The organism is Amycolatopsis sp. PS_44_ISF1 (assembly GCF_032335455.1).
Classification (GTDB): domain Bacteria; phylum Actinomycetota; class Actinomycetes; order Mycobacteriales; family Pseudonocardiaceae; genus Amycolatopsis.
Map to the genome: position 1 here is coordinate 2,738,990 of NZ_JANUXO010000001.1, position 230,686 is coordinate 2,969,675.

Below are 230,686 nucleotides of genomic sequence, written 5' to 3' on the forward strand. Positions count from 1 at the left end.
GGACGGGTTCGCTACGGCGACCGTTTTCGTGCTCGGCCCGCGCGTGCGCTCGGCCGGACCAGGCGGAAGCACACCGGGCAGTCCCGGGTGCGGTCCCGGTCGTCGCCCAGTTCTTCGGACAGTTCGCCGCGCCATGCCCAGCGGGCGGGGATGGCGTACTTGTAGCGGCTGCACTCGGGGCTGTACGGCCGGTCCGACACGGCCAGGTGCTCACGGTCGTATCGGTGGTTACGGGTGTCCTTCGCGTTGAAGTGCACGGCGTACCGCAGGCGATCGACCTCGCTGGCCGGCAGTTCGCCCATGATTCGCTCTCCACACCATCCCCGTGTCATGAGGACGACACTAAGAGTGACCGAATAGTAGAGGGGTACCTTTCGTACCCTCACCCGGTCGGCCTCAAGCGATCACGAGACCCACTCTCCGAGTGAGGTCGCGCACCGCTTCGCGTTCTCCGGCCGGGGGCTGCTTGGCCAAGTCGATCAGCATGTCTCGGGCAAATCCGTTGAAGCTGATGGTCTCGCTGGCGACGCGTTGGGCACGGTCGAGCAGGGTCAGCACGGCGAGGTCGTCACCCTGTTGGGCGTGTACGCGCGCCACCTCGATGAGATGCCGACCGCGACGAGCCAGGGATGGGATCGCGTCCGGATCGAGCGCGCCAGCGGCGCGGCGTGCTTCGCCAGCGCGGCGTAGCTCGACGCCGAGGGTCACGGCGTGGGCACCCATGACGCTCTGCGAGAAGCTGGTTTGGGTGTGGCGGTAGCCGGCACCGAGGCGTCGGGCGACGGCTTCCGCGGCCTCCCAATGAGCCCACGCCTCGCCGTGTCGTCCACGTCTGGCGTACACGTAGGCGATCTCGGCTTCCAGGGCTCCGACCATGCCGCGCCAATCGAGCGGTGCGTTCTCAAGGTAGGGGAGCAGCTGGTCGCGCGCGTCGGTTGCCAGCGTGATGGCTTCGGCCCACCGGCCAGCGTCGCGCAACGCTTGCACCATTGCCCAGGCGCCACCGGCCATGGAGTAGGGGTCGTCCGCCTCCTGTGCTTCGGTCATGGCGCGGTCGGCCACCATCCACACCAGCTCGGGCGACGGCTGGTACGCCACGTAGAAATCGCTCAGCTGGTAGACCCCGGACAGCACCTTCCGAGCGGCGCGGCGCTCTTCGCCGCGCAGGGCGCGGGCAGTGGTCTGCGCGTCACGGATCAGTCCGGGCAGCAGGCTGCCGAGCTGGGTGCGATGGTCGGAGGACGAATGCCGCACCAGCCACGCCATGCGCAACCGCTCGGCGAGGTGCGGAACGGATGCCAGCGAGCCGGTGGTGCTGACTCGGTACTCGGTCAGCGCGGCCTGTACCTCGGACAACGCCGCGTGTTGAGCCCCGGCGTACACGGTGACAGGGACTGCATGGCTGTTGCCGGTCAGGTCGGCGAGATCGTCGAGTTCGAGCTGCTGGGCGATGCGAAGCAGCATGCTCAGCCGGGGCGTTTGGATCCGGCCCTTCTCGACGGCCTTCAGCCACTCCGCGGACCTGCCTAGCAAGCCCGCAAGAACCGGCCGGGACATTCCGGCCCGCTCGCGGTAGAACTGGATCTTCCTGCCCACGGACAGGCCGTCGGTGTTGGTCACAATGACCACCCTTGTTCGCGGTGAGACCTCTTCGCGTGGCCCCGGGAGCCACCCGGGGCCACGCGAAGAGGTACGAGACCACTGTACTGCGAACCTTCTGCGGTAATTCTGCGGTAAACGAGTCGATCCGAGTAGAAGCTCGGTTGCTGCTTCGCTGGTCAGGGCCGGGGAGTGGGGCCGGAGAGACTCGAACTCTCACTGGCACGGACCTAAACCGTGTGCCTCTGCCAATTGGGCTACGGCCCCCGGGGACCTCCGCGAATCGTAGCGTGCGCCACGTTCGGGTCGGCTCGGCGTGGCCAGTGGCCGCCGGGGGTGGGGAGTCCTCTACCGTGGGCTCCTACAGTCCGATGCGGCGAGGAGGGCACGTGGCTCGCGACCCCGAGACCATCGAGCGTGAGATCGAGCAGGCCAGGACCAACCTGGTGACGACGCTCGACCAGCTCGGCACCAAGGCCAATCCGCAGCGGCTGGCGAACGCGGCCAAGGACGGCGCCCGCGCCAAGCTGGACGACCCCAAGGTCAAGTACCCGCTGATCGGCGTCGGTGCGCTGATCGCGGTGCTGCTGCTGCGCAAGCTGTTCCGCTGAGCCGGCCCCGATGAGCCGGCACTGACCGGCTGACGGCCCGATCGACCGGTGACGGTCGGTCGGGCCGCTCCGTCCGGTGCGCGCGAGGGCCCTGCGGGCGGACGAGCCGCGGGAAGTCCCGGCGGCGCGGGCTGCCGAGAGCCAGGCGTGACGGTCAGGTCAGGCGCGAGTGGCTGGCGGCTGGGCCGAGGCGACCGCGGGCACGGCGGGGTGACTGGGCTCCTCGGGCCGGCGGTCCTCGACCTCCTTCGGGAGCTGTTTGCTCGCCGGAAGCTGTGGCTTGGCCGGCTTCCCGGAAGCCTGGTCGGGCACGGACACCTCGGACGAGGCGGGCTCCGGGGCCGCGTCGGAAGCCGTCCCCGAGCCGGTGGGAGCAGGACCGGCGGCCGGATCGGCGTCCGCACGAGCACCCCCACTGCCCGGTCCGGACCTCCCGCCGGACGGCGGCACCCGCAGCGGTTCGATCTCCGGCAGGGTCAGCCGGGCGGTCATGTAGGTGCTGGTGAACTCCAGCGCGCTCCCGTTGAGCAGGTGCACGACCGTGGGTCGCCCGTCCGGGGCGACCTGGTCGACCAACTGGTCCGCGCGGTCACGGGCAGCGATGATCCCCGGCGCCTTCGCCGACAGCTCCCGGCCCAGGCCGGAGACGGTGATCGTCCAGTCTTCGTCGTCGTGCCGGTACGTCGCTGTGATCGTCTCCACCACTGTCCACCCCTCTCGTCATCAGCATGCGTCACTGGCCGGGACTCGGCCACCGCGCGCTCATGACGCGATTTTCAGCTCCCCGCGACTCTCCATCAGTCTTTCTACAGTGTCATCGATACCGTAGGAAAACTCTGTGTCACAAGTAACGAGACGGAAAACGCGCTGAGTGACGACCGAATGGCCTAATGCACGCGCATCTTCACGGGCATCTCAGTGCGTGGTCCGGGACAGCCCGGACCACAGCAGGTCCATGGCGTATCCGGTCGCTGCCTGGGGGGTGACGGCGGGGAAGCGCTCGCACCAGATCGCCAGCCGTTCGCAGGCCCCGACGACCAGTTCGGCCGAAGCCTCGGCCCGCTGGGTGTCCTCGAGGTCGAAGTAGCCACTGACCAGCGTGGCGATCAGGCCGGTCTGCTGACGGCGGGTCTGCTCGATCTCCTCGGCCGCCGGGGTGCCGATCAGCGCCATCTCCTGGCGCAGCAGCGACCAGGCCGGGCGGTGCTCGCCGATGAACACGAAGAACGCCAGCAGCCCGCGGCGCAGGGCCTCCTCCGCGGTTTCGGCGCCGGCCGTCGCCTGCTCGGTGACCTCGCGCAACGCCGCCCGGGCCTGGCCGATGCAGGCCAGCAGCAGTCCTTCCTTCGAGCGGAAGTACTCGTACAGCATCGGCTTCGAGACGCCCACCAGTTCGGCGATTTCGTCCATCGAAGCCGCCGCGTACCCGCGTTCGCCGAACACCCGCTCCGCGACTTCGATCATCTGCCGTTCGCGTTCGGCCCGGGGCATGCGCTTGCGCTTGGCGGTGGTCACCCCGGGCACTCTACCGGCGGTAAATTACTCAAAGTAATGTCGCCGGACCCGGCGCGTGGCCGTCAGCCGGGACCGAGCCCGCGCAGGTGCGTGATCAGGTCGGCCGAGGGCAGGGCGCAGAGTTCCGCCATGCGTTCCAGGGCCGCCAGATCGAGCGAGACCTCGGCCGAACTCGAGTCCGGCCCCGGGTCGGCGGCCTGGCGCAGGCGGTCCTCGGCCCAGCGGCGCAGCGGCAGCAGCTCCGGGGCCGCCTCCGCGATCACCCGCTGCAGGTCGACCCGGACCCGGCCGGGTTCCTCGACGAACACCCGCCGGTGCACCTTGGCCAGCAGGTCCTGCGGCAGCTCGTCCATGGCGACGCACAGCTCCACCAGGCGCACCACGGAACACTGCCGGGTACCCAGCTCGTAGGTCGCCAGCGTCTGCAGCGAGATCTCGCTCTGCAGATGCCGGTTCAGCTCCTTGCGCGTCCAGCCGCGCCCGCGCCTGAGCTTGCGGAGCTCGTCTCCGAGTATCCGCTGGTAGTGCTCGACGTCGATCACCACTCCTCGTCCCCTGCCCTGATCCACGATCCCTCCGCGCCTCGTCCGCTGTCGTGGCTGCGAACGCGTGCGCTTCTCACGTGTATGAAAGTGGGCAGCGCGCTTTTCCTTACGCGGTTTGGCCGAAGAGTTTGGTGACAATTTCACCAGCTACCCCGAACGGGGTAACGCGGTGACCCGTACAGCTCAGTTGACGCAGGGCACGCCGTCGGCCGTGATCGGGTTGCCGGCCGAGCCGTCGTCGGGCGCGGCGTTCGACGACGGCGGGGCGGTGGCACCGGAAGAGGCACCGGAAGCGGCCGGGTTCGAGCTGCTGGAGGCCGAGTCGGACGGGCTGTAGTCGGTGCCGAGGAAGATCATCACGTGCCCGGCGGCGACGCTCTTGTCCTCCTGGACCGTGGCCTTCGTGCCCAGCGCGTCGGCGACCGCCTGCCCGGCGTCCTTCCGGCCCTTCGGCACCCAGATCACCGTGGTCTTGCGCGAGGTCCCGTTCGCCGTCTCACCGGCGGTGAAGCCCTTGGCGGTCAGCTGCTGGGCGACGCTCGCGGCCAGCCCGGTGCGGCCGGAGGAGTTGCGCACGTCGACCGTGGTCGCCTTGTTCGCGCTGTCGTCGGCCGGCGGCGGCGTCTGGCCCTGGCTCTGCTGCGGGGCCACACCCTGCACGAACGCCCGGACCGCGGCCGGGTCCACCTTGATCGCGGAGCCGTCGCCCGGCGTCTGGTAGTCGACGTTCTCCACCGGGATGGTGCGGAACTCGAGCTGGCCGCCGGTCAGGCCCTTCATCTGCTCGGCGAAGCCGAAGATGTCCCAGTTCTGGTTCAGCACCACGGACTTCTTGATCGCCTCGATCAGCGCGTTGAGCTTGGTCGGGTCGGCCAGCGTGCCGGCCGAGAGCACCTTGCGCGCCATCCCGGCCATGAACACCTGCTGGCGGACCACCCGGTCGAGGTCGCCGCGGGGCAGGCCGTGGCGCTGCCGCACGAACTCCAGCGCCTGGATCCCGGAGATCGTGTGCTGGCCCTTGGTGAACTTCGCGCCGGAGTACTTGTCGTCCACGTTGTCGGACAGGCAGACGTCGACGCCGCCGATGGCCGTGGTGATGTCGCTGAAGCCGAGCAGGTTGATCGCCGCGTAGTTGTCGATCGTCGACCCGGTGAGCTCCTGTACGGTGGCGATCAGCTCCTTCGCGCCGGCCTGGTTGGCCTGGACGTCGAGCTGCTTCGGGTCGGTCACGCCCTGCTTCTGCAGCTCCTTGCGGGCCTGGAGCATCGCGCGGGCGTACGCGGAGTTGATCTTGTGCTTGCCGTAGCCGCCCGGGATGTCCACGTAGGAGTCGCGCGGCAGCGAGATGGCCACGGCCTTGCTGCCGTCGTTCGGGATGTGCACGAAGATCAGCGTGTCGGTGTTGAGCTCCCCGTCCGACTCGCCCGCGCTCATCTGGTCGAGCAGTTCCTGGGGGAGCGGGTTGCCCTGCGGGTCGGTCCGGCTGTCGAGGCCGACCAGGAGGATGTCGCGGGCGCCGTCGGCGGGCTGGTCGCCGCCGGACTTCGGGTCGATCACGTCGGCGTAGTTCAGGCCGTTGACCAGGCCCTGCAGCGAGGCCCACGCGTACCCGGTGAGCCCCATGACCAGCAGCGAGACCACGGCGAGGGAGACCTTGGCGCCGCGGAAGGAGTTGCGGCGGGCCCGCTGCGCCGGACGGCGGCCGGGCGGAGGACCCGGGCGGCGGGGCGGGACCGGGTGCGGTTCGCGGGAGGATCCGTACGCGGCGCTTTCACGGGAGGAGCGACCGGACGGCGGGACGCGCCGGGCCGGGCTGCGCTCGGGCGTGCCCGACCGGGGGCGGGCCGGGCGGCGGTCGCCGGGCCCGTTCCGAGGCGGGTTGTCCACGCGTCGGCTCCTTCTCGTCGGTGCTGTCCTCTGGGGTGCCACGGGCCCCCGGTGGTGAAGACGCATGGTGCCGGGACGTGGTTGCCGTAGGTTTACACATCCCCTTCTTCGTGTGGCGCGCACCACCCATGTTCCGGCATCCGCACCCGATTCGCCCGACCGGCGGTACCCCGCACGGGCGGACGGCTCCCGCTCAACCCGGCGACACCCCGGCCGCCCGCCGGGCCGGGACCAGGCACGACGCGGCGGCGACCAGGGCGAACAGCGCGGTCGCGGCGTGCAGGACCACCGTCGCGGCGCCCGAGGGCTCACCGTCGGAGGCGGCCACCAGCGCCGGGATGCAGCCGAGCGCACAGGCCAGCCAGGTGCCGGCCGTGGCCGTGGCACCGGTCCGCACCGTGTGCAGCAGCAGCACGCCGAGCAGGAGGTGGACCAGGCTCTGCACCGGGTCGAAGCGGAGGCCGAGCAGGTCGGCGTCCGCGGCGACGTCGCCGAAGCGGGCCAGCGCCAGGCCGAACACGCCGGCCGTCGCGTACCCGATGCCGAGCACGGCGGCGGCCCGGGCCAGCAGCACCGGGTGCCACCCGGGCCCGGTGCGGACGCGGGCCGGCGGCTCGAACTCGAAGGCACCGGGGCGGGGGCGGCGTTCGAACCACCAGAACACCACGAGCGCGGGCACCGCCAGCAGCGCGACGGCCATCGCGGTCCGCGGCCGGGCCAGCCAGCGGAGGTCTTCGGCGACCGGGCCCGGCAGGTACACCACGGACACGAGCAGCAGCATCGCCGCGAGGAAGGCCAGGTACAGGCTCATCGGGGCGTGCAGCACCGGTCCCACCACCCGCCGGACCACCGGCCGTGCCGCCCAGCGCCGCAACGGAGCCGCGAACAGCCCGGCCAGGCCCGCCTGCGCGACCCCCAGCAGCAGCACCTCCCACGGCGGAGCGGACAGGGCCGCGGGCGCGCCGGGGCTGCCCAGCAACGTCGGCGAAGCACCCAGCGCGAAGCTCGCCACCGCGAGCCCGCCGGCCCCGGCCACCGCGGCCCCGGCCAGCACCCGGCGGGACGGCCGGACACCGTCCGCGTGCGCGAAAGCCAACTGCTGGGCCAGCAACGCCAGCGCGAGCGTCGCGCCGTAATGCGGAAGCTGCGAGCCCGACCGGACCGCGGTCAGCTCGCCCGCCACGACCAGGGCCGCCAGCGTGAAGACGGTGGCCCGGCGGGACCGGCGGTGCAGCGCCAGCAGGGCCGGCGCGCCGACGATCATCAGCAGGTACACGCCCAGCAGCCACAGCGGGTGCAGCGCGATCCGCATCACCGTGGCGCTGGTGCCGGCCGGGATGCCGAGCAGTTCGAGGGCCAGCGGCACCAGCAGCGCCACCACCGCGAAGATGAGCGCGGGTCGCAGCAGGGGGCTCGCGCGCTCGGCCAGGTAGTGCCGGTAGCCGCGGTCGTGTTCGGCCGCCCAGCCCGCCGCGTTCGCGTGACCGCCGGCGAAGAACAGCAGCGGGGTGAGCTGCGCGAGCCAGGTCAACGGCCACAGCGCCGACTCCGGCGCGCCCGCCCAGTCGGCGAGCGCGGTCACCGACTCACCGAGCATCAGCAGCACCGCGCCCCCCGCCCCGAGCAGGGCCCAGCGGCTCGGCGGCCCGGTCCGGACCGGCCCGGACCGCCGCCGGGCCGCGGGCCAGCTCCGCAGCCGCAGCACCAGCAGGGCGCCGATGACCAGCACCCCCGCCACCATCGCGTCGATCGGGTCGCCCACCGGCGGGCCCCAGCGCTGGTGCCAGGAGTTGATCACCAGACCGGCCGAGTACAGCGTCGCGACGAGCCGGCAGGTGCGCGGCGAGTCCATCGGGTTCAGGTCGCAGGTGTGGTGCATGTCCTTCGACAGCTGGGCGTCGAGCGAGGCCCGCGCCGCCTGGTCCAGCGGGTGACCCTTCTTGTCGGCGTACCGCAGCAGGTCGTAGCCGAGGTCGTGCGCCTTGCACGGCACGGAGTAGTCCCACTTCGTGTTGTCGTCACCCCACGGGGCGGAGCAGCCGCCGTCGACGTGCACGGCCCGCACCGTCCCGTCCCGCGCGGTCAGCACGCCCGGCCGCACACCCGTCTCGGCGGTGAAATCCTTCGGCAGCCGGGCCAGCGCGCTCGGCCACGGTCCCGGGTGGACGAGCGCGTCGATGGCGTTCTGCGCCGCCAGCACGTCACCGGTGGGTGGCCCCTGGTCCGGCGGCGAAGCCGGGCGCGAAGCGATCAGCCCGAAGCCGAACACGATGAAGAGCACGAGCAGCAGCCACCCCGACGTCGACCACCGGCGTCGGGGACGGGCGGCGGCCGGAGCGCGGTCGTCGGTGTCGGGCATGCCCCCAGGGTGCCAGCCCGGCCGCGGACCCGGCAGAGGGACAGCCCCGCGCGCGGCGGGGGAGAACCGCCGAGGCCGACAGCGCGGGTCATACCGCCTGATTCCGGACGGTGCCGCCGCGCGTTCAGCCCGCTTCGGCGAACCGCACCTGGTTGCGCCCGCCCTCCTTGGCCGCGTAGACGGCGGCGTCCGCGGCGTGCAGCAACTGCTCCACGGTGGACCCGTCCGGTCCGAGCAGGGCCACCCCGATCGAGGCGGTGCGGTCGCTGATCCGGGCCTGCCCGCCGCGTTTGTCGGTGCTCACGGTCTGCTGCTCGGCGAGGGCGACGCGGATGCGCTCGGCCGTCACCTTGGCCGCCGTCTGGTCGACGTCCGGCAGCAGGATCAGGAACTCCTCGCCGCCGAACCGGCCGATGATGTCCTTGGGCCGGGTGATCTCGTCGAGCGTCTGGGCCACGGTGCGCAGCACGTCGTCGCCGGCCGGGTGGCCGAACGTGTCGTTGATCCACTTGAAGTGGTCGAGGTCGATCATCAGCAGCGCCAGGGTTTCGCCGCCGCGCGCGGAGCGGGCCAGCGCGCGCTCGGCCGATTCGGACCAGCCGCGCACGTTGAAGATCCCGGTCTTCGGGTCCGTGCGCGCCTCCGACTGCAACTGGTTGATCTCGGCCAGCCGGTTGCCGAGCACGGTGATCAGCACCAGGATCACGATCGCCGGCGGGATCTCCACCAGCAGGATGGTGGCGATCGTGCCGAGCCCGATGGTCGAGAGCTCCAGCAGGTTGTCGTCCTTGGTGCCCAGCACGTTGCTCAGCGTCGGCGCCGAGGTGCCGCCGAGCGCCAGCAGGCTGCCGATCACGATCGCCTGCAGCGCGGCGTAGCAGAAGCCGACGAGCATCAGGATGCCGAAGACCGGCAGTGAGTTGGCCGGGCCGAGCCGGGCCACCTCCGCCGAGGCGAACGCCTGGTAGAGCTGGTGGGCCAGCAGCGCCGAAACGGCGTGGGTCAGCGAAGTGAAGAGGAACTTGTGCGGCGGCCTCCGCGAGTTGAACCAGCGCTGGGTCCGCACGATCGCGATCAGCAGCAGGGTCAGGTGGATCGGCAGCAGCAGCGCGCCCGGGAAGATCCAGATGCCGGACAGGTCGATGTGCACGGCCGTGACCCGGTTGCGCCGCCGCTCCTCCTGGCGGCGGGTGAGCTGGATGTGCACGGTGGCGCAGGCGGCGAGGATGCCGAACCGGGCCCAGTCGACGAGTGCCGTCTCGCCGGTGGTGACGATCGCGAACGTCAGCAGCGCGACCGAGACCGCTTCCCAGGAAAGCAGGAAAACGATCATCGGGCGCGGCTTCGTCCACAGATCCCACGAGGACACCGGATTCGCGGAAATCAGCTCGCGCAGCCGGCCGCCGACTCCGTGCGACCGTGCGGTCGCCGTTTGTGCGGAAACCGGGGAATCCGGGTTCCGGGTGGGGTGATCTTGACCCGTTTCGGGTATCCCGGTATCGGAGTCCGCAGGTTCACCGCGCGCGTGTCCGTTCTCGGGCATCGGGCTCGGCCTCCTCCGGTCTCTCGGATGGTCGGAGTGTGACGGTTCCCGCTGTGATGGCGTTACCGTTTACCGCTATCATCGCACTCACTGACTTCCCGGCAGTGACTCCTCCCCTTCCCCCGACGACTGGTGAAACCCGAATGCGCATTACCGCACCGGTCCCTTCCGCCTCCTCGTGGTCTTCGGCAGGAGGTGTTTTCCCGATGTCGGACCGTGAAGCCTGAATCGTTACCGCCTTTTCCGAAGCCGGATAACCGTCACGAGGAGGTGCCAGACGATGTCGGACCGTGAAGCCTGAGCCGGAAGTGGTCGTGGCGGTTCCGTGACCCGGCGACCGGAGGTGGATTTCGCGCGCGAAGCGTGAAAGCACGGTGGATCAGAGCCCGGTGCCGCTGGTGGCTGTGCGCCGGACCCGGGTCCAGGCGAGCGCGGTGGGGATCGCCAGCACGACGCCGGCCAGCCCGGCCAGTGCGATGGCCGTGACCGCGGAGCCGGTCGCCTGCGCCACCACGCCGCCGAGCGCGACGCCGACACCCTGGGCGACGCGCAGCCCCGTGCGGTACAGCCCGCCGGCGCCGCCGCGCCGGTCGTTCGGCACCCAGGTGGAGAAGGTGGCGGTGACCGTGATGATGTACGCGCCCGTGGCCCCCGCCAGCGCCAGCAGGACCAGCGCGACCGGCAGGTTCGGCCGCAGCAGGAAGAGCGTGAGCAGGGCCGGGGAAAGGGTCGCCAGCACCCCGAGCAGCCGCTGCCGCGCCGGTGCCGTGGCGAACTTGGACAGCAGGTAGGCCCCGGCCACGAAGCCCAGCGGGTCGGCGGCCAGCAGCCAGCCGACCGCCGCGGACGGCGCGCCCAGCTGGTGGGCGAGCGGCGCGGCCAGCCCCTCCGGCACCACCGCGAGCCCGACCAGCCAGGACAGCGCGATCAGCGGCCGCAGCCGCCGCTGCCCGAACACCCACCGCGTCGCCCCGAACCAGGTCGTCCGCTCCCCGCCCGCCGCGGGCCGGTCGAGCACCCAGACCCGGACGATCACCGCGGCCACGGCGAAGCTCACCGCGTCCAGCGCCAGCGCCCACGAGGACCCGACCGCGGTCACCAGCACCCCGCCGCCGGCCAGCCCGAGCAGCTGCACCGTGTTGGTGGTGATCCCGCGCAGGTCCTGGCTGCGCAGGTACAGCTCGTCGTCCTCGAACACCTCGCGGGTGATCGCGTTCTGCGCCGCGTTGGCCGGGGAGGCGGCCAGCTGGACCACGACCAGCAGCCCGCACAGCACGGCCAGCGGCATCCCCGGGATGCTCATCAGCCCCACCAGCACCGCCTGCGCCGCCGCGCTCGCGGCCAGCACCACGCGGCGCGGGTAGCGGTCGGCCAGGAAGGACAGTCCGAGCCCGCCCGCCAGCGCGGGCAGGAAGGTCAGCGCGTAGACCACCGCGGCCCAGAGCGCCGAGCCGGTGCGGTGGTAGACGAGGATGGACAGCGCCACCTTCGCCAGCTGGTCACCGGCGCTGGAAATGGCTTCCGCCGCCCACAGGACGCGGTACTCGACGTTGCGCAGGGGCGCGGTCAGCGGCGGACTGGCGTGGGTCGTCACGGGGTGACCATTTCCCCCTCCCCGGTCGGGCGAACAGTGGCGTGCCCGCATTCTGCCTGCGGCCGTGACAGCGCCGGTCAGCGCGTCACAGGTGCGGTCCCCGCCGACCACGGCCAGTATGCCGCCGATCACGCGGAGGCCCGGCCGCGAACGCGCTTCCCGGCGGCGGTTGAGCCGATCGGGCTACCCCGGCCCCGCGCCCCGCTGACCCGTCGGGAGGTACCGGCGGGCCGATCGATGCTCACTCGTTCGGCGCAGCCCCGGCACCGTTCGCCGCCGTCGCCACCGCCACCGGAGCCGACGGGCCGAACACTGGAGGGGAGCCCGGCGGTGCGGCCCCTCGCCCGCCGGCGCAGGCAGCGGGGAGAGGCTGGAGTGGCTATGGACGGGCTGATGCAGGACAAGGCCGTGGTCGTGACCGGAGCCGGCCGGGGGCTCGGCGAGGCGTTCGCCCGGCACGTGGCCCGCGCCGGCGGCGCAGTGGTGGTCAACGACGTCGAGCCGGCGCTGGCCGAGCGGACGGCGGCGGATATCCGCGCGCGCGGCGGCCGGGCGGTGGCCAGCGGGCACAGCGTGGCCGATCCGGCCCAGGCCCAGGCCATCGTGGACGACTGCGTGCGCGAGTTCGGCCGGATCGACGGGCTGGTCAACAACGCCGGGCTGAACTACGAAGCCCTGCCCTGGGAGGACGACGCCGAGCGGGCCAGGGAGCTGGTCGAGGTCAACGTCCTCGGGGTGGTGTACACCGGGCTGGCCGCGGTCAAGGCCATGGTCGCGGCCGGCACCGGCGGTTCGATCGTGAACATCTCCTCCGGCGCCTCGCTCGGCCAGCGCCAGCTCGGCGTGTACGCGGCGAGCAAGGGCGCGGTCGCGTCCCTCACCTATTCCTGGGCGCTCGACCTGGAGGACGCGGGCATCCGGGTCAACGCCGTGTGCCCGGTGGCGCACACGCGGATGGTGTGGAAGTCCGAACGCGCGCTGCGGGCCTGCCCGCCGGACCGGACGCCGTCGAAGATCGCGCCGGTGGTGCTGTTCCTGCTGGGCGAGGGGGCGCACGGGATCACCGGCCAGCTGATCCGGTGCAACGGTCCGCACCTGCACGTGATGGGCCAGCCGTACCTGAAGCAGCCGATCCTGGAACGCCCGGTGTGGGACACCGAGTCGGTGCAGAAGGCGTTCGACGAGGTGCTCGGCGCGCACCTGGAGAACTACGGGCTGGAGAAGCGGGTGCCACCGCGTCTGCGCGAGTGGACGGATACCCCCAGCCGGATCGCCTGACGGCGGGGGCTCGCTCCGGTGGCCGGCTCAAGCCCCCGCGGCCGGTTCGCGGGAACCGGTGTACAGCCCGGCGATGGCTTCGCGGTACCGGTCGTTGATCACGCGCCGCTTGAGTTTCAGGGTCGGGGTCAGCTCTCCGGATTCGGGCGTCCAGCCGCGGGTGATCACGTGGTAGCGCTTGATCTGCTCGACGCGGGCCAGGCGGTGGTTGGCCGAGGCCACCGCCCGCTCGATCTCCGCGCGCACCTTTTCGTCGGCGGCCAGCGCTTCCAGTGATCCGGCGGCCTCGACGCCGTTCGCCGCGGCCCAGCCGGGGGCGATCTCGTCGTCGAGCACGATCAGGGCGGTGACGTACGGTCTGGCGTCGCCGATCGCGACGGCCTGGCCGATCAGGGGGTGCTCCTTCAGCAGGCCCTCGATGTGCGTCGGCGCGATGTTCTTGCCGCTCGAGGTGATGATCAGTTCCTTCTTGCGGTCGGTGATCCGCACGTAGCCGTCCTCGTCGACGGTGCCGATGTCACCGGTGGCGAACCAGCCGTCGGAGTCGGTCGCGTCCGCGATCGAGCCGTCCGCCTGCAGGTAGCCGAGGAACACGATGGGACCGCGCACGAGCAGCTCGCCGTCCTCGGCCGGCTTCACCTCCATGTCGGCCAGCGGCCTCCCGACGGTGCCCGCGCGGAACGCCCTCGCGCCGTTCGCGGTGACCGCGCCGGTGGTCTCGGACAGGCCCCAGACCTCCAGGATCTCGACCCCGAGCCCGGCGATGAAGTACAGCACCTCCAGCGGCAGCGCGGCCGCGCCACTGCTCTGGACCAGGAGCCGGTCGAGGCCGAGCATGGCGCGGATGGGGGCCAGCACGGTCTCGTCGGTCTTCGCGATGCGCTCGGCCAGCTCGGCCGGGACCTCCTGGCCGTCGCTGCGGAGCTTGTACCCCTCCTGCAGCAGCGCGTTGGCCGCGAGCAGGGCCTCGCGCCGCTCCTCGGGGAGGCCGCCCAGCATGGTCTTCAGCCCGGCCGCCATCTTTTCCCAGACGCGCGGCACCCCGAAGAAGTTCTGCGGGTGCACCTGGCCGAGCGCGGTGACGACGGCCGAGGGGTCGGCGAGGGTGTACACGTGACCCGCCCACAGGATCGGCAGGTACACCGAGATCTCGCGTTCGGCGATGTGCGCGAGCGGCAGGTACGCGATGTTGGTCAGGTGCATCGGTGCTTCGTGCAGTTCCTTCAGGGCGTAACCCTGGTGGATGGCGTTGCGGTGCGAGAGCACCACGCCCTTCGGGTCGCCGGTGGTGCCGGAGGTGTAGATCATCGACAGCGGGTCGTCCGGCCGGATCGAGGACCACGAGTTCTCGAACCCGTCCGGGTCGGCGGTGATCGCGGCGCGGCCTCCTTCGCGGACGTCCGCGAAGGAGGTGAACCGCGGGTCGCCGGCCGGGATCGCTTCGGCGTCCAGCACCACGATGCGGCGCAGCGCGGGCAGGTCGTCGAGCACCGGGAGCCAGCGCGACAGCTCGTCCGGGCCCGCGAGCACGACCACCGGGGCGGCGCTGTGCCTTGCCACGTAACGGATCTGCTCCGAGCTCAGCGTCGCGTACGCGGTGCACGGGATGGCGGCCAAGTGCACCGCGGCGAGGTCGGCGACGAGGTGGTCCGGGCTGCCGGGCGCCATGATCAGCATCCGGTCGCGCGCCCCGAGCCCGAGCGCGGCCAGCCCGCGGGAGACCTCGGCGACCGCGGTGCGGTACTCGCCCCAGGTCAGCGTCGGGTGGCCGTCGAGGTCGAGCGAGGTGACCGCCGGGTGCTCGCCGTACTCGGCGGCGTTGCGCGCGAGCAGGCTGGGGATGGTCAGACCCTCGGTCTGCTCGGCGACGGACTTGAGCGTGGTCAACGCTGACCCCTCCTCCACTGGCGGCCTGGTGACGCCACTGTAGGGGCTCTCCGCCGGTGTGGATAGACAATCGCGGCCAGCTTGGATCTTGCTTCGAAACGGCCGTAACGGTCATTCACCCACCAGCCGGGACCGGCCCGGCCTGGTTCGACGGCGGGGTCGTCTGGGAAGCGCGGGAGCGTCCGCGGGTGGTGCCGACGGTGGCCGCGGGCCGGGCGGCGCACTCGTGGCGGCCGTGGGACCGAGCTGCCGCGAGCGGACCGACAGGCGTACCCGGCCTGCTTCGGGTGGCTGGGAGCCGATGTTCCGGCAACACCCCGGCCGACGAGCTCACGGTGCGAAGCAGATCCGAATCGCCTTCACGACAAGGGCTTCGGCTCGTCGCTGAATTGATTCACGCCTCGCCCCTCCGGGTGATCGGTGGACCCGGACCCGCGGTTTCGCCGCTATGATTTCCCCTTGCTTCCCGCAGGTCGGGAGCCTGCCCGGCCCGTGCGGCCGCCGGACTCGCGGTGCGGGGGAACCGGCTGGGAAGGGGACGGGAATGGGCGGGAAGCGCGGGCGCGAGGTGCCGGTCTCCTATCTCGTCACGCTGCTGGCCGGCGTGCTGCTCGGATTCCTGGTCGCCGAATTCGGCGGGGTCCTCACCCACCACCCGGTCGAGGCGGTGCTGGTCTTCGTGCTGACCTGCTCGATCGCGGTGCTCGCCTGGGCCTGCCGGGAGCTCCTGCACGACCTCTTCCACCGCGGGGACCGGCCACGGCCGAACGGCGTTCGGCACTGAAAAGGACCGATCCGGTCACCGTAAGTGCGATTTCGCCGCGGGCGTCGGCAATTCCACCCCCTTTTCCGTGACGGATCTCACCGAATCCTTTTCCGGTCCGCCCCCACCGGGCCGGCGCCGGTGACGCGACGCGGGCCGTGATCGATTTCCCAAGCCCCGCACCAGATTGTGAGTCGTTGCACCAGGCCGGGCCTGGGCTTGACGTGCTCCCCGGCGCCTCATAACGTCGTCGCGGGCGATGCCGAGCGCGGTGGGGTGACCCGAACAGCAGATACCGCCGGAAGGAATGCGGGCCACGGTGAAACAGAATTCCGTTCTACGTGACCGTGGGCCGTCGATTCGCTCCCGCGTGCTCGCGATCGCCCTGATTCCGAGCGTGGTCCTGGTGCTCGTCGGCGTCGCGCTGGCGGGCTACCTGATCACCGACGCGGTGAAGGCGCGCGACTACGCGAACAAGATCCGCAGCTCCGAAGGACCGGGTATCCCGTTCATCCTCGCCGCCGAGCAGGAGCGCCGGCTGACGATGAGCGTCATCGCCGGACAGGGCGCGGTGCGGGCGACGCTGCTCGCCGCGCGTCCGAAGACCGACGAGGCGGCCGACCGGATCAGCGCGGTGCTGCAAGGCAATTTCGCCGATGACAGCACGGTGCCCGCGAGCGTGAAGCAGAACATCTCGACGTTCGCCGCGCTGTACGCGAAGATCCACGAGCTCCGCCGGCAAGTCGACGCCGGTCAGGTCCCGCTGCTGCAGGCGTTCGACTTCTACAACCGGATCATCGACCAGTTCACCCAGGGCGTGGCCGGGCTGGCTCAGGCCGCCCGCGGCGCGGAGAACGCGTTCGCGCGGTTGTCCGCCATTCCGATCTTCAACGCGGCCGAGCAGATGCAGCGCAGCGACGCCCTGTCCACGGCCGGGCTCGCGGCCGGCGGGCTGGCCGGCGACCAGCTGCGCGCGTACCTCGGCGAGGTCGGCGCGTACCACGCGGAGCTCGAACAGTCCGTGCCGCAGCTGATCCCCCCGGTGCGCGCGAGCTACGACAAGCTCGTCGCGAGCCCGGAGTGGAAGACGGTCAACCAGGTCGAGGCGGCCTTCCTGACCGGCGGCGCGAACCCGCGGCTGCCGGTCTCGCCGGAGCAGTGGCGCACCGCCGCCCACCAGGTGGCGGCCACGATGATGACGCTGTTCACGACCCAGAGCGCGAACGCCACCGACGCGGCGATCGACGACGCGGACCGCACGCTGGCCGACTCGATCATCGCGGGGGTCGTGGCCATCCTCGTGGCGATCGCGGTGGTGCTGGTCGCACTGCGCCTGTCGCGGCGGTTCATCTCCCGGCTCGCGCGGCTGCGCGAGGACACCTTGGACGCGGCCGAGGTGCGGTTGCCCGAACTGATGGAGCGCGTGCGCGCCGGGCAGCCGGTGGACCTCGAGGCCGGCGGCCACCTGCTCGACCACGGCGCCGACGAGATCGGCCAGGTCGCCGACGCCTTCAACACGGCGCAGTCGGCCGCCATCGCCGCGGCCGTGGAAGAGGCGCGGACCCGGGAGGGCACCAAGGCGGTGTTCCTGAACATCGCGCACCGCAGCCAGGTCATCGTGCACCGGCAGCTGAAGGTGCTCGACCAGGCCGAGCGCAAGCAGGAGGACCCGGACCAGCTGGACACGCTGTTCCAGCTCGACCACCTCTCCACCCGCGCCCGCCGCAACGCCGAGAACCTGATCATCCTGGGCGGCGGCCAGCCGGGGCGGCGGTGGCGGCAGCCGGGCGGACTGGCCGAGCGGGTCCGCGGGGCCGCGGCCGAGACCGAGGACTTCGCCCGGGTGAAGACCACCGCGCTGCCGCCGGTCGCCGTGCGCGGTCCGGTCGTCGGCGACCTCGTGCACCTGCTCGCGGAGCTGATCGACAACGCCACCTCGTTCTCCCCGCCCACCGCCCGGGTGGAGCTGCGCGGCAACGTGGTCGGCCGGGGCGTGGTCATCGAGGTCGAGGACCAGGGCCTCGGGCTGGAGGACGAGCAGGCCGGGGAGCTGAACCGGATGCTCGCCGACCCGCCGGACTTCAGCGTCATGGCGTTGTCCGACGAACCCCGGCTCGGCCTGTTCGTGGTCGCGCGGCTGGCTTCGCGCCACGGGATTTCGGTGCACCTGCGCGAATCCGCGTACGGCGGCACGCGGGCGATCGTCCTGGTCCGAAGCGCGCTGCTGGCCCCGGCCGGCGAGGTGACGCCGGACGAGGCTCCGGCCGCGGACTCAGCTGCCGGGCCGTCCGTGGACGCGGTTCCCGTGGCCGCGGGACCGGTTGTGGATCAGCGGGGGCCCGTCGCGGACTTCACGCGGGTCGGGCGTCGCTCGCGTCACCGCGCCGCCCCGGTGGACCCGGCCGTGGCCGAGCCGTCGCCGGAGCCGTCACCCGTCCGTCCGCCGCGACCGCCGCAGCCCGCGTGGCCGGCGCAGGAACCGCGAACGGCGCCGGAGAACGGCCGGCCGCAGCAGCCGCGCCGGCCCGAGGCACCCGGGCGTCCGCCGTTGCCGCAGCGGCGCCGGCAGCAGAACCTCGTTCCGCAGCTGCGGGCGGACCGGGCCGAACCGGAGCGGGAAGCCGTCCGCGAGGACTCCGCGGACGCCGCCCGCGACCGGCTGGCGGCGTTCCAGCGGGGCACCCGGCAGGCCCGGGTGGCGGACGCCGGTTCCTTCGACACCACCTACGGAGATCAAGGGCGATGACCGACAACGGGGCCAGCGAGTTCGACTGGCTGCTCGACGACCTGGTCAAGCGGGTGGCCGGCGCCGACCGCGCGGTGGTGCTGTCCTCGGACGGCCTGCTGATCGGCCGGTCCGCCGCACTGTCCGAAGAGGACGCTGAGCACCTTTCCGCGATGGCCTCGGCGTTCCAGAGCCTGGCCCGCGGCGCCGGGCGGCACTTCGGCGGCGGAGACGTCCGCCAGACCGTGGTCGAGATGGACCACGCCTTCCTCTTCGTCACCGCCGCCGGCCGCGGCGCCGGCCTGGCCCTGCTGGCCGGTGCGGACGCCGACCTGGGCCTGGTCGCGTACGAGATGAACCTGATGGTCAAGCGGGTGGGGGCGGTGCTGACCGCGGCGCCGAGGGCCGGGGCGCTCCCGCGGACCTCCCCGTGAGCGTCCCGCGTGAAACCTGGTTCGACGAGGAGGCCGGCCCCCTGGTCCGGTCCTACGCGGTGACCGGCGGGCGCACCCGCTCCGGCCGCTTCGCCCTGGACCTGATCACCCTGGTCGTCGCGCTGCACCCGGTGCCGGAGTCGGGCGTCGGCGAGCCGGAGCACGCCCGGATCCTCGGCCTCTGCCAGCAACCGGCCTCGGTCGCGGAGGTGGCCGCCCGGGTCGATCTGCCGCTGCCCGTGGTCAAGGTGCTGCTGAGCGACCTGATCGAGCGGAACCTGGTGCTGTTCCGCACCGCGGCACCGGCGAGCGAAGCCCCCAGCCAGCACGTACTCCAGGCGGTTCTCGATGGCATCCGGAAACTCTGAGCGCCTGACCGCGACGGCGGTGAAGGTCCTCGTCGCCGGCGGATTCGGGGTCGGCAAGACCACGATGGTCGGTTCGGTGAGCGAGGTTCCGCCGCTGCGCACCGAAGAGGTGATCACCTCGGCCTCGGAAGGCATCGACGACCTCGCGGGCGTCGAGCGGAAGACGACCACCACCGTCGCGCTCGACTTCGGCCGCATCACGATCAACCCCGAGCTGATCCTGTACCTGTTCGGCACCCCGGGCCAGGACCGGTTCTGGTTCATGTGGGACGAGCTGGCCGAGGGCGCGCTCGGCGCGGTCGTGCTCGCCGACACCAGGCGCCTCGAGTCGTGCTTCCCGGCGGTGGATTTCTTCGAACGCCGCGGTCTGCCGTTCGTCGTCGGCGTCAACTGCTTCGACGGCGCGTACCGCTACGGCACCGAAGAAGTGCGCGCGGCCCTCGATCTGAGCCAGGACGTCCCGCTCCTGCTGTGCGACGCGCGGGAGCGGGACTCGACCAAGCAGGTGCTGACGATCCTGATGGAGCACGTCCTGGACCGCAACGACCTGGCCGCGGCCGGTCACCGAGCCGCGGGCGCCCGCCGGAACGAGCCCGGCCCGGCCACGGCGATCAGCAGGAAGATCCAGGAGTAGAGGGCCGCGGGCTCACCCAGGTTGTGCACCGGGAGCAGCCCCATCGGTACGTGCACGGTGAAGTAGGCGTACGCCATGGTCCCGGACAGCACCACCGCCGCGGACCGGGCCCGGAACCCGGCCAGCACGAACAACGCCCCCACCACCTCGATCACCCCGGCCCACCACCCGGGCCACTGCCCGAACGGCGTCGCCGCCCCGGCCCCGTCGATCCCGCCGAGCAGCCCGAAGCCCTGGAGACCGTGGCCGAGGAAGAGGAACGAGACCATCACCCGGAACAGCGCCAGCACCCGGGGCCGGGCCCGGTCACGGAGTTCGGCGACTCGCTCGCGGACTGAGCTGATCATCGGGCCGGCGGCGGCTTGCGCGGTGGTGGACCGGGTTTCGGCGGTCCAGTCCGGGCGGGTCCCCTCGGCGGTGCTCGGCTCGGTGATCCGGACGGTCTGGTCGGCGGTGGTGCTCATGACGGGGTTCCTTCCGCTGGGGCGTTCTCGGTGCTTCCACTGGGACGTCGAACGGCCCGGGCGCCGATCGACACCCGTCCGGAAGGTTTTTCCGACCGGCTTCGGCCGCGGCCGGGACGGGGCGGCAGACTGGGCCGATGGTTGCCAAACACAGCGCCGGGCTGTTGCTGTTCCGCCGTCCGGGCGACGAGGTCCAGGTGCTGCTCGGGCACATGGGCGGCCCGTTCTGGGCGAAGAAGGACGCGGCCGCGTGGACGTTGCCGAAGGGTGAGCTGGAGCCGGACGAGGAACCGGAGGCCGCCGCGCGGCGCGAGTTCACCGAGGAGCTGGGGCTGCCGGCGCCGGAGGGGGAGTACCGGTCGCTCGGGGAGGTCAAGCAGTCGGGCGGGAAGGTGGTCACCGCCTGGGCCGTCGAGGGTGAACTGGACCCGGCGGCGGTGGTGCCCGGCACGTTCGAGCTGGAGTGGCCGCCGCGGTCCGGGCGTCGCCAGGAGTTCCCCGAGCTGGACCGGGTCGAGTGGTTCGGGCTGGCCGCGGCGCGGGAAAAGCTCCTGAAGGGGCAGTTGCCGTTGCTGGACCGGCTCGTCGAGCTGCTTTAGGTGGTACTTCGGCGTAGCAGCGCGAGCAGATCGTCCAGCGACCGGTCGGTGAACGAAGGCAGGACCAGGTCGGCGTGGCCGAAGTCGAGGCCCGCGGTGATCGGGTTCGGCACCGCGACCGTGGTGATCCCGGCGGCCTTCGCGGCGCTGACCCCGTGCGGTGAGTCCTCGAACGCGACGGCTTCGCCGGCCTGGACGCCGAGCGTCGCCAGCGCGGCGAGGTAGGTGTCCGGGAGGGGTTTCGCCGCATGCCGGTCGCCGGTCTCCACGGCCGTGAAGCGAGCGGCGAGACCCAGGCGGTCGAGCTGGCCGTTCACCCAGGTGCCGGACGAGCTGGACGCCACGCCGAGCCGCAACCCGCGCGCGTCCGCCGCGTCGAGGTAGCCGACCACGCCTTCGCGCGGACCACCGGATTCCAGCAGCTCCAGCACCCGGTTTCGCATCCCGGGGCGCAGGGTTTCCGGGTCCGGCACGTGTTCGCCCAGCAGCGCCAGCATGGTCGACGCCGTGTCCTGCGTGCCGATGACGGTGTGCCAGACCTCCAGCGGCAGCTCGACGCCCTGGCTCCGGAACGTCTCCTGCCACGACTGCAGCACCGCGGCTTCGGTGTCGGCCAGCGTGCCGTCGAAGTCGAAGATCAAAGCTCGCGTGACCACCCCGGCAGCCTGCCTCACGCCGTCCCGCGGCGGCAAGGGACAGTGGCGGGCGGCTCAGTGCGGATTCAGGCGGGCTTCTCGGTGCGGCGCAGGGTGAGCAGCGTGATCTCGTTCGGCGCGAACACGCGGAACGGCGGGCCCCAGAAGCCGGAGCCGCGGCTGTTGTACAGCTGGGTGCGTTCGCCGTGGCGGGTGAGGCCGGAGAGGGTGGGCTGGTCGAGGCGGACCAGGAGGTGGAACGGCCAGATCTGGCCGCCGTGGGTGTGCCCCGAGATCTGCAGGTCGACGCCGGCCTCGCTGGCCCCGGTCACCTGCTTCGGCTGGTGGGCCAGCAGCACGACCGGCATTCCCGGGTCCGCGCCGGACAGCGCGGCGGGCAGGTCGGGGCCATGGCCGGGGAGCCCGGAAGCCGCGCCGGTCGGGTCGTCGATGCCCGCGAACAGCACCCCGTCGCCGCCGCGCTCCACGACGGTGCTGCGGTTGTGCAGCGCGTCCCAGCCGAGGGAGGTCATGTGGTCGAGCCAGCCCTGGGCCTCGCCGAAGTACTCGTGGTTGCCGGTGATGTAGAACCGGCCCATCCCGGCCTGGACGCCGCCGAGCGGGTCGACCTGCTTGCGGCGCCGGGCCACCGATCCGTCCGCGAGGTCACCGGCGTGGCAGACGACGTCGGCCTGCAGCCGGTTCAGCTCGGCCACCAGCCGCTCGGACCACCTCGTGCGGTCGATCGGCCCGTAGTGCGTGTCGGTGATCACCGCGACGCGCAGCCCGTCGACCCCGGCGCCCAGCCGCGGGATGACCACGTCGACCTCCCGGACCGGCGGCACGCGCATCGCGATCCGGTGGCCCGTCACGAGCAGGACCGCCGAAACGACGAGCACCGCCCCCGCGACGATCCGCGGCCGCGCCGGATCGTCCACACCGGACAGAGCCAGCGCCAGCCGCAGCACGTGACCGAGCACGCTCCAGGTGAACAGCACCCAGATCGAACCGAGCAGCACATCGCCGGCGCGGGCGGCCGCGTCGCTCTGCGCCGGCCCGTGGCCGCGGAACATCAGGAGCGGCAAGCCGGCCATCGCCGCCGCGAACAGCACGGTGCCGACGACGGTGCCCGCGACCGGCCAGCCCGGCAGCAGCACGAGCACCGACCACGGCTCGCCGAACAACAGGAGCAGGGCGGCCACCAGCGCGGCGGCCCGGCGAACTCGACGCATCACAGTGGTCATCCCTCGTCGATCGGACCTGGACCACCCAGCGTAGCCGGATTCGCCGACTGACGACCCGATGGGCGGTTGGTCCTCGAGCGCAGGTGATCACGGTCGCGCACGGGTTGCGCCGGTTTCGGAGTCCGCGCTGGGCTTGGGCGATTTGGGCACGGGCGTTGAGACGGAGGGCTGCGCAAGGTCTCCGCCCGCTTCGCCGGGGTTGACGGCGCGCCGATCGGCACGGCGGACGGCCATGAGTTCGGCAAGCCGGAGAAGCTGCCCGGCGAATCCTTGAGCGCGGAGCGGGAGAATATTGCCGTCGCGGCCAAGGACCGCTGTGGCGCCTCGCCCATCCGCAGCTCGGTGACCGCGAGCGGTCCCGACCGCCGGACTCCGGTCCGTTCCTTGACCGGACCGTCCGTTGGCGGATGCGCTTCCCGGACGACGTCACGCCGGTGGAGGAGATCTTGCGCGGGCTGGGATCTGTTGTCGGTCACCAAGATCCTGCTCATTGGCCCGTCGAATTCCTCCGGCCTGCGACCACGTCGGCCCCAGCTCGGTCGGCCCCGGTTCGTTCGGCCACTGTGGAATCCGGCCTTCAGCGAACCCGGCTCTCGGCGCCACTTGATCTCCGGCGCTCGCTACACCCCGTCCGCCATCCGGTCGACCAAGCCAGTCTGGGCCCTGTCTGGTCCTTGACCTGCCTTCGCCCACTCATTTCGAACCGACTCCAGGCGTCGGGGTTGTGGCGAGTCGGTGGGGCGGCTGGCGTATCGCGGGTGCAGCGCCTGGCGTGCTTGCGGGTGGGGTGGTTAGGGGGTATGCCGGGTTTCAAGGTGATGAGGAGGTGCGCGTGAGTGTGAGGTGATCAAGGGGTGTGCTGGGCTGTGAGGTGGCCAGGGGCGTCCTTGGGTCCGAGAGGGTCAGGGGTGAGGTGGTCGGGGTCGTCTTTGCGGCCGGGTTCGTTGGGGGCTGTGAGGTGGCTGGCGTCGTCCCTCGGGTCCGGGGTGGTCGGGGTGTTAGGTGGCCTGGGGCGTCCTTGGGTCCGTGAGGGGCAGGGGTGAGGTGGTCGAGGTGTCTTGAGGGCGGGGTTGGTCGGGGGGTGAGGTTGCTGGGGTTGATCTCGAGTTTGGGGTTGGTCGGGGGGTATGGGGTGGCTGGTGTCGTCCTTGGGTCTGGATCGGTCGGGGGTGTCAGGTGGCCGGGGTGTCCTTGGGCCGAGTTGGTCAGAGGTGCGAGGTGGTCGAGGGGCTTCTTGGCGCGCGGAAGGGGCAGGGGGTGGGGCGGGGAGATGAGCGGGTCAGGGGGCGGCGGCCGGAGTTGCGGCGGTGGTGGGGGTGGTTCGCGGGTTGCCGGAGGTGGGGGTGAGCCAGCGCCACTCGGGAGAGCCGGGCTTCATCACGTCGGCGGCCAGGTGGGCCTGGTGCGGAGTCAGGTAGCCGCCGAGTGCGGCCATTTCCGCGGCCGTGCCGAGGTCGATTTCGCCGCTCTGCAGGGCTTTGGCGGTCTCCGGCAGGTCTTCGGCCAGGGTGGTGGCGAGGGCGGTCATGGCGGCGATCTCGGTGGTGGACAGGGCGAGGCGGCGGGTGACTTCGGTGGTCTGGCGGGGTGGTTTCATGGTTGCTATGATATCGAACAGGTGAGCGAATGTGCAGTCGCTTGATGGGGTGAACGGTCGACGGTGTCCATTGTGGATCGACGGGCGGCGTGGGGAGAACCAGGGCGCGGAGTCAGCGAGCCGTGGCGGGAAGCTGGTGGGGTGCCCGGATGAGAGCCGTCCCAGTCGGAAGAGACTGGGTGGTCACTCGCGGCCGGTGCGCCACTGCTCGACCGTCTCTTCGACGTCCAGGGGTACGACGGTCAGCGGTGGTCCGACCTGGGGGCGGCGGTGGGCGTCCCGGATGCGGTCGTTCAGGTCTTCGAGGATTTCGCGGACGCGGCGTTCCGTGCGCGCCCTGGCCAGCTTCGCCGGTAGGTCCTGGACTTCCCGGGGCAAGGCGAGGGAAGGCGGCAGCAGGTCGATCGCGGGCAGGTCGTCCTCGGCCAACCGGCGCACGACCCAGTCGGTGGCGCTGTCCCGGCCGGTGGGCTTCGGCAGGGGCTTTCCGGCGCCGGGCAGGTTTTCGAATTCGCCGCGTTGCTCCGCGGCCGCGATCTGCCGGTCCACCCAGGACCCGAAGGACGCGCCGATCGGTTTGCGCTCGGTCACCGCAACCACCTCCACCTCGGAATTCACGATAACCGGGTGTGGTCCGCGGCGGATGGGTCCAAGGTCCCGGATCGGCCGTGCCCGGCCGGAGCCGGTGTGGGATCTCGAACGCCTCGGCCTGCTCGCGCCCAGACAGTCGAGCCGGGCCAGCCGGTTCCCCCGCGGTCGCGCTTGCTCACACGGTGAATTCGACGCCGGTCAGCCGCTCGGAGAGCTGCCACAGCCGGGCGGCCTTCTCGGGGTCGCGGTCGGCGGCGACGGCTCGCTGCCGCACCGGGCGGCCCACGCCGGCGAACCTCGGGCCGTAGTACTCGCCGCCCCGGGCCGACGGGTCGGTGGCCGCGCGCACGGCGGGCCAAGCGCCGTGGTGCTCGCCCTGCGTGATCGGTGAGAAGCGCGCCGGTGACGGCTCGCTGATGCCTTCGCGCCGCGGGCTCGCGCCGTCGAGGCACAGCCCGGGATGGGCGAGGACACAGTGGACGTCCACATCGGACGCGCGTAGCCGCCGGTCCAGTTCGAAGCCGAAAGAGGCCACGGCGTGCTTGGAAAGTCCGTACGCCCGGAACTGCGAGTACCCGCGCTCGCTCGACAAGTCGTCGAGGTCGAACTTCACCAGCAGTGAGATGAGGCTGCCGATCGGGACCACCCGGCTACCGGGCGTCGCCTTCAGCACCGGCATGGCCAGCGCGGTCAGCGCGAAGTGACCCAGGTGGTTCGTGCCCAGGGCCAGTTCGAAGCCCTGCTCGGTGGTCTGCCGGGTGCGGCCGGGAGAGGTCGTGCCCGCGTTTTCGATCAGCGCGTCGAGCCGCCCCAGCCCGGCGAGGGCCTCGGCCGCCGACGCCACCGAATCGAGGTCGGCCAGGTCCAGCGGGAGGGTGCTCAGCCGCGCCGCGGCGCCGGACTGACCGCGGATGGAATCCACGGCGGTGCGCAGGCGCCCGGGGTCGCGGCCGAGGATGACCACGTGCGCGCCGGCCGCGGCGAGCTGCTCGGAGATGAAGTAGCCGATGCCGGAGTTGCCCCCGGTCACCGCGTAGGTCCGGCCGGACAGGTCGGGCGGCGACCCGGGGTTCCAGGACACGATCCCTCCGGTGCTTCGAGGTTTCGGACCGTCCGAACTATAGGGAGGTTCGCACCGGGGCGCGCGGCTCAGCCGGCCAGCGCCGCCGCGATCGAGTCGGCGATCGGCGTGGTCGGGCGTCCGATCAGGCGGGACAGCTCGCCCGGGGTGCCGGCGAGGCGGCCCCGGCTGATGGCGGCGTCCACGTCCACGAGCACGGCGGCGAAAGCGGGCGGCAGTCCGGCCGCGGTGACCAGGATCTTCTCGTTCTCTTCCGGGCTCACCGAGTGGTGCGCGACCGGCTGCCCGCTCTGGCGGGTGAGCTCGGCGGCGAACTCCGGGAACGTCCACGCCGTGTCGCCGCTCAGCTCGTACGCGACGTTCAAGTGCCCTTCGGTGCGCAGCACGACCGACGCCGCGGCGGCGTAGTCCGCACGCGAAGCGCTGGCGATACGGGCCTCCGGTGAGACGCCGTTGGTGACAGCGCCCTGCGCGATCCGGTCGGCGAGGCCGGCGGTGTAGTTCTCGTGGTACCAGTTGTTGCGCAGGAAGGTGTGCGGCAGACCGGAAGCGAGCACCAGGTCCTCGGTGACGCGGTGCTCGTCGGCGAGGGTGAAGTCCGCCTTCGGGCCGCCGAAGATGCCGGTGTACGCGAGGTGCGCGACGCCCGCGGCCTTCGCGGCGTCGATCACGGCCGTGTGCTGCGGGACGCGCTTGCCGATCTCCGAACCGGAGATCAGCAGCACGCGGTCGCCCGGGGCGAACGCGCCCTCGAGCGTTTCCGGCCGGTCGTAGTCGGCGACGTGCACGTGGACGCCCAGCCCGGCGGCCTTCTCCTCGTCGCGCACCACAGCGGTGATGTCGTCCGGCGCGACGCCCGCCGCCAGCAGGTCCGCAACGACGAGCCGGCCGAGCCGGCCGGTGGCCCCGGTGATGACGATGCTCATGAGTGCTCCTCGGGATGAGTGAACGGTCTTCGCTCACCCTAAGAGAGCCACTCTCCGGAAGAAAGCAGGCACTTCGAGGTAAGTAACCGCCTGAGCGGTAGAAGGAGTGCTCAGCCGGCCGGTGTCGTGGTGGTCGCCGGGGCGGAGCCACCCGAGTCCGCCGGGGCGCCCGAAGAGGTCGTGGCCGGGCTGCTCGGCGTGGTCGGGGTGGTCGAGCTGGTCGGGGTGGTGGAACTGGACGGGCTGGACGGCTTCGTGCTGCCGCTGGTGGGCGTGGTCGGGGTGGTGGAGCCGCTCGGGCTGGTCGAGGGGGAGGTCGGGGCGCCGCTGGTCGGCGTCGTGCTGGTCGTCGGCGACGAAGACGGCGGCGTGACCGACGGCGGCGCCGGCTGCGTGACCGGGGGCGCCGGGTCCCCGCCCGGGCTGCCCGCGGCGGCGTCGACCGCGCCCGGCCCCGGCGGTGCGCCGATCGGGACCTGGCTGTCCGGCAGGGTCGAGACCCCGCCGCGGTACGCCGCGGCGTAGGCCATCACGGTGTCTACATAGGACTGGGAATTGTTGTACCGGCGCACGGCCAGCCGCTGCATCTGGTCGCTGGACAGGTCCAGCCCGCCGGAGCAGAGGTACCGCGCGGTGGCCAGCGACTCGTCGTAGATGTTGTTCGGGTCGGCGACGCCGTCTCCGTTGCCGTCGGAGGCGTAGCCGCTCCAGGTCGACGGGATGAACTGCATCGGGCCGACGGCGCGGTCCCACGCGCGGTCACCGTCGTAACGACCGCCGTCGGTGTCGCGGATCGCGGCGAACGCGCCGGCGCCGTTGAGCACCGGGCCCAGGATCGGCTCCAGGGTGTTGCCGCGGCTGTCCACGTAGCCGCCGCGCGCGTGGTTCGACTCGATGCGGCCGATGGCGGCGATCAGCGCCCAGTCGAGGTGGCAGCCGGGCTGCTCCTCGGCCATGATGGCGGCCGCGTTCTGGTAGGCCTTGAGCACGCTGCCGGGGATGCCGAGCGGCCCGGACAGGGCCGAGGACCCGCTGCCGGCCCGGGCGCCGGGCACCACCAGCGGCTGGGGGACCGGCGGCTGCGGCAGGCTCCCGTCCACGGCCAGCGGCGGGAGCGGGAGGTCCGGCGGGAACAGCGGGGCGGCCAGCGCCGGCCGGCCGGCACCCAGCGGGTGCTGCACGGCGAGGGGGATCGGCAGGCCGGACGCGGTGATCGTCGGCAGCACGATCAGTGCGCCACCCGCGAGGGCGGCGGCCGTCCGGTGCCGGACCGAGAACCCGCGCTCCGGGCGTGGCCGGTATTTCGGCATGTGGTCACTCCCCGTCTGTTGGACCTGCACCGCCCGCCAAGCTAGCCGATACCGACGGGATTGGGTGAGGGACCGGGCGGAATTTGTCCGGGACGGTCAAGTTTCGTCCATCTGGCATAAATCCATCGTCGGTCGACTGTCGTTTTCGCTGGATTTTTCACGAAGGTTTCACGGGGAACTTGGTGCTGGTCGCCGCCCCGCACCGGGCCCGGCCGGGCTGGGGATCAGAGGGTGGGCCCGAAGCGTCGCCGGTACTCCGAAGGGCTCAGCCCGGTGTGCCGTCGCAACTGGGCGCGGAGGTTGGCGGCCGTGCCGAAGCCGCTGGCCGACGCGATGTGGTCGAGGCGCGGCTCGCCGCGTTCGATCAGCAGGCACGCGAGCGTGACGCGCTCGGTGGTCAGCCAGGACAACGGGGTCGTGCCGAGTTCCGCGCGGAAGCGCCGGTGCAGAGTGGCCGCGCTCGTCGCGGCGCGGTCGGCCAGCTCGGCGACCGTCAGGGCGCGGTCCAGGTTCGCCCGGGCCCACTCCAGCACCGGCGCGAGCGAGGTGTCGGGCACCGCGGGCACCGGCCGGGCCACGAACTGGCGCTGGCCGCCGTCCCGTTGCCCGGCGAAGACCAGCCGGCGGCTGACGGCGTTCGCGACCTCCGCGCCGTGGTCGCGCTGGATCAGGTGCAGGCCCAGATCGAGGGCGGCGGCGCTGCCGGCGGCGGTGAGCACGACGGTGCCCGCCGTGACGTCCTCCACGAACAGGATGTCCGGTTCCAGCCGCACCTCGGGGTACCGGGCCGTGAACTCCGCCGCCCAGCGCCAGTGCGTGGTCGCCCGGCGTCCGTCCAGGACACCCGCCTCGGCGAGGGTGAACGCGCCGGTGCAGAAGCTCATCAGCCGCGCGCCCCGCTGCGCCGCCCGCCGGATCGACGCCACCACCTCGGGGTGCGCGGGCACCTGCGGGTCCGGGCGGTTCGGCACGATCACCGTGTCCGCCGCGTCGACCGCGTCCAGGCCCGCGACGCCGGACAGGGTGAACATCCCCAGGTGCATGGTCACTTCCGGGCTCGGGGCGGCGAGGGTGAACTCGTACCACGGCCGGTCGAGCTCCGGCCGGCGCAGCCCGAACAGCTCGGTGGCCACGCCCATTTCGAACGGGTTCGAGCCGTGGTCCACCACCATCGCCACCCGGTGCGAGGATTGTTGCGGCATCTGCGATTCCTAGCACTCCCGGAGCGGGATGACCAGGCGCGAAGATCGAGTGCATGAGCGAAAACCCCCTCAGCCTGCAGTCCGTCCTCGACGGTTTCGACGCCGTGTGGAGCCCTCGCATCGTCGCCGCCGTGAACGACTACGACGTCCGCCTGGCCCGCTTCGCCGGTGAGCACGTGTGGCACGTCCACCAGGACACCGACGAGTTCTTCCTGGTCCTCGACGGTGAGATCGAGATCGGCCTGCGGGAGCCCGCGGGCGAGCGCGTGGTCACCATCGCGCGCGGCTCGGTCTTCGTGGTCCCGCGCGGCACCTTCCACAAGCCGTCTTCGAAGGCGGGCGCGGTGGTGCTGCTGGTGGAGCCGACCGGCACGCTCTCGGTGGGCGACGAGCACGACGAGGTGCCCGGACACGTGGACGTGACCGTCGGACATCGGCTCTGATCAGCCCGTTCATCTGCTGGGTTTCACCGTGAGACGGCGTACCCTCGGCGCCATGAAACGGACTTCCTTCGCGCAGTGGCCGTGCTCCATCGCGAGGACCATGGACCTGCTCGGGGACTGGTGGACGCCGTTGGTGCTGCGCGACGCGTTCTACGGCGTCACGCGCTTCGACGAGTTCCAGCAGGCGCTCGGCATCGCCCGCAACACGCTGGCCGACCGCCTCCGCCGGCTGGTCGACGAGGGGCTCATGGAGAAGCGTCCGTACCAGACCGAACCGGTGCGGCACGACTACGTGCTGACCGAGAAGGGCGCGGACTTCTGGAGCGTGCTCGCGGCGATGACCGCGTGGGGCGACCGCTGGCTCGCCACCGAGGCCGGTCCGCCGATCACCATGCAGCACAAGGCTTGCGGGCACGAGACGCACGCCGAAGTGGTGTGCGCGGAATGCGGGCAGCGGCTCACCGCGCAGGAGACGCGGATGCATCGCGGCCCCGGCTTCCCGGAGCGGATCGCGCACCGTCCGGACGTCGAGGAGCGGTTCGCCCGGCAGGAAGCCTAGGAAGGGCGCAGCCGGACCGGGGCGCGCGGCGTTGACAAGGTGAGTCTTATCAAGCAACTATCGTGATCGGCGGTACTTCGACCCCCGGAGGAGGCGGATCACGATGGAGTGGACCGGCGCGCGGTACGCGGATCAGCCCACGGTCGAGGCCACGATCTGGATCAGCGGCGGGCCCGAGCGCGTGTGGCCGCTCGTGTCCGACATCCGGCTGATGCCGTCGATGAGCCAGGAGTTGCAGTCCGCCGAGTGGTGCGACGGCGCTTCCGGTCCGGGGCTGGGCCACGCGTTCCTCGGCCGCAGCAAGCACGACGCGCTCGGCGAGTGGCAGACCAAGTCGTACGTCGTCGAGTACGAGCAGCCCCGGGTGTTCGCCTGGGCCGTGGGGGACCGGGACAACCCGGCGTCGACCTGGCGCTTCACGCTGGAGCCGGAGCGCGGGGGCACCCGGCTCGTCCAGTGGGCCCGGCTCGGCCCGGCGCGCTCCGGCCTGTCCTACGCGATCGACCGCAGGCCGGACCAGGAGCAGAAGATCGTCTTCGTCCGCCTGCGCGAGTGGGAAAAGGCCATGACCGCGACCGTCGCCGCCGTCAAGGACCGGGTCGAGGCCGGTCGCTGATGCGGACGGCGACGACCGTCGAAGCGTCCGCGGGCTGGGCGGACACGCTGGATTTCGTGGTGGAAGCGGAAAAGCTCGGCCTGGACGGGTGCTGGGTCGCCGAGGCCTGGGGCGCCGACGCGCCGTCCGTGCTCGGTTACCTCGCCGGGCGCACGCGACGGCTCCGGCTCGGCTCCGGGATCATCCAGCTCGGCACCCGCACGCCCGTCGCCATCGCGCAGACCGCGCTGACCCTGGCCGACCTGTCCGGCGGCCGGTTCTCGCTCGGCCTCGGACCCTCGGGCCCGCAGGTGATCGAGGGACTGCACGGCGTGCCGTTCGCGAAACCGCTCACGCGGATGCGCGAGACGGTCGAGATCATCCGCCGGGCCTTCGCCGGGGAGAAGATCTCCTTCTCCGGCAAGGCTTTCGAGATCCCGTGGCCGGGAGAGGCGCGGCCGATGCGGCTGTCGACGAAGCCGAACGAGGACATCCCGATCTACCTGGCCTCGCTCTCGCCGAGGCTGCTGGAGCTGACCGGCGAGATCGCCGACGGCTGGCTGGGCACCAGCTTCGTGCCCGAGGGCGCGAGCGCCTACTTCGGACCCATCGACGCCGGGCTCGCGAAGTCCGGCCGGACGCGCGCGGATCTGGACGTCTGCCAGGGTGCCGAAGTCGCGTTCGCCGCCGACGAGGGTGAGCTGCGCACGATGGTGGGCGGCCGCAGGAAAGAGCTGGCCTTCTCACTCGGCGGCATGGGCTCGGCCGGCACCAACTTCTACAACGACGCGTACAGCCGCCAGGGCTGGGCCGAGGTCGCGGCCGAGGTCCGTGAGCGCTGGCTGGCCGGCGACCGGGCCGGCGCGACCGCGCTCGTCACCGACGAGATGGTGCTGGGCACGACGTTGATCGGCACCGAGGCCATGGTCCGCGAGCGGCTGCGCATTTGGCGTGACGCCGGTGTCGACACCGTCCGCCTGTACCCCTCGGGCGACACGCTCGACGCGAAGCTCACCACTCTGGGCCGGGCGCTGGACCTCGTGCGGCAGGTCGGCTGAACGCCGGTGCGCTCAGTTGACCTGCCGCTCCTGGTGCTCCCAGAACGGCCGGCGCAGCTTGAACTTCTGGATCTTGCCGGTCGCGGTGCGGGGCAGCTCGTCGAGGAATTCCACCCGTTTCGGGCACTTGTACCCGGCCAGGTGACCGCGGCAGTGGGTGATCAGGTCCTCGGCCGTGACCGGGGAACCGTCGGTGACCACGAGGGCGGTGACCAGCTCGCCCCACTTCTCGTCCGGGATGCCGATCACCGCGACCTCGCGGACGGCCGGGTGCGAGGAGAGCGCGTCCTCCACCTCGATGGACGAGACGTTCTCGCCGCCGGTGATGATCACGTCCTTCTTGCGGTCGGCGATGGTGAGGTAGCCGTCGGTGTAGGAGCCGCCGTCGCCGGTGTGGAACCAGCCGCCCTCCTGCACGCGGGCGGTCTCCTCCGGGTTCTCCCAGTAGCCGTCGAGGTTGGTGTTGGACTGGACCAGCACCTCGCCGTCGGTGTCGATCGACACCCGCGTGCCCAGCGCGGGCGCGCCGGCCCGGCCGAGCCGCTTGGCCTGCTCGTGCGGGTCGAGGTCCGCCCATTCGCTGCGGAACCGGTTGACCGTGAGCAGCGGCGAGGTCTCGGTCAGGCCGTAGATCTGGATGAACTCCCAGCCCAGCTCGGCCCGCACCCGTTCGATGGTGCGGGTCGGCGGCGGCGCTCCGGCCACCACGATCCGCACGCGGTCGCGGCCGGGCACCTCGCCCTCCCACTTCGCCGCGCCGTCGAGCGCGGCCGTGACGACCGCGGGCGCGGCGCACAGGATCGTGACGCCGTGGTCCTCGATGCGCCGGAGGATTTCGGTGCCGTCCACCTTGCGCAGCACGATGTGCCGTCCGCCGAGGCCGGTGACGGCGTAGGGCATGCCCCAGCCGTTGGCGTGGAACATCGGCAGGGTGTGCAGCAGCACGTCGTTGTCGTTCAGCGTGGTGTGCAGGCCGAACACGGCGGCGTTCAGCCACAGGTTGCGGTGCGTGAGCTGGACGCCCTTGGGCCGCGCGGTGGTGCCGGAGGTGTAGTTCAGGGTGGCGGTGGCGGACTCGTCGCCCGCCCACGGCCGGGGCTCGCCCTCGCCGCCGAAGATCGGCTCGTCGTGCTCGCCCAGCACGTACCGGTGTTTCGCGGTGACGCCGTCGAGCAGCGGTTCGAGCTCCGGGTCGATCATGACCACCTCGGCCCCGGAGTGCTCGACGATGTAGCGCACCTCCGCGGCGGCGAGCCGGAAGTTCACCGGCACCAGCACCCGTCCCCAGCCGGAGACCCCGAAGAACGACGTCAGCAGCCGCGCGGAGTTGTGCGAAACGATCGCGACGCGCCCGCCCACCGGCACGCCGAGCGCGTCGAGGTTGGCGGCCTGCGCCTTCGCGCGGCGAGCCAGCTCGCGGTAGGTGAGCCGGCCCCACGACGCGGCGGGCTGGACGGGTTCGTCCACCACCGCGATCCGGTCCGGGTAGACCGACTCCGCGCGGTCGAGGAAGTCGCGGACGCCGAGGTCGTAGAACACGTGCCGGTCCCTTCACTACGGGTGGGCAGCACCGCCCACGGGGGGGATGATGACCGGTCGCCGGTCGGGCCGGCCACCCCACAAAGGGGGTGGCCGGTCAGTCCAGCAGGCCCGCCGCGCGGGCCCGGTTCACCGCTTGGATCCGGTTCGAGGCGTCGAGCTTGCGCATCGCGTGCTTGAGGTAGGACTTCACCGTGCCGGGCTGCAGGCCGAGGCTGGTGGAGATCTCGTCGTTGGTGCGGCCGGCGCTCACCAGGCGCAGGACGTCGAGTTCGCGCGGGGAAATCCGGAAGCTGCTGTCGCCGTTGCCGTCTTCGCCGGCTTCGTGGGCCAGGCGCCGGCACAGGCCGAGCAGCCGGTCGCGGGCTTCTAGGTCGCGCACCGAGCCGGCGATGGAGAGCAGTTCGGCCAGCAGCTCCCGCTGTTCGCCGGATCGCCGCCGGCCGTGTTCGCCCGGGGGCCCGCCGGCCTCGGCCGCGATGCGGCGGCGGACCTCCTCCTCCACCTCGATGTCGCGTTCCAGCCGCGCGGCCACCGCGCTCGCCGCGTGCAGCACCCGATCGCCGAACGTGATCGAATCCCGTGTCGCGGCGTACAGCACCGCGCGCGTCGACGCACCGACGCGAACCGGCAGCGCGAGCACGGCCCGAAGCTGCTCGGGCGCCACGGCCCGGTCGTACTTGTGCGTGATGCCCTGCGCGCTGAGGTAGTCGACCACCGTGGACGGCCGCCGCAGCGCCACGGCCTTCCCCCCGAGCCCGGCGCCGGTGTCGACGCGCAGGTGCTGGAGCGAGCGCGTCGCCGTGCCGCGCAACTGGTCGATCACCAGGGCCCGCGAACCGGCCGACACGGGGCCGCCCATCGCGACGGGCAGCCCGGTCGCGCGCTGGAGCGCCAGCAGCGCGCCGGCGACCAGGGGGCTGGCCGCCAGCGTGATCCGGCCCGATGACGTCATGGGCACCGTCCTCGCCTCGCTCGACCTGCGGTGGGGATGCACGCTACGCCGTCCGTCGCAATCGGACCACGGGTGTGGTTCGGTGACGGGGTGGACGCTCCGGACTTCGACTCCGTCGCCGAGTCCCTCTACGCGGGGGAGCCCGGCGAGTTCGTCGCGGCCCGCACCGAGGCCGCCCGGGCCGCCACGACCGCCGGCGACCGCGAGCTGGCGGCCCGCATCCGCGCCCTGCGCAAGCCGACCCGCGCGGCCTTCTTCGTGAACCGCCTGGCCGGTGCGGCTTCGCTGAGCGAGCTGGCCGCCTTGGGCACCCGCCTGCGGGAGGCCCACACCAACCTCGCGGGCGCCGAACTGCGCGAGCTGGCCCACCGCCGCCACGAGCTGGTCCGCCGGATCATGACCCAGGCTGCGGGCCTCAGCGAGCCCGTCGCCCGCGAAGTGGAGGAGACCCTGGAGGCGGTGGTCGCGGACCCGTCGGTGGCCGAGCTGGCCCTGGCCGGTCGTCTGACGTCGATGGTGCAGCCGGACACGGACCAGTGGCTGTCCCTGCCGGTCTCGGCGCCGAAGCCGAAGACGTCCAAGCCCGACCGGCCGTCACCGGCGAAGCACGCTTCCCGCTCCACGGAACGGAAAAAGGCGGAAAAGGACCGCGAGGCCCTAGCCCGCCGCGAGGAACGACGCCGCGAAGCCGCAACCACCCAGCGCGAACGCGCCGACGCCGAACGCGCCCTGACCCGCGCGGAACGCGCAGCCGAGCAGTCCGACGCCCGCGTAGCCGACCTCCGCACCCGCCTCGCCGAGGCGGAAACCCGCGCCACCCAGGCCGCCGCCGACCTCGAAGCCGCCCGCACCGCTTTCACGGCAGCGGACCAAGCAGCGAAAAAGGCCGCTGCCGCTCTCGAGTAGCGGCGGAGCTGGTGACGGTCGTCAACCTCGTTGATCACCGAGGCGTCGCGGACTCAACCCAAGCTCCCCGCCGACGTCGGCCCGCGCTCGCGACGAGGGCACCGTCGGCCACCGCGGGTTCGCCGGGCCGGAGTCACGGGCGTTTCGAAACGGCGTCGGTCAGGTCACGGGGACCAGGCCGGATCACAGCGAGCGCACCACCTTCGCCGGGGCGCGCGTGCCCGCGATGCTGGCCACCATCTCGACCACCTGCCGCGTCTCGCGCACCTGGTGCGCGCGGAACATCGCGGCCCCGTGCAGCGCGGCCACCGCCGTCGCCGCGAGGGTCCCGGTCACGCGCTCGCCGACCGGCACGTCCAGGGTCTCGCCGATCACGTCCTTGTTCGACAGCGCCATCAGCACCGGCCAGCCGGTCGCGGTCAGTGCCTCGACGTTGCGCAGCAGCTCCAGCGACTGGTAGGAGTTCTTCCCGAAGTCGATGCAGGGGTCGATCATGATGCCCGCGCGCGGCACCCCCCGCTCCAGCGCCCGCTCGGCCAGCGCGGTGGTGCCCTCGACCACGGCCGCGACCACGTCTTCGTACTCGGGCCGGACGGCTTCCGTGCGCGGGCGCAAACCGTTGGTGTGCGCGCAGATGTAGCCGGCGCCGTGCTGGGCGGCGACGTCCAGGATCTCCGGCTCGACGGCGGCCCAGTTGTCGTTGACCAGGTCCGCCCCGGCGCGGCAGACCGCGTCCGCCACCTCGGCGCGGTAGGTGTCGACGCTGATCACCAGTTCGGGGAAGGTCTCGCGGGCCCAGGCCACGGCCGGCACGACGCGGCTGATCTCCTCCGCCACGGTGACCTCGGGACCCTTGCCGGCGGGCACCCCGCCGATGTCGACGAGGTCCGCTCCCTCGGCGCGCGCCCGGCGGATGGCCTCCTGCGCGCGCTGCTCGTCGAAGGTGGCGCCGTTGTCGTAGAACGAATCGGGCGTGCGGTTGACGATGGCCATCACCAGCGCGCGATCGCTGGTGAGGCGTCGGCCTCGGAAGACGAGGTCGGGCGTCTTCAATGTGCTCTCCCGTGCCGGTGCGTCGGTCCCCGCGATCATAGGCGGGGGCACGACGTCGTCGTGGCCGGCAGGTGGCGGGCGGCGGGGCCGGAGGCCACCTGCGTGCGGGCCTTCGACCGGCTCAGGAGGCGAGGGCCTCGTTGACGGCGTGGAATTCGTGGGACGTGCGGGTGGCGGAGAACTCGATCACGGTGTAGCGCGCGAGGCGCTGGAGGACGAACGGATCGGTGGCGAGCACGGCGTCCAGCTTGCCGCGTAGGCACGGCCGGGTGAGGATGACCTGGTCGGTCTCCCCGTTCCCGTTTCAGGAAACCAGGAACAAGCCGTGCGAAAAGTGGCTCCGCATCCATTCGGCGTGTTCCGGAAGCGCGTAGTCGACTTCGTTTCGAGGGGCTGTGTAGTTCAGCAGGGCTATGTACATGACTTCAGCGTAGAACTCCGGCGCCCACCTGGCATCCTCCTCCCGAGTGTCGCCGCGCACCCGCAAAGTCAGCATTCGGTCAATGGCTCCGGAATTCCTTTACCCGAGCTTTTTGATCCCCTTTCGACCGGGCCGGCGTACGTCGATCTGCGTACACCGGTGTCGACCCCGGCACGACGACGAAACGTGGCCGGGTCGCCAGACTCGGCGGCATGACTCCGATCGAGACGGCCGTGGGCCGGATCTGGCGCGACGGCCGGCCGGTCGAGCGCGCCGCGTACGTGGTGGGCGCCGTGCTCTTCGCCGGCGGACTGGTGAACGCCGTGGTGCTGCTGGTTTCCGGTGGCACCTGGCTCGGGCCGGTCTCGTTGCGCAAAGCGGTCACCTTCGGGTTGTCGTTCGGCCTCACTCTGGCGACGGTCGCGTGGGCGACTTCGTACCTGACGGTTCGCGGCCGGACCGCGCTGCTCGGCTCGTTCCTCTTCGCCTGCGTGGCCGAAGTCGCGCTGGTGACCGTGCAGGCGTGGCGCGGCGTTCCGTCCCATTTCAATTTCGAGACCGGCGTCGACACGGCCGTTTCCCTGACCCTCGCCGCCGGCGGCGGGGTGATCGTGCTGGCCGGGCTGGGCTTCACCGTCGCCGCTTTCCGGTCCCCGGGGGCGATGCCGCCGAGCCGGCGGGTGGCCGTGCGCTTCGGCCTGCTGGTGCTGGTGCTCGCGCTGGCGACCGGCGCGGTGATGATCGCGCGTGGCGTCGGCGAGGCCCGCGGCGGTGACCCGCAGTCGGCGTACACCACGGCGGGCGCGCTGAAGCCGCTGCACGCCGTGGCCATGCACGCGATCCTGGTGCTGCCCGGGCTCGCTTGGCTGCTGGGGTTCACCGGCTGGTCCGAACGCCGGCGGCTCCGGCTGGTGTGGCTCGCCGTTCTCGCGGACACCGTGCTGACGGTGGTCATCGGAATCGAGGCCTTTGCCGGAATTCCGCCTTTCGCGGCGCCGCTCGTGTGCACCGGGTTGTCGGCCGCCGCCTTCGTCGTTCTCGCCGGCACCGGCGTTCTGGCGTTGTTTTCCGCACTTCGCGGAAAAGAACCCGGCTATTTCCGGTCCAGCAATGCCTGAACGGCTTCGACGAGGGTGCGCCGCCGGGCGGACCGGGCCTCGGGCAGCCTCGGGCCGAGTTCCGGGTTCGTGGTGTGCCAGGCCGCGGACAGGGCCTGGACCAGGACGAGCCACTGCACCGGCGAGTGCTGCCCCGGCACCTCGCCCGACCGCTGGGCGCGGCCGATCTCGCCCAGCCGGACGTCGTTCGCCTCGGCGACGGCGCGCAGGTGCTGGTCGGCGGGCCGTTCGAGCCGGTACCAGGTGGACAGTCGCAGCGTTTCGGGATGGTCCTCGTAGTAGTCGAACGCGCGCCCGGTGTAACCGGCGAGGTCGGCGGCATCGAACGGCACGGCGGTGAAGAACGCCGTCGTCGCGTCGGCGAAGACGACGTCGAAAAGCTGCTCCTTGCTGCCGAAGTAGGAGTAGATCATCGCCTTGTTGCACTCCGCGGCGGCAGCGATCCGGTCGACGCGCGCGCCCGCGATGCCGTGTGCGGAGAATTCGCCGGTGGCGGCCTCGAGGAGTCGTCGTTTCGTCTGTTCCGCGTCACGGGCCATGTCGGCCAGGCTAGCGACCAACCGGTCAGTGGGTTGGTTGGCCGGGCCGGTCGATCGGGGTGGTGGACCGCGTCACGACCAGCCCCAGCCCTGCGTGAAGCAGCCCGCCAGGTAGAGGTCGACGCGGTCGGCGAACCGGCCCAGGTCCCGGCCGGTCAGGTCCGAAATCCGGCTCACGCGGTAGCGCAGGGTGTTCACGTGCAGGTGCAGCGCCGCGGAGGTCTGCGTCCAGGAGCCCGAGTGCTCCAGGAAGGCCTTGAGCGTGCGCAGCAGCTCGGAGCCGTGCGCGGTGTCGTAGGCCAGGAGCGGGCCGAGGACCTTGTCGCCGAACGAGCGGCGCAGGTCCTCCGGGACGGCGGCGAGCAGCAGCAGGTGGGACGCGACCTCGTCGCCGGCCAGCACGTTCGCGCGGCCCGGGGAAAGCGCCGCGAGCGTCCGCGCGTGCCGGGCTTCCTGGATGCCCGCGCCCAGGCCGGCCGCGTCCGGCGCGCGGCTCAGCCCGATGGACAGGCGAGCCGAGCCCAGGGCCGGCTCGACGGCGCGGACGGCCTCGCGCAGGTGCGCGGCCACGCGGTCGAGCCGCAGGAAAGCGGGGAACAGGCCGAAAGTCTCGCCGTCCACGGTGCCGACCAGGGTCGGCCCGGTCACGGCGGCCAGCAGCTCCTGCACCAGCGCCGGGGTCAGGCCGGGGCCGCCGCCCGCGACCTCGGCGGACAGCGCCACCAGCTGGACCTGTGCGGGGAACTCCGCCGCCGCGAGCCGGGACGCGAGCTCGGCCGTCGGCGAGCCGGACAGGGCCAGCCGCAGCACGGGCTCGGCCGCGCGGTTCTCGATGCGCTTGGTCTCGTCGACGCGCGCCCGCTCCAGCCCGATCAGCGGCGCCAGCTCCGAGGCCAGCTCGCGCCGCCACGACGGCCACGCCGAGCAGTCCCCGTCGACCACCAGGAACCAGCTCGCCACCCGGTGCCCGGACCGGCTCGCCGCGGCCACCAGGGTGAGGGGACCGGCCGGGCCGCGGGTGCCCGGCGGGGTGTGCTCGCGGACCGGGGCGCCGGCCGGGTCCGGGCCGGGGGTGTGGTCGCCGGTGGATGGGGCGGCGGGGTGCCGGCCGGGTGGGTGGTCGGCGGTGGATGGGGCGGCGGGGTGCCGGCCGGGTGGGTGGTCGGCGGTGGATGGGGCGGCGGGGTGCCGGCCGGGTGCTCGGTCGGTAGCGGGTGGGGCGGCCGGTTTCGGACCGGCCGCGCGCCCATCGGTGTTCGCGGTGTTCGAGGGCCTAGGGGGCGGCTCGCCGGGGTCGAGTTCGCCCGGGCGGGTCCCCTCCACCGTCAACGGCAGCCGTTCCGCCCGCAGGAAGCGCCGGGCCAGCAGCGCGCGCCGCGGCGCCGGCAAGGTGTCCGGTCCGGCGATCAGCCGGCCCGTCGCGCTCAGGACCCAGCAGTCCGCCGCCAGTTCCGCCGCGCCCGCGGCGACCAGGGCCGGCAGCCCCCGGCCTTCCGTCACGGCCGCGATCAGCCGGCGGTGCGAGTCCTGGGCCGGGGCGTCGCGCTCGGCGGCCAGGCCGAGGATCACGCGTTCGGTCACCGTCGCGAAGGACACCGAGAGTGGGACTTCGAACAGGGGCAGCCCGACCCGGCGGCACGAGTTCACCAGGTACTCCGGCACCGGGCCGCTGACCTCGGCCGTGCCCGCGCCCAGCGCGACCACGCCCGCGGCGGCGAGGGTGCCGACGAACTGGTCCGCGTCCGCGGGGTCGGGCAGCCAGCGCAGTCCGCACAGGACGATCTCACCGCCGTCCAGGTAGCGGGTCGGGTCCTGCAGGGTCGCCTGGAACACGCGGTCGAACTCGCGGTCCAGCGAGTCGGCCCCGGCCAGCAGGGTCAGCCCGAGCCCCGGGGTGTCCAGCAACGCACCGAGCCGCACCCGCGCACCCCCTTCCGGACTCCGTCCCCCCAGTACCGCACACCCAGTACCGCACACCCGGTGCGGTGCGTCGTTTGGAGGAACCTACGAAAAAGGTACGCGCGGACCCCGCGGCTTTCAGCGGATCTGCCGTGGCCCGCGCCACGTCGCGGCGTGTGTACTCCGGAGACGCAGAGGACAGGCCAAGACACCGAAGGCACAGCGCGGAAGGGAAGACCATGGCGATCGTTCTGGGTGACAACCGCTACGGGAAGGCGGAGAACCGGCTCGTGCGCGTCGACCGCGACGGCGACGAGCACCGGATCACCGACCTCAACGTGAGCGTGTCGCTCTCCGGCGACATGAGCGACACCCACCTGACCGGGGCCAACGACAAGGTGCTGGCCACCGACACGCAGAAGAACACCGTGCACGCGTTCGCCCGGGACGGGATCGGGGAGATCGAGGACTACGCGTTGCGCCTGGCCCGTCACTTCGTGACGTCGCAGGAGAGCATCCACCGCGCGCGCGTCGAGGTCGAGTCCTACCCGTGGCAGCGGCTCCAGGTGGGCGGGCGGCCCGCGCACCACTCGTTCGCCCGTTCCGGCGGCGGCACCCGCACCACCACCGTGACCTTCGACGGCGAGCGCGCCTGGGTGCTCGGCGGGGTGCGCGACCTGACCGTGCTGAACTCCACCGGCTCCGAGTTCTGGGGCTTCCCGCGTGAGGAGTACACCACGCTGGCCGAGACCAAGGACCGGATCCTGGCCACGGCCGTGTCCGCCACCTGGCGCTTCACCGTCGACGAGGCCGACTGGACCCGCGCGTACGACACGGCGCTGGCTTCGCTGCTCGACGCGTTCGGAGGAACGTACAGCCTGTCGTTGCAGCAGACGCTGTACGCGATGGGCTCGCGTGTGCTGGAGACGGTGCCGGAGATCGCCGAGGTCCGGCTTTCGCTGCCGAACAAGCACCACTTCCTGACCGACCTCTCCCCGTTCGGCCTCGACAACCCCGGCGAGGTGTTCCACGCCGCCGACCGGCCCTACGGCCTGATCGAGGGCACCGTGCGGCGCGACGACGCGCCGCCGGCCGGCCCGGCCTGGAGCTGAGGCCGGAATGGACTTCCTGCGCCCCGCCTCGCTGGCCGAGGCCCTGGCGGCCAAGGCGGCGCACCCGGCCGCGGTGCCCGTCGCCGGTGGCACGGACGTGCTGGTGGAGATCAACTTCGACCACCGCCGCCCGGCCGCGCTGCTGGACCTGGGCCGCGTCGGCGAACTGCACGGGCACGACACCGTGGACGGCCGGATCCGGATCGCCGCGGCCACGCCCTACACCCGGATCATCGCCGAGCTGGGCGAGCGCCTGCCCGGGCTCGCCATGGCCGCCCGGACGGTGGGCTCGCCGCAGATCCGCAACCGCGGCAGCGTCGGGGGCAACCTCGGCGCGGCCTCGCCCGCCGGTGACTCGCACCCGGCCCTGCTCGCGACCGGCGCCGAGGTCGAGATCGCCTCCGTGCGCGGCACCCGCCGCGTCGAAGCGAAGGACTTCTACGTGGGCGTGAAGCGCAACGTCCTGGAACCGGACGAGCTGATCACCGCCGTCCACCTCGCCCCGGCCGCCGGGCCGCAGCAGTTCAGCAAGGTCGGCACCCGCAACGCGATGGTCATCGCCGTCTGCGCCTTCGGCCTGGCGCTGCACCCGGAGCGAGGCCGGGTCGGGACCGGGGTCGGCTCGGCCGCCCCGACCCCGCGCCGGGCCGTGGACGCCGAAGAGTTCATCGCCGGTGAGCTGGCGGCCGAGAACCAGTGGGAGCGGCCCCGGGCGCTGGCCGATTCGGTGAAGCGCCGGTTCGGCGAGCTGATCGCGCAGGCCGCGGCCCCGATCGACGACGTCCGCGGCAGCGCGGACTACCGCAGGCACGCGTTGTCCGTCCTCGCCCGGCGGACGCTGACCTGGGCCTGGACCGACTACTGCGACGGGAGGCGAGCCGAATGCGCGTGAACGTGGTGGTGAACGGCGAGCAGCGTCAGGCGGACAACGTCTGGGAAGGCGAGAGCCTGCTGTACGTGCTGCGCGAGCGGCTCGGCCTCGCCGGTTCGAAGAACGCGTGCGAACAGGGCGAATGCGGTTCCTGCACGGTGTACCTCGACGGGGTCCCGGTGTGCTCCTGCCTGGTCGCGGCCGGGCAGGCCGAGGGGCGCGAGGTCGCTACGGTGGAGGGGCTGGCCGACGGCGACCGGCTGGACCCGATCCAGGAGTCCTTCGTAGAGTGCGGAGCGGTCCAATGTGGCTTCTGCACCCCCGGTCTGCTGGTCACCGCGCACGACCTGGTCGCGCGCACCACCGACCCGAGCGACGCCGAGATCCGCGAGGCCCTCGCGGGTAACCTGTGCCGCTGCACCGGTTACGAGAAGATCCTCGACGCGGTGAGGCTCGCGGCGGCGCGGAAGGAAAACGCATGAGGACGGCTTACCGGTCCGAATCATCAGCACCAGGCCTGGCCACCGTGGCAGCACAGTCGCGGCTCGCCGCCTCCGTTGAGGTGGCCGCATGACGGCGGCAAAGGCACCGGCCCGGTCCCCTCAGGAGCTGGCCGGCACGGTCAGCGGCGGCATCGGCGCGAGCCCGCTGCGTCCGGACGGCACGCTCAAGGTGCGCGGCGAGTTCGCCTACTCCTCGGACCTGTGGCACGAGGACATGCTGTGGGGCGCGACGCTGCGCAGCCCGCACCCGCACGCCCGGATCGTGCGCCTCGACGTCTCCCGCGCCCTGGCCCAGCCCGGGGTGCACGCGGTGCTCACGCACGAGGACGTGCCCGGCGAGAACGTCTACGGCCTCAAGTACCAGGACACCCCCGCCCTGGCCGAGGACCTCGTGCGGTTCCAGGGCGAGCCGGTGGCGATCCTCGCGGCCGACCACCCGGAGATCGCCCGGCAGGCGCTCAAGCAGATCGAGGTGGAGTACGAGGTCCTGGAGCCGATCACCGACCCCGAGCGGGCCGCGCACGACACCAGCCTGCCGAAGCTGCACCCGGGCGGCAACCTGGTGCGCTACCAGCGGATCCTCAAGGGCGATCCGGACGCGGCGGCCGAGGTGGTGGTCTCCGGCGTCTACGAGATCGGCATGCAGGACCAGGCGTTCCTCGGCCCGGAGTCCGGGCTGGCCGTGCCCGACGAGGACGGCGGGGTCGACCTCTACCTCGCCACCCAGTGGCTGCACGTCGACCAGCGGCAGACGGCCAAGGCGCTCGGCCTGCCGCCGGAGAAGGTGCGGCTGACGCTGTCCGGCGTGGGTGGTGCGTTCGGCGGGCGGGAGGACCTGTCCATGCAGATCCACTCGTGCCTGCTGGCGCTTCGCACCGGGCGTCCGGTGAAGATGGTCTACAACCGTGAAGAGTCCTTCTTCGGCCACGTGCACCGTCACCCGGCGAAGATGTACTACGAGCACGGCGCGACGAAGGACGGTGACCTCGTGTACGTCCGTGCGCGCCTGTACTTCGACGGAGGCGCGTACGCGTCCAAGACCCCGGTAGTGGTCGGCAACGGCACGACGCTCAGCGTCGGCCCGTACAACGTGCCGAACGCGAAGATCGAAGGCTGGGGCGTGTACAGCAACAACCCGACGTGCGGCGCTATGCGCGGCCTGGGTGCGGTGCAGCCGACGTACGCGTACGAGTCGCAAATGGACAAGCTCGCCGCCGCGCTCGGGATGGACCCCGCGGACCTGCGGATCCGCAACGCCATGAGCGAGGGCTCCACCAACGTCACCGGGCAGCTCGTCGACTTCCCGGCGCCGGTGGGCGAGCTGGTCCAGCGGCTCAAGGACCTGCCGCTGCCACCCGAGCGCATCGGCGAAGCCGACATCCGCGACCTGCCCGGCGGGGCGTCCAACGTGACGCACGGCGAGGGCGTGGTCCGTGGCGTCGGCTACGGCGTGACCATCAAGAACATCTCCTACGCCGAGGGTCTCGACGACTATTCGACGGCCCGCGTGCGGCTGCAGGTCATCGGCGGCGAACCGGTCGCGATGGTGCACACCGCCGCGGCCGAGGTGGGCCAGGGCCTGGTCACCCTCCAGCAGCAGATCGCGCGCACGGAGCTGGGCGTGCCGCGGGTGACCGTGCTCCCGGCCGACACCAGCATCGGTGACGCGGGTTCCAGCTCGGCCTCGCGCCAGACGTACGTCACCGGTGGCGCGGTGCGCAACGCCTGCCGCGCGGTGGCCGAAGCCGTGTACGCGCTGGCCGAACGCCGGCTCGCCCGCCCGGCCTCCGGGATGTCCCTGGCCGGAGGCAAGATCGTCGCCGGCGACGGCGAGGTGCTCGCCGGGCTGGCCGAACTGCTGGGCGAGGAGGTCATCGAGCAGACCCGCGAGTACCACCACCGCCCGACCTTCCCGCTCGACCCGGAAACCGGCCAGGGCGACGCCCACGTGCAGTACGGCTTCTCGGCCCATCGTGCGGTGGTGGACGTGGATGTGGAGCTGGGTCTGGTGAAGGTGGTCGCGCTGGACTGCGCGCAGGACGTGGGCAAGGCGCTGAACCCCGATGCCGTGCTGGGCCAGATCCAGGGTGGTTCGGCGCAGGGGCTCGGGCTGGCGGTGATGGAGGAGATCCAGGTCGTCGACGGCCAGGTGCGCAATCCTTCGTTCACCGACTACCTGATCCCGACCGTGCTCGACATGCCGCCGATGCGGATCGACGTGCTGGAGCGCCCGGACCCGCATTCCCCGTACGGCGTGCGCGGGGTCGGGGAGCCGCCCACCATCTCCGCCACCCCGGCCATCGCCAACGCCATCCGCGCGGCCACCGGGCTCGAGCTGCCCCGCGTGCCGATCCGCCCCGAGCACATCACCGGTACCTGAAACCCTCCTGGGAGCTGAACGAAATGACCGTCACCACCGTGGCCGAGCTGGAACACGCCTGGCTGGCCGAGAGCGTCCGCATCGCCACCCGCAACGTCGCCGACGGCGGCGGGCCGTTCGGGGCGCTCATCGCCCAGGACGGCGAGATCATCGCCACCGGGGTCAACCAGGTCACGTCCGCTCTGGACCCGACCGCGCACGCCGAGGTCATCGCGATCCGCGCGGCCTGCCAGGCGCTGGGCCGGTTCAAGCTGACCGGCTGCGTGCTGGTCTCTTCGTGCGAGCCGTGCCCGATGTGCCTGGCCTCCGCGCTGTGGGCCCGGGTGGACCGCGTGGTCTACGCGGCCGACCGCCACGACGCGGCCAAGGCCGGGTTCGACGACCGCGCGTTCTACGAACTGTTCGAAAACGCCCGCGCGGAATGGGAAGTACCCGTCTCCCGGCTGTCCATGAAGAACGGCTTCGCCCCCTTCGACGCCTGGCTCGACCGGTCGGACCGGATCGACTACTGAGCTCGGTGCTGACCGGAGCACCACGAAAAACCGAAACGTCCCGCTCGCCCCCGCCCCGCGCCTGACCGGGGCGCGGGGGCGAGCACGCCCACCGGCAAGGGGAGGACGCATGACCCAGGTCCGCACCGAAGACGCTGTGAGCCCGGAGCAAGACCCGATCCGCAAGTCCGTCGCGGACCGGTTGTTCGACCTGACCGAACGGCGCACGAGCGTCGGCCGGGAGGTGCGCGGCGGGGTGACCACGTTCGTCGCCATGGCCTACATCGTGCTGCTCAACCCGCTCATCCTCGGCGCCTCCGCCGACATCACCGGCGCCAAGCTCAGCGCCGCCCAGGTCACCACCGCCACCGCGCTGGCCGCCGCGGTGATGACCGTCCTCATGGGACTGGTCGGCAACGCGCCGCTCGCGCTCGCCGCCGGGCTCGGCATCAACGGCATCGTGGCGTTCCAGATGGCGCCGTCGATGACCTGGGCCCAGGCCTTCGGGCTGGTGGTGCTGGAGGGCGTCTGCATCGTGGCGATGGCGGTCAGCGGGATCCGGGAACGCATCATGAACGCGATCCCGGCGCCGCTGAAGATGGCCATCACGGTCGGCATCGGGCTCTACATCGCCCTGGTCGGCCTGGTCAGCGCGGGCTTCGTGACCCGGGTCCCGGACGCGGCCGGCACCACCGTGCCGGTCCGGCTCGGCCTCGACGGGCACCTCGACGGCTGGCCGATCGCGGTGTTCTGCTTCGGCCTGCTGCTGATGACCGTGCTGACCTCGCGCAAGGTGCCCGGTGCGGTGCTGATCAGCATCGCGGTGTCCACCGTGGCCGCCGTGGTGCTGCACGACGGCTTCGGCGTCGGCAACTGGGGACTGACCACCCCGACCCTGCCCAGCCACGTGGTGGCGGCCCCGGACTTCGGGCTGCTCGGGCACGTGGACCTGTTCGGCGGCTTCGCCTCGGCGGGCGCGCTGACCGCGACGATCTTCCTGTTCACCCTGGTGCTCTCGGGCTTCTTCGACGCGATGGGCACGATCACCAGCGTCTCGGCCGAGGCCGGGCTGTCGAAGGACGGCCGGGTGCCGAAGATGGGCCGCATCCTGCTGGTCGACGGCGCGGGCGCGATCGCGGGCGGGCTGTCCGGCGCCTCGCCGAACACCGTGTTCCTGGAATCCGCGGCCGGCGTCGGGGAGGGCGCGCGGACCGGGCTGGCCAGCGTGGTCACCGGCCTGCTGTTCGCCGCGACGCTGCTGTTCACCCCGATCGCGGGCATCGTGCCGGCGCAGGCGGCCGCGCCCGCGCTGGTGGTGATCGGCGGGATGATGGTGGCCCAGTGCCGCTCCATCCCCTGGCAGGACCCGGACTACACGATCCCGGTCTTCCTCACCGCGGCGCTGATCCCCTTCACCTACTCGATCACCAACGGCGTCGGCGCGGGCCTGATCGCGTACGTGCTGATCAAGACCAGCAAGGGCAAGTGGCGCGAGGCGGGCTGGATCCTCACCGTGCTGGCGCTGGTGTTCACCGTCTACTTCGGAATCGACGTCGTCAAGGCGATCCTCTAGGAAGGACCTCCCGTGGCCCTGATCTTCCTCAACGGCGGCGCCATGCGCGGTGAGCCGCTGCACCACCTGCTCGACGGCGCGCCGCTGGTCACCGCGACGACCACGGCGCCCAAGTACCGCTTCTACTCCGTCGGCGGACAGTGCCCGGCGCTGGTCCCGGTGGCCCACGGCGGCGCGCCGGTGAGCGGCGAGGTCTACGACGTGCCACTGGACGCGCTGCGCGACCGGGTGCTGCCGGCGGAGCCGCCGGAGCTGGAGCTGGGGGTGATCGAGCTGGCGGACGGCAGTTCGGCGTTCGCGATGCTGCTGCGCCGGCCCCAGACCTCGCACGTGCAGTTGCGGGACATCACGGAGATCGGCGACTGGCGGGCCTACCGGGCCGGAGCCGAGGCGGCGTGACGGTGCTGGTGGCCCCGGACAAGTTCAAGGGCTCGCTGACCGCGGCCGAGGTCGCGGCGGTGGTGGCCGAGGGCTTCGCGGCGGTCTCGCCGGAACCGGTTCGGCAGTTGCCGGTGGCCGACGGCGGCGACGGGACGGTCGAAGCCGCCGTCGCCGCCGGTTTCCGCCGGGTCCCGGCGCGGGTGCACGGCCCGACCGGGCGCCGGACCACGGCGTACTTCGCACTGCGGGGCGAAGTCGCCGTGGTGGAACTGGCGGAGGCGTCCGGCCTGCACCGGCTGCCCGGCGGCGTGCGGCAACCCCTGACGGCGTCCAGCACCGGCACCGGTGAGCTGATCGCCGCGGCGGTGGCGGCGGGCGCTTCGGAGGTGGTGCTCGGGGTCGGGGGCAGTGCCTGCACGGACGGCGGCGCCGGAATGCTGACGGCGCTGGGGGCCCGTCTGCTGGACGCTTCCGGCTCCCCGCTCCCGCCCGGCGGCGCCGCGCTGGCCTCGCTGTCCACGGTGGACTTCTCCGGGATGGTTCCGGTCACGATCTCCTTGGCCTCCGATGTGGACAACCCGCTGCTGGGCCCGACCGGCGCAGCGGCGGTGTACGGACCGCAGAAGGGCGCGTCGCCGCAGGACGTGGTGACGCTGGAACGCGGTTTGCGCCGGCTGGCCGAGGTGGTCGGCCCGGAGCTCGCCGAGTCGCCCGGAGCGGGCGCGGCCGGGGGCGTGGGCTTCGCGGCCCTGGCCGTGCTGGGCGCGCGGATGAGCCCGGGCAGCCGCCTGGTCCTGGAGCTGCTGGGGTTCGCCGACGCCGTCCGGGACGCCCGGCTGGTGGTCACGGGTGAGGGGTCACTGGACGAGCAGTCGTTGCGGGGCAAGGCCCCGGTGGGTGTCCTGCGCGCCGCCACCGCGTCCGGCGTCCCGGTGGTCGCGGTCGTGGGCCGGTGCCTGCTCCCACCCGAGCGGTGGCGGGCGGCGGGGTTCACGGCCGTCTACGCGCTGACCGAGGTGGAACCGGACGCGGATCGGTGCGTGGCTCAGGCCCGGTCCCTGCTGCGGCGACGGGCCGAGCAGTTGGCGCGGGAGCACCGGTCACACCCGTAGGAAAGCCGTCATACCGAGCGAATCGGACCCGATCGGCGGGGCGGCTTTGTTCGCTATATCCGATTTCGTGAGCCGCCGGCTGAAGTCCTGGTGAATTCCCGGTAGGTGGGTGGCTGCACCCCTCATTTGTTCACTTTCCGCACGCATAATTCGGATCCGGTAGTCCGAACGAGTGGCAGGAGTGTTCACGTGCCGGGGTCTGTGCGTGCCCGCTGGGTGGTGGCGGCCGTGGGGGTGGTGCTGGTCGCGGGGATCGTCGTCGCGGTCTGGCCGCAGCGGGCTCCGGCGCGGGACCCGGAGATCGCCATTTCCCGCTCCGCCTGCGGCCAGGGCTGGACCGACCCCCGGCCGGGGGCGCAGACCTTCACCCTCCGCAACACCGGTTCGGTGACCTCCGAGGTCGACCTGATCGACCCGGGCACCGGCGTGGTCTACGGCGAGGTGGAAGGGCTCGGGGCCGGGACCACCCGGCCCCTGCCGGTGACCCTGGGTAACGGACAGTACGCCTTTCGCTGCCTGCCGGATGACGCCCCGGCCATCATCGGCCCGGCGAGCACGGTCAGGGGCGGCGCCGAGCGCGGTCCCGGTGTCGCGGCGGTGACCACCGGCGACCTGCTCCAGCCGCTCAAGGCGTACCAGGCGCACGTGTCGCACGGGCTGGACCAGCTCGTCGCGGACCTCGCCCCGGTCGAGGACGCCGTGCACCGCGGCGACCGAGACGGCGCCGAAGCCGCCTGGCTCACCGCGCACCTGACCTACGAACGCCTCGGCGCCGCCTACGACGCGTTCGGCGATTCGGACGGCGCGCTCAACGGCACCACCGACGGCCTGCCCGGCGGCGTCACCGACCCGGGCTTCACCGGCTTCCACCGGCTCGAACACGGGCTCTGGCACGGTGAGGACCTCGGTGCCCTCGGCGCGGTCGCGGACCAGCTCGACCGCGACGCGCACACGCTGCGGGAGTCGTTCGCCCAGAGCCAGGTGGACCCCAACGACCTCGGCCTGCGCGCCCACGAGATCGTCGAGAACGCGTTGCAGTTCGAACTCACCGGCCGCACCGACTACGGCAGCGGCACGAACCTCGCCACCGCGCGCGCCAACCTCGACGGCGTCCAGGCCGTGCTCGACGTGCTGCGCCCGGTGCTCGCCCCGCGCTTCCCGCAGCTGCCCACCGTGGACCGCTGGATGAAGCGCACCGAGGCCGCCCTCGACGGCGCCCGCGGCGGGGACGGCCGCTGGACACCGGTCGGGCAGCTGAGCCCCCCGCAGCGCCGGAAGGTCAACGGTGAGGTCGCCGAGCTGACCGAGCAGCTCGCGCCGATCGCGGCCATCGCCGAACCGAGGAGAACTTCTTGAGCACCCAGTCCTCGCGCCGCAACTTCCTGCGCCGCACCGTCGTCGGGGCCGGGCTGACCGCCGTGGCCGGCGTCGGCGTGGGCGCTTCGGCGGCGGCCGGCCAGCGCGGCGAGAACGCCCAGGACGCCGACGCCGTCCCGTTCCACGGCCCGCACCAGTCCGCGATCCTGCGGCCGACGCCGGCGCAGAGCGTGGTCGCGTCGTTCGACGTGATCGCCGGGAACCGCGCGGAGCTGACCGAGCTGTTCCGGGAGATCACCGACCGCGCGCGGTTCCTGACCACGGGCGGGGCGCCGGCCGCGCTCGGCATCACCGCGCCGCCGGCCGACTCCGGGGTGCTCGGTCCCGTGGTGCCGCCGGGCCGCCTCGGCGTGGTGCTCGGCGCGGGCGCCTCACTGTTCGACGAGCGGTACGGGCTGGCCGCGCGGAAGCCGTCGAAGCTCAAGCCCATGACCATGTTCCCGAACGACGCGCTCGACGCGGCGCAGTGCCACGGCGACCTGTCGCTCACCCTCTCGGCCGAGTCCACCGACACCGTGCTGCACGCGTTGCGCGACATCACCCGCGCCACCCGCGGCGGCATGCAGCTTCGCTGGAAGATCAACGGGTTCAGCTCGCAGCCGCGCCCGTCCGGCACCCCGCGCAACCTGATGGGGTTCAAGGACGGCACCGCCAACCCGGCCGAGTCCGAAATGGACCGCCTGGTCTGGGTGTCCGGCGGCGGCGAGCCGGCGTGGACCGCCGGCGGCAGCTACCAGGTGGTGCGGCTGATCCGGATGCTGGTGGAGTTCTGGGACCGCGTCTCGCTGACCGAGCAGGAGAACATGTTCGGCCGCCGTCGCGACACCGGCGCCCCGCTCGACGGCGCGGACGAGCAGGACGTGCCGCGCTACGCCGAGGACCCCGTGGGCACCGTGATCCCGCTGACCAGCCACATCCGCAAGGCCAACCCGCGCACCCCGGAGACCGACGACAGCCGGATCCTGCGCCGCGCGGTGAACTACGACCGCGGCGTGGACTCCAACGGCAACCTGGACATGGGCCTGGTCTTCCTGTGCTACCAGCAGGACCTGGAGCGGCAGTTCGAGGCGGTCCAGCACCGGCTGGCGGACGAGCCGCTGGTCGACTACATCTCCCCGTTCGGCGGCGGCTACTTCTTCGCGCTGCCCGGCGTTACCGGTCCGGGCGACCACTTCGGCCGGGCGTTGCTCGCCTGAGCCGGACCCCAGTTCCCACCACGAGGTCACCGAAACCAGGAGGATTCCCCAGTGGACACAGGAATCGGCCGGCGTCGCCGCCGGTCGCGGCGGCTGCTCGGCGCCGGAGCGCTCGCTTCGGCGGCCGTGCTGGCGATCGTCACCGGCTCCGCGGCGACGACGGCGGAAGCGCAGCCGCTGCACCCGCGGCCCGCGTCGTGGCTGCCGACGCTCACCCCGATCAAGCACGTCGTGGTCATCTTCGGCGAGAACATCTCGTTCGACCACTACTTCGGCACCTACCCGAACGCGGCCGGCACCGACGGCACCCCGTTCCAGGCCGCCCGGCGCACCCCGCCGGTCAACGGCCTCGACCACCGGCTGCTGACCGACAACCCCAACGCCTACAACCCGCACCGCCTCGGCCCGGACCAGGCGCTGACCTGCGACCAGAACCACAACTACGGCGCCGAGCAGGCCGCGTTCAACGGCGGCCGGATGGACAAGTTCGTCGAGAAGACCGAGACGGACAAGTGCACCGGCCAGCCCGTGCTGTTCGGCGAGCCGGGCCTGGTGATGGACTACTACGACGGCAACACCGTCACCGGCATGTGGAACTACGCGCAGAACTACGCGCTCAGCGACAACTCGTTCAACACCGTGTTCGGCCCGTCCACCCCGGGCGCGATCAACCTGATCTCGGGCCAGACCCACGGGATGCAGGCGGTCGGCCCGGTCACCCACGAGCCGGTCACCGACTCCTACGTCACCCAGTCACCGGACGCCGACGGCGTCGGCACGGTGATCAACGACCCGGACCCGGCGTGGGACGACTGCTCCGACAAGAACCACACCGCCACCGACAACCTCGGGAAGATGCGGGGCCGCAACGTCGGTGACCTGCTCAACTCGCGGCACGTCACCTGGGGCTGGTTCCAGGGCGGCTTCAAGCCGACCGGTACCGCGAACGGCTACGCCCAGTGCGGCGCGAAGCACGCGAACGTGGGCGCGCAGTCCTCCGTGGACTACAGCCCGCACCACGAGCCGTTCCAGTACTACGCGTCCACGGCGAACCCGCACCACCTGCCGCCGTCCTCGGTGCAGGCGATCGGCCAGACCGACCGCGCGAACCACCAGTACGACGTCAGCGACTTCAACGACTCGCTCAAGGCCGGCTCGATGCCCGCGGTGAGCTTCCTCAAGGCGCCCGAGTACCAGGACGGCCACGCGGGCTACTCCGACCCGCTGGACGAGCAGCAGTTCGTGGTCGGCGAGATCAACCGGATCCAGCAGTCGCCGGACTGGCGCTCCACCGCCGTCGTGCTGGCCTACGACGACTCGGACGGCTGGTACGACCACGTCGGCGCGACGGTGGTGAACGGTTCCAAGGACGCTTCGCAGGACTCCTCGGTGTGCACCGGCAAGCCGACCACGCAGGGCGCGTACGCGGACCGCTGCGGTTACGGCCCGCGCCTGCCGCTGCTGGTCATCTCGCCCTACAGCAAGGTGAACTTCGTCGACCACACCCGCACCGACCAGACCTCGGTGCTGGGCTTCATCGAGGACAACTGGTTCACCGGCCGGGTGGGGGACTCCTCGTTCGACAGCCGGTCCGCCGGGCTGTGGAACATGTTCGACTTCTGGTGGCCGCGGGCGGGCAAGCTCCCGCTCGACCCGAAGACGGGTGCGCTCACCCACCGCTGAGGGGGCTGACCGAGCCGGCCGGAGGCCACCGGGCGATCCTGCCCGGTGGCCTCCGGTCCTTCCGGGAATCCGGTTGCGGACCGCCGCCGGGGCTGGTGTCATCCGCGCGTGACGACCTGGACCGAAACGCCACGGCTGCGGCTGCGCCCCTTCACCACCGCCGACACCGCCGATCTGGCCGCGCTGCACGGCGATCCGGAAGTGATGCGGTTCATCGACGACGGGCGCCCGGTGCCGCGGGCCGTGGTCGAGGGCTCGATCCTCCCGGGGTTCCTGGCCGAATACGAGGAACTGCCCGCGGCGCACGGTTGTTTCGCCGCGGAGGAGACCGCCACCGGCCGGTTCGCCGGCTGGTTCTCCGCCCGCCCCGCCGTCAGCGCCGGGTTGAGCGAGGGCACCGAAGTGGGCTACCGGCTCCGGCCGGCGGTGTGGGGACGGGGTTTCGCGACCGAGGGGCTGCGCGCGGTGGTCGAGCGCGTGTTCACCGGCGACGCGGGAGTGGAACGGCTCGTCGCCACCACGATGACCGTCAACCGGCGTTCGCGGCGGGTGCTGGAGAAGGCCGGGCTGCGGCACGTGCGCACGTTCTGGCTCGAATGGCCGGAATACCTCGAAGGCGCGGAACACGGGGATGTCGAGTACGCCCTGTCCCGGGAGGAATGGGCGTGTGACACAGCGCAACATTAGTCGACAGGATAGGGTTCGGCCAGGCACATCCTGTAGAAGGTGAAGGAACGACGAACCATGGCGCAGAAGGTTCACGTCGAGATGGTCGACGACATCGACGGCAGCATCGCCGAGCAGACCGTCCCGTTCAGTCTCGACGGCGTTAGTTACGAGATCGACCTGTCGGAGGACAACGCGGCCGCTCTTCGTGACGAGCTGGCCCGGTACGTGGCCGCCTCCCGCCGGATCGGCGGCCGCAAGGTCCGCCTGGCCGCGGGTCAGGCCCCGCGCCCGTCGTCGTCCTCGGCCGACCGCGAGCGCAACCGCCTGATGCGCGAGTGGGCCGAGGCCCACGGCTTCACGGTCTCCGACCGGGGCCGGCTGCCGGCCGAGATCGTCAAGGCCTACGAGGAGCGCGAGGACACCGCGGCGGTCGAAGACACCGCGGCGGTCGAGGAGGCCCCCGCCAAGCCCGCCCGCAAGCGAGCGCCGCGGAAGAAGGCGAACGCCTGAACCGTGGGGGAAAGGGGCCCGTCGCCAGCCGGTGACGAGCCCCTTTTCCGTTCCCGGACCCGGGCCGGGTCAGTTCTGGGCCGCCGGTGCCGGCCGGGGCGGGCGCAGTTCGTAGACGTCGCCGAGGCCGCCGCACCGCCCGCAGGCCTTCCGGTCCCGGTCGAGTCCCGACCCGTGGCACTCCGGGCAGGTTTTCGGCATGCTGACCCACTTTCGGTTCGTGGTCGCTGACCGCTGGAAGTGTTGCCGCCGGCGCTCGCCGACGGCAACGGCCCCGGCGGATTCGGGCAGCGGGACCGCCCGGCTGTCCCCCGGCTCCGGATCGCGGGGTTGCGGGTCTCGGGGTTACGGTTCGCGGGGTTGCGGATCGAGCCGGGCGTCGAGGTCGATCTTACCGCCCGCGGCGTCCAGGATGGCGCTGATCGCCTTGTCCTCCTGCAGGTGGCCGCCGTGCTGGTCGGCGTGGGCACGCATGAGGTTGCCGACGTGGCGCTCCGGGTTGGTCCAGTGCGGCCAGCGGCGGCGGGCGATGGTGGCGAGCCCGGCGAAGTCGGGGGTGCCCTCGGCCGCGGTGGCGTCGAGCAGCCAGTGCAGGTAGGTGCGCAGCACGGCGATCGGGAAGCTGCCCGGGTGGCTGAGCCCGCCGTGGCCGGGCACGAACGTGCGCACTCCGGGGAACATCTTGTCCATCCACTCCAGCGCGTCGAGCCAGCCCGGCACCGAGCCGTGCACCGCCATCGGCGTCGCGCCGACCGACAGCAGGTCGCCGGTGAAGAGGGTGCCGGTGCGGGGCTCGAACAACACCAGGTCACCGTCGGTGTGCGCGACGCCGGGGAAGGGCACGATCTCGACGACGACCCCGCCGAGGTTGATCTCCGCGGGCGCGGTGACCGCGTACACCGCCTCGGGGTCCGGCGCCTCGAGCGTGCCCCAGTCGCCGAAGTCGAACAAGTCCTCGTTCCGCTGCGCCCCGCCCCGCACGATCGGCACCGCGGCCGGCGCGGCCAGGATCCGCCCGCCGTTGCGCAGCGCGACGCCCGCGCCGTTGTGGTGCGTGCCGTGCCCGTGGGTGATCACCAGGGTGAGCGGCATCTCGACGGTGGAGTACTTGCGCACGTCCTTGACCAGGTCCAACGTGTCGCGCTCGGTCCCGCAGGTGTCGACCAGCAGGACCCCGTCACGGCCGCGGATCCACCCGCAGTTGGACACCAGCCAGTCGCTCGGACTGCGGACGTAGGCGACCACGCTCGGGTCGGAGTACCTGAGCGGGACGATGTTGCGCCTGATGGCGGGCATGGAATCCCCCTCGTGGGCCGTGCCGCCGTGATACCGGACCACCGCATGGTAGTGGATCACTGACCTTCGAATGGTATAGACCAAGTGGACCAATGTCGGCAGGTCGCGGGGTTGCCCTTCCGGTTGTCATCAGACCCGCCTGGCCTCCTCCCCACGTCACCGGTTCGGGAGGAGATTACCTCCGCAACGGCCTCGCTGCCCGGCCTCTCGGCTCGGGGATCCCCCGGCCTGGCCGGGGTCCTGGAGCTGGGCCGGCTCGTCGGCATATCAGTAATCGTACGATTACTGTAAGAAGTCGTTCAGGCGGCCGGCCTGATCAAGGGTTGTGGACGATGAGGGGCACCCTGATGTCCTCCGGTCCAAGGCACCGGAGCCGTCGAGCCGCTCGTGCGCGGTCTGGATCGGCCTGACCGCTCAGGTCTCGCCCAGCAGCAGTGCGCGAGTCCGGCCGAGGACGGCCCGATCGGCGAACGTGGCTCGCCAGGGCCGGGACAGGCGGTCGTTCTCGTAGCGGGGCACTACGTGCAGGTGGAGGTGGAAGACGTCCTGCCAGCCCAGCGCGCGGTTGGCCTGGAACAGAGTGAGCCCGGGCGGGTCCAGCCGCCGCCGCAGCAGGGCCGCGATGTGGTGGGCCGTGGTCATCACCGCGGCGGCCTCCACCGGCCCGATCTCCCAGATGTCCTCGGCGTGCCGTCGGGGAATCACCAGGGTGTGCCCCACCGTCACCGCCGTGTTGTCGAGGAACGCCACAGTTTCACGGTCTTCGTAGAGAATCTCGGCGTGGGCGGTCCCCCGGATGATCCGGCAGAACACACAGGGCCGCGAGGACGCGGGCGTGAGCGGCGCGGTCATCGGTTGTTCAGCAGGTCGGCGGTCAAAGCGGAGAGCGCGTGACTCGCACGGCTCACGCGGTAGCGCATCGCGTTCGCCCGGCCGGTGGTGCTCAGCCGGGACAGCAGCGAGCTGTCCTCGCGGAGTTCGCCGAGCAGGCGGCGGAGCCACTGCGGATCGCGGATGAAGTCGAGGGGTAGCGCCGTGTCTCCGAGCACTTCGCGGAGACCCGGTACCGGCTGGTAGGCCACGGGGAGACCGGCGGCCTGCGCTTCGACCGCGACGAGACCGAAGGCCTCGATGTCGGTGGACGGGACGACGAGGAGATCGTGGTTCCCGAACTCGGCCTGCAACTCGTGGCGGCTGAGCCAGCCCAGGTACCGCAGGCCGGGCTCCGCCCCCAGACGGTCGAATTCGTGCCGCGGCGCAGCGACGCTCAGCACGGTTCCGGGTGTTTCCGCGGCGGCCCCTCGCACGTGCGCGAAGCCTTTTTCCGCGGAGAGCCGCCCCGCGTAGAGGACTCGAAGAATACCGTCCGGGCGGAAGCCGGTCCGTGGCGAACCCGTGTCCACCAAACGGTCGGGAATGCCCCACGGAATGTGCTCGATGCGGTGTCGCCGGCCGCCCGCGAGGTCCCGCAGCCGGTCGGCCATGGCCATCGTGGGTACGACGACCGCGCCGACGGTCGCGAGAGCCTGCTGCAAGACCGCCCGCTGGGCTGGGACCCGGGTGGCGAAGATCAGGTCGGTGCCGTGCACGAGCGCCAGGGACGGGCGGTCGCCCCACTCGGTCAGCAGCGCCGGAGTGGCCCCGAACGCCAGATGCTGGAGGTGGAGCACATCGAAGTCGGCGACGGTGAACATCGAGGACAGCTGGGCCCGGAGACTGGCCACATATCGGGGAAACCGCAGGCCGGAAAGACATTTTCCCCGGCCGTCGAGCAGGTGCAGCCGGGCCTGGCCGGTGCTGGGGGCCGGCTGCCCGTCCGGCTTCAGCATGAAGACCTTGGTCTCGAACGGTCCTCCGTCACCCAGGTAGAGGTCGTGGACGAGTTCGACGCTGCCGCCGGCGCTGCCCCACGGCAGATCGAGCCCGGTGAGGACTCGAAGGGGCGTGGTTCCCTCCGCCACGGCTCAGCCCGCCGAGGCCGGAAGGGCGGCGTCGACCCAGGAGCGGGACTTCTGCGGCCCCCGGGAGGCCTGGTACTTCCCGCAGTAGAGGTCGACTCGGCCGAGGGAAACGAAGAACATGATCTGCCCGATCTTCATGCCCCGGTACACGCGCAACGGCCGGACCGGTGAGAGCATGAGCGTCCACTGGCCGTGGAAGCCGATGTCCCCGATCGGCGCGGTGATCTCGACGAACAGCCCGAGCCGGCCGACCGACGACCGTCCGAACAACAGCGGCACGTAGAGGTCGGAGCCGACCTCTTCGTGGGTGTGGCCCAGGTAGAGCTGGCCCGGACGGAGAACGTACCCGTCCGGTCCGATGCCGATCGCCCGGGTGGGATTGTCGGCGCGGGCGTCGATGACCCCGTCTTCGTAGACGGCGAGCTCCTCACCCAGGCAGATGTTGTAGCTGTTCGGGTTGACCTGATCGAGCTGGAACGGCGAGATGCGGATCCGCCCGTCGCCGACCGCGGCCGTGATCTCCGGACCGGTGAGAATCATGGGTGCCCCTCCTGCGAAACGGCGCCGAAGTCGACCCGGTCCTCGAACCCGAGTTCGCGCACGAGCCGTCGCATCCCGCCGAAGTCCCGCACCAGCAGGCTGGCTCCCGGCTCCCGCAGGGTGTCCTGGATGATCTCTCGGTGGGCAGCGACGCCGCACCTCCGCAGGATCTGCTCCCACCACAAGAGGTCTTCGGCACAGAATGCGGTCAACGCGACCGGGATCCGGGCCGCGAAGAAGTCTCGTTGTCGACGGTCCAGTCGCGAGTGGACGTCCTTCGCCAGCTCGGTCAGCGCCGCCCCGTGCGCCGATTCGTCACGGGCGTGCAGACGTGCCACCAGGGCGTGCTGCGGCTGGATGGTGCGGTCGTGCGCGAGGAGCCCGAGCAGCGCGTTGACGGTCACCTCACCGACGGTGGTCCACAGCAGGAACAGCAAGTCCCGCTGCCAGCGTTCCGGCGCCGCGGCCGCCTGCACTTCCAGCGAACGCAGGAACAATGCCTTCGGGTAGTCCGGTTCGACGGTGACGCCACGGACCAAGCGGGTGCGCCGTGCGGCGATCATGTGCAGGTAGGTGTGCCAGGTTTCGTCGATGTAGCACTGCCGCGCCAGCTCGGCCAGATCCGGCCCGAGCGGCCCCGGGTACACCCGGCGGCCGAGACGTTCCAGCGTCGGGTTGACGACGTCTTCCTCGGCCCGGATCACCCGCTCGTTGTAGGCGAGCCAGCCCAGCGTGGTGATCCTCTGGCGGCGCTCGTCATCAAGAGTCCGGTACGAAGGGTGTCCGGCGAAAGGGATCAGGCTGACCGGGTAGTCCGGGATCGCGAGGTCGTAGTCTTCGGAGGTCGGCCGGTAGCCGTCGCGCACCGTCGCGCGTCCGTGCCAGGAATCGACGAGCTTCCTGACTGTGTCCGCGTTGATCGCCGTGCCGCTCACAACGCCTCCCGATGATCCACGGTGCGGATCGACCGGACGAGCAGGAGGCTGAGCATGAGTGCTCCCGCGGTGAGCTGCCCCCAGGCGATGATCGTGCCCGCCGGTGCCAGCGGGGCCAGCAGTCCGGCCAGCACGAACCCGACGGGCAGCATGCCCGAAGCGCCGAACGAGTCCAGGCTGAACACCCGGGCGAGCTTGTCCTTCGGGACCAGGCTCATCAACAGGGTTTCCCAGAGCACTGACGCGTACCCGGCGGCGAACCCCCGGGCGACCGACAAGCTCAGTGCCGCGATCGTGTCCGACTGGAGGGCGAGCACCGCGCACAGGACGTGACCGGCCGCCCAACCGGCGAAGACGACGACGGCTCTCCGACGGGCCACTGCTTTGCGGGCGCACAGCAGGGCACCCAGCGCATAGCCGATCCCGAGCGTTGTCTCGAACGCGCCCAGGGTCAGCGCACCGCCGGGAAAACGCTCGGAGACGAGCCGGGGAAGCAGTGTCTGGGTCGGCGCGTCCGAGAGCATCATCGCCAGCGCGGCGATCGGGATCGACCACATCAGGAGCGGGGTGGTCCGTACGTACCGCGCCCCCTCCACGGCGTCTTGGAGCGGGCTGGTGCCGGGCCGGGACGGCCGCGCGCCCGCGGTTCGGGCCAGCGAGATGAGGGCAGCAGCCCAGAAGAAGGTGCCTGCGTCGAGGGCGAAGACGATGCCGGGGCCGAGCGCGGCATACAGTGCGCCCCCGATGACCGGCCCGGCCACCACGCCGGCCGAACGGATGAAGCCGACGAGCCCGTTGGCCGAGGCCAGTTCTCCCGGAGGCACGAGCGAGGGCACGAGCCCGGAGAAACAGGGACCGAACAGCGAATCCAGGAGTCCGACGACGGCGGCGAACAGCACCAGGACGGTCAGGGTGATCTGATGCGTGAGCGTCATCGCCGCGACGGCCCCCATCACCAGCCCGCGCGCACCGTCGATGCCCAGCATCAGCCGTCGTTTGTTCCCCCGGTCGGCGATCACACCGCCGAACAGCAGGGAGGCCAGCTTGGCCGCGGTCACCACGCCCAGCACCAGGGCCACACTGCCCGCGGACCTGGTCAGGTCGTAGGTGAACCAGCTCAGGGTGATCGTGTAGGCGCCATCGCCGACGATCGACAGCGACTGGCCGGCGAAGAGCAGCCGGAAGTCCCTCCGCCGCAAGGCCGCGAACATTCCGGGCGGTGTGCCCGGAAGGCCGGCCGCCGGCCGGCTCGCCACTGGTTCGGTCATGCCTGCGGGCCGCCGTGCTGGGCCGCGATCCGAGGGCCGGCGAGCACCTCCGCCAGCGCCGAAGGCTGGTCGACGTGGACGGAATGGCCTGCCCCGGTGACGACCCGCTCGACGGCGCGCGGCACGGAGCCCAGGATCGCACCGGCTCCCGCAGCGGTCAGGAACGCCGACCACGCGCCCCGCACCAGCAGAAGGTCGACCGGCAGCGTGTGCAGAGCCTTCCGGATCGCGGCCTGCCGGTCGCCGTCTTCGGTGGATCGGGGCGGTGCCGCCCCGGGCGGAGGGCCTGGCGTCGCGGCGGTGATGGTGGAAAGGGTGTTCTCGCTGGCGAACGGATAGTGCTCGCGCAGGTGTGGTCCTGTGGTGCGGGGGCGTACCCGGGGCGTGGACGGGGGAAGGGACATCGAGACTCCCATCTGGTGCGGAAGCGGTTCGAGGAGCACGAGTTCCCGGACCGCTCCCAGTTCGTGAGCGAGCAACGTCGCCGGCGGGGCTCCGGAAGAGTGCCCGAGCACCACGGACACCCGCGCCCGCGCGGCGAGTTCGGCGAGCAGCCCGATCAGCCCGGCCATCCGGGCGTGAGAGCCCGCCGGTGCCGCGCTGGACCGGGCCAATGCCGCCAGGTCCGGGCAGAGGAGAGCGATGCCCGCTGCGGCCAGCCGCCTCGCCACGGGTGTCCAGTACGAGGCGTCCTGGCCCCAGCCGTGCAGCACCAGCCACCGTTCCCGGCACGGACCGGCGTAACCGGGCAGCACGGCGGCGAGCCGCCCGTGGCGGGACTGCGCACTCATCCCGGAGCGGTCCCGTCCAGCGTCACCGCGTTCTTGCGGCACTCTCGTGCCTCGACCCGCGAGACCCAGGCACGTCCGCCGGTGGTGCGGCGGACGATCTCCGAGGCGACGTCGTAGACCCAGGCCGCTGCCCCCTCCATGCCGGGACTCGGCATCACCCGAAGATCGAGCAGGCCCTTGGCGGCGAGTTCACGGAAGAGCGGAAGCTCGGGATCGGCCTCGGCGATGACAGTGGTGTGGTCGAACTGATCGCGCAACGCGGCCCGGACCTCCTTGAGCCCGCCGAAATCGACGACGAAACCGGTGTCCGGCTCCAGCTCGGAACAGGAGAATTCGAGCTCGAAGACGCGCTCGTATCCGTGCAGGAAAGCGCATTTGCCCTCGTGCGCCCACGAACGGTGGCAGCACGGCAGATCGTCGAAGAGCTTCCGGACCCGGAACGCGGTGGACCGGCCGGAAATGATCCCGGCTGGTGCCGGGTGGGTGGCAGTCATCGAAGCGAGCCTTCCTCCCGGAGTGCGGGCGACGCGATGCGGATTTCCGAAGACATCGCCTGCACCGTCGGATTGTCGAACATGGTGATCACCGAGAGCACGGTCCCGAAGGCCTGGCCGAGCCGGTAAGCGAGGGTCACGCCGAGCAAGGAGTCTCCTCCCAGTGCGAAGAAATTGCTGTCCGGAGCCACTTCGGTGACACCGAGGACTTCCTGCCACAGCGAAACCACGGTTTCTTCGACGTCGTCGAGCGAGGCAGGCTTGCCGGCGCCTTTCGAAGGCCTCGGTCCCAGTGGCCGACGCACCCACTGCTCGTACCGGGCTTCGAAATCCGCGGTGGAGACCAGGACCTGCTCCGGCTGGGCGAGGTTCATCATGCGCGAGTAGATTTCCGCGCCCTCGCTGGGCCTGATAGCGATCTCGGCGACGACACCGAAGTCGGGGGAGGCGAACGAAGGTGACACCACCGACTGCCCACCGGCGTCGTCCGTGCGCTCGCGGAAGATCCAGCCGTCCCAGTTCACACTCATCCACGGGACGTCGGCCGACCGGTTGCGCTCGGCGAACGCGTCCATGTACGCGTTTCCGGCGGTGTAGGCGTAGAAACCGAGCCCACCCAGCTGCGCCGAAAGGGAGGACTGCATGAGGACGAAGTCGAGTTCACGTCCGCGAAGGTGCTCCGCGAGCACGATGGTCCCATCGACCTTCGGCAGCAACCGGCGCTCGCAGTCTTCGGCGGTGGTCTCTTCGAGTCCGCGGAACGCCCGCTGGGTTTCGAAGACCCCGGCCGCGTGCACGACTCCGTCCAGCCGGCCGAAACGCTCGTCTATCCGCCGGAACAGTTCGGTGGTTTGCCCGGCTGAGGCCGCATCGCACCGGGCAGCCAGGATCTCACCGCCCAGTTCGATCAATTTTCGCAGTCGGATCACCCGTTCGGCCAGGAGCGGGTCCTGCGGAAGGGGCCCGTCGCCCAGCCAGGACTCTTCGTCCGGCACCGCCTCCAGGGCCGTGAGCACCAGCCGCGCCCGGCAGGTCCGCACAAGGTACTCAGCGAGAGTCATACCGATGCCGCCGAGGCCGCCCGTGATGAGGTAGACGCCGCGCTCCCGCAGACGCAGCGGCATCTTCTCCTCGTCCACGGGCGCGAGCGAACAGGGTTCGAAGCACCGCGCCCAGCGTTGGCCCGGGGTCAACGCGACGTTACGATCGGTGGAGAGGCAGGTCAGCTCGGCCAGCACCTCCGGAACCAGCTGCCCCGCGGTCAGCCCCGTGGTGTCGATGGTGCGCGCGGAGACGAAGGGCAGATCCTGCGGCATCACCAGTGCGGGTCCGAGCAGCAGCGCTCGTTCGGGAATCACTCCCTCCCCGTCGGCCCCGGCCGGATGGATCCCGGTGGCCACGATGTCGAGTTCCAGTGGACCAGCACCCTGCCTCGCCGCGAGCTCCTGCACCGCGTAGAGCAGGGTGTAAAAGCCCAGTCGGAGCTCGTTTTCCTTGGACTCCAGCCGTGCTTCGAGGGTGCCGCCATCAGCGAGCGACGTCAGACACCACAGATGGACGATCCTGGTGATCGGCTGGTCTTCGACCTCGAGGTCGGCGATCAGCCGACGAATGGCCTCCTCGTCGCCGGCGATGACACCGTCACCCTCACCGCCCGGCGCGATGACCGTGCACGGCGTTCCGGTCCTGGCCAGCCCCAGCGCGATCTCCTGCTGCTCAGGGCTTTCACCGGCGAAGACGAGCCAGCGCTCTTCCCCCGCTGGACGCGGACGAGGCTTCGGCCGACGTCGGAGGCGCCAGCTCGGGTGGTAGATCCAGTCGTCGAGGGAATCCTCGCGCTGGATGGTCCGCCGAGTGGTGCCGCTGCCCGCTGCGGCCGCGGTTGCCCTGGGCTGAGCCAGGTGCCGTTGCCGGTCGAAGCTCCGAGACGGCAACGAGACGAGGCCGCCGTCTTCGTGTCCCGGAGCCAGCGTTTCCACTTCGAACCCGCGGATCCACAGTCTGGCCAGACCCAGCAGATAGTTTTCGCGAAGCTTTTCTCCCGTCGCGAAAAGCTTTACCGCGTCTGAAGTGTCCGCGCCGGACTCGCCGAGCACGCGGGCCAGATGACCGTCTCCGCTCAGGTCGAGGATGGTGCACGGAGTCGTCTGCTGGAGCTCGGCCACCGTGGTCCCCACACGGGAGAAGTCCACCGGGCCACTGAGGTGGGTGCCCCAGTAGTCGTTTCCCGTTGCGGGATCGCCCTCCGCGGTCGGTATGAAGGCGTCGTTCGGCTGCGCAGCGTGGCCGACCGTGAGGGACACGAGCTTTTCCGCGAGCCCGCTCAGCACCGGAGAATGATAGGGCACGCCGAGCCGCAGCACTTTCGCCCCGATGGCCTCGGCCGCCAGCGTCGTGGTGAATTCGGCCAGATCCTCCTCCAGCACCGCGTAGACGTGGCGACGCGGGGACATCGTGATCGCGGGGATCCGGTCGGGGAAGAGGGCCGAGACGGTCTCCTGGCCGGCGTTGACGACCACCATGTCACCGGGCGGCGCGCCCTTCAGCAGGCGCGCGCGGACCAGGACGAGGTCGATGGCGGCTTCCCGCCCGATCAGGCCGGCTGCTGCGGCGGCCGCATACTCCCCGATGGAATAGCCCGCGATCAGGTCTTGGCGCACCCCGCGGGCGGCCAGCTGGGTGCAGAGCGCGAGCTGGACGACCAGGTGCAGCACCTGACCGGCCGGGCCCCCGGGCGGCGGTCCGGCGAACAACTCGGCGATGCCGGGCAGGTCCGGCTCGCGCCGGCGGGCTTCCTCCCAGAGCCGGTCGAACTCGCCGGTGAAGGCTGGTTCCCAGCCATGCAGGGCCCGGGCCAGCCGGAGCGGTTCTGCTCCCTGGCCCGGCAGGACGGTCACGATCCGGCCGACCGGCGCCAGCCAGCCCTCGACCGAGGTCTCACCCGGCCGGCGGAGGTTCTCGGCCACATCCGCGCGATCGGTGCCGACGGCCGCGTAGCGGTACTCGCGGTCTTGCCGCGCGGTGGCCAGGGTGCGCGCCACCGCGGCGACCGGCACGCCGGACGATACGAGGTGATCGGCGAGGGCCCGCGCCCCGGCGAGACAGGACTCAGGGCCGGCCGAAGACAGCCGGATCGAGACGGTTCCGTCGTCGTCCACCGTGGTCCGCTGCTCGCCGGGCGAAACCGAAGTGAGCACCGCGTGGACGTTGGTCCCGCCGAACCCGAACGAGCTGACCCCGATGAACGGCGGTTCGGTGCTCTCCGGCCGCAGTGGCCGCGGTTCGTCGATCGCCGCTGCCGCCACGACCGGGGCAGTAACGTTCGTGGCCGGCGGGATCACTCCGCGCGTGGCGATTTCACAGGCTTTGATGAAGCTCACGACACCGGCGCCCACGCGAAGGTGCCCGATGTTCGCCTTCACGGAACCCAGAGCGGGCAGTGAGCTCTCGCCGAACACTTCTTCCAGCGCGGTCAGCTCGGTCCGGTCGCCGAGTTCGGTCGCGGTTCCGTGGCATTCGAGGTACCGGACCTGCGCGGGCTCGATCGCGGCGACCGCCAGGGCCTGCCGGATGACGTCCCGCTGCCTGCTGCCGCGCGGGGCGGTGAACGAAGCCTTCTCGGCCCCGTCGTTGTTGACTGCCGATCCGGCCAGCGCCGCGCGGACGGGAAGTCCGTGCTTGCGGGCCGTCTCCGCGTCCGCGAGCACGACCAGGCCACCACCGGAGCCGAACACCGTCCCGCTGGCCGCCTCGTCGAAGGGGCGGCACGTACCGTCCCGCGACATGATTCCGCCCTGCTGGTGGAGATAGCTCATCGGCTGGGGGAACTCGACATCCATGCCGCCGGCGAGGGCGATGTCGCATTCGCCGGAAAGGATCGACTGCGCTGCGTAGTGCACAGCCAGCAGCGACGAAGAGCACGCCGAGCCGAGGGAGACGGCCGGGCCGGTAGACCCCAGTTTGTAAGCGATCCGGGTGGCGGCGTAGTGCGGGTCGCCGCCGAGCAGCGCCGGCAGCGCCGCAATTTCGTCCGCGGAGCGGTCCCACGTGTTCAGCAGGTAGCTGCTCAGCCCCGAGGAGACGAAGACCCCGAGGTCGTACTCCGGTGCCGCGGGCAGCACACAGGATGATTCGAGCGCTTCGACGGCGCACTCCAGCAGCAACCGCTGCTGAGGATCGATATCGGCCGCCTCGCGCGGCGAATAACCGAAGTAGCCGGCGTCGAAGTCTTCGAAACCCGGCAGAACGCCGTAGGCGTGCACCCGGCTTCCCGAGGTCGCACCGATATTGGTGGAGGCCCGGGTGATGGTGTCCCGGCCGTGCAGCACGGCATCCCAGAGCTGCTCGGGGGTCGCGCCCGCAGGCGTGCGGCAGGCGTAGCCCAGTACGAAGATCTCCCGGGTGCTCATTGTTGCTCTCCCCTCGGTCGTTGGCCGGCTCTGATCGTCTTGCGCCGCCGGGCCACGGAGTCGTTATGCGGATCCGGCACCCTGACCCCTCGGGTCGCGGTGGCCCAGTGCTCGAGTGCGGCGATCTGAAGTGAGATGCGAGGGCGGTCCATCAGGAACGCGGGGGTGATCCGGCGCCCGAGCTCGGCGGACAGACGGCTCGCGACGTGGGTGACGCCCAGCGAGTCGACCCCCAGCTCGAAGAGGTTGACGTCCGGGCCGGCCCCGTCGCCGAGCAGTTCCTGCCACGCGCGGGTGACGTGTCCGGCCACCGACCGGTCGGTGATCGGGCGACGCAGGGCGGCAGTCCGAGTCGATTCTCCTACCGACCGCGTATCGACTTTGCCGGAATCAGTGCGCGGCAGCGATTGCATGATCGACAGCCACACAGTCATCCGCCAGGGGAGGGCACGGACCAGCCGGGAACGCACCGTCTCCGGGCCCGGCCCACCGTCTCGCGGGAGGACGACGGCCACCAGGAGGCGATCCTGTTCCTCGCCGTAGGTGCCGGCTACCGCACAGACTTCGTCGGCAATCCCGGAGGCCAGTACCAGACGCTCCACTTCCTCCAGGTCGAGCCATTTTCCGCCGATCTTGACCGTGCGGCCGGTTCGACCCAGAACGCGCAGTCGTCGTCCGGGCCCCCAGGCGCCGAGGTCGCCGGTCGCGTACTCCCGCCTGCCGTCCCGTACGGTGAAGCGACGGTCGTCCTCACCGCCGGTGAAGTACCCGGCGGCCAGTGTCGGGCCCGCCACGTGGATCTCTCCGAGTTCACCGGATGGGGCCGGACCGATCGGGGTTCCGTCGCGCCGGCGGATGACCACCTCCACCCCGGGAAGCGGAGTCCCCACATCGCCGGCGAGGACCAGGGGAACCGAATCGCGGGTGACCTGACCCGTGGTCACCTGACCTGTGGTTTCGGCGGCCGCGTAGGTGTTGAGCACCACGGGTGGATGCGCTCCGGCGAGCTCGAACAACCGGGCGAGCGGGGCTTTGTGTGCCGACTCCCCGCTCAGCACGATGTGGCTCGGCAGCCGGCTTTCGCCGCGCTCGGCCCGGTCCAGCACGAGGGCCAGTTCCGAGGGCGTCAGCGACACCACGACCGGCCCCGTCCTGCGGTCGGGGTGGAGCAGTCCGTGCGCGAGGCTCTCGACCGACGGCAGGACCACGAGCGAACCGCCGGTCGTGAACGGCCCGAGGAGCTCGAAGACGGAGAAGCCGAAGATCGGTGAATGCACCTGGGTCCACCTCGCTCCCGGGGGCACGAGCGGGGCGAGCACGTCCTTCAGCAGTCCGAACACGGTCCGCAGACCGCCGCGGGTGATCACCGGGTACTTCGCGGGGCCGGTCGAGCCCGAGGTCCGCATGACATAGGCGGGTAGCTCGTCGGGGTGCTCGGCGGCTCCGAGGAGTTCTTCCCCGATCACGCAGGCGGGATCGCCCGGCCTTCGCGCGAGGTGCACCGGTGGAGCGTCCAGGTGGAGTTCTGTGCCGTTGCCGAGCCGGAGGACCCGGTCGACCGGTGGGACGTCGCCGGCCGGCCGGCCGCCGACGGCGACCGGCAGGTAGGCCGCCCCCACGGCCCACAGTGACAGAACGGCCACCACCGTCGCCGCGGAACGAACGGCGGGAATGGCCACGAGTGTGCCCGCTCCGACGCCCTGACCGGCGAACGCGCGGCTGTTGGCCGAGATCAGGGCGGCGACTTCGGCGCCGGTGCAGGAGGCGTCACCGTCCGCGAGAGAGTTCTCGCCCGGGCCGGCGGGATCGCCCGGACCCCCGGGCCCGAGACACATTGCGAAGACCGAGGCGGGATCGGAGTTGCTCACACCGGTTCGCCACCACGGCAAGCGAGGTCCAGGAATTCCCGGCGATCCTCCGCGGATTCGCGGAGCAGGCCGCGGAAGGCCATCGTGGTGGTCGAGGTACCGACGGCTCTGACCCCGCGGGCGGTCATACAGGTGTGGACCCCCTCTACGACCACTCCGACACCGCGGGGTTGCAGCCGGTCCTCCAGCCAGTCGCCGATCCGCACGGTCATGCGTTCCTGGATCTGGAATCCGCGAGAGCACGCTTCGACGACGCGGGCCAGCTTCGAGAGCCCGAGGATCGACCCACCCGGGATGTACCCCACGTGTGCGTTGCCGTAGAAGGGAAGCAAGTGGTGCTCGCACAGGGATCGGAACGGGATGGTGCGGGCGATGACCAGATCGGAATAGGCCTCGTCGTTGGGGAAGACGGTCATCTCGAACGTGTGCGGGCTGAGCAGTTCCCGGTATGCGGCGACGATGCGCCGGGGGGTGTCCGCCAGCGCGCCGTTGCTGAGGTCGAGCCCGAGGGACTCGAGCAGCACGGCCGCCGCCTTCTCCGCGGTCTCCGCGTCCGGCCGTACCGCCGCTAGTTGAGCTGTTGTCTGCATAGGTATTCCGCCTTGACTCTTCGGTCGCCGGCGCACGGCGAATAGTTAGTGCGGTTCAGGCGCAGAACTGGTGGCGCTGGCTGCGGGGCGCACGCTGGGTCATTTCGGGCGGGACGGCCGTCGAGGAGTTCTCCGTGGCGATCGGAAGTCCTGAGCGGCCGAAAGCCTTCCGTGTGTCAGCGCGATTTTCCTGCGCATACCCGGAGTTCGAACGTCGTCGAAAACGATCCGGAGGCGCAGAATCACTGTAGCGCCTATTCACAGCACCACGTCCAACCTGTGGCTGTCAAGCGGACACCGGGCAAGCTGCCGGACAAGACGAGAAGCCTTGTGGCCAAGGGTGTTTCGCAACCAGGACGGTAACTCGAAGGGCCGATCGGCGCCCGGGATCGCAGTTACACCCAGTGATCAGCAGTTGGTAGGTCGGATCATCCTTCTTGCCAGTGATCGGCCGGGTTGGTAGCGTGACGGGTCGGTCGCCATGGTGCAAGCGGATCCGTTCACCTTCGGCCTGGATGTCTCCGTGCTCGGTTTCTCTCTATGAGTTCTGCAGTTGTTCGCTGACGTGAACAACTGGCTCATGTTCGCGGAATTTTCCGTAAGGGGTGGGATGCATTGATGAGGAATTCATTGTCCGCCGGCAATTTCCTTACGGCTGGGCCGCTTGCCTTGGCGAAGGCGGTCGCCGGCAGCGTGGTGCTGGAAGTCGATGTGTTCGCCCAGACCGCGGCGCCGGATTACTGGAACTGGTCCGTGCCGGCGCACCGGACGGTCACGAGGGCGGCCAGAGCACTCGACGAAGACGGGATCGGCGCGTTGGCTGTGCGGCTCCAGGAGACACCGGGCGACGGCGCCGTCCACCATGAGCTGGTGCGGAAGGTGGCGCACTACTTCGCCAGCGAGAATCCCGACAAGCCATCCGAGCTGTGCGTGGCGGCGATGGAGGCGGAGAAGCTGTCCCGCCTTATCGTACATGTGGGCGAGGCGTGGCGGCCCGGTCCGGCCGATGAGGTGCCGATCGCAGCGGCGGTGCCGAACGCGCCACCGCCTCGCGCCGGCGAGCCGGTCGACGCCGCGGTGGTCATCCCGTTTCGCGGGAGCGGAGGAACCGCGCGGCTGCGAAACCTCCGCTGGGTCCTCGCTTCGCTGAACGACCAGACCGCCGGTCGCAGCCGGTACCGGATCGTCGTGGTGGAGACCGATGAGGTCCCCCGGTGGCGGCAGGAGATCCAGCCGCTGTGCGACACCTACCTCCACGCGTACAACGACGGCCGATTCAACAAGGCCTGGGCCGTCAACGTCGGAGTCGTCCACGGTGCCGCACCGGCCGAGGCCGTGTGCGTCCTCGACGCGGACATACTCGTCGACCGTGATTTCGTGGCCCGGGCGCTGGCGCGGTTCGGCGAGCCGGGGACCCAGGCGCACTGGCCGTTCCAGGACTTGCTCTTCCTCGACGAGGACAGCAGCAGGCGGGCGATCCGGAACCGGTGCGTCAGTGGTCGCCCGGAAGTCGATCAGCGGCTGCTGCGCGGGGTGTACCTGCGCCGCCCGCCGGGTGGTTGCCTCTGGCTCCGGACGAGTCTGTTCCGCCGGATCGGGGGAATGGACGAACGGTTCGCCGGCTGGGGAGGTGAGGACCAGGACTTCGAATGGCGCGTCGACCGGTACGGCGCGTTGGACCGGCACGCCGACCCGATAGTCCACCTCGATCATCCGCGTGCGCAGTACCGGGCCGACGACGGCACGCCGTTCTTCGAGGAGATCGGCTTCTGCAGTTGGCCGTGCGATTCGGCGATCGGTGACCTCGGTCGCTACGAACTCGACCGGAGGGGACGGGTGTGAGGCAGAGCGACGAGCAGCTCAGCTTCGGTTCGGACGCGGCGAAGCGAGAAACGGCGACGTGGTCCCAGCGGTTGCTCTGGAACGATGCGCAGTGGTTGATGCCCGACGACGCATACTTCAACATCGAAGTAGAAGTCCCGCTGCCCGGTGCGGTCTCGCGGCGACAGGTGCTGGACGCGATGGGGCTGCTGCTGTCGCGTCACGACACCCTGCGAACCCAGGTGTACCTCGACGATAGCGGTGAACTCCTGCAGGACGTGGTGAAGACGGGTTCCGTCCCGGTCCGGGTGGAACGAGACGAGGATCCGGACAGCGCTGCGAAACGGATCTTGAAGGAGATGCGGACGAGCCCGTTTCGGTTCCCCGGGGAGTTGCCCCTGCGAATCGCCGTTCTCGAGGACGGGGCCGCCCCGCGCCGACTGCTGATGGTGCTGTCGCACATACTGTTCGACCGCACCGGAGTGGACCTGCTGACCGCGGACCTCGAACGTCTGGTCTCGAACGCCGAGCTGCCCGGCCCGGGTGTTCAGCCGGTTTCGCGGGCGGTCTTCGAGCGCTCGGCGGAAGGAGCGGAGCTGTCCGAGCGGGCAGTCGGCCTTTGGCTGGAGACCATGGCTTCGGCTCCCCCGTCCACTTTCGACGGGTCACTGGGCAAGCCGGCGGAGCTCCGTTTCGTCCGGGTCGAAATGGCCTCTCCGGCGGCGGCGACGGCGCTGGAACTGCTCTCGTCCCGGCTGAACGTGACCAATTCGACGGTACTGCTCAGCTCGGTGGCTACGGTGCTGGCCGCGATCACTGGCCGGGACACCATCCTGTTCAAACTGATCGTGGGTAACCGGTTCCTGCCCGGCCTCGCCGAGCTGGCGGGTATCACCGTGGGAAACGCGCTGGTCGCGGTCAAGACGAACGGTTGTTCACTGAGCGAGATCGCGGCCGTGACCTCCCGCTCATATCTCAACGCGCAGGCCCACGCACAGTGCGATCCCGTGCGGCTGGCGGAGGCCATCCGCAGCGCGGACCGACGACGAGGAGCAGTGACCAGGTTCGGCACCTTCTTCAATGATTCCCGGTTGTCGCGGCCGGAGGCGGTAAGTGAGGCCGAGCCGTCCATCGAGGACGCCGAGGGGCAGAAAGCCCTGACCCGGATCAGGACCGTGGCCGGTTGGCAACGCCAGAACTTGGAGTTCTTCTTCGAGCCTTACAGCGGTGCGGATTGCGAGGTGTTCAGCGTGATCGTCGACACCGAACTGGTGTCGGAAGAGCACGCGCACGAATTCCTGCGAACTCTGGAATCTCTGCTGTTGAAGCAGTTGCGGTCCGATACCGGCGTCGAGGCGGCTCAGCTAGCCGCCGATGCTCCGGCGCCGGGGCCCGAGGGGCGCTGGATGCGGAAGGACGGGATCCTCGTCGATCTCCGCGTGGTCGAGGAAATCGTCCGAGCAGTCTCCGCGTGCCCCAGGGCGTTCGCGGTGTGCGAAGACGGTGAACTGATCGCGTACATCCCGAGTCCGGCAGCCGGCTTCGATCCGATGCGGCTGCACCGATCGGTGATGGCCCAGCTGGCCCGGTCGCGTCGTGCTGCGGCGCCGGACCGCTATGTGCAGCTGGTGTCGGAATCGGGCGAACGGGTGGTATTGGCTGCGGGCTCCGGTCGGGATTGAGCTGTCGATGATCCTGACCCGCCAGAAGATCATCGCCGCTGTCCGAAGCGGGGACATCCTGATCGAGCCGTTCGACCAACGGCACGTTTCGACGAATGCCTACGACTGGCACCTCGGGGACGTCATCCGGGTGTGCTCGGATCCCGTGCTCGACGCGGCCGCGGTTACCCGATTCACCGAGCAGGAGATCCGGCCGGAGGGGATGGTGCTCGTTCCCGGAGAACTCTACCTCGGTATCACCCACGAACGAACCTGCTCCGAGGCGTATGCGCAGCTGATCAATGGGGATCGCAGCGTCGGCGCGCTCGGGGTGTGGGTGCACGTTTCCGCCCCGCTGGGGCACGTCGGTCACGCGATTCGCTGGACTCTAGAGATCAGGGTCGCTCGTGCGGTACGGGTCTACCCACGCATGGCTTTCGGCAAGATCGTCTTCGTGGCACCCCACGGTGACAGTGTCAGTTATCAGCAGGTCGGGCGGAAGTACCGGAGCAGCAGCGGAATTGATGTTTCGCAGCTGTACGACGAAGTCGAGAGAGGTGCGCGATGACCGAGGAGCCAACTCTCGTGGACCGGGCCGGGCTGCCGGCTGGACTGCCCGAGCGGCTACTGGCACAGCTCCGATTCGCCGTCGAGATCGATCGATTGAAGACCGTCGTGCGACGGACCTCGCTGGCCTCGGCCGACCGGCGCGAGAACGACGCGGAGCACTCCTGGCATCTCGCGGTGCTCGTGCCCTTGCTGGCGGAGTACGCTGCCCTGCCGATCGACGTGGGCCACACGATGAGACTGGTCGTGCTCCACGACCTGGTCGAGATTCATGCCGGCGACACCTTTCTCTTCGACCCGGTCGCATCGGCGGACCAGCGGGAGCGGGAGAGCGCGGCAGCGGACCGGTTGTTCGCCCTCTTGCCGGTGGACCAGGAGGCAGAGTTCCGCGGCCTCTGGGAGGAGTTCGAGGCTCACCGGACTCCCGAAGCCAGGTTCGCCAGGTCGATGGACCGGTTCCAATCCCTGTTGCTGAACTTCACCAACGCCGGCGGTACCTGGCGGACCCCGGGAGTGACGGACCGGGAAGTCCGGCAGCGCAAGGAGGTGATCGGCGATGGTGCCCCAGCGCTCTGGCAGCTCGCCCAAGAGCTCATCGGCCTTGGCGTCGAGCGGGGCTGGGTGGCACGATCAGGCGAGTCTTGATTTCGGAACGGAGGCCGTGGTGCGGAAACTGCGGATCGGGATCACGGGCATCGCCATCGAGTCGAGTACGTTTTCCCCGCACCGGTCGGTGGTGGACGATTTCCAGGTGACCCGGGGGGCGGAGCTGCTGGCGCGGTACGGCTTCCTGCGCGAACGTCCGGAGTGGACGGACGGCGTCGAGTGGGTGCCGCTGGTGCACGCCCGCTCGCTGCCCGGCGGGGCGGTGACCGAGCAGGCGTACGCCGAGTTGTCCGGGGAGATCCTGGAACGGCTGCGGGCGGCCGAAGGGCTCGACGGGCTGTTCTTCGACATCCACGGCGCGATGAGCGTGGTCGGCCGCACCGACGCCGAGGGCGGGCTGGCCTCGCGGGTGCGGGCGATCGTGGGTCCGGACGTGCTGGTCTCGGCGTCGATGGACCTGCACGGCAACGTCTCGCGTGAGCTGGCCACGGCGCTGGACCTGATCACCTGCTACCGCAAGGCCCCGCACACCGACGCGTGGGACACGCGCGAGCGCGCGGCCCGCAACCTGGTCGCGAGGCTCCGTTCCAGCGGGAAGCCGAAGAAGGCGTGGGTGCAGGTGCCCGTGCTGCTGCCGGGCGAGAAGACCAGCACCCGGCTGGAGCCGGCGAAGAGCGTGTACGCGGCCGTGGACGAGGTCGAGGCGCTGGACGGCGTGCTCGACGCGGCCATCTGGGTCGGCTACGCGTGGGCGGACGAGCCTCGGTGTCAGGCCGCCGTGGTGGTCACCGGGGACGACGAGGAGGTGATCACCGCGCAGGCGGCCCGGCTGGCCCGGTCCTATTGGGACGCTCGCCGTGATTTCTCCTTCGTCGCGCCCACCGGCACCCTGGCCGAGTGCCTGGCGCGGGCGGTGGAATCGGCCGAACGGCCGTTCTTCGTCAGCGATTCCGGGGACAACCCGACCGCGGGCGGGGCGGGGGACACCTCGTGGACCCTGGACGGGCTGCTGCGGACACCGGCCGTGGTGGACTCCGGGCTGAGGACGCTGTACGCGGCGATCGTGGACCCGGCCGCCGTGGCCGTCGCCGTCGAAGCCGGGGTCGGCGCGACCGTGGCGGTCGAGCTGGGCGGGAAGGTCGACTCGGGCCCGCACGGCCCGGTCCCGCTGACCGCGCGGGTCGAGGCGATCGACGAGGCCGATCCGGTCGCGGGCACGGCGGTGGCGCTCGCCGTCGGCGGTCTGCGGGTGATCGTGACCGCGCGCCGCAAGCCGTACCACCTGGAGTCGGACTTCCTGGCGCTGGGCCTGCACCCGCGCGAGGCCGACGTGGTGCTGGTGAAGATCGGCTACCTGGAACCGGAGTTGTACGAGATGGCGGCGGACTGGCTGCTCGCGCTCACCCCCGGCGGCGTCGACCAGGACCTCCTGCGCCTCGGGCACGCCGCGATCGAGCGGCCGATGTTCCCGTTCGACGAGGCGATGGCGGCTCCCCCTCTGACGCCCGAGCTGCTTTGAGCTGGGCGGGCGACGAGAGCGAAGCCCACGAACACTACGTGCCGGACTTGCCGTGCTGCCTCCCCGTCACGCCCACCGAGCCGTTCGCGCTGGATGAAGGGGTCGGCAGGTCCGCGCGGTGGTGGTCGGCGCGTGGACCGGGAACAAATGGGTGACCAGCACTGTTCCCCACGTCGACGGCCCGGGATCCTGGTGCAGTCCGGTCGAACTGATCCGAGCCGCACAGCATCAGGGACGACCCGCGGGTTGACGCCGCCTCCGCGGAACGACGGAGCCGAGCCGGGCCGCCTGGGCTCGTGCGCGATCCCGGCAACGCCAGGGTGTTGTGGCCACGGTCCCCGGTGCGCTATGCTCATCTCGATCCTCACGGAAGTCGGCCCACCCGCCGCCCGGGGGAGTTCGCGGAAGACACCAGTTCTTCCCCCCAGTCCGGCTCATCCCGAGCCGCTCTTCGTTCCGCACCACTCGATCCGCGCTTGGGCGCCGATCGTCTCATCATTCTGGGAGAAAACCATGTCATACCAAGGAATTCTTGATATCCAAGGCACCAAGGCCACTCTGGGCTACGGCCCGGGCGGCACCACTGTCCCCTTCGGATTCGTCCGCCGGTTCGGCCTGCGCCGCGGCGACGAGATCAGCGGGGACGGGGACACCATCACCTCGGTCAACGGGCACCGGCCCGGCGGGAAGCGGCCCGAGTTCGGCCGGCTCACGCCGGTGCACCCGAACCGGCGGCTCGTCCTCGAAACCAGCCGCCACCAGCTCACCACCCGCGTGCTCGACCTGGTCGCACCGATCGGAATGGGGCAGCGCGCCCTGGTCGTCGCGCCGCCGCGGACCGGGAAGACCTCGGTGCTGCAGGCGATCGCGCAGGCCGTCGCGGTCAACCACCCCGAGGCGCACCTGATGGTGCTGCTGGCCGACGAGCGGCCGGAGGAGGTCACCGACATGCAGCGGTCCGTGCGCGGCGAGGTGGTCGCGTCCACTTTCGACCGGCCGCCGGCCGAGCACGTCGCGGTCGCCGAGCTGGCCGTCGAGCGGGCGAAACGGCTGGTCGAGACCGGGCGCGACGTGGTGCTCCTGCTCGACTCGCTGACCCGCCTCGGCCGCGCCTACAACCTGGCCGCCCGGCCGTCCGGGCGCGTCCTTTCCGGCGGCGTGGACGCCGGTGCCCTGCAGCCGATGAAGCGCCTCCTCGGCGCCGCGCGCACCATCGAGGAAGGCGGCTCGCTCACCGTCATCGCCACCGCCCTGGTCGGCACCGGCTCGCTGGCCGACACCGTGTTCTTCGAGGAGCTGAAGAGCACCGGCAACTCCGAGATCCGGCTCGACCGGGCGCTCGCCGACCAGCGGGTGTTCCCCGCGGTCGACCTGTTCGGCTCCGGCACCCGCCGCGACGAGCTGATCGTCCCCGCCCCCGAGCTGACCGTGATGGCCGAGGTGCGCCGGGCCCTGTCCGGAAAGGACACCAAGCACGCCGTCGATCAGTTCCTCGAGCAGGTGCGCGGCACCCGGTCCAACGCCGAGTTCGTCATGCGGGTCACCGCTTCGCTCGGGGTGCCGATGCCGGTCGCCGCCTGATCGTGTCTATTGTGGACACCATGCGCGTCACGGTGCTTCGGGCGGAACGGTGACCAGCCAGCGATCGGCGCGCCGGCGGAGGTAGCCGAACCAGTAGAGGCCGGAGACCACGAGCACCGCCGCGGTGAGGCCGAGGTCGAGCGCGCTCTGCTCGATCAGCACGTAGGCCAGCGCCAGCACCACGACCACCGGCACCACCGGCCAGCCGGGCATCCGCCAGACCCGCGGCCCGCGGTGCTTCGCGCGGCGCGCGGCCAGCACGGTCACGGCGACGGCCAGGTACAGCGCGACGACGGCCACCCCGGTCACCCCGCTCAGCGTCTCCACCGGCACGAAGCACAGGACCGCCTCGGACAGCCCGACCACCAGCGTCGCCACCCAGGGGGCGCCGGACCGTTCGCTCACCACGCTCAGCCCCCGGTTGACCGGTTCGGGCCAGGCCTGGTCGCGGCCGGAAGCGAACAGCACCCGCGAATTCTGGATGACCATCACGATCACGGCGTTCACGATCGCCGCGGCGATGCCCAGGCTGACCACGGTGCCGAAGGTCGAAGAGCTCCAGCCCACCACGAGCGCGGTCAGGTCCACCCCGCCGAGCGCGCCGAGGTCGCCCACGCCCAGCGTGATCGCGACGACCGGCACCAGGATCACCAGCGCGCTGATCCCGAGCGTCCAGAACACCGTGCGGGAAACCGTTTTGTGCGGCTCCCGCATCTCCTCGGCCAGGTAGACGGCGGTGGAGAAGCCCTGGACCACGAACAACGCCACGGCGAGCCCGGCGACCACCGCCACCAGGCCGAGGCCGTCGGCCCCGCCGAATCCCGGCCGCACCAGCACCGAGGCCGGCTGGCTGAGGTGGCTGAAGCCCAGCACGGAGACGACCACGACGGCGGCGATCTCGATCGTCAGGAAGATCCCGGTGAGCCAGGCGTTGGAACGCAGGTTCAGCAGGCCCATCCCGGTGGCGGCGAGCATGACGATCGCGCCCGCCACCGAAGGGGCGACGGGCACGATCGCGCTCACGTAGCCGGCGACGCCGATCGCGATGATCGGCGGCACCACCAGGATGACGACGAACGACAGCACGAAGGTGATCCAGCCGGCGAACCGGTTGAGCACCGTGGTCACCATCGCGTACTCGCCGCCGGCGCTGGGTACGAGCGTGCCGAGTTCGGAATAGCAGAAGGCGATGCCGACGCACAGCAGGACGGCGAGCGCGATGGCCAGTGCGGTGCCGGTGCCGAGTTGCGCGAAGAGCGGGGGCACGAGGACGAACAGGGAGGACGCGGGGGTCACGCAACTGAGCGTCAGCAGCGTGCCGCCGCCGACGCCGATCGAGCGGGTGAGGCCCCGGCGGGCCGGGATCTCGGTGAGGCCGGGTTCGGCGGGGGCCGGGTCAAGGGGCATGGGAGGAGTTCCCTCCGTCAACGGCACGATCTTTCGCCGGATGGAACAGCACCGATTCGGTGATGTCAACGCCGTCAAGACGACTAAATCCGTCGTCGATACGGGCCGGGCTGTCGCTTTCGATGACGTTCCGCCGCCGGGTGACGCGGTTTGCCCACAGCCGCCCGAGGCGGGGATGATCGGCGTGGTGAGCAGTCAGGAACCGAATCCGGGCCGGCCGGCGCCGCCGGTCATCGACGAAATCTCCACGCGGATCATCGCGCAGCTGCAGGAGGACGGGCGGCGGGCGTACGCCACGATCGGCAAGGCGGTCGGGCTGTCCGAGGCCGCCGTCCGCCAGCGGGTGCAGCGGCTTTCGGACTCCGGGGTGATCCAGATCGTCGCGGTCTCGGATCCCTTGCAGGTCGGGCTGTTCCGGCAGGCGATGGTGGCGATCAACGTGGACGGTCCGCTCGAACCGGTCGCCGATGCGCTGGCCGGGATGGACGAGATCGCCTACGTGGTGCTCTGCGCCGGCCGCTTCGACGTGCTGTGCGAAGCGGTGTGCGCCGACGACGAAGCGCTGCTCGACCTGACGTCCAACCGCATCCGCGCCCTGCCCGGCGTGCGCAACGCGGAGGTGCTCGTGTACCTCAAGCTGCGGAAGCAGTCCTACCAGTGGGGTACCGCGCGGAGCGTGACGACTAAATCCGAAGGTTAACCGGCAAATATTACCGTGAATCGGTTGCTAGAGGATCTTGGTTCAACCGATCCGCTTGCAGCGAGGGCTCCGTTCGTGCGATAACCGAGAGGTCCGGCCGGTCCGCGCCCTGCGGCCGGTTGCCCCGAGGCCGTAACGAGGGAGCTATGAGCCCCACCGCCGAATCCGCCGAAGTCTCCGCCGCCGGCCAGGCCCGCGCCGCGCGCGACAACCTCTGGTTGCACTTCACGCGCCACTCCGCCTTCGAGACCGCCGAGGTCCCGGTGATCGTGCGGGGGGAGGGCGCGTACATCTGGGATTCCCGCGGCAAGCGCTACCTCGACGGGCTGGCCGGGCTGTTCGCCGTACAGGTCGGGCACGGCCGCGAGGAGCTGGCCGAAGCCGCGGCGCGGCAGACGAAGCAGCTCGCGTACTTCCCGCTGTGGGGCCACGCGCACCCGTCGGCGATCGAGCTCGCCCAGCGGCTGACCGAGGCTTCGCCCGGCGACCTGAACCGCGTGTTCTTCACCGTGAGCGGCGGGGAATCGGTCGAGACGGCGTGGAAGCTCGCGAAGCAGTACTTCAAGCTCGTCGGCCAACCCACCAAGCACAAGGTGATCAGCCGTGCGCTGGCGTATCACGGCACTTCGCAGGGGGCGCTGTCCATCACCGGCATCCCGGGTGCGAAGGCGGACTTCGAGCCACTGGTACCGAGCACGATGCGCGTGCCGAACACGAACTTCTACCGCGCGACCGAGCACGCCGACGACTACCAGGCGTACGGCCGGTGGGCCGCCGACCAGATCGAGCAGGCCATCGAGTTCGAGGGGTCCGAAACGGTGGCGGCGGTGTTCCTGGAGCCCGTGCAGAACACCGGCGGCTGTTTCGTCCCGCCGCCGGGCTACTTCGAGCGGGTCCGCGAGATCTGCGACCGCCACGACGTGCTGCTGGTCTCCGACGAGGTGATCTGCGCCTTCGGCCGCCTCGGCCACGACTTCGGCGCGAAGCGCTACGGCTACCAGCCGGACCTGATCACCACGGCCAAGGGCCTGACCTCGGGTTACGCGCCGCTGGGCGCAGTGCTGGCCAGCGACCGCCTGATGGCGCCCTTCGCCCACGGGTCCACCACGTTCATGCACGGCTCCACCTACGGCGGCCACCCGGTCTCCTGCGCGGTCGCGCTGGCGAACCTGGACCTGATGGAGCGCGAAAACCTGTACGGGCAGGTGCTGGCGCGGGAATCGGCGTTCCGCTCGACCCTGGAGCGCCTGCTGGACCTGCCGATCGTGGGCGACGTCCGCGGGGCCGGGTTCTTCTACGGCATCGAGCTGGTGAAGGACAAGGCGACCAAGGAGACGTTCACCGCGGACGAATCGGAGCGGGTGCTGCGGGGCTACCTGTCCGACGCGCTGTTCGAGGCCGGCCTGTACTGCCGGGCCGACGACCGCGCGGAGCCGGTGGTGCAGCTCTCCCCGCCGTTGATCTGCGGGCAGCGCGAATTCGACGAGATGGAGCAGATCCTGCGCGAGACGCTGACCGGGGCGTGGAAGCGGCTCTGACCGCCCGATCCGGCCCTCGACCGGAGATTTCCGTTCCCGGGCCGCCCGATCTTCACTACCCTGGCCGTGCACGGAGCGAAACGGGAGGAAAGCGCGTGGCGGAGTGGGCTGATCTGGTCGGGTACATCAGGCACGAGTACCGGGTGATCCTCGACGAGCCGGACGAGATCCGGATTCGCATCGTGTTCGGCGACGACGCCGACACCGAGGGGCGCGCGCAGGTCATGGTGATCGCGCGGGAGGTCTTCGACCAGCGGGAGGACTGGGTGCAGATCGCCACCCCGTTCGCGCGCGCGGACGAGGTGGACCTGCTCTCCGTGCTGACCGAGGTCGGCGAGACGACGGTGGTCGGCGGGCTGGTGGTGATGGGCGAGCACCTGGTCCTGCGGCACTCGCTGCCGCTGGTCAACCTGGACATCAACGAGTTCATCGACCCGCTGGAGCTGGTCGCCGGCTCGGCCGAACTGCTGGAGCAGCAGTTCACCGGGCGCGACGACTACTGATCCCTCTCGCGGGAAAGGCCGGACGCCGTCGCGCGGGAGGCGCCCCTCCGGGGGAACACGGGTCCGGTTCGCCGGTCCGGCCGGCGAACCGGGTCCTTTGTGGACAGCGGTCTCAGGCGCCGCCGCCCTGGCGCCGCCCGGCCGCGCGGCCGATGAAGAAGCCGAGGATCAAGCCGACGATCAGGCCGATCGCGATGAAGAAGATCACGGTGGCCGCGGCGATCTTCCCGACCGTGCCCAGGAAGCCCTTCGCTTCGAGGTCCTGCGCGACGGTGACCGCCTGCGCCAGTGCGTAATGAGTCATGACCCCAGCATCCCATCACGGTGCCCGGGCCGCAGTCCGCCGCCCCGGACCGGGATGGCCCCACCCGGGCCTCAGCGGCTCCCGTAGTTCAGCCAGGGCCCGGCCGGACGCCGTTCGCCGAGGCCGGGACGGCGGTAGTCGCACACCCCGGACGGGAAGGCCGACCGCAGCTCGGCCTGCTCGGCCCGGGTGAACCGCACCGGGTAGGCGCGGAAGTCCAGTGGTTCGAGCCGGCACTTCAGCGTGTTCATCGCGAGGCCCTCGCCCGCGGCCGTCCGAGTGTTCCCGGCCACCGGGTACGCCGCGCCGCACCTGCCGCCCGAGGGGTAGGTCAGCTTCTCCCGCACCCGCTGGGTCGCCGAGAGGTAGCAGCCGTCCGCCAGGTCGGCGGGGCGGTCCGCGATCACCTTGGCCGCGGCGGGGCGGGGCGAGCCGTCCCGGTCGATCGCGTCCAGCCAGCGGTCCATCGCGTCCAGCTCGTAGGCGCCGGCGGCGGCCTGCTGGTCGGCGGACGGCTGGTTCTCGATGATCACCTGGTTCGCCGCGGTCCCGTTCGCGTCGAGCAGCCGCCGGCGCAGGACGTACGACCAGTCGCTGGTGTGGATGTCGTTCCCGGTCCCGGCGAAGTCGAGGTCGGTGCGCTGGTCGATGATCGGCGTGCTGCGCAGGCCCAGCGAGGCCGAGTTGTAGATGTCGTCGCGGTAGACCGCCTCCAGCGCCTTGGGGTCCGCCGCGGTGCGCTGCGGCACCGGCCGGCCGGTGTGGTCGAGGCCGCCGACCGACGCGTTGAGGTGGGCGAACTGGGCCGGGGTGATTTCGCCGGCGCGCAGCGCGCCGAGTCCGTACTGCACACCGACGTTGTCCAGCGGGCTGCGCACGAACCCGGTCCCGGGGTCGCGGCCGAGCTGGTTCGCGAACTGCTCGTCGGAGTTGCAGCGCACCCCGTCCGGGTTGGTCACCGGGTCCCACCGCACCGCGACCGGGATGGCCGCGTTGCAGCTCCCGGTGGCGGTCGCGCGGTCGGCGAAGGTCCGCTGCCACGAAACGCAGGTGTCGTAGGAGTTCCAGCCGCCGACCGCGAGCTTCTGCGCGTCGGTGAACGAAGCGTGGTCGAAGTACCGGTTCAGCAGCCGGCAGTCGGTCACCGGGCCGAAGGTGGTCTCCGGGTCCGGAAAGGACACTCCGGGGACGATGCCGTCGACGATGCCGGGGTAGGCCTCGGCGATGTCGTACTGCTGGATCGCCCCGCCGGACCCGCCCCAGCCGATGGTGTGGGTGACCGGGCCGTAGGTCTCGCCGAAGTGCTCCTTGACCATCATCGCGGCCTCGGCCGAAATGATCGGGCTGCAGTTGTTGTCGAGCACGTTCAGGCTCGACGACGCGACCGCGAAGCCCTGGGCGAGGAACAGGTCGTCGAGCACCCCGCCGGTGGTGGCGCCTTGGTGGTAGCCGGCGTTGCAGCCGCCGCCGAAGGTGTACACGAGCTTGCCGTTCCAGCCCGGACCCCTGGTGTAGGGCGAAGGCGGCGTGGCCTCGGAGGCGAGCGCGGCGATCTCGTACACCGCGCGGTCGATCGTCCCGCGCTCCACCCGCACCACGTACGGCACCGGGTGGCCGCCGACGGTGGCCGTGGCCAGGTCGGCCGGGCGGCTGGCCGGATCGGCCAGCGGCTGGAACGCCCCGGCCTTCGTCCGGTACCGGTAGGTCACCTGCGTCGGTGCGCTGCACAGCGGCATCGTCGCCGGCGGCAGCCCGTACGCCGTGGTTTCGCAGTAGAACGGCTGCTGCCGGCGGCCGGAGAAGACCGGCCCGGTGACCGGGTGGTTCACCACCCGCACGCTCGCCCGGCCGCCGCGGCCCGCGGTGGCGGTGATGTCGGTGGGACCTTCGGGCAGACCACCGACCAGTCCGAGCCGGCTGCCGTCGGCCTGGGCGCGGAAGACGGCGGTGACGTCGTGCCCGCCCGCGCTCACCCGCACCCCGCGCGGGTCCGGGGCGGTGACCCGCAGCAGCACCTGACCGCCGCTGACCAGGTCGGGCCGCGGATTGGAGACGGTGGTGAGGCCGACCCGCGCGGGTGCGGCCCCGGCGGAGGGCGCCGTCGAGCCCAGGAGGATCGATGCGGCCAGCACGGCCAGCACGGCCAGCGCCGCCGGCATCGCGGTGGAGCGCCAAGCACGGTTCGTCACAACGCACCTCGCTGCTCTCGGCCCCGCTCCGGTGCGGTGCCCCGAGAAGGTGGGTATAGCACAATCACGCCATGACCGAGGCGACAGTGAGCAAGCGGGCGCAGGCGACCCGGGCGGCGTTGCTCGACGCGGCCGCCGAGGTGTTCGCCGCGGCCGGCTACGAGGGCGCGAGCATGGTCGCGATCGCCGAACGGGCCGGCGCCAGCATCGGCAGCCTCTACCACCACTTCGCCGCCAAGTCCGAGCTCTACACCACCGTCTACCACGAGTACAACCGCCGCCAGCAGCACCGCTCGGTCCAGGCGTTCCGGAGGGCGCTGGCCGCGGGCGAGCAGGACGCGCTGCGGCTGTTCGTCGCCGGGGCCCGCGCCTACCTCGAAGGCTGCTGGCAGGAGCGCAAGCTGTCCCGACTGTTCCTCTCGGGCACCGGCCCGGCCGGGTTCGGCCTGCTCTCCCGCGAGCGCTTCCGCGGATGGCTCACGGCCAACGCCACCCTGGTCAACGGGCACACCCGGCCGTTGTCGGACATGCTCGTGCTCTCGCTGACCGCCATGTCCACCGAGGCCGGCCTGGCCGTGGCCGGCGCCCCGGCCAAGGCCGCGGCGAACCGGATGATCGACGAGGTGCTGGAGCTGATGGGCCGCCTCTACCCGGTTTCCTGGCCGAGCCCGTGATGATGTGTCAACAATTTTGTACGATCAGCGGATGGCGGACGCGCGGTGGCTCGACGAGCGGGAGGCGCACGTCTGGCGGTCCTACCACCGGCTGCTCCGGGACTTCGGCGGTGCGCTGGACCGGCAGCTGCAACGCGACGCGGGCCTGTCCGGCGCCGATTACGCGCTGCTCGTGCCGCTGTCCGAGGCTCCGGGCGCGGTGCTGCGGATGCGGGACCTCGGCCTCGAGGTCGACTGGGACCGCAGCCGCCTCTCGCACCACGTGAGCCGGATGGAGAAGCGCGGGCTGGTCTCGCGTGAGCACTGCCCGGACGACGCTCGCGGCTCGATGGTGCGGCTGACCGAGGCCGGTCGCGGCGCGATCGAGACGGCCGCGCCCCAGCACGTGGAAACCGTGCGGCGATACTTCTTCGACCCGCTGTCCGGCGAGGAGCTGGGCGTGCTCGGCCGGGCCTTCGACCGGATGCTGGCGCGGCTCGACGAGGACGCCGACGGCGGTCCCCCCGCGCGCTGACGGTCCCGCACGCGCACCGTCAGCGAATGGTGCGGGCACCGTCAGCGCCGCATCGCAGTCTGGCGTCATCGAAATCCGAACCCGCGAAGGGGATTCAGCGATGACCAGAACCGTTCTTGTTTCCGGCGCCGGCGTGGCCGGGCCCTCGGCCGCCTACTGGCTGCACCGGCACGGCTGTTCGGTGACCGTCGTCGAGGCGGCGGCGGCGCTGCGGCCCGGCGGCCAAGCCGTGGACTTCCGCGGTGAGCAGGTGAAGCTGCTCGGCGCCATGGGGATCGCCGACGAGGTGCGCGCGCACGAGACCGCGATGGGCGACCAGCTCGTGCTCGACCGGGCCGGCCGGACGGCGTTCACCGTGCCGGCCCGCTTCATCAGTGGCGAGGTCGAGGTGCTGCGCGGCGACCTCGCCCGCATCCTCCACGACCGCACCCGGGACTACACCGAGTACGTTTTCGGCGACCGCGTCACCGGGCTCGCCGAGACCGCCGACGGGGTCCGCGTGACCTTCCGCCACGGCGCGCCCCGCGAGTTCGACCTGGTGGTGGGCGCGGACGGCGTCCACTCCGGGGTCCGCGCGGTGGCGTTCGGCCCGGAGACGGCATTCCGCCGGGAGCTGGGCTACCACTTCGCGGGCTTCACCGCGCCGAACCACCTCGGCCTGGACCACAGCGGCCTCGTCTACAGCGAGCCGGGGCGCAGCGCGATGGTCGCGAGCAACCGCGAGCCGGGCACGGTCAGCGTCGGCCTGTTCTTCCGCGGGGACCCGCGTGGTTACGGCCGTCCGGACCGGCGGCGCCAGCAGGAGCTCCTGGCCGAGGTGTATGCGGGCTCGGGCTGGGAGATCCCCCGGCTGATGCGCGCGGTGCCGGACGCGGTGGACCTCTACTTCGACACCGTCGGGCAGATCCGGCTCGACCGGTGGTCCTCCGGCCGCGTGGTGCTGCTCGGCGACGCCGCGTGGTGCGCCGGTCCCGGTGGCTCCGGCACCGGACTGGCGATGATGGGCGCCCAGATCCTGGCCGGTGAGCTCGCCGCGGCCGGCGGGGACCACGAGACCGCGTTCGCGCGGTACGAGCGGCGGCTGCGCAAGCCCGCGCGCGTCGGGCACAAGAACGGCGCCGGCTCGGCCGGCTTCCTGGTGCCGGCCACGCCGCGGGCGATCGGCAACCGCAACCGCGGCTACCGGATGATGACCGGTCCGGTGTCCGGCAAGCTGCTCGACCACCTGGGCTACCGGGCCGCGAACGCGGTCCGGTACCGGGAATACCGCGACCGGGTGGCGAGCTGAGCGGGGCGGACGGGGCCCGGGTCGTTCGGCCGACCGGACGACTTCCCCGGGTGGTCCGCGGCGGAGCCGATAACTTGGACCGAGGCAGCGTCGGCCACCCGGGAGGCCCCACCGTGAACGCACTCGTCCGCTCGTACCTGTTCCTCCGCCGCGGGATCGGGGTGCTGGGCTTCGCCCTGCCGATCCTGATGATCGCCGGCAAGGAGGTCCTGCAAGGCGGTGGCCTGCTCGGCTCGCTGAGCGGCTACTACTACAGCGACATGCGCAACGTCTTCGTCGGCATCCTGTGCGCGATGGGCGTCTTCCTGATCTCCTACCGCGGTTACGGCCGGGTCGACGACGTCGCCGCCGACATCGCGGCGGTCGCGGGGATCGGCGTCGCGCTGTTCCCGACCAGTCCGGCGTCACCGACCGGCACCGAGCACGCGATCGGCGTCGCCCACCTGGTCTTCGCCGCGGTGTTCTTCCTGACGCTGGCCTTCTTCTGCCTGTTCCTGTTCACCAAATCGGACGGTGCCGTGCTCACGCCGAGGAAAAAGGCGCGCAACGCGCTGTACCGCGCGTGCGGGGTGGTGATGCTCGTGAGCCTGGCCCTGATCGTCGTCGTGGGCTTCTTCTTCGACGACGCCACGGCTTCGCTGCACCCGACGGTCTGGCTGGAGTCGCTGGCGATCTTCGCCTTCGCGCTGGCCTGGCTGGTCAAGGGGGAGACCCTGCTGGCCGACCTCCCGCGGTCGCGGTCGGCGGCGGCGCAGCCCGCCTGATCCATCCACTGTGGACGGATTAGCGCACCGCCTCCGGTCCGGCGAACTGCTGCCACTCGGCCGCCCACCGGGCCGCCCGCCGGCGGTCCAGCACCCCGCGGGCCACCCAGTAGGCCCCGGCCAGCAGCCCGATCGCGCACAGCCAGGCGAAGGCGCCCACGAGCACGCCGTTGGTCACCGCGTCGGCGCGGGTCAGCGGCGCAGTGGTTTGCCTGCCGCGGTGGTCCAGCCAGATCGGGGTGCGGGAACCGGCGGCCGCGTCCCCGGCGGGCACGGTGACCACGCCGGTGTGCGGCGCGCCGCCGTGCGGCAGCCGCCAGCGGGCGGTCACGCGCGAGTGCTGGGTGATCGGCGCCCCGTCGCCCACCGAGGCGGGCTGCGGCGCGGTCTTCAGCACGGTCGCGGTGACCTGGTGGCGGGAGCCGGTCTGGGCGTCGGCGGCCGACTCCTCCATGGCCACGTCCGCCCGCCCCAGGGCCACCACCAGCGGGAGCGCCAGCAGGGCGAGCAGGACCGTCGTGGCGAGGATGAGGCCCTCGAGCCGGTCGGACCGCCGCACCAGCGGGTTGCCGACGGCGCCGAGCCGCCGGAGCACTCGCCGGCAGAGGTGGGGCGGGCGAGCACCCCGGACCGTGTTCCGCATGTCCCCCATGGTCCCCTGACCAGCTCGGATGCGCTGTGTCCGGTACAACGTTTCACCGGGATTCCGGCAGAAACCGGTGTGTTCCTCAGCACCCCGGGCGTCCGGGCCGAGGCACGGGGGTGAGCGGACCCACCGCCGAAGGGGTCAGTCGACCAGCCGGAGGGTGGCGGTCGGGCTGTGGGACTTGCGGCGGTTGAACCCGCTTTCGGCGACGATGCCGAGCTGGATCGCCCGGTCGGCCGGGGCCCAGTAGCCGGTGCGGACGAAATAGCCGTCCATCGTGCAGAGGCGGTTCGCGGTCCGGCGGGAGCTGATCGTTTCCCAGCCCCATTGCCGTCCGCTCGCCTCGACGCCGTTGCGCCGGACGTACAGCCGCGGATTTCCGATTTCCCGGCAATAGGTGCTGCCTTCGGAGATGTAGAGCACCCCGTCGATCTTGTAGAAGCGCTTGCCGTCGAGCAGGCTCACCTGACCGGAGAGGGTGAAGCGGACCTGGCCGCCCTCATGGCCCTGCATCGGCCACTGGACGCAGAATTCCTTGGTCGTAACCTCGAGCGACTGGGTCATGGCCGTTCCCCTTTGCTGACCGGGCTGGAGGGTCCTGTGAAAGATAGGGAAAAAACCGGGCCCGAGGTGGGGCGGAGAATGGTTTTCACCCGATGAGGCCCATTCGGGAACGGATAGTCACCGGTGGGGCGATTCCGCTGTTTTCAACGCCTCTGGGTGATGGCGGACACGGCAAGTGAAATCGCGTGACCTCGGCGGGGTGGTCGGCCACCGGTTTGGCGGGTGGCGAACGGTTCGTCACCTCTCGGCGATGTCGCCAGCGTGAGCGGGACCACGACGCTCGTCGTGGTGAGTCGAGGCGCTCGGCGTTCACCCGCGCCGGAGGTCCGGCTCAGGTCGCCTCGCCGACGAACCGGGACGCCACTTCGCGCAGTTTCACGTCTTCGCGCCGGGACTGTTCGAGGAGTCGCCCAGCGGCTTCGTCGGCGTTGATCCGGTGCGCGGCCATCAGGATGCCCTTGGCCTGCTCGATCACGGCCCGGGACTTCAGCGCCTCCTTCGACACTTCGGCGAGGGATTCCGCGCTGTCACGGTGATGACGGGCGCGCAATCCGAAGCGCACGATGGCGACGTACAGCGCGAGAGCGGCGGGCGCATCGTCGGGGAAGCCATCCCGTGCGTACACCGCCAGCGTGCCCGGGGTGCCGCCGACGGTCAGCGGCGAGGTGAGGCAGTCCGCCTCGTTCGCGGAAATTTCGCCGGTGGTGAAGCTCGCCGTCGTCGCTCCCGGTACGGCCCGCACCGCCTCCGCGCACACCACGTCGAACACGTCCGGCGCCTGATCGAGCCCCTCGGTGAGCGAGGACACAGCCGAGTGCAGCCGTTCGAGAGCATCCGCCCGCTGCGGTCTTCGGAGGGCCTCGTCGATCGTGCTCACCCGCCGACCAGGTCCGCGACCGCGCCGACCAGGCGGTCCACCTCTGCGGTGGTGGTGTAGGGGGCGATGCCCGCGCGGACCGCGCCCGTGTCGCCCAAGCCGAGGTGACGGGAGCACTCGATGGCGTAGAACGTCGCGGCCGGCGCGTTGACGCCGTGTCGCGCCAGGTGCTCGTACACGTCCTTCGGCGCCACGCCTTCGACCGAGAACAGCACAGTGGGCGTACGCCGGCGGTCCGGCGAGCCGTAGCGGATCACCCGGGGCAGCGCGGCGAGACCGGCGTCGAGGCGTTCACGCAAGGACCCCTCGTGGGTTTCCAGCTCGGCCATCGAGGTCAGCAAGCGCTCGCGACGAGTGCCCTCACCAGGCACGAGACCGGCCAGGAAGCCGATCGCCGCGGTGAGCCCGGCGAGCTGCTCGTAAGGGAGCGTGCCCAGCTCGAACCGCTCGGGCACGGCGTCGCTGGAGGGCGCCAGCTTGTCCGGGCGCAGCGTCTCCAGCAGCTCCGGCGCGGCGGCCAGCAGCCCCAGGTGGGGGCCGAGGAACTTGTACGAAGAGCACGCGTAGAAGTCCGCGCCCAGTTCGGCGAGGTCCACCGGCGAGTGCGGGGTGAGGTGCACTCCGTCGACGTAGCTCAGCGCACCCGCTTCACGCACCTTCGCCGTGATCGCCGGGATGTCGGGCCGGGTGCCGAGCAGGTTGGACGCCGCGGTCACGGCCACCAGCCGCGTCTTCGGCGACAGCAGCGAGGCCACCGCCTCGACCGGCAGTTCACCGGTCTCCGGGACGAAGTCGGCCCAGCGCACGGTGACCCCGCGGGCCTCGGCCGCCTGGATCCACGGGCGGATGTTGGCGTCGTGGTCGAGCCGGGTGACCACGACCTCGTCGCCGGGCCGCCAGTCCTTCGCGATGGTCCGGGAGAAGTCGTAGGTCAGCTGGGTCATGCTGCGCCCGAAGACCACGCCTTCGGGCCGGGCGGCCAGCAGGTCGGCGACGGCCTGGCGGGACTCGCCGACGATGCCGTCGGCGCGGCGCTCGGCGGCCGTGACCGACCCCCGGTTGGAGATGGCCGCGCCGAGCGTGGCGGCGACCGCCTCGCCCACCACGTCCGGCACCTGGGACCCGCCGGGCCCGTCGAAGTGGGCGGCGCCCTCACGCAGGGCGGGGAAGTGCTCGCGGATCGTGTTCACGTCGTAGGCCACGTCGCCCAGCATGCCGCAGATCGGCCGCTTGGCAAGGTGAGACGACCGGTCATATGCTCACGTGATGCCTCGCCCCAGCGTTCGTGAGGTGATCGTCGAGACGGCGGTCGCCCAGTTCCACCGGCACGGGTTCGCGGCCTGCTCGGTCGACACCATCACCCGGGCCGCCGGCGTGCCGAAGGGGTCGTTCTACAACCACTTCAAGAGCAAGGAGGATCTCGGCGCCGAAGTCGTGGCCCGGTACGCGGCGAAGTCCGCCTGGGGCGCCGTCCCCCACGGCCGCGGCCCGATCGAGCACCTGCGGGCCCGGTTCGGGGTGCTGCGCGACGGGCTGGTCGCCGCCGAGTTCACCCGGGGCTGCCTGATCGGCAACATGGGCGCCGAGCGCGCCGACCACAGCCCGCTGATCCGCGAGCAGGTCGAGGCGGGCCTGCGCGGCTGGTCGGGCCGGATCACGGAGGCGATCCGCGAGGCCCAGCGGGCCGGCGAGGTCCCGGCCGACCGGGACGCGGACCGGCTGGGTCGGTTCGTGCTGGACGCGTGGGAGGGTGCGATCATCCGGGCCAAGGCGGCGAAGTCCGCGGCCCCGCTGGACGACTTCTTCGCGGTCGTCTTCGGCACACTGCTGTAGGAGGGGGAGCGCTTGCTCGCCGAACTGGTAGCCGAACTGCTCACCCGGCCGCTGCCCTGGCCCATCGTCCAGGCGGGCGATCCGGTGCTGCGCAACCCGGCGCGGCCGTACGAGGGGGAGCTGTCCGCCGAAGCACTGGCCGCGCTGGTCGAGGGCATGAAGGTGACCATGCACGAGGCTCCCGGAGTGGGCCTGGCGGCGCCGCAGATCGGCCTGCCCGTGCGCATCGCCGTGGCCGAGCACCGGCCCGGCGCGGACCCGTCGACGCTGCGGGCGCGGGGGATGACGCCGCTGCCGTTCCGCGTGCTGGTGAACCCGCGTTACACGCCGCTGGGGTCGGAGCGCGCCGCGTTCTTCGAGGGCTGCCTCAGCGTTTCCGGCTGGCAGGCCGTGGTTTCCCGCCCGTTGCGCGTGCGCCTCGAAACGCAGGACGAGACGGGCGCGTCGGTGGACGAGGAGCTGGCCGGCTGGCCCGCCCGCATCGTCCAGCACGAGACCGACCACCTGGGCGGGATGCTGTACCTGGACCGGGCGGAGCTGCGGAGCCTGTCCACCAGTGCCGCCGTGGTCGCCCGCTGGTCGCAGCCGACCCCGGCGGACGCCGCCAGGGAACTGGGTTTCGACCTGACTTCTGATTGATTTTTCCTTGTACCGCAACGGTTCGATCCCGCTCGCGTGATCGGGGCGCGGGTTTTGTCGGTGCCCGCTGCTAGCTTCTGCCTCAGTCGGCGAAGGCCGGCGGGGAGGGCTGGTCGTGGCACTGAAATCATTGCGGGACAAGGAAAGAGCGTTCAGGTCGGCGCGTCGGTGCTCGGTGCTCGTGCGGCCGAATGCCGGCAATGCGGTGCTCATCGAGCGCGCGGGGCTGATGGCGGCGGTCCGGCGGATCACCGCCCCGATCCGGGAGCCGGAACCGAGCCTCGGTCTCGGAGCGGTGAATGCCCTTTTCGGACGGAGAGCCGTGCTCACCGCCGCCGGGAGGCGGTGGTCGCCACCGATCCGGCGGCGACCGCGGTCACCCCTCGATCCAGCCGTGGGACCGCGCCAGCCCCGTCACGCACCGCCGCACGGCGAGGATCTGCTCACCCGTCAGCGAAGACGCCTTGGCCAGCAGCTGCTCGGTGACCTCCTCCAGGAACTCGTGCTCCGGCAGGACGTCGCAGAGACCGTCGTCGTGCAGGGGGCGGGAGTCCTGCTGGGACCGGGAGTCGGACCCGGCCCGGCCCGAACCGCCCTCCACCAGGCTGACCCGGGAGGCCTTCAGTCCCCGGTCGCCCTCTTCGGTGTCGAACTGGAGCTGTACGCCCGGCGCGAGCAGCCGCTTGTCGAACTGAATGTCGTTCACGTGCAGGAAGACATCGTCCCCGCCGTCGTCGGGCGAGACGAAACCGAACCCGCGATTCTCATCGAAGTGCACAACTTTACCTGTGACCACAGCACTGTCCTCATCCTCGAAAAACCCACTGGACGGATCCCCGGCACCGTCCCCGGCAGGATAGCCACGCCCGCCGCGGTCGCTGCGGGGCCCACCCTCCAACCCCCGGCCCGGGTCCGCGGCGCCGTCCACTCCCTGGGGACGGAGCCCGACCCACGGCCGGTCCCCGTCCTCGCTTCGCCGACCGGGGCCCCTCGGGTGCGGACGGCTGAACGCGGGTTACTTTCCTTGCACCCAAACGGTTTTCGGGTTCACGAACGAACGGGGGCCGAACGCGGCCAGTTCCCGGCCGTAGCCCGAGTTGCGGGTGCCGCCGAAGGGCACCTCCGGGGTGGACTCGGTGAACTTGTTGAGGTACATCATGCCGGTGTCCACCTCGGCGATGAACTTCTCCTGCTCGGCCTCGTCGGTGGTCCAGGCCGAGCCGCCGAGGCCGAAGGGGGAGTCGTTGGCCACGCGGACCGCTTCGTCGGCGCTGCCGACGCGCCAGACCAGCGCGACCGGGCCGAAGAACTCCTCGTGGTGGCCGGGGGAGCCGTCCGGGATGTCGGCGAGCACCGTCGGCGGGTAGAAACAGCCCTCGCGGTCCAGCGGCCGGCCGCCGGTGAGGAGGCGGGCGCCCGCGGCCACGGTGTCACGCACCTGCTGGTCGAGCGTCTCCACCGCGTCGGCCGAAGACATCGGGCCGAGGTCGGTGTCCTCGGCCATCGGGTCCCCGATCTTCAGCCCCTCCATCCGCTCGACCATGTGCCGCAGGAACTCGTCGGCGATGCTCTCGTGCAGCACGAACCGCTTGGCGTTCACGCAGGACTGCCCGTTGTTCAGCATCCGCGACGCCACGGCCTGCTTGGCCGCCTCCTCGACGTCGGCCGAGGGCATCACGATGAACACGTCGGCCCCGCCCAGCTCCAGCACGCTCGGCTTGATCGCCCCGCCCGCCGTCGCGGCCACCCGGCGCCCGGCCGGCTCGCTGCCGGTCAGCGTCACCGCGCGCACCCGTTCGTCCTCGACCAGGCCCTCGACCGCCGAGGACGGGATGAGCAGGGTCTGGAACGCCCCGGCGGGGAAGCCCGCGCGGCGCAGCACGTCCTCGATCTTCAGCGCGCACTGCGGGACGTTCGAGGCGTGCTTGAGCAAGCCGACGTTGCCTGCCATCAGCGCCGGCGCCGCGAACCGGAACACCTGCCAGTACGGGAAGTTCCACGGCATCACCGCGAGCACCGGACCCAGCGGCTCGTACCGGGTGAGCACCCGCGCACCCTCGACCGGCCAGTGCTCGTCGGCCAGCATCTCCTCGGCGTGGTCGGCGTACCAGCGGCAGCCCTTCGCGCTCTTGCGCACCTCGCCGACGGCGGACGCCAGCGTCTTGCCCATTTCGAGCGTGGCGAGCCGTCCCAGCTCCTCGGCTTCCTCGTCGAGCAGATCGGCGGCGCGCCGGAGCCAGTCGGCGCGCTCGGCGTACGAGGTGTGCCGGTAGCTCGCGAACGCCTCCGCCGCCTGCACCAGCTTGGCTTCGAGTTCGCTCTCGGTCAGGGCGTCGAACGAGAGCAGCCGTTCACCGGTCGCGGGGTTCACGGATTCGATGGCCACAACGCACTCCTTCATCGGCGGTTCTCGTGGGCGGGATACCCGCCCGCCCCCGGCACCGAAACCGCCGTGGTTGGCTCAGCACAGCGCCGGGCTCGGCCGTCCTGGGCCGGATTCACTGGGCGTCGGCCCGGCCGGGCCGTGACCGCGCTCGAAGTCCAGCAGGTGCCGCTTGCGGTCGAGCCCGCCGCCGTAGCCGGTGAGGCCGCCGTCGCGGCCGTCCACCCGGTGGCACGGCACGACGATGCTGACCGGGTTCCGGCCGTTGGACGGCCCGGCCGTGCGCGAGGTGGCCGGGCGGCCGATCCGCGTGGCCGGCTCGCCGTAGCTGGTCGTCTCGCCGCACGGGATGGTGGTCGACGGGCGCCGGACGGTCTGCTGCAACGGGGTCCCGCACCAGGCCGGCGGCAGGTCGAATTCGGTGAGCGAGCCCGCGAAGTACGCCTCGACCTGCGCGATCACCGCGTGGGACGGCCGTTCGTCACGCTCGCCGAAGGTATTCCACGGCGGCTGGTGCCGGTGCTCGGTCAGGTAGAGGGCGGCGACGCGGGCGACGAGGGCCAGCTCGCCCACCGGGCTGTCCACCGTCGTGGGCGCCGTGGTGGTCAAGGTCGCTCCTCATCCCGTGGGCATGCGGTTGACGGCGTGGTCGCCGGTGGCCCACAGGTACTGCACGGCGTACGCGCGCCAGGGCCGCCAGCGCTCGGCGTGCTCGATCAGGCCGGCCGGTTTCACGGGCAGCCCCAATGCCTCGGCGGCCAGCTTGATCCCCAGGTCGGTGGGGATGAACGCGTCGGGGTCGCCCAGCGCGCGCATGGCGATGGTCTCCACCGTCCAGGGCCCGAAACCGCGCAACGCGCCCAGCCGCGCCCGTGCCTGGTCCCAGTCACCGCCCCGGCTCAGGTCCACTTCTTCGGAGGTCAGCGCGTCGAGCAGGCCGAGCAGGGTGGCCCGGCGGGACTTCGGCATCGCGAGGGAGTCGGGATCGAGGCCGGCCAGTTGCTCCGGGAGCGGGAACAGGTGGGTGAGCCCGCCCTCGCGGTCCTCGATCGGGGTGCCGTGGGCCAGCACGAGCCGCGAGGCGTGGGTGCGGGCCGCGGCCGTGGACACCTGCTGGCCGAGCACGGCACGGACGGCGAACTCGTCCGGGTCGGTCGTGCGCGGCACCCGGCGGCCCGGGTTCTTCGCGACGAGGGGCGCGAACGTGGGATCGGCCGCCAGTCGTTCGTCGACGGCGACCGGATCCGCGTCGAGGTCCAGCAGCCACCGGCACCGGCTGATCGCCGCCGCGAGGTCGCGCAGGTCGGTGAGGTCCAGCCGGCAGGCCACGTGGCCCGGCGCCGGGCGCAGCGAGACGATGCCGTGGCCGTGGGGCAGCCGCAGCGTCCGGCGGTACGCGCCGTCTCGCCATTCCTCCACTCCGGGCACGGCCGTGGCCGCGAGATGCCCGAACAGGTTGTCCGGGCACAGCGGCTCGCGGAACGGCAGCCGCAGCGAAATCCCGCCCGGCGCGGCGATCTCGGTGCCTTTCGCGCGGGCCCGCAGTTCGCCGGGGGCCAAGGCGAAGACCGCGCGCAGGGTGTCGTTGAACGGGCGAAGGCCGGCGAAACCGGCCGCGTGCGCGATGTCGCCCATCGGCAGCTCGGTCGTCTCCACGAGCAGCCGCGCGGTCTCCGCGCGCTGAGCCCGGGCGAGGGCCAGCGGCCCGGCCCCCAGCTCGGCGTGCACCTGCCGCTCCACCTGCCGGACGCTGTGGCCGAGCCGCGCCGCGAGTCCGGCGACCCCCTCCCGGTCGATCACCCCGTCCGCGATCAGCCGCAGGGCCCGCGCGACGAGGTCCGTCCGCTCGTTCCACCGCGGCGAGCCGGGCGAGGCGCCGGGGCGGCACCGTTCGCACGCGCGGAAGCCCGCCGCCTGGGCCGAGGCGGCGCTCGGGTGGAAGCACAGGTTCTCGATCTCGGGCGGCACCGCCGGGCAGCTCGGCCGGCAGTAGATCCCGGTGTTCACCACGGCGGTGAAGAACCAGCCGTCGAACCGGTCATCTCTGGACCGCACCGCGTGGAGGCAGTGTTCGGTGTCTTCGTGCACGGGGACCAGTCTGCCCGTGAGGACCGACAAAACCTTGCGAAAGGACGACTGCTCGCTTCGGCGATCGTGGACGGCCGCCGGACCCGGGGCGCGACGTCCACCTCAGACGCTGGTGGTGGTCCGGGCCGGCCGGGAGTCGGTCACCGAGAGGCCGGCGACCAGCCCGGTCAACCCGCGATGAGCTCGGGTGAAGAAGACGAAGACCAGGTTCGCCGCCAGCCACCAGGCGCTCAGCGCGGAGGGGTGCCCGGTCGCCGTCGCCAGGCCGGCCAGCAGGAAGTAGCCGCCCGAGCCGACCAGGAAGCGCACCACGGACGCGAGGGCGGAGGGCTTCCCCCCGTCCTGGCCGACCACGGTCAGCAGCACCGCGCGCTGGCCGATGGTGGCGCCGTTGCCGGCCAGCGGCACCACGAGCAGCGCCACCACGGCCGGCAGCCAGCTACCCAGGGTGGCGTCGAGCAGCGGACGGCCCGGGCCGGTGAGCCGCGCCGGATCGCCGAGGTACTCCACCGCGCGCACGCAGACCAGCAGCGCGGCGCCGAGAACCGTGACGCCCACCAGGTCGAGCGCCATGCCCAGCAGCCGTCGTCCGGTACGGACCGGACGGGGCTCGTCCGCGTCCCGCCGGTCGCGCGAGGCGCGCCACAGCACCGGGGCGAGCAGCACGCCGACCGCCGCGCCGAGGGTGTTCGCCACCAGGTCACCGGTGTCGAACAGCCGGTACGGGCACGGCAGCAGGAACCAGACCCCGGTCAGCTGCGTGAGTTCGATGGACAGCGAGACGCCGAACCCGCCGACGATCGCGGCCGCCGCCCCCCAGCCCAGGAACCGCCGGGCGAACACACCCCACGGCACGAACAGCGCAACGTTGAACAGCACCTGCCGCAGCGCCGGGTTGTCCAGCAGACCGGTGTCGAACTGCCGCATGTCACTGAGGAACTGGAGGGGGTTCCACACCGGGTGCCGCAGGGAGGTGTGCGTGGCGCAGTACGCCGCGCTGAGGTCGGGGAGCGGCACCAATGTGTACGTGACGAGCGCGAAGCAGTAGACGAGGAAGGCGACGCCCGCGACCGCCCGGCCCACCCCGAACTCGCCACGCCGCCGATAGCTGATCGCGACGTAGGGCACGACGAGCACGAACGCGAGCCCGAACCCGGCGAACAGGGCCAGCAACGTCGGCCCGCCCCACTGCGTCACCGCTGCGTCCCTCCCCGACCGTCGATGCGGAGAGGGTATCCACGGCGGACGCGGGCCACCGGCCGGACGCGTACCCCGGATCGGGTGGTTCGGCCCGCCGGGTGGTGCCGGGCCGGTCTCGCAGTAGCCTGCAGGAAAAGCACCCGAGAGGAGCGGTCGTGGACGACGACATCGAGGACAACGCCGATACCGGCGTGCTGGACTCCGAGGACACCCTGCAGGACGGCGACCCCTACGACGAGGGTTACTCACCGCCGGAGCGTCCGCTGGCCGTCACCGATTGGGGGACCACGGCCAGGGAAGAGCTGGCCGGTGAGAGCTGGGAAGGCCGCCTCGCCCGGGAAGCCCCCGACACCCCGTACGACGACAGCGACGGCCTCGGCGACAGCGAGGACAGCGACGGCGAACTGCTCGACGACGAGGTCGGAGACCGGCGCGCGGGCCGCCTGGTCGCGACCGACCAGGGCTTCGGCGTCGCCGGCGACGAGGAACTGCACGCTTCCGACGTCGGCATCGACGGTGGCGCTGCCTCCGCCGAGGAAGCCGCCGTGCACGTGGTCAGCCCCCAGGACCTCTAGCCGGCACGCGCTCCGCGGTACCGGGGCGCGCGACTCACGGCCGGCCACGGCCCGGCGGCGGAGGTCCCCAAGCCGACCACACCGACGCCGGGAGCACGTACGGCCGCAGGAGCCCGGTCAGCTCGGCGTCCCCGTGCCCGTGCAGGTGATCTTCGGCGATCCGGCGGGCGGCCCCGGCCAGGAAATCCGCCACCTGCACCCGGGGATCGGTGCGGGAGTCGACGAACCGCAGTTCCGGCCCGGGCCCGAGCAGCTGGTCGAGCCGCTCGGGCGTGAGCGACGGCTGTTCGTCGTGGACGACGGCGGTGGGCCGCCAGTGCGCGACGGTGTCGACGAGGGCGGGCATCAGCGGGTCCAGCGGCGGCACGAGCCGGGGATCGGCCAGCAGCCGCGCCCGCAGCTCCTCGACGTGCGCCCGAGCCCCGGCGAACTGCCCGGCCCGAGCGAAGAACTCCGCGGGCGACGTCCCGTCGCGGCGGGGCGAGGTGCGCAGCAGATCGGTGAACGAGCGGAGGAATTCCGTCCAGCCGGTCACTCCGTGGATGCGGGTCCCGGCCCGGTGCAGCGCGAGGGCTCGCGCGTCCGGGCGCCGGCTGAGGCATCCGGGGTAGGGAACCTGGTCCACGAGCAGGTCGACGACCTTGCCCGCGGCGAACAGCGCCTTGTCGGCCACCAGCACACCGGCGGCCCCCAGCAACGGCCCGGAGGGGCCCAGCAACCAGGCCAGCGTCGTCCGGTGCTTGCTCCTGAGCAGGTGATTCGCCTTGTACTCCAACGCGGGCGAGCGGATCCGTTCACGCAGTTCGCCGACGCACCCGGCGGCCTCGGCCACGGTGAGCCGCACACCGGCGTGGGCGAACACGTCCGTGTTCGCCCCGATGAGGTTCTCCCCTTCGGAACCGGACTCGTCGCACGCGATCTCCACGACGTCCCCGGCGAAACCGCGCCTGGGCCGCACGCAGCCGGATCCTGCCAGACCGGACCGGCCGTGGCGACCCCGTTTCGCGGACCACCCCTGAACCGGCGCTCCCGGATGGGCTCGAGCCCCGCCCCAGCGCACCATGGCGGGGACGAAGGGAGTCGTCATGGCGCTGTCGGAGGAAGAAGCCCGAGCCCTGGACGACGTGCGCCGGGGCCTGGTGTCAGTCCACAATGGATACCGCGGGGCGACCGAGTGCTACCTCTGGTCCGCGGGCGGCCGGGTTCCGCTGTGGGAGTGCCAGGCCCTGGACCGCCTGCTGCGCCGCGGCCTGGCCGCGATATCCGCGCACCGCGGCGCCGCGGACACCCCGCTGGTGCTGACCGACTTGGGCCCACCGGCCGCCTGAGCCAAGCGGCTCGCCCCGCCACCGGTGCGACCGGTCCTTTGTGCACAGTGGGCGTCAAGCCGCTGAGCGTTACCGGTGCCGTCTTGCTTGCGCCGTGTCGTGACGCGGCCCTTGCCCGGGCTGCCGGATGGGGGCGACCGGCTGTCCGGAGGGCGGTCGAACACCATTCCCCCCGTCGGTCGGCGGCTCGCGGCGAAGACCCGAGCCCCCGGGCGCCGGCCTGTCTCCGACTGGCCAAAAGGGCAGGTCACCCCGAACCGGACCCCCGGCGACCGGCGGACGGCAGTACTCTCCCCGATCGGGCCGTCCGAACCCCACCGGCCCGGACCCGCGCAGGTGAGGGATCGATGCGACCGGCAGGTGAAGACCCACGATGAGTGAACAGCCGAACACTCCACTCGGCGCACCCTGGGCCCAGCAACCACCCCGGCCCCCGGCTCCGCCCCCGGCCTCCACCCCCGGATCGGCCCCCCACCCCGGCGCGCCCTCGCCCCAGCCCCCGGCGGGCTCGAACCCGAACCCGCAGTCCGGCGGACCGTGGTCGCAGCAGTCGTCGCCGGGGCCAGGCTCGCCGTCGCAGCCGGGTGGGTCGTGGTCGCGGCAGTCGGGGCCGGGTTCGCACTCGCAGCCGGGTGCGCCTGGGCCGCGGCCGCCGGTGGTGTCGCCGTCGGGATTCGCGCCGGGCTTCAATCCGCAGTCCGGTGGACCGTGGTCGCAGCAATCGCCGACAGGGTCACAGCCGCAGTCGCCGGTGGTGTCGCCGTCGGGATTTGCGCCGGGCTCGAATCCGCAGTCCGGTGGCCCGTGGTCGCAGCAGCAGCCGCCGACAGGGCCGGGTTCGCAGCCGCTGTCGCCGGTGGTGTCGCCGTCGGGATTTGCGCCGGGCTCGAATCCGCAGTCCGGTGGATCGTGGTCGCAGCAGCAGCAGCAGTCGCCGACAGAGTCGGGTTCACAGCCGCTGTCGCCGGTGGTGTCGCTGTCGGGATTTGCGCCGGGCTTGAATCCGCAGTCCGGTGGATGGTGGTCGCAGCAGCAGTCGGGGTCGGGTTCGCCCTTGCCGTCCGGTGGGTCGCAGCAGCCGCCGCTGGGGGCGGATTCGCGGGCTGGTGTGACCTGGTCGCAGCAGCCCGCCGCGCCGTCGGGGTCGGGGTCGGAGCCGAGCTCCCCGCCCGGTGCGCCGGGGTTGCGGGATTCGGCGGTGCCGTCTTCGGGGGCCGCGGCGGGGGTGGAGCGGAGTTCGCCGGTCGGTGGGGCATCGGAGCAGTCGCCGGTCTTTCCACCGGGGGACGGAGTTGGGCCGGAGCCGGACTCGCGGCCGGACGCCGCCGCGGTACCGCCGTCGCCGCACCCCGTGGCGCCGCCGCCGGAGCCGTCTTCCCAGTCTCCGGAGCCGCCGACCGAATTACCGGCGTCACCGGCTGAGCCGGTGCGTGGGGGCGGGCCGGAGGTGGACGGGCCGCTCGGGGCGCCGTGGGCGCGGCATTCCCGGCCGGTCGCCGTGGCGGCGCCACTCCCGGCCGCGCCGGGGGCGGGCGAGGCCGCGCCCAGGCGCCGGCGGTGGCACGGGCTCGGGATCGCGGCGGTGGTCGTTCTGCTCGCCGTGCTCGCGGGGGTCGCCGTGGAGCACTACCGGTCGCCGGCGGCGCCACCGCCCGCGCCGGCGTCGGCCGGGCCGGCGGGGATCGACGTGGCGGCGGTGGCGGCGAAGGTCGGTCCGTCGCTGGTCAACATCGAGGTGAAGCTGGGGCTCGACGGCGGGGGTGCGGCGGGGACCGGGATCGTGCTCAGCGCCGACGGGCTGGTCCTGACCAACAACCACGTGGTCGAGGGGGCGGTCGAGGTGCGGGCGGTCGACGCCGGCCGCGGGCGGCCCTACCCCGCTGCGGTGCTGGGGTACGACCGGAGCCACGACATCGCCGTGCTCAAGCTCGACGGGGCGTCCGGGATGACCCCGGCGCAGCTCGGCGACTCGGCGAAAGTCCTGGTCGGGGCCGGGGTGGTGGGACTCGGCAACGCGGGCGGGCTGGGCGGGAAGCCGGTCGTTTCGCCGGGGCGGGTGACCGCGCTGGGCCAGTCGATCACCGCGTCCGACGAGACCACCGGCGCCACCGAGACGCTGACCGGCCTGATCCAGGTCGACGCCGACATCCGGTCCGGCGACTCCGGCGGCTCGCTGGCCGATTCGCAGGGCCGGGTGATCGGCGTGGACACCGCTTCCGGGGCGGGCTACCAGTTCGACGAGGGGCAGCGGCCGCACGAGGGGTACGCCATCCCGATCAACCAGGCCGCGGCCATCGCGGCGGAGATCGTGGCCGGGAGAGCCTCGTCGACCGTCCACATCGGACCCAGTGCGTTCCTCGGCCTGACCGTGGTCGACGGGGGCAACGGCTCGGGCGCGCTGATCAAGTCGCTGGTCGCCGGCGGGCCCGCCGCCAAGATCGGCTTGAAGCCGGACCTGCTGGTCGTCGCCATCGACGGGCAGCCGGTGGGGTCCGCGACCGCGCTGATCACCATCATGGACACCCACCACCCCGGTGACCAGCTCAAGGTCACCGTCGCGGGAGGGGGCGGGCGGCAGGCCACCGCCACGGTGGTGCCGGACCGCGGACCGGTCGGCTGACCCCGGCGAGACCCGCGCCGCCCGGATCGCCCGGCCCCGGCGCGCGGACCGGGGCGGCCGGGTGAGCCCGGCGGGCCCAGCCGCTCACGCGGTCTTATGGTTCCGCGCACTACGGTGAGGGGAACTTCGCCGGTTCGGGAGGGTGGTCCGGATGGCCGGGTTGAGATCCCGTCACCGCCGGGAGGTGGCGGACGAGGCGCTCGTCCGCTCGCTGTTCGACGAGCACGGCAAGGCCATGCTCGCCTACGCGAACCGGCTGCTCGGCGACCGGGGCGCGGCCGAGGACGTCGTGCAGGAGGCGCTGGTGCGGGCCTGGCGCAATCCGGACAGCCTGGTCAACGGCAAGGGATCGGTGCGCGGCTGGCTGCTGACCGTCGTGCGCAACCTGGTGATCGACCAGGTCCGGGCCCGCGACGCACGGCCCGCCGAGGTCGCCGAGTCGCCGTCCACCGTCGCGGTCGAGCGGGACCACTCCGACCAGGTGGTGGACTCGATGGTGGTGCTCTCCGCCCTGGACGGGCTGTCGTCGGAGCACCGTGAAGTGATCGAGCAGATGTACCTGCACGGCCGGACCGTGAGCGAAGCCGCCGAAACCCTGGGTATCCCACCGGGGACGGTGAAGTCCCGCTCGTACTACGGCCTGCGCGCGCTGCGCGAGCTGTTCCGGAACCAGCGGGCGGAGGGGGTGGCCTGATGGGCGTCAGCGACGAGCACGAGGACCTGTCCGGTTACGTCGCCGGCGAGCTGTCCGCGGGCGGGGCCCAGGTCGTCGAAGCGCACCTGAAGACCTGTGCGGACTGCCGCACCGAGGTCGAGTCGCTGCAGGAGATGCGCGAATTCCTCGGCACGCTGCCGCCCGAGGCCCTGCTGGACGGCCCGCCCGAGCGCGGTGACCTGCTGCTGCAACGCACGCTGCGCCAGGTCCGCTCGGAGGCGCGCACCGCGGCCGGGCGCGGGCGGTTCGCCGCCATCGGGGCCGCGGTGGTGATCGCCGCCGTCGCGCTGGGGGCCGGGGTGCTGCTCGGCCGGGCGGGTACGGGCGGGCCTTCGGATGCGGGGCCGCCGCCCGCGACGTCGAGCCCGGTGCCGGGCACGAAAACCGTCACCGGTACGGGCACCGGGACCCGGTTGACGGCCCGCATCGTGCCCGCCGTGGGCTGGGTGCGGGTCGAGGCGGACGTGACCGGCATCCCGGCCGGTCAGAAGTGCCGGCTCGTGGTGGTCGGCCGGGACGGCGATCGCGAGGTGGCCGGTGGCTGGCTGGTGTCGGAGCAGTCCTCCCGAGAAGGCGCCAAGCTCTACGGTTCCGCGCCGCTCGACCCGGCCGACGTCGCTTCGGTGGTGGTCGAGAACACCGACGGCCACGAGTTCGTCCAGGCGGACGCCTGAGCCGGGCGGCTGATCAGCGCGGACACCACGGGCCGAAAGTACGAGCGGCCCCGGCCGTCCGGGCGAGGTGCCGGGCCCGCCGCCGGGGCAAGACTGCGAGGCATGAGGAAGATCGTCCTGCTGGGCCTGGCCGGGCTGGGGCTCGCGGCCTGCGCGCCGTCGCCCTCGGTCACCGCCGAGTTCCGGGTGGAGGGTCAGGGCACCGCGCGGCTGGAATACCGGTACCCGGGCTCGAAGCTGCCGGAGGTGGTGACCACGCAGCTACCGGTGATCATCGACCGCAGCCCCGAAGGCGGGGGTCCGCTGACCCTGAGCGTGCGGCCCGCGTCCGGGATCGTCACCTGCCGGATCGTGGTGGACAAGCAGGAGGTGGCGAAGCAGACCGGCGGAAACGTCGACTGCCGGGCCGAACTGCCCGGCGCCGCGCCGGACTCGTGAGCGCCGGTGGCCGGGGCTAACCGGCCAGCCAGGTGCGCACGTGCGGCCAGGCCACGCCCTCGGGGTCGGTGATCCGGAAGTGGTCGAGCCCCGGCAGCTCGAGGTAATCGATGGGGTCCCCGGCGGACCGCGCGGCGGCGACGTACGCGCGGCTGTGCGACACGGGGACGCGGACGTCGGCGTCACCGTGGACGATCAGCTGCGGCAGGCCCAGGGGCAGGCCGGTCAGCGGGGACGCGGCGGGGTCGGGGGCGGTGAGGAAGAGGTCGGTGGCCTTCTCGCCCAGGCCTTCGGCCGAACTGCGGGGCAGGTCGGTGAGCGGAGCGAGGCCGACGGCCGCGGACAGTCCCGCCCGGGCGGCGGACAGGAGGGCCAGGTGACCGCCCGCGGAATGGCCGATCGCCACCTCGGGACCGGCACCGGCATCGCCACCGTCCGCGCGGACGGTGGCGATCGCGGCGAGGACGTCGTCGAGGGTTCGGGGCCAGCCGCCGCCGTCGCCTTCGGTGCGGCGGTATTCGATGTTCACCGCGAGCCAGCCGGCGGCGGCGAGTTCGGCGCACAGGGGGTCGAGCTGGTGCAGGCCGTGGCGGGCGCGCCAGAAACCGCCGTGCAGCAGGAAAGCCGTGCCGCGCACCGGTGCGGCGCCGTGCACCTCGACGAACTGGCTCGGCTCGTCGCCGTAGCGGAGGGTCCTCGTCATGCGGCCATTACATCAGCCGGCGCGGAACGCGGCGAGGTGCGCGTGAGCCTCCACCAAACCGTCGTACGAAGCGCGATAAGCGTTGTACAACGGCGTCAGGTCCGTAGCCGGTTCGAAGACGCGCTCGACGGCGACGGTCTCGGCGGCCGCCGTCTCCACGTCGGGGAACAGGCCCGCGCCGACCGCGCCCAGCAGGGCCGCGCCGAGCGCGCCGCTGTCGCACACGCGAAGCCGTTCGATCGGGCGGCTGATCACGTCGGCGTGCAACTGGGTCCACAGGTCGCTTCGCGCGCCGCCGCCGGAGAAGGTCAGGGACGGCAGGGGCGCGCCGCATGCCTCGTCCACCGATTCCAGCACGTGCCGGGCCGAGCAGGCCACGCCGGTCAGCACCGCGAGCGAGAGGTCCGCGCGGCTGGTGCCCGACCCGAGCCCGAGGAAGCTGCTCCGCACCTCGGCATCCCACAGCGGCGCCCGTTCGCCCTGCAGGTACGGCGTGAAGACCACCCCCGGCGAGCCGCCGGCGGCCGACGCGAACACGCCTTCGGTGCTCTGGCCGGACACGCGGCCCCACCACCGCACCGCGTCGCCGGCGGCCTGCGTCGGCCCGGCGTGGACGAAAAGCCCGTCGCGCGGCGGGAACCGCACCAGCCCGCGCACGGCCCTCCCGCGCCGTGACGCGCCGGCCACCACCAGCGAGGTGCCGCACGAGATCAGCCCCCGGCCCGGTTCCGTGGTGCGGGTGCCGAACACCGAGCCGAACGCGTCCATGGTCCCGACCACCACGGGCGCGCCGCCCAGCTCCGGGGCGGAGCCCAGCGGGGCCTCGGGTTCGAGGAGTTCCGGCAGCCGTTCGGCCAGTCCGTCGACCAGCGCGACGGCCTCGGGCAGGTAACCCTCGGCACCGGCGATCCGGACGCCGGAGAGCTTGTCCGCGGCGACGCGCCCGGTCAGCCGGGCGCCGATGAAGTCCTTGGGGCTCAACAACCAGCGCGCCCGGGCCCACAGCTGCGGCCTTTCCCGCGCGAACCACGCGGCGCGCGCCCCGGCGAAGGACGCGTCCAGCACTACCGGCCCGCCCCAGATGCGGGTCTTTTCTTCGGCGGTGAACCGGGCGTCGAGCTCCCGCGCGAGGCCGGCGCACCGCTGGTCCTGCCAGATCACGGCCGGGGTGAGCGGGTTCAGCCCGGCGTCGGCGAGCAGGTGGGTGTTGACCTGGCTGACGATGCCCGCCGCGCGGACCGAGCCGGTCGGGAGTCCGGAAAGGACGGTCCGCAACGCCCTCACGCAGGCGCGCCACCAGTCCTCCGGATCCTGCTCGGCCCAGCCCGGCCGGGGCCGGCTGATCGGGTACGCCACCGAGTGCGCGCCGGCCGGGCGCCCGCCGGAGGTGAACGCCGCCACCTTGACCGCGGTCGTGCCGACATCGATGCCCAGCACGATCTCGCTGTTTTCCATACCCCCACCTCCGCCGGGCCGACGACCACCGCCCGGCTCGGCGAACCGGTGTCCACAGTGGATGAAGACGAGCCTGGCCGTCACGCGGTGGCGCCGGCCTCCGGGCCGAACCAGCGAGCGAGGGCTTCGCGGAGGGCGTCGGGGTCCGGCTTCTCGTCCGACGAGGCCCAGGCGACGTAGCCGTCGGGCCGGATCAGCACCGCCGTCGGAGCCTCGCCCGAGGCGGTGGTGGTGATGGTGTCGACGCGGTCCCGCCACGGGGCGGCCACGGCCGCCGTCGCCGCGTCCGCAGTGAGGTCGAGCAGGATCGGGCGGGCCGCGTGGGCCGCCTCGGTCAGCCGGTCCTGTTCGTCGAGCTGCAGGTCCGGGGCCCAGCGGCCGGTGAGCGGGTGGGGGTCTTCGCCGTAGCGGACGTCCGAGCCCGCCATCAGCGCGGCCAGGTGCGCCACCACGTCCGGGTGCCCCAGCAGCTCCCCGAACAGCTCCCGCAGCGCGGTGACCTCGGGCCCGGGTGCGGTCAGCACGCCCTGGGCCTCGGTGTGCATCACGACGCGGCGGCTGACCGGGCGACGCTCGGCCTCGTAGCTGTCCAGCAGCCCGGGCGGGGCCCAGCCGTGCACTTCGGCCGCGAGCTTCCAGGCCAGGTTGGCGACGTCCTGGAGCCCGAGGTTCAGCCCCGGCCCGCCGATCGCCGAGTGCACGTGGGCGGCGTCGCCGACCAGCAGCACCCGGCCGCGGCGGAAGGTCTCGGCCAGCCGGGTGTTGCCGCTGATCACGCGGCGCAGCTGGTGCGGGCCCGGTCCGGTCGGGGGGCTGATCGGCAGGTCGGTGCCGAGCACCCGGCGGATGCTTTCGCGCACCTCCTCCAGCGTGACCGGGACCTCGTCGCCCGGGGCGGGCCGGTCGCGCTCGCTGGTCATCACCCCCGGGTTGGCCGGGTCGAACGGGGCGAACGCGAACAGCCCGGTCTCGGTGCGGAAGTGGGCGAACGGCCGGATGACCCCCACCCCTTCGAGCCGCAGCCCGCCGGTCTCCGGGTCGCGCACGGAGTCCGGGAGGCTGACCGACGCGGTGCGGGACACCTGGTTTTCGTGGGTGACCCCGGGAAAACCGATCCCGGCGAGCTTGCGGACCGTGCTGCGCCCGCCGTCCGCGCCGGCCACGAACCGGGCCTGCAGCCGGTACGGGCCACCGGGGCCCCGGACGTCGATCTCACCGGTTTCCGGGTCGAGGCCGGTGACCTCGTGCCCGCGGCGGATCTCCACCCCGAGCTCCAGCGCCCGCTCCTCCAGCGCGCGTTCGAGCTCCCGCTGCGGCAGCGGCAGGATGTACAGCGGGTTGTCCGGCACCTCGGCGAGGTCCAGCGGGAACGCGCCGAAGACGTACCGGGGGGCCGGGGCCGGGGCCTCGCTAACGGAGAGGCGCTCGTACAGGCCGCGTCGGTGCAGCAGCCGGACCACCTGGCCGACCAGGCCGTTCGCGCGGAAATCGCCGGAGCGCTCGGTCAGCCGCTCCAGCACGACCGGCCGGGCCCCGGCCAGGCTGAGCTCACACGCGAGCATCAGCCCGGTGGGCCCACCGCCCGCGATGACGACGTCGATGGTGGACATGGTCCCCCCTGGGGTTCAAGGATGGGCGAGGCCGCCGGCGACGGCGGCGAATGCTTCACGCAGCAAGGTGCTGAACAGGCCCGGCGGGTCCGCGCGGACCCATTGCTGCATCGTCGCGCGGATGGCCCCACCGGCCGCGATGGCGACCAGCACGGGGTAGAGGTCGGTGCTGGAATCGGTACCGGTGCGCTCGGCGACGGCCTCCGCCAGCGCTGCCTCGGTGGCGGCGTAAGCCTTGAGGAAGGCCCCTTGCAGGGCGGGCTCGGCCAGCATCAGCCGGGTCCCTTCGATCCACTGTGGATCCGGAACCCACTCCGGCGCGCCGTTGAGATCTTCGGCGAAACGGGTGAGCGCGGCTTTCGTGATGGCGGTCCAGAGCGGCTCGTCGGCGGGGCGGGCGCGCAGCTTCTCCGCGATGCCGAGGACCCGGTCGTGGTGGCGGGCGACGATGGCCTCGGCCTTGCCGGGGAAGTAGTTGTTCACCGTCCGGGGCGACACGCCGGCCTCGGCCGCGATGTCTTCGATGGTGACCTGGCGCAGCCCTCGCCGCACGGTCAGCTGGACCGCGGCCCAGCTGATCTGGGAGCGGGTTTCCTGACGGCGGCGGTCACGCAGGCTCGGACGGTCGGGCATGGGACCCAAGGTAGCTCAAACTTGCGTATCACGCAAAGAGTGCGCATCACGCAATCATCGAGAGGGGACAAAACGGAGAAGCCCCGAGACCCAGCCGGGTCTCGGGGCTTCTGCGTAGAAATGGGGGCAGATCAGTCGGTGACGCCCTTGATGGCGTCCTTGACCTTCTCGCCGGCCTGCTTGAGGTTGCTCTTGCCCTGCTCGGCCTTGCCCTCGGCCTGCCACTGCTCGTTGTCGGTGGCCTTGCCGACGGCCTCCTTGGCGCGGCCCTTGAGCTCTTCGGCCTTGTTTTCCATCTTGTCGCTCATCGGCGGATCCCTCCTGCGGTCTGTGCTTCTGGTCTACCCGGGTCCGTGGGAGCCGAAACTTCTTCTTGCCGTGGTGTCCGACCCGGGGCCCGGCCGGGGCGGCGCACGTCACAGCGTTCGCGGCTGCCGGTCGCCTCCGTCACCGGTCCCGCAGGTGCGGTGCCACGAGCGTGACTATCGACGCAGCCTCCGGTCCGTGAGCACCGCGTGGCCGACGCGCCGGGCGGAAAGCGCCTACGGTTGCGGCGTTCTCGCCCACCCAGACCCCGGGACTGTCCACATGCGCCTCTCCACCCGCAACCAGCTCACCGGCACCGTCTCGGCGGTCAAGCCCGGCTCGGTGATGACCGTCGTGACCGTGCGGCTCGACGGCGGCCAGTCCGTCACCGCCTCGATCACCAAGGACGCCGCCGAGGAGCTCGAGCTCGAAGTCGGCAAACCGGTCACCGCGCTGGTCAAGTCGACCGAGGTCATGCTCGGCGTCGAGTGAGTCATACGGCCCGCAGCAGGCTCAGCGGTGATTCGACGCAGTCGGCCACGAACCGCAGGAAACCGCCCGCCGTGCCGCCGTCGCAGGCCCGGTGGTCGAAGGCCAGCGTCAGCTCGGTGATCTTGCGCGCCACCACCTGGCCCTCGACGATCCACGGGCGGTCGATGATCCGCCCGATGCCCAGGATCGCCACCTCGGGGTGGTTGATGATGGCCGCGGAGCCGTCGACCCCGAAGACGCCGTAGTTGTTGACGGTGAACGTGCCGCCGGTCAGCTCGGCCGGCGCCAGGGTGCCCGCCCGCGCCCGCTCGGTCCGCTCGGCCAGCGCCGCGGACAGCTCCTCGACGCTCAGCCGGTGCGCGTCCGGCACCACCGGCACGACCAGCCCGCGGTCGGTCTGCGCGGCGAACCCCAGCCGGACCGCCGAGGGGACGACGATCTCGGCCCCCTCGATCCGCGAATTCAGCTCCGGGAAACGGCGCAGGCCGGCCAGGGCGAAGCGGGACAACAGGGCGAGCAGGCTGACCTTCGGCGCGGCCGGGTCGGCGTTCAGCGCCGCGCGCAGCTCCAGCAGCGGGGTCGCGTCGACATCGACCCACACCGTCGCTTCGGGGATCTCCCGCCGCGACCGGGCGAGCTTGTCGGCGACGGTCTTGCGGATGCCGCGCAACGGGATCCGGTACTCGTCGGCGGCCGGGCCGGGATTCGCGGCGGGGTCCGGGGTGACGGCCGCGCGTTCGACGTCGGACCGGCTGATCAGCCCACCGGTGCCGGAACCGGTGAGCGCGCGGAGGTCCACCCCGCTCTCCCTGGCCAGCCGCCGGACCAGCGGCGACACCACGCGGATGCGGTCCTGGGCGGATTCCGGCACCGCGGACACCGCGGGCCGCGCCGAGCCGCGCGGACGCCGAACCCGCCGGGCCTGCGCGGTGCCGGTGCCGTAGCCGATCAGCACGTTGCCGCTGGCCGGGGCCGGGGTCACGACTCCGGGCTCGGCGAAACCGGTTTCCTCCACGGTGATCAGCGGGGTGCCGACCGCGAGGGTCTCACCCGCCGTGCCGTGCAGCGTCGCCACGCGCCCGGCGAACGGCACCGGGACCTCGACGCTCGCCTTGGCCGTCTCGACCTCCACCACCGTCTGGTCCACGGTCACGGTGTCGCCCACCGCCACGTGCCACGCGACGATCTCGGCTTCGGTCAGCCCCTCACCGAGATCCGGCAGCTTGAACACGGCCATCAGGCACCCCCACCGGTCGCCGGGGCGCTGTCGGCCCACTGCAGCCGCTCGATCGCGTCCAGGATCCGGTCGACCCCCGGCAGGTGGTGCTGCTCCAGGTTCGGGGGCGGATAAGGGATGTCGAAACCCGCGACGCGCAGCACCGGCGCCTCCAGGTAGTGGAAGCAGGACTCCGACAGCTGGGCCGCGACCTCCGCGCCGTAACCGCAGAACCGGCTCGCCTCGTGCACCACCACCGCGCGCCCGGTGCGGCGCACGGAAGCGGCGACGGTGTCGAGGTCGAACGGCGAGAGGCTGCGCAGGTCGATCACTTCGGCGCTGTAACCCTCCTCCTGCGCGGCCTCGGCGGCTTCCAGCGTGGTGGCCAGGGCGCCGCCGTAGGAGATCAGCGTGAGGTCGGTGCCGGGACGGCGCACGACGGCACGGTCCAGGTCCGAGCCGCGGTGGTCCAGCCGCGCGGTCTCCCTCTCCCAGTACCGGCGCTTCGGCTCCAGGAAGATCACCGGGTCCGGGCTGTCGATCGCCTGGCGCAGCAACGCGTACGCGTCGGCGGGCGAGGACGGCGTGACGACGCGCAGGCCGGCCGTGTGGGTGTAGTAGACCTCGGAGGAGTCGCAGTGGTGCTCGACCCCGCCGATGCCGCCGCCGTAGGGGATCCGGATCACCATGGGCAGCTCGACCCGGCCGCGCGTGCGGTTGCGCAGCTTCGCGAGGTGGCTGGTGATCTGCTCGAACGCGGGGTAGGCGAAGGCGTCGAACTGCATCTCGACCACCGGGCGCAGCCCGTTCATCGCCATGCCGACGGCGGTGCCGACGATGCCGGCCTCGGCCAGCGGGGTGTCGAACACGCGGGCCTCGCCGAAGCGCGCGGCCAGCCCGTCGGTGACCCGGAAGACCCCGCCGAGCGTGCCGACGTCTTCCCCGAAGACGAGCACCCGCCCGTCTTCGGCCAGCGCGTCGGCCAGCGCGCGGTTCAGCGCCCCGGCCATGGTCAGGGTGCCCGGAGCGGACGTCGGTTCGGCGAGTGCGGTCATGCCTGGTTCCCGGGGGTGAGTTCGGCGGTCAGCTCGGCGGCCTGCCGGCGCAGGGCGGCGGTCGGCTGGGCGTAGACGTGGCGAAACAGCTCCGCCGGGTCCAGCTCGGGGTCGGTGTTCATCCGCTCGCGCAGGGTGGCGGCCTCGGCTTCGGCGCGGGCATCGATTTCCTGCCGCCGCGCGTCGTCGAGCAGGCCGCGGTCGGTCAGGTACCGGTCGAGCCGCGCGATCGGGTCGCGGGCCAGCCACTGCTCGACCTCGGCGCGGTCGCGGTAGCGCGAAGCGTCGTCGGCGTTGGTGTGCGGCTCCACCCGGTAGGTGAGGGCTTCGATCAGGGTCGGGCCCTCACCCGCGGCGGCGCGGGCCAGTGCCCGCTCGACCACGGCGTGCACGGCGGCGGCGTCGTTGCCGTCCACCAGCACCGACGGCATCCCGTAGCCGATTCCCTTGTGCGCCAGGGAGGGCGCGGCGGTCTGCTTGGCCAGCGGGACGCTGATGGCGTAACCGTTGTTCTGCACCAGGAAGACCACCGGCGCCTGCCAGACCGCCGCGAAGTTCAGCGCCTCGTGGGTGTCGCCCTCGCTGGTGGCGCCGTCACCGAGCAGGACGAGCGACACCGAGTCCTCCCCCTTCATCCGCGCGGCGTGCGCGAAGCCGACGGCGTGCAGGGTGTTCGTGGCCAGCGGGGTGCACTGCGGCGCGACGTTCGCGCGGTAGGGGTCGTAGCCGCAGTGCCAGTCGCCCCGCAGCAGCGTGAGCACCTCGACCGGGTCGACGCCGCGGGCGACCACGGCCATCGAGTCGCGGTAGGTGGGGAACAGCCAGTCCTGCGGGCGCAGCGCCAGGATCCCGCCGATCTCGGCGGCCTCCTGCCCGCGCGCGGACGGGTAGACGGCGAGCCGGCCCTGCTTGGTCAGCGCCGTGGCCTGGGTGTCGAAGCGGCGGCCCGCGACCATGCCCTGGTACAGCCGCAGCAGCACTTCACCGTCCGGCAGCTGAAGCCCGGGATCGGGCACCGGGCGGCCGTCGGCGGCGATGAGCCCGAGCGGCTCGGCGCTGGGCAGCAGGTGCGAGGCGTCGGCCCGTTCCGTGGTGGTCACCGGCAGCTCCGATCCGATACGGCGATGAGACGGTTCAGGCGAATCCTCACCCCCGGGCGATCAGGTATCCAGTGATCGTGGCGAAGTGTGGAACAATGGCCGGCTGAGATCTTGTGGACTGGATGAATGGTGTGGGGAGAGGTGAGCATGGCCGAGGCGAGTGGACGAATGGCGGCCGTACTCGACGAGGTCGACCTCAAGCTGATCGCCGAGCTGAAGGCCGACGGCCGGGCTTCGATGCGCGCGCTGGCCGAACGCGCGCACATCTCGCGCGCGGGCTGCTACACACGGGTGGAGCGGCTTCACCGCGAAGGCGTGATCACCGGGTACGCCGCTGTCACCGACCCGCGGCGCATGGGCAACGGGCTCTCCGCGTACGTGTATCTCAAGGTCACGCAGAACTCCTGGCGCACGGTCCGGACGGCGCTCAAGCAGATCTCCGAGATCGAGCACGGTGGCCTGGTCTCCGGCGACAACGACCTCATCCTGTTCGTCCGCACCCGGGACGCGGACAGCCTGCGCGACCTGGTCTTCGAACGCCTCCAGTCGATGCCGGACGTGCTCTCGACCCACACGGTCCTGGTCTTCGACGAGCTGTAGGGAGACGAGCGGCGGCAGCCACCGCCGGACGACGCTGTTCCGGAACGCGCGATCGCGCCGTCGGGTTCGGGCTGCTCGGTGGTTCGCTCGCCGCACCTTTCGGGGAGCGGCGGATCACGGCGGCTGGCGGTCCGTGGGTCGGGGCGTGGGTCGGCGAGGTGGGGGAGGCCGCGGTGGCTTTTCGCCGCTCGGGGGAGTGGCCGCGCCGTGTCCGATCCCACCGGCGGGTTTCCTGCCCGTCGCCGGACCGCGCGGCCGATGGGACACCATCGCGGGCCAGCCAGACGGCGCCGCTTGGCACCAGCGCGCTCGGTGACCTGGATGGACTGCGCAGCCGGCCGTTCGCGGACCCGCACCCCGGCTGAGCCCGCGCGCGTTCGCGTCGGCCGGTCGGGTCAGGTGCGCTCTTTCACCAGGTACACGGCGTGCTCGATGTGTCCCGAAGGCGTTCCCGGCTGGTCCGTCAGGCGGTAGCCCGCTCGCTCGTACATGGTGATGTTGCGGGTGCTCTTGGCTCCGGTGAACAGGGTGAACCGGGGCACGTCCGCCGGGGCCTGGCTTTCCACGTGGCCGAGCAGGAACCGGCCGAGCCCGCGGCCGGCGAGGTCCGGAGCCACCATCAGGCGGCCGATCTCCCAGTCGCCGTCCTCGACCTGGCCGCGGACCGCGCCGATCAGCCGGGGGCCCTGCCGCACGAGCCAGACCTGCCAGGAGCTCGTCCACTCGCGGACCTCGTCGAGGCTTTCGTGCAGCGCGGGGATCTCCAGGGTGTCGTTCTGCAGCGCTTCCTGCACCCAGCAACAGCGTTGCAGCACCAGCAGCTCCGGTGCGTCCGCTTCGGTTGCGACGCTCAGGCGGGTGTCCGGGAGACCGGTCAGCTCATCGAGTTCCACTCATCCTGTCTAACCACCTTCCGGGACGGCCGCAACGGGCCGGCCCGCTGCGGCGCTCGTGACGATTCGTGCGCGGTCCGAGACCCTCGTCACCCGGGGCTTCACCAGGTGGGATTCCGGTGGCGGCGGGCGGCTCGGCGAACGCATGCTGAACCGGGATCCCGAGCACGGAATGGCAGGCAGGATGAGTTCGTCACCGCTGGACAACCCGGCGTGGACGGCCCTCACGGGGCCACACGCGCACTTCGCCGAACAGAAGGGGCAGGTGCTGCGGTATCCCGTGGACGTCAGCCCGTTCCTGGGGGTTCCCGACGCCCCGGACGAGCACCTTTGGCGGGACATCGCCGACCTGGCCGGCCCCGGCGCGACGGCGGTGATCGTCGGCGGGGCCGGGGCGCTGCCGGAGGGGTGGACGCGGCTGAACGACATCCCGGGCGTCCAGCTCGACGGTTCGGGCCTGGCGACGCAGGCGCTCGAGGTCGAGGGTTCCAATGCTGGGGGAGCCAGTGCCGGGGGACTCGGCGCCGGGGGACTCAGGGCCAGAGAATTCAGCGTCGGAGAACTCAGCGCCGGAGAACCAGGCCCCGAAGAGTTCAGGGCCGGAGAACCCAGTGCCGGGCAACCCAGCGCCGGGGGACTCAGGGCCGGGGGACTCACGGCCGGAGAACTCAGGGCCGGAGAACTCAGGGCCGGAGAACCCGGCACCGGAGAACCCGGCGCCGAAGAGTTCAGGGCCGGAGGGCTCATCCCGGTGCGGCTGGGTGAGGCCGACGCGCCGGAGATGCTCGACCTCGTGGCCTGGACCCAGCCCGGGCCGTTCCTGGCGCGGACGGTTTCGCTGGGCACCTACCTGGGCTTCCGGTCCGAGGGCGCCCTCGTCGCCATGGCGGGGGAGCGGATGCATCTGCCCGGCTGGACCGAGATCAGCGCGGTCTGCACCGACCCGGCGTTCCGGGGGCGGGGGCTGGCGGCCCGGCTCGTGCGCGCGGTCGGTGCCGGGATCCGGGCCCGGGGCGAGGTGCCGTTCCTGCACACGGCGGCGTCGAACGTCAACGCCATCCGGCTCTACGAATCGCTCGGGTTCCGGCTCCGGCGGGAGGTGGTCTTCTCCGCCGTCCGGGTGCCGGGCCCCGCCGAGTCCTGATCGGACGGACAGTTTTCCGGCCTGGTGGCGAGAATCCGGCGAAACCAGGCGAACAGGCCGCTTCCGGCCGGTCGGCGGCGGGGCTAGCGTGATCGTCCGTGAGCGAAGTCTTCCTGTCGATCCACGTGCTGGCGGCGATCCTCGCCGTCGGGCCCGTGGCCGTGGCCGCCAGCATGTTCCCGGCCGCGCTCAAGCGCGGCGACACCGGCACGCTACGGCTGCTCCATCGGATCTGCCGGGTTTACGCGTGGGTGGGCATCGCGGTACCGGTGTTCGGTTTCGCCGTCGCGGGCACCATGCACGTCACCGGTGACGCCTGGGTGCTGGTGTCCATCGGGTTGACCGCCGTCGCGGCGGCCGTGCTGGTGCTGCTGGTCCTGCCGGGCCAGCGCGCGGCGTTGGCCGAGCCGGGAGCGGAGCCCTCCGGTGGGGCGGCCGCCGCTGTCGACATCCGCCTGGCGGCTCGGCTGGGGATGGTCACGGGGGTGTTCAACCTGGTGTGGGCCTTGGTCACCGTATTGATGATCATCCGGCCGGGCTCGTCCACCGGGGCGTGAGCCTCCCGGCCGGAGCAAGGTCACGGCGGGCGATTCCGTCCATAGTGGATTGTCCCGGGTAGGGGGGAGCTAGGGGTCGTTCGGCCGGGTGGCCCGGTGTTAGCTTGGCTCGTCGAGACGGCGCCGGGTGCTGTGGGGGCCCCGGTCGTAGACGAACGGGCGGTGGGTCGACATGGCCGGAACTTCCGAGGACACCGAGGAGAACTGGTTCCGCCGGTTCCATCCCGCGCCGCAGTCCGCGGCGAGGCTGGTGTGCCTGCCGCACGCCGGCGGCTCGGCCACTTTCTACTTCCCGGTCTCACGCTCGCTCGCACCCGAGGTCGAAGTGCTCGCCGTGCAGTACCCGGGACGGCAGGACCGGCGGCACGAACCGTTCCTGACCAGCATCGGCACGATCGCCGACCGGGTGGCCGAGCTGCTGCACGACAAGACCGACCGGCCACTGGCGCTGTTCGGCCACAGCATGGGCGCGATGATCGCCTACGAGGTGGCGCGGCGGCTCGAACAGGCGGGCCACCCGGTGGAGGCACTGTTCGTCTCCGGGCGGCGGGCGCCCTCCCGGCAGCGTGACGAGAGCGTGCACACCCGCACCGACGACGGGGTCATCGCCGAGCTGCGCCGGCTGAGCGGGACCGAAATGGACCTGCTGGGCGACGAGGACGTGGTCCGGATGATCCTCCCGGTGGTGCGCAACGACTACCGCGCGGTCGAGACCTACCGGCCCACCGCGGGCCCCCCACTGGCGACGCCGGTGGTGGCGTTCACCGGCACCGACGATCCGGTGGCGTCGGTGGACGAGGTCGCCGCCTGGGCCGAGCACACCTCGGCCGACTTCGAGCTGGTGCCGCTGGCCGGAGGGCACTTCTTCCTGACCCGGCACCAGGACGTGATCCTGCGGTACCTGACGGATCGGCTGGCCGGCAAGGAGCGGGCGCATGTCTGAGGCACCGGCCGTCGGGGGAGCCTTCGGCAACCGGCTCGTGGAGCTGCGCGAGATCAAGGAGGAGGCGCGGCGCGGGCCGGACGAGGCCGCGACCGTCCGGCAGCACGAGCGCGGCAAGCTGACCGCTCACGAACGCATCGAGCTGCTGCTCGACCCGGGCACGTTCACCGAGATCGAGGCCCTGCGCCGGCACCGGGCCACCGGGTTCGGGCTGGAGCACCGCCGCCCGTACTCCGACGGCGTGGTCTGCGGCTGGGGCACCGTGCACGGCCGCACGGTGTTCGTCTACGCCCACGACTTCCGCGTTTTCGGCGGCGCGCTGGGAGAGGCCCACGCGCAGAAGATCCACAAGGTGATGGACCTGGCCGAGGCCGCGGGCGCCCCGCTGGTCTCCCTCAACGATGGCGCCGGCGCCCGGATCCAGGAGGGGGTGACCGCGCTCGCCGGCTACGGCGGCATCTTCCAGCGCAACACCCGGTGCTCCGGGGTGATCCCGCAGATCTCCGTGATGCTCGGGCCCTGCGCGGGCGGTGCGGCGTACTCGCCGGCGTTGACCGATTTCGTGTTCATGGTCCGCGGGACCTCGCAGATGTTCATCACCGGCCCGGACGTGGTGCAGGCGGTGACCGGTGAGGAGATCACGCAGAACGGCCTCGGCGGCGCGGACGTGCACGCCGGCACCTCCGGGGTGGCCGCGTTCGTCCACGACGACGAGCGGAGCTGCCTCGAGGACGTGCGCTACCTGCTCTCCCTGCTGCCCTCGAACAACAACGAGGCCCCGCCGCACCAGCCGGCCGGCGATCCGGCCGACCGCCGCACCGACCGGTTGCTCGACCTGGTACCCACCGATCCGAGCCGCGCCTACGACATGTGCGGCGTGCTCGAAGAGATCGTGGACGACGGGGAGTTCCTCCAGGTGCACGCCGGCTGGGCCGCCAACGTGGTCTGCGCGCTGGCCCGGCTGGACGGCCACGTGGTCGGCATCGTCGCGAACCAGCCGGCGATGCTGGCCGGGGTGCTCGACATCGAGGCCAGCGAAAAGGCCGCGCGGTTCGTGCAGACCTGCGACGCGTTCAACATCCCGCTGGTGACCCTGGTGGACGTGCCCGGCTTCCTGCCCGGAGTGGACCAGGAGCACGGCGGCATCATCCGCCACGGCGCGAAGCTGCTCTACGCCTACTGCAACGCCACCGTGCCGCGGGTCCAGCTCATCCTGCGGAAGGCCTACGGCGGCGCGTACATCGTGATGGACTCGCGCTCGATCGGCACGGACGTCTCGCTGGCCTGGCCGACGAACGAGATCGCGGTCATGGGTGCGGAGGGCGCGGCCAACGTGATCTTCCGCCGCGAAATCACCGCCGCCGACGATCCGGAGACCGTGCGCCGGCTCAAGATCAAGGAGTACCGGACCGAGCTGATGCACCCGTACTACGCGGCCGAACGCGGGCTCGTGGACGACGTGATCGAGCCGGCCGAGACGCGCTCGCTGCTGATCCGTTCGCTGGCCATGCTGCGGACCAAGCACGCCGACCTCCCGGCGCGCAAGCACGGGAACCCGCCGGTCTGATGGGCGGGACGGGGAGGAAAGGGCTGGGAGCGCCGGAGGCGAGGGGGGTGGAAGCGGGCGGGTCGGGAGCGGGCGGGCCGGGGCCGGGAGCGCCGGAATTGGGACTGCTGGAGGCGAGAGGGCCGGGGCCAGTAGCGCCGGAAGCGAGAGCGCCGGAGGCGAGTGGGTCGGAAGCGAGAGGGCCGGATCCGGGACTGCCGGGCGCGGGAGGGCGGGGGCGGGGAGCGCCGGATCCGGGACTGCCGGAAGCGGGAGGGCCGAGACCGGGTGGGCCGGAACCGCGACTGCCGGAAGCGGGAGGGCGGGGGCCGGGAGGACCGAGACCGGGACTGCCGGAAGCGGGAGGGCGGGGGCCGGAAGGACCGAGACCGGGACGGCCGGAAGCGGGAGGGCAGGGGCCGGGAGCGCCGCCGGGACCGGGATGGCCGGAAGTGGCAACGCCGGGTGCGAGAGGGCTGGAAGCGGCAGCGTCGGTAGCAGGAGGGCCGGGGCCGGGAGCGCCGGAACCGGGACTGCCGGAGACGATGGGGCCGGGACCGGGCGGGCCGGAAGCGGCAATGTCGAAAGCGGGAGAGCCGGGGGCGAGAGGGCTGGAAGCGGCAGCGTCGGCGGCGGGAGGGCCGGACGTGCGGGTACTGCGTGGCTCTCCGGACGATGCCGAGCTGGCGGCGTTGTTCGCGGTTCTGTCGGCGGCCGGGGCGGCCGTCGAGATGAGCCGGGCGGAGGAGAAGACGGCACCGGCGGCCGCGTCACGGCGGCCGCGCCGGTTCCAGTCGGCGACGAGTTGGCGGGCGGTGCGCTGAGCCCAGTCGAGGACGACCGTACCCACGCCGGGATGGACAGGCGTGGGTACGGTCTTCTTCTTCGGGCCACCGGTCTTTCGGGAGGGGGCGTGTGGGAATCGCTGACGGTGGAACGAGGGAAACGCTGCCGAAGAAGGAGAACGACAGTGTCCACAATGGTCGGAAATAGGCTTCGTACGGCGGAGGGGGGCATGCCTCCAAGCTACCCGCCCGGATCGAACACCCGCACGATATCGATCGAGTGAATCAGGTCTGCACGGCCGTACTGTCCAAATAGGTCAGCACCGCGCGGATCCGGCGGTTCTCGTCCCGGCTGGCCTCCAGGCCCAGCTTGGCGAAGATGTTGCTGATGTGGTTCTCCACCGCGCCCTGGGTCACCACCAGCGACTTGGCGATCGCCGCGTTGGACAGGCCCTGGGCCATCAGGCCGAGCACCTCCGTTTCGCGGGCGGTCAGCGCGTCCAGGGGATCACGGCTGCGGGAGAGCATCTGCGCGACCACGTCCGGGTCGATCGCGGAGCCGCCGCCGGCCACGCGCCGGACCGCCTCCAGGAAGTCGGCCACGTCGGCGACGCGCTCCTTCAGCAGGTAACCCACGCCCGAGGTGCCCTCGGCGATCAGGTCGACCGCGTAACTGCCCTCGACGTACTGCGAGACCACCAGCACCGGCAGGCCCGGGATTTCCTGGCGGGCGGCCAACGCCGCGCGCAGGCCCTCGTCGGTGAAGGTCGGGGGCATGCGCACGTCGGCGATCACCAGGTCCGGGTGGTGCTCGCGGATGGCGACCAGCAGGTCTTCGCCGTTGTCGACCGCGGCGGCGGTCTCGATGCCGACGTCGGCGAGCAGGCTCTGCACGCCCGCGCGCAACAGGACGGAGTCTTCGGCGATCACGACGCGCATTTCACGGCTCCTCGACGGGGGGGCGGAAGGCTGGACGGGGGTTTCACCAGCGGACCGGCAGGTCGGCGCGCACCACCGTCGGCCCGCCCGCGGGGCTGACCACGGTGAGCACCCCGTCGATCGTGGCGGCCCGGTCGGCCAGCCCGGCCAGCCCGCCGCCGGGGCGCACCGAGGCGCCGCCGTGGCCGTTGTCCACGATCTCGACGACCACGGTGTCGGCGTCGCGGGTGACCCGGACCGACGCGCGGTCGGCGCCGGCGTGCTTGGTGATGTTGGTGAGCGTCTCGCTGACGATGAAGTACGTCGTGGTCTCGACCGGCGCCGGCGGCCTCGGCTCCACCGTCACCTCGACGTCCACGGGGATCGGCACGCGCGCGGTGAGCGAGGAGAGCGCTGCGTCGAGCCCGCGGTCCTGCAGCACCGGCGGGTAGATGCCGCGGGCCAGGTCACGCAGCTCGGCGACGGCGAGCTTGGCGTCGTGGTGCGCGGCCCCGATGAGCTCCCGCACGTCCGCCTGGGTGTCGTCACCGAGCTTGAGCTGCGCGCGCCCCAGGCTCATCGCGACGGCCACCAGCCGTTGCTGCGCGCCGTCGTGCAGATCGCGCTCGATGCGCCGGCGCTCGGCCTCCACGGCGTCGACGCCGCGGGCCCGGGAGTCCTTGAGCTGGCGCGTGCGCGCCTCCAGCTGCGCCGTCCGGTCCGGTCCGAGCATCGAGGACGTCAGCTCGCCGTGCATCGCGCCGATCCGCGGTGCGACGAAGATGCCGAACGGCGGTACCGCCACCGAGACGAGCCCGGCCACGAACTCGACGATGCCCAGCGGCAGCGCCACCAGCACGAACACCAGCTCGCGCCAGGTGACCGGGTCGACCAGCCGGGTCTGCCAGGTCGGCAGCAGCCCGCGGCCGTGCGGCCGCCGCACCGGCTCGGCCACCTCGATGCCCAGCATGGTGCCCACCCAGCGGCGTTCGAGGCCGGTGAAGCCGCGGACCACCGAGGTCGCGGTGATCAGGATCGGGATGCCGACCCACAGCATGGTGGTGGTGATGCCGAGCACCACCGACACCAGCGTCAGGACGAAGGCCAGCAGCCGGATCGGGAGGCTCGCGAGCAGGAAGCCGATGGTGCGGATGGCGTGCGGCCGCCGGGGTGCGGGCGTCGGCGTCACCGGCATCGGGCGATCCGCTCGAACTCCGGCACCAGCTCGTCCAGCGTCGGCGTGGCCAGCATCTCGTCACGGACCTCGAGGGCGCTCTCGCGGAAGCCGGGCTCCTCCAGCAGCCGCTGGATGCCTTCGCGGACCGAGCCGGGGGTGACCTGCTCCAGGTCCACCAGCAACCCGTTGCCGCGCTTGACCTGCGCCAGCGCCGAAACCCGCTCGCTCCAGGTCGTGCCGGGGATGACCAGCTGCGGGACGCCGTTGACCACGGCGTTGCCGATCGTCGCGCCGCCGCCCTGGTGGACGATGGCCGAACAGCTCGCGAGCAGCTCGTTCATCGGCACGAAGTCGACGGCGCGCACGTTGTCCGGGACCTTGGCCACGGTGGCCAGCTGCGCGGCGTTGAGCGTCGCGATCACTTCGACGTCGAGGTCCGCGAGACCGTTGAGCAGATCGGCCACCGAGGTCTCTTCGACCCCGAGCACCTGCCGGTTCGAGATGCCCAGCGTCAGCAGCACGCGTGGCCGCCGCGGCGGCTCCAGCACCCACCGCGGGATGGCCATCGGCTTGTTGTGCGCGACGAACCGGGCCGGCACGTAGTCCACGTCGACGCCTTCGTAGCGCAGGTAGGACGGGTGGCAGTCGATCGTCTTGACGCCGTGGCGCAGCGCCGGGTCGTAGTCCGCGCCGAACCGCCCGACCGCCGCCGACATCCACTCCGCGAACGGATCCGGCGCCGGGTCCTCCGGACGGCTCGCGCGCAGGTCGCGGTACTGCGCGGCGATCCGCGCGGTCTGGTCCGCCGCGTACATCATCCGCAGGTGCGGTACGCCGATCGCCTGCGCGACGATCGGCGCGGCGTAGATCATCGGGTCCCAGACGATCAGGTCCGGCCGCCACTGCCGGGCGAACCGGACCAGCTCGTCGAGCAGCGGCTCCGGGGTGGTCCAGCGGAACACCTCGACCCAGTGCTCGTACACGTTGCGCACGTACTCTTCGGTGTAGCACTCGGGCCGGCTTTCGGAGATGCGGAACCGGCCCTGCATCGCGTTGTCGCCCTCGACCTGCAACTGCCGGTGCCGGGCGATGTCCAGCTCGCCGCCGAACCACATCGCGTCGAGACCGGTCTCGGCGAACGACTCCACCTCGCGCGGGTTGCGCTGCCCGGCGAAGCGGACCTCGTGCCCGGCCGCGGCCAGCGCCCAGCCGACCGGCGCCATGCTGTAGACGTGCGTCCTCGTGGGGAAGACCATCAGCAAAACACGCATGGCCGCACTCTCCGGTGTCGCGGGGAAAACCACTGCTGGTACGGGAAAAGGGTAGTCGCGAGGCGCGGGCCGGCCGACCCGGGAAGCCGCGGCTAGGGGTCGCGCACCCCTGTTGCGCCGGCCGGGTCTTCCGCCGGGGATCCGTTGTGCAGTAGGGAGGTGATCGTCCTTAGCCGCGCTTTAGCCGCCCCTTAGGGGCTGGTGGGGGCGAGGCCGCGGCCGATAGACATGAAGGCGGATCCGGCGACCGGCACTCGGGGTGCGGCCGGGCGAGGAAGGCGAAGAGGTGATGGGCATGGCCGTGGCACCCACCGCGAAGGGCTGGGTTCCCTTCGGCGAGCACCGCACGTGGTACCGGGTCACCGGGGTCCCCGGCGCCGGCAGCGGAGGGCGGCCGTCCGTGGTCGTGGTGCACGGCGGGCCCGGCAGCACCCACGACTACCTGCGCAACCTCGGCGAGCTGGCCGGGCACGGGTGGCCGGTGGTGCACTACGACCAGCTCGGCAGCGGCGGCTCCACCCACCTGCCGGAGGCGGGCGCGGACTTCTGGACCCCGGAGCTGTTCGCCGACGAGCTGGACAACCTGCTGCACCGGCTGGGCATCGAGGACAACTACGTCCTTTACGGACAGTCCTGGGGCGGGCTGGTGGCCGCGCGCCACGCCGCTTTACGCCCGGACGGACTGCGCGGGCTGGTGATCGCGAACTCGCCGGCCTCCTACCCGCTGTGGCGCCAGGAGATGGACGTGCTCCGAGCGCAGCTTCCCCCCGAGGTCGACGCCCGCCTCCGGGCGCACGAAGCGGCCGGCACCACCACCGCGCCGGAGTACTTCGACCTGATGCGGGTGTTCTACGACCGCCACGTCTGCCGGACGGTGCCGTGGCCGAGCGACTACCTGGCCTCGTTCATGGAGATGGCCGAGGACAACACCGTCTACGCCACGATGAACGGGCCCAGCGAGTTCACCGTCTCGGGTACGCTGAAGGACTACTCCGTGATCGGGTACCTCGACGACATCGAGGCCCCCACCCTGCTCATCTCCGGCCGGCACGACGAAGCCACCCCGGCGACCGTCCAGCCGTACTTCGACCGGATCCACGACGTGCGCTGGGAGATCTTCGAGCATTCCAGCCACGTCCCGCACCTCGAAGAGCCCGAGCGGTTCCAGGAGGTCCTCCTGGGCTTCCTGCAGCACGTCCACCCCAGCGAGTCCGTGAGCCGGGCCGCCGAAAGAGAGGTCGCCAGTCATGGATGAGGCCAACCGGGCCGGATCGGCGGTCGTGTTCCCCGGGATGAGCCCGTGCCGGTTCGCCGACTTCGGCAAGTTCCTGCTGATCAACCCGTTCGCCCGCCGGCTGATCGGGGAGGCGAACGAGCGGCTGGGCTACCCGCTGGTCGACCGGTTCCGCGAGGCCGACGGCGACTACTCCGAGTACGCCCAGGTCGGGTTCATGCTGACCTGCCTGGCCCTGGCCGCCTGGGCCGAGCAGGAGTACGAGCTCAGCCCCGACTACTGCACCGGGCCGAGCTTCGGCGAGAAGCCGGCCAGTGTGTACGCCGGCTCGCTGAGCTTCCCCGACGCGGTGTGGATGACCGCGGAGCTGGCCCGCTGCCTCAACGAGTTCTTCGCCACCGAGTACACCGACGTGGTCACGCACTCGTTCGTCCGGACCCCGGAGGAGAAGCTCAACGAAGCCCTGGCCGAGCTGGAGGGACGCGGCGAGTGGTCCGACATCTCCTGCTACATCGACCACGACTTCTACATGGTCTCGCTGCGCGAGCGGAACCTCGACTGGCTCAAGCAGGCGATCCGGAGCATGGGCGGGATGTCGTTGTACACGATGCGGCCGCCGCTGCACTCGGGCGCGTTCGGGGCGCTGCGGCGCAAGGCCGAGGACGAGGTCCTGGGCGGCCTCGAATTCCACGATCCGCTGCTGCCCATCGTCGCCGACCAGGACGGCTCGATCGTGCGCACCGGCGAGCAGGTGCGCACGATGCTGCTGGACAGCATCGTCAAGCCCCTGCGCTGGACGCATGTCGTGTCCTCCTTGGAGCAGCTCGGCGTGCGGAAGCTGTGGGTGGCGGGACCGGACACGCTGTTCGGCCGGGTCCGCGCCACCACGAGCCGGTTCGAGGTGGTCACCGTGAACCCGCGGATGGCCCTGCAGCCGCGCCGCCGGGGCGCGGGACCGACCCGCGTCAGCTAGCCGGCTGGAGCTCGGACAGGGTCGCCCAGAGGCGGCCGGGGTTCTCGAACGTCTCCAGGTTCAGGGCGTCGTCGGTGAAGCGCACGTTGTAGTTCTGCTCCAGCAGGGAGAGCAGCTCCACGGTCGCGAGCGAATCGAGCCCGTACTCCCGCAGCGGGGTTTCGGCGGTCAGCGCCTCCTCGGCGGGCAAGAACGGAAGGAACGTGCGAAGGGTCTCGTCGAAAGTGCTGTCCCACATGTCTGCTCCGGATGACTAGGTTCGGATCTGCCAGGCATAAAACCGACCGCCCGGTTCGGTTTTGGACTCTACCGCGCGTCGCCGCCCCGGATCGACGCATCCGTACCCCTATTCATCGCGGAGGACACGATGGACACCAGCTTCACCGGCGGACTGCACTCGCGGTTCCTGCGCGGGCTCGAACGATCGGACGGCGGGGTGGCCGTGCACGTCGGCGACCAGGCCGTGCCCTACGAGCGGCTGCACGAACTGGCCCTGCTGTGGGGCGGGGCGCTGGCCGGGTCCGGCGCCCGCACCGTAGGGGTGCTGGCGGGCAAGGGGGTCACCGCCTACGCCGGGATCCTGGCCGGGCTGTACGCCGGCGCGACGGTGGTGCCGCTGCGCCCGGACTTCCCGGCGGCGCGCACCGCGCAGATGGTCGAGGCCGCCGGGGTGGACGCGATCGTCGCGGACGCCCGGGGCCTCGCCGTGGCGCCGCCGTCGGTCACCCGGCTGGCGCCCGAATGCGGGGATCAGCCCTCCGCGCTGCGCCCGCGCGAATCCCAGGCGCTGACCGCGCCGCGGCCGGTTCGGCCGGAGGACACCGCGTACGTGCTGTTCACCTCCGGCTCCACCGGGAGGCCCAAGGGCGTCCGGATCGGCCACGCCGCCACCGAGCACTACTTCGGCCTGCTCGACCAGCGGTACGACTTCACCCCGGACGACGTGTTCTCGCAGACCTTCGACCTGAACTTCGACTGCGCGATGTTCGACCTGTTCTGCGCCTGGGGGGCGGGGGCGCCGGCGGTGGTGCTGCCGGGCGCGGCCTACCGGAACCTGCCGGCGTTCGTGGCCGAGCGCGGGCTGAGCGTGTGGTTCTCCACGCCGAGCGCGATCGACCTGGTCCGCCGCACCGGCGGGCTCACCCCGGGCGCGATGCCGGGGCTGCGGTGGAGCTTCTTCGCGGGGGAGGCGCTGACCGTGCGGGACACGGCGGACTGGCGGACCGCGGCGCCGAACGCGGTCGCGGAGAACCTGTACGGCCCGACCGAGCTGACCGTCACCGTCGCCGGCTACCGGTGGGACGACGAGGTGACGCCGCGGGTCGCGGTGAACGGCGTGGTCCCGATCGGCGCGGTGCACGTCGGGCACGACCACCTGCTGCTGGGTCCGGGGGACGCCGAGGAGGCCGAGGAGGGCGAGCTGGCGATCGCCGGCCCGCAGCTGACGCCGGGCTACCTCGACCCGGCCGACGAACGCGGCCGGTTCCTCGACCGCGACGGCCGCCGGTTCTACCGCACCGGTGACCGGGTCCGGCGCCTCGACGGCGGGGACCTGGCGTACCTGGGCCGGCTCGACTCGCAGGTGCAGGTGCTCGGCTGGCGCATCGAGCTGACCGAGGTGGAGCACGCGTTGCGCGACTGCGGGGTGCTCGACGCGGTGGCGCTCGGCGTCGCGGGCGACGGCGGCACCGAGCTGTTCGTCTTCTACACCGGCGGCGAGCGGCCGGTGATCGAGCTGGTCCGCGCGCTGCGGCAGGTGCTACCGGAGGGCGTGATCCCGCGCCACTACCGGCCGGTCGACGAATTCCCGCTGAACTCCAACCGCAAGATCGACCGCAAGGCGCTCGCGGCCACGGCGGCCGAACTGCTCAGCCCGGCGCCCGTCGGGTGAGCCGACGCCGCCGGGACTGTCCGAAGCGAATCCGAAAGGGCCTGCTCCGCCCGGTTTTCCGGGCCGGGCGGGCCTTTTCGCGTCCGGACCGGCGAGGCCGGTTAGGGGCCGTTAGGGGTGTGGCCGGCCGAGGCGCCGCGGCTAGTTTTCTGCGACGTCGGGGCCACGGTCTCCGCGACCGGCCGGTGGTCGTGCGGGTCAGGCCCGTCGAGTGCATGGGAGTGGCAGTCGTGAACGATTCTCCTGGCGGTTCGCTGGTGTTTTCCCTGCTGGACGCGGCGGTGGCCGACGCGGCGGGGAGCCCGGCGGTGCGCGACCGCGACGGCGCGTGGAGCTACGCGGAAGTCGCGGCGTGGAGCCGGGCGGTGGAGGCGGTGCTGGCCCGTCGCGGGGTGGGGCCCGGCGACCGCGTGGTCGTGCAGCTGCCGACCGACCGCGAGCTCGTCGCCCTGTTCTACGGGACCACCCGGCGCGGCGCGGTGTTCGTGCCGGTCAACCCGGCGATGAAAAAGTTCCACTTCGACTCCGTGGTGGCCAACGCCGATCCGGTGCTGGTGCTCACCCCGGCCGAGTTCGGTCCACTGTGGAACGAGGTGGACGCGGCGTTGCGCACCGGTGAGCGCGCCGAGCCGGTCGAGGTGGCCCCCGACGACGTCGCCGTGCTCATCTACACCTCCGGCAGCACCGCCGCGCCCAAGGGCGTGATCGGCCCGCACCGGCAGGTCACCTTCGCCGCCCGCGCGATCCAGGCCGTGCTCGGCTACCGCGGCGACGACGTGGTGTTCTGCCGGTTCCCGATGTCCTGGGACTACGGCCTGTACAAGGTCCTGCTGGCCACCCTCGGCCGCAGCGAGATCGTGCTGGCCGACGCCGAGTCGGACCTGCGGCTGCTGCGGCGGATGCGCGAGGTCGGCGCCACGGTGGTGCCCATCGTCCCCTCGCTGGCCACGATGATCGCCACGCTGGCCGAGCGCGAGACCGACGCGGCGCCGGTGCGCCTGTTCACCAACACCGGTGCCGCGCTGCCCGAAGCGACGATCGCCCAACTGCGCCGGGCCTTCCCCGGCGCCCGGGTGGTCCGCCAGTTCGGCCAGACCGAGTGCAAGCGGATCACCATCATGCCGCCCGAGCAGGACGCCGAGCGACCCGGCGCGTCGGGACTGCCGCTGCCCGGAACCTCCGTGCACATCCTCGCGGCCGACGGTACCGAGCTGCCGGCCGGCGACATCGGCGAAATCGTCGCCGCCGGACCGCACGTGATGCCCGGCTACTGGCGCGCGCCGGAGCTGACCGCCCGGGCGTTCCGCCGCGACGAGGCCACCGGCGAGCTCCGGCTGCACACCGGCGACTACGGCCGGCTCGACGCCGACGGTTACCTCTACTTCGAGGGCCGCCGCGACGACATGTTCAAGCGCAAGGGCATCCGGATGTCCACTTTGGAGATCGAAGCGGCGGCGATGGACATCCCCGGAGTGCGCGCGGCCGGCGCGATCCCGCCGAGCGGCGCGCGCGACCTCGCCATCTGCGTGGAGAGCGACCTCCCGCCGACCACCGTCCTGCGGGAGCTGGCCCAGCGGCTGGAGCCGCAGAAGGTCCCGTCGCTGTGCCACGTCGTCGAGCAGTTCCCGCTCACGGCGCACGGCAAGAACGCCACGAAGGAACTCGCCCTGCTGGTGGAAGGTGCCCAGGCATGAGTCACTACCCGGAGCTGGCCGCGGAGTTCGGCACGCCCACCTACGTCTACGACCTCGAAGTGGTCGCCGAGTCCCGCGACCAGCTCTTCGGCCTGCTGCCCGAGGGCTTCCGGCTGTACTACGCGCTGAAGGCCAACCCGCACCCCGAGATCGCGCGTGAGCTGCGCTCCGGCGGCTGCCGCGCGGAGATCAGCTCCACCGGCGAGCTGGCGAACGCGCTGGCCGCGGGCTTCGAGCCGGACGAAATCCTCTACACCGGACCCGGGAAGACCAACGGGGAGCTGGCGCGGGCGATCGCCGCCGGCGTCCGGCTGTTCTCCGTCGAGTCGCTTTCGGACCTTCGGCACGTCGGCGCCGTGGCGGAGCGCCACGGGGTCACCGCGTCCTGCCTGCTGCGCGTCAACACCACGCAGGGCAACGCGTCCAGCGGCATCCGGATGATGGGCCGCCCCTCGCAGTTCGGCATCGACGCCGAGACGCTGCCCTCGCTCATGCCCGCGCTCAAGTCCGTGGCCGGCGCCCGCGTGGCCGGCGCGCACTTCTTCACCATGAGCAACGCCCAGGACGAGGACAGCCTGCTCGGCGAATACGAGTTCGTGCTCCAGTCGGCCGCCCAGCTCCACCAGGAGGCCGGTCTGCCGCTGGAATTCCTGGACCTCGGCGGCGGGTTCTCCTCGCCCTACGCCGTGCCGGGCCCGCGCACCGACTACCCGAAGCTGCGGGCCGGGCTGGAGGTGCTGCTCGACCTGTACCTGCCCGGGTGGCGGGCCGGCGAAGTGGAGCTGGCCTGCGAGTCCGGTCGCTACCTGTCCGGCAGCAGCGGCTCGCTGCTGGCCGGGGTGGTCAACGTCAAGGACAGCCGCGGCCAGCGGTTCGTCATCCTGGACGCCGGGATCAACACGCTCGGCGGGCTGTCCGGCCTCGGCCGGCTGCTGCCCGCCGCGGTCGGGATCGAGGAGGAAGGCACCGAGACCGGCAGCCTGGTCGGTCCACTGTGTACTCCCGGGGACGCGCTGGCGAAGGCGGCCAAGCTGCCCGAGCTGGCGGCCGGCGACGTCGTCACGGTGCCGAACGTCGGCGCGTACGGCGTCACCGCCAGCCTGATCAGCTTCCTCGGGCGCCCGGCCCCGACGGAGGTGGTCGTGCGCGGCGGGGACGTCGTCTCGGTGTCGCGCCTGGACTACCAGCGGGCCTACGAGGTCTCGCCGTGAGCGAGGAGATGCGGGCCTACGGCGGCGCGGTCGCCGCACCGGAGCGGCGCACGGTGATCGTGAGCAGCATGGCGTCGGACTCGCACACGTGGAACCTGGTGTACCTGGAGCTGCTGGTCGGCGAACTCGGTTTCGACGTGGTCAACCTCGGTGCCTGCGTGCCGGACGAGCTGCTGGAGGCCGAGTGCCTGAGCCGCCGGCCGGCGATGCTGGTGCTGAGCAGCGTCAACGGCCACGGCTACCAGGACGGGCTGCGGGTGATCGGGCGGCTGCGGGCGTTCGAGCCGCTGCGCGGACTGCCGGTGGTGATCGGCGGCAAGCTCGGCGTCGGCGGCCCGCTCACCGAGGAGGAGACCGGGCAACTGCTGCTGGCCGGGTTCGACGCGGTGTTCGACGACCACCAGGGGGCGGCCTCGTTCCGGAAGTTCGCGACGGCCCTGCCCGGCGCTGCCGCCCAGTTGCCGGTGCCGGTGGAGGGGAAGTGAACCCCGCCGACGTGTTCTTTCCCGGGGAGGCGGCATGAGCCCCGCCGACGTGTTCTCCTCCGGGGAGGCGGCATGAGCTTCGAAGAGTTCGTCGCGAGCCGGCACGCGGCCGGCGAACTCGTGGTGCAGCCGCGGCTCGGCTTCGCCGACCCCGCGATGATGCGGGCCGGGCTGACTGCGACCAAGGCGGCGGCCGCGACCACGGTCGGCACGGTCACGCTCGACAGCTACACCCGCGTCGGCGACACCGATTCCGTGGCGCACGCCCTGCGCAACGGGATCGCGCTGAACGGCTACCCGATCGTCAACCACCCCGCCGAGGTCACCCGGGCCATGCTCGCGGGCCTGGAGGGCCCGGACTTCCCGGTCCAGGTGCGCCACGGCTCGGCCCGGCCCGCGGACATCTTCCGCGCGATGATCGACGCCGGCCTGCACGCCACCGAAGGCGGCCCCGTCTCCTACTGCCTGCCCTACAGCCGCACGCCGCTCGACGAGGCCGTGCGCAACTGGTCGCACTGCTGCGACCTGCTCATGGACGCCGAGCACCCGGCCGGGCGCCCGCACCTGGAGACCTTCGGCGGCTGCATGATGGGCCAGCTGTGCCCGCCCAGCGAGCTGGTGGCGCTCAGCGTGCTGGAGGCGTTGTTCTTCTACCGCAAGGGGTTGCGCAGCATCTCGGTCAGCTACGCGCAGCAGACCGACCTGACGCAGGACCAGGAGGCCGTGTCCGCGCTGCGCCGGCTGTGCGCCGAACTGCTGCCGGGGGCCACCTGGCACGTGGTCGTCTACGCGTACATGGGCCTGTTCCCGCGCACCCCGGACGGGGCGCGCGGCCTGCTGGCCAAGGCGGCCGAGCTGGCCGTGAGCACGGGATCGGAGCGGCTGATCGTGAAGACGGTCGCGGAGGCGCACCGGATCCCGACCGTCGCGGAGAACGTCGCGGCGCTGGAGCACGCCGGCGCGACCGCGCGCGCGGTCACCGCCAAGGCCGAGGTGGACAGCGACAACCAGGTCTACCGCGAGGCCGTCGCGCTGGTCGACGCGGTGCTCAACAGCCACGCCGACCTCGGCCGCGCAATCGTGGTCGCGTTCAAGCGCGGACTGCTCGACGTCCCCTTCTGCCTGCACCCGGACAACGCCGGGCAGGCCCGCAGCTACCTCGACAGCCAGGGCCGGCTCGGCTGGTCCGACCTCGGTTCGCTGCCGCTGCGGCACGTGGTGGAGCGCCGGAGCCCGGGCAAGATCACCTCGTCGACGCTGATGTCGGCGCTGTCCCACGTCCAGAACACCTACGACGCCCAGTTCCTGGAGCAGCCGATGACCGCCATTGGAGGGGATGCGCGATGAGCACCCGACGGACCGTGCGCGCTTATCCGTTCGACATGCACGAGATCTCCGTTTCCGAGCAGTACCACGTCCTGCAGCGCGAGGAGCCGCTGAGCCGGGTGCAGATGCCGTTCGGCGAGCCCGCCTGGCTGGCGACCCGTTACGCCGACGTCAAACTGGTCACCACCGACGCGCGGTTCAGCCGGGAGCTGGCCCAGGGTCTCGACCAGCCGCGGATGCGCCGCCAGCAGATGGGCGACGGCATCATGGGCATGGACCCGCCGGACCACTCGCGGCTGCGGCGGCTGGTGGGCAAGGCGTTCACCGCGCGCCGGCTGGAGCAGATGCGGGCCGGCGTGCGGGAGCTGGTCGACCGGCTGCTGGACGAGATGGTGGCCGGGGGCGATTCGGGCGACCTGGTCGAGCAGCTCGCCCGGCCGCTGCCGGTCACGGTGATCTGCGACCTGCTCGGCGTGCCGAACGAGGACCACAAGATCTTCAGCGAGTGGACGCAGGCCCTGGTCGGCGACGCCACGGCGAAGGGCGACGTGCTCGACGTCTACGGTGACCAGCTCGACGCCTACGTGGCCGGACTGGTGGCCCAGCGCCGCGAGGAGCCGACCGACGACCTGCTCGGCGCGCTCGTCTACGCCCGGGACGCCGGGGACAAGCTCAGCGAGAACGAGCTGATCGCCATCGCCGGCGCCGGCCTGCTGACCGGTGGGGTGGAGACGGTTTCCACGGCCCTGCCGAGCTTCGTCTTCACGCTGCTGACCAACCCGAATGAGCTGGCGCTGCTGCGCGCGAAGCCGGAGCTGATGCCGACCGCGGTGGAGGAGCTGCTGCGGTACGTGCCGATCAACACCGCGGCGATGTTCGCCCGGTACGCCACCGAGGACATCCGCTTCGGCGACGTCGTGGTGCGCGCGGGCGACCCGGTGCTGCCGGCGCTGCACGCGGCCAACCGCGACCCGGAGGTGTTCGCCGACCCGGACACCATCGACCTGACGCGCAGCCCCAACCCGCACGTGGCGTTCGGGCACGGACCGCACCACTGCATCGGCGCGCAACTCGCGCGGCTGGAACTGCAGGAGGCGCTCGGGGCGGTCCTCGCCCGGTTCCCGGACCTGCGGCTCGCGGACGGCCGCGAGGGCGTGAAGTGGGAGTACGGCGTGATCGTCCGAGGGCCTTCGCAGCTGCGCGTCAGCTGGTGATTTCCCGCCCCTAACCGGCTTTTCTGGGGATCCGGACCGGCGGCGGGCCGTCTTACGATCCCGTCGACAACCCTGAAATGCTGCCTTGCAACCGCGGTGGAGTGCGTAATGCCTGAGAGTGATGAGAATCGGGAAACCGGCTTCGCGGCGCGGCTGGCGCGATCGGCGCCGGGCGACCGCGCCGCGTTGCTGGCCGAGGTCGTGCACGAGGCCACCCGGGCCGCGTTGCGGGCGGTGCGGCCGGACGGGCCGGCGGTGGTGGACCCGGAGAAGGCGTTCTCCGACCACGGGTTCGACTCCCTGGCGGCGGTCGAGCTGCACACGCGGCTGACCGCCGCCACCGGCCTGGAACTGCCGGTCACGCTGGCCTTCGACCAGCCGACGCCGTCCGCCGTCGCGCGTCACCTGCACGCCTTGGTGTTCGGCGTCGAGACCGTCGAGAGTGGACCGATCGGGCGGCCGGACGTGGTGGACGAGCCGGTGGCCATCGTCGGCATCGGCTGCCGGTACCCCGGCGGCGCGGCCTCGCCCGAGCAGCTCTGGCAGCTCGTGGCCGACGAGGTGCACACCATCTCCGGCTTCCCGACCGACCGCGGCTGGGACATCGACAGCCTGTACGACCCCGATCCGGACCGCCCGGGCAGCAGCTACGTGACCTCCGGCGGCTTCCTGCCCGACGCCGGCGAGTTCGACGCGGGCTTCTTCGGCATCGCCCCGCGGGAAGCGTCCGCAATGGACCCGCAGCAGCGGCTGGTGCTGGAGACGGCCTGGGAAGCGCTGGAACGGGCCAAGATCGACCCGGGCACCCTGCGCGGCACGCCCGCCGGGGTGTTCATCGGCGCGGAGGCCCAGGAGTACGGGCCGCGCCTGCACGAGGCCCCGGACGGCCTCGACGGCTACCTGCTCACCGGCAACGCGCCCAGCGTCGTCTCCGGACGCGTGGCGTACGCGCTCGGGCTCGAAGGCCCGACGCTGACCGTGGACACGGCCTGCTCGGGTTCGCTGGTCGCGCTGCACCTCGCGGTTCAGGCGCTGCGCCGCGGCGAGACGCAACTGGCACTGGCCGGCGGCGTCGCCGTGATGGGCGGCCCGGGCACGTTCACCGCCTTCAGCCGCCAGCGCGGACTGGCCGAGGACGGGCGGTGCAAGGCCTTCGCCGAGGCCGCCGACGGCACCGGCTTCGCCGAGGGCGTGGGGGTTCTCGTGCTGGAGCGGCTTTCCGACGCCGTCCGCAGCGGCCACACCGTGCTCGCCGTCGTACGCGGCTCGGCCATCAACTCCGACGGTGCCTCGAACGGCCTCACCGCCCCGAACGGCCCTTCGCAGCAGCGCGTGATCAACCGCGCTCTCGCCGACGCACGCCTGGAACCGTCCGAAGTGGACGCCGTCGAGGCGCACGGCACCGGAACCCGGCTCGGCGACCCGATCGAGGCGCAGGCCCTGCTCGCCACCTACGGGCAGCACCGTGAGACCCCGCTGCTGCTGGGCTCGATCAAGTCGAACATCGGCCACACCCAGGCCGCGGCCGGGGTGGCCGGGGTGATCAAGATGGTCGAGGCGATGCGCCGCGGGGTGCTGCCGAAGACCCTGCACGTGGACGCCCCCTCGGCCCAGGTGGACTGGACCGCCGGTGCGGTCGAGCTGCTGACCGAGGCCCGCGAGTGGCCGCGGACGCGACGTCCGCGCCGGGCCGGGGTCTCGTCGTTCGGCGTGAGCGGGACCAACGCGCACGTCATCATCGAGCAGGCTCCGGACCCGGTGGACCCGGTCGAGGAGGAGACCGCCGGTGCTTCGCTGCCCGCGATCCCGCTGATCGTCTCGGCTCGCAGCGAGCAGGCCCTGCGGGCCCAGGCCGGGAAACTCGCGCAGACCCTCGAACCGGGCACGAACCTGGCCGACGTGGGGTTTTCGCTCGCCACCACGCGCGCCGCCCACAACCACCGGGCCGTGGTGATCGTCAACAACCCGGAAGACCCGGAAAACCCGGAAAACCCCGAGAACACCGAAGACGCCGTGCGCGGCCTGCTCGCGCTGGCCGCCGGTGAGCCCGGCCCCGGGGTGGTCACCGGCACCCGCACGCCGGGCAAGCTCGCGATGCTGTTCACCGGGCAGGGCTCGCAGCGGCTGGCCATGGGCCGCGAGCTGTACCTGGCCCACCCGGTGTTCGCCGAGGTCTTCGACGAGGTGATCGACCACCTCGACGTGCAGATGGACCGCCCGCTGCGCGACGTGCTGTTCGGCGAGGACGCCGACGAGCTCGACGGCACCCAGTACGCGCAGTGCGCGCTGTTCGCGGTCGAGGTCGCGACGGCGCGGCTGCTCGAGGCGTGGGGGGTCGAGCCGGACCTGCTGCTGGGGCACTCGATCGGCGAGCTGGCCGCCGCGCACCTCGCCGGGGTCTGGTCGCTCCCGGACGCCTGCCTGGTGGTCGCCGCCCGTGGCCGGCTGATGCAGGCGCTGCCCGAGGGCGTCGGGGCCATGGTCGCGATCGCCGCGACCGAGGACGAGGTCCAGCCGCTGCTCAACGAGCGCGTGAGCATCGCCGCGGTGAACGGGCCTTCGTCCGTGGTCATCTCCGGTGAGCGCGACGCGGTGGCCGCCGTGGTTTCGCTGTTCCGGCTGCAAGGCCGCAAAACGAGCGAGCTGCGCGTGAGCCACGCGTTCCACTCGCCGCTGATGGAGCCGATGCTGGCCGAGTTCCGGGAGATCCTGCAGGTCGTCGACTACGCGCCGCCGTCGGTTCCGGTGGTCTCGAACGTGACCGGCCGGATCGCCACCCCCGAGGAGCTGTGCTCGCCGGGGTACTGGCTGTGGCACGTCCGCCGGCCGGTGCGGTTCGCCGACGGGCTCGCGACGCTGGCCCAAGCCGGTGTGACCACGGCGATCGAGGCCGGCCCGGACGCCGTGCTGTCCGCGATGGCCGCCACCGGCCCGTACGCCGAGCAGATCGATTTCATCCCCGCGCAGCGCCGCGACCACGCTGAGGTCGCGACGCTGGCCACCGCGCTCGGCCGCCTGTACACGCGCGGTGTGGCGGTCGACTGGACCGCGGTCTTCGGCCCGGCCCGCCGGGTCGACCTGCCGACCTACGCCTTCCAGCGCCAGCACTTCTGGCTCATCCCGCCGTCCGGCCACGGCGACGCGGCCGACCTCGGGCAGCTCGCCTCCGGCCACCCGCTGCTGGCCGCCGAGATCGGCCTGGCCGACCACGACGGGCTCGTGCTCACCGGCCGGGTCGGGCTGCGTTCGCACCCGTGGCTGGCCGAGCACACCATCGCCGGCACCGTGGTGCTGCCCGGCACCGCCTTCGTCGAGATGGCGCTGCACGCCGCCGAGCAGTGCGGGTGCGAACTGGTCGACGAGCTGACCCTGCAGGCCCCGCTGGCGTTGCCCGAGGGCGGCGCGGTCGCGGTGCAGGCCGTGGTCGGACCGGAGGCCGACGGCCGCCGCGCCATCGAGTTCTATTCGCGCCCCGAGCAGGACGCCGACGCGGTCTGGACCCGCCACGCCGTCGGGGTGCTGGCCCTCGACGCCTCGACCGCCCCGGAGCCGCTGACCGAGTGGCCCCCGAAGGGCGCCGAGGTCGTCGCGACCGCGGAGCTGTACACCGAGCTGGTCGAGCAGGGCTACGGCTACGGCCCGCTGTTCCAGGGCCTGCGCACGGCGTGGAAGCGCGACGACGTGGTGTACGCCGAGGTCGCGCTACCGGCCGCGGGCCGGGACGCGAAGTTCGGCGTGCACCCCGCGCTGCTCGACGCCGTGCTGCACGCCACCGACTTCGCCCCGGGCGAGGCGCGTGAAGCCGACGAGATCCGCCTGCCGTTCGCGTGGACCGGGGTGCGGCTGCACGCCTCCGGCGCCACCGAAGTGCGGGTGCGGATCACCTCGCCCGCGACCGGCGGGGTCAAGCTCGAAGTGACCGACGCCGCCGGCTCGCCGGTGCTGTCGGTCGAATCGTTCCGCTCCCGTCCGGTCCGCGGCGCCGACCTCGGCACGCGGGCGCAGGACCTGCTCTACACCGTCGAGTGGACGCCGGTCCCGGCCTCCGGCGAGCTGCCTTCGCTGGCCGCGCTGGGCTCCATCGCCGGTCTGGACGTGCCGGTGAGCGACGCGCTCGGCTCGCTGGAGGACGTGCCGGACGCCGTCCTGCTGCCGGTTTCGGGGTCCGGCCGCACTCTCCCGGCCGCGGCCAAGCAGACCGCGCACCGGGTGCTGCCGGTGCTTCAGCAGTGGCTCGAAGGCGAGCGCTACGCCGGATCGCGGCTGGTCGTGGTGACGGGGGGCACGCTCGCGGACGCCGCCGTGCGCGGGCTGGTGCGCTCGGCCCAGGCCGAGCACCCGGGCCGGGTGGTGCTCGTCGAGGGCGCGCTTTCCCCGGCCACGCTGGCCACCGCGCTCGCCTCGGGTGAGCCCGAGCTGCGGGTGGACGGTGACTCCGTGCGCTCGGCCCGTCTGGTCCGGCTCACCGGGGCGCCCGCCGCGGGTGAAGGCGCGACCTGGACCGCGGACGGCACCGTGCTGATCACCGGTGGGACCGGGGGGCTCGGCGCGCAGGTCGCGCGCCACCTGGTCACCACGCACGGCGTCCGCTCGCTGCTGCTGCTCAGCCGCCGTGGCGCGGACGCGCCGGGCGCGGCCGAGCTGGCCGGTGAGCTGACCGGGCTGGGCGCCGCGGTGCAGATCGTCGCGGGTGACGTCACCAAGAAGCGCTCGCTGGCCGCCGCGCTGAAGAAGGTGCCGGCCGACCGGCCGCTCTCGGCCGTCGTGCACACCGCCGGGATCCTCGACAACGCCATGATCGGCACGCTCACCGAGGCGCAGCTGGACGCCGTCGTCGCGCCGAAGCTCGACGCGGCCTGGGCCCTGCACGAGCTGACCGCGAAGCTGGAGCTGACCGCGTTCGTCCTGTTCTCCTCCTCGGCCGGCCTGGTCGACGGCGCGGGCCAGGCGAACTACGCGGCGGGCAACACCTTCCTCGACGCGCTGGCCACGCACCGCCGGGAACTCGGCCTGCCCGCCACCTCGCTCGCCTGGGGGCTCTGGGCCCCGGAGGACGGGGCCCCGCTGGGCATGGGGGCCACGCTGTCCGAAGTGGACCGCAACCGGATCGCGCGGCTGGGCCTGGCCCCGCTGACGGTCTCGGAAAGCCTGGCCGCGCTCGACGCGGCCCTGGCCACCGGAGCCCCGGCCGTGGTGCCGACCCGCGTCGACCGGTCCGCGCTGCGGGCGCGAGGCGATGACGTTCCGGCGCTGCTGCGCGGGCTGGCCCCGGTCGGCCGCCGCCGCGTCGCCGCCGCGGTCCCGGCCGGGGAGCTGACCCCCGAGCAGCAGTTCGCCGAGCGGTTCGCGCACCTGTCCGAAGCCGACCGCGACCGCGCGATCCTGGACCTGGTGCGCACGCACGTCGCGGCGGTGCTCGGGCACGAGGGGGCCGAGGCGATCAACCCGGCCCGCCCGTTCGGCGAGATCGGGTTCGACTCCCTCGCCGCGGTCGAGCTGCGCAACGTGCTCGACTCCGTCACCGGGCTGCGGCTGCCCGCCACGCTGGTGTTCGACTACCCGACCCCGCGCGCGCTGGCCGGGCACATCGTCACGCGGCTGGCCGGGCTGGCCCCGGCGAAGCCGATCGCGCCGGTCACCACCGCGGACGCCGACGAGCCGATCGCCATCGTCGGCATCGCCTGCCGCTACCCCGGTGGGATAGCGACGCCGGAGGACCTGTGGCGGATGGTGGCCGAGGGCGGCGAGGCGCTGACCCCGTTCCCGGCCGATCGCGGCTGGAACGTCGACGCGCTGTACGACCCCGAGCCCGGCAAACCCGGCCACAGCTACGTCAAGCACGGCGCCTTCCTGCACGACGCGGCCGAGTTCGACGCCGACTTCTTCGAGATCAGCCCGCGTGAGGCCCAGGCCATGGACCCGCAGCAGCGGTTGCTGCTGGAGGTCTCGTGGGAGGCGTTCGAGCGGGCCGGCATCGACCCGGTTTCGCTGCGCGGCAGCGCGACCGGGGTGTTCGCCGGGGTGATGTACCACGACTGGGGGACCCGGCTCGGCGCCGTCTCCGATGACATCGCCGGCTACCTCGGCAACGGCAGCCTCGCCAGCGTCGTCTCCGGCCGCGTGTCCTACGCGCTCGGCCTGGAAGGCCCGACCGTCACGGTCGACACCGCCTGCTCCTCCTCGCTGGTCGCCCTGCACTGGGCGATCCAGGCGCTTCGCCGCGGGGAGTGCACGCTGGCGCTGGCCGGGGGCGTCACGGTGATGTCCACTCCGGACACCTTCGTCGACTTCAGCCGCCAGCGCGGACTCTCCGCCGACGGCCGCTGCCGCTCGTTCGCCGACGCGGCCGACGGCACCGGCTGGGGTGAGGGCGCGGGCATGCTGCTGGTCGAGCGGCTGTCGGACGCCCGCCGCAACGGGCACCCGGTGCTCGCGCTGCTGCGGGGCTCCGCGGTGAACCACGACGGCGCGTCCAACGGCCTGACCGCCCCGAACGGCCCCTCGCAGCAGCGGGTGATCGCCAAGGCGCTGGCCGACGCCGGGCTCGAAGCGTCCGAAGTGGACGCGGTCGAGGGCCACGGCACTGCCACCACCCTGGGCGACCCGATCGAGGCCCAGGCCCTGCTGGCCACCTACGGCCAGGACCGGACCGGGCGGCCGCCGCTGTGGCTGGGCTCGATCAAGTCCAACCTCGGGCACACGCAGGCCGCCGCGGGCGTCGCCGGGATCATCAAGATGGTCATGGCCCTGCGCCACGAGCGGCTGCCGCGCACCCTGCACGTGGACCGTCCGTCCACTGTGGTCGATTGGACGGCCGGCGCCGTCCGGCTGCTCACCGAGGCGCAGGCGTGGCCCGAAGGCGCCCACGCGCGCCGGGCCGCCGTCTCTTCGTTCGGCATCAGCGGCACCAACGCCCACGTGATCCTGGAGCAGGCCCCGGCCGGCGCCGTGGTCCCGCCGGCCGCGGAGCCGAGGCCCGGGGCGGTGGTCCCGGTCGCGTTGTCCGGCCGGACCGCCGCCGCGGTGCGCGGCCAGGCCGCCAAGCTGCGCGCCTTCGTGGCCGCGAACGAAGACCTCGACGTCGCCGAGCTGGCGCGGTCCCTGGTTTCGACCCGGGCCTCGCTGGAGCACCGGGCCGTGGTCGTGGCCGGTACCGCCGCCGAGCTGGCCGGCGGGCTGGACGCGCTGGCCACCGGCGCCACCCCCGGCACCGGCGCCACCACCGACGGCAAGCTGGCGTTCCTGTTCTCCGGGCAGGGTGCGCAACGCGTCGGCATGGGCCAGGAGCTGTACGCGACGTACCCGGCGTTCGCCGGGGCCTTCGACGCCGTCTGCGCCGCCATCGACCCGATGCTCGACGTGCCGCTGCGCGACGTCGTGTTCGGCACCACCCCGCTGGCCGACCGCGGGCTGCTGGGCCAGACGCAGTACACCCAGACCGGCCTGTTCGCGGTGGAGGTCGCGTTGTTCCGGCTGGTCGAGTCGTGGGGGATCACCCCCGACGCGCTGGCCGGGCACTCGATCGGCGAGCTGGCCGCGGCGCACGTGGCCGGGGTGCTCTCCCTGGCCGACGCGGCCACCCTGGTCGCCGCGCGCGGGCGGCTGATGGGCGCGCTGACCGAGCCGCCGGGCGCGATGATCTCGCTCGCCACCTCCGAGGAGGCGGCGCGGGCCCTGCTGGCCGGGCACGAGGACCGGGTGAGCATCGCCGCCGTCAACGGGCCCGCCTCCGTGGTCGTGTCCGGGGTCGACGAGGTCGTGACCGGTATCGAGCTCGCGGCCGAGGACAACGGGGTGTCGACGCGCCGCCTGCGCGTGAGCCACGCGTTCCACTCGCCGCTGATGGAGCCGATGCTGGGCGAGTTCCGCACGGTGGTCGAAGGGCTGTCCTTCGCCGCACCGGAGATCCCGATCGTCTCGACCGTCACCGGCCGGCCCGCCACCGAGGAGGAGCTGCGCTCGCCGGAGTACTGGGTCACCCACGTCCGCGAGGCCGTGCGCTTCGGTGACGCGGTGGCGGCCTGCGAGGCCGCCGGGGTGCGCACGTTCCTGGAGCTGGGGCCGGACAGCGTGCTGTCCGTGCTCGGCCCGCAGAGCGTGCCGGACCCCGACGCGGTGGCGTTCGTGGCCCTCGGCCGGCGGGACGCCGACGAGGTCCGCACGGCGCTGGCCGCCGTCGGCGCCCTGCACGTCCGCGGCGCCGCGGCGCTCGGCCGGCTGCTCGGCGACGGCCCGGTCCGGCTCGACCTGCCGACCTACGCCTTCCAGCGCAAGCGCTACTGGCTGGACGCCACGCCGTCCGGCGACGTCACCTCCGTGGGCCAGCAGCCGCTGGCGCACCCGATGCTGGGCGCGGTCGTGCCGCTGTCCGGTTCGGACACCACGGTGCTCACCGGCCGGCTCTCGGCCGAGTCCGTGCCGTGGCTGGCCGACCACGTGGTCAAGGGCGCGATCCTGGTGCCCGGCACCGGTTTCGTGGAGCTGGCCATCGCGGCCGGCGACGAGGTCGGGCACCCGGTGGTGGAGGAGCTGACGCTGCAGGCGCCGCTCGTGCTGCCGCCGGGCGAGGCGGTCGCGCTGCAGGTGGTCATCGGCGCCGCGGCCGAGGACCGCCGCCCGATCACGATCTTCTCCCGTCCCGCGGGGGCCGGCGACGGCGAGTGGACCCAGCACGCCCTCGGCACGCTTTCCGCGGCGGCGCGGCCCGAGCCCGCCGGGCTGGCCGAATGGCCGCCGCCGGGCGCGAACGTCATCCCGGTCGAAGGCGCCTACGAGCGGCTGAACGACCGCGGGTACGGCTACGGGCCGTCGTTCCAGGGGCTCAAGGCCGCCTGGCGCCGGGGCAACGAGGTGTTCGCCGAGGTTGCGCTGCCGGAGCCGGCGGCGGCCACGGCGGGCGCGTACGGCCTGCACCCGGCGCTGCTCGACATCGCCATGCACGCCGACCTGCTCGGGGACCCGGACGGCTCGACGCTGCTGCCGTTCGTGTGGAACGAGGTCACCTTGCACGCCGTCGGCGCCTCGGTGCTGCGGGTGCGGATCGTCCGGCTGGACGGCGACGAGGTCTCGGCCATCGAGGTGGCCGACAGCGAAGGCCGCCCGGTCGCGACCGTCGGCTCGCTGGTCTCCCGCCCGGTCCACCGGGAACTGTCCGCCCGGTCCGCCGGCCAGACCGACGGAGCGCTGCTGAAGATCGCCTGGCAGCCGGTCCCCGTGTCCTCGGCCGAGGCGGACGGGGTGGTCGCGGTCGGGCGCGGCCGAGTCGGGGTGGCGGCCACGTACGCCGGTTTCGCCGACCTCATCGCCGCGGTCGACCGCGGCGAGCCGGTGCCGGACGTGGTGACGCTGACCGCGCCGGTGCCCGAGGCCGGCGTTCCCGAGGCGGCCCGCGCGAACACCGCCTGGCTGCTCGCCGAGCTCCAGGCCGGGCTGGCCGAAAGCCGGTTCGCCGGTACCAGGCTCGCCGTGGTCACCCGCGACGCGGTGGCGGCGGGTTCGTCCACAGTGGACGTCACTCAGGGACCGCTGTGGGGTCTGGCCCGCGGGGCGCAGGCCGAGCACCCGGGCCGGGTGTTCCTGGTCGACGCGGACGCGGCCACCTCCGTGGAGACCATCGCCGCGGTGATCGCCTCCGGTGAGCCGGAGTCCGCCGTCCGCGGGGGCTCGGTGCTGGTGCCGCGCTACACCCGGACCGAGTCCGCAGGCGGCTCGCCGTGGCCGGTCGAGGGCACCGTGCTGATCACCGGCGGCACCGGCGGGCTGGGCAGCCTGCTGGCCCGTTACCTGGTGGCCGAACACGGCGTCACCGACCTGCTGCTGACCAGCCGTCGCGGGCTCGCGGCCCCGGGGGCGGCGCAGCTGGTCGAAGAGCTGACCGACCTCGGGGCGACGGTCGCGGTCGCGGCCTGCGACGTCACCGACCGCGCGTCGGTCGAGGCACTGATCGCCGACGTGCCGCTCACCGCCGTGGTGCACGCGGCCGGCACGGCCGGCGGCGGGGTCTTCGACTCGCTGACCGCCGAGCGCTCGGACGCCGTGCTGCGGCCCAAGGTGGACGCGGCCTGGCACCTGCACGAGCTGACCGCCGGGCGGGAGCTGTCGGCGTTCGTGCTGTTCTCCTCCGCCGGCGGCCAGGTGCTGCCCGCGGGCCAGGCCGACTACGCGGCCGCCAACTCCTTCCTCGACGGTCTCGCCGAGCACCGCCGGGCCCACGGCCTGCCGGCGAAGGCGCTGGCCTGGGGACTGTGGGCGGAGAACACCGGTCTCGGCGGCGACCTGGCCGAGGCCGACCTGGCCCGGATGGCGCGCCTGGGCCTGCCCGCGGTCACCGCGGAACAGGGGCTCGCGCTGTTCGACGCGGCCGTGTCCGCGGAGGACGCCGTGATCGCCCCGCTGCGCGTGGACGGGCCGGCCCTGCGCGCCCGCACCGACGAACTGCCGGCCCTGCTGCGCGGTTTCGTCCCGCCCAAGGCCCGCCGGGTCGCGAAGGCGGCGAAAGCCGGTGACAACGCGCTGGCCGCGGAGCTGGCCGGGCTGGTCGAGAGCGAGCGTGACCGGGTGCTGCTGGACATCGTCCGCACGCAGGTGGCGACCGTGCTCGGCTACGCGGACAAGTCCGAAGTGGACGGAACCCGCGCGTTCAAGGAGCTGGGCTTCGACTCACTGGCCGCGGTGGAGCTGCGCAACCTGCTCGGCGCCGCCACCGGCCTCTCGCTGCCCGCGACGCTGATCTTCGACCACCCGACGGCCCGGGCCGTGGCCGACTTCGTCAAGGGCAAGCTGCTCGGTGCGCCGGGCAGCGGCGCCGCCACCAAGGGCGCCGCGACGGCCGCCCGCACCAACGCGTCCATGCAGGAGCCGATCGCGATCGTCGGCATGGCCTGCCGCTACCCCGGTGGCGTCCGGTCGCCGGAGGACCTGTGGCAGCTGCTCGTGGACGAGGTCGACGCGACCAGCGGCTTCCCGGTCAACCGGGGCTGGGACACCGAGGGCATCTACGACCCCGAGCGCGGCAAGCGCGGGAAGACCTACGCCAACCGGGGCGGCTTCCTGCACGACGCGGCCGAGTTCGACCCGGCCTTCTTCGGCATCGGCCCGCGAGAGGCCCTGGCCATGGATCCGCAGCAGCGGCTCCTGCTGACCACGGCGTGGGAGGCCATCGAGCGGGCGGGCATCGACCCGACCGTGCTGCGCGGCAGCCTGACCGGCGTCTTCGCCGGGGCCATGTACGACGACTACGGCAGCCGCGTCCCGGGCGCGCCCGCCGACGTCGCCGCCTACATCCCCAACGGCAGCTCGGGCGCGGTCGTCTCCGGCCGCATCTCCTACCTGCTCGGGCTGGAGGGACCGTGCATGACGGTGGACACCGCGTGCTCGTCCTCGCTGGTCACGCTGCACCTCGCGGTGCAGGCGCTGCGGGCGGGGGAGTGCGGGCTGGCGCTGGCCGGCGGGGTCACGGTGCTCTCGCAGTCGGACCTGTTCGTCGACTCCAGCCGCCAGGGCGTGCTCTCCCCGGACGGCCGGTCGAAGTCCTTCTCCGCCGCCTCCGACGGGGTGGGCTGGGCCGAGGGCGCGGGTCTGCTGCTGCTGGAACGGCTCTCCGACGCGCAGCGCAACGGGCACGAGGTGCTCGCGGTGATCCGCTCCGGCGCGGTCAACCAGGACGGCGCGTCCAACGGGCTGACCGCGCCGAACGGTCCTTCGCAGGAGCGCGTGATCCACGCGGCGCTCGCCGCGAGCGGCCTGCGACCGTCCGATGTGGACGCCGTGGAGGCGCACGGCACGGGCACCAGGCTGGGCGACCCGATCGAGGCGCAGGCGCTGCTGGCCACCTACGGCCAGGACCGGCCCGAAGGCCATCCGCTGTACCTGGGCTCGGTCAAGTCCAACATCGGTCACGCGCAGGCCGCCGGTGGGGTGGCCGCGGTGATGAAGGTCGTGCAGGCGCTGCGGCACGACCTGCTGCCGAAGACGATGCACGTCGACGCGCCGTCGCCGGTGGTCGACTGGACGACCGGGGACATCGAGCTGCTGACCGAGGCCCGGCCCTGGCGGCCGAACGGCCGGCCGCGCCGGGCCGGGGTCTCGTCCTTCGGCATCAGCGGGACCAACGCGCACCTCATCGTCGAGGAGGCCCCCCCGTCCACTGTGGAGCAACCGCGCCGGACGGCGCCGGGGCTGCCGGTGGTCCCGCTGCCGATCGCCGGCTCGGCCGGCCCCGCGCTGGCCGACCAGGCGGCCCGGCTGGCCGGGCACCTGCGGGCGCACCCGGAGCTGGACCTGACCGACGTCGGCTACTCGCTCGCCACCGGGCGGGCGGCGCTCGAGCACCGCTCGGTGGTGCTCGCGGCCGACCGCGAAGCCGCGCTGAAGGCGCTCGAAGGACTGGCTCAGGGCCAGACCCCGGCGAGCACCGTGACCGGCACGGTCAGCGCGGCCGATCTGACCGCGTTCCTCTTCACCGGGCAGGGCGCGCAGCAGCCGGGCATGGGCCGCGGGCTGTACGAGGTCTTCCCGGTCTTCGCCGGCGCGTTCGACGAGGCCTGCGGTCTCTTCGACGCTTCGCTCGAAGTTCCGCTCAAGCAGGTCATCTGGGCCGAGAAGGACTCGGCGGACGGGCAGCGGCTGAACCAGACCGCGTACACCCAGTGCGCGCTGTTCACGATCGAGGTGGCGCTGTACCGGCTGGTCGAGTCCTGGGGGGTGGTGCCGGACTACGTGGCCGGGCACTCGATCGGCGAGCTGGCCGCGGCGCACGTGGCCGGGGTGTTCTCGCTGGCCGACGCCTGCACGCTGGTCTCCGCGCGGGGCCGGCTGATGCAGGCGCTGCCCACCGGAGGGGCGATGGCGGCGATCGCGGCGACGGAGGCCGAGGTTCGCGGGGCGCTGCCGCGCGAGGGCGGTGCCATGGAGGGTGCCGTGGACATCGCGGCGGTCAACGGGCCGCGCTCGGTGGTCATCTCCGGCCCCGAGGCCGCGGTCCGGGCCGCCACGGCGGTGTTCTCCGAGGCCGGACGGCGAACGAAGCCGCTGGCCGTCTCGCACGCCTTCCACTCTTCGCTGGTGGAGCCGATGCTGGCCGAGTTCCGCGCGGTCGCGGACCGGCTGTCCTACGCGGCCCCGGCGGTCCCGGTCGTGTCGAACGTGACCGGCCGGATCGCCCCGCCCGAGCAGCTGTGCTCGCCCGAGTACTGGGTGGGCCACGTGCGGGAGGCCGTCCGGTTCGCCGACGGGGTCACCACGCTGCTGGACGCCGGCGTCACCCGGTTCGTGGAGCTGGGCCCGGACGCGGTGCTCACGGGCATGGCCCGCGAGTGCGACCCGGCCGGGGCGGCCCGGCCGGACCGGGTGGTCGGCGTCCCGGCCCTGCGCCGGGGCCGCGCCGAGGTGCCGACCCTGTTCACCGCGCTCGCCACGCTCTACGCGCGGGGCGCGAAGATCGACTGGCGGGCCGTGTACACCGGCCGCGGTGCGTCCACTGTGGACCTGCCGACCTACGCCTTCCAGAACAAGTCCTACTGGCTCGACCCGACCGAGCGGATCGGGAACGTGAGCTCGCTCGGCGCGAAGCCCGCCGCGCACCCGCTGCTGGGCGCGCTGGTGGAGCTGCCCGACGGTGGCGCGGTGCTGACCGGGCGGCTCGCGGTGGACACCCACGGCTGGCTGGCCGACCACGTGATCATGGGCCGGACCATGCTGCCCGGCGCGGCCTTCGTCGAGCTGGCCCTGCACGCCGGTGACCAGGTCGGCTGCGACGTGCTGGACGAGCTGACCCAGCAGTCCCCGTTGCTGCTGCCGGAGAAGGGCGGGGTCGACCTGCGGGTCGTGGTCGGCGCGCCCGGTACCGGCGGCACCCGGGAGCTTTCGGTGCACTCGCGCGCCGAGGAGCCCGGTGCGGCCTGGATGCAGCACGCGGCAGGCACCCTGGCCACCGGCGCACGGCCCGACGAGTTCGACCTGACGCAGTGGCCGCCGCCGGGGGCCGAGGCGGTGGACCTGACCGGGCTCTACGACGACCTGGCCGGGCTGGGCTTCGGCTACGGGCCGACGTTCCGCAACCTCAAGGCGGTCTGGCGGCGCGAAGGGACGCGGGGGACCGAGGTCTTCGCCGAGGTCGCGCTGCCCGAGGGCACGGCGGCCGGTGAGTTCGGCCTGCACCCGGGCCTGCTCGACTCGGCCCTGGGCGCGACGGACTACCTGGTCCCGGGCGGCCCGAAGGCGCTGACCGAGACCACCATCCCGTTCGCGTGGAACCGGGTCTCGCTGCGGGCCTCCGGCGCGACGGCGCTGCGGGTGCTGGTGCGCAAGGACGTCAACGGCTCCTCCCTGGCGCTGGCCGACGCGGCCGGCTCCCCGGTGGCGTGGATCGAGTCGCTGGTGACCCGGCCGGTGTCGGAGGGCCAGCTGGGTGCGAAGGTGCCCGATTCGCTCTACCGGATCGACTGGCAGCCGGCGGCGGCGCTGCGCCCGGCCGGACCGCTCGAAGGCTGGGCCGTGCTCGGGTCCGACGACCTCGGCCTCGGCGTGCCGGAATACGGCGGCCCCGAGGTCCCGGCGGCGGCCGAAGTGCTGGTCCTGCCGGTGCCGGCGGGGTTCGGCGACGTGCCCTCGCGAGTCCGCGGCGCGGTGAACCAGACGCTGGCGCACCTGCAGTCCTGGCTGGCCGACGAGCGGTTCGCCGACGGCCGGATGGTGGTGGTCACCCGGAGCGCGGTGTCCACCCAGGACGGTCCCGATCTGGCCCAGGCGCCGGTCTGGGGCCTGGTGCGGGCCGCGCAGGCCGAGAACCCGGACCGGATCCAGCTGGTCGACGTCGACGCGGCGGTTTCCTCGGTACGGGCGCTGCCCGCGGTGGTGAACTCCGGCGAGCCGGAGGCGATCGTCCGCGAAGGCGAGATCCTCGTGCCGAGGCTGGCCAAGGTCGGCGCGCTCGGCGAACCCGCGGCGTGGGATCCGGACGGCACGGTGCTGATCACCGGCGGCGCCGGCCTGCTCGGCGGGCTGCTGGCCCGGCACCTGGTGGACCACGGTGCCCGCAACCTGCTGCTGACCAGCCGCACGGGCCTGGCCACGCCGGGGGCGCGCGAGCTGGCCGAGGAGCTGACCGGACGCGGTGCCCAGGTCACGGTCGCGGCCTGCGACGTCACCGACCGCGCGGCGCTGGCCGAGCTGATCGGCTCGATCGGTGCGGAACTCACCGCGGTGGTGCACGCCGCGGGCCAGACCGACAGCGCCGTGTTCAGCGCGCTCACCCCGGAGCAGGTCGACACCGTCCTGCGCCCCAAGGTGGACGCGGCCTGGCACCTGCACGAGCTGACCGCCGACCTCGACCTGGCCGGGTTCGTCCTGTACTCCTCGGCGGGCGGCCTGCTGCTCGCCGCCGGGCAGGCGAACTACGCGGCGGGCAACGTCTTCCTCGACGCGCTGGCCGAGCACCGGGCGGCCCTCGGGCTGCCGGCGACCTCGCTGGCCTGGGGTCCGTGGCAGGGCACCGAAGGCGAGGTGGACCTGGCGCACATCGCCCGGTCCGGCGTGGCCGAGCTGTCCGCGGACGAGGGCCTGGCGCTGTTCGACGCGGCGCTGGCGGCCGGTGAGCCGGTGCTGGTGCCGGTGAAGCTGACCGAACTGCCGGACGCCGGTGCGGCGGCCCCGCTGCTGCGGGGCCTGGTCCCGGCCGCCCCACGCCGGGTGGCCGCGGTGGCCGGGCCCCGGCCGGCGGCCCCGGTGGCCGGGTTCGCGGACCGGCTGGTCGCGTTGCCGGCGGCCGAGCGGGAGCAGGCGGCGCTGGAGCTGGTGTGCGAGCACGCGGCGGCCGTCCTCGGCTACGACGACGCTTCGGCGGTCGGCGGAGAAGGGCTCACCGACTGGGCATCGGTCGCTGCGGCGCTCCCGGCGCCGGGCGCTCGGGGTCGATCGCCGGGCTCGATCGCTGGCGGCGCTGGAACTGGCAACCGGCTCGGCCCCGCCAGCGGGCTGCGCCTGCCGGCCACGCTGATCTTCGACTACCCGAGCCCGGTGCCGCTGGCCCGGCACCTGCCCGCCGAGCTGCTGCCGGAGATCGGCGAGCCGGCGGCCGGGGCGGTGACAGCCGACCGTGCCGTGGCCGACCGCGCCGCGGCCGGAACCGACGAGTCCGCGGCCATCGCCGCGATGGACCTGGCCGACCTGGTCCGGTCCGCGATGGGCGGGAGCCCGACCGACGAACGGGGTGAATCCCAGTGACCACGCAGCCATCCGGCGTGAACCCGGCGAGCGCAGGCCCGTCGACCGAACAGATCGTCGCCGCTCTGCGCCAGTCCATGGTGGACAACGAGCGGCTCAAGGCGGACAACCGCAAGCTCACCGCGGCGATGAGCGAGCCGATCGCGATCATCGGCATGGGCTGCCGGTACCCCGGCGGGGTGAGCACGCCCGCCCAGCTGTGGGACCTCGTCGCCGGCGGCACGGACGCGATCGGCGAGTTCCCGGCCGACCGCGGCTGGGACACCGCCGCGCTGTTCGACCCGGCCGGCCGGGCGGGCACCACCTATTCGAAGGAGGGTGGCTTCCTCTACGGGGCTGCCGACTTCGAGCCGGAGTTCTTCGGCATCTCGCCCCGCGAGGCCCGCACCCTCGACCCCCAGCAGCGGGTGCTGCTGGAGACGGCGTGGGAGGCGGTGGAACGCGCCGGGATCGTGCCCTCGACCCTGCGCGGTTCGAAGACCGGCGTGTTCGCCGGCGTGATGTACCACGACTACGGCGCCGGGAGCAGCGACGGCAGCCTGGTGTCCGGCCGCGTCTCCTACACCCTCGGGCTCGAAGGCCCGTCGGTGTCGGTGGACACGGCGTGCTCCTCCTCGCTGGTCGCCCTGCACTGGGCGGCGCAGGCCCTGCGTCGCGGCGAATGCTCGCTGGCGCTGGCCGGCGGCGTGACCGTGATGGTGACGCCGGACATGTTCGTCTACTTCAGCGAGCAGCACGGGCTCTCCTCGGACGGGCGCTGCAAGGCGTTCGGCGCCGGCGCCGACGGCGTCGGCTGCTCCGAGGGAGCCGGGATGCTGCTGCTGGAACGGCTCTCCGACGCGCGCGAGAACGGCCACCACGTGCTGGCGGTGCTGCGGGGCAGCGCGGTGAACTCCGACGGCGCGTCCAGCGGCATCACCGTGCCGAACGGGCCCGCGCAGCAGCGCGTGATCCGGGCGGCGCTGGCCGACGCCGGGCTGAAACTGTCCGATGTGGACGCCGTCGAGGCGCACGGCACCGGCACCCGGCTCGGCGACCCGATCGAGGCGCAGGCGCTGATCTCCACCTACGGCAAGGCGGCCACCCCCCAGCGGCCGCTGTACCTCGGCACGCTCAAGTCGAACGTGGGCCACACCCAGGCCGCGGCCGGGGTGGGCGGGGTGATCAAGATGGTGGAGGCGCTGCGCCGTGGCGTGCTCCCGCCCACGCTGCACGCGGAGGAGCCTTCGCCGCACGTCGAGTGGACGGACTCGGTTTCGCTGCTCAGCCAGGCGCGGCCTTGGCCGGAGACCGGTCGGCCCCGGCGGGCCGGGGTGTCTTCGTTCGGCATCAGCGGGACCAACGCGCACGTGCTGGTCGAGCAGGGTGATCCGGATCCGGCGGGCGACCCGGCTCCGGGACCGGTCACCTGGCTCCTGTCCGCGAACACGCCCGAAGCGCTGCGGGCGCAGGCGGGCGAGCTGGCCGCGTTCCGCACCGGGGCGTCGCCTTCGGACATCGGTTACTCCCTGGCGGCCGGCCGGACCCGGGCCGAGTTCCGCGCGGCCGTGGTGGCCCCCGACCGGGAGGCGGCCCGGCGGGCGCTCACCGGCTACGCGGCGGGGCAGAACCCGCCGGCGGTGGTCGAAGGCGTGGCCGGGACGGGGCGCACGGCGTTCCTGTTCACCGGTCAAGGCGCGCAGCGCGCCGGGATGGGCGCCGGACTGGCGGCGGCGCACCCGGTGTTCGACGCCGCTCTGGACGCGGTGGCCGCGGAGCTCGACCAGCACCTGGACCTGCCGTTGCGCTCCCTGCTCGGCGACGCCGGAAAGCTCGACCGGACCGGGTACACGCAGCCGGCGCTGTTCGCGGTCGAGGTCGCGGTGTTCCGGCTGCTGGAGTCCTGGGGGGTCCGGCCGGACTACCTGCTGGGCCACTCGATCGGCGAGCTGGCGGCGGCCCACGTCGCCGGCGTGCTCTCGCTCGAACACGCCTGCGCGCTGGTGGCGGCCCGGGCGCGGCTGATGCAGGCGTTGCCCGAGGGCGGCGCGATGGTCGCGGTCGCGGCGACGGAGGCCGAGGTCACGCCGTTGCTGGTCGACGGGGTCGGGATCGCGGCGGTGAACGGGCCGTCCGCGGTGGTGCTGTCCGGCGTGCGGGACGCGGTGCTCGCGGTGGCCGGGAACTTCGCCCGGACTTCGCGGCTGCGCGTCTCCCACGCGTTCCACTCGCCGCTGATGGAGCCGATGCTGGCGGAGTTCGACGCGGTGGCGCGGGGGCTGAGCTACGCGGAGCCGGCCATCCCGATCGTCTCGGCGCTCGGCGGTGCCGGGCCCCTCGGTCCCGAGCACTGGGTGCGGCAGGTGCGTGAGCCCGTCCGGTTCGCCGACGGTGTCCGCTCGTTGCTCGACGCGGGCGTGCGCACGTTCGTCGAGGTCGGTCCGAGCGCGGTGCTGACCGCGATGGGCCAGTCTTGCCTCGGCGAGGGCGAGCGCGCCACCTTCGTGCCGGTGCTGCGCAAGGACCGTCCCGAGGCCGAGTCGGCGGCCGCCGCGGTGGCCAGTCTGCTCACCGTCGGGTGCGCCGTGGACCACGAAGCCTTCTACCGGGGTGGCGCTCTGGTCGAGCTGCCGACCTACGCCTTCCAGCGCCGGCGCTACTGGCTGGAGAACCCGACCGGCGCCCGGGAGCGCGGGGTCGCGGAGGCGGGCCAGCGCGACGCCGGGCATCCGCTGCTGGGTGCCGTGGTGGTGGCGGCCGATTCCGGCACCGTGGTGCTGACCGGCCGGCTCTCGCTGGGTGCGCAGCCGTGGCTGGCCGACCACGTGGTGCAGGGTTCGGTCCTGTTCCCCGGCACCGCGTTCGTGGAGCTGGCGATCCGGGCCGGCGACGAGGCCGGCTGCGGCCGGCTCGACGAGCTGACGCTCGCCGCGCCCCTGATCCTGCCCGAGCCGGGCGGGGTGCGGTTGCAGGTGGTGGTCGGCGCGGAGGACTCCGGCCGCCGTTCGCTGGGCATCTACTCGCAGGCCGACGACGCCGCGCCCGGGGAGTGGACCCAGCACGGCACCGGCTGGCTTTCGGCCGGTCGGCCGCCTTCGGCCGTGGCCGCCCCCGAGTGGCCGCCGCCGGGTGCGGCCGAACTCGACGTGACCGGCCGCTACGACCAGCTCGCCGCGCAGGGCTTCGACTACGGGCCGGTGTTCGCGGGGCTGGCCCGGGCCTGGGTCGCGGGCGATCTGGTGGCCGCCGAGGTTTCGCTGCCGGAGCCGGTGGACGCGGGCGCGTTCGGCCTGCACCCGGCGTTGCTCGACGCCGCGCTGCACACGATCGGCCTGGCCGGGCCGACGGCGGACGAGGCGGTGCTGCCGTTCGCCTGGTCCGGGGTCTCGTTGCACGCGGCCGGGGCGTCGAGCCTGCGGGTGGTGGTCTCGGGCGAGGGGGAGAACACGGTCTCGCTGACCGCGACCGATCCCTCCGGCTCACCGGTGCTGACGGTGGAGTCCCTGGCGCTGCGTCCGATCGCGGCGGACGCGTTCCGGCCGGCCGTGCGCTCGGCGGTGGACGATTCGCTGTTCCGCGTCGACTGGGAGCCGTGGCCCGGTGCGGCGGCCGAGATCGGGCGGTGCGCCGGGCTGGGGGCGCCGGCCTACGGACTGCCCGGGGAGTCCTATGTGGACCTCTCCGCGCTGGTGGCCGCGGTGGACGGCGGGGCGGCGGTGCCGGATGTGGTGTTCGCGCCGTTCGTGGCGCCCGAATCGGCTTCACCGCAGGCCGCGCGCGAAGCCGTGCACCACCTGTTGGCGCTGGCGCAGGCTTGGGTGGACGAAGCGGTGCTGGCGGCGTCGCGCCTGGTGGTGGTCACCTCCGGCGCGATCGCCACCCGGCCGGAAGAGGGCGCCGACGACCTGACCCACGCCGCGTTGTGGGGGGTGATCCGGACCGCGCAGCTGGAGTACCCGGACCGGTTCGCGGTGGTGGACGTCGACGGCGGTGCGGTGCCGCTCGGCGCGGTGCTCGGCGCGGTGTACGCCGGCGAGCCGGGGATCGCGGTCCGCGAAGGCGCGGTGCGGGTGCACCGGCTGGCGAAGTTCGCGGCGGACCCGGACCGCCCGGCCGCGCTGGATCCCGAGGGCACGGTGCTGGTCACCGGCGGCACGGGGGTGCTGGGCCGGCTGATCGCCCGGCACCTGGTGGCTTCGCACGGGGTGCGCCACCTGCTGCTCACCAGCCGACGGGGCGCCGCGGCCCCGGGTGCCGCGGAGCTGACCGCCGAACTGGCGGAGCTCGGCGCCGCGGTCACCGTCGAGGCCTGCGACCTGTCCGACCGCGAGGCCGCGGCGGCGCTGCTCGCCGGGGTGCCGGCCGGGCACCCGCTGACCGCGGTGGTCCACACGGCCGGCGTGGTCGACGACGGCGTGCTGCTGGCCTTGACCCCCGAGCGGATGGACACCGTGCTGCGCCCCAAGGTGGACGCGGCCTGGCACCTGCACGAGCTCACCGCGGAACTGGACCTGGCCGCCTTCGTGCTGTACTCCTCGGCCGGCGGCACGCTCGGCGCGGCGGGCCAGGCCAACTACTCGGCCGCGAACGTGTTCCTCGACGCGCTGGCCCACCACCGCGCCGCGCTCGGCCGGCCCGCCGTGTCGCTGGCCTGGGGACTGTGGTCCGAGGGCGGCATGTCGGGCGAGCTGGCCGAGACGGACCTGGTCCGGATGGCCCGCTCGGGCGTGTTCGGCCTGTCCTTCGCCGAGGGGCTCGAACTGTTCGACGCGACGTTCGGCACCTCGCAGCCTTCGCTGGTCCCGGTGCGGCTGGACCTGTCCGGCCTGCGGGGCGAGGTCCACGTGCCGGCCATGCTGTCCGGCCTGGTGCGGGCCGGCCGGGCGGGGGGCGGTCCCGGCGCGAGCCGGCGCCGCGCCGAGACCGCCGACGACTCGTGGACGCGGATCGTCGCGCTGCCGGCCGCGGAACGGGGCCGGGCGCTGCTCGAGCTGGTCTGCGCCACGGCGGCCGTGGTGCTCGGCCACGAGAAGCGCGACGCGGTGGATCCGCGCAAGGGCTTCATCGAACTCGGCTTCGACTCGCTCACCGCGATCGAGCTTCGCAACCGGCTGGACGCCGTGACCGGGCAGCGGTTGCCGGCCACGCTCATCTTCGACCACCCGTCGGCCGCCGCCCTCGCCGAGTTCCTGGGCGCGGGACTGGCCGAACCGTCGTCGCCGCTGGACTCCCGGCTTTCCGGGCTGGAGACGGCCCTGCGGGAAGCCGTGCTGGACGAGGACGGGCGGGCGAAGGTCGTGGCCCGGCTGAAGGCGCTGCTCACGGCGTGCTCCTCCGGCGACGATCTGCAGGAGGCCACCGCCGACGAGCTGTTCGCCCTGCTGGACGAGGAACTGGAGTCGCAGGGCTGAGCGGAGAGGAAGGATCCCGGCGCGCAACTCCCCCTTCGCGCCGGGCCCGGGGCCGTCCGTGACGATGTCGTCGCAGGCGGCCCCGTCCGTTTCACCGGGTGGCGAGGGGTTGCCTGGTCGACGGTCCGAACGGCTCCGGGGACCCTCGCCCGCCCAAGGGGCACGACCACGGGGGACGCGGTCCTGGCCGGGGCGGGGGGTCACGGCTCGAATTCGGCTGCGGCAGTCGAGGACGAAGACCGGCGATGAGAGCCCGGAGCGGCAGCCGAGGGCGGCGCCACCGGAGGCGGCAGCCAGCCGAGGAACGGCGGCGGGGACGGGAGCAGCGGTTGAGACGGGCGTTGGTCGAGCGCGGCGGTCGAGGGTGGCGGCGCCGGGTGAAGCTCGGGGATCAGGCCTCGGTGAGCAGGCCCAGGGAGCACAGCGAGCCGGCCAGCGCGATGATGTCGTAGCGCGTTTCCTCGACGTCGGTCTCCCACAGGGCGGCCAGGACGCCGGCCGCGCGGTCGACGTCGCCGTGGTGCTGCTTCAGGGCGATCCACATGGCCGCGGCGACCGGTTCGCACTCGATCTGGCGGCGGGTGGAGCGGCAGGACAGCTCGAGGTGGCCGTTCGGGAGCATGCGCTGGGTGACGCCGGGAGCGGTCTGGATCGCCATCATGGCTTCCTCCGAGGGCTGGTGGTTCCGGGCGGTTTCGCTGATGCACCCAGTGTCGCGAACGCGGGTCCGGGCGGCCATGGGGCCGGCACCTGAAGGCCGGGTGGGGTTTTCCCACCCCTACCGGGCGCGCGCGGACCACTCGCGCAGCCGGCCCGTCACCGTGTCCAGCACCCGTTCCCAGCCGTCGGTCAGGTAGAAGTGACCCCCGGGGAAGACCTCCACCGCGCAGCCGGCCGTGGTGTGCCGGTGCCAGGCGTCCGCCTCGGCCAGGCTCGTCACCGGGTCGTCGTCGCCCACCAGGACCTGGATCGGGCACCGCAGTTCGGGGCCGGCCTCGTGGCGGTAGGTCTCCACCGCGGTGTAGTCCCCGCGCACGGCGGGCAGGACCATGCGCACCAGCTCGTCGTCGCCCAGCACCGCCGTGTTCGTGCCGCTGAGTTCCTTCAGCGCGGCGATCAGCCCCTCGTCGTCGCGTTGGTGGACGTACTCGATGCGCTGCTGCGACGGGGCCCGGCAGGCGGACGCGAACAGGCCCAGCAGGGGCGTGCCCCGCGCCTGAAGGCGGCGGGCCACCTCGTAGCCGACGGTGGCGCCCATGCTGTGGCCGAACAGCGCCAGCGGGCGGTCGGACCGGGGCCCGAGGTCGTCCGCGATCGCGTCGGCCAGGGTGGCCACGGTCTCGTGGCAGGGTTCCGCCCGGCGGTCCTGGCGGCCCGGGTACTGGACGGCGAGCACGTCGGCGTCCAGCCCGGCCGCGGCGGCCGCGCGCGAAAACGGGAAGTAGGCGGTCGCCGAGCCACCCGCGTGCGGCAGGCAGACCAGCCGCACGCTCGCGTCGCCGGCTCGGTGGAAGCGCCGGATCCACCGGCTGGAGGTCTCGTTCACGGCAGTCACAGTCCGGGGAGTCTTCGGGGGCCACGGCGGATCGGCAACCCCTAGCGGTGGGCCCGGATTCGTTGCTGGGGCCGATCGGGCCCCGCCTAGCGCGACAGTCGGTAGTCGATACACCCCTTCGGGTGACTTTAGATCGCGGTTGGCTGCACTTAGGGCACGGCTGGAACTGTCGTTCTCGCAGGAAGATGACCGCCTGCGGCCAAGGAGCTGACGATGGGCGTGCACTGGGGGCAGAACCGCCGAAACGATCCGCGGGGGGCGTTGGCGTTTATCGAAGGTCTGTTGATCGAATGCGACGCCGGGACGGGGGAGACCGTGCTGGTGGGCGGGGGCCCGGCCAGCGGCAAGTCGCAGGTGCAGAACCAGGTCGTGGCCCGGGCTCGGGAGCTGGGCATCCTCACGCTCACCGCGGCCGGCGCGGCCGACGAGCGCGAGGTGGACGGCGGGGTGATCGACCAGTTGCTGGCCGGGCCCGCGCTGCCCCGGGCGGTCACCGGGCCGCTCACCGAAGGCGACCCGGACGAGCGGATCGCCGGGCTGGCCAGCGCGGTGCACCGGCTGGCCCGCGAACGCGCGGTGCTGGTCGCGGTGGACGACCTCCACCACGTGGACGAGACCTCCGCGCGGCTGCTGCTCCGGCTGCAGCGCCGGACCCGCTCCTCGGCCCTGCTGCTCGTGCTGAACCACCCGGACAGCTGGTACACCGGCGACGGGCTGCGGTTCGCCGCCCAGCCGCACCGGCACGTGCAGCTCACCCCGCTGTCCGTGGCGGCCATCGCGGAGCTGGTCGCCGACGCCGGCCCCGAAGACCTGCCCGAGCGGATCCACCGGCTGACCGCCGGAAATCCCTTGCTGGTCAACGCTTTGCTCGACGCGTACCGCGGCGACGCCGACGACAGCCGCGTCGGGCTGGCCTACTCCGAGGCGGTCCAGCGCCTGCTGCAGCGCTACGGCTCGCCGCTGCGCGAAGTGGCGACGGCCATCGCGGTGCTGGACACCGAGGTCACCACCGAGGCGGTAGCCACCGTCGCCGGGGTCGATCCGCTCGAAGCCGAGGCCTCGGCCGGGGTCCTGGCCGACAGCGGACTGGTCACCGGCGTCCGGTTCCGGCAGCCGCCGGCCGCGGCGGCCGTGGTCGGCGGGCTGCGCGGTCCGGAGAAGGTGCGCCTGCACCTGCGGGCGGCCGAGGTGAAGCACCACCGGGGCCTGGCCGCCGCGGACGTCGCCCGGCACCTGGTCGCGGCGGGCGAGGCGGGCGCCGAGTGGGCGTTGCCGGTGCTGGTCGAAGCCGCGGAACAGGTGATGCTCGGCGACGACGTGGACTTCGCCACCCGCTGCCTCAAGCTGGCCGCCACCGCGACGACGGCGAAGTGGGAACAGCAGCTGATCTCCCAGCTGCTGGCCAAGATCACCTGGCGGGTCAACCCGGCCGCGGCCGCGCCGCACCTGGAGGGGCTGCGCCAGGGCGGGGAGCAGTTCGACCGTTCGGACCGGATCGCCCTGGTGCGCCAGTCGCTGTGGTTCGGCGACCGGGAGACCTTCGAGCGCGGGTTCGCCGCGCTGCGCGACGACCCCGCCGGCTTCGAGCCGCTCGACCCCCGCACCGCGGCCGAGCTGAGCCTGGCCGGGCAGTGGCACTACGGCGTCTGCGCGGTCCCGCCGCCGGTCCCGGGAGAACGCCCGGCCGAGGCCGGCGACCCGTGGCGGCACACCGCGAGCACGCTCGGCGCGGTGTGGCGCACCGGCGGCACCGAGGCCACTTCCGCCTGCGCGGAACGGATCCTGCAGAACTGCCGGCTGTCCGACACCTCGCTCGAGGCGCTGGCCACCGCGATACTGGCGCTGGCTTACGACGGCAAGACCGAACGCGCCGAAGGCTGGTGCACCTCGCTGGGCGAGGAGGCGGAGTACCGCGGCGCGGTGACGTGGAAGGCGATGCTCGACGCTATCGGCGCCGGGCTGACGCTGCGCCGGGGCGATGTCGCCGCCGCAGCCGAGCAAGCCGCCCGCGCGCTGGCCCGGCTGGACGCGCCCAACTGGGGGGTCGCGATCAGCTACCCGCTGGCCACGCTGCTGAGCGCGCACACCGCGGCCGGGGCGTTCAAGGCCGCCGCCGCGGTGCTGCGGCACCCGGTGCCGGACGTGGTGTTCACGACCCTGGGCGGGGTCCGCTACCTGCGGGCCCGCGGGCAGTTCCACCTGGCGACGAACCGGGGGCTCGCCGCGGTCAGTGATTTCCAGCAGTGCCGGCGGATCCTGCGGGAGCGGGGCCTCGACCTGCCGGTCGTCGCGCCCTGGCGCTCCGACCTGGCCGAGGCCAACCTGCGGCTGGGCAATCCGACGCTCGCCGTGGAACTGACCCGGCACCAGCTCACCGATGCGGTGCCCACCGACAGCTACTCCCGGGGCTCCGCGCTGCGGGTGCTGGCCTTCGCCGGGGACAGCGCGGCACGGCCCGGGCTGCTCAACCGCGCGGCCGAGGCGTTCAAGGCCTCCGGTGACCGGCTGGAGCTGGCGAAGACCGTGCGCGCGCTGAACCAGCTGGGCCAGCGGGCGGAGCGGTCCGCGGGACTGGTCAAGCCGGTGCACGTGCCGCGGCAGGCCGGCCCGGCCGGGTCGCGGGCGCCGGCACCCGGTCGGATGGCGTCCACTGTGGCCGGTTCGACGGCGGGAGTGTCCACAATGGACGGATTGAGGCCACGGCCGGGCGCGGCGGCGAAGCCCGGCGGCGCGGCGCACCCGGCTTCGCTGAGCGAAGCGGAGCTGCGGGTGGCCGAGCTGGCCGCGCACGGGCGGACCAACCGCCAGATCGCGGAGACGCTCTACATCACCGTGAGCACGGTGGAGCAGCACCTGACCCGGGTGTACCGCAAGCTCGGCGTGTCCGGGCGCTCCGCGCTGGCCGGGGGGCTGGCCGACGAGCCGGCCGGGGGAGCCGACGGTGCTTGACCCGGACGAGCTGCTGGTGGCCGAACTCGCCGCGCGCGGCACGGAGGTCGAGGCGATGGCCGAGGCACTGAAGACCTCCACGGGCGCGGTGCGGGAACGGCTGGAGCGGGTCTACCGCAAGCTCGGCGGACTGGCACCGGGCTGAAGCGTGCGAGCAGAGCCGCGTCCCGGATCCGGGACGCGGCTCTTGTCGTGACCGCGAAGGAATCAGCTACGGCGATCGGCCACCACCGCGTCGATGATGTCGTCGAGGGTGCGGGTGGGGACGAAGCCGATTTGGTTGTACGCCCGGGTGCAGTCGGGGATGCGGCGTTGCATGTCTTCGTAGCCATCGCCGTACGCCTGCTCGTACGGGACCTTCGCGATGACGCTGTCGGACCCGGTCTTGTCGATCACGCGCTCGGCGAGCTGCGAGATGGTGGTCTGCTCGTCGCTGCCGAGGTTGAACACCTGGCCGTACGCCGATTCGTCGGCCAGCAGGTCGACCAGCGCGGGCACCACGTCGTGCACGTGGCAGAAGCACCGGGTCTGCTGGCCGTCGCCGAAGACGGTGATGGGCTCGCCGGCCAGCGCCTGGGTGACGAACCGCGGGATGACCATGCCGTAGCGCCCGGTCTGGCGCGGGCCGACGGTGTTGAACGGCCGCACGATCACCGTGCGCAGGCCGTGCTCGACCGCGTAGAGGTGGGCGAAGGTCTCGTCCAGCGCCTTGGCCTCGGCGTAGGACCAGCGGTTCTTCAACGGCGAGCCGATGATCCGGTCGGCGTCCTCGGTCAGCCCGTCGGCGGTGTTCTTGCCGTAGATCTCGCTGGTGGAGGCGACCAGGATCGGCACGTCGTGGCGCAGCGCGGCGTCGAGCAGGTTCTCGGTGCCGTGCAGGTTGGTGCGCAGGCTGTCCATCGTCTTGTCGAGGATGGTGAACACGCCCACCGCGGCGGCCAGGTGGAACACGGCGTCGACGCCGGGCATGCAGGATTCGACCGCGGCCGGGTCGGTCACCGAGCCCTTGACGAAGCGGAAGCCCGCGTGCCCGGAAACGGGGGTCAGGTTGTCCAGCGAGCCGGTGCTGAGGTTGTCGAGGGCGACGACCTCGTGCCCGAGGCCGATGAGGTGCTCGGTGAGGTGGGAGCCGATGAACCCGGCCCCGCCGGTGATCAGGTAACGCACGTCAGTGGTCCTCTCAGTTCGCGAACAGCGCGCGGTCGAAGCGGTAGGTGGCGTCGACCACGGTGGCGCAGCCGGCCAGCCAGTCGTAGCGGTGGCCGGGCTGGATCGTGTGGATCAGGGCGACGTCCCAGTCGCCGCCGTCCGGTTCGGCGATGCCGTCGAGGGAGCCTCCGGTCACGCGCACGTTGGGCACGAGCGGGTCGTAGTAGCCGACCTTCGCGCCCTTCGCGGCGAGCAGGTCGAGGATGTCCAGCGCCGAGGACGAGCGCACGTCCTGCACCCCGGGCTTGTAGGTCACGCCGACCACCACCACCCGCGCGCCGGCCAGTCCCTTGCCGTCCTGGGACAGGGTGTTCAGCACCCGCTCGACGACCTGCTTCGGCCGTTCCGCGATGGCGTGCATGGCCTGCGTGACCAGCGGTGCGTTGCTGCTCGTCGCGCGCAGCTGCCACAGCAGGTAGTGCGGGTCGCAGGGGATGCAGTGGCCGCCGACGCCGGGGCCGGGGTGGAAGGCCATGAACCCGTAGGGCTTGCTCGCGGCCGCGTCGATCACCTCGATCGGGTCGATCGAGAAGCCGTCGCTGATCTCGGCGAACTCGTTGGCCAGGGCGATGTTCACCGCGCGGAAGGTGTTCTCGTACAGCTTGGTCATCTCCGCGGTCTCCGGCGAGCTGACGCAGTGCACGGCCGGGGTGAGCACGTTGATCACCCGCTGCGCCATCGCGGCGCACCCGGGGGTCACCCCGCCCAGCACGCGCGGGGTCTCGGCCTGGGTGTGGGTGACGTTGCCCGGGTCGATCCGCTCCGGGCTGGACGCGACGAAGATGTCCCGGCCGACCTTGAACCCCCTGGCCAGCAACGGTTTCACCAGCAGCCGCTCGGCGGTGCCGACGTAGCTGGTGGAGGTGAGGATCAGCGTCTGGCCGGCGCGGGCGTGGGTGATCAGCTCGGCGCACGCGCTCTCCAGCGGGCCGAGGTCGGGCATCAGGTACTCGTCGAGCCCGGTCGGCACGCACACCAGCACCGCGTCGGCCTCGGCCACCCGGGCCGCCTCCGTGGTGAGCTGGAAGTCCTCCTGGTGCACGGCCTTCTCCAGCCGGCGGTGATCGCTCTCGATCAGGTCGACCTCGCCCGAGCGGATGGCGTCGAGGCGGTTCTGCGAAAGGTCGACCCCGATCACCCCGACCCCGCCGGCGTGCAGGCCGAGCGCGGTCGGCAGCCCGACGTAGCCCATGCCGATCACGGCGACGGAGGTCAGCTTGCTGAGTTCGGCGATGGTCTCGTGTTCAGCGACGGTACTGGTCATTGCGGTTCACCTGTTCCTGGCACGGAGGAGATCCTCAGTGGACGACTCGGACGATTTCGAAGGCCTCGGCCAGCCCGGCCGAAACCTGCGAGCCGCGGTATTCGGCGAGCGCGCGCACCCCGCGCTCACTGCGCGGGCTGGGCCACGGCTCCAGCTCCTTGCCGTAGGCCCGCAGTGCTTCGAGCTTGCGTTCGAGGTGGGCCTCGTCGAGGCGCTGCCAGCAGTTGGGCCGGAAGGTGACCGGCAGCCCCGAGGCCTCGCCGACGTCGGTGGCCGAGCGGATCTCGAACGTCCGGATCTCCTGCACGCTGCCCTTGCCGGGACGGCCCGCGACCCGGGCGGCCCGGCTGACCAGCGAGTGGTCGGTGCTCAGGTCGCACATGCTGGTGGTCAGGATGGTGTCCGGCTCGAAGTCGCGGACCTCGCGCTCCACCACGCGGTTGAGCTCCAGGTGGCTCACGGCGTCGAGCCGGTTGTCGCCGAACTCGTCGATCCTCACGCGCTCCACCCCCAGCGTCTTGGCCGCCAGCTCGATCGCCGCGGTGCGGTTCGTGACGCCGGTGCCGGTGGCCGAACGCGAGCCGTCGTCGTTGGTCAGGATGCAGAGCGAGACCACCACGCCCTCGTCGGCGAGGCGGGCGATGGTGCCGCCGGCGCCGAGCGTCTCGTCGTCGCCGTGTGCCCCCACGACCAGCAGTTTGCGTATCTTCCTGTGCATACCGATCCCCAGTCTGTCCGGTGAGCCCCGAGCACGAACGAAATCCCTGGAGCTGAAGGAAATCTGACATCGGCGGGGTGGACCGGACAACCCCTAAAGACCGTCTAAAGCAGACCTTGGCGGCCACTTCGCCGACGGTGTTGCTGGGGCGGCTAGGGGTGGGAGCGGCCACCGCGGCGCTCGTATCGTCACCACGGTCCGGCATCGGGTGTCGTGGAAGGAACGAGGACACGTGGGCAACTCCGAGGAAAAACTGGTCGGTGCGCTCCGGGCGTCGCTGAAGGAGACCGAACGGCTGCGTGACCGGAACCGCCGGTTGACCGAGGCGGCGCGTGAGCCGATCGCCATCGTCGGCATGGCCTGCCGGCTGCCGGGCGGCGCGAACACCCCGGAGGACCTCTGGCGGCTCCTCGACGGCGGGGTCGACGCGATCGGCGAGTTCCCCGCCGACCGCGGCTGGGACCTCGACCGGCTCTACGACCCGACCGGCGCGCGTCCCGGCTCCAGCTACGTGCGGGAGGGCGGGTTCCTGCACGACGCCCTCGGCTTCGACGCCGACCTGTTCGGCATCAGCCCGCGGGAAGCCCTGCTGATGGACCCGCAGCAGCGGCTGCTGCTGGAGACGTCGTGGGAGGCGTTCGAACGGGCGGGTATCGCCCCGCACTCGGTCAAGGGCAGCGCCACCGGCGTGTTCGCCGGCACGATGTACCACAACTACCAGGGCAGCTACGGGTCCTCCGGCGTCATCTCCGGGCGGCTCGCCTACACCTTCGGGCTCGAAGGACCCGCGGTCACGATCGACACCGCGTGCTCGTCCTCGCTCGTCGCGCTGCACCTCGCGGTGCAGGCCCTGCGTTCCGGCGAGTGCTCGCTGGCGCTGGCCGGCGGTGTCTCGGTGATGTCGACCCCGCGCACCTTCGTCGAGTTCTCCCTCGACGGCACGCTCGCCCGCAGCGCCCGCTGCCGCACGTTCGCCGATTCCGCCGACGGCACCGGCTGGTCCGAGGGCTGCGGCATGCTGCTGGTCGAGCGGCTGTCCGACGCGCGCCGCCACGGCCACCCGGTGCTCGCGCTCGTGCGGGGCACCGCGATCAACCAGGACGGCGCCTCCAACGGCATGACCGCGCCCAACGGACCGGCCCAGCAGCGGGTGATCCGCCAGGCGCTGGCCAACGCCAAGGTCGAGCCGGCGGAGGTCGAGGTCGTCGAGGCGCACGGCACCGCGACCAAGCTCGGCGACCCGATCGAGGCGCACGCGCTGCTCGCGACCTACGGCCAGGACCGCCCGGACGGCCACCCGCTGCGGCTGGGCTCGATCAAGTCCAACATCGGCCACACGCAGGCCGCGTCCGGGGTGGCCGGGGTGCTGAAGATCGTGCTGGCCCTGCAGCACGGGGTGCTGCCGCGGACGCTGCACGTGGACCGGCCGACCCGGCACGTCGACTGGACGGCCGGGCAGGTCGAACTGCTGACCGAACCGCGGGAGTGGCCGCGCGGCGAGCAGCCGCGCCGGGGCGCCGTGTCGTGCTTCGGCCTGAGCGGGACCAACGCGCACATCATCCTGGAGGAGGCGCCGGAGCCGGAAGCGGGCCCCGGTGCGGCCGACACCGCCGCCGTGCCGCTGGTGCTGTCCGGCCGCACCCCGCAGGCGTTGCGGGCGCAGGCGTCACGGCTGGTGGAGCACCTGAACGCCGAACCGGGCCTGCCGCCGTTGGACGTGGCCCGCACGCTGGCGGCCGGGCGCACGCACCTCGACCACCGGGCGGCCGTCGTCGGCCGTGACCGCGACGAACTGCTCGCCGCGTTGACCGCGTTCGCGAACGGGGAGCCCGGCGCGGTCACCGGTGTCGCGCGCGGTGAGGTGAGCACCGCGTTCCTGTTCTCCGGCCAGGGTTCCCAGCGCGCCGGGATGGGCCGGCAGCTGGCGGCCGCGTACCCGGCGTTCGCGGCGGCCTACGACGGGGCCTGCGCGGAGCTGGACCGCCACCTAGACCGGCCGCTGCGCGAGGTGATCGACACCGATCCGGAGGCGCTGGCCCGGACCGGGAACACGCAGGCCGCGCTGTTCGCGTTCGAAGTCGCGCTGTTCCGCCTGGTCGAGTCGTGGGGGCTGGTGCCCGAAGCGGTGTGCGGCCACTCGATCGGTGAGCTGGCCGCCGCGCACTGCGCCGGGGTGCTGTCGCTGGCGGACGCCGCCGAGCTGGTCGCCGCGCGGGGGCGGCTGATGCAGGCCCTGCCCGCCGGGGGCGCGATGGCCGCCGTCGAGGGCACGCCCGAGGAGGTGGCCGCGCACGATCCACAAGGGACGGTGGACGTGGCCGCGGTGAACGGCCCGCGGTCGGTGGTGCTGTCCGGGACGGAGGCCGCCGTGCTCGCGGTGGCCGCCAGGTTCGCCGAGGACGGGCGCCGGACGACCCGGCTGCGCGTCTCGCACGCGTTCCACTCGCGCTTGATGGAGCCGATGCTCGCGCAGTTCCGCGCCGTGGCCGAGAAGCTGACCTACCAGCCGCCGGCGCTCACCGTCATCTCGTCGGTCACCGGCGGCGAGGTTTCGGCCGAGCTGACCGACCCCGAGTACTGGGTGCGTAACGTCCGCCAGCCGGTGCGGTTCGCCGACGCGGTCCGCGCGCTCACGGCCGAGGGGGTCAACCGCTTCCTGGAACTGGGCCCGGACGCGCCGCTCACCGCCGTGGTCCCGCAGTCCGCGGCGGACTCCGCCGTCGCCGTGCCCGCGCAACGACGGGACGTCGCCGAGGATCTGGCGGTGGCCACCGCGCTGGCGGCGCTGCACGTCCGCGGCGTGGTGCCGGACTGGTCCGCGCACTTCACCGCGCGCGGGGCCGGGCAGGCCCCGCTGCCCACCTACGTCTTCCAGCACCGGCGTTACTGGCTGGAGGTCGCTCCGGACTCCGGTGACGTGACCTCCACCGGACTCGACCCGGTGGACCACCCGCTGCTCGGCGCCGCGACGCTGCTCGCGGACGCCGACGGGCTGGTGCTGTCCGGCCGGGTCGGCCCGAGCACCCACCCGTGGCTGAACGACCACGTGGTCGGCGGCTCGATCCTGCTGCCCGGCACCGCGTTCGTCGAGCTGGCCGTGCGGGCCGGGGACGAGGCGGGCTGCGGCCGGGTGCGGGAGCTGACGCTGCACTCGCCGCTGGTGCTGCCCGCGAAGGGCGCGGCCCGGATCCAGGTGCGGATCGGCGTTCCCGCCGAGGACGGTTCACGCCCGATCAGCATCCACTCCCGCTCCGAGGACCTCGCCGCTGCGCCGGCCTGGGTGCGCCACGCCGACGGCCGGCTGACCCCGGCCGCCGGCCGCGCGGACTTCGACCTGAGGGCCTGGCCCCCGGCTGGGGCCGAGGCGCTCGACCTCGACGGCATGTACGAAATGCTCGCCGGGCACGGCCTGGTGTACGGGCCGGTGTTCCAGGGCCTGCGCGCGGCCTGGCGGTCCGGCGAAGACGTGTACGCCGAGGTCGCGCTGCCCGAGCCGGACCGGCCCGGCGCGGAGGCTTTCGGCCTGCACCCGGCGGTGTTCGACGCCACGCTGCACGCCGTCGGGCTCGGTTCGGCGGCGGGGGAGGGCACCACGCTGCCCTACGCGTGGTCGGACGTCGAACTGCTGGCTGCCGGGGCTTCCACGCTGCGGGTGCACGTTCGCCCGACCGGTGAGCGGGCGGTGGAGCTGCGGCTCGCGGACTCCGCCGGAGCGCCGGTGGCCCGGGTGGGCGAGCTGAAGCTGCGCCGGATCAGCGAGGAGCAGCTGGCCGCCGCGCGGGCGGTGCCGGGCACCACCGACGCCCTGCTGCGGGTGGACCTGGTCCCGGTCGCGCTGCCGGACGTGCCCGAGGCACCGGATTTCACGGTGTACGAGGTGAAGCCGGGAAACGACGCGGCGGCGGCGAAGAAGGCCGTCCACAGTGCCCTGGACGCACTCCGGAGCTGGATCGGGGAGAACCGGCCCGGGAAGCTGCTCGTGCGGGCCCACGGTGACCTGGCCGGCTCCGCGGTGGCCGGGCTCGTGCGTTCGGCCCAGGGGGAGGAGCCGGGCCGGATCGTCCTGGTCGAGGGGGCGGCGAGCCCGGACCAGCTTGCCGCGATCTCGGCCGCCGACGAGTCGGCGGTGTCCATCGTGGACGGTGTGGCGCACGCGCCGCGGCTGGCCCGAGTCGGGCAGGAGCCCGCGGCCGTGCCGCCCGGCTGGGGCGAAGGCACGGTGCTGGTCTCGGGGGGCACCGGAGCGCTGGGCCGGCTCGTCGCCGAGCACCTCGCACGGCAGGGCGCGAGGAAGCTGCTCCTGGTCAGCCGGCGCGGTGCGGACGCGCCCGGCGCGGCCGAGCTCGTGACCCGGCTCGAGGAGCTGGGCGCGCAGGCCCAGGTGGTCGCCGTCGATCTGGCCGACCGCGCGAAGGTGCGCGCCCTGCTGAAGAAGCACCCGGTCACCGCGATCGTGCACGCCGCCGGGGTGCTGGACGACGGCCTGCTGCCCTCGCTCACCCCGGAGCGGATCGACCGCGTCTTCGACCCCAAGGCGCTGGCCGCCTGGCACCTGCACGAGCTGGCCGGCGACGTCTCGGCGTTCGTCACGTTCTCCTCGGCCGCCGGCGTGCTCGGTGCGCCGGGCCAGGGCAACTACGCCGCCGCGAACGCCTTCCTCGACGCCCTCGCCGTCCGGCGCCGCGCCGAGGGCAAGCCCGCGCACTCGCTGGCCTGGGGCATGTGGGCCTCGGGCATGGCGGTCGAGACCCAGGACAAGCGGGGGCTCGGCGCGTTCACCGCGCCGGAAGGACTCGCGCTGTTCGACGCGGCGCTGGGCGCGCCCGGCGGGGTGTACGTGCCGATCAAGCTGGACCTGCCCGCGTGGCGCGACTCCGGCGGCGTGCCGGACCTGCTGCGCGGACTGGTCCCGCTCGCGCGGCGCACGGTGTCCGACCGGGCGGCCGGGGCGGATTCGCTGCTGGGCCTGCTGGTCCGGCTGCCCGCGCCGAAGCGGCTGGACCACCTGCGCGAGCTGGTCGTCCGGCACGCCGCCGCGGTGCTCGGGCACGGTTCGGCCGACGTGGTCGACGCCGACCGCGCGTTCAAGGACCTCGGTTTCGATTCGCTCACCGCGGTCGAGCTGCGCAACGCGCTCAACGAGGCCACCGGTCTCGCCCTGACCGCCACCCTGGTCTTCGACCACCCGACCGCGGGCGAGCTGGCCGCGCACCTGCACGAGCGGCTGCTCGGCGAGCTCGGCGAACCGGCCGCGGCCGAGGAAACCGCGGTGGCCGTGGACCTCGACGAGCCGGTCGCGATCGTCGGCATGGCCTGCCGGTTCCCCGGCGGGGCCGACTCGCCGGAGGAGCTGTGGCGGCTGGTCGCCGAAGGCCGCGACGGCATCGGCGACTTCCCCGGGGACCGCGCCTGGGACATGGACCACTGGCTGGCGCAGGTCGCGCCGGACGGCGGCACCCCGCAGGGCGGGTTCGTCGACGCCACCGGCTTCGACGCGGCGTTCTTCGGCATCGGCCCCAACGAGGCCGTGATGATGGACCCGCAGCAGCGGCTGCTGATGGAGTCCACCTGGGTGGCGTTGCAGAACGCGGGCCTGGACCCGCTGGCCCTCAAGGGCAGCACCACCGGGGTGTTCGTCGGGGTGATGCAGACCGACTACGACCCCGGTGACGCGCTCGCCCAGGGCGGTGGCCTCTACCGCGGCTCGGGCGCGCTCAGCAGCGTCGTCTCCGGGCGGGTCGCCTACGCGTTCGGGCTGGAGGGCCCGGCGGTCTCGGTGGACACCGCGTGCTCGTCTTCGCTGGTCGCGCTGCACCAGGCGACGCAGGCACTGCGGGGCGGGGACTGCTCGCTGGCGCTGGTCGCCGGGGTCTCCGCGCTGGTCTCGCCCGCGCCGTTCGCGCAGTTCGTGGACGGGGCGGTGGCCCGCGACGGCCGCTGCAAGCCCTACTCCGCCGCCGCGGACGGTTTCGGCTGGGGCGAGGGCGTCGGCGTGCTGGTCGTCGAACGGCTTTCCGAGGCCCGCCGCCACGGCCACCCCGTGCTCGCCGTCGTCAGGTCCACCGCGGTGAACGCCGACGGGGCGTCCAACGGGCTCACCGCGCCGAGCGGCGCCGCCCAGGAGCGGCTGATCCGCCGGGCGCTGGCCACCGCCGGGCTCGAAGCGTCCGAAGTGGACGCCGTCGAGGGCCACGGCGCGAGCACCCCGCTCGGCGACCGCATCGAGACCACCGCGCTGCTCGCGACCTACGGCCGGGACCGGCCCGAGGACCGGCCGCTGTGGCTGGGCTCGGTCAAGTCGAACATCGGGCACACGCAGGCCGCGGCCGGGGTGGCCGGGGTGATCAAGATGGTCGGGGCCCTGCGCCACGGCGTGCTCCCCTCGACCCTGCACGTCACGGAGCCGACGGCCGGCGTCGACTGGTCGGCGGGCACCGTGCGGCTGCTCGACCGGGCGCAGGACTGGCCGCGGACCGGGCGTCCGCGCCGCGCCGCGGTCTCGGCCTTCGGCTACAGCGGGACCAACGCGCACGTGATCCTGGAGCAGGCGCCCGCGGAGCCGGTCGCGGCCGGCCGGAACCCCGGCACCGAACCGGTCGCGGACCCCGGTGGGGTGCTGCCGCCGCTCGTGCTCTCGGCCCGGACCGCCGCGGCGCTGCCGGACCAGGCTCGGGCCCTGCTGGAGCTGCTGGACACCACCACCCCGGAACTGCTCGACGTCGCGTACTCGCTGGCCGCGCGCCGCCCGCTGCTGCCGCACCGGGCCGCCGTGGTCGGCACCGACCTGGCCGAGGTCCGCGCCGCGCTCGCCGATTGGTCCGGCTCGGCGAACGTGGTGACGGGCCGCGCCCGCTCCGGCGGCACCACCGCGTACCTGCTGCCCGGGCCGGGCGCCCAGCGCGCCGGTATGGGCAGCGGGCTCTACCGGGCGTTCCCGGCCTTCGCGCTCGAATTCGACCGCGTGGCCGGGCACTTCGACCCGCACCTGGGCTGCTCGCTGCGCGAGGTGATGTTCGCCGAGGCGGGCTCGGTCGCCGCGCAACTGCTGGAGCGGACCCAGTTCAGCCAGGCCGCGGTGTTCACCTTCGCGGTGGCGCTGTTCCGGCTGCTGGAGTCGTGGGGTCAGCGGCCGGACGTGCTGGTCGGTCACTCCGTCGGCGAGATCGCCGCCGCGCACCTGGCCGGGGTGCTCTCCCTCGGCGACGCGGTGAAGCTGGTCGCGCACCGCGGCCAGCTGATGGCGGAGGTGCCCGCCGGCGCCGTGGTCGCGCTCGAGGCGGCGGCGTCCGAGGTCACGCCGCTGCTCGGCCCGGGGTCTTCGCTGGCCGCGGTGAACGGGCCGCGCGCGGTGGTCGTGTCCGGTGTGGAGGGTGAGGTGCTGGCCGTGGCCGACCACTTCACGAAGCTGGGCCGGCGCGCCGACCGGCTCCCGACCGCCTGCGCGGTGCACTCGCCGGTGCTCGACGAGATCCTGGAGGAGCTGGAGGAGATCGCCGCCGAGCTGACCTACGACGAGCCGCGGCTGGCCGTGGTGTCCACGGTGACCGGTACCGCGGTCACCGATGCGCTGCGCGACCCGAAGCACTGGGTCGCCCACTGCCGGGACACGGTCCGGTTCGCCGACGCCGTGCCGGCGACCGGCGCGAACCGGTTCGTGGACCTCGGCACCGACGGCGAGCTGATCGCGCTGGCGCAGGCCACGCTGAGCGAGGCCGAGGACGTCGTGTTCGTGCCCGTGCTGCGCCAGGACCGCCCGGAGGCGGAGTGCGCGCTGCTGGCCGCCGGGCGGCTGCACGCCGCCGGCGCCGGACTCGACGTCCGGCGGATGTTCGCCGGCCGCCACGCGAAGCCGGTCGCCCTGCCGGACTACGCCTTCCACCGCACCCGCTACTGGCCCTCGGTCGACATGGAGGCCCGCCGGGAGACCGGCGACCTGGCTTCGAGCGGGCTGAGCTCCAGCGAACACCCGCTGGCCGGCGCCGTGCTCACCGTGGCGGGTTCCTCGACCGTGGTGCTCACCGGCACGCTGTCCCCGGCGACCCACCCCTGGCTCGCCGAGCACCGCGTGGACGGGACCGCGGTGTTCCCGGCCGCCGGGTTCGTCGAGCTGGCCGTGCGGGCCGGGGACGAGGCCGGTTGCGGCCGGCTGGTCCGGCTGAGCACCGGTGTGCCGCTCGCCCTCGGCCCGGGGAAAACGCAGGTGCAGGTGGTCCTCGGCGCCCCCGGCGCGGACGGGCAGCGGCCGGTGACCGTCCACTCACGACAGGAGGGCGAGTGGACCCGGCACGCCGAGGGATGGCTGGCCCCGGACGAGGGGCCGGAACCGGAGCCGCTGGAGCAGTGGCCCCCGGCCGGCGCGGTCCCCGCCGACGTCACCGAGCTGTACGGACTGCTCGCCGACGCCGGTCTCGACCACGGCCCCGGCTTCCGCCGGCTGCGCACCGCCTGGGTCGCGGACGGCTCGGTCTTCGCCGAAATCGACCTCGACGCCGGTGCGGGGGCCGACCGGTTCGGGCTGCACCCGGCCGCGCTGGAGTCGGCCCTGCACGCCGCCGCACTGTCCACTGTGGCCGTGATCGACGGGGTTCCGGTGCAGTGGAGCGATTTCCGGCTGTTCGCCACCGGTGCCTCCCGGCTGCGGGCCCGGCTGACCCCGATCGGCGAGGACGCCGTCGCGCTGCTGCTCACCGACCTTTCGGGGGCGCCGGTCGCGGCCGCCGGCTCGGTGCTGCTGCGCCGGGCGCAGCGGCCCGAGTCCGCCGGGGCCTCCGAGCGGGTGGTCACCCGCCGCCGCCGGGCGGTGGTGGCGGCGCCGGTCGAGGCGCCGGGTTCGCCGGAGCTGACGGAGAAGGGGCTGCGGAAGTTCGTGCTCGAACAGGCCGCGGCGCTGCTCGGCTACCCCGGCACCGATGGCACCGACAGCACCGATGGCACCGGCGGCATCGACGCGGAGGCGCACTTCCTGGAGTTCGGCTTCGACTCGCTCACCGCCGTCGCGCTGCGCAACGTGATCTCCGCGCGGACCGGGCTGACGCTGCCCGCCTCGGTGGTGTTCGACCACCGGACGCCGGCCGGTCTGGCCGGGCACCTGCTGAGCCTGCTCGCCGGGGCCGCCCCGGGCCCGGTCGCGGGGGATCCGGTGAAGGACCTGTTCTTCGAAGCGGTCCGCGGCGGCCGGGTGGAGGACGGCATCGCGCTGCTCGGCGCGGCGGCCAATCTCCGGCCGAAGTTCACCGGGGCCGCCGACCTGCCCGAGGCGCCCCGGCCGCTGGAACTGGCCGCCGGACCGGCCGCGCCGCGGCTGCTCGCGGTGCCGCCGCCCGCGGCGATGGGCGGCGCGTACCAGTACGCGAAGCTCGCGGCCCAGTTCCGCGGGATCCGGTCGTTCTCGGCCCTGCCCACCCCCGGTTTCCTGGCCGGCGAGCCGGTGCCGGCCGACGTCGAGGCCATGCTGGACGTGCTCGCCGAAAGCGTGCGGCTCGGTGCGGACGGGCAGCCGTACGCGTTGCTCGGCTACTCCTCCGGCGGTGTGCTGGCCTACGCGCTGGCCTCGCGGCTGGAGAAGGCGGGCCCGGCCCCGGCGGCGGTGGTCCTGCTCGACAGCTACGAGATGGACGGTGGCGGTGAGGCCACCGCGGACACGGTGTCCGACATGGCCGCGGGCATGCTCGAACGCGAGGAGCAGTACGGCCCGTTCGACCGCGACAAGCTGACCGCGATGGCCTGCTACCTGGGGCTGCTGGAGGAGGTCGAACTGGCCGAGGTCGCCGCGCCGGTGGTGCTCGTCCGGCCGGATCGCCGCTTCACCACCGGTGGCGGCCCGGCCGTGACCGGCGAGGACGCGGGCGCCTGGCGCACGACGTGGCACCGGGCGGACGCGGTGGTGACCGTGCCGGGCGATCACTTCAGCCTGGTCGACACCGACGCCGGCACCACCGCCAAGGCGGTGGGCACTTGGCTCGAGGACCGGTGAGCCGCGGCCGGGGGTGGCGTTCGCCGCGCCGCCCCCGGCCGGCTTCAGGCGCGAGCGGCGGCGAGCAGGCCGGTGATGCCGTCGAGCACGCGGTCCAGCCCGAACTCCACCGTGGTGGCCGCCGGGTACTGCCCGCCGGCGGCCAGCGCGGCCAGCCGCGGGTAGCCGTGCTCCGCGAGCAACGGCTGCAGGAACGTGCGCAGCGCCGCGCTCCGCTCGGGGGAGCCGGGGTCGGCCAGCGCCCGCCCGCGTTCGGCGGTGGCGCGGGCGAAGTCGGCGACCAGCTGGGCGCAGCCCAGGGCATCCACATCGGACAGTCCGGCCCCGTGCAGCGCGGTCAGCAGCAGTTCGGTCCAGCGCAGCCGGTGCGGGGTCACCGCGCCGCCGCGGAAGGGCACGTCCAGCAGCCACGGGCGCAGGCGGTAGCGCTCCAGCGCGGCGTGCGTCCAGGCCCGGACGGTGGCCGGCCAGCCACCTTCGTCGCCCAGGCCGTCGGGCGGCGGGCCGAAGCCGGTGTCGGCCAGCAGGACCACCAGTTCGTCCTTGGACCCGATGTAGCGGTAGAGCGCGTTGGTGCTCAGCCCCAGCGAGGCGGCGATGTTGGGCAGCGACGCGGCGGCCAGCCCCTCTTCGTCGGCCAGTTCCACCGCCGCGGCCACCACCTGCGCGACGGTGTGCGAAGGCTTCGGCCCGCGCCGGGGCCGCGGCGCTGCGGACCACGCGGGGCGCAGTCCCGGCGGCAGGTCCGGGGGATCGTCTTGTGTCGGCATCTATCGCTCCCCGGTCTCCTTCAGTAAACTGTGCAAGTCTTACACTAATCTGAGCTGGGGGCGAGCGAACGTGAGCGAGACCAACCGGTCCGGGCTGGGCCGGGTGACCGAGCTGGACCGGAAACTGGCGGCCACCGAGATCGAGCACGCCCGCTCGGCCGGGAGCTACGACGGCCAGGAGGCGGCCCGGCGCCTGGCGCGCGTCCGGCTGGCCACCAGCCACGCGGCCCTGCGCAGGGCGGTCGACGGCGTGTCGGGCGAGGCCGCCCCGGCCCTGCTGGAGGCGGCGCCGGGCTTCGCGGCCCGGTTGTTCCTGCTGGTCGGCGGGGTGAACGTGCTGATCTGGCTGTTCATCGGCGCGATCGGCGGCCAGTGGGACCCGCTGTGGCTGATCTGGGTGCTGCTCGGCGGCGGGGTGCTGGTCGCGGGCGTCTGGGGCGTGCGGGACTGGGACCGCCGCCTGCGCGCGACGGCCGGCGACGCCTCCTGAACCCGGCCGGGCCGGGTCCGGTCCCGGGGCGGGGTGGCTTCCCCCGGTGGTCCGAGTGCGCTAAACTGCGCAAGCCTTACACAATTAACCTTGTCACTCCGCCGTCGCCGATATGGGGGGCCTCATGCCGGAGAGCACCGAAGAAACCCGCTCCTCCGGGAGCACCGCCCGCCGGATCGTCACGATCGCCTGGGCCGTGGTCGGGGGCGTGCAGTTCGTCATCTGGCTGCTGATGAGCCTGATCAGCATGTCGTTCAAGTCGCCGTTCTGGCTGTGGACGATCGGCGTCGGCGGGGTCGCCCTCGCCCTGTGGTGGTACTTCGACCCGGCCCGCCGCGGCGTCCGGGGCGGAACGGAGTGAACGACGTGCCCACGATGACCTCAGTCGAATCGCCGGTCCGGCTGGACGCGGTGCACAAGACCTACGGCTCCGGGGACAGCGCGGTCGAAGCGCTGGCCGGTGTCTCGGTCTCCTTCCCGGCCGGCAGCTTCACCGCGGTGATGGGCCCCTCCGGCTCCGGCAAGAGCACGCTGCTGCACTGCGCGGCCGGGCTCGACCAGCCGACCTCGGGCCGCGTCACCCTGGTGGGGACCGACCTGAAGGGCAAGAGCGAGACGAAGCTGACGCTGCTGCGGCGCGAGCACGTCGCGTTCATCTTCCAGTCGTTCAACCTGATGCCCGCGCTGAACGTGGAGCAGAACGTCACCCTGCCGACGTTGCTGGCCGGCCGCGAGCCGGACCGGGCGTGGGTGGATCAGGTGATCGCCCGGGTCGGGCTCTCGCAGCGGGTTAAGCACCGCCCGGGCGAGCTGTCCGGCGGACAGCAGCAGCGCGTGGCGATCGCCCGCGCGCTCGCCGCCCGCCCGGCCGTGGTGTTCGCCGACGAGCCGACCGGCGCGCTCGACACCACCACCGCGCTCGAGGTGCTCACGCTGATGCGCGAGCTGGTCGCCGCGGGCCAGACCATCGTGATGGTCACGCACGACCCGGTGGCCGCCTCCTACGCGGACACCGTGCTGTTCCTGGTGGACGGCCGGGTCGTCACGCAGCTCGCCTCGCCGGGCGTCGAAGCGGTCGCGAGCACCCTGGCGCAGCTCGGCGCCCAGGCCAAGCAGGCCCGGGGGCAGGGGTGAACTCACGGCGGGTGGTCCTCGGCCTGGCGCTGTCGAGCCTGAAGTTCCGCGCGGCCGCCTCGCTGGCTTCGTTCGTGGCCATCCTGATCGGCTGCGGGCTGCTGATCGCGTGCGCCGGGCTGTTCGAGACGGCGATCGTGCTGCCGGCGTCGCCACAGCGGCTGGCGTCTGCGCCGGTGGTGGTCGGTGGTTCCGCGGGCTTCAAGCTGCCGGACGAAGAGTCGCAGGTGGTCCCGTACGCCGAGCGCGCCGGGCTGCCCGAGGACCAGGTGGCGAAGATCGCCGCGGTGCCGGGCGTGCAGCGCGCGGTGCCCGACGTGGCGTTCGCCGCGGTGCTGCTGCGCGACGGCGCGCCGGAGTCCGGGTCCTCGTCCGTCCTCAATGGACACGGCTGGGATTCCGCCGCGCTCGGCGGTTACACCCTGCGCGAGGGCGGGCCGCCGCGGCTGCCGGGCCAGGTCGTGCTCGACCCGGCCACCGCGAGCGCGGCCGGGGTCGGCGCCGGAGGGCCGGTCGAGCTCGTCGTGGACGGGCAGAAGCAGGGCTTCACCGTCTCCGGGATCGCTGAGCCGGCGCAGACCGTGCAGGCGCCCGCCTTCTTCTTCTCCGGCGGGGACGCCCAGCGCTTCTCCCCGCACCAGGGCCGGGTCGGCCTGGTCGGGGTCTTCCCGGCCGAGGGCGTGGACGCCGGTGAACTGGCCGGGCGCATCGCGGACCAGGTGCCCGGCGTCAGCGTGCTGACCGGGGACGACCGCGGCGCGGCCGAGTTCCTCGGCGTCGACGCCAGCCAGCTCCCGCTGATCCTGCTCGCCGCGGTGTTCGGCGGCATGGTGCTGGTGGTGATGGCGCTGGTCGTCTCGGCGACGATCAGCCTGACCGTGCGCCAGCGGCAGCAGGAGCTGGCGCTGCTGCGCGCGACCGGCGCGACGCCCAAGCAGGTGCACCGCATGGTGCTGGCCGAGACCATGGCGGTCGGCGCGCTCGCCGCGGTGTGCGGCGCGTTCCTCGGCCACCTGATCGGCCACCGGATCTTCGCGACCAGCGAGTCGATCGGCATCGTGCCGCGGGAGCTGGCGTTCCGGCAGGACGTCATCGCGTTCGCCGCCGGGATCGTGGCCACGCTCGCCATCACCTACGGCGCGGCCTGGTTCGCGGCGCTCGCGGCTTCGCGGGCGCGGCCGATCCAGGCGCTGGCCGAGGCCGCGATCCCGAGCGCGAAGGTGAACCCGCTGCGCCGCACGGGTGCGCTGGTGTTCGCCGCGGCGACGGTGCTGCTGGCCCTGACCACGGTGTTCATGCCGGCCGACACGGCTTCGGCGATCGGCGGGCCGGCGGTGCTGACCGGGGCCATCGCGGTGGCGCTGCTCGGCCCGGAGATCATGGCGTACGTGGCCGACCGGTTCGGCCCGTTCATCCGCCGGATCGCGGGCCGCGACGCCACGCTGGCCGTGATCAACTCGCGGGCCCGCGCGGTGGCGTTCGCCGCGGCGCTGACCCCGATCACCCTGGCCAGCGCGGTCGCGCTGGGCAACGTGTACTCGGAGACCACCGCGCAGAAGGCCCAGGTGGCGGCCTACGCCGACCAGCTCCAGGCCGACGCCGTGGTCAGCACCGGCGCCGGCGGGGTGTCGCCGGAGCAGTTCGCGCAGATCCGCGCCACGCCCGGGGTCGGCACGGCTTCGCCGCTGGTCACCAGTTCCGGCTGGATCGAGCAGCCCTACGACGGCAACGGCAGCGATCCGTTGCGCCTGCTCGGCGTGGCCGCACAGGACCAGGGCGGCACGGTGCTGTCCACCGAGGTCACTTCGGGTTCGCTGAAGAACCTCACCGGGACCGCCGTCGCGCTGCCCGAGAGCGTGGCCGACGACCTCGACCTCAAGCTGGGCGACAAGATCACCATGCGGCTCGGCGACGGGGCGCAGGCCCAGGTCGCGGTGGTCGCCCTGCTCGACAGCCCGTCGAGTTACGCGAGCATGGTGCTGCCGGCCGACCTGCTCACCGCGCACACCACCAGCGGCCTGCCCGCGCAGGTGCTGGTCAAGGCGGCCGCCGGCGCGGACCCGGACGAACTGGTGGCCAGGCTGGGCGATCAGGCCAAGGCCTGGCCGGGGGCCGTCGTCGGCGGGGACGACGCGCTGGCCCGGAACTTCCAGGCCGGCGCGGACGTCGAGGCGATGATCAACTACCTGCTGGCCGTGCTCGCCATCGCCTACGCGGCGATCGCGGCGGTGAACACCCTGGCCGTGGCCGTGCTGAGCCGCCGCCGGGAGTTCGGCGCGCAACGGCTGGCGGGCGCGGACCGCGGGCAGGTGCGGCGGATGCTGTTCATCGAAGGCGGCATCGTCGCGGTCACCGGGCTGGTGCTGGGCATCGTGATCTCGTTGTTCACCGTGCTGCCGATGGCGATCTCGACCGGCGAGATCATCCCGTCCGGACCGGTCTGGGTGTTCCTGGGCGTGGTGCTCGCGGTGTTCCTGATCGTCTGGCCGGTGACCGCGCTGTCCGCGCGGCTGGCCATGCGGCGCAGCCCGATCGAGGCGGTCACCCTGCCCGGTCAGTGATTTTGTTAGGGGTACGCGGGCCGCTCGGGCGTGGATAGTCTCGAATCCGACTATCCGCACCGGGTGCGGCCCGCTTTCCTTTTCTGGGGTGAATTCCATGCGAGTACTGCTGGCCACTCCGTCGTGCCCCGCGCGTCTGCGCACTCTGGTGCCGCTCACCTGGGCGCTGCGCACGGCCGGCCACGACGTGAAGATCGCCGGACGGCCGTCGTTCGCCGAGCAGATCCTGCGTGCCGCCACCGTGGCGGTGGATCTCGAGGCCGGCGAAGGCATCGAGCTCGCCGAATCGCCGAGGCTGACCGAATTCGCCGGGCTGTGGCGGCCCCAGGTGGTGGTTTCCGCCGGACTGGCCCCCGCCGGGACGGCTGCGGCCCGGTCCGTCGGCGCGGTGGCCGTGCGGCTGCTCGGCGCGTGGGACGAACCGGACGCGGGTGAGGCCGACACGACGTTCGACACCGTGCCGCCGTCCTTGCGCGGTGGCGGTGGCGAGGCCCACCCGGTGCGGCACGTGCCGTACTTCGGCCCGGTGGAGCTGCCGGCCTGGTCGCGCCGCAAGGCCAGGCGCAGCCGGTTACTACTGTCCCTTTCGGACACTGCCTGGTTCGGCCCCGTCTTCGACGCCGTCGCGGAGGTGGACGTCGAAGTGGTCTGCGCGGCGGGTGTGACGGACCTCCCGGACGGGACGGCCTTGCCCGCGAACGTCCGGCTGGTCGACGCGGCGCCCCCGGCCTCGGTGCTGCCCACCTGCGCGGCCGTGATCCACGACGGTGACGCCGAGCTGGCCCTGGCCGCCGCGGCGTTCGGGGTTCCGCAGCTCTCCCTCACCGCCTCGGCGCCGGCCACGCGGGTGGCCGCGGCCGGGGGCGGCCTGGTCGGCGGGGCGCCGGACGCCGGGGTGGTCCGCGAGCTGGTGACCGGCCCGGCGCTGCGGGCCGGCGCGGCGGCGCTGCGGGCGGAAATCACCGCGCTGCCCACCCCGAGCGCGGTCGCGGCCCGGCTGACCCGCTGATTGTGGGGCCGTTAGGGGTGGGGCGGGGAAAAGGACCTCGGTAGCTTTTTCCTGGTGGTGCTCCAGCCTTTTCGCGGTTAGGTGGTCGATGACGTGAGTATCGATTTCTGCTCCGGCGGCGTTTTCCGCAGGGGGGTAGTGGCGTGAGTGCCGAAAGCGAGCGCAAGCTGCTCGATTACCTCAAGCGGGCGACCACGGACCTGCGTGAGGCCAAGCAGGCCCTGCAGGAGGCCCGCCTCCGCGAGACCGAGCCGATCGCGATCGTCGGCATGGCCTGCCGGTACCCGGGCGGCGCCGGCTCACCGGAGGAGCTGTGGAAGTTGGTGGCCTCGGGCACCGACGCCATCGGCGGCTTCCCGCAAGACCGGGGCTGGCCGCTCGACGCGCTGTACGACCCGTCGTCGCAGCGGCCCGGCACCACGAATACCCGTGAGGCCGGTTTCCTATACGACGCCGCGGAATTCGACCCGGAGTTCTTCGGCATCTCGCCGCGCGAGGCGCTCGCGATGGACGCGCAGCAGCGGTTGCTGCTCCAGACGTCCTGGACCGCGCTGGAGCGCGCCGGCATCGTGCCCGAGACGTTGCGCGGCAGCAGCACCGGGGTTTTCGCCGGGGTGATGTACCACGACTACTCGGGCCACGCGGCCGCCGGCAGCGTGGTCTCCGGCCGGGTCGCCTACGCGCTGGGCCTGGAAGGCCCCGCGGTCAGCGTGGACACGGCGTGCTCTTCCTCGCTGGTCGCGCTGCACTGGGCCGCGCAGTCGCTGCGCCGCGGTGACTGCTCGATGGCGCTGGTCGGCGGTGTGACGGTGATGGCGACGCCCGAGACCTTCGTCTACTTCAGCGAACAGCGCGGGCTCTCCGACGACGGCCGCTGCAAGGCGTTCGCCGCCGGCGCGGACGGCACCGGCTGGGGTGAGGGCGTCGGGGTGCTCGTGGTGGAGCGGCTTTCCGACGCCCGGCGCCGGGGGCACGAGGTGCTGGCGGTCGTCCGGGGCAGCGCGGTCAACTCCGACGGCGCGTCCAGCGGGCTGACCGTCCCCAATGGACCTGCGCAGCAGCGGGTGATCCGCCGGGCGCTGGCGTCCGCGGGCCTGACCACCGCCGAGGTCGACCTGGTCGAGGGACACGGCACCGGCACGAAGCTCGGCGACCCGATCGAGGCCCAGGCCCTGATCGCGACCTACGGCCAGGACCGGGCCGGGGAGCCGCTGTGGCTCGGCTCGCTCAAGTCCAACCTCGGCCACACGCAGGCCGCCGCCGGGGTCGGCGGGGTGATCAAGGTCGTGCAGGCGATCCGTCACGGCGTGCTGCCGAAGACGCTGCACGTGGATGCGCCGTCCCCGCACGTCGACTGGTCGGCCGGGGCGGTCGAGCTGCTGACCGAGGCCCGGCCGTGGCCCGAGGCGGGCCGTCCGCGCCGGGGCGCGGTGTCCTCGTTCGGGATCAGCGGGACCAACGCCCACGTCATCATCGAGCAGACCGAGGCGGCCGGGCCGGAAGCGGCCGGCCGCGGTGAGCCACCGGTGGCGGCCTGGCCGCTGTCGGCGGACTCCGCCGATGCCCTCGCCGCCCAGGCCGAGCGGCTCGCGGACCATCCCGAGGACTCCGCGGCGGACATCGGCTTCTCCCTCGCGACGACGCGCTGGCGCGGCGCTGGACCCCCCCCCCCCCCCCTGGCCCACCGCGCGGTGGTCGTCGGCCGGGATCGCGAGGAACTGCTGTCCGGGCTGGCCGCGCTCGCGGCCGGTGCCGGGGCGCCGGGGGTGGTCCGGGGCCGTCGCGGCACCGGCCGGACCGCGGTCCTGTTCACCGGGCAGGGCGCCCAGCGGGCCGGGATGGGCCGGGTGCTGGCGGCGGAGTACCCCGTTTTCGCCGAGGCTTTCGCCGCGGTGTGCGCCGGTCTGGACGCCCACCTCGAACGTCCACTGCGGACGGTCCTCGAAGACGGTGAGCTGCTGCGGCGGACCGGGTTCACCCAGCCCGCGCTGTTCGCGTTCGAGGTGGCGTTGTTCCGGCTGCTCGAGTCGTGGGGGGTGACGCCGGACTTCCTGCTGGGGCACTCGATCGGAGAGCTGGCCGCCGCGCACGTGGCGGGGGTGCTGTCGCTGGCGGACGCCTGCACCCTGGTCGCGGCGCGGGGGCGGATGATGCAGGCGTTGCCCGCTGGGGGCGCGATGGTGGCGGTGCGGGCGACGGAGGCGGAAGTCTCGCCGCTGCTGACCGCCGAGGTGAGCGTCGCGGCGGTCAACGGGCCGGATTCCGTGGTGCTCTCGGGCGCGCAGGACGCGGTCGACGCGGTGGTGGCGCGGTTCGACGGCCGCCAGTCGTCGAAGCTGAAGGTCTCGCACGCGTTCCACTCGCCGTTGATGGAGCCGATGCTCGCGGAGTTCGCGAAGGTGGCCCGGAAGCTCCAGTACGGCCGGCCGCGGATCCCGATCGTTTCGACCGGGGGCGGCGACCCGAGCACCCCGGAGTACTGGGTGGAGCAGGTCCGCGCGACCGTGCGGTTCCACGAGGGCCTGCTCACGCTGGTGGACGAAGGGGTCAGGACGTTCCTCGAAATCGGGCCCGGCGCGGTGCTCACCGCCGCCGGGAGGAACGCGCTGGAGGACGAGGCGCTGGCCTTCGTCCCGGCCCAGCGCGCCGACCGCGACGAGGCCCACACCGTGGTCACCGCCTTCGCGAGCCTGCACGCCCGTGGTGTCCCCGTGGACTGGAACGCCTTCTACGCCGGCGCCCGCCGGGTCGAGGTGCCCACCTACGCCTTCCGGCGCGACCGCTACTGGCTGCCGGTCACCACCACGATCGGCGACGCCGGCGACCACGGCCAGCTACCTGCGGAGCACCCGATGCTCAGTGCCGTGGTGCGGGTTCCCGAAACCGGCGCGGTGGTGCTCACCGGGCGGCTGTCGGCGCAGACCGTGCCCTGGGTGGCCGACCACGTGGTGCTCGGCTCGGTCCTGTTGCCCGGTACCGCCTTCGTCGAGCTGGTGCGCCGCGCGGCCGACGAAGTCGGCTGTCCCCGCGTCGACGAGCTGACGCTGGAGGCGCCGCTGACCCTGGCCGAGGGTGTGTCCGTGCAGGTGGTGGTGGAGGCGGCCGAGGAAGACCGGCGCCGCCGCGTCACCGTCCACTCGCGACCGGACGGGGGCGGCTGGACCCGGCACGCCGCCGGATTCCTGAGCACCGAGGACGTCGTGCCCTCGTTCGACTTCGGCGAGTGGCCGCCCGCCGGTGCCGTCGAGGTGGAGCTGGACGACCCGTACGCGCGGCTGGCCGAGCTGGGTTACGGCTACGGCGCGGCCTTCCGGGGGCTGCGCGCGATGTGGCGTGCGGGCGACGACGTGTACGCCGAGGTCGTCCTGCCCGAAGGGGCCGAAGCCCGCGACTACGGCCTGCACCCGGCCCTGCTCGACGCCGCGATGCACGCCCAGCTGCTCGGCCCGGCGCCGGAGGACGGCGAGGCCCGGCCGATGCTGCCGTTCGCCTTCAGCGACACCACGCTGCACTCGGCCGGGGCCTCGGCGCTGCGGGTGCGGGTTTCCCCGGTCGGCGACGGGGCCATCGCGTTGCAGATCGCCGACGCGAGCGGCGGCCCGGTGCTCTCGGTCGGCTCGTTGGCCGCCCGTCCGGTCTCGCCGGACCGGCTGACCCCGGGCTCGCTGTTCCGGCTCGGCTGGGAGCCCGCCTCCGGGACCGGGGAATCCGCCCCGGCCAAGATCTTCGAAGTGTCCACACCGGACGGTCCGGTGCCGGCCGCCGCGCGGGAGGTGACCGAGCGGGTGCTGGCCGCGATCCAGGGCTTGCTGGCCGAGGCGGGCGACACGCGGCTGGCGGTGGTCACCCGCGGCGCGGTTTCGGTGTCCGGGGAGGACGTCGATCCGGTGCTCGCCCCGGTGTGGGGCCTGGTCCGCGCGGCCGAGGCCGAGAACCCGGGCCGGTTCGTGCTGATCGACGGGGAGGCGGCCGAAGCGGCGCTGGCCACGGGGGAGCCCGAGACCGCGGTGCGTGACGGCCGGGTGCTGGTGCCCCGGCTGGTCGCCGCGAACCCCACGCCGGCCGAGCTGGGCTGGAACCCGGAGGGCACCGTCCTGATCACCGGCGGCACCGGCGGTCTCGGCGCCGTGGTCGCGAAACACCTGGTCCACCGGCACGGCGTGCGACGCCTGCTGCTCACCAGCCGGCGCGGGTCCGAGGCGCCGGGCGCGGCTTCGCTGAGCGAGGAGCTGACGGCGCTCGGCGCCGAGTTCACCATCGCGAGCTGCGACGTCACCGATCCCGGGTCGGTGGCGAAGCTGCTCGCCGGTCTCGAAGCTCCGCTCACCGCGGTCCTGCACGCCGCGGGGGTCCCGGCCGCGGGCCGCGTCGAGACGCTCACCGCCGCCGAGCTGGACCGCGTCTTCGCCCCGAAGGTCGACGGCGCCTGGAACCTGCACGAGCAGACCCACGACCTGGACGCGTTCGTGCTGTTCTCCTCCGCGGCGAGCACCGTGCTGGCCGCCGGGCAGTCCGGGTACGCCGCCGCGAACGCGTTCCTCGACGAACTGGCCCGTCACCGGCACGCCCAGGGCCGGCCGGCCACGTCGCTGGCCTGGGGCGCCTGGGCCGAGGACGGCGGGATGGCCGGTGCCCTGGAAGAGGCCGACTTGCGCCGGCTGCGCCGCCTCGGCACCCCGCCGATGGCGACGGCCGACGCGCTGGCCCTGCTCGACGCCGCCCTCACGGCCGGGGAGCCGGTCCTCGCCCCGGTCCAGCTCGACTTCGCGGCCCTGCGCGCCCGTACGGACGCGCTGCCGCCGACGTTGCGCGGCCTGGTCCGCCCGGCCGCACCACGGCGGGTGGCCCGCGCGGGCGCTTCGGTCGCCACGCGGCTGAGCACGTTCCCGGAGACCGAACGGGAGGCGTTCCTGCTGGGCGTGGTCACGGAGCAGGTGGCGGCCGTGCTCGGTTTCGGCTCCGCGGCCTCGGTCGAGCCGGAGCGCGCGTTCCAGGAGCTGGGGTTCGACTCGCTCACCTCGGTGGAGCTGCGCAACCAGCTCGGCGCGCTGACCGGGCTGAAGCTGACCGCGACGGTCGTGTTCGACCACCCGACCCCGGTCCGGCTCGCGCGGCGGCTGCACGAACTGCTGGGGCCGGCCCGCGGCGCGGCGGATCCGCTGCTGGCCGAGATCGACCGGCTCGAAGCCCGGCTGGGCGGCGCCGCCGGCTCGCTCAACGGATCGACCGCGAAGGTCACCGCGCGGCTCGACGCGCTGGTCCGCAAGTGGGCCGAAGCGCACGGCCCCGCCACCGAAGGCGCCGCCGAAGACCTCGGCGAGGCCACCGACGACGAGCTTTTTGCCGTGCTGGACGACGAATTGGGCATCTCATGAACGGGCGAGCCATGGGCAACGAGGACAAGCTCCGCGACTACCTCAAGCGCGCGACGGCCGATCTGAAGCAGGCCCGGCGGCGCGTGCACGAGCTGGAGGCCCGGGACACCGAGCCGATCGCGATCATCGGGATGAGCTGCCGCTACCCCGGGGGCGTCCGCACCCCGGACGAGCTGTGGGAGCTGGTCGACGAGGGCCGCGACGTGATCGGGGAGTTCCCCGCCGACCGGGGCTGGGACCTCGAGGGCGTGTACGACCCGGTGCCCGAGCGCCCCGGCAAGACCTACACGCGGCACGGCGGGTTCCTCTACGACGCCCCCGACTTCGACGCCGGGTTCTTCGGCATCAGCCCGCGTGACGCGCGCCGCGCCGATCCGCAGCAGCGCATCCTGCTGGAGGCCTCGTGGGAGGCCCTCGAACGCGCCGGGCTGGACCCGCACGGGCTCAAGGGCAGCCCCACCGGCGTCTACGCCGGGGTGATGTACCACGACTACAGCGGCGGCAGCCCGGACGGCAGCCTCGTCTCCGGTCAGGTCTCCTACACCCTCGGGCTCGAAGGACCGTCCGTGTCGGTGGACACCGCGTGCTCGTCTTCGCTGGTCGCGCTGCACCTGGCCGCGCAGGCCCTGCGCCGCGGGGACTGCACGCTCGCGCTGGCCGGTGGCGTCGCGGTGATGGGCACCCCCGAGATGTTCGTCGACTTCTGCAGCCGCCGCGGCCTCGCCGCCGACGGGCGCAGCCGGTCGTTCTCCGACGACGCGGACGGCACCTCCTGGGCCGAGGGCGTCGGTGTCCTCGTGCTGGAGCGCCTTTCCGACGCCCGCCGCCACGGTCACCGGGTCCTCGCCCTGGTGCGCGGCTCGGCGGTGAACCAGGACGGGGCCAGCAACGGCTTCTCCGCCCCCAACGGCCCCTCCCAGGTCCGGGTGATCGAGGCGGCGCTGGCCGACGCCGGGCTGACGGTGTCCGATGTGGACGCCGTCGAGGCGCACGGCACCGGCACCGCGCTCGGCGACCCGATCGAGGCCCAGTCGGTGCTGGAGACCTACGGCCGGCGCACCACGGGCGCGCCGCTGCTGCTCGGCTCGATCAAGTCGAACCTGGGGCACCCGCAGGCCGCCGCCGGGGTCGCCGGGGTGATCAAGATGGTGCTGGCGCTGCGCCACGGCCGGCTGCCGCGCACCCTGCACGTCGGCACGCCGTCGCGGCACGTCGACTGGACCGCGGGGGCGGTCGAGCTGCTGACCGAGCCGCGCGAGTGGCCGGAGACCTCGCGCCCGCGCCGGGCCGCGGTGTCCTCGTTCGGGGTCAGCGGCACCAATTCGCACGTCATCCTGGAACAGGACGTCCCCGAAGCCGAGCCCGCCGGGTCCCCGGCCCCGGCGGTCAGCCCGCTGGTGCTCTCGGCCAGGACCCCGGCCGCACTGGCCCAGGCCGCCGCGAACCTGCTGACCCGGCTGGACGCCGGCCTCGACGGACTGGCCGACGTCGCCTACACGCTGGCCACGGGCCGGGCCTCCTTCGAGCACCGTGCCGTGGTCCTGGCCGAGGACCGCGAGCAGGCGGCCGAAGCGGTGCGCGCGCTGGCCACCGGCGGATCGCGGCCCGATCTGGTCACCGGCCCGGCCGACGTGCGCGGCAAGACCGTGTTCGTGTTCCCCGGCCAGGGCTCGCAGTGGACCGGCATGGCGATCGAGCTGCTCGGGCAGTCGCCCGCGTTCGCCGAGCGGCTGGCCGAGTGCGACGCGCAACTGCGGAAGTTCGTGGACTGGTCGGTGCTGGCCGTGCTGCGCGGCGAGCCCGGCACCCCGCCCGCCGACCGGGTGGACGTGGTGCAGCCGGTGCTGTGGGCGGTGATGGTCTCGCTGGCCGCGCTGTGGCGCGCGCACGGCGTGGAGCCGGACATGGTGATCGGCCACTCGCAGGGCGAGATCGCCGCCGCGAGCGTCGCGGGCGCGCTGTCGCTCGAGGACGGCGCCCGCGTGGTCGCGTTGCGCAGCCTGGCGATCGGCGAGGGGCTGGGCGGCCGGGGCGGCGGGATGCTCGCCGCCGGGCTGCCCGCGGCCGAGCTGCGGTCCCGCATCGAGCCCTGGGACGGCCGGATTTCGCTCGCCGCCGACAACGGCGCGACCTCGGCCGTGCTCTCCGGCGACGGCGACGCCCTCGACGAGCTCCGGGACCGGCTGGTCGCGGAGGGCTTCCGCGCCAAGCGGGTGCCGGTGGACTACGCCTCGCACTCCGCGCACGTCGAGCACCTGTCCGAGCGGCTGCTGACCGACCTCGCCCCGATCGAACCCCGCCTCGGATCGGTCGCGATGACCTCGACGGTGACCGGGGAGGCGATCGGTGAATCCACTGTGGACGCCGGATACTGGTTCACCAACCTGCGCACGACGGTCAGCTTCGCCCCGGTCGTGGCGAAGCTCGCCGCGGCCGGCTACACGCGGTTCATCGAGGTCAGCCCGCACCCGGTGCTGACCATGAGCATCCAGGAGACGCTGGACGAGACCGGTCGGGCCGGCGCCGTCGTCGGCACCCTGCGCCGCGACGAAGGCGGCCTGGTCCGGTTCGCGACCTCGATGGCCGAGCACGCGGTCCGCGGCGGCGCGGCCGGCTGGGCCTCGCTGGTGCCCGGCGGCCGGCTGGTCGACTTGCCGACCTACCCGTTCCAGCACCAGCGCTTCTGGCACGAAGAAGCCACCGCCGAGCCGCCGGCCGCGGCCCCGGTGGCCGATCGGGAGTTCTGGCAGGAGGTCACCGGCGGTGACGTCGAAGCGCTCGCGGCCCGGCTCGGCGTCGGGCCGGCTCCGCTGGCCGAGGTCGTCCCGGCCCTGGCCGCCTGGCACGGCCGCCGGGCCGAGCTGTCCACAGTGGACTCCTGGCGCTACCGCGTCTCGTGGGCCCCGCTGGGCGCGGTCTCCGGCGGGCTCGACGGCACCTGGCTGGTCCTGGTGCCGGCCGGCGGGCCCGAAGCGGCCGAGCTGGCCGACGCGCTCGCGGCGCAGGGTGACGTGGTCCGGGTCAGCGCGCCCGCCGAGCGGGCCGCGCTGACCGAGGTGATCACCGAAGCGACCACGCTCCGTCCGTTCGACGGCGTGCTGTCACTGCTGGCGCTCGATACCCGGGAACACCCGCAAGCCCCGGCGCTGAGCACCCCGGCCGCCGCGACCATCACCCTGCTGCAAGCCCTGCAGGACGCCGCCGTCGACGCACCCGTCTGGGTCGTCACCCGCGGCGCCGTCGCGGTGGACGCGTTCTCCGGCGCCGATCCGGCCGCCGCGGCGGTGTGGGGCCTCGGCACGGTCGCCGCGCTCGACCGGCCGGGCACCTGGGGTGGTCTGGTCGACGTCGAAGGGGTCGCGGACGCGGCCCGGCTGGCCGCAGTCGTGTCCGGTGTGGACAGTGAGGACCAGGTGGCGATCCGGCCGTCCGGCGTGTTCGCCCGGCGGATGGTGCGGGCGCCGCTCGCCGAGGCCGCGGCCCGGCCCCCGTGGCGGCCGCGCGGCACGGTGCTCGTCACCGGGGGCACCGGCGCGGTCGGCGCGCACGTCGCCCGCTGGCTGGCCGGGCGCGGGGCCGGGCACCTGGTGCTCACCAGCCGCCGCGGCCTCGACGCCCCCGGCGCGCGGGAGCTGGTCGAGGAGCTTTCGGGCACCCGGGTCACCGTCGCGGCCTGTGATGTCTCGGACCGTTCGGCGCTGGCGGCGCTGCTCGCCGAGCACCCGCCGTCCGCCGTCGTGCACGCCGCCGGGGTGCTGACCGCCGAGCCGCTGCTGGCCGACGTCACACCGGCGGAGTTCGCCGCCGCCACCCGCGCCAAGGTCACCGGGGCCGCGCTGCTCGACGCGCTGCTCGGCGAAACCGAGCTGGACGCGTTCGTGCTGATGTCCTCGGGGGCCGCGGTCTGGGGGACCTCGGGCCAGCCCGCGTACGCCGCGGGCAACGCCTACCTCGACGCGCTCGCCCGCCGCCGCCGCGCGGCCGGGCGGACCGCGACCAGCGTGGCCTGGGGTTCCTGGGGCGGCGGGGGCATGGTCGACGCCGAAGCGAGGGCGTTGCTGCGCCGCATGGGCCTGGCCGAGATGGATCCGCGGCTGGCGGCCGAGGCCCTGGGCCAAGCGCTCGACCACGACGAGAGCCACCTGGTGGTCGCGGACATCGACTGGTCCGCGTTCGCCCCCGTCTACCAGCTCGCCCGGCCCCGGCCGCTGCTGCGCGGGCTGCCCGAGCTCGCCACCGCCGACACCGGTTCCCCGGCCGAGACCACGGGCGACCTGAAGGGGCAGCTGGCTTCGCTCACCGCGGCCGAACAGCAGCGGACGCTGCTGGAGCTGGTGCGCGAACAGGTCGCCGTGGTCGCCGGCTACGACAGTGGGGCGGTGGTCGAGCCGGCCCGCGCGTTCAAGGAGCTGGGTTTCGACTCGGTGACCGCCGTCGACCTGCGCAACCGGCTCGGCGCCGGCACCGGGCTGAAGCTGCCGGCCACCGTCGCGTTCGACCACGTGAACCCCCAGGCCCTGGCCGAGTACCTGTGGACGCAGTTGTGCGAGGGCGCGGCGGCGGTCCCGCTGGAGGTCGAGCTGGACCGGCTGGAGGCCGTGGCGGCCGGGCTGGACGCGGCGGAGATCGACCGGTCCCGCATCGTCGCCCGGTTGCAGGCGATGGTCACCACGCTGCACCAGACGCTCGCCGGAGGAACCGCCGCAGCGGCCCTGGCGGACGCGACCACGGACGAGCTGTTCGCCCTGATCGACAACGAGCTGGGCGCCTGAGCGCCCCCACCCGCAGCACCACCGGAGCGACAAGAGGGTTCCCGAGATGACTGACGAAAGCAAGCTGGTCGACTACCTGAAGCGGGTGACCGCGAACCTCCAGGAGACCCGCGAGCGGCTGCGCGCGGTCGAGGCGGCCGAGGCCGAGCCGATCGCGATCGTCGCGATGGGCTGCCGCTACCCCGGCGACGTGCGCTCGCCCGAGGACCTCTGGGAGCTGGTGGCCCAGGGCCGCGACGCCATCGGCGACTTCCCGGCCGATCGCGGCTGGAACCTGGACACGCTGTTCGACGCCGATCCGGACGCGCCCGGCACGAGTTACGTCAGCGAAGGCGGCTTCGTCCACGACGTGGGCGAGTTCGACGCGCCGTTCTTCGGCATCTCACCGCGCGAGGCGCTGGCCATGGACCCGCAGCAGCGGCTGGTGCTGGAGCTGGCCTGGGAGACCTTCGAACGCGGGGGGATCGCCCCGCATTCGCTGGCCAAGCAGCCGGTGGGCGTGTTCATCGGCAGCGGCGAGCAGGACTACTACGACGAGCTGCCGCCCTCGGTGCTCGCCGGTGAGGTCGAGGACTACCTGAGCACCGGCAACGCCGCTTCGGTCATCTCCGGCCGGATCGCCTACGCGCTGGGCCTGGAGGGCCCGGCCGTGACCATCGACTCGGCCTGCTCCTCCTCGCTGGTCGCGCTGCACCTGGCCGTGCAGTCGCTGCGGCAGCGGGACTGCTCGCTGGCGCTGGCCGGCGGGGTCATGGTGATGTCGCGTCCCGGCCCGTTCCTGGCCTTCAGCCGCCAGCGCGGGCTGGCCGCGGACGGCCGGTGCAAGGCCTTCTCCGACAGCGCCGACGGCACCGGCTGGGCCGAGGGCGCGGGCACCCTGCTGCTCGAACGCGTTTCCGACGCCCGCCGCAACGCCCACCCGGTCCTCGCGGTGATCCGCGGCTCCGCGGTGAACTCCGACGGTGCCTCCAACGGGCTGACCGCGCCGAACGGCCCCTCGCAGCAACGCGTGATCCGCCAGGCGCTGGCGAACGCGCAGCTCTCGGCGTCCGATGTGGACGCGGTCGAGGGCCACGGCACCGGCACCACCCTGGGCGACCCGATCGAGGCCCAGGCCGTGCTCGCGACCTACGGCCAGGACCGCCCGGGGGCCCCGCTGTGGCTGGGCTCGGTCAAGTCCAACCTCGGCCACGCCCAGGCCGCGGCCGGGGTCGGCGGCGTGATCAAGATGGTCATGGCCCTGCGCCACGGTCTGCTGCCCCGGACCCTGCACGTGACCGAGCCGTCCACCGAGATCGACTGGACCTCGGGCAACGTCGAACTGCTGCGGGAGCCGCGTCCGTGGGCCCCGGCCGGCCGGCCGCGACGGGCCGGTGTCTCCTCGTTCGGCGTGAGCGGGACCAACGCGCACGTGATCGTGGAGGAGGCGCCCGAGGCCGACGAGCCGGGATTCGGTGAGGCCGCCACGCAGGACTGGCCCGCGGACCTGCCGGTGCCGATGCCGGTCTCGGGTCACGGGGCCGCTGCGCTCCGGGCCCAGGCGGACCGGCTGAACGCCGCGATTTCGGAGCGGGAGCGCCCCTCCGGCGATCCGGCGGCGGTTCCCTCGACCCTGAACCTGGCCTTCTCCCTCGCCACCTCCCGCTCCCCGCTCTCGCACCGCGCGGTGGTGCTCGCCGAAGACCCGGAGGCCGCCATCGCCGCGCTCGCCGCCGGCCAGAGCGCACCGGGCCTGGTGACCGGCCCGCAGGTCGAAGGTCGGACCGCGTTCCTGTTCTCCGGTCAGGGCGCCCAGCGGCCCGGGATGGGGGCCGAGCTGGCCGAGGAGTTCCCGGTGTTCGCCGCGGCGCTGGACGAGGTCTGCGCCGAGCTCGACCCGCGGCTGGACCGTCCGCTCAAGACCGTGCTGGACCGGCCCGGGCTGATCGACCGGACCGGCTACACCCAGCCCGCGTTGTTCGCGTTCGAGGTGGCGCTGTTCCGGCTGCTCGAATCGTGGGGGATCAAGCCGGACTTCCTGCTGGGCCACTCGATCGGTGAGCTGGCCGCCGCGCACGTGGCCGGGGTGCTGTCGCTGGCCGACGCGTGCACCCTGGTCGCGGCGCGGGCGAAGCTGATGCAGGCACTGCCCGCCGGTGGTGGCGCGATGGTGGCGCTGCAGGCGAGCGAGGACGAGGTGCTGCCGCTGCTGACCGCCGAGGTCAGTGTCGCGGCGATCAACGGTCCCGAATCCGTGGTGCTCTCCGGCGCCGAAGCCGCCGTCGCCGCCGTGGTCGCGCAGTTCGACGGGCGCAAGTCCTCGAAGCTGAAGGTCTCGCACGCGTTCCACTCGCCGCTGATGGAGCCGATGCTGGCGGAGTTCCGCGCGGTGGCCGAGACCCTGACCTACACCCCGCCGGTGATCCCGGTGGTCTCCACCGTCGGCGCCGGTCTCGACCTGGCCACCCCGGGCTACTGGGTGGACCAGGTCCGCGCCGCCGTCCGGTTCCACGACGGCATCACCGCGCTGAGCGCCCACGGGGTCGGCCGGTTCGTCGAGATCGGCCCGGACGGGGTGCTCTCGGCCCTGGTGCGCCGGATCGCCGAGGGCGCCGCGGTGGTCCCGGTGCAGCGCAAGGGCCGCCCGGAGGCCCGCACCGCGCTGAGCGCGCTGGCCGAGCTGTTCGTCAGTGGACTGGTCCCCGACTGGGCCGCGGTCTTCGCCGGCCGGGGCGCGCGGCGGATCGACCTGCCGCCCTACGCCTTCCAGCGCAAGCGCTACTGGCTCGAAGCCCGGGTCGGCCGGGACGAGGTGGCCGCCGCGGGCCTGACCTCGGCCGGGCACCCGCTGCTCGGCGCCGCGGTCGCGCTCGCCGACACCGGCGGCGTGGTGCTCACCGGCCGGCTGTCGGTCGAGACGCACGCCTGGCTGGCCGAGCACCGGCTCGGCGGCGTGGTCACCGTGCCCGGCACCGCGTTCCTGGAGCTGGTGGTCCGCGCCGGCGACCAGGTCGGCGCCGGCCGGATCGAGGAGCTGACGCTGGGCAGCCCGCTGGTCGTCCCGGACCGGGGCGGGGTGCAGGTGCAGGTGCGCGTCGGCGCCGCCGGCGACGACGGCCTCCGGGCCGTGACCGTCCACTCGCGACTGGAGGACGAGGCCGGTGCGTGGACCTCACACGCCGCCGGCACCGTGGCCCCGCAGACCCATCGCGGCGGCCCCGCGCTGACCGAGTGGCCCCCGGCCGGGGCCGAGCCGGTCGCCATCGACGGCCTGTACGAGGACTTCGCCGACACCGGCCTCGGCTACGGCCCGCTGTTCCGCTCACTGCGGGCGGTGTGGCGCCGGGGCCGCGAGGTGTTCGCCGAGATCGCGCTGCCCGAGGACAGCGAGGCCGAGCGCTTCGGCCTGCACCCGGCCGCGCTCGACGCCTGCACCCACGCCCTGCGGGTCGCCGGTGGTGGCGACGGCGGCGTCGGGCTGGTCCCGTTCTGCTGGACCGGGTTCGAACTGCACGCCACCGGCGCGTCCGCGCTGCGGGTGCGGTTCGCGGCGAGCACCAGCGAGAGCTTCGAGATCACGCTGGCCGACGCCACCGGCGCGCCCGTCGCCACGGTCGCGGAGGCGGTGTTCCGCCCGTTCACCAAGCCGGTCGACGCCGGTCCGCCGCTGTATCACCTCCAGTGGCAGCGCGTGGTCGCACCCGAGACCACTGTGGACACTGCGAACGTCGAGATCTTCGACTGCACCGACGGAAACCCGCAGGACGCGCACGCACCGGCCCACCGCGTGCTCGCCCGGCTGCAGGACTGGCTGGCCACCGACCACGCCGACGACGCCCGCCTGGTGGTCCTCACCCGCGGCGCGGTCTCGGTGGGCGGCGCCGACGTGACCGATCTGGCCGCGTCCGCCGTCTGGGGCCTGGTGCGCTCGGCCCAGGAGGAGAACCCGGACGCGTTCCTGCTGCTGGACATCGACATCGACACGCCCCAGGAGACCGTCGCCGAAGCCGTCCTGCCGCCGGTGCTCGCCTCCGGGGAGACGCAGGCCGCGGTCCGCCTCGGGGTACTGCTCGCGCCCCGGCTGGTCCGCGCGGCGCCGGAGACCGAGCCCGCGTACTTCTGCCCGCACGGCACCGTGCTGGTCACCGGCGCGTCCGGCGCGCTGGGCGCCGAGCTCGCCTGGCACCTGGTCACCGAGCACGACGTGCGCCGCCTGCTGCTGCTGAGCCGCCGGGGCACGCCGGAGCTGACCCGGCTGGCCACCGAGATCGGTGAGCTGGGCGTGGCGGTCGAGGTCACGCAGTGCGACGTCGCGGACCGCGCCGCGCTCGCCGCGGTGCTGGCCGCGATCCCGGCGGAGCACCCGCTCACCGCGGTGGTCCACGCCGCCGGGGTGCTCGACGACGGGGTGATCACCGCGCTCACCCCCGAGCGCGTCGACGCGGTGCTGCGGCCCAAGGTCGATGGCGCGCTGAACCTGCACGAGCTGACCCGCGACACCGCGCTCTCGGCGTTCGTGCTGTTCTCCTCGGTCTCCGGGGTGCTCGGTGCGCCCGGCCAGGGCAGCTACGCCGCCGCGAACGCCTTCCTCGACGCCCTCGCCGCGCACCGCGTCGCCCACGGCCTGCCCGGGCTGTCCCTGGGCTGGGGGCTGTGGGGCGAGGTCGGCGGGATGGGCGGCACCCTCTCGGCCGAAGAGGTCACGCGCCTGGCGGCCGGCGGGATCGTCCCGTTGTCCACTGTGGAGGGACTGGCGCTGTTCGACCGGGCGCTGGTCGTCCGCCAGGCCACCGTGGTCCCGGTCAAGCTGGACCTGCCCGCGCTGCGCCGCCTCGACCGGATCCCGAAGACCCTGGACGGGCTGGCCGGCCGGGCCGGGCGGCGGATCGCCTCGAACGCCGCGGCGGCCGAAGACTCCTTCGCGGCCCGCCTGCTGGCCCGGCCCGAGGCCGACCGCGGTGACGCCGTGCTGGAGCTGGTGCGCGGCCACGCCGCCACCGTGCTCGGGTACAGCGGTGCGCACGAGATCGAGCCGTCGGCCCAGTTCCAGTCGCTCGGCTTCGACTCGCTCACCGCGATCGAGCTGCGCAACGGGCTCACCGCGGCCACCGGCCAGCGGCTGCCCGCGACGCTGATCTTCGACCACCCGACCCCGTCCGCGCTGGCCCGGCACCTGCTGGCCGAGCTGGCCGGCACCACCGCCGAGGGGGCCACCGCGCCCGTGCGGGCGGCCGGCGACGAGCCCATCGCCATCGTCGGCATGGCCTGCCGGCTGCCGGGCGGGATCACCTCGCCGGAGCAGCTGTGGGAGCTGGTCGCGGAGGGCCGCGAGGCCATCGGCGACTTCCCGGCCGACCGCGGCTGGGACGTCGACGGCCTGCTCGACCCGACCGGCCGCCGCCCCGGCACCACCTACGTGGCCCGCGGCGGGTTCGTCCACGACGCCGGCGACTTCGACGCGGGCTTCTTCGGCATCTCGCCCAAGGAAGCCCCGATGATCGACCCGCAGCAGCGGCTGCTGCTCGAATCGTGCTGGGAGGCCCTCGAACGCGCCGGGATCGACCCGGTCTCGCTCAAGGGCAGCCCGACCGGGGTGTACGCGGGGGTCCAGTACCACGACTACGTGGGCGCGAACAGCGCCGGCTCGATCGTCACCGGCCGGGTGTCCTACACCCTCGGGCTGGAGGGTCCCGCGGTCAGCGTGGACACCGCCTGCTCGTCTTCGCTGGTCGCCATGCACCTGGCCGCGCAGGCGCTGCGCGGCGGGGACTGCTCACTGGCGCTGGCCGGCGGCGTCACCGTGATGGCCACCCCGGAGACGTTCGTCGAGTTCAGCCGCCAGCAGGGCCTCGCGGCCGACGGGCGGTGCAAGGTGTTCTCCGAAGACGCCGACGGCACCACCTGGTCCGAAGGGGCCGGCGTGGTCGTGCTGGAGCGGCTGAGCGACGCCCGCCGCCTCGGTCACCCGGTGCTCGCGGTGCTCAAGGGCAGCGCGGTCAACCAGGACGGCACGTCCAACGGTCTCACCGCGCCCAACGGCCCGGCCCAGCAGCGCGTGATCCGCGCGGCGCTGGCCGACGCCGGGCTGGCCGCCTCCGAGGTGGACGCCGTCGAGGCCCACGGCACCGGCACCCGGCTGGGCGACCCGATCGAGGTCCAGGCGCTGCTGGCCACCTACGGCAAGGAGACCGCGGCGGACCGTCCGTTGTGGATCGGCTCGGTGAAGTCGAACATCGGCCACACCCAGGCCGCGGCCGGCGCGGCCGGGGTGATCAAGATGGTGATGGCCATGCGCCGGGGCGAATTGCCCGCGACGCTGAACGTCGGCCGTCCGTCGTCGGAGATCGACTGGTCCTCGGGCGCGGTCCGGGTGCTGGCCGAGCCGGTCAAGTGGCTGCCCAACGGGCACACCCGCCGGGCCGGCGTCTCGTCCTTCGGCGTGAGCGGCACCAACGCCCACGTGATCCTGGAGGAGGGCGACCGCCGCGAGGTCGTGGGCGGCGGGGGGCCCGAGCCCGACGGCCCGGTGGCCTGGCCGGTCTCCGGCCGCGGGGCCGCGGCCCTGCGGGCCCGGGCCGAGCAGCTGATGTCCTACGTGGATGAAGAGCCGGACGGCAGCCTCGCCGACATCGGCTTCTCGCTGGCCACCACCCGCAGTGCCTTCGACCGCCGCGCGGTGCTGATCGGCAGCCGCTCGCCGCAGTTCGTCCGCGGTCTCGCGGCGCTGGTGGACGAGGAGGAGGCGCGCGGCGTCGTCAGCGGTGTCGCCACCGCGAGCGGCCGCACCGCGTTCCTGTTCGCCGGCCAGGGTTCTCAGCGCGCCGGCATGGGCGCCCGGCTCGCGCAGCGGTTCCCGGTGTTCGTCGGCGCTTACGACGAGGCCTGCGCCGCGGTCGACCGCCACCTCGGCCGTCCGATCCGCGAGATCGTCGAAAGCGGCGAGGAGCTGGACGAGACGCGCTACACCCAGCCCGCGCTGTTCGCGCTGGAGGTCGCGCTGTTCCGCCTGGCCCGGTCCTGGGGCGTCAAGCCCGACCTGCTGGCCGGGCACTCGATCGGCGAGATCGCCGCGGCCCACTGCGCCGGGGTGTTCTCGCTGGCCGACGCGGCGAAGCTGGTCGTCGCCCGGGGTGCGCTGATGCAGGCGCTTCCCGCCGGGGGCGCGATGGTGGCGATCGAGGCGACCCCGGAGGCGGTGCTCGAAGCCGCGGGCGGCTCCGTGGACGTCGCCGCGGTCAACGGTCCGAGCGCCGTGGTGGTCTCGGGTGCGGCCGAGGCCGTGGCGGCGGTGGCCGCGAAGTTCGAACGCACCAGGCAACTGCGCGTCTCGCACGCGTTCCACTCGCGGCTGATGGAGCCGATGCTGGCGGAGTTCCGGTTCGTCGCCGAAGGGCTCACCTACGCCGAAGCGCGGATCCCGGTGCTCTCCACCGTCACCGGGGAGCCCGCCGACCTGTCGTCGCCGGAGTACTGGGTGCGGCAGGTGCGCGAGGGCGTCCGGTTCCTCGACGCGGTCACCCGCGCCGCGGCCGACGGCGTCACCCGCTTCCTGGAGCTGGGCCCGGACACCACCCTCACGGGCATGGCCGGCGGCTGCCTCGACGAGCGTCCCGAAGGACTGGTGTTCGCTTCGCTGCTGCACAAGGAGCAGGACGAGGCGGAGGCCGCGCTGACCGGTGTCGCGCAGCTGCACGTCAGCGGCGTCGACGTCGACTGGGCCGCGGTGTACGAGCCGACCGGCGCCCGGGCGGTCGGGCTGCCGACCTACCCGTTCCAGCGCAGCCGCTACTGGCTGGAGAGCACCGCGTCCGCGCCCGGTCAGGAGGACCACCCGCTGCTGGGCTCGGGGCTGGAGCTGGCCGAAGCCGACGGGCTGCTGTTCACCGGGCGGCTGTCGGCCGGCACGCACCCGTGGCTGGCCGACCACGTGGTCGGTGGCTCGATCCTGTTCCCCGGCACCGGGTTCGTGGAGATGGCGATCCGCGCCGGCGACGAGGCCGGCTGCCCGCGCCTGGCGGAGCTGACCCTGGAGTACCCGCTGGTCCTGCCCGAGCGCGGGGGCGTGCGGGTGCAGTTCGCGGTCGGCGCGGCCACGGCGGGCGGCGAGCGCACGTTCAGCGTGCACTCGCGGGCCGACGGTGCGGCCGAGGGCCTCCCGTGGACGCGGCACGCCACCGGGCGGCTGGCCAAGGCCGGGAAGGTGGAGGAGTTCGCTCTCACGGCCTGGCCGCCCGAGGGGGCGGAGCCGGTGCCGCTCGAAGGCACCTACGAGGAGCTGGCCGCCGGCGGTCTGGCGTACGGGCCCGCGTTCCGCGGTCTCACCGCCGCCTGGAAGCGTGGCGGCGAAGCGTTCGCCGAGATCCGGCTCCCGGCCGAAGTGTCCGATGTGGACCGTTATGGCATCCACCCGGCGGTGCTCGACGCGGCGCTGCACACCATCGGCGTCTCCGGCGCGGCCGGGGACGAACCGGCGCTGCCGTTCGCCTGGGAGGGGGTGCGGTTGCACGCGGTGGGGGCCAGTGCCCTGCGGGTGCACGTCCGGCCGGTCGGTACCGGGGCGGTGTCGCTGGACATCGCGGACGGCGCCGGCGTGCCGGTCGCTTCGGTGGAGTCGCTGCTGCTGCGGCCGATGTCCGCGGTCCCGCAGCCGGTCGCGGCGGGCGGCGACTCGCTGTTCCGCGTGGCCTGGGAGCCGGCCGAGCTCGACGCGGTCGCGGAGGTCACCCGCTGGACGGTGGTGGGCCCCGACCCGTTCGGCCTCACCGGCGCGCTGGACGCGAACGCTTCACCCACCTTCGCCGAGGCGAGCGGGCTTCTGGTGCTGCCCTCGGGCGGCGACGAGGTGCACGCCGAGCTGCACCGGGTGCTGGGGCTGCTGCAGGAGTTCGTGGCCCGGCCCGAAGGCTCGCTGCTCGTGGTGACCCGCGGGGCGGTGGCCACGCAGCCGGGGGACGACCCCGATCCGGTCGGCGCCGCGGTGGCCGGGCTGGTGCGTTCGGCGCAGGCCGAGCACCCGGGCCGGATCGCTTTGGTCGACCTCGGCGCGGGCACCCCGACCGGCCGCACGCTGGCCGCGGTCGCGGCCTCGGACGAGCCACAGGTGGCGCTGCGCTCCGGCGCGGTGCTCGTGCCGCGCCTGGCCCGGGCAGCCGACGCGGCGGGCGCCCCGGTCTGGGACCCCGAGGGCACGGTGCTGATCACCGGCGCCACCGGGGCCCTGGGCGGGGCGGTCGCCCGGCACCTGGTCACCGAGCACGGGGTGCGGCACCTGCTGCTCGCCGGCCGGCGCGGGGCCGCGGCCCCGGGCGCGGCGCGGCTGCGCGACGAACTGATCGGGCTGGGGGCCGAGGTCACCTTCGCCGCCTGCGACGTGGCCGACCGGGAAGCGGTCTCCGCCCTGCTGTCGGGCGTGGATCTGCGCGCGGTCGTCCACGCCGCCGGGGTGCTCGACGACGGCGTGCTGACCTCGCTGACCCCGGACCGGCTGGACACCGTGCTCCGGCCCAAGGCCGACGCGGCCCTCGTCCTGCACGAGCTGACCCGGGAGGCGAACCTCACGGCGTTCGTGCTGTTCTCCTCGGCCGCCGGGGTGCTCGGCGCGCCGGGCCAGGGCGGTTACGCCGCGGCGAACGCGTTCCTCGACGCGCTGGCGGCCCGCCGCCGGGCCGAAGGACTGGCCGGTACTTCCCTCGCTTGGGGCCTGTGGGCCGAGGGCATGGGCGAGGCGGTGCAGGAGGCCGACGCGCACCGCATCGGCGAAACCGGCATCACGGCACTGTCCACTGAGGATGGACTGCGGCTGCTGGACTCGGCGGCGGGCTCGGCCGAGGCCCTGCTGGTCCCGATCTCGCTCGACCCCCGGGTACTGGCGGCCACGGGCGGGGACGACCTCCCGGCCGTCCTGCGCGGACTGGCCGGGACCCCGGGCCGCCGCGCGGCCCAGGACGCGGCCGAGGACACCGAGACGCTCGCGCAGAAGCTGGCGGCGCTGCCCCGGAACAAGCGCGTACCGGCCGTGCTCACCCTGGTGCGGACGCACGCGGCCGCGCTGCTCGGGCACTCCGGTCCGGAGGCGGTGGAGCCGGACCGCTCGTTCAACGAGGTCGGGTTCGACTCCCTGTCGGCGACCGGGTTCCGCAACAAGCTCAGCCTGGTCACCGGGCTGAAGCTGCCGGTCAGCCTGATCTTCGACTACCCGACCCCGCGGATCCTGGCCGGGCACCTGGTCGGCGAGCTGGCCCCGGAACCGGTCGCCGAACCGGCCGCACCGGCGGAAACCCGGACCGAGCAAGGGGTTCGCGACCTCCTCGCGGGCCTTTCCCTGGAGCGGCTGCGTTCCGCCGGTCTGCTGGACGGGCTGCTGGAGCTGGCCGGAGCGGACCGGGCGGAGGAAGCCGGGACCACCCCGGTCGAGGCGGACACCATCGACGGCCTGGACACCGACGCGCTGATCAGCCTGGCCACCGGCGGGGGCGACGATGACTAGTCGACCCCTAGAACCGCTCGACCCGGCCATTATTGCCGCGCCCGCCCGCGGTGGGGTCCACTGGCCCGGACAGTTTCCGGGCTCCTTGCCGGTTTCCCCACGCGAGAAGTTCGTTTTCGAGATCGACCCGAACGAGGAGAGGTAACCGATGGTCACCGGCTATGCGATCGAAGCGCGGGGACTGCGCAAGTCCTTCGGGGACGTGGACGTCCTGGAGGGGGTCGACCTGAGCGTGGAGCGCGGCACGATGTTCGCGCTGCTCGGCCCCAACGGCGCCGGCAAGACCACCACGGTGCGGATCCTCAGCACCCTGCTGGACGCCGACGGCGGCACCGTGACCGTCAACGGCCACGACGTGGCCGGGCGCAAGCGCAAGGTGCGCGAGCAGATCGGCCTCACCGGCCAGGACACCGCCGTCGACGAACTGCTCACCGCCCGCGAGAACCTGGAGATGATGGCGCGGCTGTTCCACCTGCCCGGGGCGGCGGCGAAGCGCCGGGCGGTCGAGCTGCTCGCGCAGTTCGACCTGGTCGACGCGGCCGACCGGCCGGTCAAGACCTACTCCGGCGGGATGCGCCGCCGGCTGGACCTGGCGATCAGCCTGATCACCTCGCCGCCGGTGCTGTTCCTGGACGAGCCCACCACCGGCCTCGACCCGCGCAGCCGCTCGGCCATGTGGGACGCGATCCGCGAGCTGCTGGCCGGGGGCACCACGATCCTGCTCACCACGCAGTACCTCGACGAGGCCGACCAGCTGGCCGACCGGATCGCGGTGATCGACCGGGGCCGGGTGGTCGCCGAAGGCACCGCGGCCGAGCTCAAGCGCAAGGTCGGCACCGAACGGCTCAAGCTCGCGTTCGCCACGGAGGCCGAGGCCGCTCGGGCCCACACCGTGGTCGAGGGCGTGCTGCTGGACCGCACCGTCAGCGTCGCCATCGACGCACCGGCCGAGGTCCGCCGGGTGCTCAACCAGATCGCCGACGCCGGCCTCGAGACCACCGGCCTGGAGCTGTCCGAGCCGACCCTGGACGACGTCTTCACCACCCTTACCGGAACCGCGGGAGAGAAGCGATGACCCAGACCCTGTCCAGGGAGACCGAGGGGAAGCAGATCCCCGACGCTCCCACCCGATCCCCGATCGCGCTGGCGCTGTCCGACTGCCGGGTGCTGATCGGGCGCAACCTCAAGCACATCACCCGCAACCCGGAGATGCTGATCCAGGCGGTCTCGCTGCCGATCGTGCTGCTCCTGCTGTTCCGCTTCATGTTCGGCGGCGCGATCAACCTGCCCGGCATGGCCTACGTGGACTACCTGGTGCCGGGCCTGGTCGCGGTCAGCATCGGCTTCAACTCCACCACCACCGTGGTCGGCGTCGCCTCCGACCTGACCAACGGCCTGGTGGAGCGGTTCCGCTCGATGCCGATGGCCGGTCCGGCCGTGCTGGTCGGCCACGTGACCGCCGGGGTGCTGCGCAGCCTGCTCTCGCTGGTCGTGATGGTCGCGCTCGGCCTGGCCATCGGCTTCCGCCCGGGCGGCGGCGTGCTGGGCTGGCTCGGCGCGGTCGGCCTGCTGGTCCTGTTCGCCTCGGGCATCTTCTGGCTCGCGACGCTGCTGGGCTCGATCGCCAAGACGGTCGAAGGAGCGAGCGGTCTCGGCATGATCCTGGTCTTCGTCCCCTACGCCACCAGCGCGCTGGTCCCGACGGCGTCGATGCCGGGCGTGCTGCGCGTCGTCGTCGACAACCAGCCGGTGACGGTGCTGATCGACGCGGTCCGCGCGCTGATGAACGGCACCGCGGCCGGTTCCACGGGCTGGCTCGCGCTGGCCTGGTGGGCGGCCATCACCGCGCTCGCCGCCTTCTTCGCCGTGCGGAAGTTCCACCAGCGCTCCCACGGCTGATCGCCGTCCGCACCGCCGGGAGGGCGGCCCGCCACGCGCGGGCCGCCCTCCCTCCGTACCAGCCGGTCAAGGTCGACTTTAGGTCCTTGGCGCACGCTGGGTGACCGAAGGACTTCGTGAAGAGAAGACCCAGGTCCGTGAAGTGAGGTGGCGTGATGCCGACCCGCATCGACGAGAAGCCGGCCGACGGGCTCGACGCCTGGCTGGCCCCGCTGGCCGACGACCCCGCGGGCGCCGTGGCGTTCCTGGGCGAGGTCGTCGACCGCGTCGGCGGCCGCCGCGGCCGGGTGCTGGTCCTGGGCGGCGGCTCGGTCGCCGACGCGATGGCCGGGGAGGGCTACGCGGTCACCGCGGCCGGCCCCGACCGCCTCGCGCCCGGGGCCGCTGCCGAGAGCGGTCCGCGCTACGACGTCGTGTACGTCCCGGCTGACGCGCTCACCCGGTTTTCCGGGCAGCGCGGGCAACTCCGCCTGATCCGGCGCCTGAGCCGGCTGCTGCGGCCCGGGGGCGCGCTGGTGGTGCAGGGACCGCAGCCGGACCCGGAGCGCTGGGCCGCCGACGTCTGGGTGGCCGGTGTCGACCGCCTCCGCCAGACCGTGCTGCTCACCGGGGCGGAGGAGCCGGCGCGCTACGTCTGGCCGGCCGAGCTGGACCTGATGGCCGAGCTGGCCGAGCTTGCCCTCGACAGCCGCTGGGGGGGCTGGTACGGCGAGCCGGTCGAACCGGGCGGCCCGGTGGTGTCGGTGTTCCGCAGCTGACCCGGCCGGTCCACGACGAAACGGCCCCGCCCTCCGCCGGCAGCGGAGGGCGGGGCCGTTTTCGTGCCCGGGTCAGACCGCGTCCGACAGCTCGCCGACGAGGATGCTGTGGTGCAGCTTGCGCAGCGAGCTGCCGGGCTCGATGCCGAGCTGCTGCCCCAGGTTCTGCCGGGCGGAGGCGAAGGTCTCCAGCGCCTCGGCCCGCCGGTTCGACCGCAGCAGCGCGGTCATCAGGTACTCGTAGAAGGTCTCGCGCAGGGTGTGCTCCTTGGCCAGCGCGGATAGCTGCCCGACCACCTCCCGGTGCCGCCCGATCAGCAGCTCGGTCTCCATCAGCAGCTCCAGGCACTCCAGCCGGCTCTCTTCGAGCGTCGTGGCGTAGGCCTGGACGTCGGGGGAGTCGGTGAAGCCGCCGAAGGCCTCGCCCCGCCAGAGGTCGGCCGCCCGGCGCAGCACGGCGGCGGCCTGGCCGTAGCCGCGGTCCCAGTGCAGGGCGCGGCCTTCCTGGTACAGGCGGGTGAAGCGGTCGGCGTCCAGCTCGTCGATGCCGATGTGCAGCGAGTAGCCGCGCGGGCTGGTGACCACCGGGCTCTCGTCGGCCTCGCCGGTGCCGCGCAGCAGCTTCCGCAGCTGCGAGACGTAGACGTAGAGCGCCGCGCTGGCCCGGGCCGGCGGGTTCTCGCCCCAGATCTCGCCGATCAGGTGCTCGGTGGTCACCACCTGGTTGTTCTTGGCCAGCAGGACCGCCAGCAGCGTCTCGATCTTGCGGGCCCGGGGCGCGCTGACACCGGGACGGCCGCTGACTCTGATCTGCCCGAGAATTTCGTAGTTCATCATGAGTGCCTCCGGTGTTCGCGTCGGTGGGGGACCCGGCCGGCGGCGCCCCCAGCGCCCCCAACTCACCGGCCCGATGACTGGTCCCACCGTCGGAGGGTATCAAACCGGGAGGTCGGTTTTCAATACAAAACCGGGAGGTCGGTCTGTTTAACCGGGAACGGCGCCGATCGGCTGGTCGGGGGGTCTATCCGCCGATCTTCCCCTTGTAAACCGGGCGGTTGGTATGTAATCCTGGGTGAACCGGCCGGTAGGGGTGCGCCCCGAACGGCCGGCTCGAAGAGATGAGGACGACGGTGGCGAAGCAGGCGCGTGCGGAGCAGACCCGGCTCCTGTTGCTGGACGCCGCGGCCGTGCTGCTGCACCGGGACGGCTACGCCGCCACCAGCATGGTGGACATCTCGCGCGAGGCCGGCGTCACCAAGGGCGGCCTGTACTTCCACTTCTCCTCCAAGGACGAGGTCTGCGACGAGGTGCAGGAAGCCGCCGTGGCCGTGCTGCGCGACTACGTCGACCAGCGGTCCGCCTCGATGCCCGCGCTGCACCGGCTCGCCGGGCTGGGCCGGGAGCTGATGGGCTGGCTCGAGCACGATCCGACCGTCGGTGCCAGTTTCCGCCTGGCCCGGGAGATGGGCTCGAAGGACGAGCGGTTCGCGGCCTTCTCGCGGGCCTGGTTCGCGCAGGTCCGCCGGTACCTGGCCGACGCGCGGGCGGCCGGCGAGCTCACCGCGGACGTCCCGCTCGACACCACCGCCCTGCTGGTGCTGGTGACCTGCGTGGGCCTGGAGTCGGTGGTCGCCGGCGGCACGATCGGCGCGGAGGTCGACCTGGGCCGCACCCTGGGCGAGCTGTGGCGCCTGATCGACCCGGGACGGCTCGCCCCGGCTTCGCCGGTCCGCGGCCGGACCGGCTGAAAACCCCGCCTCAGGCGGCGGAACCGCCCGTGGGGACGAACTTGTGCAGCCGCCGCGGCGGCACGATGGCCGGGAGCAGCGTGCTCCACATGAAGGCGACGCGCTCGGGCAGGTCGGCCCGGCCGGTCAGCACCTCGGAGCTGAGCTGGATCCCGGTGAACGAGGCCACCAGCAGCTGGGCCAGGTCGTGCGCGTTGAGCTCCTTGCGCAGGTCGCCGGTGGACTGGGCGGCGAGCAGGCAGCCGTGCGCCATGTCGATCCACTGCTTGTAGGCGCTGCTGGCCGGGGTGACGAACGAGCCCTGCTCGATCACGAGCCGGATGCTGGCCCGCACGCGCACGTCCGACTGCAGCCCGGCCGCCATGTCGCGGGACCAGTCGATCACCGTCTGCAGCCCGGGGGACTGCAGGGCCGACGACGGGTCCAGCACGGAGAACTGCTCCTGCACCAGCGCGTCGGCCAAGTCCTCTTTGGACTTGAAGTGGAAGTACAGCGCCCCCTTGGTCACCCCGGCCTCGGCCAGGATGTCCGACAGGCTCGCGCCGAGGAAGCCGACCGCGTCGAACCTCGAGGCCGCGGCTTCGAGGATGGCCTTGCGCGTCTGCTCCGCACGTTCCTGGCGAGCCACGTCGCGCTCCCCCCGTTCTCCGAGTGGCCGGGTCCGGGCCGGGATGCCCCGTCCTCCGGCGTCGACGGCCCAGTCTACGTCGCCGGGCGGTGAAGAGCCAGAGAAAAAAACCGGTAGGTAGGTATGGTTTTGCGCGGCCGATTCCGCTAGAAATTGAGAGGGGGAACTGGGGATTACTGGGGAAAGCTTTCTGGGAGGACCGACATGGTCGGCACATTGATCAATCCTGCGCTCCGGTCGTGCACCGGAATCGGCACCGAAACCGACAAGCCGCTGAAGTGGTCGGTGGATTTCCAACAGACGATCCCGCGGAGCCTGGTGCACCGCGCGGCCGTCTCGGAGGTGTTCGTCACCGATCTCAACATCCTCGGGGAGGACCGCTTCGAGGTCGGCGCCCAGTGGCCGGGCCGGCACAGCTTCTTCGGCCCGTGCACACCGACTGCGCACGATCCGATGCTCTTCGCGGAGACCTGCCGGCAGGCCGGGCTGCTGATCGCCCACCGCTCGTACGGGGTCCCGTTCGGGCACAGCTTCCTGTCCGACCGCAAGACCTACGCGCTCGACCCGGCCGGGCTGGGCACGACCGGCCGCCCGGTGGACGTGGTCCTGGAGGTCGGCGCGCACGACGTGAAGTACCGCGGCGGCAGCGGCGGCATGCGGCTCGACTTCGACTGCTACCGGGGCGGCCGGCTGGTCGGGACCGGGTCGGAGAGCGGGCGCTGGATCTCCTCGGCCGTCTACCGCCGGGTGCGGGGCGAGCACTTCGCCGCGACGCCGTTCCAGGCCGCCGTGCGGCCGACCGTCGCCCCGGCGCTGGTCGGCCGCGACCGGTCCGGCGACGTGCTGCTGGCCCGGACCGCGGAACCGGGGGTCTGCGCCCTGCAGTTCGACCCGGACCACCCGGTGCTGTTCGACCACGCGGTGGACCACGTGCCGGGCATGGTGCTGCTCGAGGCCGCGCGGCAGGCGTGTCTGCTCGAATGCGGTGACCCGCACGCGCTGCCGCTGCGCGCGGAGATCGACTTCGCGGCGTACGTGGAGTTCGACGCCGATTGCCTGATCCGGGTCGAAGCGGGCGAGGTGGCCTCGGACGGCGCGCGGGCGATGCGCGTGCGGTTCCGGCAGAACGGCACCGAGAGCGCCGTCGCGACCCTCGGGATGCGCTGGTCATGACGACCGGGCTGGGGGCGGTCGGACCGACGGACATCCTGGTCACGGGCGCGAGCGGGTTCATCGGCGCGGCCGTGGTGCGCGAGCTGGTCCGGCGCGGGGCCGGGCCGCGGCTGCGCGTGCTCGCCCGGCGCCCGGCCCCGGCGTGGATGACCGAGGCGGGCGTGGCCGAGTGGCGCGGCGACCTCACCGACGCGGCCGGTCTCGCCGGGGCCTGCTCCGGGATCAGCACCGTGGTCCACCTGGCCTCGCACATCGGCGGGGACGCGCGGCAGGGCACCGCCGTCAACGAGGACGGCACCCGCGATCTGCTGGCCGAGGCCCGTCGGGCCGGGGTGCGGCACTCGCTGTACCTGAGCACGTGCGCGGTGTACCGCGACGGTGACCACCGGGGCGCCGCCGAGTCCGTGCGGCGGCCCGGGGACGCCGGTCCGGGCCGATCGGCGCTGGTCACGGACCCGGCTTCGGCCACCAGCCGAAGCCGGCTGGCCGCCGAGCGGCTGGTCCGGGCCGCGGGCGGGGTCGTGCTGCGCCCGCACCTGGTCTACGGCGCGGGCGACCGGCACGTGGTCCCCACGCTGGTGCGGTGGCTGCGCGCGGTGCCGGCGTGGGCCGACGGCGGGCTGGCGCGCACGTCGGTGGTCGCGGTCGAAGACCTGGCCCGGGTCTTCGCGGCGTTCGCGCTGGACCCGGGGCGGGGCCGGCCGGGCGAGGTGTTCCACCTGGCCGATCCGCGCCCGGTGCGGATGCGCACCCTGGTCACGGCGGTCTGCGAGGGCCTCGGCCTGCCGATTCCCACGGCGGACCTGCGGCTCGGCGAGCACCGGGCCCGCACCCGCGCCGCGCTGGCGTGGCTGAGCGAGCACCAGTACTCCCTGCTCACGCGGGACCACTGGTACGAGAGCAGCCGCGTCTGGGCGCGCACCGGCGAGCCCGTCGGCCCGGGACTGGCGGCCCGGATGGCCGAAGCCGCGCCCGCGTATCGGGAAGCACTCGGTATTCAGGAAGTTTTCGCGCGGATTTAACAAAAATAGCCGGGTACTCGCTATAGCTATCCGTTCGCAATCGTCTCGCCGTGATGATCGGGAAAGCCGCCCGGAATGTGGTCCGGGCGGCTTTCCCGGTCTCGAAGATCAGTTCGCTGGCGGTCCCGGGCGGGTCCGGGGAAGAATGCCGGGATGTCACGGCGCGAGCTCGTGGTGCTCGGGTCGGCCAGCCAGGCGCCGACCCGGCACCGCAACCACAACGGCTACCTCCTGCGGTTCGACGCCGAGGGGGTGCTCTTCGACCCCGGCGAGGGCACCCAGCGGCAGATGACCCACGCCGGGGTGTCGGCGAACTCGCTGACCCGGGTCTGCGTCACCCACTTCCACGGGGACCACAGCCTCGGCCTGGCCGGGGTGGTCCAGCGGCTCTCGATGGACGCCGTGGCGCACCCGGTGCGCTGCCACTACCCGGCGTCGGGCCAGGAGTACTTCGACCGGCTGCGGTACTCGACGTCGTTCCACGAGACCGCGGAGCTGACCGAACTGCCGGTCACCGGCGACGGCCCGCTCGACGGAGCGCTCTCGGCGTACGCCCTCGACCACCGCATCGACTGCTACGGCTACCGCTTCACCGAGCCCGACGGCGTCCGCATGCGCCCCGAAGCGCTGGCCGCGGCCGGGGTGCGCGGCCCGGACGTCGCCCGGCTCCAGCGCGAGGGCGCACTCACGGTGGACGGGCGCACGGTCTCGCTCGCCGAGGTCAGCGACCCGCGGCCGGGCCAGGTCTTCGCGTTCGTCATGGACACCCGGCTCTGCCCCGGCGCCTACGCCTGCGCCCGTGACGCGGACCTGCTGGTCGCCGAGTCCACCTTCCGCGCGGCCGACGTGGAGCTGGCCGAGCGCTACGGCCACCTCACCGCGGCCGACGCCGGCCGGCTGGCCTCGGAGTCCGGTGTCCGCAAGCTGGTGCTGACGCACTTCTCGCAGCGCTACCCGTACGAGGAGGCCGACCGCTTCGGCGAGGAGGCGGCGCAGTTCTTCGACGGCGAGATCCACGTGGCCCGCGACTTCGACGTGGTGGCGATGCCCCCGCGCCGCTGAACCGGGCCGCTTGAGCCGGGTCGCTTGATCTGGGCCGCCGAGCTTCGGCGTGTCGGCCTCCTGGTGATCCGGCCCCGAGGACGGCCGTGTCAGACTTCGCGGCGATGTACACGCCCTCCGATCTCGCCGACCTGCTCGAATGCGAGCACCGGAGCGTGCTCACCCAGGCCCTGGCGGCCGGGCTGCCCGGGGCGCCGCGGCCCGGTTCGGGGCCGGACCGGCTGGCCGTCAAGCACGGCCGCGCGCACGAGGCGGCCACGCTCGGCCGGCTGCGCGGCGAGCGGACCCAGGTCGTCGAGATCGAGGAACGTGACCCGGTGGTGGCGGCGAAGGCCACCGCGGAGGCGTTGCGAGCCGGGGTGCCCGTGGTCTACCAGGCGGTCTTCCACGACGAGGAGTTCACCGGCCGCGCCGACTTCCTGCTGCGCGACGAGGAAGGCCGCTACGAGGTCTACGACACCAAGCTCGCCCGTCACGCGAAGCCGGCCGCGGTCGTGCAGTTGGCCGCGTATGCCGATGCCCTGCGACGCGGCGGCTGGCCGTCCGGTCCGGACATGCACCTCCTCCTCGGCGACGGCACCACGCGCACCCTTCGCGTCGACGACTTCCTTCCGCTCCTCGATCGGCTTCGCTCGCGTCTGCGCTCTCGTCCTCCGAAGCTGCCCGAGAAGCTGTGGGCCGACGAACGCCCCGCGTGCAGCACCTGCGGTTACGCCGAGCACTGCGCTTCAGCGCGCGAAGCCGACCGCGACCTGTCGCTGGTGGCCGGTATGCGTAGCGAGCAGCGCCGCAAGCTGGCGACGGCCGGGCTCGGCACGATCGATTCGCTGGCCGCCGCCGAACCGGAGGACCGGCCGCGTGACATGTCCGTCACCACCTTCGCCACGCTGCGCGCCCAGGCGGCGATCCAGGTGCGCCAGGACGAAACCGGCGAACTCGCCTACGAGGTGATCGGCTCGGACGCGCTCGCCGAGCTGCCGGCTCCGAGCCCGGGCGACATCTTCTTCGACATGGAGGGCGACCCGTACGCGCTGGCGGGCAGCGGGCTGGAGTACCTCTTCGGCGCTGTCACCACCGACGAGGGCGGGCAGCGCTTCACGCCGTTCTGGGCGCACTCGCGCGCCCAGGAGAAGCGGGCGTTCGAAGACTTCGTGGACTTCGCGACGGCGCGGCTGGCGGAGTACCCCGAAGCACACGTCTACCACTACGCGCCGTATGAGGTGACGGCCGTGAAGCGGCTCGCGGCGGTGCACGGCACCCGCGAGGAGGCCGTGGACGAGCTGGTGCGCAGTGGCGCGATGGTGGACCTGTACGCCGTGGTGCGCAAGGCTTTGCGGGTCGGGCAGCGGTCGTACTCCATCAAGTACCTGGAGCCGTTGTACATGCCCGCCGCGCGCGAAGGCGACGTGAAGACGGCCGTGTCCAGCATCGAAGCGTACGAGGAGTACCTCACGCTCTCGCACGCCGGCGAGACCGAGCGCGCCGAAGAGGTGCTGCACGGCATCGGCGACTACAACGAGTACGACTGCGTCTCCACCCTGCGGCTGCGGGAGTTCCTGCACCAGGTCCGCGAAGAGGCGGGCATCGAACCGGTCGCGCCCCCAATCGAGTCCGAAGAGGACGTTCTACTTCGGACGTCCGAAGAGGATGTCGCTGCTCAGCGCCGGGCCGAGCGCGCGGCCGCGATGGCGGCGCTGGTCGACCCGCTGGTCGAAGGGCTGCCCGACGATCCGGCCGAGTTCACGCCGGACGACCACGCCCGCGCGCTGCTCGCCGCGTCCGTCGGCTACCACCGGCGTGAGACCAACCCGGCGTGGTGGGAGTTCTTCCGCCAGCTCGCGGCGCCGCTGGGCGACCTCGAGGTGGACACCACCTGTGCGGTGCCGGTTTCGATGAGCGTCGGCGAGTGGGTGCCGCCGACCGGCCGCCTGCGCACGGCGAAGCGGACGCTGGTGCTCGCGTGCGACCCGGACCGGCCGCACCCGTTCGCGCCGGGCGACGACGTGCGGCTGCGGTACGGCGCGGCGGCCAGGGACGCGAAGGTGGTCGCCGCCTCGGCGGTCGAGCTGATCTTGGAGGAGAGCAGCGCGCCGGACGCGACGTCGCCGGGCCGGCCCGCGGCGGTGCTCCCGGGCAGCCCGGTGCGCCCGTCGCCGAAGGACGAGGCGGTGGCCGAGCTGGCGCGGCTGGTCGTGGACGCGCTGCCGGTGCTGCCCGCGCACCCGGGCCTCGACCTGCTGCGACGCTCTTCGCCCAGGCTGCGTGGCGGCGCTTCGCTGCCCGAGCCGGGCGAGGACCTGGTCGCGACCGTGATCGAGGCCGTCGACGCGCTCGACGGTTCGGTGCTCGCGGTGCAGGGTCCGCCGGGCGCGGGCAAGACCTACCTGGCGGGCCGGCTGATCGCGCACCTGGTGCGGGCGGGCCGGACCGTGGGCGTGACCTCGACCAGCCACAAGGCCGTGGAGAACGTGCTGGCGGCCGCGCTGGGCAACGCCGGCCTGCCCGCCGCGAAACGCGCGAAGCGCACACCGGACCCGAAGCTGCCGTGGGAGCAGCCGAAGTCCAATCCGGCGTTGGTGAAGTGGCGCGAAGAGCACGACAACGGCCACCTCGTGGGCGGCACGGCGTGGACCTTCGCGAACGCCGCGGTGCGCGAGGAGCCGTTCGACGTGCTGGTGATCGACGAGGCGGGACAGTTCGCGCTCGCGGACGCGCTGGCCGTGTCGACGTGCGCGAAGAACGTGGTTCTGCTGGGTGATCCGCAGCAGTTGCCGCAGGTCGTGCAGGGCACCCACCCGGCCGGGGCCGAGGCGTCGGCGCTCGGGCACCTGATCGGCGAGGCGGACATCATGCCGCCGCACCTGGGCTACTTCCTCGACCAGACGCGCCGCATGCACCCGGCCGTGTGCGAACCGGTCTCGCGGCTTTCGTACGCGGGGCTGCTGCACTCCCACCCGTCGGCTTCGCGCTCGGTGGAGGGCTTCGCCTCGGGCTTGTACCTGGCGTCGGTCGACCACCACGGCAACACCACCCGTTCGGTCGAGGAGGCCGCCGAGGTGGTGGCGGTCGTGGCCTCGCTGCACGGCCGGACCTGGCAGGGCCGCGCGCTGACGGACGCGGACTTCCTCGTGGTGGCCCCGTACAACCTCCAGGCCCGCGTGGTCACCAGGCACCTGTCGGATGCGGGCTTCGGCGACGTGCGGGTGGGCACCGTGGACCGGTTCCAGGGCCAGGAGGCCCCGGTGGTGATCACCACCATGACCTCCTCCTCCGCGGTCGACCTCCCGCGGGGCCTGGACTTCCTGCTCTCCCGCAACCGCCTGAACGTCGCCCTCTCCCGCGCCCAGTCGGTCGCGGTCCTGGTCTGCTCCCCGCGCCTGCTGGAGGCGGCCATCCGCACGGTCGAGCAGATGCGGCTGGTCTCGGGCATGCTGGGACTGCTGCAGACGGCCACCCCTTGGAGCGGAGCCGGCTGAGGCCCCACCGGGAGGAGGCGAGGTCCCTGGACGGGCAGTCCCCCCGCGCGTCGGACGAATCGGCGCTGGCCGACCGCACCGTGCGCGAGTGGCCGTGGACCCCGGATCGCGGAGAACCGGCGCTCGGGCCGGGCGGAGCCGGACACTGAGTGGCAATTCAACGAGACCCACACCCGCCGGGGCAGGCACCCTGCCCTGAAACCACCCTGCCCTGAAACATCCGCTCCCGCGCCACCATCCACAGTGGACGGGAACGAGGATGCCCCCGCTCCCGCCGCGGCAGTGGGTCCGGCGGCGGGAGCAGGAGCGGGTGCCCGCCCCGCGCGGCCGGCCGGGGGAGGGGGCGCGCAGGGGCGGGTGGCGGGGGACCCCCGGTCCGTTGCCTGCGGACCGGGGGAGGGGGTGCTCCCGCTCCCGTGGCGGCCGGCTGGGGGTCCGGCGGGCGGGAGCAGGAGCACGGGGTCCCGTCCCCGCGCGGCTGGGGGGAGGGCCGCGGCGGGGGCGGGTGGACTGGCATCGGTGCGGGGGTCGCCTCTCGGCGGAATGCGCGACCCGGCCCGGGAGGACCCGGTGGTCCGGGAGGGCGAGGGGTGAGGCCCGGGGACCCCTCCGCACCGACACTCCTTACAACGCACCAGGCCCCGTCGTGTTCCGCGAACCGGGGCGATCCACGTCACCCGGAAATCTCTTCAGGTGAAGCTGGACAGTTAAGACTGATCAGTTTACTCTGAAGGTATGGACGAGGGCATCGCGACGGATTCGGCCGTCTACGCCGCGCGGGAGATCCGCGTGGTCTTCAGCCGCATCCGGCGGCGGCTGAAGGACGCTTCCGACAACCAGGGGCTGACCCCGTCGCAGATCTCGGTGTTGAGCCGCCTGAGCAAGGAAGGCCCGGCGTCGATGAGCGCGCTGGCCGCGGCCGAGCGCGTGCGTCCCCAGTCCATGGCGGCCACCCTCGCCCACCTCGACGAGCACGGCTTCACCCAGCGCCGTCCCGATCCGGACGACGGGCGCCGCCAGCTCATCTCCCTCAGCGATACCGGCCGTGAGTTCGTCGAGGGGAAGCGCCGCGCCGGTGAGCAATGGCTCGTGCGCGCCCTCGACGAACGGCTGTCCGAGCGGGAACGCCGGACGGTCATCGAAGCCATGGCCCTGATCGAAAGGCTTGACGCACCGTGAAAAGCCTCTCCCGGACCCCCGATGCCACCCGGCGCTCCAGCCGGTGGCGCAGGCCGAAAGACCCCGAAGCCTTCGACCGCCGGCTGATCGCGCCGATGATCGTGGGTTCCATCCTGAACCCGGTCAACTCCTCGATCATCGCCGTCTCGCTGGTGCCGATCGGGGTGGCGCTCGGCGCGCCCCCGGCCCAGACGGCGTGGCTGGTCTCCGCGCTCTACCTGGCCACCGCGATCGGCCAGCCGGTGGTCGGGCGGCTGGTGGACCTGTACGGGCCCCGGCGGCTCTTCCTGATCGGCGGCGCGCTGGTGGGCGTCGCGGGGGTGCTCGGCCTGGTCGCGCCGAACCTGCCGGTGCTGATCGTCGCCCGGGTGCTGCTCGGGTTCGGCACCTGCGCCGGCTACCCGGCCGCGATGTCGCTGATCCGCGGTGAGTCCGAGCGCACCGGACGCGACCGCCCGGCCGGTGTGCTCACCCTGCTCTCCATCACCACGCAGACCGTCGCGGTGATCGGCCCCACCCTCGGCGGACTGCTGATCGGCCTGGGCGGCTGGCGCGCGACGATCGCGGTCAACCTGCCGCTCTCGGCCGCCTGCCTGGTCCTCGGCGGGCTGTACCTCCCGCGTGGGCACCAGCGCCCGGACGGTCCGGTGCGGCTGGACCTGCCCGGCATCGGCCTGTTCGCCGCGACGCTGGTCTCGCTGCTGCTGTTCCTGATGAACCCGAACGCCGCGCACTGGTACCTGCCGGTGATCGCGCTCGGGGCGGGCGCGGGCTTCGCCGTGCGGGAACTGCGCACCACGGACCCGTTCCTCGACCTGCGCGTGCTGGGCGGGAACCTCCCGCTGCTGCTCACCTACGTCCGCAGCCTGCTCGCCTACGTCGTCTCGTACGCCTTCCTCTACGGCTACACCCAGTGGCTCGAAGAGGGCCGTGGCCTGTCCGCCTCCCGGGCCGGTCTCCTGCTGCTGCCGGTGTTCCTGGTCGGGATCGGGGTCGCCGCGCTGACCGGGCGGTACCGGGAGCTGCGCGGCAAGCTGCTCGTCGGCGCCGCCGGGCAGATCGCGGCCTGCGCGCTGCTGTTCACCCTCGGCGGGGCCGGCTCGGTCTGGCTGCTCGTGCTCGTGGCCGTGGTGCTCGGCCTGCCGCAGGGGCTCAACAGCCTCGCGTTGCAGAACTCCGTGTACCACCAAGCGGATCCCGAGCGGATCGGCGCGTCCTCCGGGCTGCTGCGCACCTTCATGTACCTCGGCGCGATGGTCGCGTCCGCGGCCACCGGCGGCTTCTTCGGCCCGCGGGCCGACACCGCCGGCCTGCACAGTCTCGCCTGGTTCGTGCTCGCGGTCAGCGGGCTGTTCCTGGCCGTCACCCTGTTCGACCGGACGCTGCGGCCCGCCGCGGCGAAGTGACCGGCACCCACCCCTACCGACGAGGAGAACACCGAATGCCCGTCTCGACCATCGACGAGCGCACCGCGCTGGTGCTGATCGACCTGCAGAACGGCGTCGCCGCGGCGCCGACGCAGCCCTACAGCGGGCCGGAGGTGATCTCGCGGGCGGCCGAGCTGGCGGACGCCTTCCGCGCCGCCGGGCAGACCGTCGTCCACGTCCGGGTGACGATGGCCGCCGACGGTTCCGACTGGCCGGGCGGCCGCACCGAGGGCCGGTCCCGCGGCGGCACCCGCCCCGAGGGCTGGGACCGGATCGTCGACGAGCTCTCCGGCCACCCCGAGGACCTCGTGGTGACCAAGCGCAACGTGGGCGCCTTCCACGGCACGGACCTCGACCTGCACCTGCGCCGCCGCGGGGTCACGCAGATCGTGCTGGGCGGCATCGCCACCAGCATGGGCGTCGAGGCCACCGCCCGAGCGGCGTACGACCACGGCTACCACGTGGCCCTGGCCAGCGACGCGATGGCGGACCTGGACGCCGAGGGGCACCGTCACAGCGTCGAGCGGGTGTTCCCGCGCCTGGGCGAAACCGGGACCACGGCGGAGATCCTGGCGCTGCTCGAGTCCTGATCCCGGCGGTCGCGCCCCGGGCCTTCGGGTCCGGGGCCATCGGCTGGGGCGTCTGGCCGGGGTGTCTGGCCGGGGTGAGCGTTGAGACGGCCCCCTGGGCGCGGAAGGGGGTCCAACCAGGGGGCCTGGCCCGCCGCCTGGTCGGGGGAATGTCACGAGGCGGAGCAGGTTGCAGGCAACACTAGCGGTAGAAGTGGATCTAGGAGCAGTCCACGAATAGGTGAATCAACCCTGCTTCTTCTCACTTTGGGTAATCGTTCGAGTTGAGCGCGGTGTTCGGATCCGGTCGCCTATCTCGGATTCGGCTCGCTGGCGACGAACATGTTCGTTCCGAACTTGTTCTTGACGAACATGTTCGCTAAGCTTGGCCCATGACCACACCGCGCAGTCGCCGGGAACGTCCGGCAAAACCGGCCCTGACCAGGGCGGGCATCGTGGCCGTCGCGGTCGGCGTGGTGCGGGCCGAGGGCCTGCACCGAGTCACCATGCGTCGGCTCGCGCAGGAGCTGGACACCGGTGCCGCCTCGCTGTACGTCTACGTCCGCAACACCGCCGAGCTGCACGCGGCCGTGCTCGACGAGCTGCTCGGCGAGGTCGTCCTGACCACGGAGGGCACCTGGGACGAGCGGGTGGCGGCGGTGCTCGGCTCGTACGCCGAGGTGCTGTTCCGCTACCCGGGGCTGGCGCAGTCCGCGCTCGTCGCCCGGCCCAGCGGCCGGCACTACCTGGACCTGACCGAAACGCTGCTCGCGCTGCTGGCCGAGGGCGAGGTTCCGGACGGTCAAGCCGCGTGGGGCGTCGACCTGCTGCTGCAGCGCGTGACCGCCACCGCGGCCGAGCACGTCGTCGCCCAGTCCGAAGAGGACTGGGCCGCGCTCGGCTCCGCCGTGCGGGCGGTCTCGCCCGAAACCCACCCGCGGCTGGCCGCGCTCGGCGACGACCTCACCTCGGGCGATCCGGGCGAGCGCATGGCGTGGTCGGTGCGGGTCCTGTTGTCCGGCATCGCCGCCACACCCACGCACCCCCAGACGAACCTCCAGGAGAAGCCATGACCATCACCATCGTCGGCGCCGGACTCGGCGGCCTGACCCTCGCCCGGGTGCTGCACGACGGCGGCATCGAAGCCGCCGTCTACGACCTCGACGCCTCGCCGGACGCCCGGGCGCAGGGCGGCATGCTCGACATCCACGAGGACTCCGGTCAGTTCGCGCTGCACGCGGCCGGGTTGTACCGGCAGTTCCGCGAGCTCATCCACCCCGGCGGCGAGGCCATGCGGGTGCTCGACCGGCACGGCGTCGTCCGGATGTCCGAAGAGGACGAAGGCGACGGCGGCCGGCCCGAGGTCGAGCGCGGGCGGCTGCGCGACTTGCTGCTCGCCAGCCTGCCCGAGGGCACCGTCCACTGGGGAGCCAAGGTCACCGGCGCCCGGCCGCTCGGCGACGGCCGGCACGAGGTGACGCTGGCCGACGGCACCGCCTTCACCACCGACGTGCTGATCGGCGCGGACGGCGCCTGGTCGCGGGTCCGCCCGCTGCTTTCAGACGCCAAGCCGGTCTACACCGGCGTTTCGTTCGTGGAGCTGGACCTGGTCGAGGCCGACACCCGGCACCCGGCCGAGGCGGCGGTCGTCGGCGGGGGCATGTTCTTCGCGCTGGACCAGGGGCGGGGCTTCCTCGCGCACCGCGAACCGGACGGCAGCCTGCACGTCTACGTGGCGGTGGTGGCGGACGAAAGCTGGACGTCCGGCATCGACTTCACCGACTCCGAGGCCGGGAAAACCGCGCTGCTGAACCGGTTCGAGGGCTTTGCCGAGAGCCTGCTCGCGCTCGTGCGGAACGCGGACGGCGAGCTGGTCCCGCGGCTCATCCACGCGCTGCCGGTCGGGCACCGCTGGGACCGGGTGCCCGGGGTCACGCTGCTCGGCGACGCGGCGCACGTGATGTCCCCGTTCGCCGGGGAGGGCGCGAACCTCGCCATGCGGGACGGTGCCGAGCTGGGCCTGGCGCTGGTCGCGCACCCCGGTGACGTCGAGGCCGCGCTGGCGGAGTACGAGCGGGCGCTGTTCCCGCGCAGCGAGGAATCCGCCGCCGAGTCGGCGCGCGGTCTGGAACTGTGCTTCGGCGCGGGTGCGCCGCAGGGGCTGCTGGACATGTTCACCTCGTTCCGGCCGTGACGAACCGGACCGCCGGACCCGGTTTCCCGCTGCGCGGCCAGGCCGGCTGGGAGCTTCCCGGCGGCCGGGCGAGCCGCTCGGCCCGGTGATGCGCGCGGATCGAGTTCACGCCCGCGAACGATCGGCGGCCCGTCGCGCGTGGGGCGGCCCGGCCGGGCCATGTGGCGATCGCCGTCGGCGGGAACCGGCCCGGCGCCCGGAGATACGACTTTCGGCTTAGCCAGGACGAGCCATCGAGCCGATCCGCTGCGCTGCGCGGCTTGCCACACTGGTCCCACCGGAACCCCTCCGGTGTCCGATGTGGACCAACCGCCCCCGCGGGCGACGAGGAGAAAGACCGATGACCATCCCCTTCACCCTGGCCGCGGCCCCGGACCTCGCGCCCGTCGCGGCCGGGATCGCGCTGGTGGCCGTGATCCTGCTGCCCGTGGCCTTCTTCATCGCCGCACTGGTCGGCATCCTCGGCAGCGAGCTCACCGGGGGCATGAAGCTGGTCTGGACGGTGTTCGCCTTCTGCGCGCCGTTCCTCGGGCCACTGCTGTGGTTCCTGGTCGGGCGCAAGCAGAACACCACGATCCGGGGCTGATCGTGCAGTCACCGGTCCTGGGCTCTGGACCTGAGACCGGTGATCTCCGGTCTGCCTCAGTCAAGTTCGTCGGGGCGAGGCTCCGCGGTGTGCTCCTGGGCTGAAGTGATGGCACCCTCGTCATGCGATCCGCTGGATGCGACCGCCACGGTCTCGTACTGCCAGTAGCCGGGAACCATCACGGCCCCGACCGCCAGCGCAGCTAGTGCCGCCGTCTTCCTGTTGCTGCTCCAGATCGGCACTCAGTTCTCCTCGGTCAATGGTGTCGCGGGTGTCCTGACCGGGGGAACTTTAGCCACGTCGGTGAACAAGGATTGCTGGGGGTCGTAGTCGAAGCTCTTTAGGTTGGCGAGCCAAACTCGGACGGGTTACAAGTACTCCATCCGAGTAAACCCGAAAGTATTTAACTTTAGCGCACCGAGCGTGCTGACTCCTCCTGTGCGTCGGCCAAATCGATTAGAACGTGCCTGGTGTGGTGAAGATCGCCGAGGTGAAGGTAAGCGGCGACGGACAACCGCCAGCCCTCTATGGCGGCGGCGAGCCTTCGTGAGGCGTGGAGCGCATGGCCGAGGACGTGGAACGCGTCCGCCTCCGTGGCGACGTTTCGGGTGCGGGCGGAAAGCCGTGCCGACTGTCGGGCGTAGCCGACGGCTCGATCGTGATGCCCTAGGTTGTAGTGGATTTTCGCGAGTACTGCGCAGGCGCGAGGGGCCACCTCGAGATCGCGGGTCCCCTCGACGACCCCAAGCGCGCGTTCCCCGTAGGTCCGTGCTTCGTCGTACCGGCCGCATCCGTTGAGCGCGGCCGCCAGCTCCGCCAGCGTTTGCGCCTCGCCGTGTCGGTTTTTCAGCCGCTCGCGGATCTTCAGAGCCTGGCTGAACAGATCCAGGGCTTCCTTGGTATGCGACAGCCGCCGATGGGCCAGGGCGGACCCGTGCAAGATCGCGGCCTGCGGTCCGGCCGCGCCCAGCTCCTCGGCCTTTTCCAGCGCTTGCTCGTAGTGGCCGATCGCCGCCTCGGGGTTGCCTCGGTCCAGTTCCATCTCACCTTGTTCCATCAGGCAAATCGTCACGCCCATGGCGCTTCCGTTCTGGCGCGCGAGATCCAGGGCGAGATCGAACTGCCGCTGCGCGCCGTCCGGGTCTCCCAAACGCATCAGGATGCGGCCGAAGTCACTGCGTGAAGCGGCCTCCGACTCCACGTCGCCCAACTCCGCACAGGTAGCGATCGCCACTTCGTAGGGTTTTCGCAAATGATGCAGATAACCGTGACGGCTGAAGATGGCGAACAGGATATGCGGGTATCGCCAGGCGTATTCAGGGTGTCGTAGAGCTGCCCAGTCGATCAGGAGCATCAGGGTTCGTCGCTCATCGAGTAACCAGGTCGCGCCGGCCTTCTCGGATTCGATGGCCGCCGGCGTGACGTCCGGTTCGAGTGGAAGCATCGGCACCATCGGGTAGAACGGGAAGGCCATGCGGTTCGCCGCGAACCCACTGTGCAAGTAGAACGACAGCAACCGCAGCTCAGCCGCGTCGCGTTCCTGTGCATGTTCCCGATCGGCGGAGAGTTCGTGGGCGAATACCTGAAGCAGGTCATGCATTCGGTACTGATCCTGATCACCTGCGTGGTCGATGAAGTGCGCGCCGACAAGGGCTTCGAGGTAGCGGTGAGTGGCTCGCGGCGGCAGCCCTGCCAGTGCTGCCGCCGCGGCCAGGCCGAACGTCGGTACCGGTGGGAGGCCGAGGACGCGAAAGAGCCGCTGCACGTTGGGGTGGAGGTGTCCGTAGGTCACGAAAAGTGTCGCTCGCAGGCTCGCCGGTGGGTCGTCGCCCTCGTCGCCCATGTCCAGCAGCCGGCCCCGGTCCTGCAACTCATCGGCGAAATGTCGCAATGCCAGTTCGCGATGGAGTTCGATGTGGTGGGCGGCAAGCTGCAGAGTCATCGGGAAGCCTTCGCACAACTGCGCCAGCCGGGCCACAGCCTCTTGCTGTGTAGCCGCTCGGGCACCGATGCGGTTGGTCAGCAGTTCGGCGCTGTGCTCCACGCTCAGCGGGGGAACCGACCGGTGACGGGCATCATGCTGCTTGAGCAGCCCGGGCAGGGTCTGCCGACTGGTGACGATGACCAGGCATGGTGCCAGCGTCAGCAACAACGGCTGGACGTGCGCGGACTTCGGGACATTATCCAGGATGACCACGGTCCGCCGACCGTCGAGCAGCTCGCGCAGCCGTGCGGTCCGCTCCAGCGGGCCTGAGTAGCTGCTGGTCCGTCCGCTCAACGCCGACAGCAGGTCGTCGATGACTTCTTCCGGCTCACGCCTGCGGCCGGCCTCGTAGCCGTGCAGGTCGATGTAGATCGCGTGATCGGCGAGGTGGCCCACTTGGCGATGGGCCCAGTGCACGGCCAATGCCGTTTTTCCTATACCGGCTAATCCATCAAGGACGATCACTCCGGGGTGGAACTCTCCGCCGGACGTATGGGCAAGCTCATCAAGGGTGTGCAGGAGGTCGTCGTGCCCCACAAAGTCTTCGATGTCAGGAGGCAGCAACGCACGCCCGGCGCTGTCCGCCGGTGGAACCGCTCCATCGCCGTCGCGGGGTCGAGGGATGGCCGGTCGTTTTGGAGGAGCACCGACAGCCTCGGCGCGGATCAGCTCGTCCTGGAGCCGCTTCAGCTCGGCTGCCGCGTCCTCTTCCTTCCGGGTCCGGAACAGCCTGCGAGCGTCTATGTAGTACTGGTCGCGCTGGTCGGGGTCGCCGAGCAGGTGCAGGGTCTGGAGGCGCTGTTTCGCCAAGCCGAGGTCGGTCCGGTGCTGCCGCTGCAGTTCGTCGAGCCGTCGCAGCACCTCTTGGTGCCGTCCCAGCGCGGACCACTGGGTCAGCAAGAGGTTGTTGGCGGGCAGCCAATCTTCCTGCACAGCGGCGCGGCGGACCCGGTCGGCAGGTGGGGTCCGCAGATCGCGCAAAGGCTGGTCGCGCCACAGGCGAAGCGCTTCTTCGAGCAGCGCGCCGGCTTCTTCATGGCTGTGGCCGGCGCCGAGCAGTCGTGCTTCGCCGACCATTCGGCGGAACGCGGACCAATCAATCAGGTCCGGCTCCGTTTCCAGTACAAAACTGCCGTCCACTGCGCGTAAATCCGCTGGAAGACCTGCGTCCCGGAGCGTGGTACGAATTCGCGCGGTGTAAGTCCGAAACGTCGAAGCCGGGTTGCGCGGCTCCTGCGCCTCTTCGCCCCATACCCAGTCAAGCAGGGACTTGGCGCTGACCAGGCGGTTCGGCAGGTACAGCAGGGCGGCGAGAACCGCGTGCTCCCTGGGGCGCCCCCACTGCACGGTCAGACGCCCGTGCATGTGCAACGCGGTTCTTCCCATAATGCCGAAGGCGATTTCCACCTGTGCAGCACCCCCTCCCCGGGATTTGCTGTACGCGTGAAATTTCCATTCAGTTTCGCACATCGGAGGCCGGGTCGACTGCTGAACGCATGGACAATGACACTGATCTGTCATGTTTGCCGCGTCGGTGAAGCGCTGGTGACCTGAACAGTGAACCGCGGCTGACATGTCCGGCCCGCACGCTCGTCCCCGTCACACCGGTTCATGACGAGGAGGAGCGATGTCGTCCACCACCTGGATCAGAGGTCCCATCGGGCGGGACACGCACACCCGGGTCACCCGTACCGGCTGTCGGTCCGTGCTCGTAGTCGTTCCGACGGTCACCGCCGGTACCCGGCTGATGGACCTGCTGCCGTTGCTGGAGGCGGACCACCGGGTGCAGGTGTTGTTCACGGTCCCGCACACCACCGACGCGTGGCATGGAGTCGAGGACTACGTACGAGCGCAACGCGGAGTGGTCCTGCCGTGGCAGCAGGCGATGCAGCACGAGTTCGACCTGGTACTGGCTGCGAGCCACCGTCAGTTGGACGAGCTGCGAGGGCCGATCTTCCTGGTCCCGCACGGGGCCGGCGCGCTGATGTCCCGGCGTTTCAGCCGAAAAGCCCGGGCCGCGACGGCAGTCACCACCGGGCTGGACCGTGAGCTGCTCACCTTTCGTGGCCGGGTGCTGCCGGCCGCGCTGGCCTTGACCCATGACGCCGAACTCGAGGTACTGCGGGAACGGTGCCCGGAGGCAGTGCCTGTGGCGTTCGTCGGCGGCGACATCTGTGCGGACCGGATGCTCGCCGGACTGCCGCACCGCGCTCGTTACCGGGCTGCTCTCGGGATCGGCGCGCACGAGCGTCTGGTCACCGTGAGCTCGACGTGGTCGCCCGACTCGGCGTTCGGACGGTTCCCCACCTTGTGCCGCCGGCTGCTGGATAACCGCTCGACTTCGACCGGGCGCGTGGCCGCTGTGCTGCACCCGAACGTCTGGACCGTCCATGGTGCGCGGCAGGTGACCGCGTGGCTGTCGGACTGCCTGCGTGACGGCCTGCTGCTCGTCCCACCCGACGAGGGGTGGCAGGCGGTGATGATCGCGTCCGATTGGGTGCTCGGCGACCACGGTTCGACCACCGCCTACGCCGCGGCGATCGGCTGCCCCGTCTCCGTCGTCACCACCCCGGCGGGCAACGTTCGCGACGGCAGCCTCGCGGACCTGGTACGCCGTTCGGCCCCGGAGTGGCACCCGGGGGGCGGGATGGACGCGCAGTACGCGGCGGCCCGCTCGAAGTGCGCCGGACTGGAGCGCATGCTGCTGCCCGCAATCACGTCTCGCCCGGAGAAGGCTGCCGCCCTGATGAGGGTGCAGATGTACCGGCTGCTTGGGCTTCCCGAACCGGAGGCGGCCGCATCGGCGCTGCCGGTGTCCCCGCCCCGGCCCATGGGGCGCTGACGTGTGGGAAGTCCTCGCCGATGGGGTGGCCCGGCTGCACGCGAACCCGGATCTGGTCGTCGCCGAGCTGGGCCGCGCGCCGGCGAGGTGGTGTGCGTGCGCGGACGTGGTCGTTTGCACCACGGGCGCCGGGATGAATGCGGTCGAAGCCTGGCTGGTGGGTTCGCTCCTGCTCAGTGCCCATCGTGGAGCCTGGCTGGCAGTGGTGTGGACACCCGTCGCGGCGGTGCCGGCCTTCAGGGCAGCCGGTTGATCACCCGTCGACCACCGGACCCGGGTTTCGCAATCGGGTCAGCACCTCGCCCGCGCGCGGATCCCCGGCTGAGCTGAAGTGCTCGTACGCCCGGCGCAGGTGGTCGGCGGACTCAGTCATCCGGCCTGCCGCGGCTTCGGCTTCGCCCAGTTCGAAGAGTACTTCCGCAGCGTAGTGCGGCGAGCCGGTGGCGGTGATGATCCGGAGGGCCTCGTGCAGCAGCCGGAGGCCCTCCGGCTGCCGGTCGTGCCGCGTGAGCAGGGTGCCGAGGACCATCAGGGTGCGGGAGTGCTGCACGGAGTCGCCGGTCTCCTCCAGCACGGCCGCGGCGCCGGACAGCTCGGTGATGCTGTCCGCCACCCGGCCCGACCGGCCCAGCACCTGTCCGACCCGGCGGCTCAGCAGCGCGACGCTGCGCCGGTGCCCGAGCCGGGCCTCCAGGTCTCGCGCCTGGCGGTAGTAACCGAGAGCGGCGGGCAGGTCGTTGTTGTCGCGTGCGGCGCGGCCGAGCTGGGACAGCGCGGTCGCGGCCGAGGCGTCGTGTCCTTCGGCTCGGGCGAGGCGCAGTGCCAGCTCGTTCTCCTTCATCGCCTGGGCGTAGTCGCCGCTCTTGGCGAGCGCGTACCCCCGCTGGGAACGCAGCCGTGCCTCGGCGATCCGATGTCCACAGTGGATCGCCGAATCGATGCCCTGCTGCTGAAGGCGAATCCAGTCGGCGTAGTCGCGGTGGTGCAGGAAGAAGCCCCACAGCGCCTCGCAGAACGGCCAGACGAGTTCATGCCATTCGCGTTCGCGGGCCTCCAGCACACAATGCCGGATGGATCGATGTTCCCGGCGCAGCCAGGTCATCGCCTCCTCGGTGGAGGCGAAGGACCGGTACGCGGGTGCCCCGGTGGTGAAGTGCGGTTCGAGCTTCCAGCGGTGCGGGTGCACGACGTCGGTGGCACGAACGGTCATGGTGAGGTACCACTCGATGAAACGGCGGGTCACCGCGCTCTCGCCGGCGCCTTCGTCGAGCTGGGCCGTGGCGCGGGCGTGCGCTCGGACGAGGTCGTGAAACCGGTGGCTACCGTCTTCCTCCTCGCTGAGGAGGTTCACCTCGGCCAGCCGGTCGAAGGTGTCCTCGATTTCGTCCTCGGTGGTGCCGGAGACGTCGGCGAGGACTTCGGGGCCGAAGCGTGGGCCGGGGTGCAGTCCGCACAGGCGGTAGGCGGCGGCGGTCTCCGCGGTCAAACTGCTGTACGAGCTGTCGAAGACGGCCTGCAGCTCGGGGTCCCCGTCGACTGACAGCCGGAGCAGGCGGCTTTCGTCACCGAGCCGGTCGGCCTCACGGGCCACGCTGCGTCTCGGATGGGTCCGCAGTTGCGCCGCGATCATCGAGAGTGCGAGCGGAAGACCCCCGCAGACCGCCGCGATCTGGTGGGTGGCGGTGATCTCGGCGCCGACCCGCTCTTCGCCGACCAATGACGTCAGCGCCTGTACGGACTGCTCGACGTCCCATGGGCGCATGTTCACGGACAATCCTTCACCGGCCAACCGCGGCAGACGCCAGCGACTGGTGACGACGGTCAGTACCGTCTGTGCGGACGAGACCAGAGGACGTACTTGACCCGCGGAAACCGCGTTGTCCAGCAACACAGCGATCCGGCGCTGCGCCGTATGGGTGCGGTAGAGCGCTTCCCGGCGAGGGAGGCTTTCGGGTATCTCGTCCTCGGTGAGGCCGAACGCGGTGAGGAACCAGGCCAGCACCGTCTCCGGCGGCACCGGGCCTGTCGCGTCGAAGGCGCCGAGGTCGACGTAGAGTTGCCCGTCGGGAAACTGGTCCCGGACCTGGTGCAGCCACCGGAGGGCCAGCGCGGACTTCCCGACTCCGCCTGGTCCGCTGATCACCACCAACGGAGGCTCCGCACCCGTGCGGGCCAGGAATCTGTCGAGCTTCATCAGTTCCTCGTCGCGGCAGGGCAGGAAAGGGGGGCTGCCGGGGAGCTGGGAAGGCACCGGGATGTCCTGATGGCTGTGCAGGTGAACGTTCTGAATCGTGCCCGCCTGCACCAGGGAGCCGTGAACCGGGCCGGAAACGCTGTTCAGCGTGTTTCCGGTGTTTTGCTCGCCTGCTAGCTGCTCCCCCACGCCCGCCCCCGTGCGGCCACCTGCCAAGAACTGTTGTTATACCGCACTTCGTGTCGTAATCAGGGTGGGTGTGAACCGTGGCACGCCATACGTCACCCAGATGCGCGAAACCGCCTTAGGATACGTGACTCACTGCGGTTCAGCGACCACCCGATTGATGAAATCGGCTTCGGCCACCACGTCCACGATGACCGCAGGCGGTCCCGCTTCCTCGATGGCCACGCCGGCACCGTGGCTGAGAATTCCGACGAGTCGTACTGCGCCGTCATCGTCTTTCAGGACGGCGCCCCCCGAACAGCCGGCACCCAGATCGTTCGGCACGGGCAGGTTGGCGGCGCACAGCTCACCGGTGCCGCCGATGCGCGGGTCGATCAGCGTGGTCGTGGCCTGGGCCAGTCGGCCGTCACCGTCGCGGCCGCGAGGCCAGCCGAGGATGGTGATGGCGTCACCGACAGCCGGGCTCCGGTCGTCCCGCTCGAGTGCCGGCAGCTCGGCCGCGGTGCCGAGGGTGGCCACGGCGAGATCGTGGGCCGCTGTGGCCGGATCGAATCCGGGGTGGAGGCGGACGTCGGTGATCTTGTGCGCGACGCCCTCGTCCAGGTCCGTGCCGCCGACGCGGGCGGTGAACTCCCGATCGGTCAGCGGGATCGTGCCGGGTTTCTGAGCGCCGGGGCTGAAGACATGGGCGCAGGTGAGGACCGCTCGTGGTGCGATGAGAACGCCGGTCGCGCTGTGCCAGTGGTAGCGGTTGTAAGCGGGTGCGTCGTACTGGAGGCTGACGATCCACGGGGTCGGTGTGGATCGATGGGTGAGGCTCGGCGCGGTATCGAGTGAGTTGACAGTGGAGCGGTAAGCGGCGGCCTGCATCTTCGAGTGGAACGCCTGGCGCCTGGTGGAGGCCGCAGTTCTCAGTCTTTCGAACATCGTTTCCTTCCCGTGTGACGGTAAGGTCGCCATCATCCGATGCAAACACCGATTACCCGATCAGGTTTCGCTGCTTATTGGCACTGTACGGGAGGTGCAAGATCCGGAAAAGCCGTCATTCGGGGTCGTCCGAAGTGGTCGCCGCACCGTTTCCTGAATCGTTTCCGTCTTTCGCGTTCTGAATCCATTGTTGATTCCGTCGGCCGGGGCGCGGACCAGGCCCGCGCCCCGGCCGGTGGGTCAGCTCACCTGCAGGTCGATGCAGGAGTAGAACGCGTTGCCCGTGTCGGCGATGTTCCAGACGGCCAGCACGGTCTGGCGGCCGGTGTAGTTGCCCAGGTTCACCGAGTGCGAGACGGTGGCGGGGGGCTGCTGGTTGTTGCCGCTGAAGCTGGCCACGCGGGTGTTGCCGATGTAGTACTCGTAGTCGGTGGTCTTGTGGCGGGCGGTGAACGTCCAGGTGAACGTCACCGTGCGGCCCACCGGGGCGGCGCGCCAGCCCTTGCTGTTGTCGTTCAGCTCGGCGAAGCGGGCGACGCCGCCGTTGCAGCTTCTCAGGCCCTTCGGGCCTTCCACGCTCTGCGGCTCGTACTTGATCGCACCGCACGAAACCACGTTCTGCGCGCACTGCGCCTGCCGGCTGGCGGGCGCGTTGACGTAGCCGTGCGCGCTCGCGGAGCCGACCGGGCCGACCAGGACGATGACCGGGGCGATCGCCGCGCCGGCCAGTGCGGCGACGAGCTTGCGGTTCGTTTTCATGCCGGGCTCCTTCTACAGGCGGGCCCGCTCCCGTGACGGCCGGCCGCGGCCCCGGACAGGCGCGATCGACCGGCCGCGGCGAGTGGAGCGCGGGCGGAGGGGGAGGAGAGTTATGGTCTAGACCATACGGCAGATTCGGGCTATTCGGTCAGGATTTCCCCTGAATGGACGCCGGTTCCCGCGCCTTCGAAGCCGCTGGAGGCACCGAAGCGGAAGAAGCGATCGCCCACGACTCCCCTTCCGGCCGGACCGCGAGCGGTGCGGTCACCTCACCAGGGCACCGGCTCCCCGTGGCGGTCCAGGAACTGCAGGCCGCCGGCGCCCGCCTGCTGCTCCAGCACGTCCACCACCGCCGGGATGCTCTCCTCGGGGGTGAGGGGCGCGTCCGGTCCGCCCAGTTCGGTCCGGTTGTGGCCGGGGTCGATGAGGAGCTTGGTCCGGCCGTCCTCGGCGTTGCGGGTGGCGTAGCTGCGCATCAACTGGTTCAGCGCGGCCTTGCTGGCCTTGTAGAGCTCGTAGCCGTCCTCGGTGTTCCGCGAGACGCTGCCCTGCTCCGAGGACATGATCGCCACCGTGCCGCCGGGGGTGACGAGGTCGCGCAGGGCCTCCAGGGTTCGCAGCGGGCTCAGGGCGTTGGTGACCATCACCTCGGCGAACACCTCGGTCGGGACCTCGCCGATGGGCTGGTTGCCCCGGTTGATCGCGGCGTTGACGAACAGCAGTTCGTACCGGCGGCCGGAGAGGCGTTCGCGCAGGGCCGCCAGCTGGGCGGGGTCGGTCATCTCCAGGGTTTCGACTTCCAGGCGCGGACCGGCCAGGGCCGGGCTGGGGCCGCGGGTGGTGGCGGTGACCAGCCAGCCGCGGCGGGCCAGTTCGGTGGCGAGGACCAGGCCGAGACCTCGGGAAGCGCCGATGACGAGGGCGCGGGAAGGGTCGGGCATGACAGAACTCCTTGTTCGGGGCGGAAAACTCACCATAGACGAGACGTTGCGTCTCGACAAGGGCGGTACCGGTAGGCTGTCGGCATGCCCGATGCCAGTTCCCCGCCCCGCCGGACGCGTTCCGGGAACCGGCGTGACGAAGCCGCGCGCCTGGCCGTGCTGCACGCCGCCGACGACCTGCTCGTCGAGCACGGGTTCGGCGCGCTGACCGTGGAGGCGATCGCGCGGCGGGCCGGGGTCGGCAAGCAGACGATCTACCGGTGGTGGCCGTCGAAGGTCGAAGTCCTGCTCGACACCCTCATCGAGGACACCGGCAAGCGGTCTCCGGTGCCGGCCGGCAAGGTCACCGCCGAAACCATCCAGACCTACCTGCGCGGCTTCGCCCGGTTCGTCACCCGGGATCCGGCGGGCAAGGTCCTGCTCGCGCTCCTGGCCGAAGCCCAGCACGACCCCGAGACGGCCGAGAGCTTCCACCGGCGGTACCTCGGCCCACGCCGGGAGCAGGAGCGCGAAATGCTCGCCCGCGCGATCGAAGCCGGCGAGATCTCACCGCGGCTGGGGCCCGACGCCGTGCTCGACGCGTTGATCGGGCCGATCGTCTACGGCGCTATGACCGGTTCGAGCCTCCCCCGCGGACTGGTGCCCGCCCTGGTCGAGGCCGTGCTCCGGCCCCGGTGAGCCCGCGGGCCGGGTCCCCGGCCGCGGCGATCACACGGGCCCAGCGCCGTGGCCAGGCCGGTCATCCGGTCCGGCGTCTGCGCCAGCGCCGCCTCGACCTCGCGCTCCACCGCCTCGACGACCGCGCGGAACAGGCCCTGCTCTTCGCGGGGGGCAGGCGGGGTGGGGCCGGGCTCAAGCGCCGGCGAGGGTGATCGTGCGGTCGGCGTGCTGGGTGAGGAGCGGGTCGTGACTGGCGACCAGCACGGTGGCGCCCGCGTCGGCCGCCGCGCGCAGGCTGGTGAGGACCAGTTCGGCGTGGGCGCGGTCCTGGTGGGAGGTGGGCTCGTCGGCCAGCACCAGCGCCGGGGCGGTGACCAGCGCGCGGGCGACGGCGACGCGTTGCTGCTCGCCGCGGGAGATCCGGGCCGGACGGCGGCCGGCGAACTTGGCCAGGTCCAGGGTTTCCAGCAGCTTCGTCACGTCCGTGCGGTCCTGCCGGTTCCGGGCCGGGAAGACGAGGTTGTCGGTGATCGACAGCTCCTCGAACAGGCCGATCGACTGCGGTACGAAGCCGACGTGGTCCCACTGCTGCTCGGCCATGGGCCGGTCCGGCAGCGGCGGGTGCGGGGTGACCACGCCGGTGTCCGGGGTCTCCCAGCCGCCGGCGATCATCAGCAGGGTGCTCTTCCCGGAACCGGACGGCCCGGCCAGCGCGACCAGCTCCCCGGGCTCCAGGTCCAGGCTGACCGGGCGCAGCGCGGGGGTGCGCCGGTAACTCTTGCCGACCTCGGTCAGCGTCAGCAGGCTCATGCGATCCTCCCGTCCACCAGCTCGTGGACGTCGTCGGCCACGCCGGTCAGCTCGGGGTCGTGGGTGGCGACGACCACGCAGTGCCCGAGCGCCGCGAGCTGGTGCAGCGCCGCACCGACGAGGTGGGCCGACGCCCGGTCGAGCTGCGCGGTCGGCTCGTCGGCGAGCAGCGCGCTCGGGTCCCCGGCGGCGGCGAAGGCGAGCGCGACCCGCTGCTGCTCACCGCCGGAGAGCTGCCGGGGGTGGTGGGTGCGGCGCCCGGCCAGGCCGAGCGCGTCGAGCAGTTCGCCGCCGGACGGGCCGGTGCGGCGCAGGCGGGTGGCGAGGCCGAGGTGCTCTTCGACGGTGAGGTAGCCCAGCAGGTTGTCGATCGGGTTCTGGAAGACGTAACCGAGCCGGTGGCGCCGCAGCTCACGGCGGCGGCGCGCGGACAGCGCGGTGGCGTCGACCCCGTCGACCTCGACCGTGCCGTGGGTGGGCCGCTCCAGGCAGGCCAGGATCCGCAACAGGGTCGACTTGCCCGACCCCGACGGCCCGACCAGCGCGGTCACGCGGCCCCGCGCGGCCGACAGCGCGACCTCGTGCAGCGCGGGCACCTCGTGGTCGGAAGCCGGGTAGTGGTGGGTGATCCCGGAGCAGCTCAGGGCCGGCGGGTCATTCGGTGTCACGCAGCACCTCCGCGGGACGGGCGCGGGAGACCGCGCGCTGGGCGGCGAGGGTGGCCAGCACCGCCGCGATCAGGGTCGCGACGGCCAGGCGCAGGGTCAGCGGCCAGGGAGCCGAGACCAGCGGGCCCGGCGCCGCGGCCGGATCGAGGTCGTACCCGGGGCTGGTCACCAGCACGGCGACCACGGCGAACACCAGACCGGCGGCGAACCCGGCGGCCAGCAGCCCGCCGACCTCGTAGAGCAGCGCCCGCCAGTGCGCGCGGGGCCCGATCCCCATCCGCCGCAGCAGCACGTACGCGCTGCGTCGCACCCGGGCCCGCGCGTTCAGGTACAGCAGCAGGCCCACCAGCACGATCGCGCCCGCGAGCACGGAAACCGCGGTCAGGAAGGAGAAGGTGTAGGTGATCGCCGCGTAGACGCCGTTGCCGGTCACGTCCTGGGCCTGGCTGACCGTGCCGATCGGCAGGCCCGCGCCGCTGAGCGCCGGAAGCGTCCGGTCCGGGTCGCCGCGCACCCACAGCTGCCGGTGCGCGCTGCCCCCGGCGAGCCGGTCGAGCACGTCCTGGCGGACGATCAGCTGCGGGAAACCGGAGTTCTTCCCGGGCAGCTGGGCCACGTCGGTGATCGCCAGCCGCACGGTCTGCCCGCCGACCGCCAGGTCGGCGGTGCCCGGGGTGGCGGGCAGGCCCGCCAGCACCCCGGCGGGCGCGCCCGGCGCGGCCAGGGTGTCCATCAGCTCGGCCAGCGTCGGGCCGGGCAGGGCGTCGTCCCAGAACGCGGTGGTGGCGAAGGACTCCGGGTCCACGCCGAGCACGTTGACGGTGGTGGACCCGACCCGGCCCGAGTCGTACCGGCTGACCAGGCTGGACCGGCCGGCCAGCTCCGGCGGGACCCGCACCGGCCCGGTCAGGCCGAGGACCAGGTCGGAGCCCACGATCAGCTGGGACTCCGCGTGCAGCGTGCGGTCCACCGAACCGGTGACCGTGCTCGAGTACACCGAGAGCGCCACCGGGATCGCCGTGGCCCCGATCAGCACCGCGGCCGCGGCGGCGCCGGAGGCGATGCGGTGCCAGGACAGGAACGACACCGGCCTGCTCACCCGCACCGGGTTCACCCGCCCGGCCGTCGCGCGCACGATCCGCGCGGTGACCAGGGCCAGCCCGACCACCAGCAGCAGCGGCACGACGACCAGCCGCGGCGGGATCCCCGCCACCGAACCGGCCGCCCCGGTGCCCAGGGCCGTGCCGTCGCCGAGCACGAAGTAGCAAAGGACCGCCGCGGCCAGCGGGACCAGCTCCCACGGCCACGGACGGGCCCGCTTCGCGCGGGTGTCGAAGTGGGCGGTGATCCGGCGTCCGCTCGCCAGCGCGACGGCGCCCAGCGTCACCAGCAGCGCGCCGGCCGCGGACAGCACCGAACCGGTCAGCGCGCCCGGCGTGACCAGCGGGCTCGGGCCCACGGTGGCCACCAGGTACCGGGCCGCGAACCAGCCCGCGACGCTGCCGAGGACCACCACCGCGCCCGTTTCCAGCACCGCTTTGCCCACCAGGGCCCCGGGTCCGACGCCGCGGGCCGACAGCACGGCCAGCTCGGCCCGGCGCCGGTCCACCCAGAACGAGCCCGCCGCGGCCGCGATCACCAGACCGGCCAGCGCGCCCGCCGCGCCCATCGGCACCACGGTGGCGACCAGGGACGAGCTCACGTGGTCGGCCCGCTCGGTCATCCCGCGCAACGAGGACGTGAACTGCTGGTGGGTGAAGGCGGCTCCCAGCGGGCCGCCGGGGTCGGCGCCGAGCGTCCGCAGCCGCTCCAGGCCGGCGACCACCGGGGCGACGCTGGCCGTGGTCAGTCCCGTCGCGTCGACCGAGCTTTCGGTCAGGGCCCCCACCTGGGACTCGGGGGTGAGCAGCTTCAGCAGGTCCTCGCCGGGGAGCAGCGCCATGGGGTAGGTGCCGCTGTTGCTCAGCGGGCTGCCGCGGTAGAGGCCCTTGAGGCTGCACCAGTACTGCTCGTCCGGAAGCGAGCGCAGGTCGCGGTACACCGCCGCGACGCGCAGGGTGGCGACCGGCGCGGTGTCGGCGGCCTTGGTGTTGCCCGCTCCGGCGGCGCCACCGGAGCGGGCGCCGGCGGTCAGCGAAACCGGGTCGCCCACCTTGAGCCGTTGTAGGTTCGCGAACTGGTCCGGCAGCCAGATCCCCGGTCCGGGGCCACCGGAGAGCACTTGGACGTGACCGGCGAAACCGTCGCGGGAGACCAGGTTGACCAGGCGTTGCTCGGGGTGCGCCGGGGTGCCGTTCGCGATCGCCACGTTCGAGCCGGTCATCAGGGTGGTCACCGGCTCGGACAGGCCCGGGATGCCCTTTTCGGCTTCGGTGGCCGCCGCGACGCGCGCGTCGTACAGCGGTTTTCCCACTTTTTCCGGCGAACCGGGAACGGCCGGCACCGTCGGCAGCTCGCCCTGCCACTGAGCGCCGACGGGCCACTCGCACGCCAGTTTCGCCTGCGTCTGCAGGGTTTCGGTGCCCGCGGAAGAGAGGAAGAGCGAGATCGCCGCGGCCGGCAACGCCACCAGCACCGCGGCGGCGAGCACCGCCAGCACCACCGTCGGCTGCCGCCAGATCATTCCCGGTGCCCGCGACCACGGTGCGGGCAGCCCCCTTGTTGGCATGCGGTGGAGTTTCACACACCGGGGCCGGGGCCGGTAGGGCTGGAGATCGTTCCGAGATAACGATTTCCCGAAAGTGACGGACAGTGCGAGAGCGAGCGCTTCGCGTGGCCTGCAAGGGTTTTCCGCATCGGACCGCGGCCCACGGGGAATTCGTGGCGGAGGGCGGTGGCGACCTCACCGGCCGAGCGGCGTCGTGGTCAGCATCCAGTGGCTGAACGCGGCGTAACGCTCGGCGAACTCGGCCGCCCCGGTGACGGTTTCGACGTCCGCGGAGAACTTTCGCACCCGTTCGAACCGCTCCATCCGCGGCTGTTCGTAGCTCTTCAACGCCTCGGTCAGGTCCGGCGTGGTCTTCAGAGCCGTGCGGAGCACACCGGCGTCCTCGATCCCAAGGGTGCCGCCCGCGGCGATGTGCGGCGAGAGACCGTGGGCGGCGTCGCCGATGAGGGCGACGCGGCGGCCGGTCCACCTCGGCAGCGGGGGCACGAGCGTGATCCGGTTCTCCAGGATCGCCGCCTCGGGGGTTTCGGCGATCATGCGCAGGAGTTCGCCGTGCCAGCCCGCTCCGGCGAGGTGCCGGGCGCGGGCCAGGGCCCGGTCACGCTTGCCGCCGGTCCTCGGGCCGGCCTCGAACTGGTTGACCATCCACATCGTCCGGCCCTCGGCGACGCGGGTGTAGCCGCCGCGCGTGCGCTCGGGACCGATGGTCACCACGGTGCCTTCGGGCTTTTCGTCACCGCTCGGGACGATCGCGCGCCAGGCGTAGTGGTCGCCGTGCGGCTGGGCGTCGCTGCCCGGAAGCAGGTGCGCGCGGACCGGTGAGTGGACGCCGTCCGCGCCGATCAGGAGATCGGCGGCCAGGCGCCCGCCGTCGCCGAGGTGGACGACGACCTCGTGGTCGCGTTCTTCGAACCCGGTCACGCGGGCGGAGAGCCGGATCCGGTCCGGGCCGACGAACCCGGCCAGCAGGGTGTTCAGCGCCGGGCGGGGGACCAGCCGGAATTCGTGGTCGCTGTCGCCGTACCCCTTGGCCCGCAAGGACTTCCCGGACGGGTCGAAGAACCGGAGGTGGACCGGCTGCCCCAGCCCGCGGACCTCGGCGCCGATCCCGGCCTCGTCGAACACGCGCAGCGCGTTCTCCCACAGCCCGATCCCGGCCCCGGCCGCGCGGATCTCCGTCGCCTGCTCCAGAACGGTGACTTCGTGGCCGAGCGGCCGCAGCGCCGCCGCGGTGGTGAGTCCGACCAGGCCGCCGCCCGCGATCACGATGTGCATCGTGGTGCTCCTTCCGCTGTGACTCCAGTGAAGGAGACTGCCGTTATGATTGCCAATGCATA

170 protein-coding genes, 1 tRNA gene and 4 pseudogenes are annotated in these 230,686 nt (G+C 72.7%); 94 read left to right on the plus strand and 81 right to left on the minus strand.

Annotation, left to right across the window (positions count from 1 at the left end):
• Positions 1-11: 11 nt before the first annotated feature.
• From NYF13_RS12565 to NYF13_RS12575, 3 genes are all read right to left on the minus strand, one after another.
• The gene (locus tag NYF13_RS12565) at positions 12-302 is read right to left on the minus strand and encodes a hypothetical protein (protein ID WP_315656466.1); all 291 of its coding nucleotides are present in this window, start codon (positions 300-302) and stop codon (positions 12-14) included.
• A 94-nt stretch (positions 303-396) separates the two neighbouring features.
• Positions 397-1,620 (minus strand): helix-turn-helix transcriptional regulator, encoded by a 1,224-nt coding sequence (locus NYF13_RS12570; protein WP_315656467.1) that lies wholly within the window; start codon positions 1,618-1,620, stop codon positions 397-399.
• 172 nt (positions 1,621-1,792) lie between these two features.
• Positions 1,793-1,866: transfer RNA gene (locus NYF13_RS12575), tRNA-Leu, on the minus strand.
• 122 nt (positions 1,867-1,988) lie between these two features.
• On the opposite strand from NYF13_RS12575, the gene NYF13_RS12580 reads away from it, so the two are divergent.
• Positions 1,989-2,210, plus strand: coding sequence for a DUF3618 domain-containing protein (locus NYF13_RS12580; RefSeq protein WP_315656468.1), 222 nt, complete (start codon positions 1,989-1,991; stop codon positions 2,208-2,210).
• A gap of 159 nt (positions 2,211-2,369) precedes the next feature.
• Here NYF13_RS12580 and NYF13_RS12585 read toward each other — a convergent pair whose 3' ends face one another.
• The 7 genes from NYF13_RS12585 to NYF13_RS12615 all read right to left on the minus strand — a co-directional run bounded on the left by NYF13_RS12585 (position 2,370) and on the right by NYF13_RS12615 (position 11,653).
• A complete protein-coding gene (locus NYF13_RS12585) occupies positions 2,370-2,912 on the minus strand; it encodes a hypothetical protein (RefSeq protein WP_396287039.1) in 543 nt (180 codons plus the stop codon).
• A 213-nt stretch (positions 2,913-3,125) separates the two neighbouring features.
• Positions 3,126-3,725 (minus strand): helix-turn-helix domain-containing protein, encoded by a 600-nt coding sequence (locus NYF13_RS12590; RefSeq protein WP_315656470.1) that lies wholly within the window; start codon positions 3,723-3,725, stop codon positions 3,126-3,128.
• Between the two features lie 62 nt (positions 3,726-3,787).
• Entirely contained in the window at positions 3,788-4,270 is a 483-nt protein-coding gene (locus tag NYF13_RS12595) for a helix-turn-helix transcriptional regulator (protein WP_315657326.1), read from the minus strand.
• Positions 4,271-4,453: 183 nt separating this feature from the next.
• Positions 4,454-5,893: an LCP family protein gene (locus NYF13_RS12600; protein WP_315657327.1), complete on the minus strand. Its 1,440-nt coding sequence runs from the start codon at positions 5,891-5,893 to the stop codon at positions 4,454-4,456.
• A gap of 457 nt (positions 5,894-6,350) precedes the next feature.
• Positions 6,351-8,516, minus strand: coding sequence for a phospholipase A2 (locus NYF13_RS12605; protein ID WP_315656471.1), 2,166 nt, complete (start codon positions 8,514-8,516; stop codon positions 6,351-6,353).
• Positions 8,517-8,640: 124 nt separating this feature from the next.
• The gene (locus tag NYF13_RS12610; RefSeq protein WP_315656473.1) at positions 8,641-9,849 is read right to left on the minus strand and encodes a GGDEF domain-containing protein; all 1,209 of its coding nucleotides are present in this window, start codon (positions 9,847-9,849) and stop codon (positions 8,641-8,643) included.
• Positions 9,850-10,438: 589 nt separating this feature from the next.
• Positions 10,439-11,653 (minus strand): MFS transporter, encoded by a 1,215-nt coding sequence (locus NYF13_RS12615; protein WP_396287042.1) that lies wholly within the window; start codon positions 11,651-11,653, stop codon positions 10,439-10,441.
• Positions 11,654-12,034: 381 nt separating this feature from the next.
• Between NYF13_RS12615 and NYF13_RS12620 the strand changes: the two genes are divergently transcribed.
• Entirely contained in the window at positions 12,035-12,931 is an 897-nt protein-coding gene (locus tag NYF13_RS12620; protein WP_315656475.1) for an SDR family oxidoreductase, read from the plus strand.
• Between the two features lie 27 nt (positions 12,932-12,958).
• Here NYF13_RS12620 and NYF13_RS12625 read toward each other — a convergent pair whose 3' ends face one another.
• Positions 12,959-14,818, minus strand: coding sequence for an AMP-dependent synthetase/ligase (locus NYF13_RS12625; protein WP_315656476.1), 1,860 nt, complete (start codon positions 14,816-14,818; stop codon positions 12,959-12,961).
• A gap of 544 nt (positions 14,819-15,362) precedes the next feature.
• Here NYF13_RS12625 and NYF13_RS12630 point away from each other — a divergent pair.
• The 5 genes from NYF13_RS12630 to NYF13_RS12650 all read left to right on the plus strand — a co-directional run bounded on the left by NYF13_RS12630 (position 15,363) and on the right by NYF13_RS12650 (position 19,742).
• A complete protein-coding gene (locus NYF13_RS12630) occupies positions 15,363-15,602 on the plus strand; it encodes a hypothetical protein (RefSeq protein ID WP_315656477.1) in 240 nt (79 codons plus the stop codon).
• Positions 15,603-15,951: 349 nt separating this feature from the next.
• Complete coding sequence (locus NYF13_RS12635; protein ID WP_315656479.1) at positions 15,952-18,327, plus strand: nitrate- and nitrite sensing domain-containing protein; 2,376 nt, start codon at positions 15,952-15,954, stop codon at positions 18,325-18,327.
• Positions 18,324-18,740, plus strand: a complete 417-nt coding sequence (locus tag NYF13_RS12640) for a roadblock/LC7 domain-containing protein (RefSeq protein ID WP_315656480.1) — start codon at positions 18,324-18,326, stop codon at positions 18,738-18,740. The genes NYF13_RS12635 and NYF13_RS12640 overlap by 4 nt, the downstream gene beginning before the upstream one ends.
• Positions 18,737-19,108 (plus strand): DUF742 domain-containing protein, encoded by a 372-nt coding sequence (locus tag NYF13_RS12645; protein WP_315656481.1) that lies wholly within the window; start codon positions 18,737-18,739, stop codon positions 19,106-19,108. Before NYF13_RS12640 ends, NYF13_RS12645 begins: the two co-directional genes overlap by 4 nt.
• Positions 19,089-19,742, plus strand: coding sequence for an ATP/GTP-binding protein (locus NYF13_RS12650; RefSeq protein WP_315656483.1), 654 nt, complete (start codon positions 19,089-19,091; stop codon positions 19,740-19,742). The genes NYF13_RS12645 and NYF13_RS12650 overlap by 20 nt, the downstream gene beginning before the upstream one ends.
• Here the strand turns inward: NYF13_RS12650 and NYF13_RS12655 are convergent.
• Positions 19,670-20,089 carry a DoxX family protein gene (locus NYF13_RS12655; RefSeq protein ID WP_315657329.1) on the minus strand — a complete coding sequence of 140 codons (420 nt, stop codon included), beginning with the start codon at positions 20,087-20,089 and terminating at the stop codon, positions 19,670-19,672. The two genes, NYF13_RS12650 and NYF13_RS12655, sit on opposite strands and share 73 nt — an antisense overlap.
• Positions 20,090-20,343: 254 nt before the next feature.
• On the opposite strand from NYF13_RS12655, the gene NYF13_RS12660 reads away from it, so the two are divergent.
• Positions 20,344-20,805, plus strand: a complete 462-nt coding sequence (locus NYF13_RS12660) for an NUDIX domain-containing protein (RefSeq protein ID WP_315656484.1) — start codon at positions 20,344-20,346, stop codon at positions 20,803-20,805.
• Here NYF13_RS12660 and NYF13_RS12665 read toward each other — a convergent pair.
• The 8 genes from NYF13_RS12665 to NYF13_RS12700 all read right to left on the minus strand — a co-directional run bounded on the left by NYF13_RS12665 (position 20,802) and on the right by NYF13_RS12700 (position 29,391).
• Positions 20,802-21,461 carry an HAD-IA family hydrolase gene (locus tag NYF13_RS12665; protein ID WP_315656485.1) on the minus strand — a complete coding sequence of 220 codons (660 nt, stop codon included), beginning with the start codon at positions 21,459-21,461 and terminating at the stop codon, positions 20,802-20,804. The genes NYF13_RS12660 and NYF13_RS12665 overlap by 4 nt on opposite strands.
• A gap of 65 nt (positions 21,462-21,526) precedes the next feature.
• Positions 21,527-22,672: a metallophosphoesterase gene (locus NYF13_RS12670; RefSeq protein WP_315656486.1), complete on the minus strand. Its 1,146-nt coding sequence runs from the start codon at positions 22,670-22,672 to the stop codon at positions 21,527-21,529.
• Positions 22,673-23,963: 1,291 nt separating this feature from the next.
• Positions 23,964-24,281 carry a DUF222 domain-containing protein gene (locus NYF13_RS12675; protein ID WP_315656487.1) on the minus strand — a complete coding sequence of 106 codons (318 nt, stop codon included), beginning with the start codon at positions 24,279-24,281 and terminating at the stop codon, positions 23,964-23,966.
• A 183-nt stretch (positions 24,282-24,464) separates the two neighbouring features.
• The gene (locus NYF13_RS12680; RefSeq protein ID WP_315656489.1) at positions 24,465-24,872 is read right to left on the minus strand and encodes a DUF1992 domain-containing protein; all 408 of its coding nucleotides are present in this window, start codon (positions 24,870-24,872) and stop codon (positions 24,465-24,467) included.
• Positions 24,873-25,047: 175 nt separating this feature from the next.
• Complete coding sequence (locus NYF13_RS12685) at positions 25,048-25,953, minus strand: SDR family NAD(P)-dependent oxidoreductase (RefSeq protein WP_315656490.1); 906 nt, start codon at positions 25,951-25,953, stop codon at positions 25,048-25,050.
• Positions 25,954-26,021: 68 nt separating this feature from the next.
• Positions 26,022-26,879: an NAD(P)H-binding protein gene (locus tag NYF13_RS12690; RefSeq protein WP_315656492.1), complete on the minus strand. Its 858-nt coding sequence runs from the start codon at positions 26,877-26,879 to the stop codon at positions 26,022-26,024.
• Positions 26,880-26,989: 110 nt separating this feature from the next.
• Complete coding sequence (locus NYF13_RS12695; protein ID WP_315656493.1) at positions 26,990-28,189, minus strand: lytic murein transglycosylase; 1,200 nt, start codon at positions 28,187-28,189, stop codon at positions 26,990-26,992.
• Positions 28,190-28,413: 224 nt separating this feature from the next.
• Positions 28,414-29,391, minus strand: a complete 978-nt coding sequence (locus NYF13_RS12700; RefSeq protein ID WP_315656495.1) for a helix-turn-helix domain-containing protein — start codon at positions 29,389-29,391, stop codon at positions 28,414-28,416.
• Positions 29,392-29,444: 53 nt separating this feature from the next.
• Between NYF13_RS12700 and NYF13_RS12705 the strand changes: the two genes are divergently transcribed.
• The 4 genes from NYF13_RS12705 to NYF13_RS12720 all read left to right on the plus strand — a co-directional run bounded on the left by NYF13_RS12705 (position 29,445) and on the right by NYF13_RS12720 (position 32,046).
• Complete coding sequence (locus NYF13_RS12705; RefSeq protein ID WP_315656496.1) at positions 29,445-29,834, plus strand: cupin domain-containing protein; 390 nt, start codon at positions 29,445-29,447, stop codon at positions 29,832-29,834.
• A 52-nt stretch (positions 29,835-29,886) separates the two neighbouring features.
• Complete coding sequence (locus NYF13_RS12710; RefSeq protein WP_315656497.1) at positions 29,887-30,393, plus strand: helix-turn-helix domain-containing protein; 507 nt, start codon at positions 29,887-29,889, stop codon at positions 30,391-30,393.
• Between the two features lie 103 nt (positions 30,394-30,496).
• On the plus strand, positions 30,497-31,009 hold the full coding sequence (locus NYF13_RS12715) for an SRPBCC family protein (protein ID WP_315656499.1): 513 nt from the start codon (positions 30,497-30,499) through the stop codon (positions 31,007-31,009).
• Complete coding sequence (locus NYF13_RS12720; RefSeq protein WP_315656500.1) at positions 31,009-32,046, plus strand: LLM class flavin-dependent oxidoreductase; 1,038 nt, start codon at positions 31,009-31,011, stop codon at positions 32,044-32,046. The genes NYF13_RS12715 and NYF13_RS12720 overlap by 1 nt, the downstream gene beginning before the upstream one ends.
• A 12-nt stretch (positions 32,047-32,058) precedes the next feature.
• On the opposite strand, the gene NYF13_RS12725 is transcribed toward NYF13_RS12720, so the two are convergent.
• Both NYF13_RS12725 and NYF13_RS12730 read right to left on the minus strand, forming a co-directional pair.
• A complete protein-coding gene (locus NYF13_RS12725) occupies positions 32,059-33,585 on the minus strand; it encodes an AMP-binding protein (RefSeq protein ID WP_315656502.1) in 1,527 nt (508 codons plus the stop codon).
• Between the two features lie 97 nt (positions 33,586-33,682).
• Entirely contained in the window at positions 33,683-34,540 is an 858-nt protein-coding gene (locus NYF13_RS12730; protein WP_315656504.1) for a LuxR C-terminal-related transcriptional regulator, read from the minus strand.
• Between the two features lie 90 nt (positions 34,541-34,630).
• On the opposite strand from NYF13_RS12730, the gene NYF13_RS12735 reads away from it, so the two are divergent.
• Positions 34,631-35,446, plus strand: a complete 816-nt coding sequence (locus NYF13_RS12735; RefSeq protein WP_315656505.1) for a hypothetical protein — start codon at positions 34,631-34,633, stop codon at positions 35,444-35,446.
• Between the two features lie 183 nt (positions 35,447-35,629).
• Here NYF13_RS12735 and folP read toward each other — a convergent pair whose 3' ends face one another.
• Together folP and NYF13_RS12745 are read right to left on the minus strand one after the other, a co-directional pair.
• The gene (folP, locus tag NYF13_RS12740; protein WP_315656506.1) at positions 35,630-36,499 is read right to left on the minus strand and encodes a dihydropteroate synthase; all 870 of its coding nucleotides are present in this window, start codon (positions 36,497-36,499) and stop codon (positions 35,630-35,632) included.
• A gap of 121 nt (positions 36,500-36,620) precedes the next feature.
• A pseudogene (locus NYF13_RS12745) lies at positions 36,621-36,920 on the minus strand (YciI family protein).
• A gap of 212 nt (positions 36,921-37,132) precedes the next feature.
• On the opposite strand from NYF13_RS12745, the gene NYF13_RS12750 reads away from it, so the two are divergent.
• The gene (locus tag NYF13_RS12750; RefSeq protein ID WP_315656507.1) at positions 37,133-38,038 is read left to right on the plus strand and encodes a hypothetical protein; all 906 of its coding nucleotides are present in this window, start codon (positions 37,133-37,135) and stop codon (positions 38,036-38,038) included.
• Here the strand turns inward: NYF13_RS12750 and NYF13_RS12755 are convergent.
• Both NYF13_RS12755 and NYF13_RS12760 read right to left on the minus strand, forming a co-directional pair.
• Positions 38,014-38,577: a TetR family transcriptional regulator gene (locus NYF13_RS12755; protein WP_315656508.1), complete on the minus strand. Its 564-nt coding sequence runs from the start codon at positions 38,575-38,577 to the stop codon at positions 38,014-38,016. The genes NYF13_RS12750 and NYF13_RS12755 overlap by 25 nt on opposite strands.
• A gap of 72 nt (positions 38,578-38,649) precedes the next feature.
• Complete coding sequence (locus tag NYF13_RS12760) at positions 38,650-40,497, minus strand: helix-turn-helix domain-containing protein (RefSeq protein WP_315656509.1); 1,848 nt, start codon at positions 40,495-40,497, stop codon at positions 38,650-38,652.
• A gap of 218 nt (positions 40,498-40,715) precedes the next feature.
• Between NYF13_RS12760 and pucL the strand changes: the two genes are divergently transcribed.
• The 13 genes from pucL to NYF13_RS12825 all read left to right on the plus strand — a co-directional run bounded on the left by pucL (position 40,716) and on the right by NYF13_RS12825 (position 54,334).
• On the plus strand, positions 40,716-41,588 hold the full coding sequence (gene pucL, locus NYF13_RS12765; RefSeq protein ID WP_315656510.1) for a factor-independent urate hydroxylase: 873 nt from the start codon (positions 40,716-40,718) through the stop codon (positions 41,586-41,588).
• A gap of 7 nt (positions 41,589-41,595) precedes the next feature.
• Positions 41,596-42,480, plus strand: coding sequence for an FAD binding domain-containing protein (locus NYF13_RS12770; protein WP_315656512.1), 885 nt, complete (start codon positions 41,596-41,598; stop codon positions 42,478-42,480).
• Entirely contained in the window at positions 42,471-42,941 is a 471-nt protein-coding gene (locus tag NYF13_RS12775; protein WP_315656514.1) for a 2Fe-2S iron-sulfur cluster-binding protein, read from the plus strand. The genes NYF13_RS12770 and NYF13_RS12775 overlap by 10 nt, the downstream gene beginning before the upstream one ends.
• 88 nt (positions 42,942-43,029) lie before the next feature.
• Positions 43,030-45,342, plus strand: coding sequence for a xanthine dehydrogenase subunit D (pucD, locus tag NYF13_RS12780; protein ID WP_315656516.1), 2,313 nt, complete (start codon positions 43,030-43,032; stop codon positions 45,340-45,342).
• A 23-nt stretch (positions 45,343-45,365) separates the two neighbouring features.
• A complete protein-coding gene (locus NYF13_RS12785; RefSeq protein ID WP_315656517.1) occupies positions 45,366-45,854 on the plus strand; it encodes a nucleoside deaminase in 489 nt (162 codons plus the stop codon).
• A 109-nt stretch (positions 45,855-45,963) separates the two neighbouring features.
• Positions 45,964-47,406, plus strand: a complete 1,443-nt coding sequence (locus NYF13_RS12790) for an NCS2 family permease (protein WP_315656518.1) — start codon at positions 45,964-45,966, stop codon at positions 47,404-47,406.
• 12 nt (positions 47,407-47,418) lie between these two features.
• Positions 47,419-47,805, plus strand: coding sequence for a gamma-glutamylcyclotransferase (locus tag NYF13_RS12795; protein ID WP_315656520.1), 387 nt, complete (start codon positions 47,419-47,421; stop codon positions 47,803-47,805).
• A complete protein-coding gene (locus NYF13_RS12800; RefSeq protein ID WP_315656522.1) occupies positions 47,802-48,899 on the plus strand; it encodes a glycerate kinase in 1,098 nt (365 codons plus the stop codon). The genes NYF13_RS12795 and NYF13_RS12800 overlap by 4 nt, the downstream gene beginning before the upstream one ends.
• Positions 48,900-49,088: 189 nt before the next feature.
• Positions 49,089-50,255, plus strand: coding sequence for an EfeM/EfeO family lipoprotein (locus tag NYF13_RS12805; protein ID WP_315656524.1), 1,167 nt, complete (start codon positions 49,089-49,091; stop codon positions 50,253-50,255).
• The gene (gene efeB / locus NYF13_RS12810; RefSeq protein ID WP_315656525.1) at positions 50,252-51,472 is read left to right on the plus strand and encodes an iron uptake transporter deferrochelatase/peroxidase subunit; all 1,221 of its coding nucleotides are present in this window, start codon (positions 50,252-50,254) and stop codon (positions 51,470-51,472) included. Before NYF13_RS12805 ends, efeB begins: the two co-directional genes overlap by 4 nt.
• Positions 51,473-51,523: 51 nt before the next feature.
• Positions 51,524-53,155, plus strand: coding sequence for an alkaline phosphatase family protein (locus NYF13_RS12815; protein ID WP_315656526.1), 1,632 nt, complete (start codon positions 51,524-51,526; stop codon positions 53,153-53,155).
• A gap of 108 nt (positions 53,156-53,263) precedes the next feature.
• Positions 53,264-53,842: a GNAT family N-acetyltransferase gene (locus NYF13_RS12820; RefSeq protein ID WP_315656527.1), complete on the plus strand. Its 579-nt coding sequence runs from the start codon at positions 53,264-53,266 to the stop codon at positions 53,840-53,842.
• Between the two features lie 57 nt (positions 53,843-53,899).
• The gene (locus tag NYF13_RS12825; RefSeq protein WP_315656528.1) at positions 53,900-54,334 is read left to right on the plus strand and encodes an Lsr2 family protein; all 435 of its coding nucleotides are present in this window, start codon (positions 53,900-53,902) and stop codon (positions 54,332-54,334) included.
• 345 nt (positions 54,335-54,679) lie between these two features.
• On the opposite strand, the gene NYF13_RS12830 is transcribed toward NYF13_RS12825, so the two are convergent.
• The 10 genes from NYF13_RS12830 to NYF13_RS12875 all read right to left on the minus strand — a co-directional run bounded on the left by NYF13_RS12830 (position 54,680) and on the right by NYF13_RS12875 (position 67,530).
• Positions 54,680-55,630, minus strand: a complete 951-nt coding sequence (locus tag NYF13_RS12830; protein ID WP_315656529.1) for an MBL fold metallo-hydrolase — start codon at positions 55,628-55,630, stop codon at positions 54,680-54,682.
• A gap of 414 nt (positions 55,631-56,044) precedes the next feature.
• Complete coding sequence (locus tag NYF13_RS12835; RefSeq protein WP_315656530.1) at positions 56,045-56,482, minus strand: HIT domain-containing protein; 438 nt, start codon at positions 56,480-56,482, stop codon at positions 56,045-56,047.
• Positions 56,479-57,591 (minus strand): glycosyltransferase family 4 protein, encoded by a 1,113-nt coding sequence (locus tag NYF13_RS12840; protein WP_315656531.1) that lies wholly within the window; start codon positions 57,589-57,591, stop codon positions 56,479-56,481. The genes NYF13_RS12835 and NYF13_RS12840 overlap by 4 nt, the downstream gene beginning before the upstream one ends.
• Before the next feature lie 3 nt (positions 57,592-57,594).
• Positions 57,595-58,131 carry a dCTP deaminase domain-containing protein gene (locus NYF13_RS12845; protein WP_315656533.1) on the minus strand — a complete coding sequence of 179 codons (537 nt, stop codon included), beginning with the start codon at positions 58,129-58,131 and terminating at the stop codon, positions 57,595-57,597.
• A complete protein-coding gene (locus NYF13_RS12850; protein ID WP_315656535.1) occupies positions 58,128-59,066 on the minus strand; it encodes a diiron oxygenase in 939 nt (312 codons plus the stop codon). Before NYF13_RS12850 ends, NYF13_RS12845 begins: the two co-directional genes overlap by 4 nt.
• Positions 59,063-60,277: an MFS transporter gene (locus NYF13_RS12855; protein ID WP_315656536.1), complete on the minus strand. Its 1,215-nt coding sequence runs from the start codon at positions 60,275-60,277 to the stop codon at positions 59,063-59,065. The genes NYF13_RS12850 and NYF13_RS12855 overlap by 4 nt, the downstream gene beginning before the upstream one ends.
• Before the next feature lie 53 nt (positions 60,278-60,330).
• Complete coding sequence (locus NYF13_RS12860) at positions 60,331-61,125, minus strand: alpha/beta hydrolase (protein WP_315656537.1); 795 nt, start codon at positions 61,123-61,125, stop codon at positions 60,331-60,333.
• Entirely contained in the window at positions 61,122-61,619 is a 498-nt protein-coding gene (locus tag NYF13_RS12865; RefSeq protein WP_315656539.1) for a 6-carboxytetrahydropterin synthase, read from the minus strand. Before NYF13_RS12865 ends, NYF13_RS12860 begins: the two co-directional genes overlap by 4 nt.
• Positions 61,616-66,028, minus strand: a complete 4,413-nt coding sequence (locus NYF13_RS12870; RefSeq protein WP_315656541.1) for an SDR family NAD(P)-dependent oxidoreductase — start codon at positions 66,026-66,028, stop codon at positions 61,616-61,618. The genes NYF13_RS12865 and NYF13_RS12870 overlap by 4 nt, the downstream gene beginning before the upstream one ends.
• Positions 66,025-67,530, minus strand: coding sequence for a non-ribosomal peptide synthetase (locus NYF13_RS12875; protein WP_315657330.1), 1,506 nt, complete (start codon positions 67,528-67,530; stop codon positions 66,025-66,027). Before NYF13_RS12875 ends, NYF13_RS12870 begins: the two co-directional genes overlap by 4 nt.
• On the opposite strand from NYF13_RS12875, the gene NYF13_RS12880 reads away from it, so the two are divergent.
• Positions 67,459-67,659, plus strand: coding sequence for a hypothetical protein (locus NYF13_RS12880; RefSeq protein WP_315657358.1), 201 nt, complete (start codon positions 67,459-67,461; stop codon positions 67,657-67,659). The genes NYF13_RS12875 and NYF13_RS12880 overlap by 72 nt on opposite strands.
• A 233-nt stretch (positions 67,660-67,892) precedes the next feature.
• On the opposite strand, the gene folE is transcribed toward NYF13_RS12880, so the two are convergent.
• Positions 67,893-68,486, minus strand: a complete 594-nt coding sequence (folE, locus tag NYF13_RS12885; RefSeq protein ID WP_315656542.1) for a GTP cyclohydrolase I — start codon at positions 68,484-68,486, stop codon at positions 67,893-67,895.
• Between the two features lie 669 nt (positions 68,487-69,155).
• Here folE and NYF13_RS12890 point away from each other — a divergent pair.
• From NYF13_RS12890 to rho, 6 genes are all read left to right on the plus strand, one after another.
• Positions 69,156-70,328 (plus strand): glycosyltransferase family A protein, encoded by a 1,173-nt coding sequence (locus NYF13_RS12890; protein WP_315656544.1) that lies wholly within the window; start codon positions 69,156-69,158, stop codon positions 70,326-70,328.
• The gene (locus tag NYF13_RS12895; protein WP_315656546.1) at positions 70,325-71,989 is read left to right on the plus strand and encodes a condensation domain-containing protein; all 1,665 of its coding nucleotides are present in this window, start codon (positions 70,325-70,327) and stop codon (positions 71,987-71,989) included. The genes NYF13_RS12890 and NYF13_RS12895 overlap by 4 nt, the downstream gene beginning before the upstream one ends.
• A gap of 7 nt (positions 71,990-71,996) precedes the next feature.
• On the plus strand, positions 71,997-72,536 hold the full coding sequence (locus tag NYF13_RS12900; protein ID WP_315656547.1) for a dCTP deaminase domain-containing protein: 540 nt from the start codon (positions 71,997-71,999) through the stop codon (positions 72,534-72,536).
• A gap of 17 nt (positions 72,537-72,553) precedes the next feature.
• The gene (locus tag NYF13_RS12905) at positions 72,554-73,180 is read left to right on the plus strand and encodes an HD domain-containing protein (protein ID WP_315656548.1); all 627 of its coding nucleotides are present in this window, start codon (positions 72,554-72,556) and stop codon (positions 73,178-73,180) included.
• A gap of 19 nt (positions 73,181-73,199) precedes the next feature.
• The gene (locus NYF13_RS12910; RefSeq protein ID WP_315656549.1) at positions 73,200-74,660 is read left to right on the plus strand and encodes a M81 family metallopeptidase; all 1,461 of its coding nucleotides are present in this window, start codon (positions 73,200-73,202) and stop codon (positions 74,658-74,660) included.
• Between the two features lie 513 nt (positions 74,661-75,173).
• Complete coding sequence (gene rho, locus NYF13_RS12915; protein ID WP_315656550.1) at positions 75,174-76,241, plus strand: transcription termination factor Rho; 1,068 nt, start codon at positions 75,174-75,176, stop codon at positions 76,239-76,241.
• Between the two features lie 27 nt (positions 76,242-76,268).
• On the opposite strand, the gene NYF13_RS12920 is transcribed toward rho, so the two are convergent.
• Positions 76,269-77,648, minus strand: a complete 1,380-nt coding sequence (locus tag NYF13_RS12920) for an APC family permease (RefSeq protein WP_315656552.1) — start codon at positions 77,646-77,648, stop codon at positions 76,269-76,271.
• A 175-nt stretch (positions 77,649-77,823) separates the two neighbouring features.
• On the opposite strand from NYF13_RS12920, the gene NYF13_RS12925 reads away from it, so the two are divergent.
• The 3 genes from NYF13_RS12925 (at position 77,824) to NYF13_RS12935 (ending at position 80,389) form a co-directional block, all read left to right on the plus strand.
• Positions 77,824-78,348, plus strand: coding sequence for an Lrp/AsnC family transcriptional regulator (locus tag NYF13_RS12925; protein ID WP_396287059.1), 525 nt, complete (start codon positions 77,824-77,826; stop codon positions 78,346-78,348).
• A gap of 146 nt (positions 78,349-78,494) precedes the next feature.
• On the plus strand, positions 78,495-79,886 hold the full coding sequence (locus tag NYF13_RS12930; protein ID WP_315656555.1) for an aspartate aminotransferase family protein: 1,392 nt from the start codon (positions 78,495-78,497) through the stop codon (positions 79,884-79,886).
• A 95-nt stretch (positions 79,887-79,981) separates the two neighbouring features.
• Positions 79,982-80,389: a hypothetical protein gene (locus tag NYF13_RS12935; RefSeq protein ID WP_315656556.1), complete on the plus strand. Its 408-nt coding sequence runs from the start codon at positions 79,982-79,984 to the stop codon at positions 80,387-80,389.
• Between the two features lie 112 nt (positions 80,390-80,501).
• On the opposite strand, the gene NYF13_RS12940 is transcribed toward NYF13_RS12935, so the two are convergent.
• Both NYF13_RS12940 and NYF13_RS12945 read right to left on the minus strand, forming a co-directional pair.
• Positions 80,502-80,693 carry a hypothetical protein gene (locus NYF13_RS12940; RefSeq protein WP_315656558.1) on the minus strand — a complete coding sequence of 64 codons (192 nt, stop codon included), beginning with the start codon at positions 80,691-80,693 and terminating at the stop codon, positions 80,502-80,504.
• A 71-nt stretch (positions 80,694-80,764) separates the two neighbouring features.
• On the minus strand, positions 80,765-82,882 hold the full coding sequence (locus NYF13_RS12945) for a DUF6351 family protein (RefSeq protein ID WP_315656559.1): 2,118 nt from the start codon (positions 82,880-82,882) through the stop codon (positions 80,765-80,767).
• 71 nt (positions 82,883-82,953) lie between these two features.
• Here NYF13_RS12945 and NYF13_RS12950 point away from each other — a divergent pair, with 71 nt between their 5' ends.
• The 4 genes from NYF13_RS12950 (at position 82,954) to NYF13_RS12965 (ending at position 86,122) form a co-directional block, all read left to right on the plus strand.
• Complete coding sequence (locus NYF13_RS12950; RefSeq protein ID WP_315656560.1) at positions 82,954-83,556, plus strand: TetR/AcrR family transcriptional regulator; 603 nt, start codon at positions 82,954-82,956, stop codon at positions 83,554-83,556.
• A 31-nt stretch (positions 83,557-83,587) separates the two neighbouring features.
• The gene (locus tag NYF13_RS12955) at positions 83,588-84,070 is read left to right on the plus strand and encodes a MarR family winged helix-turn-helix transcriptional regulator (protein ID WP_315656561.1); all 483 of its coding nucleotides are present in this window, start codon (positions 83,588-83,590) and stop codon (positions 84,068-84,070) included.
• Positions 84,071-84,170: 100 nt separating this feature from the next.
• Complete coding sequence (locus tag NYF13_RS12960; protein WP_315656562.1) at positions 84,171-85,358, plus strand: FAD-dependent monooxygenase; 1,188 nt, start codon at positions 84,171-84,173, stop codon at positions 85,356-85,358.
• A 113-nt stretch (positions 85,359-85,471) separates the two neighbouring features.
• A complete protein-coding gene (locus NYF13_RS12965; protein WP_315656563.1) occupies positions 85,472-86,122 on the plus strand; it encodes a DUF998 domain-containing protein in 651 nt (216 codons plus the stop codon).
• Between the two features lie 19 nt (positions 86,123-86,141).
• On the opposite strand, the gene NYF13_RS12970 is transcribed toward NYF13_RS12965, so the two are convergent.
• The 4 genes from NYF13_RS12970 to NYF13_RS12985 form a co-directional block, all read right to left on the minus strand.
• The gene (locus tag NYF13_RS12970; protein ID WP_315656564.1) at positions 86,142-86,765 is read right to left on the minus strand and encodes a hypothetical protein; all 624 of its coding nucleotides are present in this window, start codon (positions 86,763-86,765) and stop codon (positions 86,142-86,144) included.
• Positions 86,766-86,909: 144 nt separating this feature from the next.
• Entirely contained in the window at positions 86,910-87,332 is a 423-nt protein-coding gene (locus NYF13_RS12975) for a hypothetical protein (RefSeq protein ID WP_315656565.1), read from the minus strand.
• A gap of 331 nt (positions 87,333-87,663) precedes the next feature.
• Positions 87,664-88,140 carry an ANTAR domain-containing protein gene (locus tag NYF13_RS12980; protein ID WP_315656566.1) on the minus strand — a complete coding sequence of 159 codons (477 nt, stop codon included), beginning with the start codon at positions 88,138-88,140 and terminating at the stop codon, positions 87,664-87,666.
• Positions 88,141-88,205: 65 nt separating this feature from the next.
• Positions 88,206-89,423, minus strand: a complete 1,218-nt coding sequence (locus tag NYF13_RS12985) for a cysteine desulfurase-like protein (protein WP_315656567.1) — start codon at positions 89,421-89,423, stop codon at positions 88,206-88,208.
• Positions 89,424-89,475: 52 nt separating this feature from the next.
• Here NYF13_RS12985 and NYF13_RS12990 point away from each other — a divergent pair, with 52 nt between their 5' ends.
• Positions 89,476-90,042 carry a TetR family transcriptional regulator C-terminal domain-containing protein gene (locus NYF13_RS12990; protein ID WP_315656568.1) on the plus strand — a complete coding sequence of 189 codons (567 nt, stop codon included), beginning with the start codon at positions 89,476-89,478 and terminating at the stop codon, positions 90,040-90,042.
• Between the two features lie 12 nt (positions 90,043-90,054).
• On the plus strand, positions 90,055-90,681 hold the full coding sequence (locus NYF13_RS12995; protein ID WP_315656569.1) for a peptide deformylase: 627 nt from the start codon (positions 90,055-90,057) through the stop codon (positions 90,679-90,681).
• A gap of 376 nt (positions 90,682-91,057) precedes the next feature.
• Here NYF13_RS12995 and NYF13_RS13000 read toward each other — a convergent pair whose 3' ends face one another.
• The 5 genes from NYF13_RS13000 to NYF13_RS13020 form a co-directional block, all read right to left on the minus strand.
• Positions 91,058-91,459 (minus strand): cold shock domain-containing protein, encoded by a 402-nt coding sequence (locus NYF13_RS13000; protein ID WP_315656570.1) that lies wholly within the window; start codon positions 91,457-91,459, stop codon positions 91,058-91,060.
• A 237-nt stretch (positions 91,460-91,696) separates the two neighbouring features.
• Complete coding sequence (locus NYF13_RS13005; protein ID WP_315656571.1) at positions 91,697-93,067, minus strand: NAD-dependent succinate-semialdehyde dehydrogenase; 1,371 nt, start codon at positions 93,065-93,067, stop codon at positions 91,697-91,699.
• 75 nt (positions 93,068-93,142) lie between these two features.
• Complete coding sequence (locus tag NYF13_RS13010; RefSeq protein WP_315656572.1) at positions 93,143-93,673, minus strand: methylated-DNA--[protein]-cysteine S-methyltransferase; 531 nt, start codon at positions 93,671-93,673, stop codon at positions 93,143-93,145.
• A 9-nt stretch (positions 93,674-93,682) separates the two neighbouring features.
• Complete coding sequence (locus tag NYF13_RS13015; protein ID WP_315656573.1) at positions 93,683-95,152, minus strand: AlkA N-terminal domain-containing protein; 1,470 nt, start codon at positions 95,150-95,152, stop codon at positions 93,683-93,685.
• 102 nt (positions 95,153-95,254) lie between these two features.
• On the minus strand, positions 95,255-96,349 hold the full coding sequence (locus tag NYF13_RS13020; protein WP_315656574.1) for a VanZ family protein: 1,095 nt from the start codon (positions 96,347-96,349) through the stop codon (positions 95,255-95,257).
• Positions 96,350-96,507: 158 nt separating this feature from the next.
• On the opposite strand from NYF13_RS13020, the gene NYF13_RS13025 reads away from it, so the two are divergent.
• Entirely contained in the window at positions 96,508-96,927 is a 420-nt protein-coding gene (locus NYF13_RS13025) for a DUF5709 domain-containing protein (protein WP_315656575.1), read from the plus strand.
• 34 nt (positions 96,928-96,961) lie between these two features.
• Here NYF13_RS13025 and NYF13_RS13030 read toward each other — a convergent pair whose 3' ends face one another.
• Positions 96,962-97,885, minus strand: coding sequence for a DUF3800 domain-containing protein (locus NYF13_RS13030; RefSeq protein WP_315656576.1), 924 nt, complete (start codon positions 97,883-97,885; stop codon positions 96,962-96,964).
• A gap of 127 nt (positions 97,886-98,012) precedes the next feature.
• On the opposite strand from NYF13_RS13030, the gene NYF13_RS13035 reads away from it, so the two are divergent.
• The 5 genes from NYF13_RS13035 to NYF13_RS13055 all read left to right on the plus strand — a co-directional run bounded on the left by NYF13_RS13035 (position 98,013) and on the right by NYF13_RS13055 (position 102,702).
• Complete coding sequence (locus tag NYF13_RS13035) at positions 98,013-98,255, plus strand: hypothetical protein (protein WP_315656577.1); 243 nt, start codon at positions 98,013-98,015, stop codon at positions 98,253-98,255.
• Positions 98,256-99,702: 1,447 nt separating this feature from the next.
• The gene (locus NYF13_RS13040; RefSeq protein WP_315656578.1) at positions 99,703-100,875 is read left to right on the plus strand and encodes a S1C family serine protease; all 1,173 of its coding nucleotides are present in this window, start codon (positions 99,703-99,705) and stop codon (positions 100,873-100,875) included.
• Between the two features lie 151 nt (positions 100,876-101,026).
• Positions 101,027-101,569: a sigma-70 family RNA polymerase sigma factor gene (locus tag NYF13_RS13045; protein ID WP_315656579.1), complete on the plus strand. Its 543-nt coding sequence runs from the start codon at positions 101,027-101,029 to the stop codon at positions 101,567-101,569.
• Positions 101,569-102,264: a zf-HC2 domain-containing protein gene (locus tag NYF13_RS13050; RefSeq protein ID WP_315656581.1), complete on the plus strand. Its 696-nt coding sequence runs from the start codon at positions 101,569-101,571 to the stop codon at positions 102,262-102,264. Before NYF13_RS13045 ends, NYF13_RS13050 begins: the two co-directional genes overlap by 1 nt.
• Before the next feature lie 102 nt (positions 102,265-102,366).
• A complete protein-coding gene (locus NYF13_RS13055; protein WP_315656583.1) occupies positions 102,367-102,702 on the plus strand; it encodes a hypothetical protein in 336 nt (111 codons plus the stop codon).
• 16 nt (positions 102,703-102,718) lie between these two features.
• Here NYF13_RS13055 and NYF13_RS13060 read toward each other — a convergent pair whose 3' ends face one another.
• From NYF13_RS13060 to NYF13_RS13080, 5 genes are all read right to left on the minus strand, one after another.
• Positions 102,719-103,405 carry an alpha/beta hydrolase gene (locus NYF13_RS13060; RefSeq protein WP_315656584.1) on the minus strand — a complete coding sequence of 229 codons (687 nt, stop codon included), beginning with the start codon at positions 103,403-103,405 and terminating at the stop codon, positions 102,719-102,721.
• Positions 103,406-103,417: 12 nt separating this feature from the next.
• The gene (locus tag NYF13_RS13065) at positions 103,418-104,860 is read right to left on the minus strand and encodes an FGGY family carbohydrate kinase (RefSeq protein WP_315656585.1); all 1,443 of its coding nucleotides are present in this window, start codon (positions 104,858-104,860) and stop codon (positions 103,418-103,420) included.
• 80 nt (positions 104,861-104,940) lie between these two features.
• Positions 104,941-106,470 (minus strand): FAD-dependent monooxygenase, encoded by a 1,530-nt coding sequence (locus NYF13_RS13070; RefSeq protein ID WP_315656586.1) that lies wholly within the window; start codon positions 106,468-106,470, stop codon positions 104,941-104,943.
• Between the two features lie 15 nt (positions 106,471-106,485).
• Entirely contained in the window at positions 106,486-107,103 is a 618-nt protein-coding gene (locus tag NYF13_RS13075; RefSeq protein ID WP_315656587.1) for a TetR family transcriptional regulator, read from the minus strand.
• Positions 107,104-107,234: 131 nt separating this feature from the next.
• Positions 107,235-107,411: a CsbD family protein gene (locus NYF13_RS13080; RefSeq protein ID WP_315656588.1), complete on the minus strand. Its 177-nt coding sequence runs from the start codon at positions 107,409-107,411 to the stop codon at positions 107,235-107,237.
• Between the two features lie 280 nt (positions 107,412-107,691).
• On the opposite strand from NYF13_RS13080, the gene NYF13_RS13085 reads away from it, so the two are divergent.
• On the plus strand, positions 107,692-107,901 hold the full coding sequence (locus NYF13_RS13085) for a TOBE domain-containing protein (RefSeq protein ID WP_315656589.1): 210 nt from the start codon (positions 107,692-107,694) through the stop codon (positions 107,899-107,901).
• A gap of 1 nt (position 107,902) precedes the next feature.
• On the opposite strand, the gene NYF13_RS13090 is transcribed toward NYF13_RS13085, so the two are convergent.
• From NYF13_RS13090 to pdhA, 3 genes are read right to left on the minus strand one after another with little or no spacing between them, the layout of a single operon-like run.
• On the minus strand, positions 107,903-109,138 hold the full coding sequence (locus NYF13_RS13090) for a dihydrolipoamide acetyltransferase family protein (RefSeq protein WP_315656590.1): 1,236 nt from the start codon (positions 109,136-109,138) through the stop codon (positions 107,903-107,905).
• Positions 109,138-110,172 (minus strand): alpha-ketoacid dehydrogenase subunit beta, encoded by a 1,035-nt coding sequence (locus tag NYF13_RS13095; RefSeq protein ID WP_315656591.1) that lies wholly within the window; start codon positions 110,170-110,172, stop codon positions 109,138-109,140. Before NYF13_RS13095 ends, NYF13_RS13090 begins: the two co-directional genes overlap by 1 nt.
• Positions 110,169-111,272 carry a pyruvate dehydrogenase (acetyl-transferring) E1 component subunit alpha gene (gene pdhA, locus NYF13_RS13100; protein WP_315656592.1) on the minus strand — a complete coding sequence of 368 codons (1,104 nt, stop codon included), beginning with the start codon at positions 111,270-111,272 and terminating at the stop codon, positions 110,169-110,171. The genes NYF13_RS13095 and pdhA overlap by 4 nt, the downstream gene beginning before the upstream one ends.
• A gap of 147 nt (positions 111,273-111,419) precedes the next feature.
• Between pdhA and NYF13_RS13105 the strand changes: the two genes are divergently transcribed.
• Positions 111,420-111,872 (plus strand): Lrp/AsnC family transcriptional regulator, encoded by a 453-nt coding sequence (locus NYF13_RS13105; RefSeq protein WP_315656593.1) that lies wholly within the window; start codon positions 111,420-111,422, stop codon positions 111,870-111,872.
• Positions 111,873-112,267: 395 nt separating this feature from the next.
• Here NYF13_RS13105 and NYF13_RS13110 read toward each other — a convergent pair whose 3' ends face one another.
• Entirely contained in the window at positions 112,268-112,765 is a 498-nt protein-coding gene (locus NYF13_RS13110; protein ID WP_315656594.1) for a GNAT family N-acetyltransferase, read from the minus strand.
• A gap of 748 nt (positions 112,766-113,513) precedes the next feature.
• Here NYF13_RS13110 and NYF13_RS13115 point away from each other — a divergent pair.
• The 5 genes and pseudogenes from NYF13_RS13115 to NYF13_RS13135 all read left to right on the plus strand — a co-directional run.
• Positions 113,514-113,909 (plus strand): annotated as a pseudogene (locus tag NYF13_RS13115) (GNAT family N-acetyltransferase); the annotation flags it as partial.
• A gap of 98 nt (positions 113,910-114,007) precedes the next feature.
• Positions 114,008-114,466 carry a DUF2269 family protein gene (locus tag NYF13_RS13120; protein ID WP_315656595.1) on the plus strand — a complete coding sequence of 153 codons (459 nt, stop codon included), beginning with the start codon at positions 114,008-114,010 and terminating at the stop codon, positions 114,464-114,466.
• A gap of 172 nt (positions 114,467-114,638) precedes the next feature.
• Positions 114,639-115,409: an alpha/beta fold hydrolase gene (locus NYF13_RS13125; RefSeq protein ID WP_315656596.1), complete on the plus strand. Its 771-nt coding sequence runs from the start codon at positions 114,639-114,641 to the stop codon at positions 115,407-115,409.
• Positions 115,402-116,976 (plus strand): acyl-CoA carboxylase subunit beta, encoded by a 1,575-nt coding sequence (locus tag NYF13_RS13130; RefSeq protein WP_315656597.1) that lies wholly within the window; start codon positions 115,402-115,404, stop codon positions 116,974-116,976. Before NYF13_RS13125 ends, NYF13_RS13130 begins: the two co-directional genes overlap by 8 nt.
• Positions 116,977-117,602: 626 nt before the next feature.
• Positions 117,603-117,779 carry an acyl-CoA carboxylase epsilon subunit gene (locus NYF13_RS13135; protein ID WP_315656599.1) on the plus strand — a complete coding sequence of 59 codons (177 nt, stop codon included), beginning with the start codon at positions 117,603-117,605 and terminating at the stop codon, positions 117,777-117,779.
• A gap of 246 nt (positions 117,780-118,025) precedes the next feature.
• Here the strand turns inward: NYF13_RS13135 and NYF13_RS13140 are convergent, their stop codons facing one another.
• The 3 genes from NYF13_RS13140 to NYF13_RS13150 are packed head-to-tail and all read right to left on the minus strand — an operon-like array spanning position 118,026 to position 121,106.
• The gene (locus NYF13_RS13140) at positions 118,026-118,679 is read right to left on the minus strand and encodes a response regulator transcription factor (RefSeq protein WP_315656601.1); all 654 of its coding nucleotides are present in this window, start codon (positions 118,677-118,679) and stop codon (positions 118,026-118,028) included.
• A gap of 43 nt (positions 118,680-118,722) precedes the next feature.
• On the minus strand, positions 118,723-119,853 hold the full coding sequence (locus tag NYF13_RS13145; RefSeq protein ID WP_315656602.1) for a sensor domain-containing protein: 1,131 nt from the start codon (positions 119,851-119,853) through the stop codon (positions 118,723-118,725).
• Positions 119,844-121,106 carry a nucleotide disphospho-sugar-binding domain-containing protein gene (locus tag NYF13_RS13150; RefSeq protein WP_315656603.1) on the minus strand — a complete coding sequence of 421 codons (1,263 nt, stop codon included), beginning with the start codon at positions 121,104-121,106 and terminating at the stop codon, positions 119,844-119,846. Before NYF13_RS13150 ends, NYF13_RS13145 begins: the two co-directional genes overlap by 10 nt.
• Positions 121,107-121,401: 295 nt before the next feature.
• Here NYF13_RS13150 and NYF13_RS13155 point away from each other — a divergent pair, with 295 nt between their 5' ends.
• Both NYF13_RS13155 and NYF13_RS13160 read left to right on the plus strand, forming a co-directional pair.
• Positions 121,402-122,361, plus strand: coding sequence for a proline iminopeptidase-family hydrolase (locus NYF13_RS13155; RefSeq protein WP_315656604.1), 960 nt, complete (start codon positions 121,402-121,404; stop codon positions 122,359-122,361).
• A complete protein-coding gene (locus tag NYF13_RS13160) occupies positions 122,354-123,313 on the plus strand; it encodes an ACP S-malonyltransferase (RefSeq protein WP_315656605.1) in 960 nt (319 codons plus the stop codon). Before NYF13_RS13155 ends, NYF13_RS13160 begins: the two co-directional genes overlap by 8 nt.
• Here NYF13_RS13160 and NYF13_RS13165 read toward each other — a convergent pair.
• Positions 123,306-123,551, minus strand: coding sequence for a phosphopantetheine-binding protein (locus tag NYF13_RS13165; protein WP_315656606.1), 246 nt, complete (start codon positions 123,549-123,551; stop codon positions 123,306-123,308). The two genes, NYF13_RS13160 and NYF13_RS13165, sit on opposite strands and share 8 nt — an antisense overlap.
• A gap of 129 nt (positions 123,552-123,680) precedes the next feature.
• On the opposite strand from NYF13_RS13165, the gene NYF13_RS13170 reads away from it, so the two are divergent.
• The 8 genes from NYF13_RS13170 to NYF13_RS13205 all read left to right on the plus strand — a co-directional run bounded on the left by NYF13_RS13170 (position 123,681) and on the right by NYF13_RS13205 (position 152,745).
• A complete protein-coding gene (locus tag NYF13_RS13170; protein ID WP_315656607.1) occupies positions 123,681-125,204 on the plus strand; it encodes an AMP-binding protein in 1,524 nt (507 codons plus the stop codon).
• A gap of 230 nt (positions 125,205-125,434) precedes the next feature.
• On the plus strand, positions 125,435-126,898 hold the full coding sequence (locus tag NYF13_RS13175; protein ID WP_315656609.1) for an AMP-binding protein: 1,464 nt from the start codon (positions 125,435-125,437) through the stop codon (positions 126,896-126,898).
• The gene (locus NYF13_RS13180; RefSeq protein ID WP_315656611.1) at positions 126,895-128,109 is read left to right on the plus strand and encodes a type III PLP-dependent enzyme; all 1,215 of its coding nucleotides are present in this window, start codon (positions 126,895-126,897) and stop codon (positions 128,107-128,109) included. The genes NYF13_RS13175 and NYF13_RS13180 overlap by 4 nt, the downstream gene beginning before the upstream one ends.
• Positions 128,106-128,594, plus strand: coding sequence for a cobalamin B12-binding domain-containing protein (locus NYF13_RS13185; protein WP_396287080.1), 489 nt, complete (start codon positions 128,106-128,108; stop codon positions 128,592-128,594). Before NYF13_RS13180 ends, NYF13_RS13185 begins: the two co-directional genes overlap by 4 nt.
• A gap of 72 nt (positions 128,595-128,666) precedes the next feature.
• Positions 128,667-129,941, plus strand: coding sequence for a methylaspartate mutase (locus NYF13_RS13190; protein WP_315656612.1), 1,275 nt, complete (start codon positions 128,667-128,669; stop codon positions 129,939-129,941).
• Positions 129,938-131,134 carry a cytochrome P450 gene (locus tag NYF13_RS13195; protein ID WP_315656613.1) on the plus strand — a complete coding sequence of 399 codons (1,197 nt, stop codon included), beginning with the start codon at positions 129,938-129,940 and terminating at the stop codon, positions 131,132-131,134. Before NYF13_RS13190 ends, NYF13_RS13195 begins: the two co-directional genes overlap by 4 nt.
• 108 nt (positions 131,135-131,242) lie before the next feature.
• Positions 131,243-147,355, plus strand: coding sequence for a type I polyketide synthase (locus NYF13_RS13200; protein WP_315656614.1), 16,113 nt, complete (start codon positions 131,243-131,245; stop codon positions 147,353-147,355).
• Positions 147,352-152,745, plus strand: coding sequence for a type I polyketide synthase (locus NYF13_RS13205; RefSeq protein ID WP_315656615.1), 5,394 nt, complete (start codon positions 147,352-147,354; stop codon positions 152,743-152,745). Before NYF13_RS13200 ends, NYF13_RS13205 begins: the two co-directional genes overlap by 4 nt.
• Before the next feature lie 391 nt (positions 152,746-153,136).
• Here the strand turns inward: NYF13_RS13205 and NYF13_RS13210 are convergent, their stop codons facing one another.
• On the minus strand, positions 153,137-153,403 hold the full coding sequence (locus NYF13_RS13210) for a hypothetical protein (protein ID WP_315656616.1): 267 nt from the start codon (positions 153,401-153,403) through the stop codon (positions 153,137-153,139).
• 120 nt (positions 153,404-153,523) lie between these two features.
• Positions 153,524-154,291 (minus strand): alpha/beta fold hydrolase, encoded by a 768-nt coding sequence (locus NYF13_RS13215; RefSeq protein ID WP_315656617.1) that lies wholly within the window; start codon positions 154,289-154,291, stop codon positions 153,524-153,526.
• Positions 154,292-154,582: 291 nt separating this feature from the next.
• On the opposite strand from NYF13_RS13215, the gene NYF13_RS13220 reads away from it, so the two are divergent.
• Together NYF13_RS13220 and NYF13_RS13225 are read left to right on the plus strand one after the other, a co-directional pair.
• Entirely contained in the window at positions 154,583-157,249 is a 2,667-nt protein-coding gene (locus tag NYF13_RS13220) for a LuxR C-terminal-related transcriptional regulator (RefSeq protein WP_315656618.1), read from the plus strand.
• On the plus strand, positions 157,242-157,394 hold the full coding sequence (locus tag NYF13_RS13225; RefSeq protein WP_315656619.1) for a hypothetical protein: 153 nt from the start codon (positions 157,242-157,244) through the stop codon (positions 157,392-157,394). The genes NYF13_RS13220 and NYF13_RS13225 overlap by 8 nt, the downstream gene beginning before the upstream one ends.
• 62 nt (positions 157,395-157,456) lie before the next feature.
• Here NYF13_RS13225 and NYF13_RS13230 read toward each other — a convergent pair whose 3' ends face one another.
• The 3 genes from NYF13_RS13230 to NYF13_RS13240 are packed head-to-tail and all read right to left on the minus strand — an operon-like array spanning position 157,457 to position 160,440.
• Positions 157,457-158,416 (minus strand): NAD-dependent epimerase/dehydratase family protein, encoded by a 960-nt coding sequence (locus NYF13_RS13230; protein WP_315656620.1) that lies wholly within the window; start codon positions 158,414-158,416, stop codon positions 157,457-157,459.
• 13 nt (positions 158,417-158,429) lie between these two features.
• Complete coding sequence (locus NYF13_RS13235; protein ID WP_315656621.1) at positions 158,430-159,722, minus strand: nucleotide sugar dehydrogenase; 1,293 nt, start codon at positions 159,720-159,722, stop codon at positions 158,430-158,432.
• 34 nt (positions 159,723-159,756) lie between these two features.
• A complete protein-coding gene (locus NYF13_RS13240; protein WP_315656622.1) occupies positions 159,757-160,440 on the minus strand; it encodes a PIG-L family deacetylase in 684 nt (227 codons plus the stop codon).
• Positions 160,441-160,672: 232 nt separating this feature from the next.
• Between NYF13_RS13240 and NYF13_RS13245 the strand changes: the two genes are divergently transcribed.
• On the plus strand, positions 160,673-170,413 hold the full coding sequence (locus NYF13_RS13245) for an SDR family NAD(P)-dependent oxidoreductase (RefSeq protein WP_315656623.1): 9,741 nt from the start codon (positions 160,673-160,675) through the stop codon (positions 170,411-170,413).
• Positions 170,414-170,457: 44 nt separating this feature from the next.
• On the opposite strand, the gene NYF13_RS13250 is transcribed toward NYF13_RS13245, so the two are convergent.
• Positions 170,458-171,183 carry a TetR/AcrR family transcriptional regulator gene (locus NYF13_RS13250; protein ID WP_315656624.1) on the minus strand — a complete coding sequence of 242 codons (726 nt, stop codon included), beginning with the start codon at positions 171,181-171,183 and terminating at the stop codon, positions 170,458-170,460.
• A 70-nt stretch (positions 171,184-171,253) separates the two neighbouring features.
• Between NYF13_RS13250 and NYF13_RS13255 the strand changes: the two genes are divergently transcribed.
• The 11 genes and pseudogenes from NYF13_RS13255 to NYF13_RS13305 all read left to right on the plus strand — a co-directional run bounded on the left by NYF13_RS13255 (position 171,254) and on the right by NYF13_RS13305 (position 199,646).
• Positions 171,254-171,673 carry a hypothetical protein gene (locus tag NYF13_RS13255; protein WP_315656625.1) on the plus strand — a complete coding sequence of 140 codons (420 nt, stop codon included), beginning with the start codon at positions 171,254-171,256 and terminating at the stop codon, positions 171,671-171,673.
• 124 nt (positions 171,674-171,797) lie between these two features.
• On the plus strand, positions 171,798-172,034 hold the full coding sequence (locus NYF13_RS13260) for a hypothetical protein (protein WP_315656627.1): 237 nt from the start codon (positions 171,798-171,800) through the stop codon (positions 172,032-172,034).
• A gap of 14 nt (positions 172,035-172,048) precedes the next feature.
• Positions 172,049-172,807 carry an ABC transporter ATP-binding protein gene (locus tag NYF13_RS13265; protein ID WP_315656629.1) on the plus strand — a complete coding sequence of 253 codons (759 nt, stop codon included), beginning with the start codon at positions 172,049-172,051 and terminating at the stop codon, positions 172,805-172,807.
• Positions 172,804-175,368 carry an ABC transporter permease gene (locus NYF13_RS13270; protein ID WP_315656630.1) on the plus strand — a complete coding sequence of 855 codons (2,565 nt, stop codon included), beginning with the start codon at positions 172,804-172,806 and terminating at the stop codon, positions 175,366-175,368. Before NYF13_RS13265 ends, NYF13_RS13270 begins: the two co-directional genes overlap by 4 nt.
• A 97-nt stretch (positions 175,369-175,465) precedes the next feature.
• Positions 175,466-176,377 (plus strand): nucleotide disphospho-sugar-binding domain-containing protein, encoded by a 912-nt coding sequence (locus tag NYF13_RS13275; protein WP_315656632.1) that lies wholly within the window; start codon positions 175,466-175,468, stop codon positions 176,375-176,377.
• A gap of 143 nt (positions 176,378-176,520) precedes the next feature.
• Positions 176,521-181,752, plus strand: coding sequence for a type I polyketide synthase (locus NYF13_RS13280; protein ID WP_315656633.1), 5,232 nt, complete (start codon positions 176,521-176,523; stop codon positions 181,750-181,752).
• An 11-nt stretch (positions 181,753-181,763) separates the two neighbouring features.
• Positions 181,764-186,524, plus strand: a pseudogene (locus NYF13_RS13285) (type I polyketide synthase); the annotation flags it as partial.
• A gap of 52 nt (positions 186,525-186,576) precedes the next feature.
• Positions 186,577-196,989, plus strand: a pseudogene (locus NYF13_RS13290) (SDR family NAD(P)-dependent oxidoreductase); the annotation flags it as partial.
• 148 nt (positions 196,990-197,137) lie between these two features.
• Positions 197,138-198,064 (plus strand): ATP-binding cassette domain-containing protein, encoded by a 927-nt coding sequence (locus NYF13_RS13295; protein ID WP_315656637.1) that lies wholly within the window; start codon positions 197,138-197,140, stop codon positions 198,062-198,064.
• The gene (locus NYF13_RS13300; RefSeq protein ID WP_315656638.1) at positions 198,061-198,888 is read left to right on the plus strand and encodes an ABC transporter permease; all 828 of its coding nucleotides are present in this window, start codon (positions 198,061-198,063) and stop codon (positions 198,886-198,888) included. Before NYF13_RS13295 ends, NYF13_RS13300 begins: the two co-directional genes overlap by 4 nt.
• A gap of 155 nt (positions 198,889-199,043) precedes the next feature.
• Positions 199,044-199,646: a hypothetical protein gene (locus tag NYF13_RS13305; protein ID WP_315656639.1), complete on the plus strand. Its 603-nt coding sequence runs from the start codon at positions 199,044-199,046 to the stop codon at positions 199,644-199,646.
• A 72-nt stretch (positions 199,647-199,718) separates the two neighbouring features.
• Here the strand turns inward: NYF13_RS13305 and NYF13_RS13310 are convergent, their stop codons facing one another.
• Positions 199,719-200,480 carry an AfsR/SARP family transcriptional regulator gene (locus tag NYF13_RS13310; RefSeq protein WP_315656640.1) on the minus strand — a complete coding sequence of 254 codons (762 nt, stop codon included), beginning with the start codon at positions 200,478-200,480 and terminating at the stop codon, positions 199,719-199,721.
• A gap of 284 nt (positions 200,481-200,764) precedes the next feature.
• Here NYF13_RS13310 and NYF13_RS13315 point away from each other — a divergent pair, with 284 nt between their 5' ends.
• Positions 200,765-201,394: a ScbR family autoregulator-binding transcription factor gene (locus tag NYF13_RS13315; protein ID WP_315656642.1), complete on the plus strand. Its 630-nt coding sequence runs from the start codon at positions 200,765-200,767 to the stop codon at positions 201,392-201,394.
• A 10-nt stretch (positions 201,395-201,404) separates the two neighbouring features.
• Here the strand turns inward: NYF13_RS13315 and NYF13_RS13320 are convergent, their stop codons facing one another.
• Entirely contained in the window at positions 201,405-202,022 is a 618-nt protein-coding gene (locus NYF13_RS13320; protein ID WP_315656644.1) for a ScbR family autoregulator-binding transcription factor, read from the minus strand.
• Between the two features lie 285 nt (positions 202,023-202,307).
• Between NYF13_RS13320 and NYF13_RS13325 the strand changes: the two genes are divergently transcribed.
• From NYF13_RS13325 to NYF13_RS13370, 10 genes are all read left to right on the plus strand, one after another.
• Positions 202,308-203,195 carry a ScbA/BarX family gamma-butyrolactone biosynthesis protein gene (locus NYF13_RS13325; protein ID WP_315656645.1) on the plus strand — a complete coding sequence of 296 codons (888 nt, stop codon included), beginning with the start codon at positions 202,308-202,310 and terminating at the stop codon, positions 203,193-203,195.
• Positions 203,192-204,217 carry an NAD-dependent epimerase/dehydratase family protein gene (locus NYF13_RS13330; protein WP_315656647.1) on the plus strand — a complete coding sequence of 342 codons (1,026 nt, stop codon included), beginning with the start codon at positions 203,192-203,194 and terminating at the stop codon, positions 204,215-204,217. Before NYF13_RS13325 ends, NYF13_RS13330 begins: the two co-directional genes overlap by 4 nt.
• A 153-nt stretch (positions 204,218-204,370) precedes the next feature.
• Entirely contained in the window at positions 204,371-205,279 is a 909-nt protein-coding gene (locus NYF13_RS13335) for a ribonuclease Z (RefSeq protein WP_315656649.1), read from the plus strand.
• A 104-nt stretch (positions 205,280-205,383) separates the two neighbouring features.
• Positions 205,384-208,755 (plus strand): TM0106 family RecB-like putative nuclease, encoded by a 3,372-nt coding sequence (locus NYF13_RS13340; RefSeq protein WP_315657333.1) that lies wholly within the window; start codon positions 205,384-205,386, stop codon positions 208,753-208,755.
• A gap of 735 nt (positions 208,756-209,490) precedes the next feature.
• Positions 209,491-209,934: a MarR family transcriptional regulator gene (locus NYF13_RS13345; protein WP_315656650.1), complete on the plus strand. Its 444-nt coding sequence runs from the start codon at positions 209,491-209,493 to the stop codon at positions 209,932-209,934.
• A gap of 95 nt (positions 209,935-210,029) precedes the next feature.
• Positions 210,030-211,340 (plus strand): MFS transporter, encoded by a 1,311-nt coding sequence (locus NYF13_RS13350; protein WP_315656651.1) that lies wholly within the window; start codon positions 210,030-210,032, stop codon positions 211,338-211,340.
• A gap of 35 nt (positions 211,341-211,375) precedes the next feature.
• Positions 211,376-211,951, plus strand: coding sequence for an isochorismatase family protein (locus NYF13_RS13355; protein ID WP_315656652.1), 576 nt, complete (start codon positions 211,376-211,378; stop codon positions 211,949-211,951).
• A 371-nt stretch (positions 211,952-212,322) separates the two neighbouring features.
• Positions 212,323-213,003, plus strand: coding sequence for a TetR/AcrR family transcriptional regulator (locus tag NYF13_RS13360; protein ID WP_315656653.1), 681 nt, complete (start codon positions 212,323-212,325; stop codon positions 213,001-213,003).
• A complete protein-coding gene (locus NYF13_RS13365; protein WP_315656654.1) occupies positions 213,000-214,124 on the plus strand; it encodes an NAD(P)/FAD-dependent oxidoreductase in 1,125 nt (374 codons plus the stop codon). Before NYF13_RS13360 ends, NYF13_RS13365 begins: the two co-directional genes overlap by 4 nt.
• A gap of 340 nt (positions 214,125-214,464) precedes the next feature.
• Entirely contained in the window at positions 214,465-214,710 is a 246-nt protein-coding gene (locus NYF13_RS13370; protein WP_315656655.1) for a PLDc N-terminal domain-containing protein, read from the plus strand.
• Between the two features lie 56 nt (positions 214,711-214,766).
• Here the strand turns inward: NYF13_RS13370 and NYF13_RS13375 are convergent, their stop codons facing one another.
• Positions 214,767-214,952 (minus strand): hypothetical protein, encoded by a 186-nt coding sequence (locus tag NYF13_RS13375; protein ID WP_315656656.1) that lies wholly within the window; start codon positions 214,950-214,952, stop codon positions 214,767-214,769.
• Between the two features lie 167 nt (positions 214,953-215,119).
• Complete coding sequence (locus NYF13_RS13380; protein WP_315656657.1) at positions 215,120-218,101, minus strand: tetratricopeptide repeat protein; 2,982 nt, start codon at positions 218,099-218,101, stop codon at positions 215,120-215,122.
• A gap of 340 nt (positions 218,102-218,441) precedes the next feature.
• Here NYF13_RS13380 and NYF13_RS13385 point away from each other — a divergent pair, with 340 nt between their 5' ends.
• Entirely contained in the window at positions 218,442-219,536 is a 1,095-nt protein-coding gene (locus NYF13_RS13385; protein WP_315656658.1) for a hypothetical protein, read from the plus strand.
• A 1-nt stretch (position 219,537) separates the two neighbouring features.
• Positions 219,538-219,789 carry a hypothetical protein gene (locus tag NYF13_RS13390; protein WP_315656659.1) on the plus strand — a complete coding sequence of 84 codons (252 nt, stop codon included), beginning with the start codon at positions 219,538-219,540 and terminating at the stop codon, positions 219,787-219,789.
• On the opposite strand, the gene NYF13_RS13395 is transcribed toward NYF13_RS13390, so the two are convergent.
• The 4 genes from NYF13_RS13395 to NYF13_RS13410 form a co-directional block, all read right to left on the minus strand.
• Positions 219,790-221,919 carry an AAA family ATPase gene (locus NYF13_RS13395; RefSeq protein ID WP_315656660.1) on the minus strand — a complete coding sequence of 710 codons (2,130 nt, stop codon included), beginning with the start codon at positions 221,917-221,919 and terminating at the stop codon, positions 219,790-219,792. It lies immediately after the preceding gene.
• Between the two features lie 129 nt (positions 221,920-222,048).
• Positions 222,049-222,876 carry a trypsin-like serine protease gene (locus NYF13_RS13400; RefSeq protein WP_315656661.1) on the minus strand — a complete coding sequence of 276 codons (828 nt, stop codon included), beginning with the start codon at positions 222,874-222,876 and terminating at the stop codon, positions 222,049-222,051.
• 207 nt (positions 222,877-223,083) lie between these two features.
• Positions 223,084-223,602: a lytic polysaccharide monooxygenase auxiliary activity family 9 protein gene (locus NYF13_RS13405; protein WP_315656663.1), complete on the minus strand. Its 519-nt coding sequence runs from the start codon at positions 223,600-223,602 to the stop codon at positions 223,084-223,086.
• 269 nt (positions 223,603-223,871) lie between these two features.
• Positions 223,872-224,543 (minus strand): SDR family NAD(P)-dependent oxidoreductase, encoded by a 672-nt coding sequence (locus NYF13_RS13410; protein ID WP_315656664.1) that lies wholly within the window; start codon positions 224,541-224,543, stop codon positions 223,872-223,874.
• An 84-nt stretch (positions 224,544-224,627) separates the two neighbouring features.
• Here NYF13_RS13410 and NYF13_RS13415 point away from each other — a divergent pair, with 84 nt between their 5' ends.
• A complete protein-coding gene (locus NYF13_RS13415) occupies positions 224,628-225,221 on the plus strand; it encodes a TetR/AcrR family transcriptional regulator (RefSeq protein WP_315656666.1) in 594 nt (197 codons plus the stop codon).
• 174 nt (positions 225,222-225,395) lie between these two features.
• On the opposite strand, the gene NYF13_RS13420 is transcribed toward NYF13_RS13415, so the two are convergent.
• The 4 genes from NYF13_RS13420 to NYF13_RS13435 all read right to left on the minus strand — a co-directional run bounded on the left by NYF13_RS13420 (position 225,396) and on the right by NYF13_RS13435 (position 230,624).
• Positions 225,396-226,013 (minus strand): ABC transporter ATP-binding protein, encoded by a 618-nt coding sequence (locus tag NYF13_RS13420; RefSeq protein WP_315656667.1) that lies wholly within the window; start codon positions 226,011-226,013, stop codon positions 225,396-225,398.
• Positions 226,010-226,681, minus strand: coding sequence for an ATP-binding cassette domain-containing protein (locus NYF13_RS13425; RefSeq protein WP_315656668.1), 672 nt, complete (start codon positions 226,679-226,681; stop codon positions 226,010-226,012). The genes NYF13_RS13420 and NYF13_RS13425 overlap by 4 nt, the downstream gene beginning before the upstream one ends.
• Entirely contained in the window at positions 226,668-229,349 is a 2,682-nt protein-coding gene (locus NYF13_RS13430; RefSeq protein ID WP_315656669.1) for an FtsX-like permease family protein, read from the minus strand. The genes NYF13_RS13425 and NYF13_RS13430 overlap by 14 nt, the downstream gene beginning before the upstream one ends.
• A 174-nt stretch (positions 229,350-229,523) precedes the next feature.
• Positions 229,524-230,624 (minus strand): FAD-dependent monooxygenase, encoded by a 1,101-nt coding sequence (locus tag NYF13_RS13435; protein WP_315656670.1) that lies wholly within the window; start codon positions 230,622-230,624, stop codon positions 229,524-229,526.
• Positions 230,625-230,686: the final 62 nt, after the last annotated feature.

Coding starts and splice junctions, on each gene's coding strand:
- NYF13_RS12565 (WP_315656466.1), bottom strand. CDS start 302: ATGGGCGAACTGCCGGCCAGCGAGGTCGATCGCCTGCGGTACGCCGTG.
- NYF13_RS12600 (WP_315657327.1), bottom strand. CDS start 5,893: ATGGGGCTCACCGGGTACGCGTGGGCCTCGCTGCAGGGCCTGGTCAAC.
- NYF13_RS12605 (WP_315656471.1), bottom strand. CDS start 8,516: ATGCCCGACACCGACGACCGCGCTCCGGCCGCCGCCCGTCCCCGACGC.
- NYF13_RS12610 (WP_315656473.1), bottom strand. CDS start 9,849: ATGATCGTTTTCCTGCTTTCCTGGGAAGCGGTCTCGGTCGCGCTGCTG.
- NYF13_RS12620 (WP_315656475.1), top strand. CDS start 12,035: ATGGACGGGCTGATGCAGGACAAGGCCGTGGTCGTGACCGGAGCCGGC.
- NYF13_RS12630 (WP_315656477.1), top strand. CDS start 15,363: ATGGGCGGGAAGCGCGGGCGCGAGGTGCCGGTCTCCTATCTCGTCACG.
- NYF13_RS12640 (WP_315656480.1), top strand. CDS start 18,324: ATGACCGACAACGGGGCCAGCGAGTTCGACTGGCTGCTCGACGACCTG.
- NYF13_RS12650 (WP_315656483.1), top strand. CDS start 19,089: ATGGCATCCGGAAACTCTGAGCGCCTGACCGCGACGGCGGTGAAGGTC.
- NYF13_RS12655 (WP_315657329.1), bottom strand. CDS start 20,089: ATGATCAGCTCAGTCCGCGAGCGAGTCGCCGAACTCCGTGACCGGGCC.
- NYF13_RS12660 (WP_315656484.1), top strand. CDS start 20,344: ATGGTTGCCAAACACAGCGCCGGGCTGTTGCTGTTCCGCCGTCCGGGC.
- NYF13_RS12670 (WP_315656486.1), bottom strand. CDS start 22,672: ATGCGTCGAGTTCGCCGGGCCGCCGCGCTGGTGGCCGCCCTGCTCCTG.
- NYF13_RS12675 (WP_315656487.1), bottom strand. CDS start 24,281: ATGAAACCACCCCGCCAGACCACCGAAGTCACCCGCCGCCTCGCCCTG.
- NYF13_RS12690 (WP_315656492.1), bottom strand. CDS start 26,879: ATGAGCATCGTCATCACCGGGGCCACCGGCCGGCTCGGCCGGCTCGTC.
- NYF13_RS12695 (WP_315656493.1), bottom strand. CDS start 28,189: ATGCCGAAATACCGGCCACGCCCGGAGCGCGGGTTCTCGGTCCGGCAC.
- NYF13_RS12700 (WP_315656495.1), bottom strand. CDS start 29,391: ATGCCGCAACAATCCTCGCACCGGGTGGCGATGGTGGTGGACCACGGC.
- NYF13_RS12705 (WP_315656496.1), top strand. CDS start 29,445: ATGAGCGAAAACCCCCTCAGCCTGCAGTCCGTCCTCGACGGTTTCGAC.
- NYF13_RS12710 (WP_315656497.1), top strand. CDS start 29,887: ATGAAACGGACTTCCTTCGCGCAGTGGCCGTGCTCCATCGCGAGGACC.
- NYF13_RS12715 (WP_315656499.1), top strand. CDS start 30,497: ATGGAGTGGACCGGCGCGCGGTACGCGGATCAGCCCACGGTCGAGGCC.
- NYF13_RS12720 (WP_315656500.1), top strand. CDS start 31,009: ATGCGGACGGCGACGACCGTCGAAGCGTCCGCGGGCTGGGCGGACACG.
- NYF13_RS12730 (WP_315656504.1), bottom strand. CDS start 34,540: ATGACGTCATCGGGCCGGATCACGCTGGCGGCCAGCCCCCTGGTCGCC.
- NYF13_RS12750 (WP_315656507.1), top strand. CDS start 37,133: ATGACTCCGATCGAGACGGCCGTGGGCCGGATCTGGCGCGACGGCCGG.
- NYF13_RS12755 (WP_315656508.1), bottom strand. CDS start 38,577: ATGGCCCGTGACGCGGAACAGACGAAACGACGACTCCTCGAGGCCGCC.
- pucL (WP_315656510.1), top strand. CDS start 40,716: ATGGCGATCGTTCTGGGTGACAACCGCTACGGGAAGGCGGAGAACCGG.
- NYF13_RS12770 (WP_315656512.1), top strand. CDS start 41,596: ATGGACTTCCTGCGCCCCGCCTCGCTGGCCGAGGCCCTGGCGGCCAAG.
- NYF13_RS12775 (WP_315656514.1), top strand. CDS start 42,471: ATGCGCGTGAACGTGGTGGTGAACGGCGAGCAGCGTCAGGCGGACAAC.
- pucD (WP_315656516.1), top strand. CDS start 43,030: ATGACGGCGGCAAAGGCACCGGCCCGGTCCCCTCAGGAGCTGGCCGGC.
- NYF13_RS12785 (WP_315656517.1), top strand. CDS start 45,366: ATGACCGTCACCACCGTGGCCGAGCTGGAACACGCCTGGCTGGCCGAG.
- NYF13_RS12790 (WP_315656518.1), top strand. CDS start 45,964: ATGACCCAGGTCCGCACCGAAGACGCTGTGAGCCCGGAGCAAGACCCG.
- NYF13_RS12825 (WP_315656528.1), top strand. CDS start 53,900: ATGGCGCAGAAGGTTCACGTCGAGATGGTCGACGACATCGACGGCAGC.
- NYF13_RS12830 (WP_315656529.1), bottom strand. CDS start 55,630: ATGCCCGCCATCAGGCGCAACATCGTCCCGCTCAGGTACTCCGACCCG.
- NYF13_RS12835 (WP_315656530.1), bottom strand. CDS start 56,482: ATGACCGCGCCGCTCACGCCCGCGTCCTCGCGGCCCTGTGTGTTCTGC.
- NYF13_RS12845 (WP_315656533.1), bottom strand. CDS start 58,131: ATGATTCTCACCGGTCCGGAGATCACGGCCGCGGTCGGCGACGGGCGG.
- NYF13_RS12855 (WP_315656536.1), bottom strand. CDS start 60,277: ATGTTCGCGGCCTTGCGGCGGAGGGACTTCCGGCTGCTCTTCGCCGGC.
- NYF13_RS12860 (WP_315656537.1), bottom strand. CDS start 61,125: ATGAGTGCGCAGTCCCGCCACGGGCGGCTCGCCGCCGTGCTGCCCGGT.
- NYF13_RS12865 (WP_315656539.1), bottom strand. CDS start 61,619: ATGACTGCCACCCACCCGGCACCAGCCGGGATCATTTCCGGCCGGTCC.
- NYF13_RS12870 (WP_315656541.1), bottom strand. CDS start 66,028: ATGAGCACCCGGGAGATCTTCGTACTGGGCTACGCCTGCCGCACGCCT.
- folE (WP_315656542.1), bottom strand. CDS start 68,486: ATGCAGACAACAGCTCAACTAGCGGCGGTACGGCCGGACGCGGAGACC.
- NYF13_RS12900 (WP_315656547.1), top strand. CDS start 71,997: ATGATCCTGACCCGCCAGAAGATCATCGCCGCTGTCCGAAGCGGGGAC.
- rho (WP_315656550.1), top strand. CDS start 75,174: ATGTCATACCAAGGAATTCTTGATATCCAAGGCACCAAGGCCACTCTG.
- NYF13_RS12920 (WP_315656552.1), bottom strand. CDS start 77,648: ATGCCCCTTGACCCGGCCCCCGCCGAACCCGGCCTCACCGAGATCCCG.
- NYF13_RS12925 (WP_396287059.1), top strand. CDS start 77,824: ATGATCGGCGTGGTGAGCAGTCAGGAACCGAATCCGGGCCGGCCGGCG.
- NYF13_RS12930 (WP_315656555.1), top strand. CDS start 78,495: ATGAGCCCCACCGCCGAATCCGCCGAAGTCTCCGCCGCCGGCCAGGCC.
- NYF13_RS12940 (WP_315656558.1), bottom strand. CDS start 80,693: ATGACTCATTACGCACTGGCGCAGGCGGTCACCGTCGCGCAGGACCTC.
- NYF13_RS12950 (WP_315656560.1), top strand. CDS start 82,954: ATGACCGAGGCGACAGTGAGCAAGCGGGCGCAGGCGACCCGGGCGGCG.
- NYF13_RS12955 (WP_315656561.1), top strand. CDS start 83,588: ATGGCGGACGCGCGGTGGCTCGACGAGCGGGAGGCGCACGTCTGGCGG.
- NYF13_RS12960 (WP_315656562.1), top strand. CDS start 84,171: ATGACCAGAACCGTTCTTGTTTCCGGCGCCGGCGTGGCCGGGCCCTCG.
- NYF13_RS12970 (WP_315656564.1), bottom strand. CDS start 86,765: ATGCGGAACACGGTCCGGGGTGCTCGCCCGCCCCACCTCTGCCGGCGA.
- NYF13_RS12975 (WP_315656565.1), bottom strand. CDS start 87,332: ATGACCCAGTCGCTCGAGGTTACGACCAAGGAATTCTGCGTCCAGTGG.
- NYF13_RS12985 (WP_315656567.1), bottom strand. CDS start 89,423: ATGCTGGGCGACGTGGCCTACGACGTGAACACGATCCGCGAGCACTTC.
- NYF13_RS12990 (WP_315656568.1), top strand. CDS start 89,476: ATGCCTCGCCCCAGCGTTCGTGAGGTGATCGTCGAGACGGCGGTCGCC.
- NYF13_RS13035 (WP_315656577.1), top strand. CDS start 98,013: ATGGCGCTGTCGGAGGAAGAAGCCCGAGCCCTGGACGACGTGCGCCGG.
- NYF13_RS13045 (WP_315656579.1), top strand. CDS start 101,027: ATGGCCGGGTTGAGATCCCGTCACCGCCGGGAGGTGGCGGACGAGGCG.
- NYF13_RS13050 (WP_315656581.1), top strand. CDS start 101,569: ATGGGCGTCAGCGACGAGCACGAGGACCTGTCCGGTTACGTCGCCGGC.
- NYF13_RS13055 (WP_315656583.1), top strand. CDS start 102,367: ATGAGGAAGATCGTCCTGCTGGGCCTGGCCGGGCTGGGGCTCGCGGCC.
- NYF13_RS13060 (WP_315656584.1), bottom strand. CDS start 103,405: ATGACGAGGACCCTCCGCTACGGCGACGAGCCGAGCCAGTTCGTCGAG.
- NYF13_RS13065 (WP_315656585.1), bottom strand. CDS start 104,860: ATGGAAAACAGCGAGATCGTGCTGGGCATCGATGTCGGCACGACCGCG.
- NYF13_RS13070 (WP_315656586.1), bottom strand. CDS start 106,470: ATGTCCACCATCGACGTCGTCATCGCGGGCGGTGGGCCCACCGGGCTG.
- NYF13_RS13075 (WP_315656587.1), bottom strand. CDS start 107,103: ATGCCCGACCGTCCGAGCCTGCGTGACCGCCGCCGTCAGGAAACCCGC.
- NYF13_RS13080 (WP_315656588.1), bottom strand. CDS start 107,411: ATGAGCGACAAGATGGAAAACAAGGCCGAAGAGCTCAAGGGCCGCGCC.
- NYF13_RS13085 (WP_315656589.1), top strand. CDS start 107,692: ATGCGCCTCTCCACCCGCAACCAGCTCACCGGCACCGTCTCGGCGGTC.
- NYF13_RS13090 (WP_315656590.1), bottom strand. CDS start 109,138: ATGGCCGTGTTCAAGCTGCCGGATCTCGGTGAGGGGCTGACCGAAGCC.
- NYF13_RS13095 (WP_315656591.1), bottom strand. CDS start 110,172: ATGACCGCACTCGCCGAACCGACGTCCGCTCCGGGCACCCTGACCATG.
- NYF13_RS13105 (WP_315656593.1), top strand. CDS start 111,420: ATGGCCGAGGCGAGTGGACGAATGGCGGCCGTACTCGACGAGGTCGAC.
- NYF13_RS13125 (WP_315656596.1), top strand. CDS start 114,639: ATGGCCGGAACTTCCGAGGACACCGAGGAGAACTGGTTCCGCCGGTTC.
- NYF13_RS13130 (WP_315656597.1), top strand. CDS start 115,402: ATGTCTGAGGCACCGGCCGTCGGGGGAGCCTTCGGCAACCGGCTCGTG.
- NYF13_RS13140 (WP_315656601.1), bottom strand. CDS start 118,679: ATGCGCGTCGTGATCGCCGAAGACTCCGTCCTGTTGCGCGCGGGCGTG.
- NYF13_RS13145 (WP_315656602.1), bottom strand. CDS start 119,853: ATGCCGGTGACGCCGACGCCCGCACCCCGGCGGCCGCACGCCATCCGC.
- NYF13_RS13150 (WP_315656603.1), bottom strand. CDS start 121,106: ATGCGTGTTTTGCTGATGGTCTTCCCCACGAGGACGCACGTCTACAGC.
- NYF13_RS13155 (WP_315656604.1), top strand. CDS start 121,402: ATGGCCGTGGCACCCACCGCGAAGGGCTGGGTTCCCTTCGGCGAGCAC.
- NYF13_RS13160 (WP_315656605.1), top strand. CDS start 122,354: ATGGATGAGGCCAACCGGGCCGGATCGGCGGTCGTGTTCCCCGGGATG.
- NYF13_RS13165 (WP_315656606.1), bottom strand. CDS start 123,551: ATGTGGGACAGCACTTTCGACGAGACCCTTCGCACGTTCCTTCCGTTC.
- NYF13_RS13170 (WP_315656607.1), top strand. CDS start 123,681: ATGGACACCAGCTTCACCGGCGGACTGCACTCGCGGTTCCTGCGCGGG.
- NYF13_RS13180 (WP_315656611.1), top strand. CDS start 126,895: ATGAGTCACTACCCGGAGCTGGCCGCGGAGTTCGGCACGCCCACCTAC.
- NYF13_RS13190 (WP_315656612.1), top strand. CDS start 128,667: ATGAGCTTCGAAGAGTTCGTCGCGAGCCGGCACGCGGCCGGCGAACTC.
- NYF13_RS13195 (WP_315656613.1), top strand. CDS start 129,938: ATGAGCACCCGACGGACCGTGCGCGCTTATCCGTTCGACATGCACGAG.
- NYF13_RS13200 (WP_315656614.1), top strand. CDS start 131,243: ATGCCTGAGAGTGATGAGAATCGGGAAACCGGCTTCGCGGCGCGGCTG.
- NYF13_RS13210 (WP_315656616.1), bottom strand. CDS start 153,403: ATGGCGATCCAGACCGCTCCCGGCGTCACCCAGCGCATGCTCCCGAAC.
- NYF13_RS13235 (WP_315656621.1), bottom strand. CDS start 159,722: ATGACCAGTACCGTCGCTGAACACGAGACCATCGCCGAACTCAGCAAG.
- NYF13_RS13240 (WP_315656622.1), bottom strand. CDS start 160,440: ATGCACAGGAAGATACGCAAACTGCTGGTCGTGGGGGCACACGGCGAC.
- NYF13_RS13250 (WP_315656624.1), bottom strand. CDS start 171,183: ATGCCGACACAAGACGATCCCCCGGACCTGCCGCCGGGACTGCGCCCC.
- NYF13_RS13260 (WP_315656627.1), top strand. CDS start 171,798: ATGCCGGAGAGCACCGAAGAAACCCGCTCCTCCGGGAGCACCGCCCGC.
- NYF13_RS13265 (WP_315656629.1), top strand. CDS start 172,049: ATGACCTCAGTCGAATCGCCGGTCCGGCTGGACGCGGTGCACAAGACC.
- NYF13_RS13275 (WP_315656632.1), top strand. CDS start 175,466: ATGCGAGTACTGCTGGCCACTCCGTCGTGCCCCGCGCGTCTGCGCACT.
- NYF13_RS13295 (WP_315656637.1), top strand. CDS start 197,138: ATGGTCACCGGCTATGCGATCGAAGCGCGGGGACTGCGCAAGTCCTTC.
- NYF13_RS13300 (WP_315656638.1), top strand. CDS start 198,061: ATGACCCAGACCCTGTCCAGGGAGACCGAGGGGAAGCAGATCCCCGAC.
- NYF13_RS13305 (WP_315656639.1), top strand. CDS start 199,044: ATGCCGACCCGCATCGACGAGAAGCCGGCCGACGGGCTCGACGCCTGG.
- NYF13_RS13310 (WP_315656640.1), bottom strand. CDS start 200,480: ATGAACTACGAAATTCTCGGGCAGATCAGAGTCAGCGGCCGTCCCGGT.
- NYF13_RS13315 (WP_315656642.1), top strand. CDS start 200,765: ATGAGGACGACGGTGGCGAAGCAGGCGCGTGCGGAGCAGACCCGGCTC.
- NYF13_RS13330 (WP_315656647.1), top strand. CDS start 203,192: ATGACGACCGGGCTGGGGGCGGTCGGACCGACGGACATCCTGGTCACG.
- NYF13_RS13335 (WP_315656649.1), top strand. CDS start 204,371: ATGTCACGGCGCGAGCTCGTGGTGCTCGGGTCGGCCAGCCAGGCGCCG.
- NYF13_RS13340 (WP_315657333.1), top strand. CDS start 205,384: ATGTACACGCCCTCCGATCTCGCCGACCTGCTCGAATGCGAGCACCGG.
- NYF13_RS13345 (WP_315656650.1), top strand. CDS start 209,491: ATGGACGAGGGCATCGCGACGGATTCGGCCGTCTACGCCGCGCGGGAG.
- NYF13_RS13350 (WP_315656651.1), top strand. CDS start 210,030: ATGATCGTGGGTTCCATCCTGAACCCGGTCAACTCCTCGATCATCGCC.
- NYF13_RS13355 (WP_315656652.1), top strand. CDS start 211,376: ATGCCCGTCTCGACCATCGACGAGCGCACCGCGCTGGTGCTGATCGAC.
- NYF13_RS13360 (WP_315656653.1), top strand. CDS start 212,323: ATGACCACACCGCGCAGTCGCCGGGAACGTCCGGCAAAACCGGCCCTG.
- NYF13_RS13365 (WP_315656654.1), top strand. CDS start 213,000: ATGACCATCACCATCGTCGGCGCCGGACTCGGCGGCCTGACCCTCGCC.
- NYF13_RS13370 (WP_315656655.1), top strand. CDS start 214,465: ATGACCATCCCCTTCACCCTGGCCGCGGCCCCGGACCTCGCGCCCGTC.
- NYF13_RS13385 (WP_315656658.1), top strand. CDS start 218,442: ATGGACCTGCTGCCGTTGCTGGAGGCGGACCACCGGGTGCAGGTGTTG.
- NYF13_RS13400 (WP_315656661.1), bottom strand. CDS start 222,876: ATGGCGACCTTACCGTCACACGGGAAGGAAACGATGTTCGAAAGACTG.
- NYF13_RS13405 (WP_315656663.1), bottom strand. CDS start 223,602: ATGAAAACGAACCGCAAGCTCGTCGCCGCACTGGCCGGCGCGGCGATC.
- NYF13_RS13410 (WP_315656664.1), bottom strand. CDS start 224,543: ATGCCCGACCCTTCCCGCGCCCTCGTCATCGGCGCTTCCCGAGGTCTC.
- NYF13_RS13415 (WP_315656666.1), top strand. CDS start 224,628: ATGCCCGATGCCAGTTCCCCGCCCCGCCGGACGCGTTCCGGGAACCGG.
- NYF13_RS13420 (WP_315656667.1), bottom strand. CDS start 226,013: ATGAGCCTGCTGACGCTGACCGAGGTCGGCAAGAGTTACCGGCGCACC.
- NYF13_RS13430 (WP_315656669.1), bottom strand. CDS start 229,349: ATGCCAACAAGGGGGCTGCCCGCACCGTGGTCGCGGGCACCGGGAATG.
- NYF13_RS13435 (WP_315656670.1), bottom strand. CDS start 230,624: ATGCACATCGTGATCGCGGGCGGCGGCCTGGTCGGACTCACCACCGCG.